The sequence below is a fragment of the Nonomuraea bangladeshensis genome, assembly GCF_039529455.1.
Lineage (GTDB): Bacteria > Actinomycetota > Actinomycetes > Streptosporangiales > Streptosporangiaceae > Nonomuraea > Nonomuraea bangladeshensis.
This window is the reverse complement of the sequence record NZ_BAAAMV010000006.1, coordinates 154,109-382,450: the sequence shown is the minus strand read 5'-3', so window position 1 is coordinate 382,450 and position 228,342 is coordinate 154,109. Positions and strand designations below refer to the sequence as shown.

The following is a 228,342-nucleotide window of genomic DNA, read 5'->3' as shown; positions in this document are numbered from 1 at the left end:
CTCGGCTGGCTGCTTCTCCTGCACCGATGGTTGGCGGGTGGCGGGAGACTCCACGGACTGGCGGCCGGCGCGTTGATCGCCTTCGGCTTCGGCACGCACAGCCGGGGGATCATCCTCCTGCTGGTCCATCTGGGCCTGCTCGCCGTCGTCGCCGTACGGCGCCTTCGGCCCGCGCGCGGTGACGTGCCGGCGATGGCCGCCGTCACGGTGGCGGGCGCGGGCGCGGGGTGGCTGCTCAACGCCTGGCTGCAGCGGCGGATCTATCCGGGCGGCGTCGCCCCTCTCGGAGAATGGCTGTCCGACCGGCTCACCAGTTGGGACGGCCTGGCCTGGACCCTGTCGGTGGCGACCGGCCAGCTCTGGCACGTGAGCGTCGCCACGTTCGGGGTGACCGCTGTCGGCCTGCTGGCGTTGACCGCCGTCGCACTGCGTCGCGCCGCCCGGCCGCAGGATCGCCTGCTCGCGGCCGCGACGGTGGCGGCCGTCGCAGGCGTGGCCCTCGCCACGTCGGCGGCCCTGCCGAGCGAGGACTCCGTCGCCAACCTCGCCTACGGCAGATATCTCGCGTGCCTCGCGCCGGCGCTCTTCATCGTGGGACTGGTCGTACTGACCCACGTCAGGAAGGAGGTCGCGGCCCGGGCGGGACTCGCGGCGGCCGGGTTGACCCTCGTGGCGGGAGCGGTCGTCCACCTGCACGCGGGCGAGCGGCTGTACCGGGACTTCTTCGGCGTGTTCGACTTCGTCGAGATCTCCTTCATCACCGCGAACTGGGACTCGTTGAGCCTCGATCGGGCCACCCTGACCACGGTGGCCGTCATCGGCCTCGCGGTCCTGGCGGCCGGCCGGGCGCGCCGGAGACCGTGGCTGATCGTCCTCGCCGTGAGCTGTGTCGCGGCCGAGTTGGCGATCGCGGGCGTGACCGTCGCGAAGGTGTCCGCGCCCTGGGGACGCATCCTGGCGTTCGCCACCGATCTGCGGCCCGCGGGGCTGCGTCCGGACGATCGGGTAGGGGTGTACTACCCGGGCCTGCACTGGCGGATCTGGGTGTCGCAGGCGTTCCAGGTGCCGACCAAGCTCGTCCCGATGGACCTGTACCGCGCCGATTGGCTGGACCCACGGGTGACGCTGGTCGTGGTCCCCTGGACGGCGGGCACGGACATCGAGCGGACCTGGCCCGCCGCGCCTCCCGGTTGGCGGCCGGTGACCAGCAACGTCAACGACGCGGGGAACTGGGTGGCGTGGCGGCACGTTGCGAAGGCCGGGCCCGCGGCGGTGACCGGGCCGCCGGCCCGGCCCTGAGGCGTCCGGTCCGCTATGCGGTGGCCGGGTCGCAGCACGCCGAGCCGGTCTCCTTGGTCAGGGTGTCGGCGTCGCCCTTGACCACGTACACCTCCCATGGCTCCGCTCCCGGGCCGTGGACCCAGACCTTGTCCTGGAGCGCGTAACAGCAGGAGGTGTCGTTCTCCTCGAAGGTGGCGAGACCGGCGTCCTTGAGCCGCTGGGTGGCGGCGTTGACCAGGGCGGAGTCCTCGACCTCCACGCCGAGGTGATCCAGGCGGGTCGCCTCCCCCTCCTCTCCCTCGATGAGCACCAGCTTGAGCGGCGGCTCGGCGATGGCGAAGTTGGCGTAGCCGGGGCGACGCTTGGCCGGCTCGGTGCCGAACAGCTTGGAGTAGAAGGCGATCGAGCCTTCCAGGTCGGCGACGCGCAGGGCGAGCTGGACGCGAGACATGACGATCTCCGCTCTCATGGTTTCGACGGATGTCTAATCAGCCCCGAGTGTGCGCCACTACTTAGGTACATGTCAAATTAGAGAAACGTCTAAGCAAGGGCTGAGGTGTTGAGCACGTACTCGCGCGAGGCGTGGACTTCGCGGCGCAGGGCGGGCAGGTCCACGTCGAGGACGTGGCCGTTCCACTTGCGGGGCTCGCCGTCGACGAGGACGGCGCTGATGTTGCGGGCGTCGGAGCCCAGCACGACGGTGCCGATCGGGTCATTGAGCGGCATGTTGTTGAGGTCCTCGGCCTGGATGACCAGCAAATCGGCCTTCTTGCCCGGGGTGAGCGAGCCGGTGACGGCGGCCAGGCCGTTCGTACGGGCGCCCTGGAGAGTGGCGAAGTCCAGGACGTCGCGGGTGGTGATGCGGCGGGGCTCCCGGCCGGTGCCGTAGGCGGCGTTGACGGCGCGCATCCGCTGGATGGCGTGCAGGGCCCGCATCTGCGTGAACATGTCGCTGGCCAGGGCGACCTCGACGTCGATGCTCAGCCCGGGGCGGATGCCGACCGACAGGGCCTCGTCGACGGCGGGGATCGCGGTCTCCAGGCCGATCTGGGCGTCGGAGGTGGGGGCGAGCGCCACGGTGGCCCCGGTCTCGCCCATCGCCTTCCACGCCTCGGGGGTCAGTCCGGTGGCGTGGATGAGGGTGACGTCCGGGCCGAGGATGCCGTCCTCGGCCCAGCGCAGAACCGCCTCGGAGGAGGACGTGCCGAAGACGGCGTCCACGCTCACTCCGATGCCCAGGTCCCGCGCGACGCGGGCGAGTTCGCGACCGTAGGCGAGCGCGGGTCCGGCGATCTCGTCGGTGGCGAGCGCCGCCAGGCGCAGGGTCAGCAACTGGTCGTCGCCGCTGAAGTACTGGTCCTTGATGCGTGCCAGATCACCCGGCCACTGCCGGTCCCAGTCGCCGAAGTGCGGCCCCATGGAGGCGTGTACGCCGCGGATGCCGGTGTCGCGCAGGGCCTCGATGGCGGCGTCCGAGTGCTCCCGGGAGCGGGAGTTGTGGGAGAAGTCGAGCATGGTCGTGATGCCGCTGTCGATCGCGGTCAGCGCGGCCAGTCTCGTGCCGACGTACATGTCCTCCGGCCGGTAGACCGGGGCGTAACCGGCCAGCGTGGACATGACGTAGCCGCCGAGGTCGTCGACGTCCGGCATGATCCGGCGTAGCTGAGCCTCCCAGGCGTGCTGGTGGGTGTCGACGAAGCCGGGGCTGAGGACGGCGCCGGTGGCGTCGACGATCACGGCGTCGTCGGCGCTGAGGTGGGGACCGACGGCGGCGATGGTGTCGCCCTCGACGAGGAGGTCGCCCTGGTCGATGACGCCGAGGTCGGGGTCCATCGTGACGATGGTCGCGCCGGTGAACAGGATGCGCCGCTCGCTCGCGGGGCGGCGCAGGAGTTGTTCGAGGACGGTGGCGTTGACGTTCATGAAATGTCCTTGTTTCTGCGTACGTGGGGGAGAGTGCGGTGTTGGGTTGCCGGCGCGGGTCAGCTCAGCGTCATGACGTAGCCCGCGTGGTGCAGCTCGTCGCCCCTGAACTCCCCGTAGGCCCAGAAACCGAGGTCGTCCAGGTAGTCGATGCGGTCGCCGTCGATCCAGAACCGGCCCTGGTAGGCATGCGGCCGGCCGCCCCGGGTCTCGTCGTAGCGGCCGTCGGCGGCGAGCTCCTGGTGCAGGAAGCCCTTGCGGTCGACCCAGACGCCGACCCGCGGGCTGTCGGCCAGGTCCGGCGCGGCCGGGATGCCCGTTTCGGGGGCGGTGGCCCGGCCGGGGGCGTCGGCGCCGGCCCACAGGACGGGCCGACCGGCCGCGACCAGCGCGCGGACCTGCTCCGGCCGGGACCCGAGGACGGCGATCGCGCTCGGCACATCGGGGGCGAGCGCGTCGGGCACCACCAGGAGATCGGCGGTGTTGCCCGGGGTCAGCGTCGCGACGTACTCCGAACGGCTGCCGCGTCCGCCGGCCAGCGCGACGGCGTCCACGACGGCCGGGACGACGGTCATGCCCGTGCAGTCGACGACGATGGCGTTGTCGTCCTCCGCCGCGGTGACGATGCCGGGGCCGACCCCCACGATCAGGGAACCGACGAACAGGATGTCGGCGCCGGTCATGGTCCCGATCAGCGGGTCCAATGTCATGATCCGGGCGTTGGTGAACAGGACGGGACGGCCGCCGTCGTTCGCGACGATCTCGTGGAGGGCCTTCGGGTTCCAGCTCGCCGTGCCGGTGATGGTCATGGTGCTCCTCACGGGGCTCATAGGTGTGTGACCATCAGGTTCGTCGTGCCGCGGCGTCGTTACCAGGCCGCCGCTTCCCTAGGTGCGCCGCACCCAGGAAGCCCGTACCTGGGGACACGGCGGCCTGGCCGCCGGCCGGCCGCCGGGCCGACCATGGAGCCATGACCAGCGACGACACGCTCCGCGATCCCCACCCGTACGTCGGAATGTGGGTGACCGCGGACGGCTACATCCGCCAGGAACTGCTGCCGGACGGCCGTTACGACGAGGCCCGAGGGAATCGGCAGAGCGCCTATACCGGCCGCTACACCGTCACCGGCGACCACATCGACTACGTCGACGACACCGGCTTCACCGCCACCGGGGACGTCCGCGACGGCGTTCTCTTCCACGAGCACCTCGTGCTGTACCGCGAGGGCGACCCACGCGTGCGGCCGGGAGGCGTCGGGCCACGCGGCTGACGACGCCAGGGCAGCTCAGTCCCAGGACGGGTGGCTCGCCGCCTGCATCACCTGTACGGTCTCCCCTCGGCCGGCGCGCGCCCGGAGCTCCGCGAAGGCGGCCGCGGTGGCGCTCGCCGGCTCGGCCTGGTAGACGACCAACTGCTGATGCGGGGCGTCGTTGACGGTGAACGCCGAGAACTCGATCTCCAGAGCGCCGACCTCGGGATGCGCGAGGTGCTTCGCCTGCTGGGTCTTGCCCTTCACCTCGTGCCGCGCCCACAGCTCGGCGAACTCGGGGCTCTTCGCGCCGAGCGTGCCGACCACCTCGGCGATACGGGGCGAATCGGGGTCGTGCCCGTAGGCCGCCCGCAGTTCGGCCGTACACGAGCTCGCGGCCTTGTCCCAGTCCCGGTAGAAGGCGTGCCCGGCCGGGTCCAGGAAGACCATGCGGGCCAGGTTGTCGAACCTCTGGAACCCGCTGTGCAGGGCCGCGGCGAGCGCGTTGTGCGCCAGGATGTCGAGAGCCGGCCCCAGGATGAAGGCGGGATTGTCGGGCCAGCCGTCGATCAGCCGCCGAAGCTGGGGGCTGATCCGGTCGTGACCGGCGGGGATGCCGCGACGCTCCTGACGCGCCCCGGCGAGCCTGCGCAGGTGGTCGTGCGCCTCGCCGCCGAGGTGGAGCGCGGCGGCGATCGCGTCGATCACCTGGGGCGACGGGCTGGTCTCCCGGCCCTGTTCGAGGCGCATGTAGTAGTCGGAGCTCACGCCCGCGAGCATGGCGACCTCCTCGCGGCGCAGCCCCGGCACCCGCCTGCGCCCGTACTCCGGCAGGCCCACGTCCTGCGGTTTGAGGGCTTCGCGTCGCGCTCTGAGGAAGTCACCCAAGGGAGTGCTGCCGCTCATGACCCCAACCTAATGGGGGTGATGCCTGCGCCGGTAACAGTGCTGGTGTTGCAAGCGTTGTTGGGCGCTTCCGATCCCTTGGCCGCGTTCTCCTGCGCCGTCTGCGCTTGAGGGCCGCTTGCGGGCTTGGTTGGAACGATCCATAGGCGAGTCTCTCCAAAGGGTGCAAACATCGCCGGGCGACCCGGAAGGAGAACGACGTGAGCGAACCCGAGGTTCGGCCGAACGAGACGACGGTGCCGCTGATGCCGTGCGCGTCAGTGGAGGAGACCCTGGCGTTCTATGAGGCGCTGGGGTTCGAGGCGACCTACAAACAGAGCAAGCCCTACGTGTATCTGGCGCTGCAGTGGAGCGGATTCCAGCTGCACTTCGGCCCGGCGCCCAAGGGCCTGGATCCGGCGCGGGAGGAGTCGGGCAGCTGCCTGGTCATGGTCGACGCCGTGGCGCCGTACCACGCGGCGTTCGTCGCCGCGATGCGCCGGGTCTACGGGAAGGTGCTCGCCTCCGGCGTTCCGAGGATCACGCGTTACCGGCCCGGCGCGTCCCGGTTCACCCTGGTCGATCCGTCCGGGAACTCGATCCTCTTCATCCAGCGTGACGAGCCCGCCGAGTTGGAGTACGGCGGCTCGAAGAAGCTGACCGGCCTGGCCAAGGCGCTCGACAACGCCCGGATCCTGCGCGAGTTCAAGAACGACGACCTGCAGGCCTTCCGCGCGCTCAAGTCCGCGATGCGCAGACATCACGCGAACGCCTCGGCGGTCGAGCGGGCCATCGCCCTGTGCCACCTCATCGACTTGGCCACCGTTCTCGGCGAGCCCACCGATCCCTGGCTCGCTGATCTGCGCGGTCTGGAGCTCACCGTCGCCGACAGGCAGCGCGTCGAGTCGGAACTCGGGCATCTCGCCGGACTTCAGGAGTGGCTTCCCCAGGTCGGTTGATCACCTCGGCGGGATTGTCGGCGGTGAAGGATACGGTTGCCCGGTGGAACTCACCCCCCGACAGGTGCTCGGTTTGCGGATGTCCAGCCTGCTGCTCCGGCCGTCGCCCGGCGGCGCCGGCCGAGCGACGGGCGTGGCCGAGGTGGTGACCTGGCTCGGGGCGATGCAGGCGCAAGACCTGGCCAGCGGTCTGTGGTCGTTCGGGGTGCGGCTGCCCGGACACACCGCTGCCGATGTCACCGCCGCGCTGGAGCGGCGTGAGGCGCTGCGCACCTGGCCGATGCGCGGCACCATCCATTTCGTCCCGCCCCGCGACGCCCGCTGGATGGTCGAACTGATGGGCGTCCGGGTCCTGAGCGGCGCGGCGAGGCGGCGCGAACAGCTCGGCCTCTCGGAGGAGACCGCCGTTCAGGCCATGGAGGTGCTGGGCGCGGCCCTGACCGGCGGCGGGCGGCTGACCCGGTCGGAGTGCCTGGCCGTGCTGGCCGACAAGGGCATCGACACCGGCGGCCAGCGCGGCTACCACCTGCTGTGGTACGCCAGCCAGCGCGGCCTGCTCTGCATCGCCCCCAACATCGGCAACGAGCAGAGCTTCGTGCTGCTCGACGAGTGGGTTCCCGACCCGCGCCGGCCGGAGCGCGACGAGGCACTGGGCACCATCGCCCTGCGTTACTTCCGCGGTCGCGGACCGGCCACCCGGCAGGACTTCGCGGGCTGGACCGGCCTGACCGCGGCCGACGCCAGACGCGGCATCGCCGTGGCGGGCGACGCGCTGGCCCGGGTGACCGTGGACGGGGTGGAGACGTACCTCGACGCCGCGCTCCTCGACGCGGCCCCGCTCCCGGCCGGCGACGACGAGGTCCTCGTGCTGCCGGGGTTCGACGAATACCTGCTGGGCTACAAGGACCGCTCGCTCATGGTCGCCGACGAGCACAAGGCGGCCATCATCCCGGGTGGCAACGGGATCTTCCAGTCCACCGTCGTGCGCGCCGGCCGGGTCGTGGCCACCTGGAAACGCACCCTCACGAAGAGCGCGGTACGGATCGCCGTGCAGCCGCTCACACCACTCCACGGAGGCGACCGGGCGGAGGTCGAGCGGGCGTTCGAGCCGTACGCGCAGTTCGTGGAACGCACCCCGGAGGTGCGCTGGCCGTGACCCGTCGCCCGCTTGGGCAGTCGGCCCGGCCACACCTTCCGAGCGATCCTGATTCCAGCCGGCTACTGGGGGAGTTGCCGGTAGGACATGGGCGTCGTCCCCAGGAAACCGTCCGGGTCGAGCAGGAGTTCGACAGTGGCACCGTCTAGAGTTCGTCCGCGCACTCTGACGCGGCCCCCATCGGTCCGGGCCTGTTCGAAGACCGCCTTGGTCTTGCTGATCTGCTTGCTCAGCCGGCTGCTCTTCTTGAACGCGGAGACCTCTGCTCCACGGGCGGGATAGGAGTTCTTGAGCGATTCCACGGTCTTCAACTCGTAGTCGCCGAACTTCCTGTCTGGGCGTAACTCCAGGATGTCCAGTGTCCGTCCCGGCTGGTTCACGTCAACGGACGCGTTGATGCGTCGGGTGGGTATCTCCCCTGTAGGGGTCACGACCGACACCAGCTCGACCTGCGTGAGGTAGCCGCGCTCGGGATAGACGGCCTGCAGGTCCAACGCGGTGAGCTCCTCGTAGGAGTTGTAGATGGCCTTGGCCAGAGGCAGACGCCGGCTTGGGTCCCGTCGCCGCTCGATCGGCAGGCTCTCAAGGGCGCGTGCCGCTTCGGCCTGCTGCGTCTTCAGAAGCCCTTCACGCAGCCGCCGCTTCACCCGGACCTCGGCGGGGTCGAGAAGGGGCACCTGCGCATGTATCGGATGGGTCCGGAGCGTACTGGTCAGCGGATCGGCATGGGCCGCCGAGCGGGGAGAGAACTCGTACGAGCCTTCTGATCTGGGCGGCGGGGGCGAGGTTCCGAGCGCCGGTGACCGGCCGGTCCTGCGATGCCTGAGGAAACTCCGGCCCGTGCTCACCGCGTCCGTCGCCGTGGTCACGGTGTCGGCTACGGCGAGGCCCGCACGCGCCGCGCCGCGCCCCGCCTCGCGGGCCAGCTCCACCGCCCGGTCCCGATCGCCCGTACGAGCAGCCTCCAGGGCGCGGCCCGCGGTCTCGTTGGCTTCCCACGCGTTGTTCAGCACGCGGGTCATCGGGTTCAGCACGGAGTTGACGGCCTCCCAGAACGCCTCTCCCTGCGCCATGTGCTCACGGATCGCGTTGACAAGGTCCGACGCGGACCGAAGGGCGAAAGAGCTCGGGTCGATCATGGCTTGGCCCATGGCCGCCCCCGCTCCCACCAGGGTGGACAGCGTCTCCTGCAGCACACCCTGCAGGTACGCCACGCCCAGGTCGCCGGGCTTGGTCTGGGCGATCGCCTCGCCGATCTGCCGGTTGAGGTGCTCGGCGCCCTCTCCCAGCAGGTCGACCAGCGGGTTGCTCCCGATGATGGTGTACGGCTCCCCCAGGAGGACCCGCCGCGCTCGATCGAGCGCGGCATTGGGCGGCTCGGGGTCAGGGGACAGCCGGATTTGTCGTTCGAGGCTCACCAGATCACGTGCCAGCTCGTTCAACAACGTCACCCGGCGGTCGTCGGGCGGCAGAGGAGGAGGTGACGGGGATTCCTCCGCCTGCCGCGCCTCGCCGGGGTCGATCGCCGGGCCGGTCGCGCCGGCGTCGTCCCCCACCCGATCGGCCTCGGCCACGACCTCGTCGTAGGGGGAGGCCGTGGCCGACGGGCGAGCGCCGCCAGAGCTGCGACGGGAGGTGACCGGCGCGGGCGCGGTGCCCGTGTAGCCGGATGCCGTGGTGCCATGCACCACGCCGGTGTATCCCTCGGCTGTGCTGTAGCCGGCGTAGTAGTCGGAGTGGACGACTCCGGTGTAGCCCGCCTCGTCGGCCGCCATGTCGGTCAGCCCTTGCCGTTCCCGGCCGCGGCGACTGGCACGACCTCGATGTCGGGCTTGTCCCCGAGGATCTTGTCGAACGCGTCGACCCGCTCCGCCTCCGGACGCTGACTGACCAGGTCGAGGGCCTCGGTGGTGCGGCGCGTCTCCGCTCGGCGCCACTCGATGTCGGCCTCGCGCGAGCGCAGGTCGAGGGATTGCAGCGCGGAGGCGTAGGTGTCCAGGGCGTCGGCCTGGCCGAGCAGCGCCTCCGCGACGATGTTGTCGGTTCGCAGCACGATGGTGTCCCGCGCGGTGACGACGCCGCTGACCTTGTGCGCCTGGCCCTCCTGGCCGATCGGTTCGGGCTTGATGCGCCAGCTGTAGCGCTCGTCCAGAGGCGAGCCTTCCAGTTTCAGCTTTCCCTCGCCGTCGGGTTCGGCGAAAGTGTCCCACTCATAGACGCCGCCCTTCCTGATGCCCATCTGCAGCATCCTCTGCGAAGTGCCCGTATGGTCGACACAATCGATGGCCATTCCCAGGATCAGCCGGGCGACCTCGTCCCGCTTCTCCGGAGCCACATACCGCGTGAGCAGCCGGCGGAGCGCGGCCAGCGGCACGATCTCGGTGGACCCGGGGTTGCCGTTGAAGAACGCGACCTGCACGTTCTTCAGGCTGGTGACGGTCTCGTACGTCTGGTTGAGCTCGCGGAAGACGAAGTTCAGCACGCGCCGGAGGTTGGTGTTCGCGATCTCGCGGACCATCGTCTGCGAGGAGCCTTCCTCGCTCTGCGCCTTCGAGTTGGACTGTACGGCCTGGTTCCTGCTGGTGTTGACCTGGGCGGCGTGCTCCTGACTGCTGTTGCGCACGCTGGTCGAGAACTCCTGCCGCGCCTCCTGGTGGTTCGCGGAGAAGGCCCCCTCCACGGACGCGGACGCGCTCACCAAGCCGATGCTCCCCGACGCGGAGGCTTTGGTGCCCACCGAGACCGCCCAACCGCCCTGGTCCTGGAAAGCCGATCCAGACTGCGCCATGAGGGATGAGGTGAAGCGTGTCTGCGCGGCCGTGTCGGAGGAATCGAAGATCGAGGACGCGTCCTCACGGGCGACGGAGTCGGTCCGCCACGTCTGGACGGTGATCGTGGTCCGCTCGCCCGGCAGCAGCGTGAAGGTCTGAAGCGTGCGGCCGAGCCCGTAGTCGCCGAGGAACATCGACAGTTGCCAGGTTTCCACGAGGGCGATGCGGGGCCGGCCGGCCTGGGTGACGTCGTAATCGACCGTCCGTGCGCTCAGGCCGATGCCCGCGGTGGGGATCTGGATCGTGGTGTCGGGGGCGCCCGCGTTGATCGTCCGCTCCTGCCGCTTGATCAGGCCGTCGATGTACGTCTCACGGAGCTGACGCTGAAGGTCGACGCCGTCGCGCTGGAGGAGCGCCGGCATTGCGGTACGCGCTTTCTGCTCGCCCGCGATCACCTGCTGACCCCCGGCCGGAGGCGCGGGGTCGAGCTTGTCGGCCACCTCCACTGCCATCCGGAGAGACGGCCGCGCCGCCGTGGGCAGCAGGCGGTCGTACAGGACACGGAGACGAGCGGCGTCGATCCGGCGGATCCGGCCCTCCTCCTCCACCACGCCGAGGGAGGACAGGGAGGTGCCCGCCGACCTCCCCGGCTCAAGGAAGAAGTCCTGAGGGATGTCCAGCGGCACGATCCGCTGGAACGAGTAGGAGCCGGGCAGCGGCACGTCGTACTTGATCGATGCGGCTCTGTCCCCGTGGTCTCCGAAGTGCGCGATACTCTCGGCGATAATAGGGTCTTCCGGTACAGGCATTGTCGTCTCGTCTTTTCCGTTCGCGGTGGAGGCGATATCGTCGCCTACCTGCGTCAATAACCGACGCCGGCGTTCACAGACGTTATTGCGTTGCTGGTGGCTCCTCCATGGGGAAGACTCCCCATTGACAAGGGGGCATACCACCGTTTGTGAGAGGTGGGATAAGGGGTGACCGAGGGTCCCGTTCCGCCGTCGTCCGTCGGCGACCAACATCACCTGCTGTTATTCGTGGCGGCCGTGCTCCGGGGCGCCGGTGCGGACTTTCCCGGAAACGAGCTCAGCGCGCTGCTGCGCGATCTCATGGACGCCGATTTCGCCGGTGCGGGGGAAGTGGATTTCCGGGGCACGGCGAGCCGCCGCTGGGCGGACGCTCCAGGCCCTGTTCTTCTTGGCGCTACTGGATTTCACGACCTGGTCACCGCCCATCCGCTGACCGCGGTCTATCGTCGTTCTCCGAGGGAAACGCCGGTGCGCCTCAGTGATCTGATGAACCCGCGCAAGAAAGGGCCTTTTCCCGGTTCGGGAAAGTCCGACGTCCTCATTGTTCCGCTGGCTGCGGGCGCGTGGGGAGTCAAGGTGCTGACGCTCATGCGCCGCGACTTCGACCCCCGGCAGCTCCGCTTGGCCAGGCAGCTTCAACCGGTCCTGGCCCAGATCCACGGGCTGACGTGGCGGCTGCGCTCCCTTCCCGAGAAGGCCCGTGCGGGCGAGGCTCCCTTCGGCGACGAGGGGATCGCTCTCACAGCCGGGGAACTGCGAGTGCTCGACCTGATGGCTGACGGACTGATCGCCGCCGCGATCGCCCGGCGGCTTGGGGTGTCGCCGAGGACGGTCAGCAAGCACATCGAGAGCATCTACCGGAAGTTCGGCTCTCACGACAGGACCAGTGCGGTCCTGCGCGGCTTCGCCCTCGGGCTGCTTCCCGCCTCCCAGCCCCGCTGATATCGCCTGCACGCCCTGGCGGCAGGAGAGATTGAGGACGAAGGGTGATGAAAGCCCGGTGGAGGCTTGTTGGTCGACGGGCTGGAGGGTGGCCGCAGGCGGCGCCGAGGCGGGTGACTGCCTCAGCGCGGACAAGGAGCGCGTGAGTTGTGATCAGTCCGAGGCGGCGTACGAGGTTGCGGGGCGGCTCGACGGCATCCAGAACTGCAGCGAACTGACGCTGTGCCCGGTCTCCTCGGTCTTCTTGGTTCCGGCTCCGTGTCCTCCAGTGGCGCGAACCGGTTGTCGACCGGTGACGCCGGAATGGTGATCACGACCGGCCATGGCGGTCCGCGTGCTGGGGGCGGGGCTGGGGGTGTTTCATGGGAGCGGCCTGGTCCGCCGGGATCTCAGTCGGCGGAACGTGATCCTCGCTGACGACGGGGCACGCGTCATCGGCGCTCCCGGGTTCATGTCTCCCGAGCAGGCCCGGGTCGACGAGATCGGCCCGGAGCGCGACGTGTTCTGGCTCGGCTGGTGCTCGCGTACGCCGCCACAGGGGACCCGTGGCGCTATGCGAGACGTGGGGTGGGCTGGGGCTGGGGGCGGGGACCGGTGAGCAGCAGGGCGCCGGCGGCCAGGACCGCCAGGGCGGTGGCGCCGTGGACGCCGAAGGCGGTGGCGGGCGCTCCGCCGGAGGACAGCACGATGAACATGTCGCAGATCGGGGTGAGCGCCGTGGCCAGCATGACCCAGCCCAGGACACGGCGGTTCCCCGTCAGGGCGACCGCGATGATCACCAGGACGGACGCCACATCCCGGATCCCCTTGATGGAAAGGAATCCCGCGCCCTCACCCTGCGGCCAGGTGGGCAGGCCGAAATCGGGCGCCATGGACTGGGGAGCCAGCAGATACATCACCCCGACGTAGGCGATGAAGAGGGCGCCGATCACCGAGAGGGCGGTGCCGATCGTGGCGCGGGACGGCAGCTTCGTGGACATGAAGAGTCCCCTGCAGGGGGGTGAGGGTCAGGACGCCTGGCGGTCGCGGGTCCAGGTGGGGCTGTCGAGGAAGTGGTTGTCGTAGAGGTCCTGGGACGCGAGCAGTTCGTCGAGCGTGGCCTCGCCCCGGCGGAGGCGGTCGAGGAGGCGGAAGTACTCGAAGCGCTGGATGCCGGGGGCGACGACGATGAGGAGGTCGGCGGTGTGGCCGGGGGCGGCGGCGAACGCGTGGGGCGTCAGCGGGGGCACGGCCGCCACGTCGCCCTGTTCCAGGGTCACGATCTGCTCGCCCGACAGGATGCGGGCCTTGCCGCCCAGGATGTAAAAGAGCTCGGTGGAGGTGGCGTGGTGGTGGGGCACGGCGCCGTCCGCGCCTTCGGTGAGCGTCATCCGGATGGTGCTCAGCGCGCCGCCGGTGTCGCTGGAGTCGAGCAGCAGCCGCCCGGTCGCCGTGGGCGAGACGATGGCCTCGGCGTCGACTTCGCGGACGATGGCGGTTTCCACGATCAGAGACATGTCAGGTTCCCTTCGAGCGCGGAGGACACGAGCCGTTCTACGTAGGCCCGGTCGACCGGCGCTCCTGTGATCAGTACTCGGTAGTAGAGGGCGCCGGCCAGCTGGTCGAACAGCACCTCGGCGTCGAGGTCGGCGCGCAGCTCGCCGCGCACGCGTGCCCGCTCGATCAGGGCGATCCCGAGGGCGTTGCGCTCGGCGTACTGCCGGCGGGCCAGCTTGCCGATGTCCTCGTGCCTGGCTGCGGCCGCCACGAGCTCGCCGGCGGTCCCCGCGGACGGGCCTTCGCGGCCGCCTGCCGCGCGCATGCGGTTGAGCGCGGCGGCGATTTCTTCCAGATTGTCGACGAGGTCGGCTCGGATGTCGCCGGTCTCGGTGATCTCATGGTCGGCCTGCAGCCGTGCCACCACCGCGACGGCCAGATGGTCCTTGGTCGGCCAGCGGCGGTACAGCGTGGTCTTGGCCACTCCTGCCTGCTCGGCCACCTCGTCGATGGACAGGCCGGTGTAGCCGCGTTCGAGCAGCAGGGCGGCGGCGATCCGCAGCACTTTCTCGTCGACTTGCGTGTCGCGTGGTCGTCCCCGAGGCACTGTGCCGCCCCCTCCTTTTTCGAAACTCAGGTAGCGAAAAAGAAGTTACTCCTCGTGCCGGGATTGCGCAACTCCAGTTTCGTAAATGGTCCGGGCGCTTCCTCCAGGACCGGATTTGAGTCAGCATGATCCAGTCGTTGTGGTGGGGGAGGGTGGATGGTCGTGTTCGCGTGTGCGGGGTGCGGGGGCGTGCTGACGGCGCCGGTGTCACGGGTCGCGCTCCCCGCCCACACCGAACAGCAACTCGGCCATGAGTTACTGCCTGCGCTCCTGGAGCCTGGGACGTACGCGGTGAACCCGGAACCTTCCGGACCGCCTTGGCGACGGTGGGACGAGGTGGGTGCGGACGAAGCGGCGGCCCGCGGAGTGTACGCACCGGTGAACTCCCTGTCGTACGGGCCGCCAGGAAGGGTGGGAGTCGCGCCGGGCGATGTTCGCGGAACCGTGCTGATCCCAGAGCGGTGCGACGGTTACTGCTTGGGGCTGGACGGCCGGGACGGCCCGAATCTGGCCTGTGAGGGATGCGGGCAGGCGGTGGGGACCCGAATCGACGACTGCACGTTCTGGCAGGTGGTGTGGCTCGACCCACGCGCCGTGCGCCAGGTCGGTGTCGAGGGCCCCGCTCGTCGGGTGGTCGGCTGGGAGGCGCTACGGGAGGAACATCCGGGTACGCCACCGGTCGAGCAGCCCGGATGGTGGAGCCCTGTGTGGACGGCGGCCGTCGCGGTGGCGCTGGCCCGCCTGCTGGCGGTGTCGGGCGGCAAGCGAGTGGCCGTCCCCGACGGGCCGGTCGCCGAGACGTTCCGCAAGGCGATCGACATCCTGCTCCCGCCGGGACCGCCGACACGCGAGGTGGCCTTGGCCGGACCTGGCCTGCCCGCCGCGATCACGGATATAGCACTGGTGCCGCAGCATCCCCAGACGGGTGAGGTGTGGCCGGTCGATGCGCGGGCGGTGGTGCCGCTGGCCGCCGACGTGTGGATGTACATGGCCTTCCACGACGATCGGCGGCTCGCCCCGGCGGCGAGTGGGATGCCGGACGGTGTCCGCCGCGATGATCCGCCGCCGCTGTTGCCATGGAGGCCGTTCCGGCCCGATTGGGAGATGTTCCTCAGGACATTGGCGCGCCTGCCGGAGGTCCGTCAGCCGTGGTTACGCGCCGTCTATGACCAGGTGGGGGACCGCCGATACCGGCACCCGTTCTTCTGAACGACTTCGGGCACGCCACAGGCGCAGGTACCGGCCTTCACAGGTTTTGTGTCCAGATGCCGGGAGAGTGTTCGTCGGGCCTCAACCACAGGTGCGGCTGGTAGTCGCGGTAGCGGTCGTCCCCATCTGGGTGCCAGGGGAAAGTGCCGTCCCGGCCGGGCCAGACGACCTGGAGAAACGGGAAGGGCGGCCGTCGGTAGAACCCGATGGCCGTGCCGAAGAAGGCCCGGTACCAGTGATAGTCGACGGCTTTGAGAGCGACGGGGTATCGGTCGATGATGTCGGGCCATTCCTGTTCGGCCTCCAGCGCCAGGCCCGCGACCGCCTTCTCGCCGAGGGCGTTGAGGCAGGTCTGCATGTCGTAGATGTCCAGGCCGAACATGGCCAACTCGGGCGAACGGTAGTTGTGCCACAGCCCGATGGTGAAGGCCCAGCCCGGCCCGTGCTCACCAGGGGGGATCATCACGACTTGCCAGCCGTGCTCCTGAACCTTCTCGATCGTGGCCTGAGTGCGACGGTCCAGGTCGCCTTGGGCGTCGCAGAGGACGCAGTGGCATGCGTTCAGATCGACAGGCACAGGCGTGAGCGTATCGACAAAAAAGGACCTGCGTTTCCGCAGGTCCTTGGAGAGATCGTGAGTGCCCCCTGCAGGATTCGAACCTGCGCACCCGGCTCCGGAGGCCGGTGCTCTATCCCCTGAGCTAAGGGGGCTCAACAAGGGAAAAGGCTACCAGCATCCGGGGACTGGTCTGCACCAGATAACGCTCGTCGAACACATCCCGCGAAACCCCGCGCGGGCACCGCCTCAGGAGTTAGCTTGGCGGCCGTGGCCGAGGTTCTTGGGAAAGTACTGGTCGTTGATGATGACGAGGTCATCCGGCAGCTCATCGCGGTCAACCTCAACCTTGAGGGGTTCGAGGTGGAGACCGCCACCGACGGGCAGGACTGCCTGGATCGGGTACGGGACGTCAAACCGGATGTCATCACGCTCGACGTCATGATGCCGCGCCTGGACGGCTGGTCCACGGCCGAGAAGTTGCGGGGCGAGCCGGACACCAGCCACATCAGGGTGGTGCTGGTCACGGCGCGGGCGCAGGACGACGACCGGCGGCGCGGGCTGGGGATCGGGGTGGACGCCTACCTCACGAAGCCGTTCGACCCGGCGGAGCTGATCGAGGTCGTGCGGGAGCTGGCCGCCAGGAGCTGATCCGCCGTGCGCGCATGCCCGGATTGTTCCGTACGCTGGCGGCAACAGTCCGGAGTGGCGGGGGGTTCGAGGCGTGCGGAGCTCGGTGTTCGGCAATCTGGAGGGGCAGGGGCTGCCCGGCGGGTTCGTCCTGCAGAACGGGAAGATGCTGCGGGTCGAGCTGCCCTCCGAGGTGCTGGCCAAGCAGGGGTCCATGGTGGCCTTCCAGGGGCAGATGGACTTCGACTACGAGGGCGGCGGGCTCGGGAAGCTGCTGAAGAAGGCGGTGACGGGCGAAGGGGCCGCGCTGATGCGGGTGCGCGGCCAGGGGCTGCTGTATCTCGCGGACAACGCCGACGACATCCACCTGTTCTACCTGGAGAACGAGGGGCTCACGGTCAACGGGCGGAACCTGCTGGCCTTCCAGCCGTCGCTCGCCTGGGACATCAAGCGGGTCCAGGGCGCCGGGATGGCGGCCGGCGGGCTGTTCAACACGACCGTCACGGGCACCGGGTGGGTGGCGGTGACCACGCACGGCGAGCCGGTGCTGCTCGACGCGGCGCGCATGCCGACGTACGCGGACGCGCAGTCGGCCGTGTGCTGGAGCACGCAGCTTGAGGTGGGCGTGAACCGTACGGTCAAGATGGGGGCGCTCATCGGGCGGGGGAGCGGGGAGGCCATGCAGCTCGCGTTCAGAGGGCAGGGGTTCGTGCTGGTGCAGGCCAGTGAGGGCCCGCCGGTGGTGAAGGCCACGTCCTGAGCGACCTGCCGGGCCACCGGCGGGGACGGTCAGGAGCAGGTGGGGCTGGGGGCGGTGTTGGTGCCGCTGGAGGAGCCCAGGAAGCCGAACGTGGTGGACGCGCCGGGTGCGAGCGAGCCGTTCCAGCTCTCGTTGCGCACGGTGACGTTCGCGCCGCTCGCGCTCAGCGTGCCGCCCCAGATCTGGGTGACCTGCTGGCCGTTCGCGAACGTCCAGCGGACGGTCCAGCCGGTCATCGGCGTCGTGCCGGTGTTCTTGACGGTGACCTCGCCCTGGAAGCCGCCCTGCCACTGGCCGGCGTTCCGGTAGGTGGCGGTGCAGCCGCCGCTCGTGGTGGGGGTCACGGTCGGGGTGATGGTCGGGGTCGGGGTGACGCCGGACAGGGCGTTCACCAGCGCCGGATACCACTTGTCCGACATCTTCTGGTCGCCGGCCGCGTTCGGGTGCACCCCGTCGTAGGTGTCGGTGGCCGTGTTGAAGCCGGTCCACTGGTCGACCACGGTGACGGGAGACTGCGCGGTCGAGGTGGACGCGGCCCAGGCGGGGATGGCGTTGTTGAAGTTCAGCGCGCGCTGGCCGCACTCGGCGCAACTTGACGGGTTCATCGGAATGATCTTGGCGACCAGGATCTTCATGGCGGGGTTGCTGGCCCGCATCTGGTTCACCAGCGTGGTGAACGCGCCGAGGATCGTCGCCGGCGGAATGTTGCTCCACACGTCGTTGGTGCCGAAGTGCATCATGACGATGTCGGGCCTGGTGGCGGAGAGCCAGCCCGGCAACAGGTTCTGGTTGGCCACGTTCGTGGCCAGGTAGCCGCCGTGGCCCTCGTTGTCGCCGTCGTGGGCGACCCCGCAGCCCTGGGGCGGCAGCGTGCCGACGAAGTCGATGTCGGTGTAGCCGGTGCTCTGTAACTTGTTCCAGAGCAGTGCTCGCCAGCAGCCCGGCGACCCCGTGATCGAGTCTCCCAGGGGCATGATCCTGATGGCGGCCGCGCTGGCCGGCGTGGCGGTCAGGTACATCACCACCGCGGCCAGGGCCAGGAACGCCGCCAGCGCACCGCTGGTCTTCCGCATCGTCCGCTCTCCCGTCGTCGTCTGGCGCCGATCGTAAGAGCGCGTCCGTACGACGGAAAGCGGCTAACCGGTCAAGGAGCCGCGACCTGCGGCGTTGCCGCAGAGAAGCATGTAACTTTCAGCGGACGACGGCGAGCGGGCACGGAGCGTGATGGAGCAGGGCCTGGCTGACCGAGCCGAGGATCAGCCCGGCGAAGGAGGAGCGCCCGCGTGAGCCGACCACGAGCAGGTCCGCCCCCGCCGCCGCCTCCTTGAGCACCTCGACCGGATGGCCGTGGACGACCTCCGTCACGACCGTGACGCCCGGATGCCGCTCGTGCCGCTCCGCCACCAGCGTCCGCAGCTCGCGCAGCACGTCCTGCTCGCTGTCGGGGTCGGCCGGGCCGAACCCGGTGACCTGCGGCCAGGCCCAGCCGTGCACCGCCCGCAGCGGCACGCCGCGCCGGCCCGCCTCGGCCAGGGCGAAGTCCAGCGCCCGCAACCCATGAGGGGAGCCGTCGACGCCGGCCACGATCTCACCGCGTGTCCCTGTCGCGGGCCGGGCCGGCACCAGCACCACGTCCGTACGGGCGTGCGCGGCCACCCCGTGCGCCACGGACCCGACCAGCAGCCCTCGAATGCCGCCGATCCCCCGACTGCCCACGACCAGCAGCTCGGCGTCCGCGGCGGCCTCGACGAGCGCGGCGCGCGGATCGCCGGGCAGCAGCTCGGTGTGCAGCTCGACGTACGGGTTCTCCCTCCGCACCCGGTCCTCGGCCGCCGCGAGCACGGTCGCGCCGCCCTCGCGCAGCCACCGGCCGACCTCGGCGTAGCGGCCGCTGTCGTTCTCGGCCACCCAGCGGGCGACGGCGTGGGCCACGGTCAGCGGTGTACGGCGCAGCGCCGCCTCGGCCCCGGCCCACGCGGCGGCCTCCAGCCCGGTCCGCGAACCGTCCACCCCGACGAGGATCATGACAAGGCGTAGCACTCGACCTCGGCCCGCCGGTACGGCAGGCCCTGCCGGACGGAGTCCCGTACGCACTGGCGCTCGGCCTTGCTGAGCCTGAGCTTGCCGCACACCGTGATGCCGGAGTAGGTCCGGCAGTCGAGCGATTTGTCCGTCCGGCCGACGCGGTACAGCTCTTCGACCTCGGCGCGGCAGCGCGCCCGCGCCTTCGCCGTGTCGGCGTAGCGGCACTGGGAGACCAGGGTCCGATACTGCTCTCGGCTGACTTCCTGCTGCGTGGTGCCGTCACCCACGGCGGCGGGACCACCCATCACGGTCACCACCACGAGCCCTGCTACAGCGGCGATCTTCTTCATGTTCCCCCTGATGGGGACCGTACCGCCGTGGGCGATCGGCAAACCTCGCGGGCCCCCGGCTGAGCCCGCGAGGACGGGCTCAGCCCGGCAGCGTCTCGCCGCCGATCGGGGCGAGAACCTCGCCGGTGTAGTACGACGACATGCGGTTGGCGGCGAAGAAGACGTACGAGGGGGCGATCTCGTCCGGGTCGGCGGCCCGCCCCATGGGCACCTGTTCGCCGAACTTCTCCACCTTGCCCTCCGGCATCGTCGCCGGGATCAGCGGCGTCCAGACGGGGCCCGGCGCGACGGCGTTGACCCTGATGCCGCGTTCCGTCAGGTTCTGGGCCATGGAGTAGGTGAACGCGTTGATCGCGCCCTTGGTGGCGGCGTAGTCGATGAGCGTCTTGTTGCCGCGCAGCCCGTTGATCGAGGACGTGTTGATGATCGCGCTGCCCTCGCGCAGGTGGGGGAGCGCGGCCTTGGTGACGCGGAAGTAGCTGTGGATGTTGACCGCGAACGTGTGCTCCCACTGCTCGTCGGACAGCTCCTCCAGGCCGTCCACCGGCGCCTGGTAGGCCACGTTGTTGACCAGGACGTCCAGCCCGCCCAGCTCGGACACCGCCTGCGCGACGACCGAGCCGCAGTGCGCCGCGTCCGCGAGGTCGCCCGGCAGCAGCACGCAGCGGCGGCCGGCCTCCTCGACCAGCTTGCGGGTGTGGGCGGCGTCCTCGTGTTCGCTCAGGTACGCGATCGCGACGTCGGCGCCCTCCTTCGCGAAGGCGACCGCGACGGCCCTGCCGATGCCGGAGTCGCCTCCGGTGATCAGCGCCTTCTTGCCTTCCAGCAGGTTCCGGCCGACGTAGTCGCGCATCTCGTCGCGTGGCTCCGGGGACATCTCGCCCGTACGGCCGGGGTACTGCTGGTTCTGCTGTGGTGGTGTGGTTTCCGGCATGCTGAGCGGTCTGCCCGTGGGGCGGACCGCCTAACGCGCCTCAGGCCGCGGCGTGCGTCCGCAGCCGCCGCATCCGGAAGGCCAGGACGATCAGCGCGATCCCGGCCAGGATGGCGTAGACGCCGATGAGCAGCGCGATGGTGAGCGCCCCGGTCGCCGGCCACGTCAGCACCAGCACGCCGAACAGCACCGACAGCGCGCCGGCGAGGACGTGCAGCCACTCGCCCCGGATCTCGTGGCGCATCCTGATCGCGGCGATGATCTCCGCGATGCCGGTCACGATGGCCCAGATCCCGATGAGCAGCGTGACGACCAGCACCGTCACGCCGGGCCAGATCAGGCACAGGATGCCGAAGATCACCCCGGCGACGGCCAGCAGGATCAGCGGGCCGCGCCGCCCCTTGGTGGCGCGGGTGGCGGCAACGGCGGCGAGGACGCCGTCCACGAACGCGTACGCGCCGAACACGACGGCGAGCACCAGCAGGGTGATCCCCGGCCAGGCGACGGCCAGGATGCCGAAGATCAGGGCGAGCACCCCGCGCAGCGCCAGGGCCCACCAGTGGCCCAGGAAATCGTCGATCATAGTGCGATTACTGCCCGGAACCGCCCACTGTCACACGGTAACGACGACCTTGCTCATGAAGACGAATCCGGCGGCCCCGGAGGGCCGCCGGCAGGGCGGGGTCAGATGGGCAGGCCGCCGGTGGCGGAGCTGGTGGAGCCGGTGGCCTGGTAGGCGGCGATGGTGCGCTCGGCGATGCGCATCTGGTGGATCTCGTCCGCGCCGTCGGCGAAGCGGGCCCAGCGGGCGTGCTGGAACATGTCCGCCAGCGGCGTGTCCGTCGAGTAGCCCAGCGCGCCGTGGACCTGGATGGCGCGGTCCACGATCCGGTTGAGGCTGCCCGCCACGAAGTGCTTGGCCATCGAGACCTCCGTACGGAAGTCCTCGCCCTTGTCGATCTTGGATGCGGCGTGCAGGACCATCAGCTTGCACTGGTAGAGCTCCATCGCCGAGTCGGCGATCAGCCACTGGACGCCCTGCTTCTCGGCGAGCAGTGAGCCGTGGCTGTAGCGGTTGAGCGCCCGGTCCACCATCATGTCCAGGGCCGTCTCCGCCTGGGAGATCCAGCGCATGCAGTGGGCGAGGCGGGCCGGCCCGAGCCGGTACTGCCCCAGGCGGTGGCCGTTGCCCCGGCCGCCGAGTACGGCGCTGTCCGGCAGGCGGAGGTCCTCGATGACGATCTCGCTGTGCCCGGTGGAGCCGTGCATGGTCTCGACCTCGCGGACGTCCTTCCAGCCGGGGTTGGGCAGGTCCACGAGGAAGGCGGTGGTGGCGCCCCGGGTGCCCTCGGGGACGTCCTGCTCGGTGCGGGCGACGAGGATGGCGAAGCTCGCCCGGCGGGCGTTAGAGATGAACCATTTGTGGCCGTTGATCACCCATTCGTCGCCGTCCCGCACGGCGGTCGTCCGGATGAGGGTCGGGTCGGAGCCGGCGACCTCGGGCTCGGTCATCGCGAAGCAGGACATCTGGGTGCCCTCCAGCAGCGGGCGGAGATACTTCTCCTTCTGCTCGTCGGTCGCCCAGTGCAGCAGGGTGTGCATGTTGCCCTCGTCGGGGGCCTGGCAGTTGAGCACCCACGGGCCGATGCGGGTCTTGGCCGCCTCCGACTGCACCATGGCCAGCTCGACGTGTCCCAATCCCATGCCGCCCCACTCCTTGGGCATGTGCGGCAGCCACAGGCCCTCGGCCTTCGCCTGGGAGCGGAGCCGGAAGATGGCGCGCAGGTAGGCGTCCCGGTCGCCTTCCTGGACCTCCTCCATGGCGGGGATGACGGTGCCCTGGATGAACGAGCGGACCCGCTTGCGGATCTCCTCGTGCTCGGGGGCGAGGGTGAAGTCGATGGCCATGTCGCCTCTCAGTGGTTCGGTGCGGGGTTGTGGCAGGCCAGCCAGTGGTCTTCGCCGATCTGCCGGATCTGGGGCTCCTCCAGCGAGCAGCGGTCCGTGGCGCGCGGGCAGCGCGTACGGAAGCGGCAGCCGGAGGGCGGGTCGACGGGGGAGGGCGGCTCTCCGGTGATGAGGGTCTCCGCCGGCCGATCGCTGCTCGGGATGGAGGCGATCAAGGCCCGGGTGTACGGGTGCGCGGGCCGCGAGATGAGGTCCTCGCCCGACGCCAGCTCGCACACCTTGCCCAGGTACATCACCATGACGCGGTCGCTCACGTTCTTCACCACGGCCAGGTCGTGGGCGATGAACACGAGCGTCAGCCGGTAGCGCGCCTTGAGGTCCTCCAGCAGGTTGAGTATCTGCGCCTGCACCGACACGTCCAGCGCCGACACCGGCTCGTCGCAGATCACCACCTCGGGCTCCAGGATCAGGGCGCGGGCGATGGAGATGCGCTGGCACTGCCCGCCCGAGAACTCGTGCGGCCGGCGCTCCGCCGCCGTCCCCGGGTCGAGGCCGACCGCCTCCAGCACCTCGTCCACCCGGTCGCCGGGCAGCCGCCACACGTGGGGGCCCTCGCCGACGATGTCGCGGACGCGGCGGCGCGGGTTGAGCGAGGAGATCGGGTCCTGGAAGATCATCTGGAGCCGCCGGCGGGTCCGGCGCAGGGCCTCGCCACGCAGGGCGGTCAGCTCCTGGCCGTCCAGCAGCACCGAGCCCGAGCGCGGCGGCGGCAACTGCACCAGGGCGCGGGCCGCGCTCGACTTGCCGCACCCGGACTCGCCGACGATGCCGAGCGTCTCGCCCCTCCGCAGGTCGAAGCTGACCCCGGCGACGGCGCTCACCGTACGGCCGGCGCGGCCCGCGGGGAACTCCACGACCAGATCCTCCACCCGCAGCAGCACCTCGTCACGGGGGCGCAGGTGCGCGTTTCCGCTACCGGCCATCGGCGTGCGTCCCTTCCAGAGAGGTCCCGGTCATGGGGAGCGGGTGCCAGCACGCGTACGCGCGCCCCTCCGCCTCCGTCAGCGGCGGCTGCTCGGCCGCGCAGCGGTCCCCGGCGTACGCGCACCGCGCGCGGAACGCGCACCCGGCCGGCAGGTCGGCGAGGTCGGGCGGCCGGCCGGAGATGACCCGGAGCCGGTGGTGCGCCGGGTCGGTGAGCCGGGGCGCGGCCTGGAGCAGGGCCTCCGTGTACGGCATGCGCGGCCGGCCGAACACCTCGGCCGCTGGCCCCCGCTCGACCACCCGCCCCGCGTACATGACGACGACCTCGTCCGCCCAGCGCGCGACCACCGACAGGTCGTGACTGACCAGCACCACGGCCATGTCGCGCTCCTCGCGCAGCCGGTGCAGCAGCCGCAGCACCTGGTCCTGGATGGTGACGTCGAGCGCGGTCGTCGGCTCGTCGGCGAACAGCACGTCGGGCCCGCACGACAGCGCCATGGCGATCGTCACCCGCTGCCGCATCCCGCCGGAGAGCTGGTGCGGGTAGCGGCGCAGCGTGCGGGCGGGATCGGGGATGCCGACCGAGGCCAGCAGCCGTACGGCCTCCTCGCGCGCCTGCCGCCGGCCCATGCGCAGGTGCACCCGCAGCGGCTCGGTCACCTGGGCGCCGATGGTCCGCACCGGGTTGAGCGCGGTCATCGGGTCCTGGAAGACGGTCCCGAGACGCGGCCCGAGCACCGAGCGCATCTCGGCGGGCGAGCGGGCGGTCAGGTCGTCGCCGGACAGGTAGACGGTGCCGCCGCGCACCGCCGTGCCGGGCAGCAGGCCGAGGATCGACCGGATGAGCATGGACTTGCCCGACCCGGACTCGCCGACGACGGCGAGCGTCCGGCCGCGTTCCAGCGTGAAGGAGACGCCGTCCACGGCCTTGACCAGGCCGCGCGGGGTGACGAAGTGCGTCCGCACGTCCTCGGCCTGGAGGAGGCAGTCCCGCACCGGGTGCGGCGCGGCGGGCGCGGGGACGGCGGCGACCGCCTGCCGCACCGGCTCCAGGCCAATCTCCCGCACGTCGGTCAGTGCCCGCAGCCGGTCGCCGACCAGGTTGAACGACAGCACGGTCAGGAACATCACGACCGACGGCGCGAGGACCACGTTGGGGGCGTCCTCCATGATGGTGCGGCCCTCGTTGATGAGGCCGCCCCAGGTCGGCGTGGGCGCCTGGACCGACAGGCCGAGGAAGGCCAGGCTGCCCTCGGCGACGATGACCACGGCCATGCCGATGAACGCGTAGGAGGAGGCCGGCACGGCGACGTTAGGCACGACCTCGCGCCACAGGATGCGCCGGTCGCGGGCGCCGAGCACCCGGGCGGCCAGCACGAACTCCCGCCCGGCGTAGGTGAGCGTGGACCCGCGGACGAGCCGCACCCACGACGGCACGCCGAGCACGCCCAGCACGATGATCACGTTGCGCAGGCTCGCGCCCGCGAACGCCACCACGGCAAGGGCGAAGACGAGCGCGGGGAACGCCTGCGCCACGTCGTTCAGCGCCATGATGACCGCGTCGGCGGCCTTCCTGCGGTAGCCGGCGAGCAGCCCGAGCGGCGCGCCGATGGCGAGCCCGAGCAGCACCGCGCCGAGGCCGACGCCGAGCGAGACGCGGGCCCCGTACACCACCCGGCTCAGCACGTCGCGGCCGAGCCCGTCGGTCCCGAAGGGGTGCGCGGGCGAGGGCCCGGAGCGGGGCGGGCCGGCCAGCGTCTCGTCGTAGCGGGCCAGCGGCAGCACGTCCGCCAGCAGCGCGGCCAGCAGCACCAGCAGGATCCATCCGGTCGCCAGCCAGAAGCCCAGCCCGAGGCGGGTGCTCAGCCGGCCCCTACGCACGACGGATCCTGGGGTCCACGGCGGCGTACACGAGGTCCACCGCGACGTTGATGGCCACGTAGCCGACCGAGATCAGCACGACGCCTCCCTGAACGGCCAGGTAGTCCCGGGAGAAGATGGAGTCGACGATGAGCCGCCCGACGCCGGGCAGCCCGAAGAGGGTCTCGATGATGACCGCGCCGCCGATGAGCGCGCCCAGGTTGAGCCCGACGGCGGTGATGAGCGTGATGGCGGACGGGCGCAGCGCATGCCGCCACAGGATGCGGCGCGGCGACAGCCCGCGGGCGCGGGCGAGCGTGATGTAGTCCTCCTGGAGGGTGGCGATCAGGTCCGTACGCAGCAGCCGCGCGTACACCGCGAGCTGCCCGCAGCCCAGCGTGACCGCCGGCAGGATCACCGACGTCAGGTTCCACCCCAGGTCGAGCGAGATCGGCGTCCACCCGGTCGCCGGCACGACCTGCCAGGTCACCGCGAAGACCAGGATGAGCAGCACGCCGAGCACGAACACGGGCGTGGACAGCAGCGCGAAACTGAGGGCGGTGAGCGCCTGGTCGAGGGCCCGGCCGGCGCGGCGGGCGGCGGCCACGCCGATCGGGATCGCCAGGCCGAGCGCGATGACCTGCGCCGCGACCAGCAGCTCCAGCGTGACGGGAAGGCGTTCGGCCAGCTCGGCGGCGACCGGCATCCTGGTGATGTAGGAGGTGCCGAAGTCGCCGGTCGCGATCCCGCCCAGCCAGTCGAGATAGCGCACCAGCAGCGGCTGGTCCAGGCCCAGCTCCTGGCGCACCTGCGCGCGGGCCTCCTCCGTCGCCGACAGGCCCAGGATCTGCGTGACCGGATCGCCGGGCAGCAGGTTGAGCAGCGCGTACGACAGGAAGGTGACCGCGAGCAGCACGATCAGGAGCCGGACCAGCCGGTGGACGACGATCACCGCTGGGTGACCCAGATCTGCGTGAACGGGTGGTAGGGGATGGGCGAGCCGGTCAGCGGCAGCCCCTTCTCGCCGTCCGGCAGCGTGTGCTCGCCGATGCCCTGCACGCGCGACCGGGCGATGATCGCGCCGGTGTTGAGATGGTCGACGAACACGTACGGGACCAGCTCGCGCAGGCGCTCCTGCACGGTCGCGTACGCCTGCTTGCGGGTGGCCTCGTCCGGGCTGATCCGGCCGACGTCGAGGGCCTTGCTGAGCTTGTCGTCCTTGAGCCTGGTCATGTTGAGCGAGATCGCGCCGACCGGCTTGGCGTACGCCTGGTGCATCCAGATGTACTCGCCGTCGGGGTCCTGGGCGGAGAACTGCGTCCACACGGTCGCCTGGTAGCCGCCGGTGATCGCGCGGTTGATCAGGTCGGCCTGGTCGGCCTGCTTGATCGACACCTCGATGCCGGCCTTGCGCCACATGTCCTGGGCCAGCTCGACGCCCTGCATGGTGTTCGGGTCGGGGGTGGAGATCAGCTCGAAGCGGATCGGGCCCTTCTCCGCCTCGACCTCCTTGACCAGGGCCGTGGCCTTGGCGAGGTCGTAGTCGGGGTAGCCGCCGGCGGCGTACCAGGGGGAGTCCTTCGACCACGGGCCGTCGGCCGGCTCGGTCAGCCCGCCGCGCAGGGTCGAGATCACCGTCTTGCGGTCGGTGGCGTGGGCGAGCGCCTTGCGCACGCGTACGTCGTCGAGCGGCGCGACGGCGGTGTTGAGCAGGAAGAAGTACTCGGCGACCGCCATGCCCTCGGCCCGGTGCACGCTGTAGGCGTCCTTCATGGCGCCGAACTTGGTCAGGTCCTCGTCGCGGGAGGTGCCGATGACGTCGATGCCGCCGGCCTCCAGGGTCTGCGCGCGGGTCTGGCTGTCGGGCAGGATGCGGAACTCGATCTCGTCCAGGTACGGGAGCCCGTTCCGCCAGTAGTGCGGGTTCTTGACGACGACCATGCGGTTGTCCGGCACGTACTCCTTGAACAGGAACGGCCCGGTGCCGACCGGTTTGAGGCTGGCCGTCTTGGGGTCGGCGAGCGAGGCGGGCGGGACGATCATGCCGGTCTGGGTGGTCAGGTAGTAGGGGAAGGCCACCCACGGCTGCGACAGCTTGACCTTGACCGTCATCGGGTCGGCCAGCTCGAACGACTTGATGGGCACGAACACCGCCGCGGTCAGCGGCGACGCCTTCTGCGCCTCCAGGTTGGCCTTGACGATGTCACCGGTCAGCCGGATGCCGTCGGTGAAGGCGATGCCGGACCTGACCTTGATGGTCCACTCGTCGTACGTGTCGTTGGGGGTGACCGACTCCGCCAGGTACGGCTTCCAGCTCCCGTCGGCGGCCACCGCCACCAGCGGCTCGATGATCGTGGTGACCATGCTGTAGCTCTGCGCCGCGAACTGGTCGGTCACCGGGTTGAACCCGTTGGCGTCGGCGCTCAGCCCGTACACCAGCCGGCCGCCCTGCGCCGGCCCCGACGACGCCGCCGACTGGGCCGCCGAGGGGGCCGCCGAGGGGGCCCCGCCCTGCGGGCCGGCGACCGGGCGTTGGCCGCTGCAGGCCAGCAGCACGGCCGTGGCCAGTAACAGCGTGGCCGGCGTTCTCCAGCGTTTCATTCACGCCTCCTCCCGGATCGTCCCCCGAGAGCAATTTCACCGATAGTACTATCGGTGAAAAATCGCACAAGACCCTAGAGGACCGCGTGATGACGACACCGCCGCTCAGCAGGAGCGAGGCGAAGGACCAGACCCGGCGGCGGCTGATCCGGGCCGCGCTCGCGATCCTCGACCAGGAGGGCGAGGCGGGACTGAGCACCGTCAAGGTCGCCAAGGCGGCCGGGATCGCCCAGTCCAGCTTCTACGTGCATTTCAAGGACATGCAGGAGCTGCTGCGGGTGCTGGCCGAGGAGGGCGGCGAACGGCTGCGCGGCGCGATGCGCGAGGCCCGGCGCAAGGCCCGCGAGGAGCCCGGCGACCTCGACCGGCACCGCGAGACCTTCCGCATCCCGCTGGAGGCGAGCTGCCGGCATCCCGAGCTGCTGCGCATCCAGCTACGGGCGCGGCACGACCCGTCGTCGTCGCTGCGGGACTTCGCGGTGCGGACGGCGGCGGCCTACCGCGACCATCACGCCGCCGACCTGGCCGCGCTCGGCTACACCGCCGACGACGAGCGGGACCGGCGGCGGCTGGAGATGATCGCCGAGGGCATCAACGCCGCCACCAACGCCCTCGCCATCGGCCATCTGGAGGGCCGCTACCCCGACCTGGACGAGTGCGCCGACATCCTGACGGCCCTGTCACGCGGCGCCCTCCGCCTCCTCCGCCACGAGTCCACCACCCCCCGCCACCCTGATCGGCCGGAGCCCGCCAACGGGCCGGAGCCCGCCGACCCCCACCGCCTCGCGCCCGCCGACCCCGAAGCCGGCGGGTAGGGGGCGAAGGGCGGTGAGCGCCGGGGTCGACGGACGGCGAGGGGCGTGGGTCAGACCTGGGCGGCGAGGGCTGCGGCCTGGTCGGCGGTCAGGCGGCCGTCGGCGACGATCGTGACGACCCTACGGCTCAGCCGTTCCTCGACGACCAGCGGCCGGTCCCAGGCCAGCGCCTGTCCCACCCCCGGATACTCCGTGTTGCGCACGAACCAGGCGTCCCCGTCGTCCTGGACGAACACCAGCGTCCAGTCCCGCCCGTCCGGGTCGGTGCCGGACAGCGCCACCCACCTGTCCCGGCTCCCGTGCACGGCCTCCTCGCCGCCCGGGAGCGTCGCCCGGTCCGTGGACGTGCCGGGCGCGCGCCAGAAGAAGCCGCCGTACCCCGCCCCCGCGCGCCCCTTGGTGGCCGAGCTGTTGACCTCGACGGGCGCCCCGGTGAGGTTCGTCAGCGTGAACGCGAAGTCCAGCGCCCACGCGCCGTCCCCCAGCGGCCGGGCGGCGACGACGCGCTCCTCGCGCGCCACGACCCGCCCGTCCGGGCCCGCCCACTCCAGCTCCTCCGTGAAGCCGTCGTCGGCGAGCCGGGTGAAGGCCCGGTGCCGCTGCGTGCCGTGGTCGTCGAGCCAGGTCGGCCCCTGGTCCTTGACGTACGTCCGCCCGCCCCAGAAGTTCACCCCGCCGAGGTCCGAGATCGCCACGCCCGCGCCCAGGTGGTGCACGTGGTCCTCGGGCCGCACCTCGGTGACCTCGACGCCGCCGAGCGTGCGCACCCGGTGCAGGTAGGGCCGGGGCGAGTCGGTGACGGGCAGGTCGGGCCGGATCTCGTACGCGGCCACCTCCGCGCCATCGACCAGCAGGTTCACCCGCGACCACGGCGCGTCCAGCTCGGAGTAGAGCGCCAGCTCGTCCGCGCTGCGGGCGGTCAGCTCGGCGATGCCGGGCAGCAGCCTGCGGACGACCTCGCCCGCCGCGTCCCGCTCGGCCACCTGGTGCCGCTCGGGGATCGGCAGCGGCTCGGGGGCCCGCCGCACGGCGTCCAGGACCTGGGTGAACGCCTCGGTGCGGGCCAGCGGCACCAGCAGCTCGGCGCCCGTCCTGACGTGGTCGATCAGGTTCTCCAGCAGGCCGGCGCGCTCGTGGACGGTGGTGGTGACCGAGCCGTCGGCGTGCTCGACCCGGAGCTGGTCCTGGGTGTAGACGAGCGTGGCGCGGCCCCGGTCGCCGTGCACGACGAGGTACGGCTCGTGCCGCTCGGCCGCGCACAGCGACACCGCGATCGTGATCGTCAGCCCGTCGTCGAGCCGGATCCGTACACAGGAGGTGTCGTCCGACTCGATCGGGTTGGCGTGGTAGAGCTCGGTCTCGATGCCGGCCACGCCGCTGTCGGTGAGCGCCAGCGCGGTGGCGACGGCGTGCGCGAACGGGTTGGTGAGCGCGCCGTCCACGACGTCCACGCCGTTCAGCCGGCGCTTGCCGGCCCAGGCCGAGCGGGTGAAGTAGGCCGCCGGCCGCTCCCACGCGCCCGCGCCGCCGATGCCGCGCACGGTGCCGAGCGCGCCGCTCGCGATCAGCTCGCGCAGCGCGGGGACGGCCGCCGAGCCGAGCGACTGGAAGCCGACCTGGAGCGCCCGCCCGGTCTCCTCGACCGCCGCCGCGATCCGCCGGTGCTCCTCCGGGCTCGGTGCCGGGGGCTTCTCCAGCAGCACGTGGGAGCCGGCGCGGAGCGCGGTCACCGCGAGGTCGGCGTGCGTGTGGATCGGCGTGCAGATGATGGTGAACTCCGCGCCGGTCTTCTCGATCAGCTCGCCCAGGTCGGGCGACTGCAGCGGCGTGCCGAAGTCGACCTCGACCGGCCGCACGTCGCAGATCCCGACCAGCTCGACCAGCCCCTGGGCGGCCAGGGCGCGCAGGTTGCCCAGGTGGTGCCGGCCGTGCCCGTTGGCCCCGGCGAGAACGACCTTCTCCATCACGTCCACCTCAGTCCGAGTCCGGCGTGCCCGCCGGCGCGCAGCATTCCACCGGACACCTCCACCGGGTACGGCTCCCGCAGCAGCCCGAGCGCCGCGAAGGAGGCGTCCTCCACGTCCTCGGCCATGGCCGGCAGCGGCAGGGCCAGCGCGAGCTGCCCGGACAGCTCGCTCAGCAGGTGCGGGTAGACCGGCACGTCGTACGTCCTCGCCAGCTCGGCGATCCGCAGGAACGGCGTGATGCCGCCGACCCTGACCACGTTCGGCTGCACGACGTCGCAGGCCCCGGCGGCGAGCAGGTCGCGGAAGCCGTAGGTGGTGTAGACGTTCTCGCCGACGGCGATCGGCACGTCGATGGAGCGGCGCAGCTCCACGTGCGCGGCCACGTCGTCGGCGGGCAGCGGCTCCTCGATCCAGTGCAGGCCGAACTCCCGCAGCGCGGCGATGGCCCGCCGGGCGCGGTGCAGGTCCCAGCGCTGGTTGGCGTCGATCATCAGCAGCCGGTCGGGGCCGATGACCTCGCGGACGGCGGCGACCCTGGCGACGTCCTCGGCCAGGTCGGGCCGGCCCACCTTGATCTTGACGCCCCGGAGCCCGGCGGCCGTCCAGCGGCGGGCCTGCTCGACCAGCTCCTCCAGCGAGTAGTGCAGGTTGACGCCGCTGCCGTAGACCGGCACCTCGTCGCGCCGCCGGCCGAGCACGTCGGGCAGGGCGGCCTCGCCGCAGCGCAGGTCCCACAGGGCGAGGTCGATCCCGGCCAGCGCGATCGTGGTGATCCCGCCGGGTCCGGCCTCCCTCGTGTGCCGCCAGAGCCGGTCCCACACCACCTCCGGGTGCGGGGGCAGGCCGATCAGCGCCTCGCGCAGGTCGTGGTCGAGCAGCGCCCGTACGGCGTGCGCGCCGATCTGCGGCGTCCACGCGAACCCGGTGCCGGTGCGGCCGTCCTTGAGCGTGACGTGGGTGACGATCACGTGGTTGGCCGGCACGTCGGCGCCCCACGGGCGGGGGAGCGGGGCGGTGCGCAGCTCGGTGCGCAGGTCGGCGACCGTCATGACGCCGCCAGCTCCAGGCCGCTCTTGATCAGCGCCTCCAGCTCCGCCAGGTGCTCCTCGGTGACGTCCACGAGCGGCGGGCGGACCGGGCCCGCGTCCAGGCCGCGCAGCCGTACGCCGGCCTTGACCAGGGCGACCGCGTAGCCGGGGACCTTGCCGCGCAGCCGGACGAGGGGGGCGTAGAACTCGGTGAGCAGCCGCTCGTCGCCGTTCAGGTACGCCTTCGCGATCTCCGGCGCGAACGCGAACACCGCGCTGGAGTAGAGCTCCACGCCGATGCCCCGGTAGGCGGGCATGGTCAGCTCGGCGGTCGGCAGCCCGTTGAAGAACAGGAAGTCCGGGTACGTCTCGCGCACCGCGAGCACGGTCCGCTGCATGCGGTCGATGTCGCCGAGCCCGTCCTTGAGCCCGATCACGCCGGGGACGCCGGCCAGCTCGACCACGGCCTCCGGCTCCAGCACCACCGAGCCGCGCTGGTAGACGATCACCGGCAGCTCGGCCGCGACCGCCTCGACGTACGCGCGGAAGCCGTGCCCCGGCCCCTGCGCCAGGTAGGGGGGCATGAGCAGCAGCCCGTCGGCCCCGGCCGCCCGCGCGGCCCGCGCCTGGCTGAGCGCCGCGCCGAGCGGCCCGCCCGCGCCCGCGAACAGCGGCACCCGCCCGCGCACCACGTCGGCCGCCACCCGGATCACGCGCTCGTGCTCGGCCTCGGAGAGCGCGGAGAACTCGCCGGTGCCGCAGGCGGCGAACACGCCGCCCGGCCCGTGCTCCAGGCCCTGCCTGATGTGCTCGGCCAGCACCTCCTCGGCGAGCCCGCCCTCGGCGTCGAAGGGGGTGACGGGGAAGAACAGCACACCGCTGAGATTCATTCTGAGTCTTCCTTGAGCTCGGTTCGCCAGCTCCGCTTGGCCTGCCAGCCGAGCAGACGCTCTGCCTTGGTGGTCGAGAAAGCGGGGGAGGAGCCGGTGAGCCCCGCCGCGTACGGTTCGGTGCCCGGCACCACCTGGGGAAGCAGCTCGGCCAGCGGCTCCCTGGCGAGGGCGTCGGCGGCGCCGACGAAGAACACCTCGCCGTTCGGCAGCTCGGGCAGCGCCTCGATGAGCACGCCGGTGAACTCGGCGGCGTCGCGGGCGTCCACGTAGTTGAACAGCGACACCCCGCCCAGCTCGGGCCGGTCCAGCCGCTCGGTGAGCGTGTGGCCCGACTGCGTGGGGGCGCCGGCCCACTCCTCGGGGGCGATGACGAAGCACGGCCTGATGGCGGCGAAGTGCGTGGTGCCGGCCTCGGCGAACGTCTTCATGGTCTGCTCGGCGGCCACCTTGGACAGGTTGTACGCGTTCCAGGGCCGCACCGGGTGCTCCTCGTCGATCGGCAGGTACGCCGGCGCCCATCCGCGCGGCGCCCCGTAGCCGATCACCGTGGGGCTGCTGGCGATCACCACGTTCCGCACGCCGAGCGTCACCGCGGCCTCGCACACGTTGAACGCGAGCTGCGTGTTGACCTTGAAGATCACCGACTCGGGGCGGCTGAACGGCGTGGCGATGGCCGCGAGGTGGATCACCGACTGGGGGCGGAAACGCGCGACGACCTCGAACGCCTCTCCCGTGTCAGTGAGGTCGGCCGGTAAGACGGCCGCGGCCTCCGCCGGTGTCCCGGGGGCGCTGTCGACGCCGATGACCTCGTGCCCGGCCGCCGCCAGCGTGGCGACCACACTGCGGCCGAGGCGTCCTGCGCTTCCGGTGACGAGGACTCTGCTCACCGTGAGGGGCTCCTTCAAGACTGCAAACAGTTGCACTAAACCTTTGTGTCCCCAGGGCCGGGGCGTCAAGAGGGGATTTCGTGGCGCTGGTGCTACCAGGGGGTTTCCGGCCGACCCGGGCATGGGGTGGACCGGCAAGCGCTTTCAGCGTACCCATGGGTTCTGCAAGCGGTTGCGTTAGGGTGAGCCTTTGTGACAGTGACGATTCGTGATGTGGCCCGGGCGTCCGGCGTGCATGTGTCCACGGTGTCGCGGACGTTCTCCGCGCCCCACATGGTCAACGCCGCCACCCGTAGCAGGGTGCTGACGGTGGCCGAGGAGCTGGGATACCGCCCCAACCGGGCGGCGCGGGCGCTCACGACCGGGCGTACGCACAACCTCGGGCTCATCGTGGCCGACATCGCCAACCCGTTCTTCCCCCCGTTGATCAAGGCGGCGCACGCGGCCGCCAGGCAGCGCGACTACCACCTGTTCGTGGCCGACACCGACGAGGAGCCGGCCGCCGAGGAGGAGCTGATCCAGGCGTTCTCCAAACAGGTGGACGGCGTGGTGCTGTGCAGCCCGCGCTCGTCCAACAAGGTGCTGGAGCGGCTGGCCGAGCGGGTGCCGTTCGTGGTGATCAACCGGCGGCTGCGCGGCGCGGCCACCGTGCTGATGGACGTCGGGCACGGGGCGAGGCTCGCGGTCGAGCACCTGGCCGGGCTCGGGCACCGCCGCGTGGCCCTGGTGACGGGGCCGGCCGGCTCGTGGACGAGCGACGAGATCCGCACCGCCGCCGAGCAGGTGCGCGGCGTCGAGCTGGTGGTCATCGGGCCGAACGCGCCGACCGAGCGGGGCGGCTTCGGCGCCGCCGAGCGGGTGCGCGAGTCGGGGGTGACCGGCGTGCTCGCCTACAACGACCTCGTGGCCATCGGGCTGATCGAGGGGCTCGGCGATCTCGGGCTGGAGGTGCCGGCGGACGTCTCCGTGGTGGGAATCGACGATATCGTTCCAGGACGGCTCAATCGGCCCAAGCTCACCACCGTGGCGATGCCGACGGCAGCCGCAGGACGGTTGGCGGTCGACCTGCTCATCCAGGAGGTGGCCGCCACGACGTCGCTGGAGACCAGGCTGGTCGTCAGGGACTCGACGGCAGCGCCACGATAGCGTGCCTGCTGCAACCGGTTGTACTAACCCAGAAGTAAATTCGTCTGACTTCTCCGGAGGGCACCCGTGTCACCAGGGGAAACGCCGTGGCGATATATCGGTAACGGCTATGTAACGCCTGCAAAGGGTTGACGTAACTTTCCCGGCAGCTATAGGAAAGCGCTATCCATTCACATTTCGCCGGAAGGTCCGTGATGACGAATGAGTTCCGTCATGGCTGACTCGGTGGCGGTGAAGCCCCGGAAGGCGGCGAGTCCACCCGCGCAGGGCGGTCACCGCTCCACCCAACGTTCCCGCCGCGAGGCGCGGGCCGCCTACCTCTTCCTGGCGCCCTGGTTCGTCGGCCTGCTCGTCATCACGATCGGTCCGATCTTCGCCTCTCTCTACCTCTCCTTCACCGACTACAGCCTCCTCCAGGAGGCCAAGTGGATCGGGCTGGACAACTACGTCAGGATGTTCACCGAGGACCCGAGGTTCATCGCCTCGCTCAAGGTGACCACCATCTACGTCGTCGTCTCGGTCCCGCTGCAGTTGGCCTTCGCCCTCGCACTGGCACTGGTGCTCGACCGCGGACTGCGCGGCCTGTCGTTCTACCGCTCGATCTTCTACCTGCCCTCCCTGCTGGGCGGCAGCGTCGCCATCGCCATCCTGTGGCGGAAGGTGTTCGGCGCGGACGGCCTGGTCAACGCGGTGCTCGGGATCTTCGGCATCGAGGGCCAGGGCTGGGTGGGCGACCCCGACACCGCCCTCGGCACGCTGATCCTCCTGCACGTCTGGACGTTCGGCGCCCCGATGATCATCTTCCTGGCCGGCCTGCGCCAGATCCCGTCGAGCTACTACGAGGCGGCGTCGGTCGACGGCGCGGGCGTGTTCCGCCAGTTCAAGTCGATCACGATGCCGCTGCTGACGCCGATCATCTTCTTCAACCTCGTGCTGGAGATCATCAAGTCGTTCCAGTCGTTCACGCAGGCCTTCATCGTGAGCAACGGCAAGGGCGGCCCGGCCGACTCGACGCTGTTCTACACCCTCTACCTCTACCTCAAGGGCTTCAAGAGCTACGACATGGGCTACGCCGCCGCTATGGCGTGGGTCCTGCTGCTCATCATCGCGGCCCTCACCGGGGTGAACTTCCTCGCTTCCAAGTATTGGGTCTTCTATGGCGACGACAAGTAGGCGGCCGGTCCCGGTCCTGTTCCGCCCGCTCAAGGGCGGACCGCTGGTCAAGCACGTGCTGCTGATCGGCTTCGGCCTGGTCATGTTGTACCCGCTGCTCTGGATGATCTCCAGCTCGCTCAAGCCGGAGGAGCTGATCTTCCGGGAGCCCGGCCTGCTGCCCAGCACGGTCACGCTGGAGAACTACACCGAGGGCTGGTACGCGCTCAAGCACCCCTTCGGCTACTACCTGTGGAACTCGGCCGTGATCACCGCGCTGTCGGTGGTGGCGAACCTGGTGGCCTGCTCGCTGGCCGCGTACGCCTTCGCCCGGCTGAACTTCCCGCTGAAGAAGCTCTGGTTCGCCCTCATGCTGGGCACGATCATGCTGCCGCACCACGTGGTCATCGTGCCGCAGTACATCATGTTCTCCGAGCTCGACCTGATCAACACCATCTGGCCGCTGGTGATGCCGAAGGTGCTGGCGACGGACGCGTTCTTCGTCTTCCTGATGGTGCAGTTCATCCGTACACTGCCCAGAGAACTGGACGAGGCGGCCGAGATCGATGGGGCGGGATACTGGCGGATCTATCTCAGGGTCGTCATGCCGCTCTGCCTGCCGGCCCTGGCCACGACCGCGATCTTCACGTTCATCTGGACGTGGAACGACTTCCTCAGCCAGCTTCTTTACCTCAACAATCCGGACAACTTCACCGTTCCGGTGGCGCTGCGTACGTTCCTGGACGCCAGCAGCGACTCGTCCTGGGGGCCGATGTTCGCCATGTCGATCCTCGCGCTGGGGCCGATCTTCGGTTTCTTCCTGGTCGGCCAGAAGTACCTGATCCGCGGCGTGGCCACCACCGGCCTGAAGTAGTCCTTTCCTCCCCACCCCCCAACCGAACACCCCCTAGGAGGTAGAGCCGTGAGCTCTGGCAAGAAGATGTGGTCGGCGGCGCTGCTGGCCACCGCCGTGCTGGCGGTCACCGCGGCGTGCGGCAGTGGCGGCAGCGGCGGCGAGACCGCCGACGGCAAGATCAAGCTGCGCTTCTCCTACTGGGGCAGCGACGCTCGGCAGAAGATGACCGAAGAGGCCATCAAGAAGTTCGAGGCCAAGAACCCCAACATCGACGTCGAGGGCGAGTTCTCCGACTTCGCCAGCTACTACGAGACGCTGTCCACGAAGGTCGCCGGCAACGACGCCCCGGACGTGATCACCCTGGAGATCCGCGGCCTGCGCGAGTACGCCGACCGCGGCACGCTGGCCGACCTGGCCAGCAAGGTCAACACGGCCGACATCGACGCCAAGGTCCTGTCCACCGGCGCGATCGACGGCAAGCAGTTCGCCATCCCCACGGGAGTGAACGCGTTCTCGCTGATCGTCAATCCGGCCGCGGTCGAGAGCAGCGGCGCCAAGCTGCCCGACGACACCTCGTGGACCTGGGACGACTTCGTGCAGTTCGCCTCGAAGATCACCTCGGGGAGCGGCGGCAAGCAGATCGGCACCCAGCTCAGCTGGAACCCGGCCTACCTCCAGATCTACGCCGCCCAGAAGGGCGAGCCCTTCTACAACGGCAACAAGCTCGGCCTGAGCCCCCAGACCATCAAGGACTGGTGGGGCATCATGCAGAACCTCATCAAGACCAAGGGCGCCCCCGACGCCGCCAAGAGCTCCGAGATCGGCGCCACCAGCATCGACCAGTCGCTGCTCGGCACCAACAGCGGCGCGATGGGCATGTGGTGGAGCAACCAGCTCGGCGCGGCCGCGAAGGCGTCCGGCCAGAACCTGGAGCTGCTGCGCATGCCGAAGGTCCAGGGCGCGACGACGGGCGGCATGTTCCTGCAGCCCGCCATGTTCTACACCGCCTCCTCCAAGTCCGCGCACGCGGCCGAGGCGGCCAAGTTCATCGACTTCATGGTCAACGACCCCGAGGCGGGTCAGATCATCCTCAGCGACCGCGGCCTGCCCGCCAGCTCCAAGGTGCTGGCGGCGGTCCGCGACAAGCTGCCCGAGGCCGACAAGAAGACGCTCGACTTCCTCGACAAGACCCGCGGCGAGATGTCCGACCCGCCGGCCGCCCCGCCGAAGGGCGCGAGCGCCATGGAGGACATCCTCACCCGGTACTCCGAGGAGGTCATGTTCGGCCGGATGACGCCTGACGACGCCGCCCAGAAGTTCATCACGGAGGCGAACGCCTCCATCGCCGGCTAAGGAGAGACATGAGGTACGCGTTCGTCGGGCTCGGGCACCGCGCGCAGATGTACGTCGACGCGCTGCTCGGAGAGTGGCGTGACGCCGGCACCATCGTCGCCCTGTGCGACCTCAACCGGACCCGCATGGACTACTACGTCGAGCGGATCGGCCAGGAGGTGCCGTGCTTCGCGCCCGATGAGTTCGACAAGGTGCTCGAGCTCGCCGACGCGGTCATCGTCACGACCGTCGACGCCACGCACGCCCGCTACGTGTGCGCGGCGCTCGACGCCGGTCGGGACGTCATCGTCGAGAAGCCGCTCACCGTGGACGCCGAGGGCTGCGCGGCCATCGCCGCCGCCGCCGAGCGCAGCAGCGGCAAGCTGATCGTCACCTTCAACTACCGCTACTCGCCGCGCAACTCCGCGGTGCGCCGGCTGCTCATGGAGGGCGCGATCGGCGAGGTGACCTCCGTGCACTTCGAGTGGACGCTGGACACCATCCACGGCGCCGACTACTTCCGCCGCTGGCACCGGCAGCGGGCCAGCTCGGGCGGGCTGCTCGTGCACAAGTCGACCCACCACTTCGACCTGGTCAACTGGTGGCTCGACGCCGCGCCCGAGCTCGTCTTCGCCCAGACCGACCTGCGGTTCTACGGCGCGGACAACGCCAGGAAGCGCGGCCTCGGGGAGCGTCCCGCGCGAGGGCAGGGCGCTCCGGGGCTGGGCTCGGACCCGTTCATCCTGGACATCTCCGCCGACCACCGGCTCAAGCGCCTCTATCTGGACGCCGAGCACGAGGACGGCTACGTCCGTGACCAGGACGTCTTCGGCGAGGGCATCGACATCGACGACAACATGTCGGTGCTGGTGCGCTACACCAACCGGGCGGTCCTCACCTACTCGCTGCACGCCCACGCTCCGTGGGAAGGCTACCGGGTCGCCTTCAACGGCACCGCCGGGCGGCTGGAGCTGGACGTCGTCGAGCGGGAGTGGACACCGCCGCACGCGGCCATCGACCCGAGCGCGGCCGCCAAGGAGCACGCCACCGGCTCGTCGGAGCGGCTGCTGCTGCGGCGGCACTGGAGCGAGCCGGAGGAGATCCCGATCGAGAGCGGGGCGGGCGGCCACGGGGGAGGCGACCGGCTGCTGCTGAACGACGTCTTCCGCGGGCCGGACAACGACCCGCTGGCCCGCCAGGCGGGCTACCGCGACGGCATCCGCAGCGTGCTGACCGGCGTCGCCGCCACGGTCTCCGCCCGCACCGGCGCCCCGGTCCGGCTGTCGGACCACGGCACCCGTGTCAGCTGACCCACCCACCCCCAAACCCTCAGCCCGTGCCGCCGCCTCTCCCCCTGAGACCTCGGCCCGCGCGGTGAGCGGGGTGGAGGGGGCGGTCTTCCGGGAGCTGGCCGGGGTCGCCGGGGCGCAGTTCGGGCTCTACCCCGACCCCGGTCCGGGACTGCGGGACGCGGCGCGGGACGCGATGGGAGTGCTCGACCTGCACGCTGATGACGTGCGGGTGGAGCGCTCCTGGACCGACGGCGACCTGTACGGCGAGGAGCTGTCCTGGTCCGTCGGCTTCGGCCCGCGCACCCGCGCCTTCCTGCTCAAGCCCAAGGACGCGGCCGGCCCGCTCCCCGGCGTGGTGGCGCTGCACTGCCACGCCGGCATGAAGTGGGCCGGCAAGGAGAAGATCGCCGACGCCCCGGAGGGCCCGTCCCCGGAGGTGGCGCGGCTGCGCGCGGAGCTCTACGGCGGCCGGGCGTTCGCCAACGCCCTGGCCCGCCGCGGTTTCGTGGTCCTCGCGCACGACGTGTTCGTGTGGGGCAGCCGCCGCTTCCCGCTCGACCTCCCGCCGGGGCCGGAGAGCGAGGCCGACCGCTACGACGCCGCGGCCCGCGACCACGAGCACGTGGTGGCCAAGCACTGCGCCGTGCTCGGCACCTCGTTCACCGGGGTCGTCGCCGGCGAGGACCTGGCCGCCGCGGCGTACCTGCGCTCCCGTCCCGACGTGTCCAGGACCGGCTGCGCGGGCCTGTCGGGCGGCGGCCTGCGCGCCGGGCTGCTCGGCGCGTTCGACGAGCACATGGACGCGGTCGTGGTGGCCGCCATGGCCAGCAGCTACCGCGACCTGCTGGACGGGCACGTGGCCCGGCACACCTGGATGTTCTACCCGCCGGGCCTGCCGCGCCTGGCCGACTGGCCCGACCTGATGGCCGTCCGCGCGCCCGCCCCGCTCATGGTCCAGTACGCCACCCGCGACGAGCTGTTCCCCGCCGCGGGCATGCGCCGCGCCCACGAGACGATCACCGCCCGCTACCGGGACGCGCCCGGCGCGTACGAGGCGGTCTTCGCCGACGTGCCGCACAGCTTCGACGTGCCGATGCAGGAGCGGGCCTTCGACTGGCTGGCCGGCGCCCTCGCCTAGTTGCCGCTCTTCCACTGGGCGAGGAGCTTGTCGTAGTCGACCGTGGCGGGCTTGCCGCGCTCGTCGGCCAGCTTCGCCACCGGCGCGCCCGGCTGGTCCAGCCACTGCTGGGCGGGCTGCTCGGGGTTGAGCTTGGGCGCGCAGGCGCCGCCGTAGCCGACCCGCTCCAGCCGGGACAGGATCTCGTCCTGCTGCTTGGCGAGGTTGTCCATCGACTGCTGCGGCGTGGTCTCGCCGGTCACCGCGGTGGCCACGTTCTGCCACCAGAGCTGGGCGAGTTTGGGGTAGTCGGGGACGTTCGTCCCGGTGGGGGTCCACTGCTTGCGGGCGGGGGAGCGGTAGAACTCGATGAGGCCGCCGTACTTCTTCGCGTTGTCGTCGAAGTACGCGCTCCTGATGTCGGAGTCCCTGATGAAGGTCAGCCCGGTGATCGTCTTCTTCAGCGACACCGTCTTGGACGTGACGAACTGCGCGTACAGCCAGGCGGCGGCCCGCCGCTCCTTCGGGGTGTTCTTCAGGAACGTCCACGCGCCCGCGTCCTGGTAGCCGAGCTTGTGGCCGTCCTTCCAGTACGCCCCGTGCGGGCTCGGCGCCATCCGCCACTTCGGCGTGCCGTCGGCGTTGACCACCGGCAGGCCGGGCTTGGTGAGGTCGGCGGTGAACGCGGTGTACCAGAAGATCTGCTGCGCGATGGCGCCCTGCGCGGGCACCGGGCCAGACTCGCTGAAGTTCATGCCCGCGGCCTCCTTGGGCGCGTACTTCTTCAGCCAGTCGATGTACTTGACCAGCGCGTACACCGAGGCGGGGCCGTTGGTGTCGCCGCCACGGGTGACGGACGAGCCGACCGGGCGGCAGTTCTCGACCCGGATGCCCCAGTCGTCCACGGGCAGGCCGTTGGGGATGCCGGGGTCGCCGTTGCCCGCCATCGACAGCCAGGCGTCGGTGAAGCGCCAGCCCAGCGACGGGTCCTTGCGGCCGTAGTCCATGTGGCCGTAGACCTTCCTGCCGTCGATGGTGCCGTCGCCGTTGACCTTGTTGGTGAAGAAGTCGGCGATGTCCTCGTAGGCCGCCCAGTTGACCGGGACGCCGAGGTCGTAGCCGTACAGGTCCTTGAACTGCTTCTTGATCGCCGGGTCGGTGAACCAGTCGTAGCGGAACCAGTAGAGGTTGGCGAACTGCTGGTCGGGGAGCTGGTAGACCTTCTTGTCCGGGCCGGTGGTGAAGCTGATGCCGATGAAGTCGTTCAGGTCGAGGGTGGGCGAGGTGACGTCCTTGCCCTCGCCGGCGATGTAGTCCGACAGCGGCAGCACGTACGTGCCCCGCGAGTGCGTGCCGATGAGGTCTGAGTCGTTGACGTAGGCGTCGTAGATGTTCTGGTTGCCCTGGATCTGGGTCTGGAGCTTCTCGATGACGTCGCCCTCCTGGATCAGGTCGTGCTTGATCCTGATCCCGGTGATCTCGGTGAACGCCTTGGCGAGCTGCTGGGACTCGTACTCGTGGGTGGTGATCGTCTCCGACACCACGTTGATCCGCATGCCCCGGTAGGGGGCCGCGGCCTTGATGAACCAGTCCATCTCGGCGAGCTGCTGGTCCTTCGACAGCGTGCTCGGGGTGAACTCCCGCGCCACCCACCGCTGCGCCGCCGCCTTCCCGTCGGCCTCACGGAAGTCGCTCGACGGCCGCTGCGCGCCCTGCGCGCAGGCGGTGGCCGCGAGGGTCAGCGCGGCCAGTGCCGCGGCCACGGACCTGCCTGCCCGATGCGTCATCGCTGGGCTCCTCTCCTGTCAGCCCCATATCCCGATCACGACCACCACGAGGACCGCGCAGCCGAGCGCGAGCCACATGGACAGGTCGGTGACGGCCATCCAGCCGACCAGTACGACCGCCGCGCCGATCAGCCCGATGTAGAGCCGGTCGCCGCGGTCGGTCTCGACGCGCAGGAACCCCCGCCTGGCCACGGGAGGGGAGAAGTGCCCCCAGACCGTCATGACGACCAGCAGCAGCGCCAGCCCGGCGAACACCAGCGCCGTCGGCGGGGTCCACACCATCCACTCGAACATCCGGCTACACCCTCCCCAGCGCGAAGCCCTTGGCGATGTAGTTGCGCACGAACCAGATGACGACCGCGCCGGGCACGATCGTGAGCACCCCGGCGGCGGCCAGCAGCCCCCAGTCGACCCCGGCCGCGCTGACCGTCCTCGTCATGGTCGCGGCGATCGGCTTGGCGTCCACCGACGTGATGGTCCGCGCGATCAGCAGCTCGACCCAGCTGAACATGAAGCAGAAGAACAGCGTCACGCCGATGGCCGAGCGGATCAGCGGCAGGAAGATCCGGACGAAGAAACGCGGCAGCGAGTAGCCGTCCACGGCCGCGGTCTCGTCGATCTCGCGCGGGATGCCGGAGATGAAGCCCTCCAGGATCCACACCGCGAGCGGCACGTTGAACAGCATGTGCGCGACGGCCACGCCGAGATGCGTGTCGAACAGGCCCACGGCCTGGTAGATCTGGAAGAACGGCAGCAGGAACACGGCGGGCGGCGCCATGCGGTTGGTCAGCAGCCAGAAGAACAGGTGCTTGTCGCCGGCGAAGCGGAAGCGCGAGAACGCGTACGCCGCCGGCAGCGCCACGACCAGCGACATCACCGCGTTCATCGAGGTGTAAATGATCGAGTTGAGATAGCTCGAATACCACGACGGGTCGCCGAAGAAGGTCTGGTAGTTCTCGAACGTCACCCGCTGCGGGATCAGCGAGAAACTGCCGAGGATGTCGTCGTTCGGGCGGATCGACATGCCGAACATCCACAGCAGCGGCAGCATGAGCGTCGCCACGTACAGCCAGAAGACCGTGCGCGCCCAGGGGAGCCGCCCGCCGGTGGCCCGCGCCATCGCGCTCACCTCCCCGACCTGGTCAGCGCGGTGAAGAAGACGTAGCAGAGGATCTGCACGACGAGGAAGTAGATCAGCGAGAACGCCCCCGCCGGCCCCACGTCGAACTGCCCGACGGCCATCTTCGACAGCAGGATGCTGAGGAACGTCGTCGCGTTGCCCGGCCCGCCGCCGGTCACCACGAACGGCTCGGTGTAGATCATGAAGCTGTCCATGAACCGCAGCAGGATCGCGATCGTCAGCACCCCGCGCAGCCTCGGGAGCTGGATGTGGCGGAACGTCGCCCACGCCGAGGCCCCGTCGATCTGCGCGGCCTGGAAGTACGGCTGCGGGATCGACCGCAGCCCCGCGTAGGCCAGCAGCGCGACGAGCGGCGTCCAGTGCCACACGTCCATGACGAGGATCGTGATCCAGGCGTCGGTGGAGTCGAGCGTGTAGTTGTAGTCCACGCCGAGCAGGTTGGCGACCGTCCAGCCGCCGAGACCGATGTCGGGGCGGGCGAAGATCTGCCAGATCGTGCCGACCACGTTCCACGGGATGAGCAGCGGCAGCGCCACCAGCACCAGCGCCACCGACACCCAGACCCCGCGGCGCGGCATCGCCACCGCGATCGCCACCCCGAGCGGGATCTCCACCAGCAGCACCTGGGCGGAGAACAGCAGCGTGCGGACGAACGCCTCGCGGTTCTCCGGCCGCCGCACTGCCTCGTAGAACCAGTCGAGGCCGACGAACACCCGGTCGGCGGGGCTGAAGACGTCCTGGACGGAGAAGTTGACCACGGTCATCAGCGGGACGACCGCCGTGAACGCCACCGACACGACCACCGGCAGCACCAGCAGCCAGGCCCGGTTGGCGCGGCGCCGCGGATCGGGGTGCGTCACGCCGCCCCCCTTCCGGTGAGCGGCCCGAGGGAGCCGCATCTGACCTGGTCGCGGAAGAGGAACGCGCGCTCCGGCGGGAAGCGCAGGCACACGGACGCGCCCGGCTCGTACGCCGTGCCCGCCTCGGTCCTGGCGATCACCGGATGCTCGCCGACCAGGGCGTGGACCAGGTCGTAGGCGCCCATGCGATCGACGCCGGAGACGCGGGCCGGCACGCCAGGCGCGGCGCCGAGCTCCACGAACTCGGGCCGCACCCCGATCCGTACCGGGCCGGGCGGCAGCTTCTCGCCGTCGGCCACGGCTGCTCCGGCGTCGGCGCCGGCCACCCGTACCACGCCGCCCGCGATCTCGGCGGGCAGCATGTTCATGCCGGGCGAGCCGATGAAGTGCCCGACGAACTCGTGCGCCGGCGACAGGAACAGCTCGGCCGGCTCGCCCGCCTGCACGATCGCCCCCTCGTTGACCACGACGACCTCGTCGGCGAAGGTCAGCGCCTCGGTCTGGTCGTGGGTGACGTAGATCAGCGTGTGCCCGGTGTCGCGGTGGATCTCCTTGAGCTTGCTGCGCAGCGTCCACTTCAGCGCCGGGTCCACGACGGTCAGCGGCTCGTCCAGCAGCACCGCCGCCACCTCGTGCCGGACCAGGCCCCGGCCCAGGCAGACGATCTGCTGGCGGCCGGGGTCGAGGCGGCGCGAGCGGCGGCCGAGCACGGGGTCGAGCCCGAGCAGCCGGGAGACCTCGCGGACCCGCCGGTCCACCTCCTGCTTCGGGCGGCGGCGGTTGCGCAGCGGGAAGGCGAGGTTGTCGTAGACGGACATCTCCTCGTACAGGACGGGGAACTGGAAGACCTGCGCGATGTCGCGGCCCGCCGTGGGCACGCCGGTGACGTCGCGGCCGTCGAACAGCACCCGGCCCTCGGTGGGCGTGAGCAGGCCCGAGATGATGTTGAGCAGCGTCGTCTTGCCGCAGCCGCTGGGGCCGAGCAGCGCGTACGCCCGCCCGCTCCGCCACGTCCACGTGGTCGGCCGCAGCGCCCACGTCCGGCCGCCGTCGTAGCTGTGGGCGACGCCCTCCAGCCGGATGTCAGCCATGCAGGTCGACCTCCGCCAGGGGCAGCCGGTCGCCGCCCTCGTCGAAGACGAGGACGTGCGCGGGGTCCACGTACGCGCGGGTGGTCTCGCCCGGCTGGAACCGCCACGTGCCCGGCAGGTGGGCGACCAGGTGCCGCTCGCCGCGCAGCAGCAGGTGCAGGAACGTGGCGCTGCCGGTCACCTCGGCCAGCCTGATCTCGGCGGGCAGCTCCGCGGCGCCGGGGCCACGGGGGGCCAGGGTGACCTGGTGGGGGCGGATGCCGAGCAGCACGCCGCCCTCCGCGGCCGTCGCGCCGGGGGCGGGGAACGAGACGCCGAGGCAGTCGATCCGGCCGTCGCGCAGGACGCCGGGCAGCAGGTTGAGCGGGGGGTCGCTGAGCGTGGCCGCGACGGCGAGCGTGGGCGGGCGGGCGTACATCGCGGCCACGTCGCCGGTGTCCAGCACCCGGCCCTCGCCGAGCACCACCGTGGGCGCGGCGAACGTCAGGGCCTCGGCGGGGTCGGCCGTGGAGTAGAGCACGACGCCCGGCGCGCCCGCGAAACGGGCCTTGAGGTCGGTGCGGAGCTGCTCGCGCAGCTTGAAGTCCAGGTTGGCGAGGGGTTCGTCGAGGAGCAGCACGTCCACGGGCCGGGCCAGGGCGCGGGCGATGGCGGTGCGCTGCTGCTGGCCGCCCGACAGCTCGGCGGGGCGGCGGTCGAGCAGGCCGGCCAGGCCCATGAGGTCGGCCACCTCGCGCACCCGCCGGTCGATCGCGGGGCCGCGGAAACGCGCGTCCAGGCGGAGCGGCGAGGCGATGTTCTCGTAAATCGTGAGCGACGGATAATTGATGAACCGCTGATAGACGAAGGCGATAGATCTCTTCCGGACGGAAATCGCGGTGACGTCCTTTCCGGCGACCAGGACCCGGCCGGAATCGGGGGGCTGTAATCCCGCGACGACCCGCATCAAGGTCGTCTTCCCCGAGTTCAACGGCCCGATCAGGGTCGTCAGCCCGGTGCCGGTTTCCAGCCGGATGTCGTCGAGCCAGATTTCTCCGCGCTGGCGTACGGAGACGCGATCGATAATCAGCGTCACGTTCCCCGGTCCTCTCTGCTCGCCTCCATCTAACATGATCTGAAAATGCGTGCAAGGGCGGCGGAAAAGGCCCGGACAATGGTGAACGGCGTGGGCTATCGCGCGGCCGGCGTCGTGCCCGATGGCCGCGCCGGGACGGTCACGCCGGAGCCCCCGGTGATCCGGGAGGCCAGAAGGCGACCGCGACGGTCGCCGAACGGGCCGGCCTGCGTCCCTCGCCTGGCGCTCGCGCCTCTGTTGCTAACATGTATGTTACTAAGCTTGATGTTAGTAACCTTGTGGATAGCAGCTTTCCGGGAGTGAGATGGCAACCTTCGTAGGGAGGCGGCGCGAGCTCGAGGCGCTGGATCGCGAGCTGAGCAAGGTGACGGCCGGGGTCGGTGGGGAGCGGCCCGGTCGGTGCTTGATGCTACGAGGCCGACGCCGGGTGGGTAAGTCGCGGTTGGTGGAGCGGTTCGCCGAGAGGTCTGGGGCGCCCTTCCTTTTCTACGCCGCCACAGGGGCGTCGCCGGAGGCGGACCTGGAGAGACTCGGCCGGGACGCGCAAACGTCCACTCTTCCGTTCGCGAATCTCCTGTCCGCCGCCCGTCCGGCGAGCTGGGATGCCGCCTTCGACGTACTGGCGGCGGCACTACCGCAGGACCGGGCGAGTGTGGTGGTTCTGGACGAGGTGCCTTATCTGATGGACGAGGATGGCGCCTTCGAAGGCATGCTTCAGCGAGCCTGGGACCGAGCGCTGGAGACCAAGCCGGTTTTGCTGGTTCTCATCGGCTCCGACCTGTCGATGATGGAGGCGCTCAACAGCTACGGACGCCCGTTCCATCAGCGCGGTCGGGAGATGGTGCTGGGTCCCCTCAACCCGGCGGAGGTGGGCGAGATGCTCGGCCTTGAGCCGGCCGAGGCATTCGACGCGGCATTGATCACCGGTGGACTGCCCCTGATCTGTGCAGAGTGGCCGCACGGTGCGGGAATGTGGGAGTTCCTGCGCGCGTCACTCAGCGATCCGGTCTCGGCCCTGCTGGTGTCGGCGGAGCGTTCGCTCGCTGCGGAGTTCCCCCAGCAGGTGCAGGCCCGCGTTGTCCTCTCAGCGATCGGCAGCGGTGAGCGGAACTTCACCAACATCGCCCGCGCCGCCGGCGGGATCGGGGCGACCCCGCTCCATCGGGCGCTAGAGCTTCTCACGGACAAGCGGGTCATCGCGGCAGAGCTTCCTGTTTCGACTCGGCCCTCGAAGGACCGCCGTTACCGGGTCAAGGATTCCTACCTCCGCTTCTGGCTGAAGCTCCTGGGTCCGGCGATGGAAGAGATCGAGCGGGGCCGAGGTGACCTGACGCTGCGGCGCATCCGCGAGAACTGGACCAGCTGGCGCGGCAGGGCCGTCGAACCTCTGGTGCGCGAGGCGTTGGCACGGCTGCTGCCCGACGCGAACCTTCCCGCCGCCCCTGTCATAGGTGGTTACTGGACTCGTACCAACGATGTGGAGATCGACATCGTGGGAGCGGACCGTGGGCCGATCGCCAAGGAGTTGCTCTTCGTCGGCTCGGTGAAGTGGCTGGAGAACGCCCCGTTCGACCGGCACGATCTCGCGGCGCTGCACCGGCACCGCGCCGCGCTCACGTCGGATCCCGTCCCGGTGGTCGCCGCCTCGCGCAGCGGGACCGACTGCACGGGGCTCGACGCCGCATACGGTCCGGCGGAACTCCTTGCGGCGTGGTCCGCCTGAGCGGACCGGGACCCATGTCCCTGAGCGCCGGCCAACCGGAGGGATTGTCAACGCTGGTCATCGATGTGAGGCAGGGAGGGCCGGTGACCTCCGCCTCGGCGGTGGTCACCGGTGATGGGCCGTATGACGGTCCTACGGCTTCCCACGTGATCGCGGTCGGCGTTCGCCCGGCAGCGCGGCCATTCTTCCTGGGGTGAGTTCTACAGCGGCCTGATCGATGAGGTACGCGTTTACAACCGGGTCCAGAGCGCAGCCGAGATCCAGACCGACATGAAGCGCCCGCTCCGGGCCGGAATACCTCGAAGCCTGAATGAGGCCGGGCGGAGCTGTGGTGTTCCGCCCGGTCCCGAGTTTGGTCAGGTGGGTTGGTTATGGGCAGTTGCCGATATCGCTTTCGGAGGAGGCCAGGACGACGTTGGTCTTGGCCAGGCCGAGGGCGTTGACGGTGATGTGGACGGCGTTGACGGTCAGGCCTGTGTCGGGGGTGGTGAAGGGGGTCTGCTCGTTGAGGACGAGCTTGACGACGCCGACGTTGACGGTGGTGTTGGGTGCGATCTCGGTAGGTTCTGCGATGACCACCGAGTTGCCGACCTTGAGGAAGGCGATCGTGGTGGTTCCGCTGGATCCAGCGCAGGTGGTGGTGGAGCTGGATTTGATGGTCTTGACGGTGATCACGGGAATGCCGGTGATCCCGATGGTGGTGTCGTCGATGGAGGCGGTGGCCACGGATTTACCGGGGAATGCGGTGGTGGCGACCTGGGCGCACAGGGCGTGCCCGGTGATCAGTCCGCTGAGGGTGGCGGTGCAGGGCACCGAGGTGGTTTCGGTCGAGGTGGTGGTGATGTGCCCGGTGTCGGGGGTGGGTGCGATGTTGACCAGTTGGATGCCGGCCAGAGAGGCGCCGGCGGTCAGGCCGTAGGCCCGTCCGGTGAGCTGCTGCGGCGTGACGGTGACTTCTTCGTCGCCGCACGGTGAGGTGACGGAGTTGTTGTGGGCGTCGCCGCTGTAGGTGGCGGTCCACCGGTAGGTGCCGGCCGCGCCGATGGTCACGTTGCCGGATGTGGCGGTGCCGGTGCCGGACACCGTCCCGGTACGAGTCTCGATCGGCGTCGCACAGTCGGTGTCACCAGGCGCGAACAGCTGGAACGTGACGGTGCCTGTCGGGTGGTATCCGCTGGACAGGGTCGCTGTATCGGAGACCTTTCCGCCCGCGGGCACCGTGTCCGATGGCGTCGTGGCGATCGATGGAGTCGCCTTCGGGACGTGTTCGGTGATCGTTTCGGTGAAGCCTGGTGACAGGACGCCGTTGAGCAGGAAGTCCACCTTGCAGGTGATGGTGCTTCCCGGTACGGCTCCGGCGCCGATGGAGACGGTCTCAGCGAAGGCGGCATCATCGCCGCTGGTCACCGTCCGGCTGTCCGGGGTCAGGGACACCGACAGGTTCGGGTCGCAGTCGCGCAACTCGTGGGTGACCGTGACCGGCAGGTTGCTCAGGGCCGCCAGGATGGTGTCGCTGACCTCCGAGGAGTCGATGCCGGAGAACAGCTGTCCACCCGTGGCGTTGGTGATCGCGGTCGCTTGCCCGGTCGAGTTCATCCCGCCCAGGTCGAACGCGAGCACGGTGATGTCGGCTGCCTGCAGGGCGCTGATCGCGTCCGCCAGCGTATGGCCGTTGCTGGGATCATGGCTGGGGGCGTCCCCGATCAGCAGCACGATCCGAGAGCTGTTCGGCCTGAAGTCGACAGCCCCGGACGCGACCTCGAACAGGCCATTGATGCCGTCCTCGGGGAAGTCGCCGCCGCCCGACGCGACCAGCGAGTTGAGACCGTTGGTGACGTCGGTGTCGTTGGCGGTGAGGTTCTGCGCCACCCGGAACGGCGTCGCGTCCGCCACGTCCTTGTACTCGGCGACCGCGAACTGCGCGTCCGGCTGCGCCGAAGCTACGTTGGACAGGATCGCGTTCGCATTGGTCTGCACGTTCGAGATGACCCCGCCCATGCTCCCTGTCGTGTCGATCAGGAAGGTGATATCCGGTTTGGGCGGGATCGCCGGAGTAGAGACGGTCTTGGCGATCGTCGTCGATCCGCCCGGGTCCAGGTTCAGCGTTACGTCCGCCGGGGTGACTCCGGGCTCGGCGGACGCCGTCCCTGCCCCGGCCACCAGCATTGCACCGGCCATTGCCACGCACGCGGCAGCCTTTAATCGTCGCGTCATTCTCACGGTGTGATTCCTTCTGTGTGGCGTTATGCCATAACGGATTTGGGATCGCCGGCCGTGCGGAATTTCGGTGATCACGTCATGCGGAACTCCCTCTCCCCGCGTGCTGGCGCGACAGAATACGATGTCGCATTGGTTGACAGCCTCGGTGACTTTTCAGCGCCGGCCGTGATCAACGAGGCGAGGTGTGGCCACGGCCATAGGGTGACTGGTCGGCGAATCGTTGTAAATAGGGCACTTACGGAAAGTCCCCCGAGTGGCCGCAATCGGCCACTCCTTGCCAATGGGAGACTTCCGCGAGAAGCGAGCTTTGCCAAGATCTTTTGGGTGCGCCCGACGAAATGAATGATTCTCAGATTATCGCCTTCAAAAGGCGGCCGTTTCCGGTTCCTCCGGACCGTGTCCCCGCACGGAAATTCGGTATCGTGCTCTGGACTGCACCTTTCGCTGCATGAAGCGGGGCAGCGGCTGCGACCGTCGCGGGGCTTTTGTCGCTGGTCTACCGGTTGGTGAGGTGCTTGTTCGGCTTGCCGGCGGCGCTGGTTCGCTCTGACCTGTCGAAGGATCTCGAGTTGCTGGTGCTCCGTCACGAGGATCAGGTGCACCCCCGCGTGCGCAGCGACCGGTTCACCACCTCGATCACCCGCCCTGCCGGCGGCATCGCCCGGTTGGCTGAGCCCGTCGCGGGGGTGCGGGTGCCCCGCGACGAAAAGACCTCCGGCTGTGAAACCGCAGGTCAGTGGCCGAACACGGCGATCTAGGCGAGTGCCCCCGGCAGGATTCGAACGTGCGGCACCCGCTTTAGGGCAGCGGGACCCCCTCACACGTACGCACCCGCCGGCCGGTCTCGAAGAAGGCGACCACCGCCGCCACGCAGTCCGGCGTCCTCAGCCCCGAGCCGTGCACGTCGTCGTCCACGGTCACCACGGTCCCGCCGATCGCCGCCCGCATGTCGAGCGTCCACTGGTACGGCGACGGGCTCTCGTGCAGGTGGCCGGACAACATCAGCGGCCCGCCGCCGCCCCGCAGCCGGACCTCGCGCACCGGCAGCGGCCAGCCCGCGCAGTTCGGCACGAACGCCGTGGCCTCGCCGGTCACCGGATACCGCCTCAGCCGCTCCTGGTAGGCCCGCCACGCCGACTCGAACGTGCGCGGCCCGGAGTCCTCGTTGCAGAAGTAGGCGATGTTCGCCGGCTTGTTGCCGCGCTCGGGCGCGCCGGCCGGCGGAGCGGGCCGCTCGCCGCCCGCGAGCCGCTTGAGCGTGGGCGGGGCGTCCGGGCCGGTGGCGGTGACCAGCTCCTTGAGCACCTGCGCCACGTCCCGCCAGGCGGGGCTGGGCTGGCCGGCCGCTTCGGCGATCATCCGGCCGTCCACGGTCATGTCGATGTCGGTGAAGGTCACGGGGTCGGCGGCGAAGCGCTCGCGCAGCCGGGTCAGCGCCTCGATCACCTCGGCCTTGGTGTCGCCGAAGCCGTACGTGTCGTCCCGCGCGGCGATCCAGGCGGCCATGCGCCGGAAGTCGCGGTCGGTGGCGCGGGCGCGCACCTCGGTGAAGACGTCCAACCTCGGCTCCGTGACGGCCACGCTGTCCAGCCACATGGCCCGCACCCGGTCCGGGAACAGGCTGCGGTAGACGGCGCCGAACCAGGTGCCCCACGACACCCCGAGGAAGGCGATCGTGCGCTCGCCGAGCGCGGCGCGGAGCCGGTCGAGGTCGCGGGCCGCGTTCGCGGTAGTGAGCTGGCCGAGCAGACCCGGGTCGGTGGCCGCGCACGCCTGGTTGGCCGCGACGGTCGCCGCGTAGACCGCGCGGGCCTGCTGCTCGGTGACCGGGCCGGGCGGCGGGGGCCCCTGTTCGGGCGGCCGGCAGGCGGCCTTGGTGCTGTAGCCGGTGCCGCGCGGGTCGAGGCCGATGAGGTCGTAGCGCTCGTTCAGCTTCATGCCGCCCATGACCAGGTCGATCGGCATCAGGTAGCCGCTGCCGCCGGGACCGCCGGGGTTGACCGCGAGGCTGCCGAGGCGGCGGCCCCGGTCGCTCGCCCGCAGCCGGGTGAAGGCGATGGTGATCTGCTTGCCGCCGGGGTCGGCGTAGTCCTGCGGGACCGGCAGCGTGCCGCACTCGGTGCGGCCGTAGAGCGCGCGGAACTTCGCGAACTCCTTGTCGGGCACGCCGATCGAGCGCAGGACGTCGTCGGAGTACGCGGGGCACTCGTGCCAGGTCACCGACGGCTGCCGGGACGCCGAGGCGGGGGCGGCGAGCGCCCCGAGCACCAGGGCACTGGCCAGTAAGGTCCGGAGAATCATGACTCAAGGCTGGGCCCGGGGCGCGTCGCCGGCCTCCCCCGCGAGTGGGGGACGGACCTCTCCTTCAGGGGATCCCCTCGATCAGGGCAGGATGGCGTCCACGTAGCCGCCGTCCACCCGCAGCGCCCCGCCCGTGGTCGCCGAGGCGTACGGCGAGCTGAGGTAGACCACCATGTTGGCGATCTCCTCGGGCTCGATCAGCCGCTGGAGCAGCGACTGCGGCCGGTGCTGCCGCATGAACGCCCGCTGCGCCTCCTCCCACGGCAGGTCCCGGTCCACGAGCTGGTAGACGAACTCCTCCACGCCGCCCGTGTGCGTCGGCCCGGCGATCACCGAGTTGACCGTCACCCCGGTGCCCGCCGCCTCCTTCGCGAACCCGCGCGAGACGGCCAGCAGCGCCGTCTTCGTCATGCCGTAGTGGATCATCTCGGCCGGGATCGTCACCGCCGAGTCGCTGGCGATGTACTGGATCCGCCCCCAGCCGCGCTCCTTCATCCCCGGCAGGTACGCCCGCGTGAGCCGCACCGCCGCCAGCACGTTGACCTCGAAGTAGTGCCGCCACTCGGCGTCGTCGATCTCCAGCGCCGGCCGGGCGCCGAAGATGCCGAGGTTGTTGACCAGGATGTCCACCTGCGGGAGCAGGCTCAGCACCTGGGCGCAGCCCTCCTCCGTGGACACGTCGCCGGGCGCGGCGACCAGCTCGGCCGCCGCGGCGGCGGGCAGGCCGTCCGGCGCGCCCGGGGTCATCCGCTCGATGGCCGCCGCCACCCCGCCCTCGCTCCTGCCGTTGACGCCCACCCGGGCCCCCGCCCGCGCCAGCCCGGCGGCGATGGCCGCCCCGATGCCCTGGGTCGAGCCGGTGACGAGCGCGGTCTTCCCGCTGAGATCGATGTGCACGATGTCGTACCCCCTTCGGGGCCCATTTTTCCGTGCCCCGCCGGGGCGGGAGCGCACCGGGGTCGTTTTTCGCCCGGCCACGGGGCAGATCGACTACGTAGGCTGGAGCCGGGCGTGGAAGGGGCGTGGGTGCACCGGATCCTGTGGGGCGTGGCGGCGATGGCGGCCGTCGCGGTGCTCGTCGGGCTGGTCGTCGGGGTGGTCGTGCCGGCCGTGTCGGAGGGGCCGGCGCGGTCGCCGGAGGAGTGCGAGCCGCGCGACACGCGGGTGAGTGCTCCCTACGCGGTCACCGGCTACTGGGTGATCCCGCGTGCCGACCCGTGCGTCACGCGGCGCATGGTCGAGGCCGTCCACCAGATCGGCGGGGACACGCTGATCACGTTCGGGCCGCGGTTCGACGCGGGGGAGCCCGATCCCGGCTTCGCGGACTGCGTCGTGGACGGGCGGCCCTGCGCCGAGGTGCCGGGCAAGCGGGTGCGGCACGTGTACACGTACACCACGAGCGAGGAGTTCGGGCCGGGACTGCTGCGCTGCCAGGGGCTGGACCGGCGGGTCGAGGCCGGCGAGCGGGTCTTCTACCGGGTGTCGCTGGCCGCGTCCTGCGACGACCCGGTCCACGACCTCGTGCTGATCTCGACGGACGGCGACGGGCTCGGCAACCTGATGAGCGAGGCGGCGGCGTACGGGATGAAGGTCTTCCCCGGGCTGCCCGCCGCGTCGCAGGAGCCCGGCAAGACCTGGGAGCCCGACCACGACCACACCGACGCGCTGACCGCGTTCACCGGGCGGGTGCTGGCCGACTACCGGGCGCGGTTCGGGGGGTCGGCGGCGTTCGCGGGGGTCTACCAGTCGTTCGAGCTGGCCATGCGCGACCGCGCGCCGAACGATCCGATCATCGAGCTGTACGCCGCCCAGCACGCGACCGTTGCCGCCACGCTGCCCGGCAGGACGATCCTGGTCAGCCCGTACATCGACGCCCGCCGGGGCCGCGGCTTCCCGCCCGAGCAGGCCGGTGACGGGCTCGCCGACCTCGCCCGCACCCGGGCCGGCGCGCCGATGGCCGTCGCGGTGCAGGACGGCCGGGGCACCGGCAAGGTCCCCGTGCACGGCCCGCACGAGCGGGACGCCAAGGTCGAGCCGCGCTTGGTGCCCGTGGTCGGCGACATCAGCAACGCGCAGGCGTACTACGGGGCCACCCGCGACTACATCGCGGCGGCGGCCCGGCGGGTGCCGCCCGGCGTGGAGCTGTGGGTGAACATCGAAGGCTTCGAGCCCTCGCCCGTGGACGGCGAGTGCGGGCGGGTCGATCCGCTGCCGCTGCGCGGGCGGACCACGAAGAGCCGCCTGGACCGGCAGGTCATGGCCGCGGGCACGCACGCCCAGAAGATCATCTCGTACGGGTGGGAGCCGTTCTTCACCTGCCAGGCCCGCTACGACACGCCCTCGCTGGCCGACGACATCGCGAGCGGCTGGCAGGAGCCCATCGTGGTCAGCGCCGTGCGCAAGGACATGAACGGGCAGGCCGGCATCCTCGTCGAGGGCCACAACCTGCGGGGCGGCACCCTCCGCTTCGAGCCGGAGGGCGTGACGGTCGAGCAGGGCTGGTACGGGCGGGGGCGGCTGGAGTCGGCGTGGGTGCCGTACACGCCGGGCGCGCCGTTCACCGCGATCACGGCGACGAACGGGGCCGGCGAGAGCAGCACCACCCCCTACGTCATGCCCCAGTAGAAGATGTCCGGTCGATGTCCGGTCACCGCCCTGGGACGCGCGCGGCCGCCAAGGCAGGTTGGAGGGGAGAACCGAACCCGCTCCGAGAGGAAACACATGCGCGTTCGCACAGCCCTGGCCGCCGCCGGCATGGCCGCCCTCACACTGGCGGCCTCCGCCCTCCCCGCGCAGGCTGCGCAGTGGAATTACGTCGGCATGTTCGACACGCAGGCGAAGTGCAATTTCGACCGGTCGGTGAAACACGCACAGGGATATCCCACCGACCCCACCACCGGCTGCTATCGCGTCAGCAGCGGTTATTACTACTTCTATTACGCCTGATCGAAGAGGACTCATCGTGTACGCCAAGAACACTTTCATCAGGACCGCGCTGCTGGCCGGGGGCCTCATCGCGGCAGTTCTCGCCCCCACGGCGGCCACCGCGGCCACCACCACGACGTCAGGCGCCCAGGCGGCCTTCGCCTGCGCCAACCCCTGCAACTGGTACTCCCAGTCGGTCTCCGCCAGGATCACCGCCCTGAAACTGGCGGAGCAGCAGGCCATATATCTCATGCAGATCGGCTACACGATCATGACCACCGAGGCGCAGTTGCAGACGGACGCCTCCTCCTGGAAAGGACACGTGCGCTACCACGGCTGATCCGAGGTCAGCCCTTGGCCGCCCTCGCCTGCGACCACCCCGTCAGGGCGTCGACCAGGATGTCGGCGAGCAGCGCCGCCTGGCCGCCGTCCTCGTCCAGGTCGGGGTCCAGGATGGTCACCTCCAGCCCGGCCGCGCCGGGCAGCGCCAGCAGGCCGCGCAGGAGGGCGGTGAGCTGGGCGGCGTCGAGGCCGCCGGGGGTCGGGGAGTCGACGGCGGACAGGACCGACGGGTCGAGGACGTCGGCGTCCACGTGGATCCAGAACCCGTCCAGCTCGTCCCGGACCAGCACCTTCCTGGCCAGATCGAGGTCGATGTCGCTGCCGGGGACGTACGCGAGCCCGCTGTCGGCCAGCTCCGGCAGGTCCTCGTCGTCGCGGACGCCGAGCAGGATCACGTCCTCGTCCCTGACGTAGGGGCGCAGGCCGTCGAGGTCGGTCAGGTAGCCGTCGCCTCGGCCGGTGACCAGCGCCACGTCCTCGCCCGCCGCCGAGCCGACGTGGGGGGAGTTGCCGAGGTGGCGGAAGTCGGAGTGCGCGTCCAGGTACGCCAGCCCGTACCGGCCGGCCCGCCGCAGCGCCAGCGCGGGGCCCAGCAGGATCGAGCAGTCGCCGCCCAGCAGCACCGGGAAGCCGCCGTCCGCCCGGATCGCGGCGACCCGGTCGGCCAGCCTGCGGGCGTAGGCGGCGATGGCGGGGCCGTTGCGCACGCCGTCGCCCGGCTGCCAGGTGGCGACGTACCGGGGCGGGACGAGCGCGCCCGCGTCGGCGGCCCCGAGCCGCGCCACGAGGCCCGCGTCGCGCAGCGCCCAGGGGGCCTTGTAGCAGCCGGGGACGACGCCGGGCGCGGGCGGGCGCAGGCCGAGGTTGGACGGCGCGTCGAGCACGGTCAGGCGGCGGGTTGCGTCAGGGGTTATGATGCTCATACTCGTGACGGTAGCAAGAGGGAGTGCGGATGCGCCAGTTCGCCGAGACCGGGGTCGTGGCCATCGACCTGGCCAACACGTGGGACGAATGGCTCGACGACCCGGAACGCCTCCCGGACGTGGCGGCCCTGGCCCGCTTCTGCGCTGAGCTGGGCGAACCCGCGGACGCGCCCGCTGCCGCCGACCTCGACGCCGTACGGCAGGTGCGGTCGCGACTGCGCGACGTCCTGACCCGCGACACCCCGGAGCTCCGCACCCGAGCCCTCGCCCGGTGGTCGGCCGGCCTCCCGCTCGCCGCCACCGTCGAGGACCACGCCGGCATCCCACGCCTACGCCTCACCGCCGCCCCCGAGCGCGGCGGGCCGCCGCTGGCGGCCCGCCTCGCCGTACGGGCCGTCGCCGACCTCCTCGACCTGGCCTCGGCCGGCGACTGGGACCGCCTGCGCCTCTGCGCCGCCCGCCCCTGCCGCGACGCCTTCGTCGACCGCAGCCGCCCGGGCCGTCGCCAGTTCTGCTCCACCCGCTGCGCCAACCGCGCCCACGCCACCGCCTCCCGCGCCCGCCACCGCGGCTGACGTCGGCACCGGCACCCGGTCAGGTGAAGAGGGTGCGGCCCCAGTAGTCGGAGGCGTCGCGGACGCCGGGTGGGCAGGCGAACAGGCCGCTGGAGACGTGTTTGATGTACTCGTTCAGCGGGTCCTCGCGGGCCAGCCGCAGCTGCACCGGCACGAACTGCTTGCGCGGGTCCCGCTGGTAGGCCATGAAGAACAGGCCGGCGTCGAGGCGGCCGAGCCCGTCGGAGCCGTCCACGAAGTTGTAGCCCCGGCGCAGCAGGTGCGCGTTGCCGTGCGAGCTCGGGTGGGCCAGCCGGACGTGGGCGTTCGGCGCGATGTGCGGCTGCCCGTCCGGCCCCTTGGCGGCGAAGTCCAGCGGGTCGAACTCGCGTTTCGCGCCCAGCGGCGCGCCCTCGCCCTTGTCCCGCCCGAAGATCTGCTCCTGCTCGGTGAGCGACGTGCGGTCCCAGGTCTCGATCGTCATGCGGATCTTCCTGGTGACCAGGTAGGTGCCGCCGGCCATCCAGGCCGCGCCGTCCCCGGCGTCCGCCCAGAGCTGCTCGCGCAGCAGGTCCGCGTCCTCCAGCTTGAGGTTGTTCGTGCCGTCCTTGAAGCCCATGAGGTTGCGCGGGGTCGCCTGCGCGCGGGACGTGGACGACGTACGCCCGAAGCCGAGCTGCGACCAGCGCACCGACACCCGGCCGAACCCGATCCTGGCCAGGTTGCGGATGGCGTGCACGGCGACCTGGGGGTCGTGCGCGCACGCCTGCACGCACAGGTCCCCGCCGGAGATCTCCGGCACGAGCTGCTCGCCGGGGAACTTCGGCAGGTCGGCGAGGGCGGCGGGCCGCCGGTCCGCCAGCCCGAACCGCTCGTCGAACAGCGACGGCCCGAACCCGACGGTCAGCGTCAGCCCCGAGGCGGGCAGCCCCAGCGCCTCGCCGGTGTCGTCGGGCGCGGCGGCCGGGTCGCCGCCCACCGCGCCGAACGACCCCGCCTCCTTGCCCTGTGTGAGCCGGGCCGCGGCGGCGGTCCACTCCTGGAGGAGGTCGATCAGCTCGGCCCGGTCGCCGGTGGTGACGTCGAAGGCGACGAAGTGCAGGCGGTCCTGGGCGGGGGTGACGATGCCCGCCTGGTGCTCGCCGTAGAAGGGGTAGGGGGCGGAGGTGGAGGCGGCGTGCGCGACGGGCGGCTCGTCGAGGAGCGACCGCGCGCCCACGGCGCCCGCCCCGGCCACCGCCGCGCCGGCCGCGCCGAGCCCGAACAGGCTCCGCCGGCTCATCCGCCGTCCGTTCCCGGTGGGCTCGGACATGGGGTCCTCCCGCTACTTCGCCACCACAGGGGCGATCTTGCTGATCGGTTCGCCGAGCGCGTTGATCGCGTCGGACAGGGTCTTGAGCTGCGCCTTGGACAGCTCGTCGTGGAGCTGCCAGCCGTCGCCCCTGCGGTGCGCCTCCAGCGCCGCCTCGGCCGCGGCGAACTTCTCGTCCAGCGTCTTGACGAGGTCAGGAGCCCGCTCCTCCAGCACCGGCCGGAGCGACTGCACGGCGGCCTTGGAGCCTTCGAGGTTGGCAGCGAAGTCCCAGAGGTCGGTGTGCGACCAGATGTCCTCCTCGCCGGTGATCTTACCGGTGGCGACCTCGTCGAGCAGTTCCTTGGCGCCGTTCGCCAGGTTGAGCGGGGTGAGCTCGGCGGCGTTGGCCTTGCCGACGATGGTCTTGACGTCGGCGATGAGCTTGTCCGCGATCGGGCCGTCCTTGCTCACGTCCTTGTGGATCCACAGGTCCTTCTCGATCCGGTGGAAACCGGTCCACTTCTCGCCCTCGGCCAGGTCGGCCTCGCGGGCGTCGATGGCCGGGTCGAGGTCGCCGAAGATCTCGGCCACCGGCTCGATGCGCTCCCAGTACGTCCGCGCCACCGGGAACAGCGCCTTCGCCTCGTCGATCTTCTCCGCCTTGACGGCGTCCACGAACTCCTGCGTCTTGACCAGCAGCGTGTCGCTCTGCGTCTTGACGTAGCGCTTGTAGCCGGTCACCGCGGCGGCGAGCTGGGCGTCGGCGGTGAGCGGCTGGTGCTCGCCGGTGACCTTGAGCGGGTTGCGGATGCCCTTGCCGACCATGCCGGGCTTGCAGGCGGTCTCGTACGTGCCGGCCGGCAGCTCCGCGATGAGCTCCCGCGTCAGGCCGGGCACGATGTTCTCGACCTCGGCCATGATGCGGTCGCCCGCGGCGAGCACGTAGAACTCGGTCACCTTGCTGCCGCCGTTGGTGATCGTGAACGTCGTGGTGCCCGCGGGCACCTCCGTGACCGGCACCTCGCACGCGGTGTCCGACGCGGCCACGGCGATCTTCCCCGGCGAGCCGGAGGCGGCCGGCGCGGCGGCGTCACCGCCGGAGGAGCCGCCGGAGGAGCCGCAGGCGGTGAGTGCGGCCACGGCGAGCACGCCGGTGGACAGGCGGAGGACGGTACGCATGGTGCTCCTGTTCAGGCCGCGGCGGTGGGCGCCGCGGGCAGGGACGTCCGCCGCGGGCGGAGGAAGAGGACGAGGGCGGGCAGCAGGTACGCGGCCCAGGCGACGACCTCGGCGACGCTGGGCTGCGGGGTGATGTTGAACATCCCGGCCAGCAGCATGCCGTACCAGGAGTCGGCGGGGAGGGAGGCGCCGAGGTCGAAGGCCGGCGTGGCGAGGCCGGTCAGCACGCCCGCCTCCTGGAGATCGTGCACGCCGTACTTGAGTATGCCCGCCGCGACCACGATGAGCAGCAGCCCGGTCCAGGTGAAGAACCTGGTGAGGTTGATCCTGACGGCGCTGAGGTAGAGCCCCCAGCCGATGGCGACCGAGGTGAGCACGCCCAGCGTGATGCCGATCAGCGGCTCGGCGGTCGTGGCGGCGCCCTGCGCGGAGGCGAAGAACAGCAGGGCGGTCTCCAGCCCCTCCCTGGCGACGGCGAGGAAGGCCATGACGGCCACGGCGAGCCGGCCCAGCTCCAGCGCGTCGCTCAGCTTGCCGCGCAGCTCGCCGGAGAGCGTGCGGGCCGCCCGCCGCATCCAGAAGATCATCCAGGTGACGAAGACGACGGCCAGCAGCGAGGCGATCGACTCGAACAGCTCCTGCCCCGTGTACGCCAGGTGGGCCGCCGTGAAGGTCAGCAGCGCGCCGAATGCCGCCGACAGCGCGACGGCGGCGCCCACGCCGGCCCAGACCTGGGGGAGCCGGTCCTTGCGGTCGCTCTTGACGAGAAAGGCGACGAGGACCGAGACGACGAGTGTCGCCTCCAGGCCCTCGCGCAGCCCGATGAGATAGCTGGCGAACACGGACACTCCCGCGGGTTCTTAGGTAAGGCTCCCCTAAATTAGAGCTCTCGCGGCGTTCTGTCCATGTGTGCCCGGTGTGTTCGTCGTCACCCCGCCAGGTTCTCGGTCAGCAGTTCGAGCAGCGGTTCGCGGCGTACGCACCGCTCCAGCAGGAACGAGTCCGCGAGCGCGGTCAGCTCGTCGTCGCCGAGCCCGCGGAACAGCTCGGCGTACTCGGGCAGCAGCGCCTGCGCGAACAGGATGTGCCTGATCAGGTCGTCGCTCTGGTAGCGGGCGCCCCACGGGTAGGGGTCCCAGCCGGGGAACTCGGTCTCGACCAGCTCGTGCAGCGGCCCGAGCACGTCCGAGCCCTCCTCCATCGTCGACCCCCAGCGGTCCACCCCGAGCCGCCGCTTCTTGTCGAGGAAGCCCCCGAACCTGTCCAGGTACGGCCCCGCCGCGTGCACCAGCCCCTGCAACCCCACGTCCTTGTACGTCCAGAGCGACCAGCCCGCCCCCTCCGCGTCGTAGATCGCGAGCTGGTCGCGCAGGATCTGGTACCGCTGCGCGTCCTTCTCCGGGTCCCCGGTGTAGACCGGCCCGAACTCACCCACCCACAACGGCGTCCCGGTCTCCCGCTGGAAGCGGGAGCGCTTGGCGAACGTCCGCTCCAGCTCGTCCCGGTCGCACCACTCGCCCCGCGTGTGCCCGGGGTACGGCCCGCCGTGGGCGAAACCGGCGAGGGCGTAGTCGTGCATGACGAAGACCGTGTTCTCGTACACCTCACGGAAGATCGAGAAGTCGGTGGAGTAGGTGTTGCCGTCCAGGAACAGCACGTGGTGCGGGTCGGCCCCGCGCACCGCCTTCACCAGCCGGTCGTAGAACGGGCCGATCACCCGGCCGGTGACGTCGGCGGGCTCGTTCGCCGGGTTGTAGCCGGCGACCCAGGGGTTGTCACGGTAGTGGTCGGCCAGGACCTCCCACAGGTGCACCACCCGGTCCTGGAAGTGGCGGTGCTGCCAGAACGCCGCCACGTGGGTGGGATTGTCGGAGTGCCAGTGCTGGTTCTGCGAGCCGGGCAGCGCGTGCAAATCGATGACGCTGTAGATGCCGTGCGCGCCGAGCAGGCCGATCACCCGGTCGAGGTGGCGGAAGCCGCGCGGGTCGATCTCGAAGGGCCGCTCGTCGGACTCCCAGTGGCGGTAGTTCACCGGGATGCGCACGCAGTTCATGCCGAGGCCGGCCAGCAGCTCGGCGTCCCGCTCGGTGAAGAACGAGGTCAGCAGGCGGTCGAAGAACAGCTCGGCCCGCTCCTCGCCGAGCACGTCCCGCACCGCGGCGCGCATCGAGCTCTCGTTGGCGGGGAAGCCGGTGACGAAGTTCTCCATGTTCATCCAGCCCCCGAGGCCCACCCCGCGGAGCCGTACCGGCTGGTCGTCGGGTGTGACGAGGTGGTTTCCGGACACACGCAGCATGTCAGAGGTCATCCCTTCGTGGCGCCGGCGGTGAGCCCGCCGACCAGGTGGCGTTCCGCGACGGCGTAGAACCCGAGCGCCGGGATCATGGCCAGGACGAGGTAGGCGAGGATGCGGGCGGTGTCGGAGGCGTACTGGCCCTGGAACTGCTGGATGCCGAGCGGCAGGGTCCAGTTGGCCTCCTCGGTGAAGACCACCAGCGGCAGCATGAAGTTGTTCCAGCTCCCGACGACGGCGAGCACCGAGACGGTGGCGATGGCGGGCTTGGCCATGGGCAGCAGGATCCGCCAGAAGAACCCGAACGGACTGCACCCGTCGATGATCGCGGCCTCCTCGATCTCCCCGGGGATGCTGCGGAAGAAGCCGCGCAGGATGATGATCGTCAGCGGCAGCCCGAACGCCGCCTGCACGAGGATGACCCCGAGCGGGTCGCCGAGCAGGCCGAGCGCGCGCAGCAGCACGAAGATCGGCAGGATGGCCACCGCGAACGGGAACATCAGCCCCGCCGTGAACAGCGTGAACAGCGCCTCCCTGCCCCGGAAGGCGAACCGGGCGAAGACGAACCCGGCCAGCGCCGCCACCCCCACCGTGAGCACGGTGGTGACGACCGCGATGAACGTGCTGTTCCAGAGCTGCAACCAGAACGACGACGAGGCCAGCACGTCGGTGTAGTTGCCGGTCACCCAGGTCGAGGGCAGCCCGAACGGGTTCGTGGACAGCTCGCTGTTGCGCTTGAACCCGCCGAGCGTCGCGTAGACCACCGGGATCAGCACGAACGCGCCGACGACCCACGCGATGAGATGCAGCGGCAGCGTGTTGCGCCGAGGAGCCTGCTTCTTGCCGCGGGTCATCGCCTGCCTCCCATGCTGGTGGTCGCGCCCTCCAGGTCACGGCGCATCACGAACCGCTGGTAGAACAGGGCGAAGACGAGACTGAGCACGAACATCACGACGCTGATCGCGCTGGCGTAGCCGACCTGGGAGCGCTTGAACCCCCACTCGAACATCGTCACGGCCATCGTCTCCGACGAGTGCGACGGGCCGCCCTGGGTGAGGATCCAGACCAGGTCGAAGAGCTGGATCGTGTAGATGACGCACAGGAAGACGCTGATCCGGATCGTCGGCCCGAGCAGCGGCAGCGTGATGTGCCTGAACACCTTCCAGCCGCTCGCCCCGTCGATCTGGGCGGCCTCGACGAGCTCGTCCGGGATGTTCTGGCGGCCCGCCAGATAGATCATCATGTGGAAGCCGAAGTACTTCCACGTCATGACGAGGAACAGCGACGGCATCACCGTGTCCGGGTCGGCCAGCCAGTCGGAGTCGGCGCCGAACAGCGCCAGCAGCTGGTTGGCCATCCCGGCGTCGGGCGCGAGGATCAGCGAGAACAGCACGCCGGTGATCACTTCGGACAGCACGTACGGCGCGAAGAACACCAGCCGGTACACCGCCCGCCCGCGGATGCGCTGGTTCAGCAGCAGCGCGATGGCCAGCGAGAGCGGCAGCTGCACGCAGACCGACAGCAGCACCAGCACGAGCAGGTGCCACAGGTCCCGCCGGAAGATCTCCGTGCCGAACAGCCGGGTGAAGTTGTCGAAGCCGATGAAGTTGGTGGGCAGGCCGCCGAACCCGTTCCAGCGGAACGCGCTGGCGTAGAAGGCGACCAGGATCGGCGCCACGACCAGCAGCAGGAACAGCACCAGCGCGGGCAGGACGAACAGCGCGATCGTCAGCGCGCGGCCACGGTGTCTGACGGCGGGGGCGGGGGCCGGAAGCCTGGCCGCCTCCGGCCCTCGGGTCAGTGTCGTCATTCTTCGGTCTTGGCCACTTCGGTGATGGCCTGGGCGACCTGCTCAGGCGTCTTGGTGCCGCCGATCAGCTCGGCCACGCTGTCGTTGACCTGCTGGCCGACGGCCGGCGGGTACGCCTGGTCGAGGTAGAGCTGGTAGCCGGTCGCGCCGGCCAGCATCGTGGCCACCTGCTTGAGGTTGGGGTCGGTGACCGCGCTCTCCTCGCCCTTGAGCACCGGCAGGACGCCGCCGGCCTGGACGGCCTTGGTGTGGTTGTCCATCCGGGTCATGAACTTCACGAAGTCCACGGCCTCCTTCGGCGCGTCCCTGCCGACGGCCAGGCCGCCGCCTCCGCCGAACGCGTCCGTGGCCGAGCCCTTGCCGCCCTCGACGGCGGGGAAGGGGAAGAAGCCGAGGTCGTCGCCGAGGCCCTTGCCCGCGTCCTTCTGCACGGACGGGGCCCACTGGCCCATCAGCTCCATGGCGGCCTTGCCGTTGCCGATCGTGGCGGCCTGCCCGTCGGGCGTGGAGTACGCCGCCCCAAGGAAGCCCTTCTGGAACGGCTGCAGGTCGGCCAGGGCCTTCACCTGCTGCCCGGCGGCGATGAAGTCCGGCGTGCTGAAGTTCTTGTCCACGGCCGCCTGCTTGAGCGCGTCGAGGCCGGCGATGCGCATGGCGAGGTAGGCCCAGTAGTAGTGGCCCGGCCACTTCTCCTTGCCCGCCAGGGCGATGGGGGTGACGCCGGCGTCCTTGAGCTTCTTGACGTCGCCGAGGAACTCCGACCAGGTGGCGGGCGGCTGCTCGATGCCGGCCTTGGCGAAGAGCTTCTTGTTGTACCAGAAGCCGACCATGCCGATGTCGGTCGGCAGGCCGTAGGTCTTGCCGTCGAACTGGTACGCGCTGAGTGCCGCCGTGGTGAAGCCGGGCAGGACGTCGGCGACGTCGGAGGAGAGGTCCTTCACCAGGTCGGCGTCGATCTGCTGCCTGAGCACGCCGCCGCCCCAGGTGGCGAAGACGTCGGGGGCCTTGCCGGACTGCGTGATGGTGGTGAGCTTGGCCTTGTAGGCGTCGTTCTCCAGGACCGTCGCCTTGATCGTGACGTTGGGGTTCTGGGCCATGAACTCCTTGGCCCGCTGCGCCCACAGCGTCTTCAGCGGTTCCGCGGTCGACAGGTGCCACCACTCCAGGGTGACCTTCGCCGGGGCGGCGCTCTCGCCGGACCCGGAGGTCGCGGCGCCGCCACCGCCACCTCCGCCGCAGCCGGCCACGAGCACCGCGGTCGCGATCAACACCACACTGCGTTTCATCCCGAGGGGTCCCTTCTCTGCTGGGCGGAGCACGCCGAGCCTGGCGGAACAGAGCGAAACTTTCGTATAACCCCCGATATTTTCTTTGCCCGGAGCTTAAGTAACCTAGAAGTAACGCGTCAACACCCCGGTTCCGAGCGACGCCGAACCGAAACTTTCGGATACACTCCCGATCGTGTCAGCGAAGAGGCGGGTCACGATCGCACTGATCGCGGAAGAGGCGGGGGTCTCCATCCCCACGGTCTCGAAGGTCATCAACGGGCGCCCGGAAGTAGCCCCTGCCACCCGCCACAAGGTGGAGCGGCTGCTCCAGGAGCGCGGCTACCAGCGCCGCGTCAGCCAGGACGACACCCCGGCCGGGCTGATCGACCTGGTGTTCGCCGAGATCGAGTCGCCGTGGGCGATGGAGATCGTCCGGGGCGCGGAGAGCGCGGCCCGCGAGGCGGGGGCCAGCGTCGTCATCTCGGTCCTGCACACCCACGCCGGGCCCGGCCGCGACTGGCTCGAACGCCTGGCCGCCCGGCGCACCGACGGGGTGGTGATCGTCGCCTCCCGGCTGTCCACCGGCATCCAGGCGCAGCTCGGCGCCCGCGCGCTGCCGTTCGCGGTGGTGGACCCCGAGGGCGAGCCCGCGCCCGGCGTGATCTCGGTCGGCGCCACCAACTGGAACGGCGGCCTGGCCGCCACCCGCCACCTGCTGGAGCTGGGCCACCGCCGGATCGGCATGATCAGCGGCCCGGCCGACATGCTCTGCAGCCAGGCCCGCATCGACGGCTACCGGGCCGCGCTGGAGACCGCCGGCGTCCCGCTCGTGCCCGAGCTGGTCCGGCGGGGCACCTTCCTCGTCGACTCCGGCCACGACGAGGGTCACGCCCTGCTCGACCTGGCCGAGCCGCCGACGGCGATCTTCGCGGGCAGCGACCTGATGGCCTTCGGCGTCTTCGAGGCCGCCCGGCAGCGCGGGCTGCGCGTGCCGGAGGACCTCAGCGTGGTCGGCTTCGACGACCTGCCCCTCTCCAAGTCCGCCTGGCCGCCGCTGACCACCGTCCGCCAGCCGTTGCAGGAGATGGCCGCGCTGGCGACGCGTACGGTCCTGGCCATGGGGCGCGGCGAGGTCCCCGAGACCAAACGCGTGGAGCTCGCCACCGAGCTCATCGTCCGCGAGAGCACCGCCCGCCACCCGTAGCAGCCGTACCGCCGGGCTGCTTTAGTGGGGTGTGCTGAATTCCGCTCGTTACCTGGCTTTGCTGGAGGAGGACCACCGGCGGCTGCGAGCCGCCGGGGCCGCCGATCTCGCCGCGCCCGTGCCGTCCTGTCCGGGATGGACGCTCGCCGACCTGGTCGGCCACGTGGGCGAGGTCTACCTGCACAAGGCGGAGACCATGCGCCTCGGCGCCTGGCCGGAGCCGTGGCCGCCGGAGCCCGACCCCGCGGGCCCGCTGCACCGCCTCGACCGGTCCTACGCGGAGCTGCGCGCCGAGTTCGCCGCCCGCGAGCCCGGCGAGGCCGCGCTCACCTGGTACGACCCGGACCAGACGGTCGGGTTCTGGATCCGCAGGATGGCGCTGGAGACCGTGGTGCACCGGATCGACGCCGAGCAGGCGGCCGGCACGCCCGTCACGCCGGTGCCCGACGACCTCGCCGCCGACGGCGTGGACGAGATCCTGACGGTGATGCTGGCCTACGAGACCACCACGAGCGCGGCCGAGTTCGGCGACGGGCTCGCCCAGGCCGACGGGCGGCCGGTCTCGATCGCGGCGGGGGAGGAGCGCTGGCTGGTGCGGGCCACGCCCGCCGGGGTGGAGGTCGCGCGGGGCGAGCGCGCGAGCGGGGCCGCGTCGGTCGCGGGAGCGCCGCAGGACGTCCTGCTCTGGCTGTGGGGACGGCAGGACGGGACGGGGCTGACCTTCGGCGGCGACGGCGCGCCGGTGGAGCGGCTGCGGTGGCTGCTCAAGGAGTCCACTCAGTGACAGGGGCGGCGAGGACCTCGCGGAGGCGGGCCGCGTAGGCGCGGGGGTGGCTGAGGTTGCCGTTGTGGCCGCCGGGGAACACCGCGAGCGGCACGCCGGTGAGCTCGGCGAGCCGGTCGGCGCACCGGCGGTCGAAGACGGCGGCCGGGGTCCGCTCGCCGGCCGCCGGGAGCACCGGCACGCGGCAGGCGGCGGGGTCGCCGGGGCCGGGGTCGTCGATGACGGCCTGGAAGTCGTGCCGGATGAAGAAGTCGAAGGCGGCCTCGCGCTCGGCCGTCATGGGGAACGGGGTCAGGCCGGGCTCGGCGTCGCCGCCGGGCGTGATGCCGAGCACGCGGGTCACCTCCTTGAGCGCCGTGGGCAGGTCGGTGGCGAGATAGAGGTCGCGGATCGCGGCCAGCTCGGCGCGGTGGTGGGCCCGCTCCGACTCGGGGAGCAGCCACGGGGAGACGGGCTCGTGCGCGATGAGCAGGCCGATCTGGTCGGGGTGGTCGGCGGCCAGATGGAGCCCGATGGAGGCGCCGAGGCTCTGGCCGAGCATGACGACGGGCTCGTCCGTGAGGCGGGCGAGCAGGTGGTGGACGTCGTCGGCGTGCTCCCTGACGCTCACGGTCGTGTCCGGGATCGTGCTGCGGCCGAGGCCGCGGCGGTCGTAGGTGATCACGGTGCGGGAGTCGGCGAGGTGGCCGACGAGGTCGGCGGTGCGGTCGGCGTCGCCCTCGCCGCTCTGGGAGATCAGCAGGAGGGGGCCGGTGCCGCGCAGCTCGTAGTGGAGTGAGCCGCCGGGGATGGTGATGGTGGGCATGCCGACGACCCTAATCCATCAATTCTGATGTATCAAGTCTGATGGATTATTCAGCGGCGGAGGCCGGGGAGCAGGCGGTCGGCCAGCTTCTCCAGGGCCTCGACGACCTCGCGGACCTGCTCGCCGTCGTCCGTGCCCAGGACGGCGGCGACGGCGTCGTCCACCGGGGTGTCGCGGACGCGGGTCACCCGGTCCGACGTCTCCGGGGCCTCACGGATGATCGTCCGGCGGCGGTCCCTGGGGTCGGTGTCGGCGAGGACCGCCCCCGCCGTACGCAGCCGCGCCACGGCCGCCGACACCGCGCTCTGCGGCAGGCCGGTGCGCGCCGCGATCTCCCCGACCGTGGTGCCGGGATGGCCGCGCAGATCGCTCACCACGATCAGCACCGTGCGCACGCTCGTCGAGTGCTCGCCGATGCCCTCGACCGGCATCGCCTCCTCGCCGATCTTCATCAGGGCGCGGCCCAGCAGGAACAACTCGACGCCATTCACGGTCAGCAACCTACCGGCAGGAAAGGGATAAGGTCGTGCGGCGTGACGACGGACCTGGAGGACCTGGCCGGCCGCCTGCGGGAGTTCGCCCGCGCCCGCGACTGGGAGCAGTTCCACACGCCGAAGAACCTGGCGATGGCGCTGGCCGGCGAGGTGGGGGAGCTGGTGGCGGAGTTCCAGTGGCTCACGGCCGCCGAGTCCGCGGACCCCGGCCCCGAGGCGCTGGCCCGCATGCGCACCGAGCTGGGGGACGTGACCCTCTACCTGGTACGCCTCGCCGACGTGCTGGGCGTCGACCTGCTGGCGGCGGCCACGGACAAACTGGCCGACAACGAGCGCCGCTACGACGCCGACCGCTACCGGGGCTCGGCCCGCAAGGCCCCGCCGTAAGGGGCGCCCGCGATCTTCTCGTGGGTACGAACCCCCGCATAGGCTGTCGAACATGCGTTTCGGAGTGCTGGGGCCGCTGGCCGTGTGGACCGACGCCGGCGAGGCCGTGACGATCCCCGGCTTCAAGGTGCGGGCGCTGCTCGTGGACCTGCTCGTCCACGAGGGCCACCCGGTCTCGGTGGACCGGCTGGTCGACGACCTGTGGGGCGAGGAGCCGCCGGGCAACCCGGCCGCCGCGCTCCAGGTCCGGGTGTCCCAGCTGCGCAAGGCGCTGGAGGACGCCGAGGCGGGCGGCAAGAACCTGGTGGTCTCGCGCGCCCCCGGCTACCTGCTGCGGCCCGACGCCGGCGCGGTGGACGCCGGGCGGTTCGCGGAGCTGCTGGCAAGGGCCGAGGCCGCGGGCAGCCCGCGGACCAGGGCCGGCCTGCTGGGGGAGGCGCTGGCGCTGTGGCGCGGCCCGGCGTACGCGGACTTCGCCGACGAGGAGTACACCCGCGCCGCGATCCTGCGCCTGGAGGAGCAGCGGCTGTCGGCGCTGGAGCAGCACGCCGAGGCCCGGCTGGAGCTGGGCGAGCACGCGCTGCTCGTGGGCGAGCTCGGTGACCTCGTGACCCGCCACCCGCTCAGGGAGCGGCTGCGGGCGGTGCACATGCGGGCGCTGTACCGGGCGGGCCGCCAGAGCGAGGCCCTCGCCGGCTACGCCGAGCTGCGCGAGCGGCTGGCCGACGAGCTCGGCCTCGATCCCGGGCCCGAGCTCGTGGCGCTGCACCAGGCGATACTCGGCCAGGACCCGGCGCTCAGCCTCCCGGCCGGGCGCCCGCTCACGAACCTGCCCGCCGCCGTCAGCAAGCTGATCGGCCGCGACGAGGCCCTGAGTGAGGTGTGCGGCCTGGTCGGGGAGGAGCGGCTGGTCACGCTCACCGGCAGCGGCGGGGTCGGCAAGACCCGGCTGGCGCTGGCCGCCGCCGACCGGCTCCTCGACGGCTTCGCCGACGGCGCCTGGCTGGTCGAGCTGGACCAGGCCGTACGGACCGGCCTCCACGACGCGGGCCGGGACGCCTCCGTCACGGGCGGGGCGGCGGGGGACGCGTCCGCAGCGGGCGCATCCCCGGCGCGTGGGGCGGCATCGGGCGCATCCCCGGTGGGCGGGACGGCGGGGCCGCGGACGGTGGCCGAGGCCGTCATGGCCGCGCTGGACATCCGCGAGTACGCCGACTCCGCCGACGTGGCCGGGCAGCTCGCCGAGGCGCTGCGGCACCGCCACGCCCTGCTCGTCCTCGACAACTGCGAGCACGTCGTGGCGGAGGTCGCCGAGCTGACCGAGCTGCTCCTGCGCTCCTGCCCCGACCTGCGGGTGCTGGCCACCAGCAGGGAGCCCCTGTCCGTGGCCGGCGAGGTGCTGTGGAGCGTCCCCCCGCTGGAGCTGCCCGCCGGCACGGACCTCGCCGTGATGGCCCGCTCGGACGCGGTCCGGCTGTTCGTGACCCGCGCCGCCGCCTCCGCGCGCGGCTTCGCCCTGGATGCGGGCAACGCCCAGGCGGTCGCGCAGCTCTGCCGCCGCCTCGACGGCATCCCGCTGGCGCTGGAGCTGGCCGCGACCCGGGTGCGCGCGCTCGGCGTGCACGGGGTGGCCTCCCGGCTGGACGACCGGTTCCGGCTGCTCGCCGCCGGGTCGCGCGGCGCGCCGGCCCGCCAGCAGACGCTGACCGCGGTCATCGACTGGAGCTGGGACCTGCTCTCCGAGGAGGAGCGGCGGGTGCTGCGCCGCCTGGCGGTGCACGCCGAGGGCTGCACGCTGGAGGCCGCCGAGGCCGTGTCCACCGAGGCTGGGTCCGCCGACGGCGATCCGGCGCTGGACGTGCTCGACCTGCTGCCCCGGCTGGTGGACCGCTCGCTCGTGGTCGTCGCCGGCTCCCCGGCCGGGGTGCGCTACCGGCTGCTGGAGTCGGTGGCGGCGTACTGCCTGGCGAGGCTGGGGGAGGCGGGCGAGCTCGACGCGGTCCGCCGCGCCCACCTGCGCCACTACCTGGCGCTCGCCGAGGAGTGCGAGCCGGGCCTGTACGGCCACGAGCAGCGCGACCGCCTGCTGCGCCTCGACGCCGAGGCCGCCAACCTGCGCGCCGCCCTCGACACCGCCGTCGGCACCGGCGACGCCGCGAGCGCGGCGCGGCTGGTGAACGCCCTGGCCTGGTACTGGTTCCTGCGCGGCCGGCTGGCCGAGGGCCGGCGCTCGCTGGCCGCCGCCCTGTCGGTGCCCGGCCCGGACTCCCCGGAACGGGCGCGGGTGGCCGCCTGGCACGCCGGGTTCGCCATGATGCTGGGTGAGCAGGTCGACTGGCGGCCGGTGCTCGCCGCCGTCGCCGATCCCGGGCAGCGGGCGAGGGCCGAGCTGTTCGTCGGCATGCACGTCAGGGACATGCCGACCGGCCAGGAGCTCAACGAGCGGGCGCTGGCCGCCTTCCGCGCCGTCGGCGACCGGTGGGGCGAGGCGGCGGCCCTCGCCTGCCAGGCCAGGGACGCCTTCACCCGGCGCGACCACGAGGCGCTCGACCGCTGCGCCGGCGAGAGCGTACGGATCTTCACCGCGCTGGGCGACCGCTGGGGCCTGCTGCGGGCCACGGAGTGGCTGGCCTCGGCCGCCGAGATGAGCCGCGACACCGAGCGCGCGAACCGGCTCTTCGGCGAGGGCCTGCGGATGGCCGAGGACCTCGGCCTGTGGCCGGAGGTCGCCACCCACACCGCCTGGCTCGGCTGGGTCGCCCTGGAGAGCGGCGCGTACGAGCGCGCCATCGAGCTGTGCGAGCGCGCCAGGAAGATGGCCGCCGACCAGGGTTACCGGGAGGGCGAGAGCATGGGCGAGATGGGCGTCGCCTTCGCCGCCCGCCGCGCCGGCCGGCTCGACCTGGCCGAGCGGCACCTGCTCCGGCTCCTGGAGGGCGTGCCGCGCGATCCCGACGTCGAGCCCGCCGTGCACGTGGCCGACGTGCTGACCGAGCTGGGCCACGTACGCGAGGCGCGCGGCGACCAGGCCGCCGCCCTGGCCCTGCAGGAGGAGGCCATCGTCGCGGCCCGCAGGATCGGCGACCCGCGGACGCTGACGTGGGCCGTGGTCGGCGCGGCCTCCGCCTGCGGGGCGAGCACGCGGGCCGCGCGGCTGCTGGGGCTGGCCGCGGCCAACAGGGAGCGGCTCGACCTGCCCGCAGGTCCTGCGGAGCAGGAGGAGTTCGACCGCATCGCGGCACGGGTGCGCGACGGCATCGGCGCGCAGGCGTACGCGGAGGCGTACGCCGAGGGCGCGGCCCGCAAGCTCGACGAGGTCCAGGACCTGCTCTGACGCTCACCCCCGCGGGGCGCGCTCGACGTGCTCGGCGAGCCGGTCGAAGAACTCGACCCAGCCCTCCTTCGCCTGCTCGGCGTGCTCGGGGTCGGTGTTGACGCCGTACTGGTGGAAGCGCATCTCGGTGCGGTCGCCGGTCGCGGCGAGGTCCACGGTCACCACCGACGCCGGGCCGTCTCCGGGGGCGTCGGGGTCGCCGGTCGTGAACACCAGCCGGCCGGGCGCGCGCACCTCGCGGTAGCGGCCGTCCAGCGTCACCTCGAACCCCTCCTCGCCGACCAGCGTGGCCCGCCAGACCCCGCCGGGCACGGCGTCCAGGGTGATCCGGCCGAGCGGCGTGGCCATCCCGCGCGGCCCGAACCACCGCGAGAAGCGCTCCGGGTCCGTCCAGGCGGCCCAGACGCGGTGGCGCGGGGCGGCGAAGCGGCGGGTGATGGTGTATTCGGCGGTCTGCGGCATCGGGTCCTCCTGGGGCGGGTTCGCGAGTTTCTGGGTGGAACACCTTCACGGTCGCGCGCCGCCCTTACGAACGCCTTCCTGTGCCCTTAAGACCCGTTGTGGCACCCTTGGGGGCATGCGCATCCTTCGCGCCGCGCAGGTGCTCACCGGCCGCCCCGGCGAGGTGATCCCGAACGGCGAGGTGGCCGTGGACGGCGCCGTGATCGCCTTCGCGGGGTCGCGCGGCGGCGCCGGCGAGCCGGGCGACGCCGACGAGGTCGTCGACCTGCCCGGCTGCACCCTGCTGCCGGGGCTCATCGACGCGCACGTGCACCTGGGCTTCGACGACAAGGTCGACCCGGTGACCGGGCAGAGCCCCGAGAGCGACCGCCACCTGCTGCTGCGCATGGCCGAGAACGCCCGCAAGCTCGTCTCCGCCGGCGTCACCACCGCCCGCGACCTCGGCGCGCGCGGCTTCCTCGACCTGGCGCTGCGCGACGCGATCGAGGAGGGGCTGGCCGTCGGCCCCCACCTGATCGCCGCGACCCGGCCCATCACGCCCACCGGCGGCCACTGCTGGTACATGGGCGGCGAGGCCGACGACCTGCCCGCCATCCGCCGCGTGGCCAGGGAGAACCTGCGGGCCGGCGCCGACTGCCTCAAGATCATGGCCTCCGGCGGGCAGATGACGCCGAGCGCGGCGCCGAGCTGGGTCCAGCAGTACTCCACCGAGGAGATCCGCGCCGTCGTGGAGGAGGCCGGCGCCCGCGGCAAGGGCGTGGCCGCGCACGCCCACGCGCACGCGGCCATCCGCAGCGCGGTCGAGGCCGGGGTGGCCACGATCGAGCACTGCTCGTTCTTCACGCCCTCCGGCCACCGCTACGACCCGGAGCTGGCCGACCTGGTCGCCGAGAGCGGCACGTACGTATGCCCCACCCTGCACGGCGTCTACTGGCGGCTGCGCGACACGCTCGGCCCCGAGATGCTCGACGACTGGCTGCACGGGATCGTCGCCCTGCGGGACGCCGGGGTGCGCCTCATCGCCGGCACCGACTCCGGCTTCGCCGCCGCGGGCGTCGGCAACCGCACCGACGGCTACGTGGCGGGGCTGGAGGTGTTCGCGGGGGCCGGGTTCGGCAACGCCGAGGTGATCGAGCTGGCCACGGCGCGGGCCGCCGACGCCTGCGGGGTCGGCGCGGTGACCGGGACCGTCGAGACCGGCAAGCGGGCCGACCTGATCGCGGTGCGCGGCGACCCGCTCCGCCGCATCTCCGACCTGCGCGAGCTCGTGCTCGTCCTGGTCGGCGGGCGGGCCGTCACGCAGACCGGCGTGGACACGGTCACCTCCTCTCTCTGAGACCGTTGAAGGAGTTCGCATGCTGCCCTGGTCCGCCGAGCTGGCCGGCCGTCTCGACCACCGCGTGATCGACAGCACCCTGCTGCGCGGCAACCCGCTGGGCGACCCGCACGAGCGGCCGCTGCTGGTGTACGTGCCGCCGGGCTACGACGACGAGCCCGAGCGCCGCTACCCCTCCCTGTACGTGCTGCTCGGCTACACCGGCCACGTCGCCATGTGGCTCAACAGGGCGCCGTTCCGCCGGCCGTTCCCCGAGCTGGCCGACGCCATGTTCGCCGCGGGGGAGGCGCCGCCCGCGATCGTCGTGTACGTCGACGCCTGGACCGCGCTCGGCGGCAGCCAGTACCTCGACTCGCCGGCCACCGGCCGCTACCACTCGTACCTGTGCGAGGAGGTCGTCCCCTGGGTGGACGCCCACTACCGCACCCTCCCCGGCCGCGACCACCGGGCGGTCACCGGCAAGTCCAGCGGCGGCTACGGCGCCATGGTGACCGCCATGCTCGCCCCGCACGTCTTCGGCGCTCTCGCCACCCACGCCGGGGACGCGCTGTTCGAGGTCAGCATGCGGCACGCGTTCCCGGGGTTGGCGCGGCGGCTGCGCGACATGTACGGCGGCTCCTACGACGCCTTCCTCGCCGACTTCCGCTCCCGGCTGGCCGGGACGCGAGAGGGCGATCTGGAGCTGCTGGAGATGTACGCCTACGCGGCGGCGTACTCGGCCGACGAGGACGGCACGGTGCGGATGCCGTTCGACGACACGGGGGCGCCGGTGCCGGAGGTGTGGCGGCGCTGGCTGGCGCACGACCCGGTGGTCATGGCGGGCGAGCCCCGCTACGCCGAGGCGCTGCGCTCGATGCGGGGCATCTGGGTGGACGCCGGGCACCGGGACGAGTACTTCCTGGACTTCGCCGCGGTCGCGTTCCGCCGCGCGGTGGCGGCGGCGGGCGTGCCGGACGAGCGGGTCCACTTCGAGCTGTTCGACGCGGGGCACGGCGGCATCGAGTACCGCTACCCGCTCGCCCTCGCCTGGCTCGCGCGGCGGCTGTCGGAGCGGAACGGCTAGGCTGCCCGCGTGGACAAAGCGGAATTGAAGGACCAGGTACGCGAACTTCGTGCGCAGGGGCGTTCTCCTAAGGAGATCGCCCGCGCGCTCAAGGTGCCGCCGTCCGTCGTGGCGCCGCTGGTGAGGGAGATCGCCACAGAGCTCGCCACGGGGACCACCACTGGTGGCGACACCCCCGACGTGGTCGGATGCTGGATCAACGTCGGCTGGAGCGCCGGCCTCGGCATCGACCCCGCGCTCGGCTGGAGCGACGAGGCGCCGGAGTCCGGCGCCGACGGCATGGTGTGCGTGCTCGTCGCCCGCCGCCACTCCTGGGACCGCATGGAGGTCTCCGGCTACCTCGCCGACGTGTTCTGCCTCGGCGTGCGCAACGCCATCGGCCCGCAGATCATGGACGACCGGGAGCTGGCGCGCTTCCGCGAGTACTTCTTCGGCGAGTACGCGGGCTGGCAGGAGGCGCCGTACGAGCTGGCCAGGCACCTGGTGCTGGGCTCGGTCGACTACGCCCGCACCCTCGGGTTCGAGCCGCACGAGGACTTCGGGCCGGTCGCCGACGCGCTCGGCAAGTGGGAGGGCGGCTCGGCGATCACGTTCGGCCGCGACGGCAAGCCGTTCTACCTGGAGCAGCCGGGCGACGACGCGAACAAGGTGCTGCGGACGCTGCGGCGCACCCTCTCCGACGACGACTTCGACTACGTCACCGGAGGCCGGTGACCTCGGTGCGTCACCGGAGGCCGGTGACCCGCAGCGTGACGTTGAGCCGGCCGGCGGCGAGACCGGTGGCCGGATCGCCGGTGCCGGGCAGGACCTTCAGCACGCCGTGGTAGGCGAGCCGCGACGGCCCCCCGAACACGAACAGGTCACCCGAGGCCAGCTCCACGTCCGTGTACGGCCTGCCGCGCGTCTCGGTGTTGCCGAACCTGAACCGGCACGTGTCGCCGATGCTCAACGAGACCACCGGGGCGGGCGACCTCTCGTCCTTGTCCTGGTGCATGCCCATCCGGGCATCGGCGTCGTAGAAGTTGACCAGGGCCGTGTCGGGGGCGTAGTCGTCGGCCGGGCGGCCGTACGCCTCGGCCACCGCGCGGCGGCCCAGGTCGGCGAGCCAGCCGGGGAAGTCGGCGACCTTGCGGCCGTTGACGTCGTGGGCCAGGCGCGTGTAGCGGTAGGGCTGCCAGTGCCAGCCCACGCACACCGTCTGGACCGACATCACGCCGCCCCCGGGCAGCCGGGTGTGCCGCATCGGCACCGGCCCCGTGGCCCACGCGCGGCAGGCGCGGACGAGGTGGCGCTGCTCGTCCATCGACAACCAGCCAGGAACGTGGACCGCGCCCGGCGCGATCTCCCTCATCGGCAGCGGGATCATCGTCACCCAGCCTACGACGCGGTTGTGAGGGCGGGAGCGGCCGACGTACGCTCGCCGCAGCTCGAACCCGAGGAGTGTGAAGCATGGCCGAGTCCCGTGAGCACGTCTTCGCCGGCGTGCACGGCGCCCGCACCGTCCGCGAATGGCCGCATGACGACCCCCGCTACGTCGTCCTGCTGATCCACGGGTACGGCGAGCACACAGGCCGCTACGAGCACGTCGCCGACCGGCTGGTCCGCCACGGCGCCGCCGTCTACGGCGTCGACCACGCCGGGCACGGCCGGTCGGAGGGCGAGCGGGTGCTCATCGAGGACTTCGAGGACGTCGTCGCCGACGTCCACACCGTCGAGGAGCAGGCACGGGCCGCGCACCCCGGCGTCCCCGTCGTGGCGATCGGCCACTCCATGGGCGGCATGATCGCCGCCCGGTACGCCCAGCTCCACGGCGCGGGGCTGGCCGCGCTCGTCCTGTCCGGGCCGGTGATCGGTGAGTGGGAGGCGGTGCCCGCGCTGCTCGCCCTCGACGAGCTGCCCGACCTCCCCATCGACCCGGCCACGCTCTCCCGCGACCCGGCCGTGGGCGCCGCGTACGCGGCCGACCCGCTGGTCTGGCACGGGCCGTTCAAGCGGGCCACGCTGGAGGCGTTCGCCGCCACGCTGGCCGCGATCGGCAAGGGCGGCACGTTCGGCGACCTGCCCACGCTGTGGGTGCACGGCGAGGACGACCAGCTCGTGCCGCTCGGGCCGAGCCGGGCGGGCATCGAGGCCGTACGCGGCACGGACCTCACCGAACGCGTCTACCCGGGCGCGCGGCACGAGGTCTTCAACGAGACCAACCAGGACGAGGTGCTGGACGACGTCATCGCCTTCCTCGACCGCGCCCTGTCCGCGCAGGGGTGATGTCCTACCTCACGGGCTCGTAGTGCATCGCCGTGACGCCGCACCCGAACGGCTGAGCCGAGACCCGGCGCAGCTTCCGGCGGCCGGGGAAGACCGGCATCCCGCCGCCGATCGCCGTCGGGTTGACGAACAGGTGGTACTCGTCGATGAGATCGGCTTCGGCCAGGCTCGCGACCAGCGTCCCGCCGCCGTACACGATGAGGTCCCCGCCCGGCCTCGCCTTCAGCCCGTTGACCGTCTCGGCCAGCTCGCCGCCGGCGACGGTCGCGTTCTCCCACGGCGACTCCGTGAGCGTGCGGGAGATCACGACCTTGGGGGTGCGGTTCATCCAGTCGATCGACTCCTTGTCCTCGCCGGGCGGCCCGGCGGCCCACGCCGGGATGAACCCCTCGGCGAGCCTGCGGCCGAGGATGATGGTGTCGACGTTCGCGGTGAGGGCGTTGATGTGCTCGCCGACGTCGTCGGTCCAGGGGAAGGTCAGCCAGTCCATCTCGCCGTTCGGACCGGCCATGTAGCCGTCGGCGCTGACCTGGACCTGGAGCAGCAGTTTGCGCATGGGGTCGAGTTTCCCTTCGAAGCCGTCGTCAATGGACACCACCCTGCCGGACCGACCTTACGATCCCCTTCCGATCACCTTCAGACGCCGCCTGGGTGGGGGCCGTTTCGCGGCTGCGGAGGCAAGGCGACACCCATCGCGTGAAGCCAGGCTTTCGGACGTTGGCCTACGTCCGCCTCGCGACGCCAAACTCTTGAACGCCGGCCTCGCGGCGTTCGCCGTGTGACGCCAACCTCTCCGTACACCAGCCTCGTGAAGTGGGCCTTCAGTCGTCAGCCTGGAGTCGTCAGCGGACCCGCAGCCAGACGTGTCCCTTGCCGTGGTCGCGGGTCAGCTCGACCTTCCAGCAGCCGCGCTCGGGAAAGACGAAGCCCGTGCCCCACTCCTGCCCGGGACGCCGCCAGTTCGACCCGCCGTGCTCCTCGGGGCCCCAGGCGAGCCGGGCGCGCGTGCCGTCCGGAAGCGTCGCCTCGACCTTGCGCAGCGGGCCCTCCCCGGTCATCCGCCATACGATCTTGACCTCCACGCCGCGCCGCACCGGCACCTCCCCGAACAGCAGCCCCCACAACTCCACCCCCTCGCCCGTGCCCCGCACCTCGGGAAAGCCGTCCCCTTGCGACACCGCCGTCCCGCGACACCCGGCCCCGTCAATGGTCACCACCGGAACGGGGCTCACGGTCCCGGTGGCATCGGCCGCGCCGGGCGTACCCTCAGCCCCCGGCTGCGTGCCACCGGTCTGCGGCGTATCACCGGTCTGCGGCGTGCCCGTCCCCGGAGTCGCCGTCCCCGGAGTCGCCGTCCCCGGAGTCGCCGTCCCCGGAGTCGCCGTCCCCGGCGTGCCCGCCGTCCCGGGTGCCGTACCACCACCGGCGCCACAACCAACCGCCACCGCAAGCACCGCCACGAGCGACACCACCATCCACCTCATCGATCATCCTCCTCGCCCCCCTTACACCGCCCGGCGGCGAAAGGTTCCGAGATCCACACCGATGACTTCCTGCCGCCCCTCCGGTCAGCACATCCGAGGAGGCCATCCATGAACGGTGAACGAGAACGGGTCCTGACAGCGGGCGTGGCCCTGCTGGAACGGGCGATCGACTACACGCTCGGCAGTCTGCGCATCGTGACCCCGCCCATGCTCTGCCGCGCGACCCCCTGCGCAGGCTGGACCATGGAACGGCTGCTGGCCCACGTCACCGACTCTCTCCGCGCCCTGAACGAGGCCGCCACCGGCACCGTCACCCTCGGCACGAAGGCGCTCGACCACCTGCGCACCGCCCGGCGGCTCAACCGCCACGACAACCCGGCCCTCCTCGTACGGGACGACGCCACCGAACTCCTCGGCACCTGGGCGGCCACGCTCACCGGCGAGCTGGTCTCGATCGGTGACCGCCACCTGACCAGCCCCATGGTGGCCGCCGTGGGCGCGATCGAGATCGCCGTACACGGCTGGGACATCGCCACCGCGTGCGGCGAGCCCCGCCCCATCCCGGCCCTGCTGGCGGACGAGCTGCTGGACCTGGCCCACCTGTTCGTGACGCCCGCCGACCGGCCGCACCGGTTCGCCGCGCCGCGCCCCGTCCCCCTGGACGCCCCCGCCGACGACCGCCTCCTGGCCTACCTGGGACGGGACCCGGCCGCCGCCGGCCGGCGGCCCTACCCGAACGGCCACTCCATCTGACCCGGTCCCGCGCGCCGCGCGCCGACACCGTACGATCGCCCTGTACGACATCCCGCGAAACCGGCACCTGACCGGGCAATCGGATGAGAAGATCGTAACTGGGCACACACCCATCGTTCGGGGCCGAAACACGTCCGGCCGGTCCGGCGGCGGCGGGGGGCACGCAGCGCCGGATCCAGGCCGACCAACGTGGTGGGGACGACCGTTCTTCGTGCGGCCGTCGCCACCACTCCCGCTTCCCCCGAATCCGTACGAAGGCTCAGCGGCCGGTGACCGCCCCCCGGCGAACCGGTGGGGAGGGTCGGATGCCGCGGGGACGGATCATCGGTGTGCGCGCAGCGCGGCCAGCACCCACCGGAAGGCCGGGACCGCCGGTGGGGATGGTTCCTGACCTCTGAGGATGCTCAAAAGCTGCCAATACCGCTCAACCCTGGGCTCGGCGACCATCTCCAGCCAGTCGATCAGGGCGGCGACCTCCTGCGCGGGCAGGTCGCCGGGGATGATCCGCGTCAGGACCGGCTTCGCCTCGTCCGCCTCCGGGGCGAGTCCGCGCGACAGAGCGGCCCCCGCGTGCTCCAGCACCAGGGGCCGGAGGTCGAGACCGTACTCCAGGCGGTTGTCCCCCTCGCCGCTGAGGACCATCCGCCGGACCGTCTGCCGGAAGCTCTCATCGCCCGCCAGCTCGGCCAGCTCCACCCACGCGCCGACCTGTCCGGAGGTCGGGTCCTCAGGGAGCTCGGCGGGAAGGTCCCGCATCCATCCTCCGACCAGCGCCGCGTCCTCATCGACGACGTCGGCGAACACGTGGTCGACGAAGTCGTCGATGATCTGCCGGCGTTCCCGCGCCGAGAGCCGGGCCAGTGCGTTGATCAAGGCGATCTCCTTCGTAGAGCTGTCTCGCTCGGTGAGAACACGCAGGACGGACCGGCGGATCTTCAGGGTGCGGATCTCGGCGTCGAGCGCTTTGACGTGCAGGTCCGCCACTTCGCGCAGCGTGACGCGCCTCTCCAGCACCTGCTGGACGGCGTCGAGGCCGAGCCCGAGATCGCGAAGCGTCCGGACCAGGTCCAGCCGCGCGACCGCCTCCGCGTCATACAGCCGGTATCCGCCCTCCGACCTCTGGACCGGCGGCACGACGCCGCTGTCGGACCAGAAACGGATCGTGCGCGCCCGCAGCCCCGTACGCCGGGCCAACTCCCCGATCGTGTAGAAATCCGTCACGTCGTCCATGACGCGAATCTGCACCTTCCACCCGGTGGAACCTCAAGCGATTTATCGGAAGTCGTAACCGGAGGCCGCATTAATCGCGTGGATTGTCCTGCGGCGCTTTGCGGAAAATGGCCGATGCGATTGTGGACGGTGCAGCACCTGGATGCCGTCCACGGATCTCGTCCCTCGCGGTGCCGGCACCCTCACGCGCTGAACGGGTGCGTCGGCTTCCCGTCGGCGGGCCGTTGCGCTCCGTTCTTGCGCCGGTGGCGGTGGCTATGCGGGGTCGGCGGCCAGGACCTCCAGGACCTGGTCGCCGTATTTCGCCAGCTTGTTCTCGCCGACGCCGTTGACCGTGCTCAGCTCGGCCGACGTGGTGGGGCGGAGGGTGGCGATCTCGCGGAGCGTGGCGTCGTGGAAGATGACGTAAGCCGGAACACCCTGCTCCTTGGCCACCGTGGCCCGCCAGGCGCGCAGGCGTTCGAAGAGCGGGGCCGCTTCGGCGGGAAGCTCGACCGCAGGCCGCGACTTCCCCGACCCGGAACCAGACCCCGAGCCGCCGCCGGAGCCGCTGCGCGTGCGGGCCGGGCGGAGGGTGTCGCGGCGCAGCAGGACCTCGTGGTTGCCGCGCAGCACCTCGGCGCTGGCGTCGGTGAGCACCAGCGCCCCGTAGTCGGACTCGACCGCGAGCAGCCCCTGCGCCAGCAGCTGCCGCACCACGCTGTGCCACTCCTGGTTGCCCAGCTCGGTGCCGACCCCGAAGACGGTGAGCGAGTCGTGGCCGTGCTGCAGCACCTTGGCGGTGGTCTTGCCGAGCAGGATGTCGACGATCTGGCCCACGCCGAACTTCTGCCGCCGCTCCTTGGCCAGCCGGAACACGGCGGACAGCACCTTCTGGGCGGCGACCGTGCCGTCCCAGGTCTCGGGCGGCGACTGGCAGGTGTCGCAGTTGCCGCACGGCTCGGCCCCCTGCTGGCCGAAGTAGTCGAGCAGCATCACGCGGCGGCAGCCGGCGGTCTCGCACAGCGCCAGCATGGCGTCGAGGTGCATCACCTGGCGGCGGCGGTGGGCGTCGTCGCCCTCCATGGCGAGGCGGCGGTGCTGGATGACGTCCTGCAGGCCGTAGGCCATCCACGCGGTCGCCGGCAGCCCGTCGCGGCCCGCCCGCCCGGTCTCCTGGTAGTAGCCCTCCACCGACTTGGGCAGGTCGAGATGGGCCACGAAGCGCACGTCGGGCTTGTCGATGCCCATGCCGAAGGCGATGGTGGCGACCACGATGAGCCCGTCCTCGCGCAGGAAACGGGCCTGGTGGGCGGCGCGGGTGCGGGCGTCGAGCCCCGCGTGGTAGGGCACCGCCGCGATGCCGTGCTCGACCAGGAACTCGGCGATCTTCTCCACCGAGGAGCGCGACAGGCAGTAGACGATGCCGGAGTCGCCGGGATGCTCGGTGCGCAGGAACTCCAGCAGCTGCTTCTTCGGCTCGGCCTTCGGCGTGATCCGGTAGTGGATGTTGGGCCGGTCGAAGCCGGCCACGAAGTGGCGGGCCTGGTCGAGGCCGAGCCGCGAGGAGATCTCGGCGTGCGTGGCGGGGGTCGCGGTGGCCGTGAGCGCGATGCGCGGCACGTCCGGCCAGCGCTCGCGCAGCTCCGACAGCGCGAGGTAGTCGGGGCGGAAGTCGTGGCCCCACTGCGCCACGCAGTGGGCCTCGTCGATCGCGAACACCGAGATGTCGCCCTTGGCCAGCAGCCGCATCGTGGCGTCCACCCGCAGCCGCTCGGGGGCGAGGTAGAGCAGGTCGAGCTCGCCGGCCAGGAACTCGGCTTCGACGAGCTGGCGCTCGCCGAAGTCCTGCGTGGAGTTGAGGAAACCGGCCCGCACGCCGAGCGCCCGCAGCGCGTCGACCTGGTCCTGCATCAGCGCGATGAGCGGGGAGATGACCACCCCGACGCCGGGACGCACCAGGGCCGGGATCTGGTAGCAGAGCGACTTGCCGCCCCCGGTCGGCATGAGGACGAGCGCGTCGCCGCCGCCCACGACCTGGTCGATGATCTCCTGCTGCCCCGGCCGGAACGAGTCGTAGCCGAACACGCGGTGCAGAACCTCGGAGGGGGTATCCATGCGGCTACCTTACGTGTTCGCGGGCGGACGATGAGTGAAGTTCGCCGAGGGCGAGCGGGAGCCCCCGGTGCGGAACCACCGGCGCGCCGCCGCCGACGAAGGACCACGCGCGCGTGCGGTCGTCAGGGGGCCGGGGCGCCGCCGACGGTCCCTTGCCGATCGTAGGCCACGAGTGCCAGCGCTCCGGTCGCGCAGGCCGCCGCCACCGCCCCCATGACCGCCGGGAACCCGGCGACCTCCGCGATCCCGGCCGCCGCCAGCGGCGCGAGCGCCTTGGCCACCGTGATGGGCAGCGCCAGCGCGCCGCTCAGCGACGCGAACGCGGCCGTGCCGTACCGGTCGGCGATGAGCGCGGGCCGCGCGATCGTGGCCACCCCGAACCCCAGCCCGAACAGCACCACCGCCGCCACGGCCCCGCCGGTGCTGCGCCCGGCCAGCGGCAGCAGCACCGCCGCGAGCCCCTGCAGCCCGAACATCGCCGCCGTGATCAGCGCCACCCGCCAGCGGGCCTGCAGCCCCGTGGTGACCAGCCGGCCGGTGACCGACAGCACTCCGAGCAGCCCCGCCACGCTCGCCGCGAACACCGGCGGGTGCCCGAGCGTGATCAGGTACGTCACCAGCAGCACCCCCATGACCGACACCGCCCCGGTCTGGGCGAGGAACCCGGCCGCGAGCAGCCAGAACGGCCGCTCCCGCAGCGCGTCGCCGACGATCGCGCCCCGGTCGACGCGGGACGGCCCCGGCCGGTCGCGCACCGTGAGGGCGTGCAGCGGCACGGCGGTCAGCGCGTAACCGGCGGCGAGCACCATCAGGGCCTGCCGCCAGCCGTACCGGTCCACCAGGAACCCGGTCAGCGGCAGGAAGACGCTGGAGGCGAACCCGGCGACCACGGTGACCGTGAGCAGCGCCCGTGCCCGCCGCGCCGGGTCGAACCAGGCGACGATCACCGCGAACGCGGCCTCGTACAGCACCGCGGCCGACGCGAGGCCCAGCACGGCGCACACCGCGTACAGCTCGGCCACGGAGCGGACCTGCGACCAGGCCAGCACGGCCGCCGCGCCGAGCAGCGACCCGGCCGTCATCAGGCCGCGCCCGCCGCGCCGGTCCAGCAGGCGTCCGACGGCGGGCGCCGCCACCCCGGAGACGAGGACGGACAGGGTGATGGCCCCGGTCAGCACGGTGACCCCGGCGTCCAGGTCGCGCGCCATCGGCGGGATGAACACCGAGAAAGCGTAATAAAGCACGCCGTAGCCGGCGGTCTGGGTGATCGCGAGCGCGGCCACCATGCGGGCCCGCGCACCCGGAGGAAGATCCTCGATCACCCCATAGAGCCTAACCCCGTGGGTAGCGTCGGATCATGACTCCCTCTCATGTGGTGACCGGCGGCGGGCGCGGCATCGGACGGGCGGTGACCGAGCGGCTGCTGGCCGGCGGCGGCGCGGTCGTCGTCATCGAGCACGACGCCGCCGCCCTGGACGCCCTCGACGGCCTCGACGGCGTCGTGCCGGTGGTCGGCGACGCGGCGGACGAGCAGGTGGCCGCGCGGGCCGCCGCCCTCGCCCAGGAGCACGGCACGCTGCGCGGCTGGGTCAACAACGCGGCCGTCTTCCGTGACGCCTCCGTGCACGCCTCGCCGATCTCCGAGGTCAGGGCGTTGATCGCGGCGAACCTGGACCTGGCCGTGGTCGGCTGCGCCACCGCCGTCCGCGCCTTTCTCGCCGCCGGCGGTCCGGGGGCGATCGTCAACGTCACCTCGCACCAGGCGACCCGGGCGGTGCCGGGCGGGCTGCCGTACGCGACGGCCAAGGCCGCCGTCGAGGGGCTGACCAGGTCGCTGGCCGTCGAGTACGGCAGGCGTGGCATCCGGGTCAACGCCGTCGCGCCCGGCACGGTGGCGACCGAGCGTTACCTGGCGTTCCTGGCCGGGCTGGGCGAGGAGGCGGCGGCGGCCGTGGAGGAGCAGATCGCGGTGCTGCATCCCATCGGGCGGGCGGCGGAGCCGGCCGAGGTGGCGGCCGTCGTGGCGTACCTGCTGTCGGACGACGCGGCGTTCGTCAACGGCGCGACCGTGCCCGTGGACGGCGGGCGTACGGTGCTCGGGCTCGACCCCGAAGCCAGGGAATGAAAACCGTTGCCATCTGGTTGATCGGGACATGCGAAAGAACCTGCACCCCGCGTACCGTCCCGTCGTCTTCCGCGACCCCAGCGTGGGCTTCGCCTTCCTCACCCGCTCGACCCGTACGAGCACGGCGACCATCGAGTGGGAGGACGGCCGGACCTACCCGGTCGTCGACGTGGACGTCTCGTCCGCCAGCCACCCCTTCTACACCGGTCGCGGCCGGGTCATCGACTCCGCCGGCCGCGTCGAGCGGTTCAACCAGCGTTACGGCAAGAAGTGATCAAGGCCCGCCCAAGAGGCGGGCATGCCGGAACTACCGGCGGGTAAAAGTTCTCCACCGGCGTGAGAGCAGCAGTGGTGGAGCGAATGGGTCTCTCTGGAAGGGAACGCCGCATACTCGCCCAGATTGAGCAGGCCCTGGAGCGAGAGGATCCCGAGTTGGCCCGGCGCGTCGCGGCCATCAACAGGATCGAGGCGGTCGGCGGCCTGCCGGAGCGGCCCTACGGGGACCGGGCGCGCCTGTGGGCGCTGACCCACTGGTGGGTGATCGTCGTGGCGGCCGCGCTGGTGATCGTGTCACTGCTGATAGCGGTCCTGGCCACCTGAGCCGGGCCGGCCACCTGAGCCGGGCCGGCCACCTGAGCCGGGCCGGCCGCCGCCGGAGCGGCGGTGCCGGATCACCAGCAGGTCGACGGCGGCGACGACCGCCACGACCGCCGCGATGGCCGCCTCCCACCGCCACACCTCCTCGCCCGTGCTCATGGCGCGGATCGCGAAGAACACCGCTGCGGCGACGGCGAGCACCAGCGCCACCATCGACAGGATCCGGCGCGCCCGCAGCGGGCTGCGCGCGGTCGTGGGCTCCGTGCCCGTACGGTCACGTAGCCACATGATCGCCCCCTTTCCGGCCCGAGTCGGTCAGGCCAGGCATCTCAGGGCGCTGGCCAGGCGCGGGTCGAGCCCGTGGGAGGCGGGCAGCCGGCCCACCGTCGCCGCCACGAACTCCGGGTAGGACAGCGTCGCCGTCACCCCGTCCAGCGCCACCCAGATCTCATCGGCCGTCTGCTCGACCTGCACCTTCGAGTCGCTCTCCGCCAGCGCGAAGCGGCCGACCGCGATCCGCCACAACGTCCGGTCGTCGGCCTCGTCCGCCGCGACCGGCGCCTCGACGTCGTCGGCGTGGGTGGCGTACTCGGAGTCGTAGTGGAAGGCCTGGCGCCCGTTGAGGTAGGGCCCGGCCATCGTCTCCAGCACGGCGTCCTGACCCAGCTCGCGCATGCGCCGCCGGGTCTCGCCGTTCTTCTCGCGCCACTCCCGCAGCACGTCCTCGACCGGCAGGTCGCGGCGCTGCCGTACGCACCACTCGTTGAAGTCCTCGTAGCCGCCGATGCCCTCGGCGGACATCCGGCTCATCAGCTCGGAAACGGTCCCGTCGAGGACCGCGTGGTTGTACATCTCCTCGCCCGCCAGGTGCGCCAGCACGTCGCGGACCGTCCAGCCCGCGCAGTGGGACGGCCGCAGCCAGCCCCTCTCGTCCAGCCCGGCGAAGAACCGGTCCAGCCTGGCCGCCTCGGCGTCGAAGATGTCGAACGGGTCGAAGTCACGCAGCGGGTCGTCCTCAGCCATACTCCGGACGCTACCCGTGATGTCCCGCCTTTCACGGACCCTTGACGATCAGTGGCCCGGCGGCCGACTTGGCCTGCTGGTATTCGGCGGCGCACGAGGGCGCGCGCTCGGCGGGCACCCAGCCGCCCTTGGCGATGGCGGCGTTCCGGGCCGGGTCGGCGCCGTAGAGCAGGCAGGCGAACGTGGCCGACTCCTCCTCCCCGGCCAGACGGCCGAGGCCGGCGTGCCCGGCGGCGAGCAGATGGCGGGCCTCGGCGGCGGCGACCGCCTGCTCCGGCCGGTCGGCGGCCAGCGTGAGCGCGGCGAGCCGGTCGGCCTGGTCCTCGGCGTCCGGCAGGCCCTCCAGCGTGCCCAGGGCGTGACCGAGCTCGTGGTGGAAGAACGCGGTCAGCGCGGCCTCGACGCGGCGGCCGATGGCGCGGGCGTCGGCCTCCTCGGTCTCGGAGATGCCGGTCAGCGTGCTCTCCAGCCGGTCGACCAGGGAGTAGCAGACCGTGATGCGGCGCTCGCGGGCGTCCCAGGGGGCGGAGCGCCCGTCGCAGTCGCGGGCGACGACCTCGACCGCCCGCGGCAGCCTGATCTTCGTACGCAGCGCGCCGCTCTCCTTGAGCAGCCGGCGGGCCTGCTCCGCGCGCTCGGACCCGGCGGGCTCGTACCGTACGGCGGGAGGCGAGGCGGCCGGAGGGGACGGCGTGGGGGCCGCTCCCAGCGCGCTCACCATGCTCAGGGCCAGAGCGGCGAGGGAGTGCGGCATGCGGGGGGCTCCTTCCCTGGGGGGGCGCGGCGGTGCGACCTACCATGCGGCGATCAGCTGATCGCTAAACCCCTGCCCAGGTAAAACCTGCTGAAAAGCCGGAGGCCCGGCCCCCGTAAGGGGACCGGGCCTCCGGAGTGGTGCTTGCTCAGCGACGCCACCAGGAACCGTAGACGCGCACGTAGTCGGCGCGGCTCGTCGAGCTGTTGAGCTCGTCGTTCCCGGCGAACGAAGCGCGGAACCAGCCGCTCTTGTACGCCTTGGTCTTGGCGAAGAACTTGCCGTCCCACTTCGTCGTGGTGGAAGTGACCCACTTCCAGGCGCTGTGGCCGTTGGCGCGGTAGAAGATGTTCACCTTCTCGCCGCGGACGCCCTTCCACCGGTGGTCATCGGCCTGGAGCCGACCGGAGAAGTAGATCGACTTGCCCTTGCGGACCTTGTACGGCTCGGCCTCGAAGCGCGAGACGCGCGTGTCGGCCTTGGTCTTGGCGAGCTCGACCGCGAAGTACGCGTCGTCCTTCGCCACTTCCTTGCCGGCGTCGTCGAACGCCACGGCCGTGGCCTTCCACTTGCCGGGCTGGTCGCCGTCGGAGAAGCCGACCGAGAAGCGCCAGCTCTCCAGCGGCTTGACGTCCTTGGCGCGCAGCGTCCGGACGCCGTCGACCGGAGCGACGCTCACTTCGACCTTCTTGACGTCCGAGCCGGCCCGGACGTGGATGAACGCGGTGCTCTCCTCACCCTTCTTCACCACGACAGGGTTCGGCGTGATGCTGCGGATGAACAGGCGGGTGTCCGCCTTGGTGGCGGTGCTGGCGGAGGCGGCCCCCGCCCCCGTGACGAGCATGGCCCCGCCCACGAGGGCGGAGACGAAACCCAGTGCGATCTTTCTCATGAGGGTGCTGATTCCTCTCCCCGTATCGCTTCAGAGCCGGCCCGGGGTGGCCGGACTCCCTCTACTACTGTGAGGCACGAAAAGGGGCAAAGGTTCGCTAAAGTTACGAGAAATTTTTGATCACGGCTTTAACCAGCACTTATGCGACCCAAATTCTTTTTCGGGCTGGATGACCTACTACAGTCTGTGCCATGACGGACGTCTACACGCTCGGCGAGCCCCTCGGCGTGGTCACGAGCGGCCGGGTCCGCCACGACGGGGAGGCCAGGCTCGACGTCTGCGGGCCGGAGTTCACGCTGGCCGTGGCGCTGGCCAGGCTCGGCCACGAGTGCGCCTACCTGGGCAAAGTGGGCGGCGACGAGCTCGGCGCGCGGGTCCTGACCGTCCTGCGCGGCGAGGGCGTGGACGTGACGGACATGCGGGTGTCGGAGGGGCTGCCGACGGGCCTGCTGCTCAGGGAGAGCCGTGTGGGCCGCGAGCCGCGCACGGCGCACTACCGCACCGGGTCGGCCGGCTCGCGCCTGTCGCCGGGCAACGTCCCCATCGACCGGGTGGGCGCGGCCAAGATGCTGCACGTCACCGGTCTGACGGCCGCGCTCGGCATCGACGCCCAGGACGCCGTGCGCGCCGCCGTCAGCGCCGCGCGCAACGCCGACGTGGTGATCTCCTTCGCCGTCGAGTACGTCCCGGAGCTGTGGCCGTCGGTCCGCGAGGCCGAGGAGGTGCTGAGCGAGCTGGCCTGCGCCTCCCACCTGCTCTTCCTCCGCCAGGACGAGCTCGACCTGGTCAAGCCCGCCCTCACCCCGGAGCGCGAGGTCGTCGTGAACCGCGGCGCGAAGGGCGCCACCGTGCGCGCCGACCGGATGCGCTACGACGTCCAGGGCTGGCAGGTGCCGGTGGTGGATCCGTCGGGCGCGGGGGAGGCGTTCGCGGCCGGCTACATCAGCGCCGCGCTCGACGGCCTCACCCCGCAGGAACGCCTGTACCGCGGGGCGCTGTTGAGCGCCGCCGCGGTGACGGGCGTCAGCGACTGGCAGGGGTTGCCCACCAGGGCCGAGCTGTGACGGTCAGTTGATCGTGAGGGTGAACGTCGAGGTCGTGTTCCTGATGTTCTGCGCGTTGCCGCTGAAGCGCAGGCCGGTGAACGTGGCCGACCCGACCGCCGGGCCCTGACCGGGCTCGGGCAGCTCGTTCACCCAGATCCCGAAGCCGGACTTGGCGTCGAAGGCGTCGCCGCTCTTCTGGGCGCCGCTGATCGAGACGTTGGTGAAGGTCGTGTCCTTCACCGGGTTGAGCGGCGTCGTCGGGCTGGAGTAGCCGGTCTGGAACATGATCCCGCTGTAGGTCGGGTCCACGATGTCCAGGTTGCTGACCCTTATGCCCTGGAACACCTTGGAGGAGGAGAACACCCACAGCGCCGGGAACGTCTGCTGCCCCCAGAAGTGGCCGCCCGCCCTGACCAGCGAGATGTTGTCGAACACGGTGGGCGGGCTCGCGCCGAAGCCGTGCATCGGGTAGCCGAAGTCGAGCGAGCTGATCGTCACGCCCGAGTAGACGAGCGTGTCGGCCACGTAGATGTTCCTGAAGGTGTTGTCGTAGCCGCCGTAGACGGCCACGCCCGCGGCCCGCCAGGTGAGCAGCGAGCTGAGGTTCTCGAAGACGTTGCCGTGCTGCTCGCCGGGGTTGTTGTCGGTGGCCGAGAACAGCGCGAAGCTGTCGTCGCCCGTGGCGCGGGTCTCGATGTTGGTGACGTGGTTGCCGGTGCTGCCGTTGGTGAAGTTGAGCCCGTCGGCGAAGGTGTTCCTGATCCGGGAGTTCTTCAGCGTCATGTCGTCGGTGTTGGTGCCCCAGTACATGCAGACCTGGTGCTCGACCCAGATGTTGTCGATCGTGATGTTGGCCACGTTCGAGAAGTCGAAGACCTTGCCGGGGCCGTCGATGCGGGCCGTGTAGTTGCCGAAGTAGGCGAAGCCCTGGAACGTCGTGCCGTTGGCGGTGGCGTCGGCGCGGAAGCCGATGTCGGTGTTCTCCTGGCCGGAGGGCGGGCGGAAGCGGGTGAACCACGGGCCCGCGCCGACGATCTTGATGGCCTTGCCGTAGACCTGGAACTTCGAGCCCGTCTGGTAGTCGCCGGCGGGCAGGTAGACGCCGGTCAGGCTGCTGTCCATGCGGGCCTTGTCCAGGGCGTTCTGGACGTCCTGGTGGGTGAAGCCGGCGGGGACGGCGTACTTGGCCGGGTCGGGGTTGGCGACCGCGGTCGCCTGTTCCAGGTCGATGAAGTCGATGGCGTACGTGCTGGTGTTGGCGGCGTCCTTCTGCAGGCGGATCTTGCTGCCCTTCGGGACGGTGGTGCCGAGCATCAGGTTCGCCTCGTCGTAGATGTGCCGGGGCGGGCCGGAGCCGGGGCTGTTGGTGGGCTGGTGCTCCGCGCCGTACAGCCAGGCGTGGCGGGAGGTCAGCGGGATCGCCTTGAGCAGCGTGCCGTTGACGTAGACGTTGAGCGTCGAGTCGATGCCGCCGCCGCCCGGGGCGTCGGGGATCGAGAAGCGGGTGACGAGGGTGTTGGTGTCGGCACGGGTGGTGAACTCGACGTAGGCGCCGGTCTGGTTGAGCGTGACCGCGCGGCGGCCGGACGCCTCGCCGGCGAGCGTGCCGACGTCCCTGCTCGGGCCGACCCGGGCCGCGCCGCCGCCGAGCACGGCGTCCTCGGCCTCGTAGGTGTCGTAGGGCATGTTCGCGCCGCGGCCCACGAACAGCGGCAGCTCGCTGGTGTTGTTGGCGCGCTTGACCGGCAGCTCGCCCGCGTCGTCGGCGAGCACGGTCCTGACGGTGTACCTGCCGTTGGCAGCCGTCCAGGTGCCGAGGGTGATCGGCGCGGTGGTCGCGCCGGCCGCGATGGCGCCGCTCACCGAGCCGGTCAGGGTGCGCACGACCGTGCCGCCGGCGTCGACGACGGTCAGCGTGACGCCGTGCGCGGCCGAGCTGGAGGCGACCGTGCCCTGGTTCCTGATCGCCACGCTGAACGTCACCGTGCCGCCCGCGGCCGGGTTGCCCGGCGTCCAGGCGACGGGCGCGGCGACCAGGTCGGCGGTGTCGACCGGCCGCACGGTGAGCGTGCCCGTGGTGGTGTTGTTGGCCTCGTTGAGCTCGGTGACCTTGTTGTCCTCGTCCACCTTGGCGGACAGCTGGTACGTCCCCGCGTCCCGCGCCCCGATGTTCGCCGACACGGTCGCCGACGCCCCCGCGGCCAGCGCGCCCACGGCGGCGGTGCCGACCTTGGCGGTGCCCGCGTAGAAGGTGACGGAGGTGGCGGCCGAGCCGGCGGTGCCCGCGTTCCTGACCGTGGCCGACAGCGTGACCGCGTCGGTCTCGACCGGCGACGCCGGGCTGGAGGTCAGGTTCGCCACGGTGAGGTCGGGGTTGGCCGACGGCGTGCCGAACACCTGGAACTCGGCGACCTGCCCGCCGGGCGCGCCCGAGTTGGCGGTGAACTGCAGCCGGACGTCGGCCGCCTTGCCGGTCACCGGGATGGTCACCGAGTTGCCCGTCGCCGGGTCGAAGGTGTAGGTCGCCGAGGCCACCAGGCCGGTGAAGGAGCCGGCGCTCTGCTCGCGGCCGAGGACCTGGAACGTCTGCGTGCGCCGGCCCCACGCCTGGGCCGGGTCGAGCTTCACGGTGATCGAGGTGAGGTCGGCGTTGGCGCCGAGCTGGACGGTGAGCTGCCCCGGGTAGGCGGCGCTCTCCCAGTACGTCCCCAGGTTCCCGTCGTTGGCGTTGGCGGCGACGTACGTGTGCGTGTGCGAGGACTCGGTGATCGGCCTGCCGAGCGCCAGGTTCGTCCCGGGCGGCGGCGGGCCGTCGTCGGCGGTGCCCCAGACCTCGAACTCCGAGAGCTGGCCGGCGGGCCAGCCGGTGTTGCCGGTGATCTGGACGCGCACGTACCGGGTGGTGGTCGCGGGGAAGGTGATGGTGGCCGTCGGGTTGAAGGTGTAGGTGGCCGAGGCGGCGATCGTGGTGAACGGGGAGGAGCCGGTGGCGCTGCCCTGGACGGTCAGCGTCTGCGTCCGGCTCGGCCAGCCGGACGGCAGCTTGAGCACCAGCCGGTTGACGCTCGCGCTGGTGCCGAGGTCCACCTGGATCCACTGCGGGAAGGCGTTGTTGGCCGACTCCCAGTAGGTGGCCTGGTTCCCGTCGGTGACGTTGGCGGCCGGGTAGACGTCGGTGAAGCTGCTCGCGGTGGCGGCCTTGCCGGCGGCGAGGTTGGTGTCGGCCGCGGCCTGTGCGGCGGTGGCCGGGGCGGCGAGGAGTCCGATGGCTAACGAAAGGGCGGCTAGGACAGCTCTCATGGGGGTGGCCCTTCGGCGGAGGCTAGTTGGCCGAACCATAGGATGTCGAGCAGATGGCCGCAATATTTCGACTGTATTTCGCAAAGGGATGACTGACTGAAGTCGGCGCGGAACGGCCGTCGGAGCTGGTCAACACCAGGTGGTGGGCCGGAAATCCATACGGGCACGCTGCAAGCGGCGTCGTCCGATCCACGTAATTCCTTGCAAGCGCTTGCGCTGCAGGCCGTATAGTTTGCGCATGACACGACGACTCGCAGAGGTGGCCAAGAAGGTCGGGGTGAGCGAGGCGACCGTCAGCCGCGTGCTCAACGGCAAGCCGGGGGTCTCCGACGCGACCCGCGAGGCCGTGCTGACCGCTCTCGACGTGCTCGGCTACGAACGCCCCACCCAGCTCCGCGGCGACCGGGCCAGGCTGGTCGGCCTGGTGCTGCCCGAGCTGCAGAACCCGATCTTCCCCGCCTTCGCGGAGGTGGTCGGCGGGGCGCTCGCCCAGCAGGGGTTCACCTCGGTGCTGTGCACCCGCACGGTCGGCGGCGTCTCGGAGGCCGACTACGTCGACCTCCTGCTCCAGCAGCAGGTCAGCGGCGTGGTCTTCGCCGGCGGCCTGTACGCCCAGGCCGACGCCGCGCACGGCCACTACGAGCTGCTGCACGAGCGCAAGCTCCCGACCGTCCTCGTCAACGCGGCCGTCCGGCACCTCGACTTCCCCCAGGTCTCCTGCGACGACGCCGTGGCGGCCGAGATGGCGGTGGCCCACCTGCGCGCGCTCGGCCACGAGCGCGTCGGCATGGTGCTCGGGCCGAAGGACCACATGCCCTCGCGGCGCAAGCTGGAGACGTTCCTCGCGGGGGGCGGCGACGCCGAGCTGGTCGAGCACACGATGTTCTCGCTGGAGGGCGGGCACGCGGCCGCCGCCCGGCTGGTCAGGCGCGGGGTGACCGGCGTGGTGTGCGCGAGCGACCTGCTGGCGCTCGGCACCGTGCGGGCCGCGCGCCGCGCCGGGCTCTCGGTTCCCGGCGACATCTCGGTGATCGGCTTCGACGACTCCGCGCTCATGAACTGCACCGAGCCGCCGCTCACCACGGTCCGCCAGCCGATCGACGCGATGGGCCGGGCCGCCGTGGACCTGCTGGTCGCGCAGATCGACAAGGCGGTGGTCCCGGCCGACGAGCTGCTGTTCGAGCCCGAGCTGGTGGTACGGGCCTCCACGGCGCGCTGCCCTGCGTAACACAGTCGTTATCTTGCAATAGAGCGTCGAAATATTGCGTCCGTGTGTCGCTGATCCTATGGTGTGGGCACCTCGCATCAGAAGGGTCAGACCATGCGGAGATCCACCGGACTCTTGCTCGTAACCGCGCTCGGCCTCTCGGCGACCGCCTGTGGCTCCGGCGAGTCGCCGCAGCCCGCGGCCTCCGGCGGGGCGGCGAACGTGTCGATCACGGTCGCCTGCCAGCCCGCCAAGACCGCCCCCCAGGACCGCAAGGCATGGGACGAGGACGTCGCCGCGTTCATGAAGGCGCACCCCGGCGTGACGGTGAAGAGCACGGACCAGCAGCCGTGCTTCGACCCCAAGACCTTCGGGCCCAAGCTGGCGGGCGGCCAGATGGAGACCGTCTTCGTGGTGCCCATGACGAACTACGACGACGTCATCGCGCAGGGCCAGGCCCTCGACATCACGCAGTACACCCGCTCGGTCAAGAACTGGAACGACCTGCGCCCCGACCATCGCGAGCTGCTCACCAAGGACGGCAAGGTCTACGGCGTCCCCAACGTGCACTACAGCGTCGGCCTGGTCTACAACCGCGCCCTGTTCACCAAGGCCGGCCTCGACCCCAACACCCCGCCGAAGACCTGGGCCGAGGTGCGCGAGGCCGCCAAGAAGATCGCCGGCCTCGGCGCCGGCTACGTCGGCTACGGCGAGTACTCCGGCGGCAACACCGGCGGCTGGCACTTCACCCAGGCCATCTACGGCCGGGGCGGCAGCATCCTGACCGACGACGGCAAGAAGGCCGCGTTCAACTCGCCCGAGGGCAAGGCCGTGCTGCAGAACCTGCACGACATGCGCTGGGTCGACAACAGCATGGGCAGCAAGCTCCTGGTCGGCTGGGAGTCGCTCATGATGGCCATGGGCAGCGGCAAGGTCGGCATGATGCTCGGCGCGCCCGACGTGGTCACCGACGTGGTCACCAAGTTCAAGGGCAACGTCGACGACTACGGCATCACCGGCTTCCCCGAGGCCAAGGCGTCGCTGAGCGGCGGCGAGGCGTACATGATCAACCCGAAGGCCACGCCCGAGCAGGCCAAGGCCGGCATGGAGTGGATCGACTTCCGCTTCAACACCGTCGGCAAGGGCCGCTTCGACTTCGCCCGCGGCAAGGCCATCGGCAACCCGGTCGGCGTCCCCGACAACGCCGTCTACGGCGACTCGCCCACCGGCAAGGCCCTCCAGGAGGAGCGGGTGAAGAACGCCTCGCTGCCCGTGGAGAACTACCAGACGTACGTGGACGCCGCCGCGACCGTCCCGCCGAAGGCCGAGCCCCCGCACGCGCAGGAGCTGTACGCCATCCTCGACGTGGCGATGTCCGGCGTGCTGAGCCGTAAGGACGCGAGCGTGGACGAGCTCCTGGCGGACGCCGAGACCAAGGCCAACGCGATGCTGGCGGCCAAGGGCTGACCCTGATGCGGATCTTGAGGCGCAATCTGACGGCCTACGGGTTCCTCTGCGCGGCGTTGTTCTGCTTCACGGTGTTCGCCTGGTATCCGATGGTCAGGGAGTTCATCCTGAGCTTCCAGCGGACCGACCTGATCAACCCGCCCGAGTGGGTGGGGCTGGACAACTTCAAGGCGGCCGTCGCCGACCCGGCCTTCGGCGAGGCCTGGCTGAACACCGTGGAGTTCACCGCCCTGGCGCTGCTGTGCGGCTACGCCGTCCCGTTCGCCGTCGCGCTCGTGCTGAACGAGCTGCGCCACGCCCGGGCCTACCTCAGGTTCGTGGTCTACCTGCCGGTCATGCTGCCGCCGATCGTCGCGGTGCTGCTGTTCCGGTGGTTCTACGATCCCGGGCCCGGGCTGTTCAACCAGATACTCGACTTCTTCCACCTGCCGACGCTCGCCTGGCTGGACAGCTCCTCCACGGCGCTGATCTCGCTGGTCATCGTCTCGACCTGGATGAACATGGGCAGCGCGACCCTGATCTACCTGGCCGCGCTGCAGAACATCCCGCCCGAGCTGTACGAGGCCGCCGAGCTCGACGGCGCCGGGATCGTCAAGCGCATCCGGCACGTCACGATCCCGCAGACGCGGCTGATCCTGCTGCTCATGCTCATGCTGCAGATCGTGGCGACCATGCAGGTGTTCATCGAGCCGTACATGCTGACCGGCGGCGGCCCGGAGAACGCCACCGTCAGCGTGGCCTACCTGATGTACCAGTTCGCCTTCTCGCAGATGAACTACGGCCAGGCCGGGGCGCTCGGCATGATGCTCATGCTCGCGCTGCTCGTCTTCGCCGCCTTCCAGCTGCGCACCACCCGGGAGGACCAGGCATGATCGCCGTCGGCGCGGGCACGGCCGGCCGGAAGGGCAGGCGTGGCGCCGGAAGGCGTCCGAAGCCGATGCAGGTGCAGTTCAGGACGATCGTCTCGCCCCACCAGCTCAACAGCCGGTGGGGGCGGCGGATCTACTGGCTGGTGCTGGTCTCCGTCGTCCTGCTGTTCACCCTGGCCTTCGTCTTCCCGCTCTACTGGATGGTCACCGGCGCCATGAAGACGCCGGACGAGATCGCCGAGATGCCGCCCACACCGGTGCCCCGGGACCCGACGCTGGACAACTTCGTCGAGGCGTGGGACCTGTTCGACATCGGCACGCTGCTGGCGAACACCGCGTACTACGCCTTCGGGGCCTGGCTGTTCTCCATGGTGGTGGACGTGTCGGCGGCGTACGCGCTGTCGAAGCTGCGCCCGGTGTTCGGCAACGTGATCCTCGGCGCGATGCTGGCCACGCTGATGATCCCGCCGATGGTGATCCTCATCCCGCTCTACGTGACGATCGTGGACCTCGGGCTGCTGAACAACCCGTGGGGGCTGTGGTTCCCGGCGGCGGCCAACGGGTTCAACATCTTCCTGCTCAAACGCTTCTTCGACTCGATCCCGCGCGAGCTCATCGAGGCGGCGCAGATCGACGGCGCCGGGCCGGTGCGCACGCTCTGGTCCGTGGTGCTGCCGGTCTCCCGGCCCATCCTCGGCGTGGTGTCCATCTTCACGATCGTCACCGCCTTCAAGGACTTCGTCCTGCCGCTGCTGGTGATGACCGACAGCGAGAAGATGCCGATCAGCGTGGGGCTGTCGCAGACCGCAGGGGCGGTCACCCAGAACCAGGTCATGGCCGGCCTGGTGATCGCCGGCATTCCCATGATCATCGTCTTCTTCGTCTTCCAACGACACATCATGGCGGGCCTCACCGCCGGAAGCATCAAGGGATAATCGCATGTCGAAAACGTGGTGGCGGGGGGCCGCGATCTACCAGGTCTACCTGCGTAGTTTCGCCGACGGGAACGGCGACGGCGTGGGCGACCTCGCCGGCCTGCGATCCCGCCTGCCGTACCTGAAGGACCTGGGGATCGACGCCATCTGGCTCAACCCGTGGTATCCCTCGCCGATGGCCGACGGCGGCTACGACGTCGCCGACTACCGGGACATCGAGCCGGTCTTCGGCACGCTCGCCGAGGCCGAGGCGTTCATCGAGGAGGCGCACGAGCTCGACATCAAGGTCATCATCGACGTCGTGCCCAACCACAGCTCCACCGAGAGCGCATGGTTCAAGGAGGCGCTGGCGGACCCGGCGGCCCGCGACCGGTTCTGGTTCGCCGACCGGCCGCTCAACGACTGGCAGTCCATCTTCGGCGGCTCCGCCTGGACGCAGGTGCCGGACGGGCAGTGGTACCTGCACCTGTTCGACCCGGGGCAGCCGGACTTCAACTGGGCGAACCCCGAGGTCCACCAGGAGTTCGAGGACGTGCTGCGCTTCTGGTTCGAGCGCGGCGTGGACGGCTTCCGCATCGACTCGGCGGCGCTGCTGTTCAAGTCGGACACCGCGTACGAGGACCTCGACGGCGTCCACGACGTCTACCGGCGCTGGCGCGAGATCGCCGACGAGTACGGCGAGCGCGTCCTCATCGGCGAGGTCTGGCTGCCCGACCAGGAGCGCTTCGCCCGCTACCTGCGCCCCGACGAGCTGCACACGGCGTTCAACTTCGACTTCCTGTCCTGCCCGTGGGAGGCCGCCGAGCTGCGCCGGGTCATCGACCTGACGCTCGCCACGCACACCCCGATCGGCGCGCCCCCGACCTGGGTGCTGTCCAACCACGACGTCACCCGCCCGGTCACCCGCTACGGCCGCGCCGACACCACCTTCGAGCACGGCGGGCGGCTCCACGGCACGCCGTCCGACCTGGAGCTCGGCCACCGGCGGGCGCGGGCGGCGGCGCTGCTGGCGATGGCGCTGCCCGGCTCGGTCTACGTCTACCAGGGCGAGGAGCTGGGCCTGCCCGAGGTCGAGGACCTGCCGGACGAGCGGCGGCAGGACCCGATGTACGCCAGGTCGGGCGGCACGAACCCCGGCCGCGACGGCTGCCGCGTCCCGCTGCCGTGGTCGGGGGAGGAGCCGCCGTTCGGCTTCGGCACGGGCACGCCGTGGCTGCCCCAGCCGGACAACTGGCGCAAGCTGACCGCCGAGGCCCAGCTCACGGACCTCGGCTCGATGCTCAACCTGTACCGCGAGGGGCTGCGCATCCGGGCCGAGTCGCTCGGCGACGGCACCCTGACCTGGCTGCCGCTCGACGGCGACGTGCTTGCCTTCCGCCGCGACTCGGGCCTGACCTGCGTCACCAACCTCGGGCCCGGCCCGATGCCGCTGCCCGAGGGCCGGCTCCTGCTGGCCAGCGGCCCGCTGGAGGACGGCGCGCTCCCCGCCGACACCACGGCCTGGCTCGCCTAGCGGCCTCGTCTCACCGCCTGGCCCCGCTGGGGTCGCGGAGCCAGGCGGTCAGCGTGCGCCCCAGCACGGCGAGGTCCCACGCGGCCGGGGCGGTCATGCACTCCTCGAAGTCGTTCCAGAGCAGCCCGCGCGGCGTGGCCAGCAGGTTGCCGGGATGCGCGTCGCCGTGCACGGCCTGCCCGCCGTCCCGGGGCAGCCGCCCGGCCAGCTCCTCGTGACCGGCGCGCAGCCGGGCGTGGGCGCCGGGATCGATCCGGCCGTCCACGACGTCGAGCAGCCGAGCGGGCTCGTCCAGCGCCGGCCACAGGACCGGCAGCTCGCCCGGGAAGCCGCGCAGGGCCTCGTGCAGCCCGGCCAGCCCCTGCCCGGCCTCCTCGGGCGAGATCACCCGCTCCGGGTCGTGCTCGGCGTACGTCCAGAACGTCACCACGAAGCCGTCCCGCAGGTGCGGCCCCGGCGGCAGCAGGTCGCTCGGCGGCACCACCGGGGCGCCCGCGCGGTGCAGGTGGGTCACCACCTCCAGCTCGCGCCGCAGCACCTCGTCCGGCCGCGCGCGCCCCATCGCGGTGACGGTCGGCACGCGCGCCACGACCGGCGCGGGCCGCAGGTGGACGCGCAGGTTGAAGGAGTCGTGGAGCAGCACCGGCTCCTCCACCAGCACGCCGTGCGCACGGGCCACGGCGACCGCGGCCGCCACGGCGGAGGCCGTCGTCACGCCGACTCGCGGATCACCAGCTCGGTGGGCAGGATGACCGGGTCGCCCGGCCCGCCTTCGAACAGGCCGAGCAGCAGGTGGACCATCGCCGTCGCCTGGTCCGTCACCGGGTGGCGCAGCGTGGTCAGCGGCGGCTCGGTGTACTTGGCCGCCTCGATGTCGTCGAAGCCGACCACGGCCACGTCGTCGGGCACCCGGCGACCGGCCTGGCGCAGCGACTGGAGCGCTCCCACGGCCATCAGGTCGTTGGCCACGAAGACGGCGTCGAGGCCGGGGTCGTCGCCGAGGAGCTGGCGCATCGCGATCGCCCCCGACTCGCGGGTGAAGTCGCCGACCGCGACGATCGAGCGGCGGTCGGAGTCGCGCAGGACGTTGCGGTAGCCGGCCAGGCGGTCCTGGCCGGCGATCATGTCCTGCGGCCCCGCGATGGTCGCGATGCGGCGCCGGCCGATCTCCACCAGATGGCGCACGCCCGCCTCCGCGCCGCCCACGTTGTCGTTGTCCACGAACGGGATGTCCACCGGCACGGCGGGCCGCCCGTACGACACCACCGGCACGCGCAGCCGCGACAGCGCGGACGGCAGCGGGTCGGCGCCGTGCATGGAGATGAGCATGACGCCGTCCACGTGCCCGCCCGAGATGTAGCGCTCGACCCGGGCGTGGCTCTTGGCGTTGGACGCCAGCATGAGCACGACCTGTTTGTTGGCCGACTCGAGCTCCATCGACGCCGACCTGATCACCGTGGAGAACAGCGGGTCCTCGGAGAAGACCCGGGTGCCGGGCTCGCTGATGACCAGCGCGATCGAGTCGGTGCGCTGGGTGACCAGGCTGCGCGCGGCCGAGTTGGGGACGTAGCCCAGCTCGTCGATGGCCTGCAGCACGGCGTCGCGGATGTGGGGCGCCACCGTCGTCTGCCCGTTGACGACGCGGGAGGCGGTGGCCCGCGAGACACCCGCCCGGGCGGCGACCGCCTCCAGGGTCGGGCGTCTCATGACTGCACCAGAAGGGAGAGCACGTAAAAAATCTACAGGCCGTTTCTGGCGATGACGTCGCGGTACCACAGAGCGCTGTCCTTGAGGGTGCGGTTCTGCGTCGCGTAGTCCACGTGCACGATCCCGAACCGCCGCCGGTAGCCCTCCGCCCACTCGAAGTTGTCCAGCAGCGACCACACGAGGTAGCCGCGCAGGTCCGCGCCCGCCTCGACGGCCCGCCACACCTCGCGCAGGTGCCCGTCCAGGTACGCCACCCGGTCCGCGTCGTGCACCCGCCCGTTCTCCACGACGTCGTCGAAGGCCGCGCCGTTCTCCGTGACCATGAGGCCGACCTGCGGATAGTCCTGCGAGAGCCGGACCAGCAGGCGCGACAGGCCGTCCGGCACGATCGGCCAGCCCATCGCCGTGGTGGGGGCGTCGGCGGTGGCGAAGCGCACGTCCTCCGACCCCGGCCAGGCGGCGTCGGCGGGCAGGCCGGGGCCGGCCTCGACGACGCACGGGTTGTAGTAGTTGACGCCGATCAGGTCGATGGGCGCCCTGATGGTGTCGAGGTCGCCGTCGCGGATGTGGTCCGTGCCGCCGTTGCGCCGGGCCGCCGCCAGCACCTCCTCCGGGTACGTCCCGTACACGGCCGGGTCGAGGAACTGCCGGGTGAGCAGCGCGTGGATGCGGTCGACGGCCGCCGCGTCGGCCTCGCCGGGCACCGCCGCCGGGTCGTTCACCTGCGCCGGGGTGAGCACGGGCGAGGAGTTGACCACCAGCATCACGCTGCCGGGCCGCAGCCGCCTGGCCGCCAGGCCGTGGCCGAGCAGCAGGTGGTGGGCCGAGCGCAGCGCGCTCGCGGCGTCGCGGCGGCCCGGCGCGTGCACGCCGTTGCCGTAGCCGAGGTAGGCGGCCACCCAGGGCTCGTTCAGCGTCGCCCAGTTGGTGACCCGGTCGCCGAGCCGGGCGTGCACGGCCTCGGCGTAGTCGGCGAAGCGGTGCGCGGTGTCGCGGTCGGTCCAGCCGCCGCGCTCCTCCAGGGTCTGCGGGAGGTCCCAGTGGTAGAGGGTGACGTAGGGCGTGATGCCCGCGGCCAGCAGCTCGTCCACGAGCCGGTCGTAGAAGGCGACGCCGCGCGGGTTGACCGGGCCCGAGCCGTCCGGCTGGACGCGCGGCCAGGCGATCGAGAACCGGTACGCCGCCAGGCGCAGCTCCCGCATCAGGGCGACGTCGTCCCGGTAGCGGTGGTAGTGGTCGCAGGCCACGTCGCCGGTGTCGTCGCCCGCCACGTTCCCCGGGGTGTGGGAGAAGGTGTCCCAGATGGACTGTCCCCGCCCGTCCTCCTTGACCGCCCCCTCGATCTGGTACGAGGCCGTGGCGGCGCCCCAGACGAAGTCCTCGGGAAAGATCATCCCTTCACAGCTCCTTGCATGATTCCGCCGATGATTTGCTTGCCGAACAGCACGAAGACGGCCACCAGCGGCAGCGTGCCGACCGCCGTGCCGGCCAGGCCGAGCACGTAGTCGTTGACGTAGCCGCTGGCCAGGGAGGACAACGCCACCTGGACCGTCGGATTGTCCGGATTGAGCACGACCAGCGGCCAGAAGTAGTCGTTCCAGGCCGACATGAAGGTGAGCATGCCGAGCACGGCCGCCGCCGGCCGAGCCGCGGGCAGCACGACGTGCCAGAACAGCCCCCACGTGGTGCAGCCGTCCACCCGCCCGGCCTCCAGCAGCTCGGTGGGCAGCGCCCGCGACAGGTACTGGGTCATGAAGAACACGCCGAAGGCGTTGACCAGCGCGGGCACGATCAGCGCGTAGTTGGTGCCGGTCCACTCCAGCTTCACCATGAGCATGTAGAGCGGGATGATGCCGAGCTGCGCCGGGACCATCATGGTGGCGACGGTGATGACCAGCATCGCGTTCCTGCCGCGGAACCTCAGCTTGGCGAAGGCGAACCCGGCGAGCGTGGAGAAGAACATCACCGCGATCGAGATCGACCCCGCCACGATCAGGGAGTTGACCAGCGCCAGCCCGAACGGCACGGTGTCGAAGACCCGGGAGACGTTGGCGAAGAAGTTCCCGCCGGGGATCAGCGGCGGCGGCACCTGCGCGAGCGCCGAGTTGTGCCGCGAGGCCACGACGACGCTGTAGTACAGCGGGAACGCCGAGAAGAACGCCACGGCCGTCAGGGTCAGGTAGCGCAGCCTCATACGATCCCTCCCTTCGCCCTGCGGGTGATGAGGAAGTTGACGCCGGAGACGATCACCACGGCCAGGAACATCAGCCAGGACGCGGCCGAGGCGTAGCCGAAGTCGAAGGTCGAGTTGGCGAAGGCCTGCTCGTAGACGTACAGCGCCAGGGTCTGGAACTGGCGGTCGGGGCCGCCGGTGGCGAAGGTGCCGCCCCCGCTGCCGGTGCTCTGCGCGAAGAGCATGGGCTCGGCGATGATCTGCATGGCGCCGATCGTGGAGACGATGACGACGAAGATGATCGTCGGGCGGATCATCGGCAGCGTGACGCTGCGCAGCTGCCGGAAGCTGCTCGCGCCGTCCAGGGTGGCGGCCTCGTACAGCTCGCGCGGCACGGCCTGCATGGCGGCCAGGAAGATCAGCGCGTTGTAGCCGGTCCACCGCCACATGATCATGACGGACAGGGCGACGTGCGAGGTGGCGGTGCCGGCCGCCCAGTCGATGTTGCCGACCCCGAACCACGACAGCATCCAGTTGATCAGGCCGAAGTCGCGGCCGAAGAGCTGGCTGAAGATCACCACGACCGCCACCACGCTGGTGACGTTCGGCAGCAGCAGCGAGATCCGGAACAGCGTCTGCAGGCGCAGCCGCCGGTTCAGCAGGTGCGCCAGCCAGATGGCGAGCAGGAGCTGGGGGGCGGTGGACAGCACGCCGATGGACAGCGTGTTGAAGGTGGCGTTCCAGAAGTAGCCGTCGGCCAGCAGCGTCGAGTAGTTGCCGAGGCCGACGAACTCCTGGGTGTCCGACAGCAGCGTCCACTCGTGCAGGCTGACCCAGGCCGTGTAGATCAGCGGGAACAGGCCGAACGCGCAGAACAGCAGGAAGAAGGGCGCGACGTAGGCGTACGGCGACACCCTCATGTCGAGGGTGTGCCGCACGCTGCGCCTACGCCGCCGCGTCGCCGCGAGGGGGTAGGTGCTCATTTGATCTTCTGTACGTCCTGAAGGACCTGGGCCCACGCCTCGTCCGGCGTCTGCTTGCCCTGCTCGACGCGGCCGAGGCCGTTGCCGATCGCCACCCGGACGTCGGCCTCCTTCGGGCCGAGGTGCTGCGGCTTGAGCGCCTTGGCGGCGTCGGAGTAGATCTTGCCGATGGGGGCGTCACCGAAGAACGGCTTGGTGAAGTTCTGGATCGACGGGTCGTCGTAGAGCGACGGGATCGACGGGAACGTGCCCTCCTCCTTGAACACCTTGGCCTGGTTGTCCTTGGAGGTCAGGAAGTCGATCAGCTCGGCGGCCTCCTTGGGGTGCTTGCTCTGCTTGGGCACCATGAGGTGCGAGCCGCCGCTGTTGCCCGAGCCGCCGGGAACAGTGGCGATGTCCCACTTGCCGGTCGCGTCCTTGGCCTGCTCCTGGATGAAGCCGGTCATCCAGGCCGGGCAGATGATCGTGGCGAACGAGCCCTTGGCGAAGCCCGTGTTCCACGGCGGGGAGAAGGCCGCGAGCTTGGCGGTCAGGCCCTCCTGGGTGAGCTGGTTGGACAGGTCCCAGGCCTTCTTCACGTCGGGGTTGGACGCGACGATGATGTTGTCCTGGGCGTCGTACAGGCCGGTCGGGGCCTGGTTGACCATCGCGCGGAAGATCTCGCCGGGGGAGTCGGTGAACTTCGCGCCCGCCACGTCGGCCGCGGCGAACTTCTTGCCGGTCGCGATGTACTGCTCCCATGTCGGCCACAGGGCCGCGACCTCGGCGCGGTCGGTGGGCAGGCCGGCCTTCTTGAACAGGTCCTTGCGGTAGCACATGGCCAGGCCGCCGACGTCGGTGCCGAGGCCGAGGACCTGCCCGCCGTCCTTGCTGAGGCCCTGCTGCCACTTCCAGTCGAGGTAGTCGGACTGGCGCTTGTCGAGGCCGAACTGCTTGAGGTCGACGAACTTGTTCGGCTGGGCCGTGAAGGTGCTGATGTAGCCGACCTCGACCGCTTCGACGTCCCCCGCGCCGGCGTTGGTGGCCAGCCGCTTGACCAGGTTGTTGTGGTGGTCGTTGAACTGCGTGACGTTCTCGACGATCTCGATGTTCGGGTGGGTCTTCTTGTACTCCTCGTAGAGGGGCTTGAAGCCGAAGTCGCCGAAGAGCCCGACGGTGAGCTTGATCTTCTCGCCCGGCTGCGCGCTCGCCGGTGCGGCGGCGTTCCCTCCGCCTCCGCCGCCGCACGCGGCGCTGAGCAGGGCCGCGGCGAGCAGGGGGACGGCAAGACGGATCCGAGGGGTCATGGAACCCTCCTGGGTTGTGCGTGGGGGACAGGTGAGAGAGCGCTCTCTCAGAGAGTCGTGCGGCTCACCTGCCTGTGTCAACCGGGGTTAGATAACGATCGCCGTTACCCGAGAGAGCGTTCCCCGAAATGTTTCAGTCTGCCTGCGGGCTGGGTTAGGCTGCCCCGGATGCACGAACGAGACCCCCGCTCCCTCCCGCCACGGGCGCCGCGCCCGCCCCCGCCGCGCACACCGACCGGGGGTCAGCCGCCGAGGACGCGGCCCGCCATGCGGGCGTACATGCCGCCGGGGCTCGGCGCGGGCGCCAGGAAACCCGGCAACTGGGGCAGGCCCACCGCGAACGGGTCGAGCCGCTCGTACAGCTCGTTCGCGTCCGCGGGCCGGTCCTCGGGCTGCTTCTCCAGCAGCTGCGCCAGCAGCGCCGCGAGGCCGGGCGGCAGGCCGGGCACGGCCGGCGGCTGCTCCTTGACCTGCTTCTCGAAGACCACGTAGTCGGTCGGCCCGGTGAAGAGCTGGCGGCCGGTCAGCATCTCGTGCAGCACGCAGCCCAGCGAGTAGAGGTCGCTGCGCGGCTCGGCCACCCCGTGCTGGATCTGCTCGGGCGCCATGTACGCGGGCGTGCCCAGGATCTGCCCGATCCTGGTGAACGTGGTGACGTCGGCGTCCCGCAGCAGCGCGAGGCCGAAGTCGAGCACCTTCACGCTGCCGTCAGGGCAGAGCATGAGATTGGTCGGCTTGAGGTCGCGATGGCAGATCGCGAGGGCGTGGGCCGCCGACAGCACCGCGCACGCCTGCGCCGCGATGGCCGCCGCCCACGGCACCGGCAGCGGGCCGTGCTCGCTCACCACGTCGGCCACGGTGACGCCCTCGATGAACTGCATCACCTGGAAGAGCCGCTGCTCGTGGGTGCCGAAGTCGTAGAGGACGGGCGCGCCGGGGTGCTCCAGCCTGGCCAGGATGCGGGCCTCACGGATGAAGCGCCGCTCCAGCTCGTGATCGGGGCCGCTCGGCAGGCGCAGCAGCTTGACCGCGACCCGGCGGTCGAGGTGCCGGTCGTGCCCCGCGTAGACCGCCCCCATGCCGCCCGTACCGAGAGGGAGGTCGTCGAGCACATACCGGTCGCCGATGACCATAGCCCCTCCCTCCCACCTTTGCGAGAAAAACTACACCGTCAGGACGGCGAGGGAGCGCCGTCGCCTGGAGGAGCGGCGGGAGCGTAGCGACCAGAGCGGGGGAAGGCGATGGCGTAGGGCGACCGAGCGCGCCTCGCGGAGCGAGGCCATGGGCACGCGCCTGCCTCACGGAGTGAGGCCGTCAGCAGGGTGGAGGTGGCCGTCGGCCAAGCCGTCGAGGCCCAGTCTGATGAGGGTGTGGCCGAGGGTGGAGGTCTCGCGGATGGCGTCCTCCAGCACGGCGAGCTGACGGAAGGCCTCGCCGTACGCCTTCTGCTCCTTCAGCGGCAGCCGGGGCAGCCGGGTGCGGCGCACGTCGAACCTGCTGGAGCCGGTGGTCGCTCGCCCGCCCGCGGCACGCAGGTAGCCGGCCAGGAAGTCGGGGTCGAGCCGCCGGCCGTCCACCCGGTAGAGGGTCAGGTGGGGGCCCAGCGCCGCCCCGCCCTCGGCGATCACGCGCACGCTGGAGTAGGACGCCACGACGTCGCCGGACCGCAGCGTGACCAGGCCCTGCTGGGCGGCCGCCGAGCCGGAGGGCGGGCTGCCGCTGAGCACGTCGTCGGCGGTCAGCACGGGCACCTCGCCGCCGTCGGCGACCATCTTCGCCGGAGCCTGGATCATGGTCACCAGGCCCTCCTTGATCAGGTCGCCGAGCGTGATGGCGGGCTGGTCGAGCGGCTGCTCCAGCACCTTCAGGTCGGGCGGCGACGCGCTCGCGGCCAGGAACCGGTCACGGACCTCGGCGAACGCCTTGCCCACGTCGTCGCGGCGCTGGTGGCGGGCCGGGGTCATGTCGACCTCGTCGGCCAGCAGGTCGATGATGCGTACGGTCTGGTCGGAACGGTCCTCCAGGTAGGCCCGCCAGGCCGGCTCGACGAGCTCCAGGTCGCCGGCGGCGTCGAGGATCAGCACCTCGGACGGGGGCCGCTCGCCCGGCCTGGGCCGGCGCAGCAGCCACAGGTCGGCGCCGGGCAGCGCGACGACGGCCCGCAGGGCGCCCGCGCGCAGCAGGTTGGCCCGGATGCGGCGGCCCGCCTTGCGGCTGGCGGCGGCCGGGGGCATGAGGATGGCGACCGCGCCGCCGGGCTTGACGTGCGTGAGGCAGTGCTGGACCCAGGCGAGCTCGGGCTCGCCGCGCGGCGGCAGGCCGTACTCCCAGCGCGGGTCGCCGGTCAGCTCCTCGTAGCCCCAGGCCCGCTCGTTGAACGGCGGGTCGCACACGACGGCGTCGGCCCGCAGGCCGGGGAAGGCGTCGGCGCGCATGGCGTCACCGGCCACGACCTCGGCGTCGAGGCCGCGCAGCCGGAGCCGGGCCGCGGTGATGGCCGCCGAGGTCTCGCTCAGCTCCTGGCCGAGCACCTTGGCCGGGCGGCGGGGGGCCTCGCCGCCGGGTCGCGGGGTGCGGTCGAGGGCCAGCAGGAGCGTTCCGACGCCGCAGGCCGGGTCGAGCAGCGTGCCGCCCTCGGCGCGGACCAGCCGGACCATGAGCTCGGCCACGTCGTCGCGGGTGACGGAGAGCTGCCTCGAGTGGGCCTCCAGGTAGCGCTCGCACAGGAACTCGTACGCGGTCAGCGGCTCGTGCCGCTCGGCCAGCTCGGTGACGAGCCCGGCGAGCTCACCGTCGAGCCCACCGCCCGTGGGGGTGTGGTGGCCGGTGAGCAGGACGCCCGCCTGGGCCACCAGCTCGCCCAGCCGCAAATCACCCGCGGCTTTCAGGCGTTGCCATACCCGATCTCCCAGGGAGACCTGGTAGGACTTCCCATAGCGGCGCAGCCAGGACTCGATCTGGGGCAGGGAGAACAGCGGCTGATTGGCGGTGCCGCCCACCGGTTGGGGAAAATCGTCGTGGCGGCGGCGCCAGTTGCTGACCGCGGCACGCCCGACACCGGCGAGCCGGGCGATGTCCCCGGCGTTGACGGTCGGGTCGTGGCTCATGGTGCCCACAGTACGTCACAAGAGTCTTCAGCGCATCTGCTTGTGAAGTCTTTCAACCAATGATTTACTGCGGTGTATGAAGCACAACATCCGCTATGCCGCCGGATCAGATGTGGGCCGTCGCAGGGAGCAGAACGAGGACTCCGGCTACGCGAGCGGCCGGTTGCTCGTGGTGGCCGACGGGATGGGCGGTCACGCGGCGGGCGAGCTGGCGAGCTCGGCCGCCATCGCGGTCATGCGCGAGCTGGATGCCACGCTTCCCGAGACGGGCGCCGACCTGGAGGCCGCACTGGAGAGCGCGGTGGCCGAGGCGGGCCGCCGGCTGGTCGAGCTGGCCGACATCGACCCGGCGCGCCGGGGGATGGGCACCACGGTGACCGCCATGCTGTTCGACGGCTACCGTTTCGCCTTGGCCCATCTCGGTGACTCCCGCGGTTATCTGCTGCGCGACGGCGCTCTTTATCAGATGACCAAGGATCACACACTTGTGCAGTCGATGGTGGACGAAGGCCGGATAACGGAGGACCAGGCCGCGGTGCACCCCCGCCGCTCCATGGTGCTGCGGGTGCTGGGCAGCGAGGGGCGGGCCGAGCCCGACATGGCGCTGCGCGAGGCCGAGCCGGACGACCGCTATCTCCTGTGCTCCGACGGGCTGACCGCCGTGCTCGGCCCCGAGATGCTGCACGAGGTGCTGACCACCGTCGCCGATCCCGTCGTGGCGGTGCAGCGGCTCATCGACCTGGCCAACGAGGGCGGCTCGCCGGACAACGTGACCGTGATCGTGGCGGACGTGGTCGCGCAGGGAGCGGGCGACGTCGCGGTCTACCGCGTCGGCGCGGGCGCGTGAGGGCCCTCCTGGCTCACCGGTCACACCAGTCACTTAGCCGATATTTCATCTCATAGCAAGACACTTTCCGGGTGGCCCGCGCAATTTCCCGATGACGCTATTACAGTCCATCGTGGTTTTGTCGGTTTTCCCCGGAGGAGTCACCCTGGACCCGATCGCCCAGAGGCTGCTGGAGACGGTACGGCAGGAACTCGGCTACAAGGAGAAGAGCGGCCAGTTCACCAAGTTCGGCCAGTGGTACGCGGATCGCGTCCAGGACAACCAGTTCCGCAACGCGCCCTGGTGCGACATGTTCCTCGCCTGGGCGGCGGACAAATCGGGCCTCACCCCCTACGTCGGTGAGTTCGCCTGGACCCCCTCGCACGCCGCCTGGTTCATGAAGCAGGGCGCCTGGAGTCAGCGGCCCGAGCCGGGAGCCCTGGTCTTCTACGACTGGCGCGGCGGCAAGTCCTACAAGGGCATCGACCACGTCGGGATCGTCGAGCGGGTCAAGGGTAAGAAGATCCACACGATCGAGGCGAACGTGGACGGGGTCTGGCTCAAGCGCAAGGTCCGCGAGACCGACAAGGTCGTCGGGTACGGCGTCCCGCGCCTGGTCAAGGCCAACGCCGACCGGGCCGGCGAGATCCCCGGCACCGAGCAGCCGTTCGTGCGGCCCCCGCAGTCCGCCACGGGCGTGAGCTCGCCGCTGGACTTCCTGGGCACGCCGCCCGCGCTGCTGGCCGCGATGGTGCTGGCCACCGTCCTGCTGTCCTTACGTTTCACCCGCCGACGCGGCATCCACCGCCGCTTCACCTGGCCGTGGCCGGTCGCGTGGCCGTGGAACGAGCCGGACGGGCCCGGCGGGACCGAGGAGGCGGAGGCCCGGCGCCCCGCGCCGATCCCCGAGACCTTCCGCGGCAAGCTCACCCGCGTCGGCGCCCCGCCCGTCCCGAGACAGCAGCGAAAGCCCTCCCGCCCGGGCGGACGCCCGGAGGAGCCCGAGCAGCCCCGCGGCAGAGAGCCCGAGACGGCCCGCGCCAGGGAGCGCGAGACGGCCGGCGCCAGGGAGCGCGAGACGGCCGGCGCCAGGGAGCGCGAGACGGCCGGCGCCAGGGAGCGCGAGCCGGTCCGCGTCGGCGGAGGGCCGGGCCCGGAGGCGAAGGCCCAGAAGGCCCAGAAGGACACCGGCGCGGCCGTCGCCCGTCACTCCACCCCGTCCCGCCGCAAACCGTACGATCCCCGCTGAAGCCCGCTCCGCCCCTCAGGAGGCGTTGAGCTCGACCACCACCTTCACGTCCCCCTGGGCCGGCTCGAACGCCTGCGTGGCCCGCTCCAGCGGCACCCGCCGCGTGATCAGCCGCTCCAGCCACCCCAGCTCCGCCTTGGCCAGGGACTCGGCCGCGGCCGCGAAGTGGTGCTGGTTGGCGTTGACGGTGCCGAAGACCACGTCGTTCTCCAGCACGATGTCCCGGTTGATCACGCCCGCGTCCACCCGGTGCGTACGCCCGCCCGCCGCGAGCCCGCACAGGCAGACGATCCCGCTGGCCGCCGTGGCCGTCATCGCGTCGATGACGAGCTGCCCCGCCCCGGTGCACTCGATGATGATGTCGGGCTGGAGCCGGGCCAGCGGCGCGAGCGAGGAGTCGGAGTGGTAGGTCCCGCCGAGCGCCTCCACCAGCTCGGACTTGAGCCCCTTGGGTGAGCGGTCCACGACGTGCAGCTCCAGGCCGCGCTGCCGTCCCATCATGGCGGCCAGCAGCCCGATCGGCCCCGCGCCGGTCACCAGCAGCTTGGCGGGCTCGAAGTAGGCCCGCGAGCCGATCCGCCAGATCTGGTCCCACGCCTTGGCCACCACGGACGCGGGCTCGGTCAGCACGCCGACGTGCTCCAGCGACGGGTCCAGGCGCACCGCGTACTCGGCCTCGACGGTCCAGCGCTCGCTCGCGTAGCCGTCGCGCTCCTTGATGCCGCGCTCGGTGTACTGGCCGTTGCGGCACATGTCGAACTCGCCGCGCGCGCACGCGCCGCACGGCACGGGGTCGGGGCGGCGTACGACGCCGACGACGAGGTCGCCCGCCGAGAACGAGGAGTCGTCAGGGGCCTCAAGGACCCGCCCGAACGACTCGTGCCCGATGACCATGCGCTCCCGGCCGGTCGGGGGCCAGCCGTACTCGGCCGCCGCCAGCTCCCTGTCGGTGCCGCAGATGCCGAGCGCGAGCCCTTCGACGAGCAACTCGCCCGGACCTGGCGTGGGTTCTGGCAGGTCCGTGACCTCCAGCGTGCCCCGTTTTCCCGGCGCGAACGTCAGTGCGCGCATCGGCCCCACCTCCTCGCCGGGTCCCCTACCCCACAGGTTCCTGGGAAATAGTAGGACGTCCTAGTATCTTGGGAGGAGAGCCCCTCACAAAGGAGTGATCAGGCGTGCACGTCCCGGTGAACCCCGTGCGTTTCGTGACCGCCGCGGCCCTGTTCGACGGCCATGACGCGGCGATCAACATCATGCGGCGCATCCTGCAGTCGCAAGGCGCCGAGGTGATCCACCTCGGGCACAACCGGTCGGTCGACGAGATCGTCACCGCCGCCATCCAGGAGGACGTCCAGGGCGTGGCGATCAGCTCGTACCAGGGCGGGCACGTCGAGTTCTTCACCTACCTGGTGGAGCTGCTGCGCGAGCGCGGCGCCGGGCACGTCAAGGTGTTCGGCGGCGGCGGGGGCGTGATCGTCCCCGAGGAGATCGAGCTGCTGCACTCGCGCGGCGTCACCCGCATCTTCTCGCCGGAGGACGGCCAGCGCTACGGCCTGCCCGGCATGATCAACAAGCTGATCGAGGACTGCGACCACGAGCTGGGCGATCCGCCCGCGCCGGAGGCCGTGCTCTCCGGCGACCAGGCGGCGCTGGCCCGCGCGATCACGCTCATCGAGTCGGGCCGCGCTCCCGAGCCGCTGACCGACGCGCTCAGGCGCGCCGCGGGCGAGCGGCGCGCGCCGGTGCTCGGCATCACCGGTACGGGCGGCTCAGGCAAGTCCTCGCTGACCGACGAGCTGGTACGCCGCTTCCGCGTGGACAACGACGACAAGCTGCGCATCGCGATCGTCGCCATCGACCCCACCCGCCGGCGCGGCGGCGGCGCCCTGCTCGGCGACCGCATCAGGATGAACAGCCTGGGCCCCCAGGTCTACTTCCGCTCCCTGGCCACCCGCGGCGCGCCCAACGAGGTGCCCACCTGCCTCGACGACGTGATCGCCGCCTGCCGCGCCGCCGGGTACGACCTGGTGATCGTCGAGACGCCGGGCATCGGCCAGGGCGACGCCGGCATCGTCCCGCACGTGGACGTGCCCATCTACGTGATGACGCCCGAGTTCGGCGCGGCCTCCCAGCTGGAGAAGATCGACATGCTGGACTTCGCCGAGGCCGTGGTGATCAACAAGTACGAGCGCCGCGGCGCCGAGGACGCCCTGCGCGACGTCCGCCGCCAGCTCGTCCGCAACCGCGAGGCGTTCTCCGCCCGGCCCGACGACATGCCGGTCTTCGGCACCATCGCCTCCCGCTACAACGACGCCGGCGTCACGGCCCTCTACCACCACCTCAGGGGCCTGCTGCTGCCGGAGCCCGGCCCCGGCCTGCTGCCGAAGGTCGCCGGCCGCACCTCGCAGGCGTCGGCCGCGATCGTCCCGCCCGCCCGCGCCCGCTACCTCGCCGAGATCGCCGAGACCGTACGCGGCTACCACGCCGAGACGCTGGCCCAGGCCGAGGCGGTCCGCCGCCGCCAGCAGCTCGCGGCCGTCCGCGACCTCCTGACAGGGGACGACGAGCGGCTGCGGGACCTCCAGGATCGCGCCGAGCGCGAGCTGACCGAGGAGAGCCGCGCGCTGCTCGCCGCCTGGCCCGCGACGGTCGAGCGCTACCGGGCCGACGAGCTGGTGGTCAAGGTCCGCGACAAGGAGATCCACACCCCGCTGTGGCGCGAGACGCTGTCCGGCAACCGCATCCCGCGCGTGGCCCTGCCCCGCTACAGCGACCACGGCGACCTGCTGCGCTTCCTGCGCGCGGAGAACCTGCCGGGGGCGTTCCCGTTCACCGCCGGGGTGTTCCCGTTCAAACGCGACGACGAGGACCCGACCCGGATGTTCGCCGGCGAGGGCGACCCGTTCCGCACCAACCGGCGCTTCAAGCTGCTGTCGGCCGGCCAGCCCGCGACCCGCCTGTCCACCGCGTTCGACTCGGTCACCCTCTACGGCAACGACCCCGACCCGCGCCCGGACATCTACGGCAAGGTCGGCACCTCGGGCGTGTCGATCGCCACGCTCGACGACATGAAGGCGCTCTACGACGGCTTCGACCTGACGGCGCCCGACACGTCGGTGTCGATGACCATCAACGGCCCCGCCCCGACGATCCTCGCGTTCTACCTCAACACCGCGCTCGACCAGGTCAGGGCGCGCTTCCGGGCCGAGCACGGCCGCGAGCCCGACGAGCGCGAGGACCGGGAGCTCGGCGCGCGCACGTTCGCCACCGTGCGCGGCACGGTGCAGGCCGACATCCTGAAGGAGGACCAGGGCCAGAACACCTGCATCTTCTCCACCGAGTTCAGCCTGCGGATGATGGCCGACATCCAGGAGTGGTTCATCCGCAACGGCGTGCGCAACTTCTACTCGGTCTCGATCTCCGGCTACCACATCGCCGAGGCCGGGGCGAACCCGATCAGCCAGCTCGCCTTCACCCTCGCCAACGGCTTCACCTACGTGGAGGCGTACCTGGCGAGGGGCATGAAGGTGGACGACTTCGCGCCGAACCTGTCGTTCTTCTTCTCCAACGGCATGGACCCCGAGTACAGCGTGCTCGGCCGGGTGGCCCGCCGCGTCTGGGCGATCGCCATGCGCGAGCGCTACGGCGCCGGCGAGCGCTCGCAGAAGCTCAAGTACCACATCCAGACCTCGGGCCGGTCGCTGCACGCCCAGGAGATGAACTTCAACGACATCCGCACCACCCTGCAGGCGCTCATCGCGATCTACGACAACTGCAACAGCCTGCACACCAACGCCTTCGACGAGGCCGTCACCACCCCGTCGGCCGACTCGGTCCGCCGCGCGATGGCGATCCAGCTCATCATCAACCGCGAATGGGGCCTGGCGCGCAACGAGAACCCGCTGCAGGGCTCGTTCATCGTCGAGGAGCTGACGGACCTGGTGGAGGAGGCGGTGCTGGCCGAGTTCGAGCGGCTGTCGGACCGCGGCGGCGTGCTCGGCGCGATGGAGACCGGCTACCAGCGCGGCCGCATCCAGGACGAGTCCATGCTGTACGAGATGCGCAAGCACGACGGCTCGCTGCCGATCGTCGGCGTCAACACCTTCACGAAGGACGACGGCGACGAGCCCGTGCCGCACCAGCTGGAGCTGGCCCGAGGCACCGAGGAGGAGAAGCAGTCGCAGCTCGACCGGCTGCGCGCCTTCCACGAGCGCCATCGGGAGGAGGCCCCGCGGCAGCTCGCCCGGCTGCGCGAGGCTGCGATGTCGGACGAGAACGCCTTCGCGGTCCTCATGGAGGCGGCCAGGCACTGCTCGCTCGGGCAGATCACCGAGGCCCTGTTCGAGGCGGGTGGCCAATACCGGCGCAACGTGTGAGCCGTCGTAGGATCGGCGATCGGGGAAACATCGGTATTCAGGAGGCTTTTTCATGTCCGACGTCACCTTCAAGGGCAACCCGATCACCGTGGGAGGCACCTTCCCGAAGCCGGGCGACAGCGCCCCTGACTTCCGGCTGGTCGGCGGCGACCTCGCCGAGCTGTCGCTGGCCGACCTCGGCGCGTCGACCAAGGTGCTCAACATCTTCCCGAGCGTCGACACCGGCGTCTGCGCCGCCTCGGTGCGCCGCTTCAACGAGGTGGCCGCCGAGCACCCGGACGTGAAGGTGCTGTGCGTCTCGGCCGACCTGCCGTTCGCGCAGAAGCGGTTCTGCGGCGCGGAGGGGCTGGACAACGTGACCATGCTGTCGCTCATGCGCGGCCGCGAGTTCCTGCGGGACTACGGCGTGGCGCAGGAGTCGGGGCCGCTCGCGGGCCTCGCCGCCCGCGCGGTCGTCGTGCTCGACGGCGACAACAAGGTGGTCTACTCCGAGCTCGTGCCGGAGATCACGCAGGAGCCCGACTACGACGGCGCGCTCGCCGCGCTGAAGTAGGCGGGCGTGCTCACCCGGTGCGGCGTCCTAGAGCTTCCTGGCGACGCCGCACAGGGTGAGCGAGGAGTCGGGGGCCGCCACGAAGTCGACGGTGTCGGCCGGCTCCGGATGCCACTCGGGGAGCCAGACCAGGCCGGGGTCCTCCAGCGCGAACCCGTCGAACAACTCCAGGATGCGCCCCCGTTCGCGCAGCGTGAGCGGCGCGTTCGAGCGTTCGTAGACCTCGGTGGCCCGCTGCGCGGCGGCGCGCCGGGGGCCGGAGGCGTCGAGGACCCCGTGGGAGAGCACGAGGTAGCTGCCGGGGGCCATCGCCTCGCGCAGGGTCGCGAGGATCTCCCGCGGCCGGTCGGCCTCGGCCACGAAGTGCATGACCGCCACCAGCAGCACGCCCACCGGCCGGCTGAAGTCGATCGCCCCGAGCACCTCGGGATGGTCGATGATGTCGCGGGGCTTGCGCAGGTCGCCCTGCACCACGACGGTGCCGGGCCGGCCGCACAGCAGCGCCCGCGCGTGCACCAGCACGACCGGGTCGAGATCGACGTAGACGACCCGCGAGTCCGGGGCCACCTTGGCGGCGACCTGGTCCACGCTGTCCTGCGCCGGCAGCCCCGTGCCGATGTCCAGGAACTGCCGGATGCCCGCCTCGGCGAGGTGGCGCACCGCCCGGCCCAGGAAGGCGCGGTTGGCCCGCGCCGCGGCCCGCGTCTCCGGAGCCACCCGGAGGACCCGCTCGGCCGCCTCGCGGTCGGCCGGGAAGTGGTCCTTGCCCCCGAGGTAGTAGTCGTAGAGCCGGGCTACGTTGGGCGTGTGCGGATCGAAGCCGAGGGACTTCTGGTCCAACCGCCGTACCCCCGATCAGGAGTTGATCATCATCGGTCCCGATTCTACGGACATCCGCCGACAGAAAGGGAGCCTTGTGGATGACATCGGCGTCCCGGTGACGGTTCCGGAGACCGTGCGGCGGATCGTGTCCCTGGTGCCGTCGCTGACCGAGGCCGTGGCGGCGACCGTGCCCGGCGCCCTGGTGGGCGCGACCGACTGGTGCTCACACCCCGCCGACCTCGACGTGGCGAGGGTGCGCGGCACCAAGAACCCCGACGTGGAGGCGATCGTCCGGCTCCGGCCCGACGTGGTGCTGGCCAACGAGGAGGAGAACCGCCCGGCCGACCTGGAGGCGCTGCGCGCGGCCGGGCTCGCCGTGTGGGTCACCAGGATCGAGACGCTGGAGCAGGCGTTCGCCTCGCTGGAGCGGATGTTCCTGTACGCCTGCCGCACCGCCCGCCCGGCCTGGCTGGACGCGGCGGAGGACGCCTGGCGGCTGCCGCCCCCGGCCGGCCGGCGCACGGCGATCGTGCCGATCTGGCGGCGGCCCTGGATGGTGGTCGGCCGCGACACCTTCGCCGGCGACGTGCTCCGCCGCCTCGGCGTGGACAACCTCTACGCCGGTCACGCCGAGCGCTATCCCAAGATCACGCTCGCCGAGCTGGTGGCGCGCCGGCCCGGCCTCGTGGTCCTGCCCGACGAGCCCTACGCCTTCGCCGCGGACGACGGCCCCGAGTGCTTCCCCGGCCTCGACTGCGCGCTGGTCAGCGGGCGGCTGCTCACGTGGTACGGCCCGTCGCTGACCGAGGCCGCCCGCGCGCTCCCGCGCGCGCTGGGCGTCGGCTAGGCCGGCTTGGGCCGCAGGGCGGCGTCCACGGCGGCGGCGGAGAGCACGTGCTCCATCACGATCACCGCCATCCCGGTGACGCCCGCCCGGCCGCCCAGCGACGAGGTGACGATCTCCAGGTTCCTCGTCGTGTACGGCAGGCTCCGCCGGTAGACGACCTCGCGGATCCCGGTCAGATAGTGCTCCCGCGTCTCGGCCATGTCCCCGGCCAGCACCAGCACGGCCGGGTTGAGCAGGCTGACCGCCGTGGCCAGCACCACGCCGAGCGTGCGCCCGGCCTCCTGGGTGCGGGCGATGGCCGTCGGGTCGCCCGCCTGCACCAGCCGGACCACGTCCAGGCTGGACTCCTGGCCGAGGTCGGCGGCGAGGGCCCGCCCGCTCGCCAGCGAGGCCACGCAGCCGCGCGAGCCGCAGGTGCACACGCGGTCGTCGCCCTCACGGATGCGGACGTGCCCGATGTTGCCCGCGGCCTCCTCGACGCCCCGGTAGACCTGGCCGTCGAGCACGATGCCGGTGCCGATGCCGGTCGAGACCTTGACGAGGACCAGCGCGTGGCTCTCCCGCCAGGACGCCCACCACTCGCCCAGCGCCATCGCGTTGGCGTCGTTCTCGACCAGGATCGGCACGTCGTAGCCCGCGCCGACGGCCTCGCTCACCGGGAAGTCGTCCCAGCCGGGCATGAGGAAGGAGCGGATCACCCGCCCGCCGATGTGGTCGACGGAGCCGGGCAGGTCGATCCCGATGCCGCACACGTCGCTCCGCGGCCGGCCGGCCCGGTCCAGTAACCGCTGGAAGCTCTCGCGCACCCACGACAGCACCGCCTCGGGGCCGAGGTCGATGCGCAGGCCGGCGCTCTCCTCGCCGAGCGGGCGGGCCGCCAGGTCGGTGAGCGCCACCCGCGCGTGGATGGCGCCGAGGTCGGCGACGAGCATCAGGCGCCGCCCCGCGTCCACGTCGAGGACCGAGGGCGGTCGCCCGCCCCCGGACGCCCCGACGCCGGACTCGTGGATGTAGCCGGCGTCGATGAGCCGATCGACCCGGTCGGTGATGGTCGAACGGGACAGGCCGGTGTGCTCGATGAGTTCCTTGCGTGTCCGGCAGGTGCCGTTCCGGATGAACTGGAGGATCTGCCCCGCCGTCAGCATGCGTGCTATCCCTTCTCTGCTCCAGCCGTCAGCCCTTCGGTCAGCAGGCGTTCACTGGCGAAGAACACGATCACGATCGGCAGCGTGAGGACCACCGACCCCGCCATCAGCACCGTCGTCGGGATCTCGATGCTCCCCGCGAGCTGGGACAGCCCGAGGGAGACCGTCCAGCTCTCGCGCTTGTCCACCAGGAAGAGCAGGGCGAACAGGAACTCGTTCCAGGCGATCATGAAGACATAGAGTCCCGTGGCCATCAGCGCGGGCTTCGACAGCGGCAGCACCACGCGCCAGATGGTCGACAGTCTCGTGCACCCGTCGATCGCGGCCGCCTCCTCCACGCTCTGCGGCACGGTCTCGAAGTAGTTGCGGAGCATGTATACCGTGACGGGCACCGTTTGCGCGATATACACGAGGATCAGGCCCACCAGTGACCCGCGCAGCCCGAGCATGGTGAAGAGCACGAACAGCGGGATGGCCAGCACGATCGCCGGGAACAGGTACACCGCGAGGAACAGGAAGTGCACCTGCCGCCGGCCGAAGAAGCTCAGCCGCGCCACCGCGTACGCCCCCGGGATCGAGATCAGCAGCGTGACCGCCACCGACGCGACCGCCACGATCGCGCTGTTGCGCATGAACGTCAGGAAGCCCTGCCTGGTCAGGACGTCCACGTAGGTGTCGAGGGTGAACCGTTCCGGCCAGATCGAGCCAGGGTCCAGGATGAGCTCCTGGATGTCGCGGACCGACAGCGTCACCATGTAGAGGAACGGGAAGGCGGTGGCCAGGAAGAGCACCAGGATCACCACCGGCTTCAGCACCCGCAGCAGCCCGCGCTCGAACCTATCTCTGCTCACGTTCGCCTCCCGCGAAGAACCGCAGGTAGATGGCCAGGAAGACGACCAGGAACACGGCGAGGACGAGGGCCTGCGCGGCCGCGGCCCCGATGTCGTCGCGCGAGGTCAGGAAGTTGTAGACCCGTACGCTGACCACCTCGGTGCCGGCCCCGCCGCCGGTCAGCAGGTAGACGTCGTCGAACTTGGTGAAGGTGAACACGAAGCGCAGCACCGACAGCAGCGCGATCGTACGCCAGAGCTGCGGCATGATCACGTAACGGAAGCGCTGGGTCGGCGTCGCGCCGTCCACGACCGCGGCCTCGTCCAGCTCGGCCGGCAGCGCCTGGAGGCGGGCCAGGATGAACAGGAACGCGAACGGGAAGTACCGCCACGCCTCGAACGCGATCACCGTGAGCAGCGCCACCGGCACCTGCACGCCCAGGAACTCGCCCTTGGCCTGGGTGAGGAAGGCGATCGGCTCGCGCAGCCAGGTGTTGACGATGCCGTACTGCGGGTTGAGCATCGTCTCCCACAGGAACGCCACGGCCACGACGGGCGCCACGTACGGGATGAGGATCGAGGCCCGCACCAGCGTCCGCCCCCGGAACCTGTCGCGCAGCGCCAGCGCCGCCACCAGCCCGATCACGATGGACAGCCCGGTGCCCGCCACCGTGTAGACGAGCGTGTTGACCAGCGACGACCAGAAGCCCGGCTCGGAGACGACGTAGCCGAAGTTCTCCAGCGTGTAGTGGCCGAAGATTCCGGTCCGCCGGATGTTGATCAGCCGGGCGTCCTGGAACGCCAGCATGATCGCCCACAGCAGCGGCAGCACCACCACGACCAGCGTGATGACGAGCGTCGGCGAGATCAGCGACAGTCCGGCCCGGCCCTCCTGCTGCCGCAGGGTGCGGGCAGGAGTCCGGCTCACTCTCTGATCCCGCGCTTGATGGACTCGACGTCGGCCTTGGCCTGGTCGGCGGCGGCCTGCGGGGTGAGCGAGCCGTCGACCAGCGCGCTCAGCGCCTTCGGCACCGGCAGCTCGCCCATGGTGGCGCCGACCAGCTTGCCCTGGCCCTGGGGGATGCCCCAGCGGGCGAAGGTGTCGGGGCTCTCGCGCAGGGTGGTGAGCACGTCGGCCGGGTAGATCTCCGACAGCGGCTTCTTGGTGTCGACGCCGGCGGGCAGCTTGTCCCACTGCTCGGCGAAATTCGTCCTGGTGGGGAACTTGCCCTCGGGGGCCATGCCGAGCCAGCGCGCGTAGCCCTCGTCCATCATGTACGTCACGAACGCGCTCGCCGGCTCCTTGGCCGCGTCACGGGTGATCGCCCACGAGACGATCTCGCCGTACTGGGCGGGGGCGCTCCCGTCGGGGCCCTTGAGCGCGGTGACGATGCCGGTGTTCTTGGCCAGCCACTCCGGGTCCTTACGGCATTCCGGGCAGCTCGGCAGCGCGTCCTTCCTGAGCCCGGCCAGCTCGTCCAGGATGAACGACGACCAGATCATCATGGCCGCCTTGCCGGAGAAGTACGTGGCTCTCGTGGTGTCGACGTCCTGTTTGCCCTTGACCGAGTAATTTTTGGCCAGGTTCGCATAGAACTCGAATGCTTTGACGCATGGCGGCGAATTAAGAACGACATTTCCGGAATTGTCGACCAGTTGGCAACCGTTCGCCAGCGCCACGTGCTCGAAACTCTGCGCCGTGAACGAGTCCTTCGGCGCGATCGCCAGCGTGATCCCGGCCGTCCCGCCGGTGTTCAGCTTCCGCGCGGCGGCCTCCAGCGCCTCGTACGTGTCCGGCGGTCGCAGCCCGGCCTTCTCGAACAGGTCCTTGCGGTAGAGGATCAACTGCGCCCATCCGTCGCTCGGCACGGCCAGCAGCTTGCCGTTCGCCGTGTCGAGCTCCAGGGCGCGGGGGGAGAAGGTGTCCCGTCCGAGCCGGTCCACGATCCTGCCGGGGGTCTCGGTGTCGAGCAGGTCGTTGGCCTCCAGCTCCCGTACCGACGCGAGGGGCAGCGCCCCGATGACGTCGGGCAGGTCGTCGGCGGCGGCCGCGGCGGTCACGGTCTGGCTGAACTGGTCCTCGGCGACGCCCACCAGCTCCACCTGGACGCCGGTCTTCCTGGTGAACTCGGCGATGATCTGTCTCTGCACCGCCATGCGGTCCTCAAGGTTCTCCTCGGTCCACACCGTGATCTTGGGGGCCGCGCCCTGCTCCTCCTCGCCGCCGCCGTCGCCGCAGGCGGTCAGCGTGGCGGTCACCAGCAGGGCGGCGGAGAGGACGGCGGTAACCTTCTTCGGCATTGCACGCTCCTCCGTTCGGGGATATGCCGCCCTTACCCCGGGAGCAGGTGCCGCAACGTCCGCCAGGCCACGCCGGACCGGTAAGGTCGCTTTCCACAAGACACGCGGTCAGAAACCCCAATTACCTCAGCCGCATCGCGCGGAAGCCGTAGACTTACGCCGGTTACGGGCGCAACTATCGTGTGCAAAAGACCAATAAATCTTCTACTTCTGTTTGATCATTAAGCGTAAGTGTGGGGAATGCGCGTCATCACGTTCGAGGAGCCGGGCCGTGTCCGCGTCGGCCTGGAAGCTCCCGCCGAAATCGTCCCCGGCTCCGTCCGGGTCCGGACGATCTACTCAGGCGTCTCGGCAGGCACCGAGCTCACCGCCTACCGCGGAACCAACCCCTACCTCAATCGCAAGTGGGACACCGAGCGCCGCCTCTTCGTCGAGGGCAGCACGCACGCCTACCCCCTGAGCGGCTGGGGCTACCAGGAGGTCGGCGAGGTGGTGGAGGCGGCGCCCGACGTCGCCGACCCGCCCGTCGGCAGCCTCGTCTGGGGCATCTGGGGCCACCGGGCCGAGGCCGTCGTCCCCGCCGAGAAGCTGGTCGGCCACGTGCTGCCGCCCGGCGCCGACCCGCTCGGCGGCGTCTTCGCCCGCGTCGGCGCCATCGCGCTCAACGCCGTGCACGCCGCCGACATCCACCTCGGCGACCAGGTCGCGATCTTCGGCCAGGGCGTCATCGGCCTGCTGGCCACCCGCCTCGCCGTGCTCAGCGGCGCCCGCGTGGTCGCCGCCGACGCCATCCCCGACCGGCTGGAGCTGGCCAGGAAGTTCGGCGCGGCCGAGACCTTCGACGTGCGCGCCGGCTCCGTCGCCGAGTTCACCCGCAAGCGCCTCGCGGGCGCCGACACCGTCATCGAGCTCAGCGGCACCCACCTCGGCCTGCACGAGGCCATCAGGACCGTACGCAAGGGCGGCCGGGTCGTGGCCGCCGGCTTCTACCAGGGCGACGGCGTCGGGCTGCGGCTCGGCGAGGAGTTCCACCACAACCAGGTCCAGCTCGTCTCCTCCCAGATCGGCGGCGTCGCCTCGTGGCTCAGCCACCGCTGGGACGTCGAACGCCTCCAGCGCACCTTCATGGAGCTCGTGCACCGCGGCGAGGTCGAGGTCGCCGGGCTGATCACCCACGTCGTCCCCGTCGAGCGGGCCGCCGAGGCGTTCGACCTGCTCGACAAGCACCAGTCCGAGGTGCTCCAGCTCATCTTCCGATTCGAGGAGTGACCGTGAAGCTCGCCGTCCAGGAGCAACTCTTGCCCGGCCGCTCCCTTCAGGAGAAGTTCGCCTTCGCCGTCGAGGCCGGCTTCGACGCGATCGAGCTGCGTGGCAAGGGCGACTTCCACTTCGCCGGCCGCCTCACCGAGCTCAAGCGGGCGCTGGCCGACGGCGTCGTCATGCCGACGGTCTGCGTGGACATGCCGCACTTCATCGGCGACTTCGACCCCGCCAAGCGCAAGGACGCGATCCAGCAGCTCCGCTCGCAGCTCACCGTCATCGGCGAGCTCGGCGGCATCGGCGTCATGACCCCCGCCTCCTGGGGCCAGTTCTCGCTCCGGCTGCCGCCGTTCGAGCCGCCGCGCAACGCCGAGCAGGACCGCGAGGTGCTGACCGAGGCGCTCGGCGTCCTCGGCGAGCACGCGCAGCGCAACGGCGTCCTGATCATGCTCGAACCGCTCAACCGGTACGAGAACCACATGGTCAACACCCTCGCCGACGCGGTCTCGTACTGCGCCATGGACTCCATCAGGGTCGTCGGCGACACCTACCACATGAACATCGAGGAGGACGACCCCTGCCGCGCGCTGGCCGAGGCCGCCCCCTACCTCGCCCACATGCAGATCAGCGAGTCCAACCGGCACCAGCCGGGCACCGGCCACCTCGACTGGGGCGCCCAGCTCGCCACCCTCGACGCCTACGGCTACGACGGCTACCTCGCGCTCGAATGCCGCCTGCGCGGCGAGCCCGAGGTCGTGCTCCCGCAGACCGCCGCGTTCGTGCGGAAGTTCCTGTGATCCCGCGCGAGGCCGTGCGCGTCCTGGTGTCGAACTGGGACGGCAACCACACGGTCCCCTCCCGCCGCCTGTACCCCCACCAGTGGAGCTGGGACTCCGCCTTCATCGCCATCGGCCATTCGCGCTGGTCGCCGCGGCGCGGCCGGGCCGAGCTGCTCAGCCTCCTCGGCGCGCAGTGGCGCGACGGCCGGGTGCCGCACATCGTGTTCAACCCCCGGGTGTCCGACGGCGCCTACTTCCCCGGCCCCGACTTCTGGCAGGTCCGCGCGCCGTCCGGCACCGCGACCTCCGGCATCGTGCAGCCGCCGGTGCACGCGCTGGCCGCGTGGAAGACCCACCTGGCCGAGCCCGACCCGGCGTTCCTGCGCCGCGTCTACCCCAAGCTCGTGGCCCAGCAGGAGTTCCTGCGCACGGCCCGGCGCTCGCCCGAGGGCCTGATCTCGATCGTGCACCCGTGGGAGTCGGGCATGGACAACAGCCCGGCCTGGGACCAGCCGCTGCGGGCCGTGCACGACCGCCCGACCGGCTACGTCCGGCGCGACCTCAGCACCGTCGACGCCGACGAGCGCCCCACCGACCGCGACTACGAGCGTTACGTCGCCCTCGCCAGGGCCTACCGCGACTCCGGCTACCGCACGCCCGGCGCGTTCCAGGTCGAGGACCCACTGTTCAACGCCGCCTACGGCCAGGCCGAGCACGTGCTCGCGCTGATCGCCGCCGAGCTCGGCCTCGACCCCGGGCCGCACCGGCGCGAGGCCGCCGCCGTCACCGCCGCCATGGTCGAGCACCTGTGGGACGGCGCGCTCTTCCAGCCCCGCGACCTGGTCGCCGGCCAGGTCATCCGCTCAGACAGCGCCGCCGGCCTCACCCCGCTCCTGCTGCCCGGCCTGCCGGGCGACGTGGTCGAGAGACTGATCTCGACCGCGCTCGACCGGTTCGCGCTCAAGGACGGCGTGCTGCCCAGCTTCTCGCCGGCCGCGCCCGGCTTCGACCCGGTGCGCTACTGGCGCGGGCCGAGCTGGGTCAACCTGAGCTGGCTGATCTGGCAGGGGCTCAGCGAGCACCGCCCCGAGCTGGCCCGGCCGGTCGCCGAGGGAATCGTCCGGGTGATCACCAGGTCGGGCTTTCGGGAGTACTTCGACCCGTTCACGCTGCGCGGCCACGGCTGCTCGGACTTCAGCTGGTCAGCGGCCCTCCTCCTCGACCTCGTGGCGGAGTACGGCCTGGAGGCTCTGACGCCGGCGGGCGGCGAGGTCGCCGAGGAGCTGGGGAGCGTCACGGAAGCCGACGACATCGGTGACCAGGTGCCGGCGTAGCAGGGGGCCCCACTCACTGAGCAGGCCGATCGTCTCGTACGACAGCCGCTCCCTGTCCCAGGCGTGCGCCAGCCCGCGCGGCACCCTGCCGATCTGCGCGCAGCGCACCGACAGGCCGTTGTGGTGGAACTCCTCGCCGAGCCGCACCTCGTCCGCGCCCTCGGTGTAGAAGGCCAGGTCCACCAGCGTGCCCTGGGGGCGCAGCAGGCGCAGCCCGAGGGCGAGCGCGCGGGCCCGGCCGCGGCACTGGAACACCACGTCCGCGCCCCGGTCCTGCGGGGCGTGCCGCCAGCGCCGCTTCAACGTGACGGCCGGGTCATCATCCGTGGCCAGGACGTCCGCGCCGAGGGCCGTGGCGACCTCCAGCCTGGCCGGGGTCTCGTCCACGACCACGACCTCGGCCGCGCCGCCGTGCATCGCGAAGCAGGCCACCAGCAGGCCGACCACGCCCGCGCCCACGACCACGACCCGGCGGCCGCGCACGCCGTCGCCGAGCTGCCGCGCGGCCGGGCCGTACAGGTCGTGGGCGGCGTGCAGCAGGCCGTTGGCGCAGATGGGGCCCATGTGGGCGACGTAGATGCCGAGCAGCGGGTCGAGGTCGTCGGGCAGCTCGACGAAACGGTCGGCGAGCGGGTCGGCGACGTACGCGGTGCGGTGCCCGTACGCCATGGCGACCCGCGCGCCCTCGCGCACGGCCGCGGTCCTGGTCTCCACCACCAGGCCGACCTGCATGTAGCCGATGCCGCGGACCGGGTACTCGATCGACGGCGTGCCCGGCACGAACAGGCCGAGCTCGCGGTCGAAGGTGGCGTTCAGATAGGGGTTGTCGCCCTTGACGTAGGTCAGCTCGGTCCCGGCGGAGACGCCGCTGTGCGTCGTCGCCACCCTGAACCCGCCCTCGGGGAGCTCGGGCAGCTTCTCCTCGACGAGCGAGACCTTGCCGGGAGCCTCGATCGTGAGCACCTCACCCATCGAGCGTCACCGGCCCTCCCTCGGCGGCGGACTGAGCGAGGGCCAGGGCCAGGCGGTGGGTCCGCAGGGCCTCGCGGTACGTGGCCCGCACGTCCGCGTCCTTGCCCTGCACGGCGTCGATGAACTCGCGGTCCACGCGGGTCTTCGCGCGGCCGTCGTCCTCGATCACCCGCTCGCCGTCCACGACCAGGTGGGTCTCGGTGAGCTCCAGCGCGATGCCGTCGGCGCAGACCTCCAGCCCCACCCGGTGCTTGCGGGTGAGCAGGCAGGAGGTGGCGAGCATCCCGGCCGCGCCGCCGGCGAAGCGGAGGACGGCGGCGGACGCCCGGTCCACCTCGCCGTCGGGGGCGTCGCCCGAGGCGACCGCGTGCACCATCGTGACCTCGCCGACCAGCACCCGCGCCAGGTCCAGGACGTGGACGGCCTGCTCGACGACCTGGCCGCCGGACAGGTCGCGCCGCAGCCACCAGCCGACCGGCGGGACCTTGTCCAGCCAGTGGCCGATCGCGAGCCGTACGGGGCGGCCGGCCAGCAGTTCCGTGGCCCGGTCGAGGAGGTCGAGATAACGCCAGTGATGGCCGACCGCGGACGGAAGGGACCTGCGGTCGATTTCGGCCGCGATGGTTTCCGCGGTTCGGAGGTCCAAAGACAGTGGTTTTTCCACGAAAAGCGGGAGGTCGGACGACAAAACGTCCAGTTCGGGGTTACCGTGCGCGAAAGGAGGCACGCAAACATAGACCGCATCGAGACGGCCGGCACTGAGCAGGTCCGCGTGGCTGCCATAGGCGGGGGAGCCATGCCGTGAGGCGAGAGCCTCGGCCTTCGCGAGATCCGTGTCGGCGATCCCGGCGATCGTGACATCGGAGAACCCGGACAGGACGTCTGCGTGACGGGCGGCGACATTTCCGGCACCTACGATGCCGATTCGGGTCAGTGGGGACACAACCCCGCATATGCCACGGTCAGCTGCTATCAAACAAAGATGTTCGAAAGCGCATAGAACGGGCAGTTTGCGGGTCCTCATGAGAACGGGGCTGACTGCATGAAGACAGATGTGCGAGCCTTGTCCAGAGCCCAGGAGTGGTACGGCCCCCATTCGAGCACTGCCGCCGAATGGCCCGTCGACGCCTTGATGCTGGCCAAGGGAACCACCACGGTGAGTGTCGTGCTGCCTGCTCGCGACGAGGAGAGCACGGTCGGCGACATCGTCACCGTCATCCGCAGGGAGCTCGCCGAGCGCGTGCCCCTCGTCGACGAGATCCTCGTCGTCGACTCCAACTCCACCGACGCGACCGCCGAGCGGGCCCGCGCGGCGGGCGCCCGCGTCGTGGCGCAGAACGACGTGCTCTCCCACCTGCCGCCGCTGACCGGCAAGGGCGAGGCCCTGTGGAAGGGGCTCGCCGCCAGCAGCGGCGACATCGTCGTGTTCGTGGACGCCGACCTGCGCAGCTTCGGCCCGCACTACGTCGCGGGCCTGGTCGGGCCGCTGCTGGTCGACTCCGGCGTCCACTTCGTCAAGGCCACCTACGAGCGGCCCTACATCGGCGCGGACGGCGTCCCCCAGCGGGGCGGCGGCGGCCGCGTCACCGAGCTGGTCGCCCGGCCGCTCATCAACATGTTCTGGCCCGAGCTGGCCGGGTTCGCGCAGCCGCTCGGCGGCGAGTACGCCGCCCGCCGCGCCGTGCTCGAACAGGTGCCCTTCGTCACCGAGTACGGCGTCGAGTTCGGTCTGCTGGTGGACCTGCTCGACCTCGTCGGGCTGGACGCCATGGCCCAGGTCGACCTCGGTCACCGTACCCACACCCACCAGGACATGAGCGCCCTCGGCCGGATGGCCGGGCAGATCATGCACACCGCCTGGTCCCGCCTGGAGCGGCAGGGCCGGGTGATGGCCTCCGAGCCGCCCGCCCACACGCTGCTGCAGTGGGGCCTCGACGGCGACGCCGGCCTGGTGGACGTGGCCGTGGCCGAGCGCCCCCCGCTCGCCTCCGTCCTTGAGGAGGATCCGGCGTGAAGATCCTCATGAACGCGGGCCCGTGGCTCACCGTCCCGCCCCCCGGCTACGGAGGGATCGAGAACGTCGTCGCCACGCTGGTGCCCGCGCTGCGCGAGCGCGGCGTGCAGGTGGTCCTCGCCTCCGTCGGGAGCAGCGACCTGGAGGTGGACGAGCTGATCAGCGTCTTCGACGACGGTCAGTTCGGCGAGCTGCAGAAGCCGTACAACCAGGTCATGGGCATCGCGCACGCCCACCAGGCGCGGATCGTCGCCGAGCTGCGCGGGCGCGACGACATCGACCTCGTCCACGACCATCTGGAGGTGGTGGGCCCGGCGGTGCTGGCGGCGTACGGCGGGCCGCCCGTCCTCCACACCCTGCACTGGGACCTGCGCAAACATCCGCACTTCTACGGCGCGTTCCCGTCCTCGATCAAGGTGAACGGCGTCTCGGAGTCGCAGCTCGCCCGCGCCCCCGAGGCCCTGCGCGCCGCCTCGCTCGGCGCGATCCACCTGGCCACGCCGCTCGCCGATCGGCGGGTCGAGGCCGAGCGCGGCGAGCACCTCATCGTCATGGGCCGGGTCTGCGGGCTCAAGGGACAGCACGTGGCGGCCCGCGTCTGCCAGAAGCTCGGGCTGCCGCTGGTGCTGGCCGGGCCGGTCAGCGGCCGGGACAGCCAGGCCGAGCTGGACGCCGTGGCCCAGGACCCCGACCACCCGCTGCACGGCCACCCCGACGTGCGCTACCACCTCGACCAGGTGACCCCGTACCTGGACCACGACCTCGTGAAGTGGGTCGGCGCGGTGGGCGGCGAGGAGCGCGACCGGCTCTACGCCTCGGCGCGGGCCGCGCTCTTCCCCATCCAGTGGGACGAGCCGGGCGGCACCGCCGTCGTCGAGGCGCTGGCGCTCGGCGTGCCGCCCGTCGGGCTGCGCCGGGGCTGCCTGCCGGAGATCATCGACCACGGCCGCACCGGCTTCCTCGCCGACACCGAGGAGGAGCTGGCCGAGTGGCTGCTGCGGATCGACGAGATCGATCCCGAGGAGTGCCGCGCGGAGGCCCGCCGCCGCTTCTCGCCGTCGGTGATGGGCGAGCGCTACCTGGAGCTGTACGAGCGGGTCCTGCGCGGGGCCTGACGCCGCTGAAGGGCCGCTCTCGCGGCCCTTCAGCGGGACGCCACGGCGGCGGCCGGCCGCACCCGCAGCGCCAGCCGCGCCGGGACGGAGGTGGCGAGCAGGGCCAGGCCGGTCGCGGCGGCGATCACCAGCGCGTACGTCCCCACCGGCACGTACGGCGCCGCCGACCCCGTCATGCCCGCCCCGAACGCCGCCAGCGTGACCAGCGCGATCCCCGTCCCGAGCGCCGCCGCCACCAGCGCCGCGCCCAGCGTCTCCAGTCGCAGCATGCGCAGCACCTGCCGCTTCGTCGTGCCCGCCAGGCGCAGCGCCGCCAGCTCCCTGACCCGCCCCGAGGTCGCCATGGCCACGGTGTTGACCACGGCGATCGCGGTGAAGGCGATGATCAGCCCGAGCGCGACGAGCGTGGCCTGCTGGTTCGCGCCGCCGCCCGGCGCGGCGTTCCCGGAGGCGCCGGACAGCTCCGCGCCGTCCGGCAGCGCCGCCGCGAGCGCGCCCGCGCCCAGCGTGGGGGCCGACACGAGCACGACGCCCGAGGGGTCGTCCACGTGCCGGGGGACCAGCTCGTACGGCAGGGTGAGCTCGCCGAATCCGAGCCCGCGGGCGTAGAGCGCGGCCACCGCGAGCCGCGCGGGGGTGCCGTCGCCGAGCGTGAGCCGCAGGGGGTCGCCGACGCCGATCCCGAGCCGGGCGGCGGCCGACGTGCTGACCGCGACGTCCTTCGCGCCGAAGCCGTCCATCGAGCCCTCGGTGACGCCCAGGTCCACGGTGCGCGGGTCGTAGGCGAGCGCCTGCGCCGAGAACTTGTCCAGCCCGACCCGGACCGTCGTGCGCAGCACCGGGGTGGCCGCCTCGACGCCGGGCACCTCGGCGAGCGCCGCTGCGTCGGCGCCCACGACCACGTAGCCGGCCCGCAGCCCCGCGCCGGCCTGCTCCAGCGCCGCCTGCCCCACCGTGGCGGGGGCGAACAGGATCGTGCACGTCATGGCCACCAGCAGGGTCAGCGGCGACAGCACCGAGGCCAGCCCCTGGGGCGTGGCCCGCAGGTTGCGCGCGGCCAGGAAGCCGCTCACCCCGGCCGCCCGCAGCGGCAGCACCCGCGCGGCCGCCCGCGCGAGCAGCGGCCCGAGCAGCGTCACGGCGACCGTCCACAGCAGCGCCGTCAGCATCGTCACGGGCGTGGCCGCGGCCTCGGTCCGCAGCCCCGACAGCACCAGCGCCAGCACCACCCCGCCCGCCAGGCAGGCCAGCCCCACGACGGCCCGCCACCACGGGAGCCGCCCCCGGTCCAGCGCGGCCTCGCCGAGCGCCTCCACCGGACGGATGCGCGCGATCCGCCGGGCCGACACCCGCGCCGCCGCCAGCGCGGCCCCGAGCGTGGCCACGAACGCCACCAGCGGCGGGAACGGGCTGACGACCAGCCGCAGGTTCGCCGGAGTGGTCCCGAGCGCCACGAACGTGGCGTGCAGCCACACGCCGAGCCCCATGCCCGCGCCCGCCCCGAGCGCCCCGGCGGCCACGCCCACCAGCAGCGCCTCGCCGGTCACCAGCTCGCGGACCTGCTTCGGGGTCGCGGCGACGGCCCGCAGCAGGGCCAGCTCGCGGTGCCGCTGCTGCACCGACAGCGCGAACGTGCCGACCACGACGAGGATCGCCACCAGCAGCGACGTCCCGGCCAGCGCGCCGCCCATGCTGATCAGCGACACCCTGGCCTGCTCGGCGTCCAGGAACTCCAGCCGCCCGCGCTCGTCACCGGCGTAGGCCACCGCGCCCCGCGGGAGGGGCACGTCGCCCGAGGCGAAGACGCCGATCGCGCTCACCAGGTCCGGCCGGCCCGCGAGCCTGCGGGCCTCGGCGGTGCTGAGGAAGACCGTGTCCTGGCTCGGCAGGGCCTGCGCGGTCACGCCCACCACGCGCCGGCCGCGCAGGCTGTCGCCGACCGCCAGCCCGGCGCGCGCGTCCACCACGACCTCGCCGGCCGCCCGCGGCTCACGCCCCTGCGCGATCGTGAACGGCGTGAGCCCCGCGGACTCCCAGCCGTGCCCGGTGAACCCGCCGAAGGGGAACGTCACCTCCGTGATCACCTTGGTCACGCCGGGCGCGCGGCGCAGCTCGGCGGCGGCCGAGACGGGCAGCCAGGCGCGCTCGGTCAGCGGCTTGGCCTTCGTCTTCGTCCTGCCCTTCCCCTTGTCGACGCTCTCCCTGACGTACTGGTCGGCGGCCACGACGAGCGGGGTGCCCGCGTACCGTTCGGGGGCGACCGCGCCGCGCAGGCCGGTCTCCAGCAGCATGAGGCAGGCGCACACCAGCGCCGCCGCGCACAGCAACGCCACGAACGCGCCCGCGAAGGCGCCCTTGCGGTGCCGCAGGGTCCTGATCGCGAGGCCGATCACGCGTACGCCCCCATCCTCGTCATGCGCTCGGCCACCTTGTCGGCGGTCGGCGCGCTCATCGCGTCCACGATCCGGCCGTCGGCGAGGAACAGCACGGTCCCCGCGTACGAGGCCGCCACCGGGTCGTGCGTCACCATCACCACGGTCTGGCCCATGGTCTCCACCACCTCGCGCAGCAGGCCCAGCACCTCGCGGGCGGTCATCGTGTCGAGCGCCCCGGTCGGCTCGTCACCGAACACCACCTCCGGCCGCGTCACCAGCGCCCGCGCGATCGCGACCCGCTGCTGCTGGCCGCCGGACAACTGGGCGGGCCGGTGTCCGGCGCGGCCCTCCAGCCCGACCCTGCGCAGGATCTCCGCCAGCCACTCCCGGTCCACGCGGGCGCCCGCCAGGCGGAGGGGCAAGGTGATGTTCTCCACCACGTCCAGCGCGGGGATCAGGTTGAACGACTGGAACACGAAGCCGACCCGGCGCCTGCGCAGCTCGGTCAGCTCCGTCTCGCCCATGCCCGCCAGCTCCGTGCCGCCGAGGCGCACCGAGCCCGACGACGGCACGTCCAGGCCGGCCGCGCAGTGCAGGAACGTGCTCTTGCCCGATCCGGAAGGGCCCATCACCGCGGTGAACGTCCCGCGTGGGATGCCCGTCGTCACCTCGCGCAGGGCCGCCACCGCGCCCTGTCCCTTGCCGTACACCTTGCTCACGGCGTCCAGCCGCACCACGTCCGTCATGTGCTCAAGCCTGTCGGCGGGACGCGGCGCGTCCCAGAGACACCGTCACCGATCACCCATGACGTCGTCATGAACCGGACACCCCTACATTGGTGTGCCGTGATTCGTGTACTGCTGGCCGAGGACCAGGCGGTGATCCGCGGCGCCCTCGCGGCCCTGCTCGACCTGGAGGAGGACCTGGAGGTGGTGTCCGCGGTCGAGTCGGGGCAGGCCGCCGTGGACGCGGCCGCCGTCGGGCGGCCCGACGTGGCCGTCCTCGACATCGACATGCCGGGCGCGCTCGACGGGCTGGCCGCCGCCGCCGAGATCAGGGCCCGGGTGCCCGCCTGCCGCACCCTCATGCTGACCGGCTACGGCAAGCCGGGGCACCTCAAACGGGCGCTCGCGGCGCAGGTCGGCGGGTTCCTGCTGAAGACGGCCCCGCCGGAGGAGCTGGTCGCCGCCATCCGGGCGGTGGCCCGGGGCGAGCGGGTGCTGGACAAGGCCCTCGCGGTCACCGCCTGGGACCTCGCCGACAACCCGCTCACGCCGCGCGAGGCCGACGTGCTGCGGCTGGCGGCGGACGGGGCCGACGCGCCGGACATCGCCGCCCGGCTCCACCTGACGCCCGGCACCGTGCGGAACTACCTCACGGCGATCGTGGCCAAGCTAAACGCGCGCAACCGTACCGACGCCGTGCGCATCGCCACCGAGAGCGGCTGGATCTGACGCCCGCACCCGGGCCTCCAGGACGAACCGGCCGTCCTCGACGCCCGTGCTGAGGTGGCCGCCGAGCGCGGCCAGGCGGGTGGTCAGATTGCCGAGGCCGGAGGAGCCGCGACGGGCCGGAGCGGCCCGCGCGCCGTCGTTGCGTACGGTGAGCCGGACCAGGCCGCCGTCACCGGTGGTGACGATCGAGCAGTGACGGGCGGCCGGGCTGTGCCGCAGGACGTTCGTCACCGCCTCGCGCAGCACCGCGCTCAGCGCGGTCTCCACCTCCGGCGGCAGCGGCGGGTGGGCCAGCTCGGCCGTGACCTCGACGCCGGCCGCGGCCAGGGTCGCCCGCGCCGCGTCCGCCTCGGCGGCGAGCGACAGGTCGCGGTGCTCGCCGGAGACGGCGCGCAGGTCGTGCTCGGCGCGTTCGGCCATGGCGAGGACGTCCGCCAGCTCCGCCCGCGCCCGCTCCGGCGGCAGGCGGCGGGCCAGCTCGCACTTGAGCAGGATCGCGGCCAGGCTGTGGCCCAGGAGGTCGTGCAGGTCGCGGGCCGCGCGCAGGCGCTCCTCGACGACCGCGGAACGGGCGAGGCTCTCCCTCGCCGCCTCCAGCTCCCTGGCGAGCTGGGCCAGGCGGAGCAGGCTGTAGACCACCAGGCCGGTGACGACGTTGCTCACCGTGACGTTCACCGCCTCGGGCAGCGGAAGGGCTAGGTGGACGGTGACGGCGCCCGTGGCCGCGACGACCGCCCCGGCCAGCGGCCAGGCCATCCAGGGGCGGAAGGCCAGCAGCACCGGGCCCGCCAGGAACCCGCCCACGCCCAGCCACACCGGGCCGAAGACCGGGATCGGCGCGAAGGTGAGCACCGCCATCACGGACAGGGCCGCCATGTGCCGACCGGACACCGACCTGAGCTGCATCACCACGATCACGGCCAGCGTCGCGGCGGCCGGGAGCAGCAGGTGCGGCGGGATCAGGAGCAGCGCCTTGACGCTGAACCCGACGAGCACCGCCGCCAGCAGCCACACCGACACGTCCACCGACGCGAGGCCCAGCCCGGCCCGGTCGGGACCGCCCGCCTCGGGGGCGGGGAGCGCGGCCCGTACGGTGTAGTGGCCCTGCGGGGACAGGTCGCTCGTCAGCTCGCCGCCCGCGGCCCGCACCTGGGCGGTCAGGTCCGCCAGCCCGTCGCCGTCCTCGGCCGTGCGGCGGCCGTCGTCGCGGACGCGCAGCAGCACCCGGCCGCCCTCCTCGGCGGTCTCGATCACGCACGTACGGGCCGCCCCGCGCCGGACCACGTCCGTGACCGCCTCCCGCAGCACCGCGGCGAGCAGCGCCCCGGCCGGCCCGAGCGGCTCCTCGTGCCCGGCCCGCACCTCCACCGCCACCCCGGCGGCCTCCAGCATGCCCCTGGCCGTCGTCAGCTCGGGCCCGAGCGACATCGCCCGGTAGCCGGCCGCCGCCGAGCGCGCCTCCGCCAGCGACCGCCGCGCCTCCGCCACCACCGCGCCCAGCACCTCACCCGCCCCGGCCGGCGCCGCCACGGCCCGCCGCACGCCCGCGATGATCGCCGCCAGGCCGCGGCCCAGACCGTCGTTGAGCTCGGCCGCGATGCGCAGCCGCTCCTCGCCCACGGCCGCCGCGGCCAGCGCCGGGCGGGTGCCGTGCAGCTCGTCCACCCGCTGCACCAGCCGGATGAGCCCGGGGACGATCAACGTCATCAGCACCGTGGTGACCGCCAGGTCGAGCGTGCGCGGCACGTCGCCGGTCCGCGCGTACGCGATCACCACCGCGCCGAACACCACCAGCGGCGCGGCCGCCCACAGCCGGGTGACCAGCAGCGACCCGGCCAGGAAGCCGAACACCACGACCGACGCCCCGGAGCCCAGCGTCACCCAGCAGACCAGCGCGGCCTGCACGGCCACCAGCCACCAGGACCGCGACCAGAAGGTGAGCAGGCACTGCACGGCGAAGACCAGCGCCGTCCCCGGCGCGCCCGCCAGGACGTACACGCTGGACAAAGCGGCCAGCACCGCGACGACGATCACCCGCGCGACAAGCACGGGCAGCAGCCTAGGAGAAACCCCGCGGCAGCACGGTGACGGGGCAGGGGGAGGCGCGCAGCATCTTCATGGCCAGCTCGCCCAGGAACACCCGGTGCGGCTGGGCGTCCTCGCTGGCCGCGCAGACCAGCAGCTCGCCGGGCAGCCACTCGACGCCGGCCATCGCCGCCGCCACGTCGTGGCCCTCGGCCACCTCCGCCTCCGCCTCGATGCCGGTGCTCTCCCACGCCAGCCGGACGGCGAGCGCGAGGTCGTCCCTGAGCCTGCTCTGGTCCTCGGTACGCAGGTCGAACGTGATCAGCCGCAGCGGCACCCCGAGCCGCAGCGCCGCCTGCGCCACCCGTTCGACGGCGGCGTCGCACTGCGGCCGGTGCACGTACGCGAGGGTGAGCCGGCCGGGCTCCTCGGGCGGGGCGTACTGGGCGGGCGTCACCATGACCGCCTCCGGCGACAGGTGGAGCAGGTGGTCGGCGGTGGTGCCGACGGCGATGCGCCCGTGCTGCCCGCCGCCCGCCGAGCCGACCACCACGAGGTCGGCGCGCATCCGGCTGGCCAGCACGGCGAGGCCGCGCCCGCTGCCCCGGCTCTCGTAGGCGAGGTATCCGGCGGGGGCGTCCCCCAGCTCCTCGGCCGCGTGCGCCAGGTTGGCCTGCGCCTCCACGGCCAGCCCGGGGCTCCCGGGCGGGTAGATCGTCGCCACCGTGAGCTCGCCGCCGGTCACCCGCGTGATCGCCGCGCCCAGGGCCAGAGCCTCCCGCCCGCCCGGCTCGCCGGTGTAGCCGACGATCACGTGCTCTCCGATCATGAATGCCCTCTTACCCGCTTTGAGCAGGGAATACGCGGCATCGTGCGGAACGTTGTAAACCTGTGGAGGCGCAAAGAAAGTGAAGATCACTCTTGACACCACGTTCAACGGGTCACTCGGTCAGGTCACCCTCAGTCAAGCGGTTCAGCAGCTCCGGGAACGCGACCTCGCCTGCACCGTCCCCGCCGACGCCGTCGAGCGCAAGGTGACCGTGTTCGCCCGCTGCGTGGAGCGCGGGTTCACGCCGCTCCGCAGCGAGATCATGGCCGCCTACTACGTGGCCGAGCGCGACGCCACCACCGAGGCCTTCGACCGCGGGCTGATCACCCGGGGCGAGCTGGAGAGCCGCCAGGCGCAGCTCACAAGCCTGCTCCTCAGCTGAGCTTGCTGACTTTTTCCCAACATTCCGCCATAAGGTCGAGGCGCTCGACCACCGGAGTCCTTAAGGTCGTGTCCACTGCCCGTTCACGGATTGGACACTGGTGTACCGCGACATCGTCGACTTCGCCTCCAGCACGCCCGCGTGGCTGCACACGCTCGCCGAGGTAGGGACCGACGCGGGGTTATTCCTGTTCGCGGCGCTGTTCGTGCTGGCGTTCCTGCGCGCGTGGCGGGCGCCCGCGCGTGATCTGGCCCTGGTGATCGCCGGGCCGGTCGGGATCGTGCTGGCGTACGTGCTGAGCGAGGTCGTCAAGGTCCTCGTACGCGAGGACCGGCCCTGCCGGGGCGTGACCACGACCATCGCGGCCTGCCCGCCGGCCACCGACTGGTCCTTTCCCAGCAACCACTCGGTGATCGCGGCGGGCGCGGCGGCCACGCTCGTGCTCGTCTGGCGCGCCCTCGCGTGGCTGGTCGTCCCGCTGGCCGTCGTCATGGCGTTCTCGCGGGTGTTCGTGGGGGTGCACTACCCGCACGACGTGATCGCGGGCTTCCTGCTCGGGGCCGCGCTCGCGCCGCTGTTCGCCCTGCTGGTGGTGGGGGCGTTCACCCCTGCCGTACGTCTGGTGCGAACGCGTCTGTCGCCGCGATGAGCCGGTCCAGGATGCCGGGCTCGGTGTAGGCGTGCCCGGCGTCGTCCACCACGTGGAACTCGGCCTCCGGCCACGCCTGGTGCAGGTCCCAGGCGGTGGCCATGGGGGTGCAGGCGTCGTAGCGGCCCTGGACGATCACCGCGGGGATGTGGCGGATCTTGTCCACGTCCCGGATGAGCTGTTCGGGGCCGAACCAGCCGCCGTGGCTGAAGTAGTGGTTCTCGATCCTGGCGAAGGCGACCGCCAACCGGTCCTCGCCGAACTCGGTCACCAGGGCGGGGTCGGGCCGCAGCGTGATCGTCCCGGCCTCCCACTGGGCCCAGGCCTTGGCCGCCGCGAGCCGGGCCGCGTCGTCGTCGCCCTCCAGCCGCCTGCGGAAGGCCGCGAGGAGATCGCCGCGCTCCTCCTCAGGGATCGGGGCCAGATAACGCTGCCAGAGGTCGGGGAACAGGAAGCCGGCCCCCTCCTGGTAGAACCAGCGCAGCTCCTGCGGGCGCAGCGTGAAGATGCCGCGCAGCACCAGCTCGCTCACCCGCTCCGGATGCGTCTCCGCGTAGGCGAGCGCCAGCGCGCTGCCCCACGAGCCGCCGAACACCTGCCACCGCTCGATCCCGAGGTGCTCGCGCAGCCGCTCCATGTCGGCCACCAGGTGCCAGGTGGTGTTGGCCGACAGGTCGGTGGCCGGGTCGCTCGCGTGCGGCGTGCTGCGGCCGCAGTTGCGCTGGTCGAACAGGACGATCCGGTAGCGCTCGGGGTCCCACTGCCGCCGGTGCTTGGCGCTGCACCCGCCGCCCGGCCCGCCGTGCAGCATCACGGCCGGCTTGCCGTCCGGGTTTCCGCAGGTCTCCCAGTAGATCTGGTTGCCGTCGCCGACGTCGAGCAGTCCGGAGTCGTAGGGTTCGATGGGCGGGTACAGGGTTCTCATGGGCTCTGATCCTGCCGCATCCGCTACTGGGCCCACTTCTACTGGGCCCACTCGTGGCGGGTCAGGAAGGACCGGTCGCCGGTCGCGTACTCGCGGAAGGCCCGGCGCACCTCCTCCAGCTCGGCCACCGTCGTCCTGACCAGCGTCCCTTCCTTGTACTCCAGCTCGTAGCCGGGCGACACCTGGATGAAGTGCCGCCCGAAGTTCACCAGTGCGGCGAACGGGTTCTGCGCCGACAGCGTGCCCAGCACGTCGTCGACCAGCCCCAGGTCCGGATCGTGCACGATCATCCCGTCGCCGGTGTGCAGCTGCATGCCCTCGTACACGCCGAGCGGCGCGACGTTGTGCACGAGGTCGCGCTGCGGGTCGTAACACACCAGGCCGTGCGCCCGCGCGATCGCGAAGACCTGTGCGGACACCTCGTCCATGCTGTCGAGGTCCATGGACACGAGCACGTGACCGTCCGGGTAGAGCCGGACCTCACCGGGCAGCTCCTTGACGACCTCGGGCACCACGCCTGATCCGTCGCCGGGCTCGGCGCGCTTGACCGCCAGGTAGGTGGCGCGGGCCTGATCCCTGCCGATCGGCTCCGGCTCGTCCCAGACCATCAACTCAACGCTCATCTGTCCATCTTGTCGGACCCGCTTCGCGGCCCGCGCGCGGCTACACCGGTTTTTCCGAGTTCGGCACCAACTCCACGGTGCAGTTGGCGCACCGCCGCGCCTCCACGGGGATCTCGCTGAGGCACTCGGGGCACTCCTTCGTCGAGGACTTCTTGTCCCGCTCCACCCATCGGATCAGCCGCGTCATCGGCGCCACCACCAGCCAGTACACGATCGCCGCGATGATCAGGAACGTGATGAGGTGGTTGAGGAAGTCGCCGTACTTGAACACGCTGCCGTTGACGGTGAAGGAGTAGTTGGCGAAGTTCGGCTGCCTGCCGCCGGTGATGGCGCCGATCAGTGGGGTGATCAGGTCGGTGACCAGCGCCTGGACGAGCCCGCTGAAGGTGGCGCCGACGATCACCGCCACCGCCAGCTCGACGATGTTGCCACGGAGTAAGAATTGCTTGAAACCGCCCATGAGGTCGGCATATTGCCCGGGTGCGCGAGCTGAAACCCGATCGCCCCGGATTCGGGTCCGTGAGAACGTCGAGGCCGGTCAGGCCCCGGGGGCGAGCCGTTCGAGGTCGAAGCGCCCGTCCTTCACCCCGCGGATGAAGTCGGACCATTCGTCGACCGAGAACGGCAGGACGGCGCCGTTGGCGTCCTGGCTGCCCCGCACCCAGACCTTGCCGTCCAGCACGGCGACTTCGACGCATTGGCCGCCGTTGCAACTGTGCCAGTAGGCATGGTCGAGAGCAGGCGAGCGAGTCATGCACTACCTCCTGGGGGTCGGCTGTAGAGGTATTGCGCCGTCGGGCATTTTACCCCGAATAAGGGAGGCGAATTCATGGGCCGGTGACCGGGAGTGGGGACGGGTGTCAAAAGTGACGGGCGGCCACCCCTGAGGTGACCGCCCGGTGATATCGCGCTCTCAGCCCTGATGCGTTCCCTTGATGCGTCCGAGGAAGGCGTTCCAGGCGCTCGTCTCGAAGACAATGACCGGGCCATCAGGGTTTTTGTTGTCGCGGACGCCTACGGTGTCGGCGGAGAGCAGGGCTACCTCGACACAACTACCACCGTTGCAGAAAGACGAAGCTCGCCAATGGCGGATTGCGTCAGAGTGTGGCCGGGTGGACATTCTCTCCTCCGTGCACTATCAAGAGCGCTGCGACGTTCCGAATAATTTCGGGCACGACCAGTACGCGGTAAGGAAGACGCCCTTAGGCGTCTCAAGTGTCATGCATAGAGTGGCACTTCCGTCTGACAATTGCCAGAGGAGCGCGGGCAAGGAGTTTCGAGTTGGACCGTTATATGGTTCTATGAGAACTTTGTCAGCATTTCTGCGACGCGGTTCAAGGACTCCTGGAAACCCAGCGCCTCGGCCCTCAAGTGGTCGATGACTTCCTCGAAATGCCTAATCGTTTTGTCGCTTTCGAGGTAGAAAAGACCCATTTGGTGCTCTACGAAGACGGTGTCTGCGATGTCGGAGTTTCGGCCGAATTCCAGGAAACGGAACGGGCTGTCGAAGCCCATGTGCGCCCCCGAGGTGAAGGGGATGACCTGGATGCGGACGTGGGGCAGCTCCGCGAGCTCGAGAATGTGCTGGAGCTGGGCCCGCATGACCTGCCCGTTGCCGACGTTGCGGTGGAGCACCGATTCGTCGAGGAGCACCCAGTAGCGTGGCGGGTCGGCCCTGAACAGCAGCTCGCTCTTGCGTTTCCCGCGCGCCTGGACCCGCTCCTCCAGGATGTCGGGCGCGATGCGCGGCAGCCAGCCGCGGATGACCGCCCGCGCGTAGTCCTCGGTCTGCATCGGCCCCGGCACCAGCTGGATGACGTACTCGGTGATCGCCGTCGCGCCCGCCTCCAGGCCCAGCATGGGCGCGAACTTGACGTCTTCGAGCGTCTGCCACCATTCCTTCTGGCGGGCCTCCCTGGCCAGGGTCATCAGCTCGGTCATCTTGGGCTCGGCCAGGCCGTAGAGCCGGCACAGGTCCCGGACGTCGCGCAGGCTGGCGGGACGCTGGCCGCGCTCGATCCTGCTGATCTTGGTGGGGGAGCAGAGCAGCTGTTCGGCGACCTCCGCCGCGCTGAGCCCCTTCTCGTGGCGCAGCTCGCGCAGGCGCATGGCCAGCTGGCGCTGCCTGAGCGTGGGGTTCGGGAAGGCCATCGCACCCCTTTCGAGGAGCAGCTCCGAGAAGCGGCGGAGGGTTTTACCGCGATCATACCCACCGTTTTCATGATCCAACGTTAGGTAAACGTCACCGGCACGTTCGTATGGCAATTGCCATCTGCAGGTGGCTTTCTGGCCGAAGCAGGGTAAACCTTCAGCGGGCTTACCAGGAAGGGGCGATGACGAAGATCAGAAGCAGCTTCTCGAAAATGCCGCGACCACATTTGTCCCGGACGACCCATGAGAGCCGCCCGGGACGCCGGGCTGGGACGTGACTTGCCGCGTTTCCCAGTCAGCGATCATCCGCTCCTGCCAGAGCACTGGATGATCTCCCTCCGATTTTAGCAACTTGACCGACAATTCGCCGGTGACGTTCACCCGCGTGAGTCCGGGTGCGTATGCCCGCGGGGGGCGTACGAGGGCCCGATGAGCGGCGGAGGCGGACGACGGGGTCCGTCTCCGGCCGAGTCCGCAGTCTGCCCTGGGTGCTACCACCAGGCGCCAGTCGAGAGGCCGCCGGGGTAGGGGGCCCGCCTGGGGTGGGCTGTGAAAGTGAGCCGCCTCCGGCAACCGCGCCGCCGGAGGCGGCTCACTCATGTCCGGGTCGCGCCCGAAGAGGACAGCCCGAGAGGACAGTGGATGACTGGGATGACTGGAATGTCCGGGATCGGGCAGTGCTGGCCCGGCTGCTTGTCGGGTGACGCGGGGGGAACAGAACATGGGGAGAGACCGCAAGGGAGCCTCGATGATCGAAGTCTGGCCGGGAGACCCATATCCGCTCGGGGCGACCTATGACGGCGCGGGGACGAACTTCTCCCTCTACACCGAGGTCGCCGACAAGGTCGAGCTGTGCCTGTTCGACGACGACAACGTCGAGTCGCGGGTGCCGCTCACCGAGGTGGACGGGTTCATCTGGCACGGCTACCTGCCGGGCATCGGGCCGGGGCAGCGCTACGGCTACCGGGTCCACGGGCCGTACGAACCGCAGCACGGCCTGCGCTGCAATCCGAACAAGCTGCTGCTCGACCCGTACGCGATGGCCATCGAGGGCGACGTGAAGTGGCACGAGGCGGTGTACGGCTACCGCTTCGGCAGCCCCGACACCCGCAACGACATGGACTCGGCCCCTTACGTCCAGCGCTCGATCGTCATCAACCCGTTCTTCGGATGGGGCCACGACCGGCCGCCCGCGACGCCGTACCACGACACGGTGATCTACGAGGCGCACGTGCGCGGGCTGACGATCAGCCACCCGAAGATCCCGGAGCACCTGCGCGGCACGTACGCCGCCCTCGGTCACCCGGAGATCCTCGACCACCTCACCAAGCTCGGCGTGACCGCGCTGGAGCTGATGCCGGTGCACCAGTTCGTGACGGACCACATCCTGGAGGATCGCGGGCTGTCCAACTACTGGGGCTACAACTCGATCGGCTTCTTCGCCCCGCACAACCGCTACTCCAGCCAGGGGCAGCGCGGCGGCCAGGTGCTGGAGTTCAAGGCGATGGTGCGGGCGCTGCACGAGGCGGGCATCGAGGTGATCCTCGACGTGGTCTACAACCACACGGCCGAGGGCAACCACCTGGGCCCCACGCTGGGCTTCCGCGGGATCGACAACGTCAACTACTACCGCACCGTGGACGACGACAAGCGCTACTACATGGACACCACGGGCACCGGCAACAGCCTGCTCATGCGCTCGCCGCACGTGCTCCAGATGATCATGGACTCGCTGCGCTACTGGGTCATCGAGATGCACGTCGACGGCTTCCGCTTCGACCTCGCCTCCACCCTCGCCAGGGAGCTGCACGAGGTCGACCGGCTGAGCGCCTTCTTCGACCTGGTCCAGCAGGACCCGGTGCTGTCGCAGGTCAAGCTGATCGCCGAGCCGTGGGACGTCGGCCCCGGCGGCTACCAGGTCGGCAACTTCCCCTCCCGCTGGACGGAGTGGAACGGCCGCTACCGCGACACCATCCGCGACCTGTGGCGGGGGCAGCCGGCCACGCTGCCGGAGTTCGGCTCCCGCTTCACCGGCTCCAGCGACCTCTACCAGGACGACAGCCGCCGCCCGGCCGCCTCGATCAACTTCGTCACCTGCCACGACGGCTTCACCCTCCAGGACCTCGTCTCGTACAACCACAAGCACAACGAGGCGAACAAGGAGGGCAACCGCGACGGCACCGACGACAACAGGTCCTGGAACTGCGGCGAGGAGGGCGCGGCGGGCATCGCCGTCGAGGCGCTGCGCGAGCAGCAGAAGCGCAACTTCCTCACCACGCTGTTCCTGTCGCAGGGCGTCCCGATGCTCTCCCACGGCGACGAGCTGGGCCGCACCCAGAAGGGCAACAACAACGGCTACTGCCAGGACAACGAGCTGACCTGGGTCGACTGGTCGGACGTGCGCGAGAACTGGCTGCTGCTGGAGTTCACCCAGCGGCTCGCCGAGCTGCGCAAGAAGCACCCGGTCTTCCGCCGCAGGAGGTTCTTCTACGGCAAGCCGGTACGCGGCCTCAACGACATCGCCTGGCTCACCCCGTCAGGGGAGGAGATGACGGACGGCGACTGGAACGTCGGCTACGCCAAGTCGCTCGCGGTCTTCCTCAACGGCGAGGCCATCACCGAGCCCGACCGGCGCGGCCGGCCGATCCGCGACGACTCCTTCCTCCTGCTGTTCAACGCCCACCACGACACCATCAAGTTCACGATCCCCAAGGACTACGGCGAGATGTGGCACACGGAGATCGACACGGCGATGCCGATCATGCTCGACGTGCGGATCTGCCGCGGCGGCGAGGCGATCGAGGTCCCCGGCCGGAGCGTACGGGTGCTGCGCCGTGTCTAGGCGGCCGACCTCGACGTACCGGCTGCAGCTGACCCCCGACTTCGGCTTCGCGGAGGTGGCGGGGATCGCCGGCTACCTGCGCGACCTGGGCGTCAGCCACGTCTACCTGTCGCCCGTGCTGGAGGCGGCGGAGGGGTCGCGGCACGGCTACGACGTCACCGACCACTCCAGGATCCGGGAGGCGTTCGGCGGGGCGAGCGGGTTCAGGGAGATGGCGCAGGTGCTCGCCGCGCACGACCTGGGGGTGGTGGTCGACATCGTCCCCAACCACATGAACACGGAGAACCCCGCGTTCTGGTCGGTGCTCAAGGACGGCCGCGACTCGCCGTACGCCGCCTGGTTCGACGTCGCGTGGGACGAGGACGGCAAGGTCGCGCTGCCGGTGCTGGGCGACGACACCGAGCCGGTCGTGGACGGCGACGTGCTGCGCTACCACGAGCACACCTTCCCCCACCCTGGCCACTACCGGCTGGTCGACTGGCGGCAGGGCCCCGGCTACCGGCGCTTCTTCGACGTCTCGACGCTCATCGGGCTGCGCGTCGAGGACCCGGCGGTGCTGTTCGCCACGCACGAGGTGATCTTCTGGCTGCTCGACGAGGGGCTGGTGGACGGGCTGCGGATCGACCACCCCGACGGCCTCGCCGACCCGCGCGGCTACCTGGAGCGGCTGCGCGCCCGTACCGGCGAGAAGACCTGGACGGTCGTCGAGAAGATCCTCATCGGCCCCGAGCGGCTGCCCGCCGACTGGCCCTGCGACGGCACCACCGGCTACGAGGTGCTCAACCGGGTCAACGGCCTGTTCGTCGATCCGGAAGGCGGGGAGGCGCTGGTCCGGCTGTTCACCGAGCTGACCGGGCAGCCCGCCGACTACCGGCGGGTCATGCAGGAGTCCAAGCGCGAGGTGCTGGAGCTGTTCTTCCGCCCCGAGGTCGAGCGGCTGGCCAGGTCGGCGGGCTGCGCGCCCGAGGCGGTGCGCGAGCTGCTGGCCGCGATGCCGGTCTACCGCGCGTACGTGGTGCCCGGCGAGCCGCCGCCCCCCGAGTCCGTCGAGATCGTCGAGCTGGCCGCCGCGTCCTGCTCGGCGGAAGACGTCGGGCCGCTGGTCCACGAGGTGCTGTACGGCTCGGCGGAGACGATCACCCGCTTCCAGCAGGCGTGCGGCCCCGTCATGGCCAAGGGTGTGGAGGACACCGCGCTCTACCGGTGGTTCCCGCTGGCCTGCCTCAACGAGGTGGGCGGGGAGCCGGACGTGTTCGGGACGTCCGTGGAGGAGTTCCACGAGTTCTGCGCCGGGATGCAGCCGTACACGATGACGACGCTCTCCACGCACGACACCAAACGCTCCGAGGACGTCAGGGCGCGGCTGTCGGTGCTGTCGGAGCTGCCGGAGGAGTGGGCCGACGCGGTCGGGCAGTGGTCGGCGGCCGTCAGCTTCGACCCCCACCTCGACTACCTGGCCTGGCAGAACCTCATGGCCGCCTGGCCGATCTCGGCCGAAAGGTTCACGGACTACCTGCTCAAGGCGGCACGGGAGGCCAAGACCAGGATCTCGTGGGTCGCTCCCGACCCGGCGTACGAGCGGGGGCTGCGCGAGTTCGCCGAGGCGGCGGTGCGGCTGCCGATCGGCAAGTTCACCGAGCGCATCGAGCCGCATGCGATGTCGAACTCGCTGGGCGCCAAGCTCGTGCAGCTCATGATGCCCGGCGTGCCCGACGTCTACCAGGGCAACGAGAAGAGCGACTTCTCGCTGGTCGACCCGGACAACCGGCGTCCCGTCGGCTTCCCCGCCGAGCCCGCCACCCGATGGGACGAGGCCAAGCTGCTGCTCACCCGGCAGGCGCTGCGGCTGCGGCGGCGGCTCGGGGGAGGGGCGGCGTACCTGCCGTTGGAGGCGGACGGGCCGGCGGCGGAGCACGCGGTCGCCTTCGCCCGCGGCGAGGACGAGCGCGGGCTGCCCCGGGCGGTCGCCGTCGCCACCCGGCTGCCGGTGCGGCTGGCCCGTACGGGGTGGGGCGGCACGACGCTCTCCCTGCCCCCGGGGACATGGCGCGACCTGCTCACCGGCGCCGTCCACACCGGCCGCGTCCCGCTCGCGCACCTGCTCGGTCAGTATCCGGTCGCACTGCTGGAGAGACATGATCTTTGAGGTCTGGGCGCCGGACGCCACGACGGTCGAGGTGGACGTGCGGGGCTCACGCCGGCCGATGTCCCCCGGGGCCGGCGGCTGGTGGTCGGCGGAGGTCGAGGGGGCGGAGCACGGCACTGCGTACGCGTTCATGGTGGACGGCGACGGGCCCTACCCCGACCCGCGCTCGCGCCGGCAGCCGGACGGCGTCTTCGGGCCGAGCGCGGTCTACGACCACGCCAGGTTCACCTGGTCGGACCACGACTGGAAGGGGCGGGACCTGCGCGGTTCCGTCATCTACGAGCTGCACGTCGGGACGTTCACGCCGGAGGGCACGTTCCACGCGGCGATCGAGAAGCTGGACCACCTCGTCGAGCTGTGCGTCGATCTCGTGGAGATCATGCCGGTCGCGCCGGTGCCCGGCGGGCGCAACTGGGGGTACGACGGGGTCGACCTCTACGCGGTGAACGAGACGTACGGGGGGCCCGACGGGCTCAAGTCGTTCGTGGACGCCTGCCACCGGGCGGGGCTCGGCGTGATCCTCGACGTCGTCCACAACCACCTGGGGCCGTCGGGGAACTTCCTGCGCCCGTTCGGACCGTACTTCGCCGGCTTCCCCGGCAGCTACTGGGGCGAGGCGGTCAACCTGGACGGGCCAGGCTCCGACGAGGTGCGGCGCTACTTCATCGGCAACGCGCTCCAGTGGCTGCGCGACTACCACGTGGACGGGCTGCGGCTCGACGCCGTGCACGCGCTGCACGACGCCCGCGCCACGCACCTGCTGGCCGAGCTGGCAGCCGAGGTGGACGCGCTGGCCTGCGCCGCCGGCCGGCCGCTGACGCTGATCGCCGAGTCCGACCTCAACGACCCGCGCATGGTGCTGCCGCTGGAGGCGGGCGGGCTCGGCATGAACGCGCAATGGGACGACGACGTCCACCACGCGCTGCACTGCGCGGTCAGCGGCGAGAGCCACGGCTACTACGAGGACTTCGCGGGGCTGCCCGCGCTGGCCAAGGTGCTGACGGGCGGGGTGCTGCACGACGGGACGTACTCCAGCTTCCGCGGGCGCTCCCACGGGCGGTCGTACGCGGGCGTGCCCGGCCACCGGCTGGTGGCCTGCCTGCAGAACCACGACCAGATCGGCAACCGGCCGCGCGGCGACCGGCTCCCCGTCGCGGCACTGAAGCTGGGGGCCGGGCTGCTGCTGACCTCGCCCTTCACGCCGATGCTGTTCATGGGGGAGGAGTGGGGTGCGCGCTCCCCGTTCCTGTTCTTCTCCGACCACGTTGAGCCCCGGCTCCGGGAGCGCGAGGCGGAGCGGCGGGAGCGCGAGTTCGACGGGTTCGGGTACGTGTGGGACGCGCCCGACCCGTCGGACGAGGAGACGTTCCTGCGGTCCAAGCTGGACTGGACCGAGCTCAAGGAGGAGGCGCACTGGTCGCTGCTGTGCTGGTACCGCGACCTCATCGCCCTGCGCAAGGCCCTGCCCGAGCTGTCGGACCCGCGGCTGGAGCGGGTCAGGGTGGACGTCGATCCGGGCGGGAAGTGGCTGGTCATGCGGCGGGGGGAGCTGGCGGTCAGCGTGAACTTCGCGGAGGAGGCGGTGAGCGTGCCGGTGGCGGCGGGGGCGGTGCTGCTGGCGTCGGACGATCCGGTGCGAGCGGACGAGGACGGCCGCCTACACCTCCCGGGCCAGTCCCTGACCATCACCCGCCCCGACACGGCCTGACCCGATACGTCCTGAGCCTGGTGCCAGCTGTCTTTTGTCCGGAGACGGAGCTGGGCCGCTGAGCTGGGACCTTGGCTTTGGATCCCAGCCCTGGATCCCAGCCCTGGATCCCAGCCCTGGATCCCAGCCCTGGATCCCGGACCTGGATCCCGGACCTGGATCCCAGCCCTGGATCCCGGACCTGGATCCCGGACCTGGATCCCGGACCTGGGCCCACGGTCTGGATCCCGGACCTGGGCCCCAGACCTGGGGCCTGACTCTGGCCCCGATCCGGCCTCCTGACCTGGGCCCTCGACCTGGGTTGCTCACGCGCGCACGTAGGGCCGCCTGGGGCGCGGGCCCCGCACATGCGGTTGTGGAGTCTCTCGCCTGTCCACAGGCTGGGGCCGCGATGCCACCGTCATCCACAGAATCCCGTTCGCCGCCCCGCGGCCCGGCCTCCGTCCCCGATCCTGGGTCCCGCAATCACCCGCAGGGAACCCGATCCGAGGACCACGACCACGACCATGAGCCACGGAGGCCACCCCATGAAGATCGTCCTTCCGCTGCCCCGCACCCTGACATCCCGGTTCGTCATCGCCGTGGCCCGGCTTCCGGCGGACCCCGGCTCGCTCGTGCCCTGGCGGATCGCGCCGGCGCATCGCAGGGCGGCGCTCACCGCGATGGGCGCCGGCCTCCTGACCATCACCCGGCACGCCACCCCCTGGAGACCGGCAGGGGCGACGCTCCCCGCCGACCACCTGCGGCGCCTGCGCCGCACCATGGCCCACCTCGTGGTCGCCGCCACCGCGCCTCCGCACCGCCTGCCCGCCATCGCGCAGACGGCCCGCGCGGTCGCCAGGGCCCTCGCCGACGCCTGCGACGGCGTCCTGATCGACCCTCTGACCGGCGCCTACGTACCAACCCGCGGACGGCGCGCCGACGAGCCGCCACGCTTCGACCTTGGCGACGACTGGCTCGGCTGGGACGTCCAGGTGCACGACGCCGCCACCTGCCCGCCGTGGGACCCCGCCGACACGGCCGGCTGCGACTGCCTCCGGATGACCTCCCGCGGCCTGCGCAGGTTCGCGCTGCCCGAGATCACCCTCGACGGCGCGGCCTGCGCCCATAGCCTGTGCGCCACCCACCTCCTGCGCACGGTCGCCCACCACCTGGTCGCCGACCAGCTCGCCTACCTCGCGGCCCATCCCGGCGCCCCGCACCGCCGCCTCGACGACTTCCTCCACATCCGGCCGGAGGGCACGGGCGCGCCGTTCGGCGTCCGACTGACCCCGTACGACGCGGATCAGGGCGAGCTCGGCCGCACCGGCAGCATCCGCCGCCTCAAGGTCGGCCCGGCCCCTGGCGCAGGGCAGGTCACCCGCCTCAAGGTCGGCCCACCCTCGGGCTTCACCGGCTCGGTCAACGCCTGGCTCTGCGCCACCCGAGGCGCCCACCACGCCACGCTCACCTCCACCCCCACCCTGGCCGCCGCCTGATCCTGCCCGAGGTCGGTTCAGCTCGTAACCCGCCGCGAGGAGCCGCTGCGCACCGGCTCCGAGGAGCTGCTGCGCACCCGCTGTGAGGAGCTGCTGCACACCTGCCCGCGGGGAGCTGCGCACCCGCTGTGAGGAGCTGCTGCACACCTGCCCGCGAGGAGCTGCCCACCCGCTGTGAGGAGGTGCTGCGCACCTGCCGCGGGGGTTACTGCGCACCCGCCGCGGGGAGCTGCGGCGCACGCACCCGCCCCGAGAAGCTGTCCTCGCCTATCACCGCCCGGGCGAAACCCTGAGTGACCCACCCGCCGTGCTGGCCGCGTCATCCGCATGAGGATCACCGGGCTACCGAGGGATCAGCGTTGCGGCCTGAAGTGGAGTGGCTGGACGGCGTTTCAAGGACGGCCGACCGCCGCCGCTGGGTGGGATCAGCGGCTGAGGATGGTGCGCAGGACCTGCTCCAGCGTGGCCAGGGGGTCGTCCGCCATGGACGGGGATCGCCAGGCGACGTACCCGTCCGGGCGGACCAGGACGGCGCCGTCCCCGTTGACGCCGTACCGCTCCCGCCAGCACCCCTCCACGTCCCGCAGTTCCTCGCCCACCAGCAGGCGGGTCAGTTGCACCCCGAGCCGTTCCTTCGCCATGCGCCCGGCGTCCATCCAGGCGTGACCGCCCTGCCTGTCGGCCATCAGGACGAAGCCCGAGCCGAACAGGTCGATGGTGGAGATGCGCTGGCCCTCCCAGTCGAGGATCACGTGCGGTGCCCGGCTGCCGGGCCGGCCGTTCGGTACGCGGGGGTCCTCCATGATGGAGCCGTCGTCGCCGGGCTCGTCCAGGATCGCCGTGGAGTGGTAGCGGTGCCCGATCAGGGCGCCGACCGGGTCGGCGAGCGGCTCCGGGTAGCCGACGCGGGCCGCCGGCGGCATGCGTACGCCGAGGTTGGCGAGTTGCGCGTCGGCGGTCAGCGCGCCGATGGGGCGGCGCTCGGCGTCGTACGTGTCGAGGAAGCCCGGTCCGGCCTGGCCGGTGACGACGAGCCACAGCCGCCAGGCGAGGTCGGCGCCGTCCTGGAGGGCGGTGCTGCCGCCCTGGCCGCCGGTGGGCGGCATGGTGTGGGCGGCGTCCCCGGCGAAGAAGACCCGGCCGGCGCGGTAGGTGTCGGCCAGGATGTGGGCCAGCCCGAACGTCGTACGGTCCAGCAGCCGCACGTCGAGGCCGGGACGGCCGGTCGCGACGCGGACGAGCTCGACGCAGCGCTCGTCGGTGAAGTCGGCCTCGGTCTGGCCATCGGTCAGGTTGACGCCGAGGACGTGCGCGCCGACGCCGGTGCCGGTCACGATGACGCCGGTGAAGACGTCGTTCTGGAGATACCAGAGGGTGACCTCGCGCTCGCGCACCAGGCCGCCGAGGTCGGCGTCGAACATGATCGAGCACATCTGGCCCAGCTCGCCCTTGCCCGAGGTGGGCACGCCGAGGGCGCGGCGTAGGGGGCTGCGGTAGCCGTCGGCGGCCACCACGTAGTCGGCGCGGACGAGCCGTTCCTCCCCGTCGCCGGTGCGGATGCGGGCGGTGACGCCGTCCTCGTCCTGGTCGAGGGAGCTGAGCTCGGTGGAGAAGCGCAGGTCGGCGCCCAGCTCCTCGGCGGCGTGACGGAGCACGCGCTCGATCTCGGCCTGGGGCGCGCCGATCTGGGCGGCCGGGGTGACCTTGGCGAGGAAGCTCATGTCCTCGTCCTCGCTGGCCATGATCATGTGAGGGGCGGGGTCGGTCAGGCTCTTGGCGATGGCGATGCGCATGTCGTCGCCGATGCCGGCCCAGATGCCGGACAGGGCTTCCTCCACGCCCGGCACGGGACGCAGCAGCTCCACGGCGCGCGGGCCCACGCCGAACGCCTTGGGCTGGATGGACGTGCTCGGATGCCGTTCGACCAACATGACCGGCACCTCCCGCCAGGCCAGGAGCATCGCCGCACTCAGCCCCGCGTATCCCCCGCCGACCACAAGGACCGGCACTCGCTCCTGCTCCATTGCTCTCCACCTCCGGTGACGCGTACTATCGCGTTTGTGGCGAGCGACACGATATGTCGCGTCCGCGAAGCCGGTCAAGACATATCGCGAAACTGGGGAGTGAGGTCTTCGTACGGCCGCTACGGGCGGGGCCGCGGAGTCGGGGAGCGGACCGTGAGGGCCAGGGCGACCGCCGACAGAGCGGCGAGCAGGCCCCACGACGGCGCGAACCCGTGGGAGACGTCCTTGAGCAGGCCGAGAGCGGGTGGGGTGAGGATGATGGCGATCTGGTTGACGGCCATCGCGAAGCCGAGGGCGAACCCGGTCCTGCCCGGCGGCGCCGACTCGGCCAGGTGGGCGACCCAGGGGCCGTACCAGCCGATGCCGAAGAACCCGAGCCAGACGAACAGGAGGGAAGCCGCGACTGGGGATTGCCCGGCGGGGGTGGCGAGCGCGACCAGGCCCACGATCACCGCGACCAAGCAGGCCAGCACCGAGGAGTAGCGGCCGGATCGGCTGAATCGGCGGTGGCGGTCGGCGGAGGTGCCGGATCGGCTGCGGTCGCTCCAGGCGGCCAGGCAGATCCGGCCGGCCGCGCCCGCCGCCTGCACGGCCACGAAGACGAGGGCCGCCGTGCCGGGTGCGAGGGACGCCGTCTCGTGCAGGTGCAGCACGGTCAGAGCGCCGATGCCGCTGTGCACCGCCACCAGGCTCGTCCCGGACACCAGGATCCTGACCATGGCCGGCTCCCGCAGCAGACGCAGCCGCGCAGAGGACTCGGACGCGCGGGACCGCGATCCGGGCTGCCCTGTGGGGCGGTGGCGTGGGCCGGGCTGCGGTTCGGGTGGCGGCGGGGGAAGATCGCCGGCGCTGGTGCTGGTGCCATCACCGGTGCTGGTGCTCGTGCCGGCGCGGGCTTCGGTGGCAGCGTCCGTGCGCGCGTGGGTGTCGATGTGGGTGTCAGCGTGAGGGCGGATGTCAGTGGGGGTGTCGGTTTGGGGGTTGGTCGGGGGGAGGGGTGGGCGGCGGCAGAAGGCTGTGAAGGTGATCGCGCCCAGGGACGCGACCGCCGCCCCCGCCGCCAGCGTCGCCCGCCACCCGGCCGAGGCGGCCAGCGCGGGCAGTACGGCCGCCGCGAGCACACCCCCCAGCGGCAGGCCCGCCTGCCGGATGCCCATGGCGAGACCCCGCCGGGACGTGTCGAACCAGGACGCCACCGACTTGCTGCCCCCGGGCTGGACGGTGCTGTATCCCGCGCCCACGACCAGGAGGACGAGCAGCAGGGCCGCGTACCCGGGCGCGAGGCTTCCCGCCGCCAGGCTCGCGGCCACCACGCACGCGCCCGCCCCGACGACCCAGCGTTCGTCGTAGCGGTCCAGCAGTTCTCCGGCGACCAGCAGGCCCGCCAGCGGCGCCAGTTGGGCGGCCGAGAGGAGAAGGCCGAGCTGGGCGGTGCTCAGGTCCAGGTCGTCCCGCAGGTGTACGCCCATCGCCCCGATGCCCTGGACGAAGAAGCCGGAGGCGGCCTGGGTGAACGTGGCGGCGGCCAGCACCACCCACCGGTACCGCCCGGCATGCCACCCGGCACCTCCAGCGTCGACCGTCTCACGGGAGGCCAGGGCGGGAGTGGGGGAGGAGCCGGCGGGTGGGTCAGTGGGCGCGGGCTTCGTCATGCACGCGAGCCCGATACCAGGCAAGGTGCCGGACGGGCAGGCCGGTGGGTCCGTCTGCCGGTGTGGTGTGTCATGGCGTCAGCCTGATGTAATGGCCTTATGCATCTCAACCCTTACGGCGAGGATGCCGTCAAGCTGGCCGCCGACCTGGCCAACCGCCGCCCCGCGACGCCCGCGGAGCTGGCCGGCCGCTGCCGCGAGGCGGGCATGGTGCTGGAGCGCCCGGTCACGCCGGATGATCTGGTCCGCGTGCACGCGGTCCTGGACGCCTGGGAGAAGGTCGTCGACACCGGCGACGAGCACGAGCGTGCCACGCTGGTCAACCGCATGCTGGCGGAGTCGGCCGCCTACCCCCGCATGACCGACCACGCGGGCGACTGGCACCTGCACTACCGTGACGACCGGCAGCCGCTCGGCGCGGTGCTGTTCGCGCTCATCTCCGTGGGCACCGCGCTGCACCTGGTGGGACGGGGCATGCACCGGCTCAGGCGGTGCGCGGTCGGCGAGTGCGCGGCGATCTTCGCCGACACCTCGCGCACCGGCCGGCAGCGCTACTGCTCGCCGCGGTGCGCCAACCGCGACGCCGTACGCCGCCATCGCGCGAGCCGCACGGCGCCTGGCACCTGACCGCGCGAGCCGCACGGCACCCGGCACCTGGCCGCGCGAGCCGCGCGCGGCACCCGGCGCCTGACCGCGCGAGCCGCACGGCACCCGGCATCCGGCCGCGCGAGCCGCACGACCCCTGGGACCGAGCGTCAGGACAGGTGGCGTTCCAGGGACTCGATCTTGGTCGTCATGCCGTCCGTGACCCCTTCGCGCAGGTCGGCCTTGAGCACCAGGCTCACCCGGGGCGCGACCTCGGCGACGGCGTCCACGGCCCGCTTGACCACGGCCATGACCTCGTCCCACTCGCCCTCGATCGTGGTGAACATGGCGTCCGTGCGGTTGGGCAGGCCGCTGTCGCGGACCACCTTGACGGCGCGGGCCACCGGCTCGGCGACCCCTTCGCCGACGCCCAGCGGGGTGATGGAGAATGCGACGATCACGAAGCTGATCCTAGCTGAGCAGGAGAAAGGCCGGGAGAAGCGAAAAGCCACGACGCCGTCGAACGTCGTGGCCCACCGCTCACCCCGGCACGGTCACCCGTGGTCGTGGTCGTGCTCCTCGTCCTCTTCGTCACTGAGCCCCTCGGAGGGCTCCACGCCGAGCACGGCCTCCCGCGGCTCGATCTCCGCGATGTGGTCGACCAGCGCCAGCACGTGGTCCGGCTCGATCAGCCACTGCAGCGCCGAGGCGCCGGTGTCGTCGGCGTTGACCAGCTCGGCCTGCTCCGTGCGCTCCTCCTCGGTGAGGTCGGCGTCCGGGTGGCGGATCTCGGCGAGCGCCGCGGCCTGGAGGGCGTTCATGTCGAGCACCTCGACGGTCAGCTCGACCGTGAGGCGGAGGTACTTCGGTTCTTCATCAGTCATGGCGACGACTCTAGGGCAGCTTCCACTCGACGGGCGCCGCGCCTTGCCTGACCAGCAGCTCATTGGCGCGGCTGAACGGCCGGGAGCCGAAGAAGCCGCTACGCGCCGACAGCGGGGAGGGGTGGGCGGACTCGACGCGCGGCACCTCGCCGAGCATGGGGGCGAGGTTGCGGGCGTCGCGGCCCCAGAGGATGGCGACCATCGGCTTGTTCCGCGCCACCAGGGCGCGGATGGCCTGCTCGGTGACCTGCTCCCAGCCCTTGCCGCGGTGCGAGGCGGGCTTGCCGGGCATGACGGTGAGGACCCTGTTGAGCAGCAGCACGCCCTGGTCGGCCCACGGCGTGAGGTCGCCGTTGGACGGACGGGGCAGGCCGAGGTCGCTCTCCATCTCCTTGTAGATGTTGACCAGGCTCCCCGGCAGCGGCCGCACGTCGGGGGCCACCGAGAACGACAGCCCGACCGGGTGGCCGGGCGTCGGGTAGGGGTCCTGGCCGACGATGAGCACCTTGACGTCGTCGAAGGGCTGACTGAACGCGCGGAGCACGTCGCTCCCCGCGGGGAGGTATTGCCTGCCCTCGGCGAGCTCCTTGCGCAGGAACTCGCCCATCAGGGCGATCTGCTCGGCGACGGGTTCGAGCGCCGCAGCCCATCCGGCTTCGACGATTTCATTGAGTGGACGACCGGCCATGGCCGTTGAGCTTATCTAGGTCTGGTACGCCTTGTGAGCCGAACGCCCGGAATGATCACGGGCGCCCGCCCCCGTGGCGGGCGCCCGTGAAGGTCCGTCACTTGACGGAGCCGGACATCATGCCCTGGACGAAGTACCGCTGGAACGCGAAGAACAGGATCAGCGGGATGATCAGCGACAGGAACGCACCGGACGAGAGAATGTCCATGTTCGAGCCGAACTGCCGCATCTGCGACTGCAGGTACTTGGTCATCGGCTGGTTCCCGGTGTCGGCGAAGACCAGCGCGATGAGCATGTCGTTCCACACCCACAGGAACTGGAAGATGCCCAGCGAGGCGATCGCCGGCTTGCCCAGCGGGAACACCACGGACGCGAAGATCTTCCACTCCGAGGCACCGTCCATGCGCGCGGCCTCCAGCAGCGAGGCCGGGATGCCGACGAAGAAGTTCCGCAGCAGGAAGATCGCGAACGGCAGGCCGAACGCCACGTGGAAGAGCACCACGCCCGGGATCGAGCCGAAGATCCCGACGTTGCCGTAGAGCACGGCGATGGGGATCAGCGCGATCTGGATCGGCACGATGAGCAGGCCCACCACGACGAGGAACGCGGTGTCCCTGCCGGGGAACTCCATCCAGGCGAAGGCGTAGGCCGCCATCGCCGCGATGCCGATCACGAGGACCGTGGTCGGCACCGTGATGAGCACGGTGTTCCAGAAGGAGGCGGAGAAGCCGCCGCTCAGCAGGTTCTTGTAGCTGTCGATGGTCAGCTCGGCCGGCTTGGTGAAGATCGTCCACCAGCCCTCGGCGCTGTTGACCTGGTTGGTCCGCAGCGAGACCACCATCAGGCCCAGCGTCGGCACCAGCCAGAACAGGCCGAGGATCACCATGACGACCTGGACGGCACCGCTGCCCAGGCGGTCGACGATCTTACTGGCGATGCCCCGGCGGGGCGCGCCGGCCCCCAGGCTCGACGTGGCGCCGGACGGCGCGCTCGCGGTGGCGGTGGTCATGTGTTCTCCCTCCTGAACCTGCGGATGTTCATGATCATGAAGGGAAGGACCAGAACCAGCAGGAAGATGGCCAGCGCGCTGCCGAGCCCCTGGTTGTTGCCGCCGCCGAAGGACACCCGCCACATCTCCAGCGCGACCACGTTCGCCTGTGGCTGGACCGAGGCCGGCGCGATGATGAACACAAGGTCGAACACCTTCAGCGTATTGATGATCATCGTCACGAAGACGACGAGCAGCACCGGCGAGAGCAGCGGCACGGTGATCTTGCGGAACACCTGCCACTCCGTCGCGCCGTCCATGCGGGCCGCCTCCAGCGCGTCACGCGGGATCGCCGCGAGACCGGCCGCCAGCAGGACCATCGCGAAACCTGCCCACACCCACACGAAGGCCCCGATGATGGCCGGCGTGATGAGGGTCGGGCCGAGCCAGGAGAGCCCGCCGTAGGCCGCCTCGAAGTTCGCCTTCGGCAGCCGCACCGTGTAGGAGCCGGCCGGCAGGCCCTCGAAGCGGAACGAGCCGTCCTCGGCGGTCGTGGCGGTGCCGGCCACCTCGTTGCCGCGCACGGCCTCGACGGTCATGCCGGGCAGGCCCTTCTCGGTGCCGTCCACCTGGCCGCTCGTGCCGCCGCCGCCCGCCGTGAAGTCGAACCACACGACGCCCGACAGCGCGTTGCCCGGCTGCGGGGCCTTCGCCGGCGCCGCGTTCGACGGCATGACCGCGGGCTTGACGCCCACGATGGGGATCAGCACCGGCTGGCCCGCCTGGGCGGGCTGCTTGGTGACGACGGCGCCGCCCTGGTCGGCGGCGACCGGGGACTGGTCGCCCTCGCGCGGCCGGGCCTCGGGATAGCCCTGCGAGGAGGAGAACGTGTCGTGCACGGTCGTCAGGATGGCGTTGGCCAGGCCCTTGTCGGGGCTCTGCTCGTACACCAGGCGGAAGATCACGCCGGCGGCCATGAGCGAGACCGCCATCGGCATGAACACGATCAGCTTGAACGCCGTCGCCCACTTGATGCGCTCGGTCAGCACCGCGAAGATCAGGCCGATCGTGGTGACGATGATCGGCGCGACGACGACCCAGATGAGGTTGTTGCGGATCGTCGTCAGCATCCCGCTGTCGGTGAAGATCGTCGCGTAGTTGCCGAGCCCGACGAACCCGGAGCCCTTGGCGTCGAACAGGCTGCGGATGATCGAGTAGACGATCGGGTAGACCACCCAGATCCCGAGCAGCAGCGCCGCCGGGAGGAGGAAGGCGATCGCGACCGCCGGCGAGGGGCCGAGGCGTCGTTTCGTTGGGGGGGTATCAGCCGGTCCGGTGGCGGCCCCGCCCGCGGTCGTCGCGGGCGGGACCTTCGGGCCGTCCAACCGTTCGGTCACGGCCTTACCTCTTTACTTCCAGGCCTTCTTGGCCTCGGCTTCGAGCGCCTCCTGGGCGCCCTTGACGTCGCTCGGCTTGCGCACGAAGTCCTGAAGGATCTTCCACTCGCCCTTGCCGTCGGTGCCGCCGAAGGCGCTGGGGGCCAGGTCGGACATGTCGTAGCGGACGGCGTCACCGGCCGAGACGATGGTCTGGCCGAGCTGGCGGGTCAGCTCGTCGGGGTAGTTGTCGGGGGAGACGTTCTTGTTCGGCGAGAGGTAGCCGGGGAGCTTGGCCCAGACCTCGCCGCCCTCCTTGGAGGCCAGGAACTGCAGCAGCGCCTGGGCGCCGGGGGAGTCCTTCATGGCCACCGCGACGTCGCCGCCGAGGACGACGGGGGCGGTGTCACCGGCCTTGGGGAAGGGGAAGTACTTGGCGTCCTCGCCGACCTTGGCGCCGGAGTTGACCGCCTCGACGGCCACGAAGTCGGCCTCGATGACCATCGCGGCCTTCTTGTTGCTGTAGACCTTGCTCACGCAGGTCGGGAAGTCCGTCTGCATGGTGCCGGAGGTGCCGTCGACCAGGAACTCCTGCTTGCTGACGATCTGCGCGATCTTCTCCAGGGCCACCTTCACGGTCGGGTCGGTCCAGGGGATCTCGTGCTTGGAGAGCTTGTCGTAGTTCTCCGGGCCCGCCGAGGACAGGTAGACGTTCTCGAAGAGGTCGGTGAGGGTCCAGCCGGAGGCGCCGCAGAGCGAGAACGGGGCCGTGCCGGAGTCGGCGATCGTCTGGGCGTTCTTGACCAGCTCGTCCCAGGTGGTCGCGGGCTGCACGCCGGCGTCGTCGAAGGCGGGGGCGCGGTACCACACCAGCGACTTGTGCGCCGCCTTGATGAGAACGCCGTAGACCTGGCCGCCGGCGGAGCCGAGCTCCTTCCAGTACGGCGTGTAGTTGGTGTCGATCTCCTTGATGACCTCGGCGCCCAGCGGCTTCAGCGCGTTCTGGTCGGCGTACTGCTGGACCAGGCCGGGCTGCGGCAGGATGGCGACGTCCGGCGGGTTGTTGCCCTGGATGCGCGGGCCGAGGTAGGCGCCGGTGTCCTCGCCGGTGGAGGCGTAGGTGACCTCGGCGCCGGTCTTGTCGGTGAACGCCTTCAGCACCTGCTCGAAGTTCTTCTGCTCGGCGCCGGTCCACTTGGCCGCGACCTCGAGCTTGACGCCCTTGAGCGGCTTGTCGCCGCCGGCGGCGCTCGCCGGGGCGGACCCCGACGCGGCGGGCTCCGTCGTGGAGGGCGCGTTGCCGCACGCGGCGACGGCTATCGCGAGCCCGGCCAGGACTGCTGCTGCTCTGGCTGTGCGCATGGTGTGCCTCACTGGGTTCTGATGATCTCGTCGAGTTCGGATTTCATCGAGACCGCGGCGTCGGCCGCGGACTCAGGGGTGGGGGTGCCGAGGGCCTTGGCGACCGAACTCGCGATCACCAAGCTCAGCTGGTTGTAGTTGGCGCTCACCGGACGTGCCTTGGCGGCGAGGATGCTCTCCTTGAGCACCGGCAGATACGGAAAGCGCTTGATCAGGTCGGGGTCGTCGTAGAGCTCGGTCCACACCGGCGGGAAGGACCCCTCGGTCAGGACGCGGCGCTCGTTCTCCAGGCTGGTGAAGTAGCGGATGAACTCCTGGGCGGTCTGCTGGTGCCGGGAGAAGGCGCTGACGGCGAGGTTGGCGCCGCCGAGCGTGCTGGAGCCGGGCCCGTCGAGTCCGGGCAGCCTGGTGACCGCGATCTTGTCGCCCAGCTCGACCCGGGCCGGGCCGTAGGCGTGGGGCCAGTTGCGGGCGAAGGCCAGCCGTCCCTCCTGGAAGGCGAGGCGGGTCTCCTCCTCCTTGTAGCTCAGCGACTCCTTGGGGATCCAGCCCTCCCGCAGCCCCTGGAGCAGGAAGCCGAGCGCGGTCTCCGCCTTGGCCGGGTCGAGGGTCACCCCGGTCCCGTCGCGGTTGAGTATCTGACCGCCGGCCGACTGCAGGGCCTCGGAGAAGTTGACGGTCAGCCCCTCGTAGGCGAGGAACTGCCCGGCGTAGCCCTTGACGTCGTGCTTCTCGGTGATCTTCCGTGCCTGGTCGCGGAGCTCGGCCCACGTTCTCGGCGGCTTCTTGACCAGGTCGGTCCGGTAGTAGAGCAGTCCCGCGTTGCTCGTGTACGGGACCGCCCACAGCTTGTTCTTGTAGACGGCCGTCTCCACGACGGGCGGCAGGAACCTGTCGAGCGGGAAGAGCCCGCGCTCCAGGGGGATGATCCAGCCGTTCTCCGCGAACTCGGCAGTCCACACCACGTCGAGCCCGAGCACGTCGTAGCGGCTGCTCTGGGCCTGGAGGTTGGCCACCATCTGAGCGCGCTGCTCGTCGGCGGCCTCGGGCAGCTCCAGCAGCGTCACCTTCTCGGCCGGGTGGGCCTGGTTCCAGCGGTCCAGCAGGGGTTGCAGGTACGCCGTGGTGTCGCGTCCGGTGGCGAAGGTGATGGGCCCGGTTCCGCCCGTCGCCGACTCGCCGCCGCCCGTGTCGCCCGCCGCCGCGCAGCCGGCCGACGCCAGGAGCACGGCCAGCATGAGCGGAAGCGGACGGAGCACTCTGTTTCCTCCGTGTTCAACGGGGTTACATACGTGTTAGGTAGATGCATTCATGTTATGCACACCTGTAATCTGAAGGTCAATGGATAACCGCGTAACGCGTTCGTAACACGCGTTCCCATACGCCCGGGGAGGTGAGGCGTGCGGCTTCACCTGCTGGCGCTTCTGGCCAAGGAGCCGGCTCACGGCTACGAGCTGAAACAAGCGCTGGAGCAGACCTTCGGCAGCGCCTACCCCTCCCCGAACATCGGGCAGATATACGTCACGCTGGGCAGGCTGGAGAAGGACGGCCTGGTCAGGGCCGTCGACGTCGAGCAGTCCAACCGGCCCAACAAGAAGGTCTACTACCTGACCGCCAAGGGCCGCGAACTGCTCGAGATCTGGGTGGACGAGCCCACCGAGGGCCCCCGCGTGCGCGACGAGTTCTTCATGAAGCTCGTGCTCGCGCCGCTCACCGGCATCGCCGACCGGATGGCGCTGATCAGCCGCCAGCGGCGTCACTATCTCGGGCTCATGAGCGACCTCAACGACCTGCTGTCCCGCACGCCCCCGACCGACCGGGTGGCCCTGCTGCTCATCGAGGGGGCCATGCTCCACCTGCAGGCGGACCTTGACTGGCTCGAACGGTGCCAGGAGGATCTGGCATGACCTCCGTCATCAAAACGGTCAATTTGGTCAAAATCTACCAGGACGGCGCCCTGCCCGTGCCCGCCGTACGCGGTGTGGACCTGCAGGTCGAGCCGGGTGAGTTCGTGGCCGTCATGGGCCCCTCCGGGTCCGGCAAGTCCACCCTCGTCCACCTCCTCGGCGGCCTCGACACCAGGACGAGCGGCGAGATCTGGCTCGACGGCAAGCGCGTCGACACGCTCTCCGAGAGCGCCTGGGCGGTGCTGCGCCGCCGGCGCATCGGCTTCGTCTTCCAGTTCTTCAACCTGGTCGCCAACATGACCGTGGGCGACAACGTCGAGCTGCCCGCGCTGCTCGCCGGGGCCTCGCCCAAGGTGGCCCGCGAGCGGCGCGAGAGCCTGCTCGCCGCGCTCAACCTCACCGACCGCGCCGACGCCGCGCCCGCCCAGCTCTCCGGCGGCGAGCAGCAGCGCGTCGCGCTGGCCAGGGCGCTCGCCAACCAGCCCGCCCTGCTGCTGGCCGACGAGCCCACCGGCAACCTCGACAGCCGCAACACCCGCGACGTGCTGCGCCTGCTCGGCACCGTGCACAAGGAGGGCCAGACCATCGTCATGGTCACCCACGACGCCCGCGTGGCCAGCCTGGCCGACCGGGTGGTCTCCCTGTTCGACGGCGAGATCGTCGACGACGGCCGCATCGCCCGCCGCCGCACCGGCACGGCCGGCGAGGTGATCGACCTCAGATGAGCGCCGCACTCGCGGGGAGCCGGTGGATCAAGGCCGACCTGCGGGCCAGGAAGGGCCAGGCCGTGCTCACCGTGCTGGCCGTGGCCGGGATCGTGGCCGCGCTGATCACCGCGGCGACCCTCCTGGAAGAGGGCACCAACCCCTGGCGGAGCCTGTTCGCCAGGACCGACGGCGCCCACGTCTGGCTCTACACCGACGACCGCCCCGACGTCTCGCTGACCGGCATCGACGGCGTGACGCAGGTCGCGGGCCCCTACCGGTCGGCGCCCGTCACCGTGGCCCAGGACGGCAAGAAGGAGCCCGCGGCGCTGCGCGCGATGCCCGCCACGCCGCCGGGGGTGGCGCATCCGGTCGTGGCCGAGGGCCGCTGGCTGGACCCGTCCCAGCCGGACGGGGTCGTGGTCGAGCGGTCCTTCGCCGAGTCGCTGCGGCTCCGGGTGGGCGCGTCGTTCACGATCATCGCGCTGAGCGGCGGGCGGCACACCCTCTACGTACGCGGCATCGCCGACTCCGCCGAGCAGGGCTTCTACCCGCAGTGGACGCCCGGCCTGGCGTACGTGCTGCCCCTCATGCTCGACCGGATCGAGCCGATGCTGGGCCGCAGCGAGTGGGTCACCGGGCTGCGCCTGGCCGATCCCGACGCCACGCAGGTCGTCTCGCAGCGCGTGGTGGTGATGCTGGAGGACAGGCTCCAGCGGGTCTACACCTGGCGTGAGGTCAGGGCCGCGATGGAGCTGGACAACCGGCTGCTGGGCACGCTGCTCGCGCTGTTCGGCGCGGTCGGGATGGTGGCCGCCGCGCTGGCGCTCGCCAACGCGGCCGGCGGCCGGGTGCTCGCCCAGCTCCGCGACCTGGCCACGCTGAAGTCCCTGGGCTTCACCAGGGGACAGGTGGCGCTGCTGCTGCTCGTCGAGCACGGCGCGCTCGGCCTGCTCGGCGTCGTGGCCGGCGCGGTCGCCGGCTGGGGCGTGATGGCGCTGATGCTGGGCTCGACCTCCGTCGCCCCCGCGCCGATGCTGGCCATCGTGGGCGGCACGGCGCTGGTCGTGCTCGCCGCCGTGGGAGTGCCCGCCTGGCGCGGCGGGCGCACGCCGCCGATCCCCGACGTGCCGACCGCGCCGCCGCGGGGCCGCCTGTCGCGGCTGGCGCGCCTGGCCCTCCTCGTACGGCTGCCGCCCGCGCTCGTGCTCGGCACCCGCGACGCCTTCACCCGGCGGATGCCGGCGTTCCTGACCGCGTTCGGGCTGGCCGTGCCGATGATGATGATCACCATCGGGCTCGGCGTGTGGGCCACGCTGGACGACTTCGCCGACCATCCCGAGCAGGTGGGCCAGCACGCCTCGCTGTACGTCCGCCCTGGCAAGGTCGAGCCCGCCGAGGCCAGGCGCATCGCCGAGAGCGACCCCGGCGTGGCCGCCGTCTACCCGGGCACGGAGGTCAACGCTCTGTCGCCCGGCGAGGCCCGGTCCGTACGGGTGCGGGCGATCGGCGCCTCGTCAACGCCGTACCCGTTCCCGGTGGTCGAGGGGCGGATGTACGGCCGTCCCGGCGAGGCCGTGGCCGGGCAGGGCCTGCTCGACCTGCTGGGCGTCGAGATCGGCGACCGGGTGCGGCTCACCGTGGGCGGCACGCCGCTGATCGTGCGCATCGTCGGCCGCAACGTCGAGCCCGACCAGGACGGCGAGGTGCTGTCGGTCGGGCTGGACAGCCTGGCGGCCAAGGACGCGGTGCCGCCGGAGTTCTACGCGCTGGCCCTCAAGCCGGGCGCGGACACCGCGGAGGTGCGGGGCAGGCTGCTGGCCGAGTCGGGCGAGGGCCTGGAGGTGCAGGAGGCGGTCAACCCGGCCGACCGGCTGGCGGTGATCCGGGTGATCATCGTGGCGCTGATCGGGGTGCTGGCCCTCATCGGGCTGGCCAACCTGCTCACCGCGAGCGCGCTCGGCCTGCGTGACCACGCCTTCGACCTGGCCGTGCTGAAGGCGATGGGGCTGACGCCGCGCCAGGTCATGGCGACGCTGGTGACCGCCACGGGCCTGCTGGTGGTGCTGGGGGTCGGCGCGGGCGCGGCGGCGGGGATGTCGGTGGTGACGAGCCTGATCGATCTGCAGGGTCACACGAGCGGGGTGGGGGCGGGCATCGGCCGCGCCCCCTCCGCTCTGACCCTGACGATCGCCGTGCTGACGGCCGTGGGCACGGCCCTCGCGGTCGCGCTCATCCCCGCCCGCCGCGCGGCCCGTGCCCAGGTGCCCGTCACCTCTCGCTGACGACCTCCGCGGACTCCCTGCGGGCGGCCGCGCCGCGCTTGAGGCTGAACCAGTAGAAGCCGTGGCCGGGCAGCGTCAGCAGGTAGGGCAGCTCGCCGATCGTCGGGAACTGCACGCCGCCGCGCGCCTCGACCGGCGTCATCCCCTCGAACCTGCGCAGGTCGAGCTCGACCGGCTGCGGGTACTTCGACAGGTTGTTGACGCACAGCATCACGTCGTCGCGCTCCTCGCGGATGAACGTGAGCACCGACGGGTTGGACGACCACATTTCCGTGTAGGCGCCGGTGCCGAACACCGAGTGCTTGCGCCGGATCTGCAGCATCCTGCGGGTGAAGTGCAGCAGGGAGCCCTCGTGGCGCTGCTGGGCCTCCACATTGACCGCCTGGAAGCCGTAGATCGGGTCCATGACGGCCGGCAGGTAGAGCCGCCCGGGGTCGGCCGTGGAGAAGCCCGCGTTGCGGTCGGGGCTCCACTGCATCGGCGTGCGGACCGCGTCGCGGTCCTCCAGCCAGATGTTGTCGCCCATGCCGATCTCGTCGCCGTAGTAGATGATCGGCGAGCCGGGCAGCGACAGCAGCAGGGCGGTGAACAGCTCGATCCGGTCGCGGTCGTTGTCGAGGAGCGGCGCGAGGCGGCGGCGGATGCCGAGGTAGGCGCGCATGCGCGGGTCCTTGGCGTACTCGCTGTGCATGTAGTCGCGCTCTTCCTCGGTCACCGTCTCGAGCGTGAGCTCGTCGTGGTTGCGCAGGAAGATGCCCCACTGGGCGTGCTCGGGCAGCTTGGGAGTGCGCGACATGATCTCGGAGATCGGCTCGCGGGTCTCCTTCTTCACCGCCATGTAGATGCGCGGCATCAGCGGGAAGTGGAAGGCCATGTGGCACTCGTCGCCGCCCGTGGTGGGGTCGCCGAAGTACTCGACGACGTCCTCGGGCCAGCCGTTGGCCTCGGCCAGCAGCACCCGGTCGGGGTAGAGCCGGTCGACCTCGGAGCGGATGCGCTTGAGGTATTGATGCGTCTCCGGCAGGCCGGAGCAGGCGGTGCCCTCCCGCTCGAACAGGTAGGGGACCGCGTCCAGGCGGAAGCCGTCGATGCCGAGGTCCAGCCAGAAGCGCAGCACCTCCAGCATGGCCTCCTGCACCGCCGGGTTGTCATAGTTGAGGTCCGGCTGGTGGTGGAAGAAGCGGTGCCAGTAGTACTGCTTGCGCACCGGGTCGTAGGTCCAGTTGGACTCCTCGGCGCCGATGAAGATGATCGGCGCGTCGGGATATCCGGTGGGATCGTCCGACCACACGTAGAAATCGCCGTACGGGCCCTCGGGGTCGTGCCGCGAGGCCTGGAACCAGGGATGCTTGTCGCTGGTGTGGTTCATCACGAGGTCCGTGATGATCCGCAGGCCCCGCTCGTGGGCGGCCTCGATCAGCTGGATGAAGTCCCCGAGATCTCCGAAGTCAGGAAGGATCTTCATGTAGTCGGAGATGTCATAGCCGCCGTCACGCAGCGGCGACTCGTACAACGGCAGCAGCCACAGGCAGTCGACGCCGAGCCATTCGAGATAGCCGAGCTTCTCGATGAGCCCGCGAAGGTCGCCGGTGCCGTCGCCGTTGGAGTCCTTGAACCCCCGTACGAGGACCTCGTAGAACACCGCCCGCTTGTACCAGGCTGGATCTTCGGAGACGAATGCCTCGGAGATCGGCTCCGGCGTTGGGGATGCGTTGATCATATGTCGCTCACAGGAAGAGATGTGGGCAGGACGAAGTCACCGGTTCCCCGGCGTTCTCAATTGGTGACCGCGCCGCCTGGAGTCGTCATCCCTGCGAACTCCATGCCCTCGAACGAGACCGGATTTGTGATCCGCTGCCCGTTTGTGCGGCGCTTACGGGCCGAACACTACCAGCCCGTCGGCTTTCCGGAACCCGCTTCTGCTGTGCCGGGTGTAATACCCACGAGATCCGTATGTAACCACGTTGTTACCGAGAGTTCATGAGAAAGGTGGGACCAGGTCGGCGAGGTCGTTTTCGAAGTCGCTCAGCCAGAGTCCGAAGAGTACCAATCCACGCACCCAGAAGCGGTCGTTCCAGCCATTGAACCTGGTGAGTGCGTCCGGGCCTCCCGCCACCACCTCGTGCAGCTCCTCCGACAACAGCCCCGGAACCCGGCTCACCAGCGTCTCCAGCATGCTGTGCGCATAGTTTCGGGCCGGTGCCGCCGTGGAACGCAGCGGCACCCGCTGGAGCGGCTGCTTGACGACGTTCGTGGAAGGGAGGGCCGCCACCCGCGGATTCGCCGCGTACAGCACCTCGCGGTAGAAGCGCCCCTTGTCCTTGCGGGCCACCCCGACGGAGAGCGCCGCGTCGAAGAAGTCCGGGTGGATGAACGGCGCGGCGAACGACGCCTCCGGCCCCACCAGGTTCACCGCCGAGCGCGCGATGCCCCGCACCGTCCTCGTGTGCAGCACCGACAGCGGCAGCTCGGCCCGGTGGCCGTGGAGCATGGAGGTGGCCGCCGCGAACTGCTCGCGCACGCTCTCCTCCATCCACTCCGCCGCCGCCTTCGACAGGAACGGCCGCGAGGGCGCGCCCAGCGACAGCGACCCCAGCACCGCCGCCGACCGCTCGGCCTGCGTCCGCGCCTCCAGCGCGGCCCCGCTCACCATGAAGTTCTTCAGCAGCGGCCCGCCGGCCAGGCCGTCCACCAGGATGCGGCCCGCGCCGTGCACCTCCTTGGCGAAGGGGGCGTACCAGGCGTGGTGCGGGGTGAGGTACTCCAGCCTGCGGGCCACCTCGACGGCGTCTGCCGGGTAGTCGGCCGGGTCCTGGGTGATCACCCGGTGCGGGATGCCCAGCTCCTTGGTGATCGCGCGGGCGAAGGCGATGTCGGTGTCGGTGCCGTCGTCGGGGCTCGTGGTCCACGACTCGACGTCCGCGCCGCGGGCCTTGGCCACGCTCGCCAGCAGGCGGGAGTCGTAGCCGCCGCTGACCGGCACGAGCAGCTTGCGGCCGTCGTACTCGGCGTAGACGTGGTGCAGCAGCTCGACGATCTCGGCGGGGCTGGTCCACGCCTCGTACGGCTCGGTGCGCAGCCAGCGCGGTAGCCGCCGCTCGACCGAAACCCGGTCGTGCCGCCACACCAGCGCGCTCGACCCCGGCAGCCGTTTGACCTCGGTGTACGGCGTCGCCTCACCCAGCGGGAACGTCACCTGGAGTATCGAGGCCCAGGCCGACCAGTCGATCGCGATCGGCACCAGGGAGAGCAGCGGCTGGATCAGCGAGGAGAAGTAGACCGCCTCGCCGAGGCGCACGTAGTAGAGGTCCACCAGCCCGAGCGCCCCCGTGTGCAGGGTCACCTGGTGGCCGTCGCCGATGAGGCCGGGCGTCTCGTACGTCTCGGCCACCGTCATCCAGTCGTCGGCGGCCGGCGGGCGGCGCTCGCCCCAGGCGAAGGCGTACGCGTCGGCCGCGCGGTGATAAGGCGGCAGCGGCGCCGAGCTGAACAGCGCGGCCTCGGGCGTCTGGAGCGCCGGCCGCACCCGCGGGCCCGCCCCGGTGAGCTTGCCCACTATGGCGGTGTCGATCCGGCCGAGAGCGCCGCAGACGTAGGGCCGCACGTTGAACTGCACCGGATCTCATCCCTTCGAGCCGCTTCTCGCAAAAGAGTATCCTTTGCCAGGCTGAGGAAGCGGAGGTCGACTTGTCCACTGAGCTTGAGAGCACGCGCCGGGCACTGCGAGACGCGGTGGCGCAGGCCGAGCGCGCCGCCGAGCTGGCGAGGCTGCTCGACGCCGCCCAGGCACGGCTCGCCGAGGCCGAGCGCAGCGTCGAGGAGGCCAGGGCGCTCGCCGAGCGGCTGAGCGAGGCCGAGGCCGCGCTGGAGGCCGAGCGGGCCGCCGCCGACAAGCTCCGCAGGGAGCTGGCCGAGCAGCGCTTCCAGGCCGAGGTGGCCAACTGGAAGCTGTCGTCGATCAAGGTCGCCCGCTGGAACCGGCTCGGTGACGCAATCAAGAGCGGCAAGAGCAACCCGGTCCGGCTCGCCAAGGGCCTGCGGACGGCCGCCAAGCCGGTCAAGCGGCCGAGCGCGCCCAAGCGCAAGCCCGTCACCCCCGTCGCCGGCAAGGAGGAGCGGCCCGGGGCCGCGTACCAGGCGACGACCTCCACCCGCACGCTCGGCGGCGCGTCGTTCAAGCTCAAGCCGTTCCGGGTGCCGACCGGGCCGAACACCAGGCCGCACATCACCGCGGCGGTGATCGCCGACCCGCACGCCGAGGCCCTGCTCCGCTACGAGTGGCGCCAGACCACCGGCTTCACGCCCCGCGACTTCGCCCGGGTGCTCCCGCTGGAGGTGCCCCACCTGCTCGTGGTCGAGTCGGTCACCGAGGGCCCGTGGGCCGAGGAGATCACCGGCGAGCCGGGCGAGGGCATCCGCGCGCTGCTGGCCTGGTGCGCCGAGCGCGGCATCCGCACCGTGTTCTGGCACACCAAGGGCCCCGTCGACGCCTACGCCGCCACCGCGCAGCTCTTCGAGCACCGCTTCACCAACGACCTGTCCGTGCCCTGGCCGCGGCTGCAGTACGGCGTCCAGCCGCGCGTCCACAACCCGCTGCCCCTGGCCGGCGGGCGCATCGACCGGGTGCTCACGCTCGACCAGCTCCTGCCGGGCCACCTGACCTACCCCGACGTGCTCACCTCCTACCGGTGGCCGGCCGCCGCCGACTGCCCGCCCGGCACGCCCCAGTGGCGGCTGGCCGAGATCGCGGCCTGCGGCACGCCCATCGGCACCGAGGCCGACTCGCGGCGGGCGCACGTGGCGCTGCGGCGGGCGTACCAGATGGGGACGATGACCGAGCGCGTGGACGAGATGCTGGAGACCGTCGGGCTGCCCAGCGCCCGCGCCACGCTGGAGACGTCCGTGCTGCTGCCGATCACCGACCCGCACCTCATGGAGCACGGGCTCGCCCAGGTCGCCAAGCAGACCGGCGTGGCCCAGGTGATCGTCATCGGGCCGCCCGAGGCCGAGCTGCGCGCCCGCGACGTGCTGCCGGACCTCGACGTCGTCCACCGCAGGCCGCAGCCGTCCATGAGCGAGGGCGCGATGCTCGCCGCCGGGCTCGACCTGTGCGAGGCCGACCTGGTGGCGGTCATGGACCCGCGCGACGTCTACGGCCCCCACTACCTGGCCGACCTGCGCAGGGCGTTCCTGTTCAGCACCGCCGACATCGTCGGCAAGGCCGCCTACTACGCCCACCTGCGCAAGCCCCAGGCCACGCTGCTCAAGCAGCCCGAGGCCGAGTACGCCTACCTGCCGGAGATCGCCGGCGCGACCCTGCTCGCCCGCAGGAACGCCCTGCGCGAGATCGGCTTCGCCGACCTCAGCGAGGGCTGGGACGAGGTCATGATGCGGCAGTGCCGCACCGACGGGATCAAGGTGTTCTCGGCCGACAGGTTCGGATATGTACGGGTGCGCGACGAGGACCGCTGGCTCCTCGGCGCCGCCCACCTGGTGGAGTACGGCTCCGCCGAGCCCCACGCGCTCATCTAAAGTCGTCGCCGTGACGTTCCCGGAGCTGGCCGAGGCGCTGGGGGAGCCGCCCGCGCCCGAGGGGACCTGGGAGCGCCGGGCGCTGCTCGTCTCGGCGGCGGCGCTCCGGCGGCGGGTGCCCGTGGCGGAGCTGGCCGGGCGGGTCCGCGCGGTGCCCGGCGTGGCGGCCGTCGCGGCCCGCGCGAACGGGCTCCTGGAGATCGAGGTAGGCGTGCCCGGCACGCTGCTGGAGTCGCTGGAGGTCCCGCCGATCCCGGAGCCGGGCTGGCCGGACTTCCCGCGCACCTGGGACAACCCCGGCTTCGTGGTCAGGTACGGCCACGCGCGGGCGCGGGCGGTCACGCGGTGGGCCCGCGCGCTCGGGGTGCCAGGCGACGGTTTCGACCCGGCGGCGCTGGACGGCCCCTGGGACCGGGCCGTGCTGCGGGCGCTGGCCGAGCTGCCGGGCCGGGCGTTGAGCAGGGAGCCGGGGTGGGAGGCGTACCTCGTGCGGCTGGCCCTGGCCTTCCATGACGCGCACGAGCGCGCGCCCGCGGTGCCGCGCGGCGACGAGCCCGCGCGGCCGGTGCACACGGCGCGGGTGCGGCTGGCGGTGGCGGTGGGACAGGTGCTGATGGGTCCGGAACGGCTGTGATTGATCGCAAAATATCCGGCCAAACCGCGAAAAAGCGTAAAAAAATCCCACGTGGAGCCCGATCCCGTCTCGATACGTGGTCACCAGGTCATGGTGGAGTGGCGGTTCCGATAGCCTCGATCGGGTGAGTCGATTCGTCCATCCCGCCGGGGACCGGCACGCTGAGATGCTGCCCCAGGAGCGCCCGCCGCAGGCGCCCGCCGACCTCAACCGGATCCAGCCCGCGATCTGGCCCCGAACGTCGACCCGGACCGATGGCGCGCTCACGGTCGGCGGCGTGGACGTGCGCGACCTCGCCCGCGACTTCGGCACCCCGCTCTACGTCCTCGACGAGGACGACGTGCGCTCGCGCATGCGCGACTACGCGAGCGCCTTCGCCGGCTCCGAGGTCCACTACGCCGGCAAGGCGTTCCTGTGCAAGGAGATCGTGCGCTGGCTCCAGGACGAGGGGCTCGGCCTCGACGTGGCCAGCGGCGGCGAGCTGGCGGTGGCGCTCAGCGTCGGCTTCCCGCCCGAGCGCATCACCGTCCACGGCAACAACAAGTCCGTCGCCGAGCTGACCAGGGCCCTTGAGGCCGGCGTCGGGCACGTCGTGGTCGACTCCTTCGAGGAGATCGCCAGGCTCGGCTACCTCGCCGAGCAGCTGGGCAAGCGGCCCAAGGTCATGATCCGGGTCACCACCGGCGTCGAGGCCCACACCCACGAGTTCATCGCGACCGCGCACGACGACCAGAAGTTCGGCCTCTCGCTCGGCCACGGCGCCGCGGCCGAGGCCGTACGCCGCGTGCTCGCGCTGCCGCAGCTCGAACTCGTCGGCCTGCACTCCCACATCGGCTCCCAGATCGTCGACACCGGCGGGTTCGAGGTGGCCGCGCGGCGGCTGGCCAGGCTGCTGGTGGAGATCAAGGACGAGCACGGCGTGGTGCTGCCCGAGCTCGACCTCGGCGGCGGCTACGGCATCGCCTACGTCGAGGGCGACGACGCGCCCGACATCAAGGTGCTGGCCGACGGCCTGCGCGAGATCGTCACCAAGGTCTGCGTGGACGCGGGCCTGCCGGTGCCCCGGCTCACCGTCGAGCCCGGCCGCGGGATCGTCGGGCCCGGCGGCATCACCCTCTACGAGGTCGGCACGGTCAAGGACGTCGAGGGGCTGCGCACGTACGTGAGCGTCGACGGCGGCATGAGCGACAACGTCCGCACCGCGCTCTACGGCGCCGACTACACCGCGGTGCTGGCCAGCCGCGCGAGCGACGCCGCGCCCATGCTGAGCCGCCTGGTCGGCAAGCACTGCGAGAGCGGCGACATCCTCGTGCGCGACTGCTACTTCCCGGCCGACCTCGCGCCCGGCGACCTGGTGGCGGTCTCCTCGACCGGCGCCTACTGCCGGTCGCTGGCCAGCAACTACAACTACCTGCCCAAGCCGGCCGTGGTGGCCGTCTCGGGCGGCAAGGCCCGGGTGATCGTACGGGGCGAGACCGAGGACGACCTGTTGAGGGGGCAGCTGTGAAACCGCTGAAAGTGGCTCTGCTGGGCTGCGGGGTCGTGGGCTCGCAGGTCATCCGGCTCCTGCACGAGCAGGCCGATGACCTGGCCGCCCGCGTGGGCGCGCCGCTGGAGCTGGCCGGAGTGGCCGTGCGCCGGCTCGGCCGCAAGCGTGACGTCGAGGTCGATCCCGCGCTGCTGACCACCGACGCCGAGGCGCTGGTCGCCCGCGACGACGTCGACATCGTCGTCGAGGTCATCGGCGGCATCGAGCCCGCCCGCGGCCTCATCGTCTCGGCGCTGTCGCGCGGCAAGTCCGTCGTCACGGCCAACAAGGCGCTGCTGGCCGAGGACGGCGCCACCCTGCACGAGGCGGCGCGGGCCGGCAACGGCGACCTCTACTTCGAGGCCAGCGTGGCGGGCGCGATCCCGCTGCTGCGGCCCCTCCGCGAGTCGCTGGCCGGCGACCACGTCAACCGCGTGCTCGGCATCGTCAACGGCACCACCAACTACATCCTCGACAAGATGGACTCCACGGGCGCGTCCTTCACCGACGCCCTGGAGGAGGCCCAGACGCTCGGCTACGCCGAAGCCGACCCCACGGCCGACGTCGAGGGCTTCGACGCCGCCGCCAAGGCCGCCATCCTCGCCGGGCTCGCCTTCCACAGCCGGGTGACGGCCGCCGACGTGCACCGCGAGGGCATCACCGAGATCACCGCCACCGACGTGGCCTCCGCCAAGGCCATGGGCTACGTCATCAAGCTGCTGGCCATCTGCGCCCGCTCCGACGACGGCCGCTCGTTCGGCGTGCGGGTGCACCCGGCGATGATCCCGCGTACGCACCCGCTCGCGGGCGTGCGCGAGGCGTACAACGCGGTCTTCGTGGAGGCCGGGTCGGCCGGGCAGCTCATGTTCTACGGCAAGGGCGCGGGCGGCGCGCCCACGGCCTCGGCCGTGCTCGGCGACCTCGTGGCGGTGGCCCGCAACCGCCTGGCGGGCACCCGCGGCCCCGAGGAGTCCACCTACGCCGACCTGAACGCCCACCCGATGGGCGAGACCGTCACGCGCCTCCACATGGCGCTCGACGTGGCCGACAAGCCGGGCGTGCTGGCCAGGGTGGCCGAGCTGTTCGCCAAGCACGACGTGTCCATCCAGACCGTCCGCCAGGAGGGGCACGGCGACGACGCCCAGCTCGTCATCGTCACCCACCGCGCCACCGACGCCGCGCTCACCGCGACGCTGGAGGGGCTGCGGGAGCTCGACATCGTGCGGGCCGTGGCCGGTGTGATGCGCGTCGAGGGCGACGACTAGCGTCTGAGGGGCCGCGAAACGGGCGTAAGGTAGGCGCCGACTGAATCCCCGCGGTCGAGGAGCACCCATTTCATGTCCGTCACCCCGTGCGGTTTCCTGCGCACGCCGGAGAAAGGGCCGGCCCGCCTGCACTGGGCGGGCGGCGGATGGGCGGTCGACGGCCGCCCGCCCGCCGTGCCCGAGCTGCGCCCGCTGCGCGGCCTGGAGATCGAGTGGCCGGACGGCCCGGTGCCCCTCGACGGGCTCATGGAGCTGGCCGCGGCCGGCGTCCCGCTGACCGCCGAGCGGGCCCCCGGCTGGGTGCCCGCCGGCCTCGCGGCGCTGCTCACCGACCGCGACTGGCTCGGCCACGCCGCCGACGGCACCGCGCGTAGCCTCGCCGACCTGCGGCGGGAGGAGCACAGCGTACGCCTGCGCCGCCTCGCGCACCCCGCGCCGCAGACCCCGCCCAGCGTCAGCATCGTCATGGCCACCAAGCGGCCCGCCCTGGTCGGCGCGGCGCTGGCGCAGATGGAGCGGCAGCGCGGCGTGACGGCCGAGGTCGTGCTGGGGTTGCACGGCGTGCCGTTCGAGCACGTACGCCAGGCGGTCGAGGCGTGCGCGCTGCCGGTGCGGTGGGTCGAGGTCGCGGAGTCGGTGCCGTTCGGCGAGGTGCTCAACCGGGCGGCGGCGGCGGCCGGCGGCGACCTCCTCGCCAAGTGGGACGACGACGACTGGTACGGCCCGCACCACCTGTCCGACCTGTACATGGCCCGCGCCTACGCCGAGGCCGACATCGTGGGCACGACCGCCGAGTTCTTCTACCTGGAGCCGCTGAAGGCCACGATCAGGCGGACGACGTTCGCCAGCGGCGCCCGCTATCCGAGCGAGGTCTACTCCGACCACGTGGCCGGCGGCACGATCATGGTGCCGCTGGCGCGGTTCAGGGAGCTGGGCGGATTCCCGCCGGTCGCGCGGGCCGTGGACCTCGAATTCCTCAAGGCGGCCTCGGGGGCGGGCGCGAAGATCTACCGTACGCACGGTCTCGGCTACGTCCTGCGCCGCGGGCTGAGCGGCGACCACACCTGGCAGCTCCCGCTCGCCCACTTCGTCAAGGTGGCCGCCAACCAGTGGCGCGGCTTCCGCCCGAGTCTGCTCATGGAGGCCGCGTGACCGGCCCGATCGCCCGCGTACGCGGCAACGACTACCGGACGCTGCGCCCGGAGGCCGGCTTCACGCCCGAGCTGACGGTCAGCGTCGTCGTCCCCGCGTACGGCGGGCAGGACAAGCTCGACCTCGTGCTGGCGGCGCTCGCCCGGCAGACGTACCCGGCGGAGCTCACCGAGGTGATCGTCGTCGACAACGGCAGCGAGCCGCCGCTGCGCCTGCCCGGGACCGCCCCCAAGGGCGCCCGGCTGATCCGCTGCCCCGAGCCCGGCCGGGCCGCCGCGCGCAACGCCGGCCTCGCCGAGGCCACCGGCGAGGTCGTCCACTGGCTCGACTCCGACGTGGTGCTCACGCCCGGCGCGATCGAGGCCCACATGCGCTGGCACCACACGGCGCCCTACCTCGTCGTCACCGGCTACATCAGGTTCACCGAGGCCGAGCCGCCCGCCGAGCTGCCCGACGACCTGGAGACCTCCTTCGAGCCGGCCGAGCCGCACACCTGGATCGTCGATCTCGTCGAGCGCACCGGCGGGCTCACCGACAACCCGCAGCGGCCCTTCAGCCTGCACGTCGGCGGTGCCACCTCGGTCCACGCGCGGCTGATCGCGGCGGCCGGGCCGATGGACGACGACCTGGTCCTCGGCCAGGACACCGAGATGGGCTACCGGCTGAGCCAGGCCGGCGCGGTCTTCGTGCCCGAGCCGGCCGCCCGCGCCTACCACCTCGGGCCCACCATGCGGATGCGCGACAAGCCGGCCATCGACCGGGTGAGCCACGCGTTCGTGGCCGACCGCGTCCCCGCCTACCGGTGGCTGCGCGGGCATCCGGGGCGGCAGTGGAAGATCCCGTACGTGACGGCCGTCGTGGACGGCACGGCGGGTTACGACGAGGTGCGGGCGAGCGTGGACGCGCTGCTCGCCGGCACCGTGCCGGACCTGTCGGTGCTGGTCGTCGGGCCCTGGGACACCCTGCGCCGCGAGCGCCGCGCCCCGCTCCGCGATCCCGCCCTGGACCTGGTGCTGGTCGAGGGCCACTACCGGTACGACGGCCGGGTGCGCCTCGCCGCCGCCGAGGACGTGGACCCCGCGGTGCCGTACGTGCTGCGGCTGCCCGCCGGCTGGGTCCCCGGCGAGGACAGCCTGGCCCGGCTGCTCGACCTGGCCCGCGACGAGGGGCTGGGGCTGGTCAACGTGCTGCTGAGCGAGTCGGCCGAGGGCGTCGTCGCGGCCCGGCTCGAACGCCTCTCCGCCTTCGCCAGGGCCCGCCTCGTGGCCGGGCCCGGCGAGGACCTGGACGACGTGGTGGACGAGGTGTCCGGCGTCACGTGGGTGGACGGCGAGACGTACGGGTTCACCACCGAGGCTTCGGCGCCGGTGGGGCGGCGGAGCGCATACCGGGCGCGGGCCGAGGCCCAGGCCGAGGCGGCCCGGCTCGCCAAGGAGAACGAGCGGCTGCGGGCGCAGGTCGGCAAGTGGAAGGAGGAGGCCGGCCGCTGGCGCAAGTCGGCGGTCGAGCTCCGGCGCGAGGTCGGCACCCTGCGGCGCGAGCTCGCGGCCGCCAACCGAGTGGCCCAGCAGAGCCTCCGCACGGTCGTCTCCACCACCATGCGCCGCGCCCTCCGCCGCCCCCGCGACTGAGCGCTCCGCCCCCGCCCCGGGTCAGTTGGGGCGCAGGGCGGACTTCAGCCGGCCGAGCAAGGAGCGCTCGTCGGCGGCGGGCACCGTCACCGGCTCCGGGGCGGGGATGGTGACCGGCTCGGGCTGCTTCGGGGCCGGCCAGTAGCGGTCCGGCGGCTCGTGCCGTACGCCGTGCGTGGCCGCGATGACCGCGTCCACGTCGGCGGGGCCCGCGCCGGGCTCGGTGAGCAGGACCGCGCGTCCCAGCGCCGACGTACGCTCCAGCCGGGCCGTCCGCCCGTCCGGCAGGTCCACGACCAGCACGCCCGTCAGGTCCTTCTGCGCCGACTCGACCATGCGCTCCAGCGTCGCCCGGTGCAGCGGCACGTCCACCGGCCCCCGGTAGCGGAACGGGCACGGCGCGGGCGTCGGCGCGGCCTCGTCGATGAGCCTGATGCGTTCGTCGTGCGCGAACAAATCGCGCATCAGCCGCAGCTCGAAGCACGGGTCGCCGAGCACGGAACGCCGCCCGTCCCGCAGCCGCGACCACGGCCCCACCAGCGTCACCACGACGTCCTGCAGCTTGCCGCCGAGCGCCGCCGCGACGGCCTGCCGCACCACCGACTCGGAGGTGTCGGTGACGTCGAGCACGACCTCCACGTACGGCACCAGCCACCGCCGCCCCGGATCCTTGCGCAGGTCCCTGCGCAGCGGGATGCGGTGCGCCAGATAGGGCTCGACCGCCCGCACCGCCCGCTCCCGGTCGCGGTGCTGCGCCGGCAGCCCCAGGTGGACGGCCTGCGCCTCCAGGTCGGGGACGAACACCACGCCGTGCATGGCCAGCCGGTAGGCGAACTCGGTGTCCTCACCCCGCGCCACGGTCGGGTCGAGACCGCCCACCGCGTGGAAGACCTCGCGCGGCAGGGCGAACGTCGGCCCCGTGCACACGTGGTACGGGTTGCGGCTCGCGCGCAGCCCGTCGGTCTTGGCGATCGTCGCCTCGGTGGAGCTGGAGACGGCCTCCTCCAGCGCGAACACCTCGTCCAGGCGCCGGGCCTGGAAGACCTGCCTGGGCGTGACGGCCGGCGGCTCGACGAACTTCTTCATCCCGATCGTGACCAGGTAGTCCGTCACGTGGTGCCAGCGGGCCAGCGCCTCGATGTGCTCGCGGCAGGCCACCATGTCGGAGTCGAGCCGCTGGATGATCTCGCCGTCGGCGGCGTTGGCGCCGGTGTTGACGGCGTTGGAGATGCCCCAGCCGTCACGCACCCGCACGACACGCGTGTTGACCGGCCGCAGCTCGGGCAGCCGGATGGGCGGCTCGCTGCCGTCGTCGACGACGAGGACCTCCATCAGCCGGTCCGGGTACGTCTGTGCCGCCAGCGCCGCCAGCGTCAGGTCGAGCTTGTCCTGCCCGCCGTGCGCGGGTATCACCACGCTCACGGAAAGGGCGGGTGACCAGGCGCCCAGCGGCGGCGCCTCGATCGGCGAATAGTCGTTCTGCCTCAGAGCAGGACGCGCGTTCATGGTCGTGACCCCCTGGCGAGACCTTATCGGGAGATGCTGAGAATTTCCTCAATAGCGTCGCTGTCCAACCCATACGTCCGACCCGTGTCCGAGCTGTGTCCGAGCCCGTGTCCGACCCTGTGTCCGATTCATGGACGCGAATCCGATGCGGTCGCCCGCACCCCGTACACTCTGTGACCAACACCGCAGGTAGGGAGTCATCATGAGCAGGTCGTGGCGTGGCCTCATCGAGGAATACCGCGAGCGTCTTCCCGTGACGACGAAGACGCCGGTCATCACGCTGCTCGAAGGCGGCACGCCGCTGGTGCCCGCGCACCGCGTCTCCGCCCTCACCGGGTGCGACGTCTACCTGAAGGTCGAGGGGGCCAACCCGACCGGCAGCTTCAAGGACCGCGGCATGACGATGGCCATCAGCAAGGCGGTCGAGGAGGGAGCCAAGGCGGTCATCTGCGCCTCCACCGGCAACACCTCGGCCTCCGCGGCGGCCTATGCCGTGCGCGCCGGGCTGACCTGCGCCGTCCTGGTGCCGCGCGGGAAGATCGCCATGGGCAAGCTCGCCCAGGCGCTCGTGCACGGGGCCACGCTGCTGCAGGTCGAGGGGTCGTTCGACGACTGCCTGGAGATGACCCGCAAGCTGTCGTCCAGCTACCCGATCGCGCTGGTCAACTCGGTCAACCCCTACCGGCTGCAGGGGCAGAAGACGGCCGCGTTCGAGATCGTCGACACGCTCGGCGACGCGCCCGACATCCACTGCATCCCGGTGGGCAACGCGGGCAACATCTCGGCCTACTGGATGGGCTACCAGGAATACTTCACCGACGGCCTCGCGACGCGGAAGCCGCGCATGTTCGGCTTTCAGGCGAGCGGCGCCGCCCCGATCGTCCAGGGCGCGCCGGTGACCCGCCCGCACACCATCGCCACGGCCATCCGCATCGGCAACCCGGCCTCCTGGTCGCTCGCCACGGCGGCCCGCGACGAGTCCGGCGGCGTCATCCAGTCGGTGACCGACCGGCAGATCGCGGCGGCGTACAAACTGCTGGCCCAGGAAGAGGGCGTGTTCGTGGAGCTGGCCTCGGCGGCGAGCGTCGCCGGCCTGCTCCAGGCGCACGAGCAGGGCCTGGTCGAGCCGGGGCAGCGCATCGTCTGCACCGTCACCGGCAACGGGCTGAAGGACCCTGACTGGGCCATCTCGGGAGCGCCGGCGCCGACGGTGATCCCCATCGACGTCCACGCCGCCGCGGCGGCGCTCAACCTCGCCTGACGGAGGTCACGGGGAGTGAGGATCTGATGCGTGAATGAGGACCGTTGACATCCGCGTGCCCGCCACCTCGGCGAACCTCGGCCCGGGTTTCGACGCCCTCGGCCTCGCGCTGAGCCTGTACGACGAGGTCGAGGCCGGTCTCACCGGCGAGCGCGGCGTCGAGGTCAGCGTGAGCGGCGAGGGCGCGGGTGAGGTCGACCGCGGCGAGCGCCACCTGGTCGTGCGCGCCATGCGCGAGGCGTTCGGCCGCATGGGGGTCGCGCAACCCGCGGGCATCCGCCTGCGCTGCCGCAACCGCATCCCGCACGCCCGCGGCCTCGGCTCGTCGTCGGCCGCCGTGTGCGCCGGGCTGCTCGCGGCCCGCGCGCTCGCGGGGGTCGAGTGGCCGGACGACGAGGTGTTCGCGCTGGCCACCGAGATGGAGGGCCATCCCGACAACGTGGCGCCGTGCCTGGCCGGCGGTCTCACCGTCGCCTGGTCCGACCACGCGGGGGCGCCGCATATGGTGAAACTGGCTCCCGACCAGCGGGTCCGTCCCGTCGTCCTGATTCCGTCCGCGCGGCTGGCGACGGAGACCGCCCGGGGGCTGCTGCCGAAGGACGTGCCCCACAAGGACGCCTCCTTCAACGCCGGCCGGGCCGCGTTGCTGATAGCCGCGCTGACCCAGCGGCCCGAGACGGGGCTCCTGCTCGCCGCCACGGAAGATCGGCTCCATCAGCACTACCGCGCGCCTGCGATGCCGCAGAGCGCGGCTCTGGTAGAACGTCTGCGTGCAGTGGGCGTGCCCGCGGTCGTTTCGGGAGCGGGTCCCACGGTTCTTGCGTTTTCGACATCGGATACGCAGGATTTGATCGCGCCAGAAGTGGGTAATGACTGGCACATCCAGCAAATGGACGTCGACCCGGTTGGTGCGAACGTTCAGTTCCCCGAGACACGCTGATGCCTCTTTAGACCTTCAGGGAATAGCCGTGTGCGCTGGTGATGTTAGGCTGATAGCCGCACCAGATGCCCCCTTGGTGGGTGCGTGCTTGTCAGCCACACATCGCTGCATCATGCTTCACGTCGCGAGGCGTGGGCAGCGCGGCTGTCTCCCCGGAATTAGTCGCCTCCGGTTGGCCCACACCCGGTTGGCCCGAACCGAGGCGTTGACGACGGGGATCTGCGCATTCGAATCCAATCGACATCTGGCTGGCGACAGCAATCTGGGGGGTGTCAGGCACGCGCCACGGCCCAGCGGCGGCGTGACCAACCCCTCTCCAAGAGTGGCGGCCGTCTCCAGCGACAGCCGAAGACTGCAAAGTGCACCCCGACCCGGTCTGTCCCGCCGGATCGCAAGCACCTCCGGGACGCCCGGCAGAACAAAACCGGCGCCCGACCCCTGGGAAGGACCTTTTAGTTGAGCGACACCACCGAACTCCTCTCCGACGCACCAGGCGCTGAGCCCGCGTCCGGCGACACCCCCACTCGCGCCGCGGCCAAGCCCCGTGCGCGTCGCTCCGGCACCGGCCTGTCCGCCAAGGTGCTGCCCGAGCTGCAGAAGATCGCAGCTGAGCTGGGCATCAGCGGGACGGGGCGCATGCGGAAGAGCCAGCTGATCGCGGCCATCCAGGAGAAGCAGGGTGGCGGCACGGGCGACGCCGCGCCGGCCCCCGCGGCCGCCGCGGAGGCGCCCGCCCCCGTGGCCGAGACGGCCCCCGCGGCCGAGCGGCCCACCCGGGCACGCAGGGAACGTTCCCGCGCCAAGACCGTGGTCGAGGAGCCCGCGCCGCAGCCCGTGGCCGCCGCGCCGGAGCCCGTGGCCCAGGCGCCCGAGCCCGTGGCCGCGCCCGCCGAGACCGTCGTCGAGCAGGCCCAGGCCGCCGACGGCGGCCAGGGCGAGTCGCGCGCCGAGCGCGGCGAGAGCCGCAGGGAGCGCCGCAGCCGCGGCGAGCGCCGTGAGCGCGGCGAGCGTTCCTCCGACCGTTCCGCAGACCGTTCCTCCGAGCGCTCCTCCGACCGCGGCGAGCGCGGTGACCGGGGCGAGCGCGGTGACCGCGGTGACCGCGGCGAGGGTGGCCGCACCGACGGCCGTACCGACGGCAGGGCCGACGGTCGCGCCGCCGACGCGGGCAGCCGCGGCGACCAGCGGGGTGACCAGCGCGACCAGCGCGGCGACCAGCGGGGCGGCGGCGCCGACGACGACGAGCGCGGTGGCCGTGGCCGCCGTGGCCGCTTCAGGGAGCGCAACCGTGGCCGTGGCCGCGAGCGCTTCGAGGCGGGCGAGCCCGTCATCGGCGACGACGACGTGCTCATCCCGATCGCCGGCATCCTCGACATCCTCGACAACTACGCCTTCGTCAGGACCAGCGGCTACCTGCCGGGCAGCAACGACGTCTACGTCTCGCTCGCCCAGATCCGCCGCAACGGCCTGCGCAAGGGCGACGTCATCACCGGCGCGGTCCGCCAGCCCCGCGAGGGCGAGCGGCGCGAGAAGTTCAACGCCCTGGTCCGCCTCGACACCGTCAACGGCATGGACCCGGACCAGGCCCGCAACCGGCCCGACTTCAACAAGCTGACGCCGCTCTACCCGCAGGAGCGCCTGCGCCTGGAGACCGAGCCCAACATCCTCACCACGAGGATCATCGACCTCGTCTCCCCGATCGGCAAGGGCCAGCGCGGCCTCATCGTCTCGCCGCCCAAGGCCGGCAAGACGATGGTGCTGCAGGCCATCGCCAACGCGATCACCCGCAACAACCCCGAGTGCCACCTGATGGTCGTGCTCGTGGACGAGCGGCCTGAAGAGGTCACCGACATGCAGCGGTCGGTGAAGGGCGAGGTCATCCACTCGACCTTCGACCGTCCCGCCGAGGACCACACCACGGTCGCCGAGCTCGCCATCGAGCGCGCCAAGCGCCTGGTGGAGCTGGGCCACGACGTGGTCGTCCTGCTCGACTCGATCACCCGTCTCGGCCGCGCCTACAACCTGGCGGCGCCGGCGTCCGGGCGCATCCTGTCGGGTGGTGTCGACTCCACGGCCCTCTACCCGCCCAAGCGCTTCTTCGGCGCCGCCCGCAACATCGAGAACGGCGGCTCGCTGACGATCCTCGCCACGGCCCTGGTCGAGACCGGGTCCAAGATGGACGAGGTCATCTTCGAGGAGTTCAAGGGCACCGGCAACATGGAGCTCAAGCTCAACCGCTCCCTCGCCGACAAGCGCATCTTCCCCGCGGTGGACGTCGACGCGTCCGGCACCCGTAAGGAAGAGATCCTCATGGCCAGGGAAGAGCTCCAGATCGTCTGGAAGCTGCGCCGGGTGCTGCACGCGCTCGACATGCAGCAGGCGCTGGAGCTGCTCCTGGAGAAGATGAAGGAGACCAAGTCCAACGCGGAGTTCCTCCTGCAGGTCCAGAAGACCACGGTGAGCAGCGACCGCGACTAGCGACCGCGACGGCGAAGGGCGGCAGGTGACTCACCTGCCGCCCTTTCCGCGTTCACGGGGCCGATACGGGGGCTAGCCCCACCCCAGGACACGAGGCAGCTCCATTCCGGCGCGGAGGCGGGCGGTGCAGGCTTGAGGGCATGCGATCCGTGGCGTTGAAGGACCGGGTGCCCTGGGGACCCAGAGGGCCGCTGGGAGTGCTGGCCGATCCCATGACGTGGCGGGCGGCGGCGTACCTGCTGGTCAGCGGGGTGATCGGGCTCGGCTGGTTCCTGCTGTCGTCGTTCGCGGTGCCGGTCTCGCTCACGCTGGCGGTGGTGTGGGTGGGCGTGCCGCTGGCCATGGCGACCGTGCTCATGTGGCGCGGCGGGGCGATGCTGGAGCGGCGGGTGCTGCGGGCGGCGTTCGGGGTGCGCATCGCGGACCCGTACCGTCGGCGGCCGGAGGGCGGGGTGGCGGCGTACCTCCAGTGGCTCGTCACCGACCCCGCGACCTGGAAGGACCTGGGCTACCTGCTCATGCTGCTGCCGCTCGGCGCGGTCGAGACGGTGGTGTCGTTCGGGCTGTGGGTGTCGACGGCGGTGCTGCTCCTCGCGCCGGCGATCCTTTGGGCGAGCGTGGCCGAGGGCCAGACGTACGCGGTGGAGGACCACGTCGGCGCCTGGCTGTGCGTGCCCGCCGGGCTCGTGCTGCTCGTGCTGACCGCCTACCTCGCCCGCGCGATGGGCTGGCTGCACGGGACGCTCGCGACCGTGCTGCTCGGCGCACCCGAGGAGGAGCGGCTGCGGGTCAGCCGTGCCCGGGGGGTGGACGCGGCCGAGGCCGAGCGGCGCAGGATCGAACGCGATCTGCACGACGGCGCGCAGCAGCGGCTGCTGTCGGTGGCGGTGGACCTCGGGCGGGCGCAGGCCAAGTTCGACACCGACCCCGAGACGGCGCGCGAGCTCATCGTCCAGGCCCACGCGGGCACGAAGGCCGCCATCGCCGAGCTGCGCGACCTCGCGAGGGGCATCCATCCGGCCATCCTCAGCGACCGCGGGCTCGACGCCGCGCTGTCGGGGCTGGCCGCGCGGGCCCCCGTCCGCGTGGACGTCACGGTCGAGCTGACCGAGCGGCCGCCCGCCGCGGTGGAGAGCATCGCGTACTTCATCGTCGCCGAGGCGCTGGCCAACATGGCCAAGCACGCGGTCGCCACGGAGGCGTCGGTGTCGGTGTTCAGGGAACGGGCGGCCGTGGTCGTGGACGTGTGGGACAACGGCGTCGGCGGCGCCCTCGTCACCCCCGGCGGCGGCCTGGCGGGGCTGGCGGACCGGGCGGCCACCATCGACGGCGTGCTCGTCGTGCACAGCCCCGTCGGCGGCCCCACCATCGTGCGCGCGGAGCTGCCCTGCGAGTGGTAGGCATGGGGCCATGCGCGTGGTGATCGCCGAGGACTCCGTACTCCTGCGCGAAGGGCTCGCCCGGCTGCTGGCCGACGGCGGCATCGACACGGTCGCGGCCGTCGCCGACGGGCCTGCGCTGGAGGCCGCCGTCCGCGCGCACCGGCCCGACCTGGCCATCGTCGACGTACGCATGCCGCCCACGCACACCGACGAGGGCCTGCGGGCGGCGCTGCGGGTGCGCGCCGAGCGTCCCGACTTCCCGATCCTCGTCCTGTCGCAGTACGTCGAGGAGCGCTACGCGGGCGACCTCATCGGCCGGGCCGTCGGCTACCTGCTGAAGGAGCGGGTGGCCGACGTGACCGAGTTCCTGGAGGCGGTGCGCCAGGTGGCGGCGGGCGGCACCGTCATCGACCCCGAGGTCGTCGTGCAGCTCCTCAGCAGGCAGCGCCGCGGCGCGCCGCTCGACTCGCTCTCCCCGCGCGAGCGCGAGGTGCTGGCCCTCATGGCGGAGGGCCGCTCCAACACCGCCATCGCCGCGCGGCTCGTCGTCACCGAGGGCGCGGTCGAGAAGCACATCTCCGGCATCTTCGCCAAGCTGGCCCTCGGGCCGGCGCCCGAGGACCATCGGCGGGTGCTCGCCGTGCTCACCTACCTGGGCCGATGAGTCAGCGGACGTCCACGAACTCCTGGGGCGACAGCGAGGCGCTGGTGGTCTTCGTGCCGGGCACCCTGACGCGGTAGTAGCCGTCCTTGCGGGCCGTGTACGTCTTGGCGTACCTGCCGGTCGAGGTGGTCTTCGCGAAGCCGAGCAGCTTGTACGTCTTGGTCCCCTTGACCTTGAAGTACACCTCGACGATCTTGCGAGGGTACGCCTTCGAGCCGCGGTAGACCTTCCCCGACACCTTGACCTTCTTGCCCGCCGTGACCTTGGCCGGGGCCGAGATCGTGACCCTCGACCGCGCCTTCTTGGAGGCGCCGTTCACGGGCTCGGCGACGGTGAAGCCGGCCACGCCCTTGAGCGTCTGGCCGCCCTTGTGCGCGTACACCTCCAGCGTCCAGTCGCCCGGCGCGGTGTCGTCGGCGAAGTAGGTGGTGCCGCGGTACTTGCCGTCCGACTCCCTGGCGAGGTCGCCCAGGTCGTAGAACTCGCCGCCGCCCGCGCTGACCAGCTTGGCCGACACCTTCGAGGCGTCCTTCACGCTCGCCTCGACCGTGACCTTCACGTCCTTGCCGGTGACGAGTCTCACCGGATCCGGGGTGACCTTGGCGGCCGTGATGCCCTGCTTGCCGGCCACCTGTACGACGAACGGCGTGTTGCTCGTGCCGCCGTCGCGGGTGACGGCGACGTTGAGCTTCCACTCGCCCGCCGGGTCGTCCGCGGCGATCCGCCACCTGCCGGTGATCCGCTGCGTGGCCGAGGCGTCGCCGGGCCGGAAGTCGAACGTCACCGTACGCGCGGCTCCGCCCGGCGCCTCGATGCCGCCGGTCACGCCCGTGACCTGGGCGGGGTTCTTGAGGTTGAGCGTCACGGTGCCCTCGACCTCGTTCTGCAGCGGGACGGAGGCGCTGGCCGACGCCTCGCCCGTGAAGTCGCCCGCGGCCGTGCGGCCGGTCGCGGCGGCGACGCTCGTGCCGGTGCCTCCCAGGAGAACGGCGGCCCCCATGGCGGTCGCGAGCAGCGACCTCAGCCTTCTTCTCATCCGGAGTTCCTAACAAGAGTGAGGGATGGTGCAAAGGAGCCTATTGCGGCGACGCGCGGAGTGCGGGGGCGGTGCGCGGGAATGCACGATGGCCTGGGATGGTTGCACGATCTGGCACACTGGTAGCTGACCATTTTGCGGTTCCGGTTCACGCCATGCCTAGCGGCGACCCGGCGGCCGCAGCCCGAAAGGACAGCGATGAAGCGCGACATCCACCCCGATTACCACGTGACGCAGGTCTCCTGCTCCTGCGGTAACACCTTCACCACCCGCAGCACCGCCAAGAACGGCGTGATCCACGCCGACGTCTGCTCCGCCTGCCACCCGTTCTACACGGGCAAGCAGAAGATCCTGGACACCGGCGGCCGGGTGGCGCGCTTCGAGAAGCGCTTCGGCAAGAAGGCCGCGGGCAAGTAGCTCACCACACGCCGGCCCGGCCGCACATCCGCGTGCGCCGGGTCGGCGTTGTCGGTAAGCGACACCACGCCCCTGGCCGATCCACACACCTCAAGGACCCACGGTGAACCTCGACGAGTTGCTCAAGGAGTATTCCGAGCTGGAGCTGCAGCTCGCCGACCCCGCCGTGCACGCCGACCAGTCCAAGGCCCGCACCCTGGGCCGCCGCTACTCCCAGCTCACCCCGATCGTGACCACCTATCGGGAGCTGGCCACGGTCCGCGAGGATCTGAGCGCGGCCAAGGAGCTCGCCGGCGAGGACGAGTCGTTCGCGGCCGAGGCCACCGAGCTCGAAGCGCGCGTCCCGCAGCTGGAGGAGCGGCTCAAGCACCTGCTCATCCCGCGCGATCCCAATGATGACAAGGACATCATCATGGAGATCAAGGCGGGCGAGGGCGGCGAGGAGTCCGCGTTGTTCGCCGGCGACCTGCTGCGGATGTACCTCCGCTACGCCGAGCGGCTCGGCTGGAAGACCGAGGTCATCGACTCCCAGCCGTCCGACCTCGGCGGCTACAAGGACGTCACGGTCGCCATCAAGGCCAAGGGCGACGAGGGCGTGTGGTCCAGGCTCAAGTTCGAGGGCGGCGTCCACCGCGTGCAGCGGGTGCCCGTCACCGAGTCGCAGGGCCGCATCCACACCAGCGCCGCAGGCGTGCTCGTCTACCCCGAGGCGGAGGACGTCGAGGTCCAGATCGACCCCAACGACCTGCGCATCGACGTCTACCGCTCCAGCGGCCCCGGCGGCCAGAGCGTCAACACCACCGACTCCGCGGTCCGCATCACCCACCTGCCGACCGGCGTCGTCGTCTCCTGCCAGAACGAGAAGAGCCAGCTCCAGAACAAGGAGTCGGCGATGCGCATCCTGCGCGCCCGGCTGCTGGCCATCGCCCAGGAGGAGGCCGAGGCCGCGGCGCAGGCCGAGCGCAAGTCGCAGGTCCGCACGGTCGACCGCTCGGAGCGCGTCCGCACCTACAACTTCCCGGAAAACCGCATCTCCGACCACCGCGTCGGCTTCAAGGCGTATAACCTCGACCAGGTGCTCGACGGTGAGCTCAACGCCGTCACCCAGTCCCTCATCGACGCCGAGATGGCGGAGAAGCTCGCACAACACTCATGAGTCTGCTGCTGGACGAGATCGCCCTCGCCACCGCCCGGTTGGCTGAGGCAGGCGTGCCCTCACCGCGCACGGACGCGGAGGAGATCGCGGCGTTCGTCCACGGCGTGCGCAGAAGCGAGCTCCACACCGTCAAGGACGCCGACTTCGACGCGCTGTTCTGGGAGGGCGTCGCGCGGCGCGAGGCCCGCGAGCCGCTGCAGCACATCACCGGCCACGCCTACTTCCGCTATCTGGAGCTCGCGGTCGGGCCCGGCGTGTTCGTGCCGCGCCCCGAGACCGAGGTCATGACCGGCTGGGCCATCGAACGGCTGCGCGAGATGGACGTCAACGCGCCGCTCGTGGTGGACCTCGGCACCGGCTCGGGGGCCATCGCGCTGTCGATCGCCCAGGAGGTCGCGCTGGCCGAGGTGCACGCCGTGGAGGTCGATCCCGCGGCCTACACCTGGGCCAAGCGCAACATCACCGAGCTCGGCCAGGGCCGCACCCACCTGCACCCGGAAGACCTCGCCGAGGCGCTGCCCGAGCTCGACGGCAAGGTCGACCTGGTCATCTCCAACCCGCCTTACATCCCGCCCGGCGCGATCCCGCGCGACCCGGAGGTCCGCGACTACGATCCCGCCCGCGCGCTCTACGGCTCGGGCGACGACGGCCTCGAGGAGGTCCGCGCGGTCGAGCGCACCGCCCGGCGGCTGCTGCGGCCGGGCGGCTGGGTGGCCGTCGAGCACGCCGACCAGCAGGGCCGGGCCGTCTACCTGACCTTCCCCGAGGACAACGGCTGGCGCGACGTGCGCCTGCGCCAGGACCTCACCAGAAGGGACCGCTTCGTCACGGCCCGGCTGGGCCAGGACTGAGTCACCACCGAGGAGCTATCCGTGGGACGACGCTTTGACTGCTCGGACCCCGAGCAGAAGGCCGAGGGGCTGAAGGAGGCCACCGAGGCCGTACGCAGGGGCGAGCTCGTGGTGCTGCCCACCGACACCGTCTACGGCATCGGCGCCGACGCCTTCACCCCGGCCGCCGTCACCGCCCTGCTCGACGCCAAGGGGCGCGGGCGCGACATGCCGCCGCCGGTGCTCGTGGGCACCGTACGAGCCGCCACAGCGCTCGTGGACGACCTGGGGCCGTACGGGCAGGATCTCATCGACGCCTTCTGGCCGGGGCCGCTCACGCTCGTCTGCAAGGCCAACAGGGCCCTTTCCTGGGACCTGGGCGACACCAAGGGGACGGTCGCCGTCCGCATGCCGCTCCACCCGGTGGCGCTCGAACTGCTCAAGGAGACCGGCCCCATGGCCGTCTCCAGCGCCAACCGTTCCGGCGCTCCGGCCGCCACGACGGCGGAGGACGCGGAGACGCAGCTCGGCGAGTCGGTCGCGGTCTACCTCGACGGCGGCAAGACCACCGACGACACGCCCTCCACCATCCTCGACCTCACCACCGCCGTGCCCCGGCTGCTGCGGCGCGGGGCCATCCCGGTCCAGAAGCTGCGCGGCATCATCGGGTACGTCGCCACCGACGACTGACGCTCCGGGCGGGATGACCTGCCGCTCGACGTATACCGTCTGCTTATCCCGGCTGCGGTGGCGCTCCGGCCGTGATTACGGTGAGGCCCGGAGCGGCGAGACGTCGGGGAGTGGCCCATGGGCAAGTACGACGGCATGGATCCCAAGCTCGTGCGCGAGCTGCTGTCCGAGGCGAAGCACGCGGCCACGGAGATGCGGGCGGTCGAGGACCGCGTCCGCTCCGCGCTGGGCCGCGCCGGGGTGTCGGTGCGGGCCACGCACCGCCCCGTCCAGGTCGCCGAGGCCGTCGACGCCATGGTCAAGGACGTGAACGGGCGGCTCGCGGTGCTGGAGAAACGGGCCGAGCAGCCCGACAAGTCCGACACCACCCGCCCGGCTGATCCGGTGTCGCCCGGCAGGCGGCCGGGGGACGACGAAGGGGCGAAGGACGTACGCGGGGGCGACAGACCCGCCCAGGAAACCCCGAAGACCGACGCCGACGGCAAGACGGACTCTGACGGCAAGAAGGGCTCCGACGGAAAGCCCGACGCTGATGGCAAGACGGGCGCTGACGGTAAGACCGACTCTGACGGGAAAAAGGGGTCCGACGGGAAGACGGGGTCGGACGGCAAGACCGATTCCGATGGGAAGCCTGACGCTGACGGCAAGACGGGCGCTGACGGCAAGACCGAATCCGACGGGAAGAAGGGCTCCGACGGGAAGCCCGACGCTGACGGTAAGTCCTGTGACGGCACCGGGGACAAGAACACCGGGACCGGGAAGGACACAGGCACCGACACGGGCGCGGGGACGAGAAGGGACGACAACGGCGTCACCGACACCCCCGCCAAGAACCACCCCGACGACACAGCAGCCACAAAACCGCATGTCGTCGAAGTAGACGGGGTCAAAGTCCTCCAGATCCCCCTGGACCCGCCCACGGCCGAGCAAGTCGAGAACATGCTCAGGAACGCCGACCAGACCCAACCCGCCGAAATGCCTAAGCCATCCACGACCGACCCCGGCGCACCAGCGACCCCCGGCACGAGCGACATCCCACCCCAGGACATGCCGAGCGTCGAGACGCCGGCAGGCGAGTACGGCAAGGGCGAATGGGCCGGACGCGACATCCGCCCCGACGGCACCCCTGGCTCCATCAACCCGAACGACCCCTCCTCCACCACCCCGCCACCGGACGGCGGCACCGTCGAAGCCGCCTACCCGCGGGACGACAGCAGCGCGACGACCATCACACCGATCGACGACAAGCCCTCGAACCCGGGCACAGGCACGGACCCAGGCTGCGACTCCACCACCGACCGCACCCCAGGCGGCAACAACACGACACCCGAGGGCACAGGTAAGGGGGACGCCGGCGCCCCCTCGGCCGGCACGGGCGCGACCGCTGGCGGCATCGGCTCGGAGTCAGGTGGCGCGGATCCCACGCCACCCGGTGGCGGCTCCAGCCCGGACGGCGCAGGATCCGCGCGCGGCGACACCGGCACGACGACGCCGAGTGGGGAACGTGCGACGCCGGGCGACGCCGGTACGACGACGCCGAGCGGCGAACGTACGACGCCGGGCGACGCCGGTACGACGACGCCGAGCGGCGAACGTACGACGCCGGGCGACACCGGCACGACGACGCCGAGCGGCGAACGTGCGACGCCGGGCGACACCGGCACGGCTCGCGGTGACAGCGGTTCGGCCTCGGGCGGAAACCAAGGGGTGGTCATCCCGCCGACACCCCCGGCGGCCGACGGCGGCGGCGCAGGGGCGGCAGGCACCGCACCAGGAGGAGGCGGCGAGGGCGCGACCGGAGGCAATGGTGCCCCCACGCCACCGGCAACCGGCGGGGACGCCACGCCAGGGTCCGGCCAGGGCACCGCGCCAGGGTCGGGTTATGAGGCGGCGGCTGGTGGCGGGGCCGGCTCGGGAGGTTCGGGGATAAGGCTCATGGACGACCCCGGCGTCTCGGTGGTCGCCCACGGGTACGGCGGTGCCGGCGCGGAGGGCGGCGAGGCTCACGGTGGTGCGCAGGTGCGGATCACCGCTGGGGGAGAGATCCCCGGGTGGGCCGGGAACGGCGGTGACGTGGTGTCCTTCGGGCCGACGACCCCCGATCAGGACGTCCCGCGGGCCGCCCACCCCCAGGACATCCCGTCCGTACGCATCCCGCCCGGCGAGCCCGGCGACCACGGCACCGACGCCCGGCCCGCCCACGACATCCGACCTGACGGCCCCCCAGGCACGATCGATCCTGACCGGCCGAACCCCCGAAATCCCGAGACGCCGGAAAGGACCGCGTGATGTACGCCGACCCACCGGCCCCCCGCCCCAAAGCCGTGGACGAACGCCCCCCGGCCACCTCCACAGGCCCCCTGGACGACCAGCCCGCCGCCTGGGAGTTCAACCCGGAGTACCAACGCCTGGTGGTCGCCTGGCAGACCGTCCTGCCCCAGCTGGAGTCACTCAGGACGACCCTGGACAAGGCGTTCAACCTGGCCAGGAGCCCCCAGACGTGGGACGCCCCGGTCGGCGAGCGGTACGTCCAGGACATCCGCGAGTGGCGCACCAGGCTGGCCGTCTACCGGCACGCGGTGCTGACGGCGATCAGTGACGAGGCTCACGACACGCCCCGCTGGATCCCGGTGAAGACGAGCGCCCCCCACGCGTTCCCCTGACGCGCGGCGGACCCGCTCCTCGGAGAACCGGACACCGGGTCGTACAGTGGGGGAATGGGTGCGCAACCCTACTACGGCCCGGACTTCGGGCTGCTGCGGCGGAACGATCCTGAGCTCGCCGAGGTGCTGCTCGACGAGCTGGCCCGCGAGCGCCGCGGCCTGCAGCTCATCGCGAGCGAGAACTTCACCTCGCCCGCCGTCCTCGCCGCCCTGGGCTCGACCCTGACGAACAAGTACGCCGAGGGCTACCCGGGCCGCCGCTACTACGGCGGCTGCGAGGTGGTGGACCGCGCCGAGCGGCTGGCCGTCGAGCGCGCGACGCGGCTGTTCGGCGCCGAGCACGCCAACGTCCAGCCCCATTCAGGGGCCTCGGCGAACCTGGCCGCGTACGCCGCGCTCCTCCAGCCCGGCGACACGATGCTGGCGATGGCCCTGCCGCACGGCGGCCATCTCACGCACGGCTCGAAGGTGAACTTCTCGGGACGGTGGTTCGACGTCGTGCCGTACGGGGTGCGCAGGGACACCGAGCTGATCGACTACGACGAGGTGCGGGACCTGGCGCTGCGGCACCGGCCGAAGGTCATCGTGTGCGGCGCCACGGCGTACCCGAGGCTGATCGACTACGCGGCCTTCCGCGGCGTCGCCGACGAGGTGGGGGCGTGGCTGCTGGTGGACGCGGCCCATCCGATCGGGCTGATGGCGGGCGGGGCGATCCCGTCGCCGGTCCCGTACGCGGACATCGTGACGTTCACCACCCACAAGACGCTGCGTGGGCCGCGCGGCGGCGCGATCCTGTGCACCGCCGAGCTGGCCGCCAGGATCGACCGGGCGGTGTTCCCGTTCCTTCAGGGCGGGCCGCTCATGCACGTGGTGGCGGCCAAGGCGGTGGCGTTCGGCGAGGCGCTGCGGCCGGAGTTCGCCGGTTACGCGCGCCGGGTGGTCGCCAACGCGCAGGCGCTCGCCGCGGCGCTGGGCGCGGAGGGGATGCGGGCGGTCTCGGGCGGCACCGACACGCACCTGGCGCTGGTCGACCTGCGCGACACGGGCGTGACGGGGGCGGAGGCCGAGCGGCGGTGCGCGGCGGCGGGCATCACGCTCAACCGCAACGCCATCCCGTACGATCCCGAGCCCCCGGCGGTCACCTCGGGCATCCGGGTGGGGACGCCCTGCGTCACCACGCAGGGGCTGGGGCCGGAAGAGCTGGTGGAGGTCGGGAAACTCGTGGCAGCCGCGGTCCGCGATCCCGGCGCCGCCGAGGAGGTCAGGGAGAGAGTCACGGCGCTGCTGACCATCTATCGGCCATATCTCAGCGAATATTAAGCTGGTCTGTGTCGTTTTCCGGTCACACCTGGCCGGGACATCCGGGAAACTAGGGTCGTGCGCGAATACCTGTTCATGGCGCTCATCGCGGCGGCGGTGACCTATCTGCTGGTCCCGCTCGTGCGGCGCTTCGCGATCCGCATCGGCGCCATGCCGGAGGTTCGTGACCGCGACGTGCACACCACGCCGACGCCCCGCCTGGGCGGTCTGGCGATGTACGGCGGACTGGTGGCGGGGCTGCTGGTCGCCAGCCAGCTCACGCACACCGGCAAGGCGCTCAACGAGACCGACGGCAACGCGGTCACGGCGCTCATCGTGGCCGGCGGGCTGATCACGCTGACCGGGTTCCTCGACGACTGGTGGGGCATGGACGCCTTCATCAAGCTCGGCGGCCAGGTCGCGGCGGCGGGCGTGCTGGCCTTCTTCGACATGCGCCTGCTCTACATCCCGCTGCCGCAGGACTGGGGCGGGTCGGTCAGCCTCGACCTCACGCTCAGCACCGTGATCACCATCATGGTCGTGGTGGTGACGATCAACGCGGTCAACTTCGTCGACGGCCTCGACGGCCTCGCGGCCGGGATCGTCTGCATCGCCGGCATGGCGACCTGGGCCTACTCGATCTTCCTGGCCGTCAACATCAGCGGCGGGCGCATCACCACGACGGCCGCCATCGCGGCCATCCTCATCGGCACCTGCCTCGGCTTCCTGCCGCACAACTTCCACCCGGCGAAGATCTTCATGGGCGACACCGGGGCGATGCTCATCGGGCTCGTGCTGGCCTCGTCCATCGTCACGGTGACCCCGGTCGACCCGGGGATCATCGAGGGCATGAACAAGGTGCCGGTGCTGCTGCCGCTGCTGCTGCCGGCGGCGGTGCTGATCCTGCCGCTGGTCGACCTCATCACGGCGGTCGTGCGGCGCACCTCGCGGGGGCTGTCGCCGTTCGCGCCCGACCGCGGCCACCTGCACCACCGGCTGATGGACATCGGCCACTCGCACCGCAGGTCGGTGCTCATCATGTACGCCTGGGCGTTCCTGTTCGCCTTCGGCATCGTCGGCATGTCCACGATCGGCGTGCCGGTCCTGCTGTTCCCCGTGGTCATCGTGTTCGCGCTGGCGGTGCTCGTGCTGATGGCGCTGCCGCGCTGGCGGGGCCGGGGCGGCACGCACGCGGCCTCGCGCGGCAAGCAGCCCGACGACGACGGCCCGCCCACCGGCCCGATGCCGCCGATCCCGCCGGAGCCCGAGGTCAGGCGGCGGATGCAGCAGCCGCCTGACGGGCCGGGCGCGCAGCGCGCGGCCGCCGACGGCAATCCGGTCATTCCAGCATTTCCGAGCCGTTCTTGATCGCGAACTAGAAACGGCAGGTAAAAGCGGTCTTCCGTGAGCTTGTGATATCTTTCACGAGCAGGGACCCCCGACGCACTTGTCCGCGGGGTAGCAAACGCTCGCTTGATAACTCGCTGATGGAGCACCGATGCAGGCCAACGACGTGCGCGTACTCAAGAGCGCCGCGATTCCGACCCTCGCGGTCGGGGTGGCCGCGGTGGTCGTCGCTCTTCTGACCGCCGGCGGCAAGGGCGCGCTGGGCGCCGCCCTCGGCACCCTGCTGGTCGGGGTCTTCTTCAGCGTCAGTGTGGTGGCGGTCTCCTACGCCGCCCGTATCTCCCCGCAGGTGATGGCGATGGCGGCGATGGGGAGCTATCTCGTCAAGGTCGTCGTCATCATGATCGTGCTCAACGCGTTCCGCGACACCACGATCTGGAACACCCTCGCTTTCGCTTGGTCGGTCGTGATCTGCACGCTCGTGTGGACCGGGTTCGAGGTCCGCGCCTTCATGAAGACCAAGATGCTGTACGTCGACCCCGAGGCCAAGGTCCCCGGACAGGGTGACTCATGAGGCCGTCCCTCTGGGCGGGGCCCGATATGACTAGTCCTCTACTCGCCTGCTATCGTCGGGGCCGCGATGAGCGCACAGGAACGCCGACCGGAGACAGACGGTCGCGACTTCGCCGACGCCATGTGGTCAGTCCCCAGCTATCTGCTCGCAGGGATGGCCTTCTACGGCGGTCTCGGGTGGTTGCTGGACCGGTGGTTGGACATGTCCGCGTTCTTCCCCATAGGCGTGGTCTTGGGGGTTGTGCTCGCCGGCTACCTGGCCTACCGGAAGTTCGGTCGCTAGCCCGGCGCAGCGATCACTCCGCCGAGGTAACTCTTGTGATCCACTACGACGTTGAAGGGAACGCCGCGTGAGTGCGCTGACGGTCCTCGCTCCTCATGGCGATCAGTTCGGGGCGCCTACGCCTGAAGAGCTGTTCAACCTGCCCCCGATCATCCCGGGGGTGGACTGGTTCACCAAGCCGGTCCTGCTCGCCCTGCTCACCTCGGTCGTGGTGATCGCGCTGTGCTGGGGCGCCTTCGCCAAGCCCAAGCTGGTGCCGAGGGGCCTCCAGAACGTCGTCGAGTACGGCTACATGTTCGTCCGCGACCAGGTCGCCCGGCCCTTCCTGGGCAAGGACGCCGACCAGTGGATGGGCCTGCTGGTCTCGATCTTCTTCGTGGTCCTCCTGTGGAACTTCATGGGCGTCGTCCCCGTGCTGCAGTTCCCGGTCGCCTCGCACATCGCCTTCCCCGTGGTGCTCGCCGCCCTGATCTACATCCTCAAGATCTACCTCGGCATGAAGCACCAGGGCCCGGTCGGCTACTTCAAGAACATGATGTTCCCGCCCGGCCTGCCCAAGTTCATCTACGTGCTGCTCGCGCCGATCGAGTTCCTGTCGAACCTGATCATCGCCCCCTTCACGCACGCGGTCCGACTCTTCGCGAACATGTTCGCGGGTCACATGCTTCTGGCCTTCTTCAGCATGGTCGGCTTCTGGTTCCTGTTCGAGAAGCTGACCCCGCTGGGCGCTCCCGTCGGCGTCGTGGGCGTGGTGATGACCATCATCCTGACCGGCTTCGAGATGTTCATCCAGTTCCTGCAGGCCTTCCTGTTCGCGATGCTGGCCGCCATGTACATCGGCGGCTCGCTGCACCCTGAGCACTGAGTCCCACGCACACCACACGGAATGTCCATGACCGGTGATACCCACGTCATCGGCCGTTAAGTAAAGGAATAACAACAATGAGCGTTCTCGCTGAGGTCTCCGGCAACGTCACCGCCATCGGTTACGGTCTCGCCGCCATCGGCCCCGGCATCGGCGTCGGCATCATCTTCGGTCAGGGCGTGCAGGCCATCGCGCGCCAGCCCGAGGCTTACGGCCTGATCCGCCAGAACATGCTCCTCGGCTTCGTCCTCACCGAGGCCCTCGCCCTGATCGGCCTGGTGGCGCCGTTCATCTTCTCGAACCTCTAAATCGTCCCTAACTGACGGAAGGCTGCAACATGATTGTTAAGGCAGCTACGCTCCTTGCGGCGGAGGAGGGTGGCAACCCCCTCATCCCGCACACGTACGAGCTCGTCGTCGGTATCTTCGCGTTCCTCGTCGTCTTCCTCGTCGTCGGGCGCATGCTCGTGCCGCGTATCCAGAAGACGCTGGCCGAGCGGACGGACGCGATCGAGGGCGGCATCAAGCGGGCCGAAGAGGCCCAGGCCCAGGCCCAGGAGCTGCAGCGCCAGTACGCGGCCAACCTCGAGGAGGCCAGGCGCGAGGCCGCCAGGCTCCGCGAGGAGGCCCGCGAGCAGGCGTCGCAGATCAAGGCCGAGCTCCGCGAGGAGGCGCAGGCCGAGGCCCGCCGCCTCGTCGAGGCTGCTCACGCGCAGATCGAGGCCGACCGTCAGGCCGCCTTCGCGCAGCTCCGCACCGAGATCGGCCGCCTGTCGACCGAGCTCGCGGGCCGCATCGTGGGCGAGTCGCTGGAGGACGAGGCCCGTCAGAGCCGCATCGTCGACCGGTTCCTCGACGAGCTGGAGAGCTCCAACGCGCAGGCGGTGCGCTGATGCGCGGTCTGAGCAGGACGTCGCTGGCCGAGGTCGAGGAGCGGTTCAACGCGGTCGCCGGCAGTGCCGACCTCGGGACGCTCTCCGACGAGCTGTTCGCGGTCGCGGATCTGCTCGACCGCGAGCACGGCCTGCGCCGCGCCCTGTCCGACCAGGCCAGGCCGGCGGAGGTCAAGACGCGCACCGCGCGCGCGCTGCTGGAGGGCAAGGTCGGCGCGGCCGCGCTGACCACCGTCGAGAGCGCGGTCGCCGCTCGCTGGTCACGCGCCGGCGACCTCGCCGACGTGCTCGAACGGCTCGGCGTGGTCGCCGCGGCCGCGGAGGCGGAGAGCCAGTCGCGGCTCGACGACGTGGAGGACGAGCTCTTCCGCTTCGGACGCGTCGTGGCCGCCAACCCCGACCTGCGCCGCGCGCTCGCCGACACCGCGGGCCCCGCCGAGGGCAAGCGGCAGCTGCTGAGCGACCTGCTCAGCGGCAAGGTGGCGCCCACCAGCCTGCGCCTCATCACGCAGGTGGTTCTGCACCCGCGAGGACGTAGCCTGGAAGCAGGGCTCGAGGAGTTCGGCCAGCTCGTGGCCCAGCAGCGCCAGCGCCTCGTGGCGGTGGTGCGCAGCGCCGTCGAGCTGACCGAGGCACAGAAGCGGCGCCTGTCGTCGTGGCTGCGCACCTCGTACGGGCGTGACGTGCACCTGAATGTCGAGGTGGACAAGCGAGTGCTCGGTGGGTTCTCGGTCCGCGTCGGCGACGAGATCATCGACACCACCATCGTGGGACGAATCGAAGAAGTCCGCCGCCGGTTGGCCGGCTAGGCGAAATAGGGAGACAGAGTAGAGATGGCGGAGCTTACGATCCGGCCGGACGAGATCCGGGACGCGCTTGAGCGCTTCGTCCAGGCGTACGAACCGGAAGGCGCCGCGCGCGAGGAGATCGGGACCGTCGTCGACGCCGGCGACGGCATCGCCCATGTCTCCGGCCTGCCCTCGGCGATGGCGAACGAGCTGCTCGAGTTCGAGAACGGCACGCGCGGCCTGGCGCTCAACCTCGACACCCGTGAGATCGGTGTCGTGATCCTGGGCGACTTCAGCGGCATCGAGGAGGGCCAGACGGTCCGCAGGACGGGCGAGGTCCTGTCCGTGCCCGTCGGCGACGACTTCCTCGGCCGTGTGGTCGACCCCCTGGGCAACCCCCTCGACGGCAAGGGCGCCATCACCGCCGAGGGCACGCGTGCCCTTGAGCTGCAGGCCCCCTCGGTCGTCCAGCGGCAGCCGGTGAAGCAGCCGCTGCAGACCGGCATCAAGGCGATCGACGCCATGACGCCGATCGGCCGTGGCCAGCGCCAGCTGATCATCGGTGACCGCGGCACGGGCAAGACCGCGATCGCCGTCGACACCATCCTCAACCAGCGCGAGGCCTGGGCCTCCGGCGACCCGGCGCAGCAGGTCCGCTGCGTCTACGTCGCGGTCGGCCAGAAGGGCTCGACGATCGCGCAGGTCAAGGCCCGGCTCGAGGAGGCCGGCGCGATGGAGTACACCACCATCGTCGCCGCTCCCGCCTCCGACCCGGCCGGCTACAAGTACCTCGCCCCCTACACCGGTTCGGCCATCGGCCAGCACTGGATGTACCAGGGCAAGCACGTCCTCATCGTCTTCGACGACCTGACCAAGCAGGCCGACGCCTACCGCGCCGTGTCCCTGCTGCTGCGTCGCCCGCCGGGCCGTGAGGCCTTCCCCGGCGACGTCTTCTACCTCCACTCCCGGCTCCTGGAGCGTTGCGCCAGGCTCTCGGACGACATGGGCGGCGGCTCGATGACGGGTCTGCCGATCATCGAGACCAAGGGCAACGACGTGTCGGCGTTCATCCCGACCAACGTCATCTCCATCACCGACGGCCAGTGCTTCCTGGAGACCGACCTGTTCAACGCCGGCGTCCGCCCGGCCATCAACGTCGGCATCTCCGTCTCCCGAGTCGGCGGTTCGGCGCAGGTCAAGGCCATGCGCAAGGTCGCCGGCACGCTGAAGCTGTCGCTGTCCCAGTACCGCGACCTGGAGGCGTTCGCCTCGTTCGCCTCCGACCTCGACGCCGCCTCCCGTGCCCAGCTGGAGCGCGGTCAGCGGCTGGTCGAGCTGCTCAAGCAGCCCCAGTACTCCCCGTTCCCCGTGGAGCGCCAGGTCGTGTCGGTGTGGGCCGGCACCACCGGTGAGCTGGACGAGGTGCCGGTCGAGGACATCCGCCGGTTCGAGGCCGAGTTCCTCGACTACCTGCAGTCCTCGCACAAGGGCGTCTTCGACACCATCCGCGAGACGAAGGACATGGGCGACGACACCGTCACCACCCTCAAGGACGCCATCACGGAGTTCAAGAAGGGCTTCACCACCTCCTCGGGCGAGCTGCTGGTGAAGGACGAGCCGGTCGCTCCGCTGGAGGCCGGCGAGGTCGGCCAGGAGAAGATCAAGAAGGTCGTCCGCCCGGCGACGGAGAAGTAGTCCATGGGTGCCCAGCTCAGGCTGCTGCGGCGGCGGATCAACTCGGTCAAGTCGACCGCGAAGATCACGCGCGCCCAGGAGCTCATCGCCTCCTCACGGATCGTGCGGGCGCAGCAACGGATGCAGGCGGCGCTGCCGTACGAGCGCGAGATCATCCGCGCCGTCACCGGCGTCGTCAGCAACGCGGCCAGCGTCGACCATCCGCTGACCGTGGCGAAGGACAACCCCGCCAAGGCGGGCGTCCTGATCGTCACGAGCGACAGCGGGTTCTGCGGCGGCTTCAACGCCAACGTGCTGCGTGAGGCCGAGGCCCTGCGCGGGCTGCTGGAGAGCCGTGGCCTTGAGGTCGTGCCGTTCGTCACCGGGCGCAAGGGTGTCACCTGGCACTCCTTCCGCGGCCGGACGATGGGCGGCGAGTGGGTCGGCTTCTCCAGGAAGCCGGCTTACGCCGACGCCAAGGAGATCGCGGGTGTCCTCATCGACTCGTTCAAGGACGAGAACGGCATCGACGAGATCCACATCGTCTCGACCGAGTTCATCTCCATGCTGACCCAGAACGTCGTCGTCAAGCGCGTTCTGCCGCTGGAGGTCGAGGAGACCGAGGCCACGGAGTCCACCCAGATTCCGCCGTACTTCGAGTTCGAGCCGACCGCCGGCGACGTGCTGGAGTCGCTGCTTCCGCGTTACGTGGAATCCCGGATCTTCACCGCGCTGCTGCAGTCGGCGGCCTCCGAGGAGGCCGCCAGGCGGCGTGCCATGAAGTCGGCGACCGACAACGCCAACGAGCTGATGCGGGTGCTCACCCAGCAGATGAACCAGGCTCGCCAGGCCGAGATCACCCAGGAAATCAGCGAGATCGTCGGTGGCGCCAACGCGCTCGCTGACGCCGCAGCGGGGAAAGAGTGAAATGACTGCAGAGGCTGTTGAAACTGTAGAAGCCGCCGCGGCCGGCACCGGCCGTGTGGCGCGCGTCACCGGCGCCGTCGTCGACGTGGAGTTCGGCGTCGACGCGATGCCCGACATCTATAACGCGCTCAAGGTCGAGGTCACCCTCGGCGGCGAGACCAAGACGCTGACCCTGGAGGTCGCCCAGCACCTCGGCGACAACCTGGTCCGCGCCATCTCCATGCAGCCCACCGACGGCCTGGTCCGCGGCCAGGCGGTCCAGGACACCGGCGCGCCGATCTCGGTGCCCGTCGGCGACGTCGTCAAGGGCCACGTGTGGAACGCGCTGGGCGAGACGCTGGACGTCCCGACCTCGTCGCTGAAGATCACCGAGCGGTGGGGCATCCACCGTCCGGCCCCGGCCTTCGACCAGCTCGAGTCCCGCACCGAGCTGCTCGTCACCGGCATCAAGGTCATCGACCTGCTCACCCCGTACGTGCAGGGTGGCAAGATCGGCCTGTTCGGCGGCGCCGGCGTGGGCAAGACGGTCCTCATCCAGGAGATGATCCGCCGTGTCGCCCGCAACTTCGGCGGCACCTCGTGCTTCGCCGGCGTGGGCGAGCGCACCCGTGAGGGCAACGACCTCTGGCTGGAGATGGAGGAGGCGGACGTCCTCAAGGACACCGCGCTCGTCTTCGGCCAGATGGACGAGCCGCCGGGCACCCGTCTGCGGGTCGCGCTGACGGCGCTGACCATGGCAGAGTACTTCCGCGACGTGCAGAAGCAGGACGTGCTGCTCTTCATCGACAACATCTTCCGCTTCACGCAGGCCGGTTCCGAGGTCTCCACCCTGCTCGGCCGCATGCCGTCGGCCGTGGGTTACCAGCCCACGCTGGCCGACGAGATGGGCGTGCTCCAGGAGCGCATCACCTCGACCCGCGGTCACTCGATCACCTCCATGCAGGCGATCTACGTCCCCGCGGACGACATCACCGACCCGGCCCCGCACAACGCGTTCGCGCACCTCGACGCGCAGACCGTTCTGTCGCGGCCGATCTCGGAGAAGGGCATCTACCCCGCGGTGGACCCGCTCGACTCCTCCTCCCGGATCCTCGACCCGCAGATCGTGGGCGAGGAGCACTACCGGGTGGCCCAGGAGACCAAGCGGATCCTGCAGAAGTACCGCGAGCTCCAGGACATCATCGCGATCCTCGGCATCGACGAGCTGTCCGAGGAGGACAAGGTCACCGTCCAGCGGGCCCGCCGCATCGAGCGCTTCCTGTCGCACCCGATGTACGCGGCCGAGGCCTTCACCGGCCAGCCGGGCGAGACCGTGCCGCTCGACGAGACCATCGCCTCCTTCAAGGGCCTCTGCGCGGGTGAGTACGACCACCTGCCCGAGCAGGCGTTCTTCATGGTCGGCGGCATCGAGCAGGCCGTGGCCAAGGCCAAGGAACTCCAGCGTCGCTAATCGCCATACGGTGGCGGCCCGGGCATGGTCCCGCGCCGCCACCTGATCGGAAAGGAACCTGCACAAGTGGCGAAGCTACGCGTAGGGGTTGTCTCACCCGAGCGTGAGATCTGGTCTGGCGAGGCCGACATGGTGATTGCCAAGACCGTGGACGGCGAGATCGGTATTATGCCGCAACATGCACCTGTGCTCGGCGTTCTCGTCGAGGGCGGTGTGCTGCGCGTGAAGCGGGAGGGCGAGGTCGACCTCGTGGCGGCTGTTCACGGCGGGTTCATCTCCGTGGCCGACAATGAGGTGTCCGTGCTCGCCGAGGTCGCCGAGCTCGGGTCGGAGGTCGACGTCGCGGCTGCCCGTGACGCGCTCGACCGCGCTCAGGCCTCCATCGAGGCCAACCAGGAAGACGCCGACGCGGCGATCGAGGCCAAGCGTGCCAGGGCCCGGCTCCGCGCGGCGGGGGAAGACGTATAACAGAGCTGTCAGGGGGCGGCATGGTGGCGACGGTTGTGGTTCTCGTAGTGCTGCTCGCCGCCCTCGTGGTGCCGCGCGTGTTCATGCTGCGCTCGCGCGGCAACGTACCCTGTCGGTTGCGGGCCGGTGACCGCGGCTGGCGCAGCGGGGTGGCCCGCTATGCCGACGGGGAACTCCACTGGATCCCGCTCCTGGGCGTCCGACTGAGGCCGCGCCACGCGATCGCGAGGCGCGGCCTCGTCGTTTCCGCCCGTCGCGAGCTCGGCGACGGCCTCTACGCGGTGGACTGCAGCGGCAGCACGCGGGGCATCTCGCTGGCGATGAGCGCCGACGCGCTCACGGGCTTCCTGGCGTGGCTGGAGTCCGCGCCGCCCAGCGCCTACCTCGACGTGGCCTGACGGGGCCGCAGCGCGGGCCTGAGCGCCGCCCCGGGGGTGTTCAGCGGGTGCCGCCCGGCTTCCACAGGATCTCCTGGCCGGCGTGGGCCACGCGGCAGGCGATGAACAGCAGGTCCGACAGCCGGTTGAGATATTTCGCGGTCAGCGGGTTCATGTCGTCGTGGACCTGCAGGGCGGCCCACGTGGTGCGCTCGGCCCTGCGTACGGTCACGCGGGCCACGTGCAGCGCCGCCGTCGCGGGGTCGCCGCCCGGCAGGATGAAGCTGCGCAGCGGCTTCAGTCCCTCGTTGAGCCGGTCGCACTGCTCCTCCAGCCGGTCCACGTAGGACTGCTCGACCCGCAGCGGCGGGTACTCAGGGTTGTCCGTGACCGGTGTGGCGAGGTCGGCGCCGACGTCGAAGAGCTCGTTCTGCAGGCGGGTCAGCAGCTCGGCCAGCTCGCCCGGCAGGGTGCCGAACGACAGGGCCAGCCCGAGGTGGGCGTTGGCCTCCTCCACGTCGGCGTACGCGGCCAGCCGCGGATCGGTCTTGGCGGTCGTGCTCATGTCGCTCAGCCTGGTGGTGCCGTCGTCGCCGGCACGGGTGTAAATGCGAGAGAGAACGACCGGTTTGTCCTTGTCGGCACGCGTCATGCGCTCAGCGTAATGACAAAAGTCATCCCGATCGGACGCGGGATGCATGTCCGGCCCGTGATTTCGGTGACTACCTGGGCGAACGGTGCGAACGCCACTATTGACCCATGACGAAGGAGAGGACCTGATGCTGGAGATAAGCGAGCTGCGCAAGCGCTTCGCGGGCGGCCCCGACGCCCCCGGCGGAAAGGTCGCGCTGGACGGCGTGGGCTTCAGCGTGCGGCCTGGGGAGATGTACGGGTTCGTGGGCGCGAACGGCGCCGGCAAGACGACCACCATGCGGATCGTCATGGGCGTGCTCCAGGCCGACTCCGGCTCGGTGAGCTGGCAGGGCCGCCCGCTCGACTACGACATGCGGCGCCGCTTCGGCTACATGCCGGAGGAGCGCGGGCTGTACCAGAAGATGCGGGTCGCCGAGCAGATCGAGTACTTCGGCCGCCTGCACGGGCTCAGCGCGCCGGCCGCGCAGAAGGCCACCGAGGAGCTGATGGAGCGGCTGGGCATCGCCGAGCGCAGGAACGAGGCCGTGCAGGCGCTCTCGCTGGGCAACCAGCAGCGCGTGCAGCTCGCGGTCGCGCTGGTGCACGACCCCGAGGTGCTGGTGCTGGACGAGCCGTTCTCCGGCCTGGACCCGATCGCCGTGGACGCGCTGGCCGGCACCCTCCAGGAGCGGTGCAGGGGCGGCGTACCGGTGATCTTCTCCAGCCACCAGCTCGAGCTGGTCGAGCGGCTGTGCGACGCGGTCGGCATCGTCGCGCGCGGGCGCATGGTGGCCTCCGGCACCGTGGCCGAGCTGCGTGCCGCCGAGGGTGACACGCTGCGCGTGGAGGTCCGCGACCCCGCCCCCGGATGGGCCGACGGCCTGCCCGGCACGGTCACCGTGCGCGGCGACCGGCACATCCTGCGCACGACGAACGCGGACGACCAGGAGGTCCTGCGCCGCGCGATCAAGGCGGGCCGCGTCGAGCACTTCGGCGTCGAGCAGCCGACCCTCACCGAGATCTTCAAGGAGGCCGTGGCGTGAACGGTGTGATGCTGGTCGCCCGCAGAGAGGTGATGACGCAGATCCGCACGAAGGGGTTCGTCATCGGCCTGCTGGTGACGGCTCTCCTGGTGGCGGCGGTCTCGTTCGCGCCCAAGCTCATGGACCGCCCCGACTCCTACACCATCGGCACCGTGAACAGCGAGCGGCTGCCGCTGGACCGGGCGGCGCCGGAGGCGAAGTTCGAGTGGAAGGAGTTCGCCGACGAGGCCATGGCCCGGCAGGCCGTGCTCGACGGCGACGTGGACGCCGTGGTGGTCGGCGGGACCAAGGTGCTCGCCGACGGCCAGCTCGACGACGAGCTCGGCGTGCTGCTGCAGAGCGTGAACCGCGAGGTCAAGCTCGGCGCGGCGGGCGTGTCGATCCCGCCGCTCCAGATGGAGACCGTGGGCGAGGACGCGCGGTACGACTCGGCCCGCACCGGGATCGCCGTGGTGCTCGTGCTGGTGCTGTTCATGCTGATCATCGGCCAGGTGTCGACGGTGGCGATGGGCGTCGTCGAGGAGAAGGGCAGCCGGATCGTGGAGATCCTGCTCTCCTCGATCCGGCCCTGGCAGCTGCTCGCCGGCAAGATCATCGGCCTGGGCGTGCTCGGCCTGATCAACCTGGTGGCGATCCTGGCCGTCGGCCTCGGCGCCGCGGCCGCCTCCGGCGCCGCCGCGAACTTCCCGCCCGGCATTGCCGGGCTCGTGGCCGGGGTGCTGGTGTGGTTCGTGCTCGGCTACGCGTTCTTCGCGACGCTGTCGGCCGCGTTCGCCTCGCTCGTCTCCCGCCAGGAGGAGGTGGGCAGCGTGATCATGCCGCTGACCATGACCATCATGCTCACGTACTTCGTGGCCTTCTACGCCACCACCGACCCCACGGGCACGCTGGCCACGGTCATGTCGTACGTGCCGCCGTTCTCGTCCATGGTCATGCCCGTGCGGATGGCGGCGACCGAGGTGCCGCTGTGGCAGGTGGGCGCGTCCATGGCGGCCATGGTGCTGGCGGTGCTCGCGGTGCTGTCGTTCGGCGCCGGGGTGTACCGCCGGGCGGTGCTGCGCACAGGAGCGCGGATCAAGCTCACCGAAGTGCTGCGCGCCGGGTAGGCGGACGGCGGCAGCATGGAAGCGCTCCAACGGGCCCGGCGCATCACGTGGATCACGTTGATCGCCGGTCTCGTCATGTTGTGGATCATCCTCGCGATGGGCAGCGTGGTGCTGTTCGGCGAGGGGAGGTTCCCCTGGTGGCGCGCCGTGCCCGCGTTCGCGGCGGCGGCGGGCTTCACCTGGCTCGCCTGGCGGGCCATCGACGCCGTGATGGCCGGCCGCTATCCCCTCCGCGAGATCGTGGTGAGCGCGGTCCTCGCGGTCATCGGAGCGGCGGCGGGCGGGGGAGACCCCTTCGGCTGGGGCTTCCTCATCATGGTCTGGGTCTACACCGCCACGCTGCGGGTCTCCAAGCGCACGGCGGTCCTGCAGTCGGCGGGGGCCCTCGTGGTCGCCGTGGGGCTCGGCCTGCTCGGGGTGGTGACCGACACCGGGGTGACCGGCGCGGACCTGAGCCTGCCGGAGGCCGTGCTCTTCTACGTCGGGGTCTACGGCGTCTGGTGCGCCTCCCTGCCCCCGTCCGGCCGGCTGTGGTTGTGGATCTGGACATTGGCGGAGCAGGCGCACCAGGGCAGGGAGGCGTACACGCGGCTCGCGCTGGCCGAGGAGCGCCTGCGCTTCGCCCGCGACCTGCACGACCTGGTGGGCCACCAGCTCTCGGCCATCGCGGTCAAGACCGAGCTGGCCAGGCGCCTGTCGGAGGCCGATCCCGCGGCGGCGAAGGCCGAGCTGACCGAGATCAACACACTCACCCGGAAGGCCCTGCGCGAGCTGCGCGAGGCCGTGCGCGGCTATCGCGAGCTTGACTTGACGGCCGAGCTGGATAGCGTGAAGGGAGTGCTCGAAGCGGCCGGGGTCCGCTGCGAGGTGCGCCTGCCCTATCGTGAGCTCCCCGCCGGGCTGGCCCCCGTCTTCGCCTTCGCGGTGCGCGAGGCGGTCACCAACGTGCTGAAGCACAGCACGGCGACGTTCTGCGACATCTCGATCAGGTTCACCCCCGAGCAGGCGGAGCTGTCCGTACGCAACGACGGGGTCGCCCGGAGGCAGGCCGCAGACCTGGGCAGCGGGCTCACCGGCATGGCGGAGCGGCTGGCCGCCGTGGGCGGCGCGGTGCGCGCCCGGCCAACGGAGGATGGCGAGTTCCTGCTCGAAGCTGTCGTGTCGCTGCCTGTGGCTGGGTAGGGATGACATGCAGGAGGTCCGTTCCGCGCATCTGTGCGCGCGGCGCGACCGGCTGTGCGCGTGACTGAGGAGGTGGCATGCGCGTCCGAGGCAATCCGAGAGCTCAAGTGGTGCGGATCGGGGCCAGGCTCGACGCCGGCACGTCTGCGGGGGTGCGCGAGCGGCTGCACGACGCTCTCGACGCCGGCGAGGGCGACCTGATCCTCGATCTCTCCGAGCTGGAGATGATCGACGCGACCGGTCTCGGCGTGCTCGTGGGGGCGCATCGGCGCGCGATGGGCGCGCAACGCCGCCTCGTCCTACGGGGGGTGCCACCGCGGATCATGCGGATCCTCGCGGTGACCCGGCTGAATCGGGTCCTGCTCGTGGAGGTTCCGGCGGCCGCGGTGGCCTGAGGACATATAGCGGCGGGCGGCGATCAGCCGCCGCCCGCTCTTTCTCACTTAGACAAAATCCGGATTACGGATGGTGCGCATCCCTATGCGCACGGAATACCGCGGGATTTATCCCGGGACCGTCCCGGACCAGGGCGCCGCGAGGCTGCGCATGAAGATGTGCACCGCGGTCGCCACGAGATCGTCGATGGCCGGCTGCGGCTCGGCCAGCAGCCATTCGATGAGCAACTCCTGCAACGCCCCAATGGCGCCGAGTGCCAGCAGCCGCCGATTCACGTGCGGATCCTGCGGAAAATCCGCGGCGGCCTCCTGGATGATGCGGGCGAAGGACTCTATGGCCCGCTGGCGCGACATTGACAGCACGTCGCCCGATCTGCGCACCTCGACGTGCATGATGCGGGCGCGGCGCCAGTCGGCCGTGGCGAACTCGATATAGGCGCGAATCCCCGCCCGCACCCGCCCTTCGAGGGTGTCCGGGGCCTCCTGTAACGCTTTGGCCACGACGCTCAGGCTTTCCTCCACGCAGCGCTGGTGCAGCGCCTGAAGCAGCTCCTCTCGCCCGCCGAAACATTCGTAGAAGGCGCGGTTCGAGATCCGCGCCTCCGAGCACAACCTTTCGATCGTCGTCGCCGCGAATCCCGGCTTCGCGTATAGCGTGTAGGCGGCCGTCATCAGCCGCTCCCGTCTGTCCGCCAGCCTTTGCTCAGCCGACATTCCCCGGTAAGACCGGTTCACATTCCACCCGTCCAACATGATCGTGGCCCCCAGAGCACACAATTATGGACGGATGATCCGTTAAGGGAAAGAGTACGAAGATTATCTTTTACGTCGGCCGTGCAAGAACGTGACAAGCCTGATCAGCCGCTCAAGCTCGGCGGGCCCTCGGGAGAACGAGGTCAGGTTCATCCCGGGCATCGCGAAACGCTGTCGCGAGATCGCTTTGGGCCTGCTGAACTCGCGCAGGCCGTCGGCCCCGTGGATGCGCCCGAAGCCCGAGTCGCCGACGCCGCCGAACGGCAGGGACGGCACCCCGGCGAACGAGATGACCGAGTTGATCGCCGTCATGCCGGTCCGCATGAGGCGGGCCAGCTCGGTCGCCCGGCGCGCGTTCCTGGAGAACACCGTCCCGCCGAGCCCGTACGACGAGGCGTTGGCCAGCTCCAGCGCCTCCTGCGCGTCGCGGGTGCGCCGCACGGTGATCGTGGGGCCGAACGTCTCCTCGCGCACGGCCGCGGAGTCCTCGGGCACGTCCTCGACGATGACCGGGTCCACGAACGGCGGCCGCACCGACCCGGGCCCGCCGGTCACCACCCGGCCCGCCTTGGCGGCGTCGTCGATGTGCCGCTTGATGACCTCGACCTGGGCGGGCATGGTGATCGGCCCGTAGTCCTCACCGGCGCGCACCTTGGTCACCCGCTCGGACAGCTCGCGCATGAACCCGTCGTAGACCGCGTCCACGACGTAGACGCGCTCGACGCCCACGCAGGTCTGGCCGGCGTTCGACATCGCGCCCCACAGGCAGGCGTCGGCGGCGGCGCCGAGGTCGGCGTCGGCGTCGACGATGAAGGCGTCCTTGCCCCCGCACTCGGCCACGATCGGCGTGAGGTTCTCGGCGCAGGCCGCCATGACGCGCTTGGCCGTGGCCGTCGAGCCGGTGAAGGCGATCTTGCGGACGCGCGGGTCGGCGGCCAGGGCCGCGCCGGTCTCGCCCAGGCCGGTCACCGCCTGGAACACCGGGTGCTCGGGCACCGCCTCGGCGAACAGCTCCGCCAGCCGTACCCCGACGCCGGGGGTGAACTCGCTCGGCTTGAACACCACGGCGTTGCCGGCGGCCAGCGCGTACGCGATGGAGCCCATAGGCGTGAATACCGGATAGTTCCAGGGGCCGATCACGCCGACGACCCCGAGCGGGAGGTATTCGAGCGTGGCGGCCAGGTTGAGGCCGATCATGCCGGTCGCGACCCGGCGGCGGCCCAGCACCTTGTGGGCGTTGCGCGCGGCCCAGTCGATGTGCGTGATCGCCAGCACGATCTCCAGCGTGGCGTCGCCGACCGGCTTGCCGGTCTCGTCGTGGACGAGCCGGGCGAGCTCCCGCAGGTCGCGGGTGACGACCGCCTTGTAGTCGAGCAGCCGGCGCCGGCGCTCGGCGTGCCCCAGGCCCGCCCACCAGGCGGCGGCCGCGTCGGCCCGGCCGACCGCCTCGCGGACGGCCTCCGGGCCCTGCTTCGGGTGGCTGCCGACGATCGCGCCGGTGGCCGGGTTCAGTGAGTCGAACGTCACTGTGGTCATGGCGTCACGATAATCCGGTAAGCCATCGCTTACTAGGGCAAGGTGGGCGTGACGACCTGCGGCGCGTCGGAAAGGCGGCTCAGAACAGCGTGGGGTTCTCCGGCTCGATGCCGCGCAGCGCGTCGTAGTCGAGGGTGACGCAGTCGATGCCGCGGTCGGTGGCGAGCACCCGGGCCTGCGGCTTGATCTCCTGGGCGGCGAAGACGCCGCGGACCGGCGCGAGCAGCGGATCGCGGTTGAGCAGCTCCAGATAGCGGGTGAGCTGCTCGACGCCGTCGATCTCGCCACGCCGCTTGATCTCCACGGCCACGGTCGCGCCGAGGCCGTCGCGGCAGAGGATGTCGACGGGGCCGATGGCCGTCATGTACTCGCGGCGGATCAGCGACCAGCCCTCGCCCAGCGTCGTGATGTGCTCGGCGAGCAGCTCCTGCAGATGGGCCTCCACGCCGTCCTTGATGAGCCCGGGATCGACGCCCAGCTCGTGGCTGGAGTCGTGGAGGATCTCGGCCATGGTCAGGACCAGCTTCTCGCCGGTCTTGCCGTGGGTGACCGTCCAGGTGCCGCCGTCCTCCTTGAGCTTGCACGGCGGGTTCATCCAGTTGAGCGGCTTGAACGCGCGGTCGTCGGCGTGGATGCTCACGCTGCCGTCCGCCTTGATGAGCACGAGCCTCGGCGCCATCGGCAGGTGAGCCGTGAGCCGTCCTACGTAATCCACGCTGCATCGCGCGATGACCAGCCGCATGACGACCCACCTTAGCGGCTCTGGAAAACTGGGGGCATGGCGATCGACGGGGGCATGACGTTGCGCGGGTCCGGAGGCGGCACGGGATGAGCCCGCGACGGGCCCGCCGCAGGGAGTCCTCCCGCCCCTTCGGCTTCCCGACCGGCCTCGACAAGGTGGAGGAGTGGCCGGACGGCGAGTGGAAGGTCCGCATGCTCACGGGCGCCGCGTCGGTGAAGAACTACCGCTGCCCCGGCTGCGACCAGGAGATCCGCCCCGGTCAGCCGCACCTGGTGTCCTGGCCCGCCTGGTCGGGCGGCGACGAGGAACGCCGCCACTGGCACCAGCCCTGCTGGCGCAAGAGGCTCGACCGCGGCCCCGGCCGCAGCCGTTACTAGCCCCCGTTACCAGCCCCCGTTACTGGCCCCCGAAAGGAACGATGGTGGAGATTCGCGCGGCGACGGAGCTGCCGGCCCGGCGGGAGCCGATCGAGCTGCACACGGCCGACGGCCTGACCCTGGTCGGCGAGCTGGCCCTGCCGGCAGAGCGGGCCCCGGTCGCGACGCTGGTGACCCTGCACCCGCTGCCGACCCACGGCGGCTTCATGGACAGCCACCTCTACAAGAAGGCCGCCAACCGGCTGCCGGCCCTCGCCGACCTGGCGGTGCTGCGCTTCAACACGCGCGGCACCTCCTCGGACCGCGGCACCTCGCAAGGGGCCTTCGACGGGGGCGAGGGCGAGCGCTTCGACGTGGCCGCCGCGCTGGAGTACGCCGAGTTCCACGACCTGCCGCGGGTGTGGGTGGTCGGTTGGTCGTTCGGCACCGAGCTGGCGCTGAAGTGGGGGCACGACCCGCTGGTGCAGGGCGCCATCCTGCTCTCGCCGCCGCTGCACCGGGCCACCGACGACGACCTCGACGCCTGGGCGGCCTTCGGCCGGCCGCTGACCGCGCTGGTGCCGGAGTTCGACGACTACCTGCGGCCGGAGGAGGCGCGCGAGCGCTTCGCGCGGGTGCCGCAGGCCGAGGTCGTCGGCGTCGACGGGGCCAAGCACCTGTGGGTGGGGGAGCCGTACGTGCGGATCGTGCTCGACGAGATCGTCAAACGGGTCAACCCGGCCGCCTATCCGCTGCCCACCGAGGTCTGACGAGGATTTGCGCGCGGACGCGAGCTTTGAAGCTTTTCGTGAACATAATGAGCAGAACTCTGGACTCCACGTCTGACACAGGGTGACAATCCGAGCGTCAATCGAAGATCGTGGAGACGCCGGGCGGTGTCCGTTCCGCGCGTAACCCCTGCTCAGCATGGGCGAGGACAAATGCGGGTCGTGCGTTTACTTGGTGCGGCGGCGATGGCGTTTCCGATGGTGGCGGTGGTCCTGACACAGGCACCGTCCGCCGCGGCCGAGACCCCTCCGGCGGCGTATGCCGCGGCGCCGCCGGAGCAGGCCGGGCCGCCCGGCCAGGAGGGCGCGGAGCGGCAGGCGGCGGCCCTGGCCCGGCGGGACAACCGCACCGTCGAGATCGAGTCCATGCGCGGCGAGACCCGCCGCGTCTACGCCAAACCCGACGGCACGTTCACGCTGGAGCAGTACGTACGCCCGATCCAGGTCCGCAGGGACGGCGGCTGGGTGCCCGTGGACACCACGCTCCGCCTGCGCCCGGACGGCGCGATCGAGCCGGTCGCCGCCGCGGTCGGCGTCACCTTCTCCGGCGGCGGCGACGGCCCGCTGGCCCGCCTGTCACGCGGCGGCAAGACCCTGGAGCTGGGCTGGACCGGCCCGCTGCCCAAACCCACGCTGAACGGCGACACCGCCACCTACGCCGAGGTCAGGCCGGGCGTCGACCTCCAGGTCACGGCCGACGTGGACGGCTTCTCGCACCTGCTCGTGGTCAAGACGCGGGAAGCCGCGCAGGCCCTGACCGAGCTGGCGTACCCGCTGGCCGCCGAGGGCCTGTCGGTGAAGACCGACGCGGCGGGCAACCTGCGGGCGCTCGACGAGGCAGGCGGCGCGCTCTTCCTCGCCCCCACGCCCAAGATGTGGGACTCCGAGGGCCTGACCAGCCCGAAGGCGCTCAGGGAAGGCCGCTCGCCCGAGGCCCGCGAGGCCACGATGGGCGTCGCGGTCAAGGGCCGCGAGCTGCGGCTCAAGCCGGACCGCGCGATGCTGACGGACCCGGAGACCCAGTTCCCCGTCTACCTCGACCCCTACTTCTCGGCCTCGCGCGGCTCGTGGACCGCGGTCTGGAGCAACTGGCCGAACTCCAACTACCTCAACTCCAGCGACGTCGCCCGGGTGGGGCACGTCGAGTCGCAGAAGAACCGCTCGTTCTTCCAGATGGCGACCGGCGCGACCATCCACGGCAAGCAGATCATCAAGGCGACGCTGCGGACGTACGAGACGTGGTCCTACTCCTGCAGCGCCCGCAAGGTCGAGGCGTGGGGCACCGGCGCGATCAGCTCCAGCACCACCTGGAACAAGCAGCCGACCTGGACCAGGCTGCTGAGCACGGTGAACGTGGCCAAGGGCTGGGGCGCCTCCTGCCTGCCCGGCGGCGTCGAGTTCGACATCACCTCCTGGGCCGCCGACGCCGCGGCCAAGAAGTGGAACCAGATGACCGTCGGCCTCCGGGCCACCAGCGAGACCGACGTGTACGCCTGGAAGAAGTTCAAGAACAACCCGACCGCGGTCATCGAGTACAACTCCATCCCCAACGACCCGGTCGCCGCCGACGTCTGGTCGGACCCGGGCGGTCCCTGCGTCTCCGGCGACGACCGGCCCATCATCAGCACGGCCACGCCCAAGCTGTGGGCCAAGCTCAAGGACGCCGACAACTCGGTCAAGGGCCGCTTCGAGTGGTACAACGCCGCCGGCGTGAAGGCCGGCGAGTACGTCACCGCCACCGGCTCCTCCGGCACCGCCTTCGCCGCCACCGTCCCGACCAGCCTGTACGCCGACGGCGCACTGGTCCGCTGGCGGGTACGCGCCGAGGACGGCAAGGCCAACAGCGCCTGGAGCCCCTGGTGCGAGGCCACGGTGGACGCCACCGCGCCCGGCCAGCAGCCCACGATCATCTCCTCCGAATACCCGGAGAACAGCTGGTCCGACGGCCTCGGCCTGGCCGGGACGTTCGGCTTCGGCCCCAACGGCGTCACCGACGTGGCCTCCTACCTCTACGGGCTCGACACTAGCCCCACCACGGTGGTCGCGGCGGGCGAGGAAGGCAAGGCGACGGTCCAGATCACCCCGCGGCACGACGGCCCCAACGTGCTGTCGGTCCGCAGCAAGGACCGCGCCGGGCAGCTCGGCCCGATCCGCACGTACGTCTTCAACGTCAACTCCGGCCGCCCGCCGGCCGGGCACTGGCCGCTCGACGAGGGCCAGGGCGGCACCGCCGCCGACGCGGGGGGCACCCACCCCGCGACCCTGACCGGCGCGACGTGGACGAGCGGCCGCACCGGCTCGGCGCTGCGCCTGGCCAGCGGCTCGGCGCAGACCTCCGGCCCGGTCCTCGACACGAGCCGCAACTTCGCCGTCGCCGCCTGGGCCCGCCTGACCTCCAACGCCGCCACCGCGACCCTGCTCACCCAGGAGGGCGGCAGGACCGGCGGGTTCGCCCTGCAGTACTCCAAGAGCGACGACCGCTGGGCGTTCACCCGCACCGCCGCCGACGCCGACGGCGCGGCGACCACCCGCGCCCTGTCGGCCGCCGCGCCCCGGCTGAACGAGTGGACCCACCTGGCCGGCGTCTACGACACGGCGTCCCGGCAGCTCTCGCTCTACGTCAACGGCCGCCTGGAGTCCACGGTCGCCTTCACCCAGCCGTGGAACGCCGCCGGCCCGTTCGTCGCCGGCCGCGGCAAGGTCGCGGGAGCGGCGGCCGAGTTCTGGCCGGGCGACGTGGACGACGTGCGCGCCTACGGCCGGGCCGTGTTCGCCGACGAGATCGCCGACCTGATCAACAGCGCGTCCACGCTGGTCGGCCACTGGACGCTGGACGAGGAGAGCGGCACCGCCGCCGCCGACTCCTCCGGCCGGGCCACGCCCGCCACGCTCGCCGGGGCCGCCTCCTGGACCTCCGGCTGGCTGGACGGCGCGCTCGCGCTCGACGGCGTCACCGGCGCGGCCCAGACCACCAAGCCCGCGGTCTCCACCGCCACCGGCTTCACGGTCGCCCTGTGGACCCAGCTCGACTACCTGCCCACCAAGGACGTCGCCGCCGTGTCCCAGACGGGCAACCGGGCCGCCGGGTTCCAGCTCGGCTACGACACCGCGCAGCAGCGCTGGGTGTTCGGGATGGCCTCGGCCGACACCGACACCGCGACCCTCGTACGGACCCGCTCCGACTCCCTCGCCAACCCGATGGAGTGGACCCACCTGGCCGGTGTGTACGACTCCCTGACCGGCCAGCTCCGCATCTACGTCAACGGCCGCCTGTCCGCCACCACGGTCACCGGCCACACCAGCACCTGGAACGCCACCGGACCGCTGCAGCTGGGCCGCACCAAGAGCGCGGGCGCCCTGACCGGCTACTGGCCGGGCACCGTCGACGACGTCCGCACCTACGACGGCGTGCTCAACGCCGATCAGATCGCCGCACTCGCCGCCCAATAATCCCTTCTTTTCGCCCAGTACACCCCCTCGAAGAGCAGCACCACCCGACTGGGAGAGTCATGGATCTGCCGAGTGAGTTAGAGCTGCCCGAATCCCGATGGAATCGCCCTCCGGAAACCCCGGAGTTCGCCGACGCCCCCGACCCCTACTGGAACCGCTTCCTCCACCCGAAGCCCGAATCCCCCTGGCCGCGCCGCCTGGCGACGATGCTGTCCGTCATCCTCATCGTTCCCATGGCGTACGCCATGCCCGCCGAGGCCGCCCCCCGCCCCGCTCCCCAGGTGCGGAAGGAGACCCCGGTCAAGGGCACCAAGGTCCCGGTCCTGCCGCCGCTGGACAACCCGGTCGCCAAGCAGGTCTGGACGGCCCCGCCCGGCGTGAGCTGGCCGAAGCCGCAGACCGCCGAGCTGGGCGGCACGGACGCCGCGGCGCGGACCCTCGCCGCCGGCGACTTCCCGGTCAGGCTGGCCCCGCCGCAGAAGGCCGCGAAGAACGCCAAGTCCGCCGACGCGGCGGAGGCGGCGGAGGCGGTGACCCCCGTCAAGGTCGAACTGCTCGACCCCGCCAAGTCGGACCGGCTCGGCCTGACGATGCGCGTCTCCCCGAGCGGGAACGGGGTGGCGGCCCGCTCGGCCGGCAAGGCGACGACGACCCGGCTCCAGATCGACTACTCCGGTTTCCGCTACGCCTACGGCGGCGACTACGGCGCCCGCCTGCGCGTGGTCAAGCTGGAGGAGTGCGCGCTCACCGGCGCCGCGGACTGCCCGCAGCCCACGCCGGTCAAGAGCGAGAACAACGCCGCCGACGGCACGGTGACCGCCGAGGTCGAGACGGCCGGCCTGTACGCGGTGACCGCCGCCGCCTCGGGCCCGTCGGGCGACCACGCCGCCACCTCCCTGTCGGCGGCCTCCGACTGGAGCGTCGGCACCCAGTCCGGCGACTTCAGCTGGGGCTACGAGATGCGCGTGCCGCCGTCGCTGGGCGGTGAGGAGCCGGAGATCTCGCTCGGCTACTCCTCGCAGAGCGTGGACGGGCGCACCGTCTCCACCAACAACCAGACGTCCTGGGCCGGTGAGGGCTTCGAGCTGAACCCCGGCGGCTTCATCGAGCGCCGGTACAAGTCGTGCATGCTCGACGGCAAGAAGACCGGCGACCTGTGCTGGGACCAGGACAACGCCATCATGTCGCTCGGCGACTCGTCGGTCGAGCTGATCAAGGACGCCACGACCAAGCAGTGGCGGCCCAAGCGCGACGACGGCACCAGGATCGAGTACCTCACCGGCGCCACCAACGGCGACAACAACGGCGAGTACTGGCGGGTCACCACGCCGGACGGCAACCAGTACACCTTCGGCCTGAACCGGCTGCCCGGCTGGGCCAGCGGCAAGGCCGAGACCAAGTCGGTGCAGACCGTGCCGGTGTTCGGCAACAACAGCGGCGAGCCCTGCTACAACAGCACCCCGGCCAACGCCTGGTGCCAGCAGGCCTACCGGTGGAACCTCGACTACGAGGTGGACACGCACGGCAACGCCACCACGTACTGGTACGAGCGCGAGACCAACTACTACGGCCGCAACATGAAGCCGGAGCAGGGCACCCAGTACGTGCGCGGCGCGTACCTCACCCGCATCGACTACGGCTACCTGAGCAACGAGCTGTTCACCAAGCAGCCGGCCGCCCGCGTGGTGTTCGACGTGGCCGAGCGCTGCCTGCCCAGCGGCACGGTCACCTGCGCGCCCGAGCAGCTCAAGAAGGAGACCGCGAGCCACTGGCCGGACGTGCCGTTCGACCAGATCTGCGACAGCGGGGTGAAGTGCACCGACCGCCTCGCGCCGACGTTCTTCACCCGCAAGCGGCTGGTCAAGGTCACCACGCAGGTGCGCAACGCGGCCGGCCAGTTCACCCCGGTGGACTCGTGGGCGCTGACGCACCAGTTCCCCGCCTCCGGTGACGGCATGAGCCCGGCGCTGTGGCTGGCCTCGATCCGGCAGACCGGCCACGTGGGCGGCACGATCACGTTGCCGCCGGTGACGTTCATCGGCGTGCAGCTGCCCAACAGGGTCGACGCGAACGAGGGCCGGGCCCCGCTGGTCAAGTGGCGGGTGCAGGCCATCAACAACGAGTACGGCGGCGAGCTGCGCATCAACTACTCGGCGGCCGACTGCAAGCCGGGCGACGTGCCCGCGGCCGACAAGAACACCAGGCGCTGCTTCCCGCAGCGCTGGGCCCCGCCGAACGAGGCCGAGGTCACCGACTGGTTCCACAAGTACCTGGTGGCCCAGACCATCGAGGTGGACCGGGTGGCCGGCTCGCCGAACGTGGTCACCGACTACGAGTACCTCGACGGCGCCGCCTGGCACTACGCCGACAACATCCTGGTCAAGCCCGAGCACCGCACGTGGGCCGACTACCGCGGCTACGGCCGGGTCCGCGTCCGCGAGGGCGACGGGCAGGACGGCAAGCGCACGCTGACGGAGTTCCGCTACTTCCGCGGCATGCACGGCGACAGGCTGGCCGACGGCTCCAAGCGCAGCGTCCAGGTGGAGGACTCCGAGGGCGTCAAGCGCGACGACCTCGACCAGCTCGCCGGGTTCGAGCGGGAGGAGACCCTCTTCGACGGTGACGGCGGCGCGGTGCTGACCTCGACCGTGCAGGACGCCTGGTCGGCCAAGACGGCCGAGTCCACGCAGGGCGGCGTCACCAAGACCGCGTACATGGTGCAGCCCACGTCCATGGTCACCCGCACCGCGGTGTCGGGCGGCAAGTGGCGGCGTACCGGCGAGGACCGCACGTACGACACCAAGGGCCTGCTGCTGCAGGTCGAGGAGAAGGGCGACCTGGCCACCGCCGACGACGACCAGTGCACCCGTTACACCTACGCCCGCAACGACACGAGCTGGATGCTCGACTTCCCCAGCAGGGTGCAGAAGGTCGCGGCGGCCTGCACCACCGGGGTGGCCAAGCTGGCCGCCGACGAGATCCTCGCCGACGAGAAGATCCAGTACGACGGCCAGTCGAACGGCCAGGCCCCGACCAAGGGCGACGTGACCGCGGTGCAGGAGCTCGTCTCGGCCGAGGGCCAGACGATCACCGGCAGCGCCCACACGTACGACGCCTACGGCCGCGAGACCAGCGAGACCGACCCGGTCGGCACCAAGTCCGTCACCACCTACGTCCCGGCCTCCGGCGCCCTGCCGACGGAGACCACCGAGACCAACCAGCTCGGCCACACCGAGCGCACCATGCTCGAGCCGGCGTGGGGCGAGCCGACCGCCGAGGTCGACGCCGCGGGCCGGCGCGTGGACATGGAGTACGACGCGCTCGGCCGGCTGATCAAGGTCTGGCAGCCGGACCGCAGCAAGGCCGCCGGCCAGTCGCCCAGCACCGAGTTCTCCTACCAGGTGCGCAACGACGGCCCCAGCGTCGTCACGACCAAGACGCTGAACGCCGACGGCACCTACACCACCAGTCACGAGCTGTTCGACGGTCTGATGCGCGAGCGCCAGACCCAGGAACCGGCCCCCGTCGACGACCAGACGCAGGATCCGGAGCTGCGCGACGGGCGCACGATCACCGACACCTTCTACAACTCGCAGGGCGAGGAGTACAAGGCCAACACCGGCTACTTCGCCACCGGCAAGCCGTCCACCGAGCTGTTCGGGGTGGCCGACGCCGCGGTCCCCACCCAGGTCGTCACGCTGTTCGACGGCGCGGGTGAGGCCAACGCCGAGGTCTTCAAGGTCAAGGGCGTGGAGAAGTACCGCGTCGCGGCCAAGGACCAGGGCGACCGGCTAGACGTCACGCCGCTGCCGGGCGACACCGCCACCACCAGGATCGGCGACGCGCAGGACCGGCTCGTCGAGCTGCGCCAGTACAAGGGCTCGACCCCGACCGGCGAGTACGAATCCACCAAGTACACCTACGACAAGGCCGGCCGGCTGGCGACGGTGACCGACGCGGCGGGCAACGTCTGGCGGCACCACTACGACCTGCGCGGCCGTGAGATCAGGACGGAGGACCCCGACAAGGGCGTCACGACCACCACGTACAACGACGCCGACGAGATCGTCACCACCACCGACGCGCGCGGCCGGACCCTCTGGTACGGCTACGACGCCCTCGGCCGCAAGACGGAGCTGCGCGAGGGCTCGGCGACCGGCACGCTGCTGGCCGAATGGAAGTACGACGCGCTGGCCAAGGGCCACATGCACGCCGCCATCCGGTACGTGGACGGGCAGGCGTACACCGCCGAGATCAACGCCATCGACTCCGACTACCGCACGCTCCGCCAGACCGTGACCATCCCGGCGCGGGAGGGCAAGCTGGCGGGTTCCTACCAGCTCAACACCCGCTACACGCTCGACGACCAGGTCCAGTCGATCAGCTTCCCGGCGGGCGGCGGCCTGGCCGAGGAGTCGGTCGTCTACAGCTACGACGGGCTGAACCAGCCGGTCAAGGTCACCGGCCTGTCGGCCTACGTGAGCGCGGCCCGCTACAGCAAGCTCGGCGAGACCCTCCAGTACGAGCTGGGCGAGGGCAGCAAGAAGACCTGGCTGACCTACACCCACGACGAGGGCACCCGCAGGCTCACCGGCATGCGGCTGGACCGGGCCGGCGCGCCCGCCAGTGACCTGGACCTGTCCTACACCTACGACGCGGCCGGCAACGTCACCAAGATCGCCGACCGGGCCGTCCAGGACACCCAGTGCTTCACCCACGACCATCTGCGCCGGCTGACCTCCGCGTGGACGGCCACCGACGACTGCGCGAGCGGCGCCCCGCAGTCAAGCAAGATCGGCGGCGTGGCCCCGTACGCGGTCAGCTACGCCTACGACGTCACCGGCAACCGGACGAAGGAGACCAAGCACGCCTGGGGCGGCGCCAACGAGCAGGTGCGCACCTACACCTACCCGGCGGCCGGCGGCAAGCAGCCGCACGCGCTGCAGAGCGTCGGCGCCGACCTGTTCGGCTACGACGCCGCCGGCAACACCACCAGGCGCAAGGTCGGCAACGCCGACCAGACCCTGACCTGGGACGCCGAAGGCAACCTGGAGTCGGTGACCGAGGCCGGCAAGACGACCTCGTTCGTCTACGACGCCGACGGCGACCGGCTGCTGCGCAAGACGCCCACGGACGCCACCCTCTACATCGACGACATGGAGCTGCGGCTCGACTACGCCAAGAACACCGTCGAGCAGACCCGCTACTACACCATCGGCGGCGAGGCCATCGCGGTGCGCACGCCGGACAACCAGGTCTACTTCGTGGCCAACGACCACCAGGGCACGGCACAGGCCATGGTGAACGCCGGCACCGGTGACGTGGCGATCCGCAGGCAGACCCCGTTCGGCGAGGACCGCGGGACACCACCACCCTGGTGGCCGGGACAGCGCGGCTTCGTCGGCGGCACCAAGGACGCCACCACCGGGCTCGTGCACCTCGGCGCCCGCGAGTACGACCCCGCCAACGGCCGCTTCCTCTCGGTGGACCCGATCATCGACGAGGGAGAGCCGCAGCAGCTCAACGCCTACTCCTACGCCAACAACAGCCCCGTCACGATGAGCGACCCCGACGGCCAGCTCTTCTGGTTCGTGGTCGGCATCGCGGCGCGGATCGCGGCGCGCCAGCTGGCCAAGAAGCTGGCCCAGGCCGCGGCGCGGCGGGCGGCAGCGGCGGCGGCCAGGCGGGCGGCGCTCGCCGCGGCCCGGCGCAGGGCGGCCGCGCTGGCCAGGAAGCGTGCCATCGAGGCGGCCAAGCGACGGGCCGCGGAGGCCGCCAAGAAGCGGGCGGCCGCCGAGGCCAGGAAGAGGGCTGCGGAGGCCGCCAAGAAGCGGGCGGCCGCCGTGGCCAGGAGGAAGGCGGCGCGGGCCAGGCAGCGGGCCGCCGAGGCGGCGGCCCTGCGCCGGGCGGCGGCAGCGGCACGGCGGGCCGACGCGGCCCGGCCGCGCCCGGCGGCCGCGCGCAGGGCGGTGACCAGGCGGGCCAGCAGGCCGTCCAAGGCCACGGTCCGGCATCGTCCCGCCGTCCGCCCGACCAGCCGTAAGGCGGTTCAGCGACAGTCGCCGCCCAAGGCTCAGCGCACACCGCCGAACTCCTCGCAGCCGCGCGGGCTGAGCGAGGCGCAGAAGAAGTCGATCGACGAGCAGCTCGGACGGGTGCGGCCCACGGGTTCGCACACGCGGGCGGCTCCCAGGGAGTCGGACAGCATCGCCCACCAGGGCACCGGGTGGGGCCCGGCGGGCAAGGCGTACTCGTCGGAGACGCCGCGCTCGAAGATGCCGACGGTGATCTACCGCATCTGGGAGATCTTCCGGCCGCCGGCCATCCCCCCGAACTGATCAGGAGTCAGCTCAGCGAAAGGACGCATCGAGCCCCCGTTCCGGACGGACACCCGTCCGGGGCGGGGGCTCCCGCGTTCCCGGCGGACACCCATAGAATCTTGTTCGGTTCGGCTGGCACGCAACGGAGGAGGCGGCGTGGGCGCGTTCGATCTCAACGGTAAGCAGGCCCTGGTCACGGGGGCGTCGAAGGGCATCGGGCGGGCCATCGCGCTCGCCTACGCGGCGGCCGGCGCCGACGTGGCCCTGGTGTCCCGGTCCGCCGACGCGCTCGCCGAGGTCGCCAGAGAGGTCGAGGCGCTCGGCCGCCGGGCCGTCGTGCTGCCCGCCGACCTCACCGACCGCGACGCCGCCGCGAGCACGGTGGCCGCCGCGATCGACGGGCTCGGCCACCTCGACATCGTGGTCAACAACGCGGGCGGCTCGAACTTCATGGTCGAGTTCAAGGATTTGCGGCTGTCCGGCTGGGACAAGCTCATGCGGCTCAACCTCGACTCGGCCATGGTCGTCTGTCACGCGGTCGCGCCCCACCTGCTGGAGCGGGGGAGCGGGTCGGTCATCAACGTGGCCTCCGTCGCGGCGCTCGGCGCGCCGTTCCTGGCACCGTACGCGGCCGCCAAGGCCGGACTGGTCGCGCTCACCAAGACGCTGGCCCTGGAGTGGGCGCGGGCCGGCGTGCGGGTCAACGCCCTGTGCCCCGGCTGGACGGCCACCGAGCTCAACCGCAACCTCTGGGACGACGAGAGCGGCGGGGCGGCCACGGTCGCCACCGTGCCCATGCGGCGCTGGGGGACCGCCGAGGAGATGGCCCAGCCGGCGATCTTCCTGGCGAGCGGGGCGTCGGCGTACATGACCGGGCAGGTCCTTTTCATCGACGGCGGGGCCACCGCCGTCTGACCTGCTGTCCAGCGGGCCGGACGAAAGCGGTCGCGCGCTTTGCGGCATATCGGCATGCGACATCGTGTGCTCATCAGCGTGATCCGCGTTACCGTGGGGGCCGTGCAGCTCTACACGAGATCGTCCGGGACCGGGCTCCCGGTTGTGCTGCTTCACGCGTTCCCGCTGTCGTCGGCCATGTGGCTGGCCCAGCGGGAAGGACTGGCCAAGGTCTGCCGGGTCATCACCCCCGACCTGCGCGGCTTCGGCGGCTCGCGGCTGGGCGAGGACGACCCGTCGCTCGACCTCATGGCCGACGACGTCGCCAGGCTGCTCGACGACGAGGGCATCGAGCGGGCGGTGGTCGGCGGGCTGTCCATGGGCGGCTACGTCACGCTGGCGTTCTGCCGCAGGCACCCCGACCGGCTGCTCGGCGCGATCCTCGCCGACACCAAGGCCGTCCCCGACCCGGCTCCCGCGCGGGACAACAGGGAGCGCATCGCTCAGGCCGTGCTGTCCGAGGGCAGCGACGTGCTGGTCAGCGAGGTGCTGCCGGGGCTCATCGGGCCCACGACCAGGGAGCGGCGGGCCATGGTGTTCGGGCGGGTCAAGGGGCTGGTGCAGTCCGCCCCGCCGGGCGCGGTCGCCTGGGCGCAGCGCGCGATGGCCGGGCGGCCGGACTCCACCGGCACGCTCGCGGCGCTGAAGGTCCCCCTGCTGGTCGTGGTGGGCGAGGAGGACGACCTGACGCCGCCCGCCGAGGCCGAGGCCATGGCGGCGGCGGTGCCGGGCGCGCGGCTGGAGGTCATCCCGAAGGCCGGCCACCTCAGCGCGGTCGAGCAGCCGGAGGCGTTCAACGCGGCCGTGTCGGAGTTCCTGCAGACCGAGCTGGGCGCCGCGCGCCGATGAGCGGCCCGCTCAGGCGCGGGCCTGCCGGGGGATCACCACCTCGCGGATGATCAGCGCGATGGCGGCGGCCACCGGGATCGCGAGCAGCGCGCCGACGATGCCGAGCAGCGCCCCGCCGAACAACGCGGCGATCACCGTCACGGCCGGCGTCACGTCCACCGAGCGCTTCATCACCCTCGGGTAGATGAGGTAGTTCTCGATCTGCTGGTAGACGATGAAGAAGACGGCGCAGGCGATGCCGGCGGGCACCGACTGCAGCAGCGCCACGGCCGAGACCACCACCGCGCCGATCGTGGCGCCCACCAGCGGGATCAGGTCCGTCAGTGCGACGATGAGGGCGAGCGCGAGCGCGTACCTGACGTCCACGATGGACAGGAAGATCCAGGTCACGACGCCCGCGATGACCGAGATGAGCACGTTGCCGGCGACGTAGCCGCCGATCCCGGTCAGGATCTCCTCGCTGATCGCGCTGGTCCGCTCCCTGCGCGAGGCCGGCACCAGCTTCAGCAGGTACGCCTTGATCGTGTGCAGCGAGCCGAGGAAGTAGAGCATGAGCACCAGCAGCGTCACCGTGGTGAACACGCCGTCCAGCACCACCAGGCTCGCGCCCATGATGCCGGTCGCGAGCGACGGCCCCAGCACGGTGGTCACGAACGTGGCGACCTGCGAGATGATCTGGTAGTCGGCGTCGAGCTGCCGCAGCGCCGGATGGTCACGCAACTCGTTGACGTGGCCAGGCACCGCCGCGATGAAGTCGGCGAGCTCCCGCCCCACCGGCGGCACGATCGCCAGCCCGAACAGCACGAACGCCACGATCACCCCGATGAACACGATGGAGATCGCGGCCCTTCTGACGAGCCCGCGCCGCTGCAACGCCTCGACGGCCGGATTGAGCCCGACGGCCAGGAACATCGCCACCACGACCAGGATGATCGTGCTCAGCGAGTTGACGACCATCTGCGCGATCGCGATCGCGGTCAGCACCCCCAGGCCGCCGACCAGCCCGAACAGGAACGGGCCGCGGGCGAGCGGCTTGCCCGGCAGGCCGTACGGCTGCGCCGGGCCGCCGTTGCCCGCCCCGTCCTCGGCCTTGGGCCCGTCCTCGTTCTTGGGCCCTGCCTCAGGCGTGGGACCACCGGCCTCAGGCCCTGTGGCGGTCTCGGCATTCGCGGACACTTACCAGCAACTCCTCCCATATCGGGCCGAAAACACAGAGAGAGCCTAGCGATCCAGTGATCGCCAGGCTCTCTCCCAGCCGTCAAACAGCCCCGGTGCGGTGAATCGTTACTCCTGCCACCACTCCGCGTCGTCGTCGGACTTGGCCTCGATCTTGGCCGCGGGCGTGGTGGCCGGCGCCTCGACCACCGGCGCGGGCGCCGGGATCGCGGGCTTCGGCGGAGCCGCGGTGACCGCGGGCTCCGGCTCCATGCCCGGCAGCGCCGCGCCGCCGAGGAGCTGACGGAGCTGGGCCAGGTGGCTGGTGATGCTGTCCCGCTGGCGGGTCAGCTCGTCGACCTGGCGCTGCATCGCCGTACGGGTGCGCTCGGCCTCGGTCTTCGCCTCGGTGACGATGGTCTCGGCGCTCGACTTCGCCTCGGCCACGATGGACTCGGAGTTCTTGCGGGCGTTGGCGACGAGCTGCTTGGCGTGCAGGTCGGCCTCGCGGCGGGTCTGCTCGGCCTGCTGGGTCGCCTTCGTGGCCCGCGACTCGGCGGTGGCGGCGCGCTGCTCGGCCTCGGCGACCAGCTTCTGCGTGGCGGCCTGGGCGGTGGCGTGGCGCTCGGCCTCCTGGCGCTCGGCCTCCTCCCGGCGGGAGGCGAGCTGGATCTCGAACTCCGCCTCGTCCTGGGCCCGCTTGGCCTCCGACTCCTCCAGCACCCGCTGGGCCTGGGCGCGCATCTCGTCGGCCTGGCGCTTGGCGGTGGTCAGCACCTCGTCGCGCTCACGCTTGGTCGAGGCCCGCAGCTGGGCGACCTCGCGCTCGGTCGTGGTGCGCAGCTTGGCGATCTCGCGCTCGGCGTCGGCGCGCTTCTCGGCCACCTCGTGGTCGGCCGTGGCCCGGAGCTTGGCGACCTCACGCTCGGTGGTGTTGGTCAGCTCGTCGGCCTCGCGGCGGGCGGTGCCCCGGATCTCCTCGGCGTCGCGCTCGGCGGCGGAGCGCATCTCGTCGCTCTCGCGCGTGGCCTGGGCGCGCTTCTCGGCGGCCTCGGCCTCGGCGGCGGCGCGCAGGTCGGCGGCCTCGACCTTGGCCGCGGCCTTGATCTCGTTGGCCTCGGACCTGGCGGCCTGGACGAGCTCGGTGGCCTGCTCCTCGGCCAGCCGGAGCAGCTGCTCGATGCGGGCGCCGAGACCGGAGTAGGTCGGGCGCTCCTGCTCCTGGAGCTGGCGCTGGGAGTCGGACAGGTCGCGCTGCAGGCCGGTGATCTGCTCGCGCGCCTGGCGAATCTCCTGGTCGAGCTGCTTGAGGTGGTCGTGGACCTGATGCCGGTCGTAACCGCGAAGCACCACATCGAATTCGCGTGCGGGTGCGTCCTCGAAGAAATTGTTGAGCTGGGCGTCGATGTCGGACTGCATGGAGGCTCGATCCTGGGTTGTCGAGACGGCTACACGTGCCGGACGGGGGGTTCGGGGCATCCGATCCGGGAGCCTGTGCCTCGCGGCAGGCTCCCTGTCCGGTTGGGAGGACCAGCGTACTCCGCTGGTGCCACCCGCGAAGCCCCGTCCAATTTTCTGCGTGACTAGTTACATATGAGCTTCTTTTACGATTTGTCGGGATCGGCAGCTTGGACCAGCTCCGTCAGCATTCCGCCCACATCCTTGGGATGCAGGAAGGCGATCCGCGAATCCATGGAACCGTGCCTGGGACGCTCGTCCAGCAGCCTCACACCCTTTGCGCCGATCTTAGCCATGGTTTCGGTGACGTCGCGTACACCGAACGCGACATGATGCACGCCCTCGCCCCGCTTGGCGAGGAATTTCCCCACGGGTGAGTCCTCGGAGAGCGGCTCCAGGAGCTGGATGTAGGAGCCCCCGCCCTCGCCGTCGGCGATGTGCAGCATGGCCTCCTTCACCCCCTGCTCCTCGTTGACCTCACGGGCGACCACCGTGAGCTCGAAGGTCTCCGAGAAGAAGCGGATCTTCTCCTCAAGGTCGTGGCAGGCGATCCCTATGTGGTCGATCCGCATGAACATGTGTGGTCTACCTCCATGGCGAGCGACGTTGTACCCGTGGGTATCGTGTCAAAGACCCGACGCGCGAGCACAGGAGGCCGTTGTCATGTCCAGGTCCGTCATTGTCGCCGGAGCTCGCACCCCCATCGGGAAACTGCTCGGCGCCCTGTCCGGCCTGTCGGCCGTCGAGCTGGGCGGCATCGCGATCAAGGCCGCTCTGGAGCGCGCCGGCGTCGCCCCCGAGGCCGTCGAGTACGTGATCATGGGCCAGGTGCTCCAGGCCGGCGCCGGGCAGATCCCGTCCCGCCAGGCCGCCGTCAAGGCCGGCATCCCGATGACCGTCCCCTCCATCACCATCAACAAGGTCTGCCTGTCCGGTCTCGACGCGATCGCGCTGGCCGACCAGCTCATCAGGGCCGGCGAGTTCGACATCGTGGTGGCCGGCGGCATGGAGTCCATGACCAACGCCCCCCACCTGCTGCCGGGCCTGCGCAAGGGCGTCAAGTACGGCGGCTCCGAGGTCGTCGACTCGATGGCGCACGACGGCCTGTTCTGCGCCTTCGACCAGTGCGCGATGGGCGAGTCCACCGAGCGTCACAACAGCCGCCTCGGCATCGGCCGCGAGGAGCAGGACGCAGTCTCGGCCCGCTCCCACCAGCTCGCGGCCGCCGCCATCAAGAACGGCGTCTTCGACGACGAGATCGTCCCGGTGCCGATCCCGCAGCGGCGCGGCGAGCCGGTGCTGGTCAAGGAGGACGAGGGCGTACGCGGCGACACCACGGCGGAGACGCTCGCCAAGCTCCGCCCGGCCTTCGCCGCCGACGGCACCATCACGGCCGGCTCGGCGTCCCAGATCTCCGACGGCGCCTGCGCGGTGGTCGTCATGTCCAAGGCCAAGGCCGAGGAGCTGGGCCTGGAGTGGCTGGCCGAGATCGGCAGGCACGGCAACGTCGCCGGGCCCGACGCCTCCCTGCAGTCCCAGCCGGCCAACGCCATCAAGCAGGCCATGGCCAAGCAGGGCGTGAGCGCCGACGACCTCGACCTGGTCGAGATCAACGAGGCGTTCGCCAGCGTGGTGGTCCAGTCGGCCAAGGAGCTGGGCGTGCCGCTGGACAAGGTCAACGTCAACGGGGGCGGCATCGCGCTCGGGCACCCGATCGGGGCCTCCGGCGCGCGCATCGTGCTCACCCTCGCCCACGAGCTGAAGCGCCGGGGCGGCGGGCTCGGCGCGGCCGGGCTCTGCGGCGGCGGCGGCCAGGGCGACGCCCTGCTCATCAGCGTCCCGAAGTCCTGACCCCGTCCTTCTTCTGATCACTGGCTCATCGGCCCGGTGATGGTCGCTTCTGACCATCACCGGGCCGTTCTCGTGTCTGCGATCACCGCGTCACTCCGTGTCGCGATGTAAAGAATACTAGACACGGTGTCCGCTCTGCTTTACATTTCAAGTATGGCTTCCGAAGAGAAACGCGCCTGGGTCATGCTGGTGGTCACGGTCGTGGCGTACGGCGTCTACGTCGCCACGGTCCTCGGCCGGGCGGGCGCCGTGCCGCTGACCGAAGTGCCCTACGTGGCGCCGCTGCTGTGGAGCATCGGCGGGGCGTTCCTGGCCTCGATGGTGCTGTTCATCGCGGTGAGCACCACCGCGCCCGCCGAGGTCGGCAAGAAGGACCAGCGCGACCGCGAGATCCACCGCTACGGCGAGTACACCGGGCAGTGGTTCCTCGTCGCCGGCGCGGTGGCCGCCCTGGTCATGGCGATGGCCGAGCTCCCGTACTTCTGGATCGCCAACGTGCTCTACCTGGGGTTCGTCCTGTCGGCCGTCCTCGGGTCCACGCTCAAGATCGTCGCCTACCGGCGGGGGCTGCCGGGATGGTGAAGCCCACGAAGGTCACCAACACGATCCGCGCCCTGCGCTTCACGCACGGCGAGATGACCCAGGCGGAGCTCGCCGACCGCATCGGCGTCACGAGGCAGACGATCATCGCCATCGAGCAGGGCCGGTACTCACCGTCCCTGGAGGTGGCCTTCCAGATCGCGCGGGTCTTCGGCGTCCCGCTCGACGACGTGTTCCAGTACCCGGACGGAGACCACTGATGAAGGCGATCACCAGAAGCGTGTACGGCCCGCCCCGCGTCCTCGGCCTCGCCGAGGTCCCCGAGCCCGAGCCAGGCGACGGCGAGGTGCGGTTACGGGTCCACGCGGCGGGCGTCGACCAGGGCGTGTGGCACATGCTCACCGGCATCCCGTACGTCATGCGGCTCGGCATCGGCCCGCGCCGCCCCAGGAGCCCCTGGCTCGGGGCCGACGTGGCGGGCGAGGTGACGGCGGTCGGGGCCGGCGTCACCGCGTTCAAGCCCGGCGACCGCGTCTTCGGCACCTGCGGCGCGGCCTACGCCGAGCACGCCTGCGCCCGCGCCGACCGGCTCGCGCCGATGCCCGCGAACCTGTCGTACGAGCAGGCCGCCGCCATCCCCACCTCGGGCATGACCGCGCTGCGTGCGCTGCGCGACTCCGGCCGGGTGCGGCGCGGGCAGCGCGTGCTCATCACCGGCGCGGGCGGCGGCGTCGGGACGTTCGCCGTGCAGCTCGCCAAGACGTTCGGGGCGCACGTCACCGGTGTGTGCTCCGGGGCGAAGGAGGAGCTCGTCCGCTCGATCGGCGCGGACGACGTCATCGACTACACGCGCGAGGACTTCACGGACGGCAGCCGGCCCGCCTTCGACCTCATCGTGGACATCGCGGGACTTCGCCCGCTGGCCCACCTGCGGCGGGCGCTCACGCCGCGCGGCACGTACGTCATCGTGGGCGGGGAGGGCGGCGGCCGGTGGTTCGCCGGGCTGGACCGGCAGCTGCGGACCGCCCTGTACGGGCCGTTCACCCGCAAGCGGCCCCGGATGTTCTTCGCCTTCCCCCGGGAGGCCGACCTGCTGACGTTGGCCGAGCTGGCGGGGAACGGGGCGATCACGCCGGTCGTCAGCGCGACGTACCCGCTGGAGCGGGTGCCCGAGGCGATCCGCGAGCTGGAGAAGGGGCACGCGCGCGGCAAGCTCGTCATCACGGTGTGAGCCGCCGGGACCCGTGCCCGGACAGCGCGATGCCCCGGTCCGACCAGGATGGACCGGGGCTTCGCGTACGTTCCCGGAGCCGTCGACCAGGAATGCTCCGGACACCCCTTATGGGGGCTGTTCAGCCCGGCCGCGAGGGAGGCGGCGGCCGGGCTGCTTGTGGGCGGTCACGCGGAACGGAAGCGGGCGAAGACCGAGCGGTGGCGGCGCTCGGCCCGCGGCCCGCGCAGCGCCTCCCGTACGCGCCGCTGCTCGGCGGCGGCCTGACGGAGTTCGGAGGCGTGGTGCTGCATGACGCTGTATTCGAGTTCGGCGTTCATTCGAGTGCTCCTCTGGGCTTTTTCGCGCTGCCTGTCGTCTGCACTCTCAAGATTGCTCCTAAGGCCCTCCCCGGCACATCGGGCTTATGCCTTATCTCTGGGCGTAGGAGTCCTAGGTAGGTACTTAGGACCCGGCGCCTCAGGGCTCGTCGGTGAACTTGACGGAGACCTTCGTGAAGCCGAGCGACTTCAGCAGGCCCGTCATCATCGCCTTGGTGTTGGCGTCGGCGCGGGTCCGCAGGTCGCTCGCCACGGCCGCCTCGGTGATCTTCTTCTCCGCCAGCAGATAGAGCTCGCGCTGGTCGCCGGGGGAGCCCGACAGGAAGTCCGAGACGCGGTCGAACAGGCCGCGCTGCTGGGCGAAGACGTACGAGCGGTCGTTGTCGAGGTTCGGCTTCTCCAGCTGGGCGTGGGGGAGACGGACCGTCGCCTCCGTACGGTCCTCCGAGACCGTGATCGCGTTCGTCGCGATGGAGGAGAAGTCCACGTAGGCGTCCACGCCGCCCGCGCCGACGAACAACGTCCTGGTGCCCTTGATCGCGTCGGGCAGGAAGTTCGCGTCCTTCTCCAGGTCCACGACCACCTGGAAGGTGCCGGTCGCCGCCTCGAAGCGGCTGAGGTCCTTGATGGACTCCAGGAGGACCGGCTGACTGCGGTCAATGGTCCGCTCGCCCCTGGGGTCCAGGTACGTCCAGGCCAGCCGCCCGGCCACCACCAGCAGGACCGCCAGGACCAGCAGGCCCGCCGCGTATCGCCACCAGCGACGCCGTACGGGGGTGACCTCCGGTGGCGTCGTACGGGAAGTCGTCATGGTGGCATGACTACCCGCACAGCGATCATCAGTGCCAGCCCCAGGGTGACATCTCCGATTCCGCCCGCTTACGCCCGCTGCGCCCAGGACCGCCGCTCACCCTGGTCGGGCGCCTGGTACGGGGTGAGGGAAGGGCGACACGGGACGCCTCCTGACGTGCGCGATCGTACGTGTGGGCGGGGCCAGGCAGGACGCACCGGACGTGTCCTGGCGTGTGCGCGAGGGAGGGCGACGCGGGACGTGCCGGGCGCGTTGTGACGTGCGCCGTAGTGCGCGAGAGAGAGGGCGAGATGGGAGGTGCCGGGCGTGTCCTGGCATGCGCGGTTGTATGCGCGGGGGAGTGGAGGTGCCGGGTGTGTCCTGGCGTGCGTCGCGGGGGGCAAGGCGGGACGCCCTCGGGACGCGTCCTGAGGGCGTGCGCTGCCGTAAGTCCTGGTGCCGACAGCCGGCGGGGTGCCGCTCTGCGGGTGGCGCGATAGCGAGGCGTCGCTTGTCACGCCCGCGCGCCCACCGCCCTCTGGCGTCCATCCGCTGGTCGAGTCGGGAAGCTTCACGTCGGCGCGCTCCGACCTTCTGCGTCGACTCCCGGCTGTCCGGTCGCTCTATGCCCTGTCCCCGGGCGTCCTTTGGCCCTGACTCTGGACGCCCTGAGCCTGAGCGCCCTGACCACGGGCACCCTGGCTCCGAATGCTCTGGGTTCCGGCGGCGTAAGGCCGGTCGCCGGGAGTCGCCTCGCTGGCGGACCAGTGGCCGCGCCATCCTTCGCCGCGAGACCCGTGAGTGTCGGTCCTGCCGTGGGCCCACGCGCGCCCGGCTCCCGTGCGGGAGTCTCTTGTGCGCGAGCTCGCGGTGCGTGGGTCTCCAGTGC

208 protein-coding genes, 1 tRNA gene and 1 pseudogene (2 of these 210 only partly in view) are annotated in these 228,342 nt (G+C 71.3%); 104 read left to right on the top strand and 106 right to left on the bottom strand.

All coding sequences use genetic code 11. The annotated features are described in order from the left end of the window. A protein-coding gene (locus tag ABD292_RS21325) for a hypothetical protein (RefSeq protein WP_344209816.1) crosses the window boundary here: on the top strand, positions 1-1,299 show its 3' portion. 498 nt of this gene lie to the left of the window's left edge; only the last 1,299 of its 1,797 coding nucleotides appear in the window; the start codon falls outside the window, past its left edge; the stop codon is at positions 1,297-1,299. A 13-nt stretch (positions 1,300-1,312) separates the two neighbouring features. Here ABD292_RS21325 and ABD292_RS21320 read toward each other — a convergent pair whose 3' ends face one another. The 3 genes from ABD292_RS21320 to ABD292_RS21310 form a co-directional block, all read right to left on the bottom strand. Then, positions 1,313-1,732 (bottom strand): ArsI/CadI family heavy metal resistance metalloenzyme, encoded by a 420-nt coding sequence (locus tag ABD292_RS21320; RefSeq protein WP_344209814.1) that lies wholly within the window; start codon positions 1,730-1,732, stop codon positions 1,313-1,315. Between the two features lie 89 nt (positions 1,733-1,821). Beyond that, on the bottom strand, positions 1,822-3,204 hold the full coding sequence (locus tag ABD292_RS21315; RefSeq protein WP_344209812.1) for an amidohydrolase family protein: 1,383 nt from the start codon (positions 3,202-3,204) through the stop codon (positions 1,822-1,824). Positions 3,205-3,263: 59 nt separating this feature from the next. Further along, positions 3,264-4,013, bottom strand: coding sequence for an Atu4866 domain-containing protein (locus tag ABD292_RS21310; RefSeq protein WP_344209810.1), 750 nt, complete (start codon positions 4,011-4,013; stop codon positions 3,264-3,266). Positions 4,014-4,174: 161 nt separating this feature from the next. On the opposite strand from ABD292_RS21310, the gene ABD292_RS21305 reads away from it, so the two are divergent. Beyond that, positions 4,175-4,474, top strand: coding sequence for an Atu4866 domain-containing protein (locus ABD292_RS21305; protein WP_344209808.1), 300 nt, complete (start codon positions 4,175-4,177; stop codon positions 4,472-4,474). Between the two features lie 15 nt (positions 4,475-4,489). Here the strand turns inward: ABD292_RS21305 and ABD292_RS21300 are convergent, their stop codons facing one another. After that, entirely contained in the window at positions 4,490-5,359 is an 870-nt protein-coding gene (locus ABD292_RS21300; RefSeq protein ID WP_344209806.1) for a helix-turn-helix transcriptional regulator, read from the bottom strand. A 200-nt stretch (positions 5,360-5,559) separates the two neighbouring features. Between ABD292_RS21300 and ABD292_RS21295 the strand changes: the two genes are divergently transcribed. After that, the gene (locus tag ABD292_RS21295; protein ID WP_344209804.1) at positions 5,560-6,297 is read left to right on the top strand and encodes a VOC family protein; all 738 of its coding nucleotides are present in this window, start codon (positions 5,560-5,562) and stop codon (positions 6,295-6,297) included. 43 nt (positions 6,298-6,340) lie between these two features. Beyond that, complete coding sequence (locus tag ABD292_RS21290) at positions 6,341-7,453, top strand: winged helix DNA-binding domain-containing protein (RefSeq protein WP_344209801.1); 1,113 nt, start codon at positions 6,341-6,343, stop codon at positions 7,451-7,453. Positions 7,454-7,515: 62 nt separating this feature from the next. On the opposite strand, the gene ABD292_RS21285 is transcribed toward ABD292_RS21290, so the two are convergent. Both ABD292_RS21285 and ABD292_RS21280 read right to left on the bottom strand, forming a co-directional pair. Then, complete coding sequence (locus ABD292_RS21285) at positions 7,516-9,228, bottom strand: hypothetical protein (RefSeq protein WP_344209799.1); 1,713 nt, start codon at positions 9,226-9,228, stop codon at positions 7,516-7,518. A 5-nt stretch (positions 9,229-9,233) separates the two neighbouring features. Then, complete coding sequence (locus ABD292_RS21280) at positions 9,234-11,090, bottom strand: hypothetical protein (protein WP_344209797.1); 1,857 nt, start codon at positions 11,088-11,090, stop codon at positions 9,234-9,236. Positions 11,091-11,201: 111 nt separating this feature from the next. Between ABD292_RS21280 and ABD292_RS21275 the strand changes: the two genes are divergently transcribed. Continuing rightward, on the top strand, positions 11,202-11,975 hold the full coding sequence (locus tag ABD292_RS21275; RefSeq protein WP_344209795.1) for a response regulator transcription factor: 774 nt from the start codon (positions 11,202-11,204) through the stop codon (positions 11,973-11,975). A gap of 551 nt (positions 11,976-12,526) precedes the next feature. Here ABD292_RS21275 and ABD292_RS21270 read toward each other — a convergent pair. The 3 genes from ABD292_RS21270 to ABD292_RS21260 are packed head-to-tail and all read right to left on the bottom strand — an operon-like array spanning position 12,527 to position 14,058. After that, entirely contained in the window at positions 12,527-12,955 is a 429-nt protein-coding gene (locus ABD292_RS21270; protein ID WP_344209793.1) for a DUF4267 domain-containing protein, read from the bottom strand. A gap of 27 nt (positions 12,956-12,982) precedes the next feature. Next, positions 12,983-13,471, bottom strand: a complete 489-nt coding sequence (locus tag ABD292_RS21265) for a cupin domain-containing protein (RefSeq protein ID WP_344209791.1) — start codon at positions 13,469-13,471, stop codon at positions 12,983-12,985. Further along, entirely contained in the window at positions 13,462-14,058 is a 597-nt protein-coding gene (locus ABD292_RS21260; RefSeq protein WP_344209789.1) for a TetR/AcrR family transcriptional regulator, read from the bottom strand. The genes ABD292_RS21265 and ABD292_RS21260 overlap by 10 nt, the downstream gene beginning before the upstream one ends. Before the next feature lie 534 nt (positions 14,059-14,592). Between ABD292_RS21260 and ABD292_RS21255 the strand changes: the two genes are divergently transcribed. After that, on the top strand, positions 14,593-15,267 hold the full coding sequence (locus ABD292_RS21255; RefSeq protein WP_344209788.1) for a hypothetical protein: 675 nt from the start codon (positions 14,593-14,595) through the stop codon (positions 15,265-15,267). Between the two features lie 37 nt (positions 15,268-15,304). Here ABD292_RS21255 and ABD292_RS21250 read toward each other — a convergent pair whose 3' ends face one another. Both ABD292_RS21250 and ABD292_RS21245 read right to left on the bottom strand, forming a co-directional pair. After that, positions 15,305-15,844: a DUF4262 domain-containing protein gene (locus tag ABD292_RS21250; RefSeq protein ID WP_344209786.1), complete on the bottom strand. Its 540-nt coding sequence runs from the start codon at positions 15,842-15,844 to the stop codon at positions 15,305-15,307. Between the two features lie 62 nt (positions 15,845-15,906). Beyond that, positions 15,907-15,978 (bottom strand) — tRNA-Arg (locus tag ABD292_RS21245). Between the two features lie 115 nt (positions 15,979-16,093). Here ABD292_RS21245 and ABD292_RS21240 point away from each other — a divergent pair. Both ABD292_RS21240 and ABD292_RS21235 read left to right on the top strand, forming a co-directional pair. Next, a complete protein-coding gene (locus ABD292_RS21240; RefSeq protein WP_344209784.1) occupies positions 16,094-16,474 on the top strand; it encodes a response regulator transcription factor in 381 nt (126 codons plus the stop codon). Positions 16,475-16,547: 73 nt separating this feature from the next. Then, positions 16,548-17,213: an AIM24 family protein gene (locus ABD292_RS21235; RefSeq protein WP_344209782.1), complete on the top strand. Its 666-nt coding sequence runs from the start codon at positions 16,548-16,550 to the stop codon at positions 17,211-17,213. Between the two features lie 29 nt (positions 17,214-17,242). Here ABD292_RS21235 and ABD292_RS21230 read toward each other — a convergent pair whose 3' ends face one another. The 10 genes from ABD292_RS21230 to ABD292_RS21185 form a co-directional block, all read right to left on the bottom strand. After that, positions 17,243-18,286 carry a cellulose binding domain-containing protein gene (locus ABD292_RS21230; protein ID WP_344209780.1) on the bottom strand — a complete coding sequence of 348 codons (1,044 nt, stop codon included), beginning with the start codon at positions 18,284-18,286 and terminating at the stop codon, positions 17,243-17,245. A gap of 118 nt (positions 18,287-18,404) precedes the next feature. Beyond that, on the bottom strand, positions 18,405-19,223 hold the full coding sequence (locus ABD292_RS21225; RefSeq protein WP_344209778.1) for a universal stress protein: 819 nt from the start codon (positions 19,221-19,223) through the stop codon (positions 18,405-18,407). 11 nt (positions 19,224-19,234) lie between these two features. Then, positions 19,235-19,588 (bottom strand): hypothetical protein, encoded by a 354-nt coding sequence (locus ABD292_RS21220; protein WP_344209776.1) that lies wholly within the window; start codon positions 19,586-19,588, stop codon positions 19,235-19,237. A gap of 79 nt (positions 19,589-19,667) precedes the next feature. Further along, complete coding sequence (locus tag ABD292_RS21215) at positions 19,668-20,522, bottom strand: SDR family oxidoreductase (protein WP_344209774.1); 855 nt, start codon at positions 20,520-20,522, stop codon at positions 19,668-19,670. 40 nt (positions 20,523-20,562) lie between these two features. Further along, positions 20,563-21,105, bottom strand: a complete 543-nt coding sequence (locus ABD292_RS21210) for an HdeD family acid-resistance protein (protein ID WP_344209772.1) — start codon at positions 21,103-21,105, stop codon at positions 20,563-20,565. A 101-nt stretch (positions 21,106-21,206) separates the two neighbouring features. After that, complete coding sequence (locus ABD292_RS21205) at positions 21,207-22,430, bottom strand: acyl-CoA dehydrogenase family protein (protein ID WP_344209770.1); 1,224 nt, start codon at positions 22,428-22,430, stop codon at positions 21,207-21,209. An 8-nt stretch (positions 22,431-22,438) separates the two neighbouring features. After that, positions 22,439-23,413, bottom strand: a complete 975-nt coding sequence (locus tag ABD292_RS21200) for an ABC transporter ATP-binding protein (protein ID WP_344209768.1) — start codon at positions 23,411-23,413, stop codon at positions 22,439-22,441. Beyond that, entirely contained in the window at positions 23,403-25,295 is a 1,893-nt protein-coding gene (locus tag ABD292_RS21195; protein WP_344209766.1) for a dipeptide/oligopeptide/nickel ABC transporter permease/ATP-binding protein, read from the bottom strand. Before ABD292_RS21195 ends, ABD292_RS21200 begins: the two co-directional genes overlap by 11 nt. Further along, a complete protein-coding gene (locus ABD292_RS21190) occupies positions 25,288-26,226 on the bottom strand; it encodes an ABC transporter permease (protein ID WP_344209764.1) in 939 nt (312 codons plus the stop codon). Before ABD292_RS21190 ends, ABD292_RS21195 begins: the two co-directional genes overlap by 8 nt. Continuing rightward, the gene (locus ABD292_RS21185; RefSeq protein WP_344209762.1) at positions 26,223-27,875 is read right to left on the bottom strand and encodes an ABC transporter substrate-binding protein; all 1,653 of its coding nucleotides are present in this window, start codon (positions 27,873-27,875) and stop codon (positions 26,223-26,225) included. Before ABD292_RS21185 ends, ABD292_RS21190 begins: the two co-directional genes overlap by 4 nt. Before the next feature lie 89 nt (positions 27,876-27,964). Between ABD292_RS21185 and ABD292_RS21180 the strand changes: the two genes are divergently transcribed. Next, the gene (locus ABD292_RS21180; protein WP_344209760.1) at positions 27,965-28,690 is read left to right on the top strand and encodes a TetR family transcriptional regulator; all 726 of its coding nucleotides are present in this window, start codon (positions 27,965-27,967) and stop codon (positions 28,688-28,690) included. Positions 28,691-28,740: 50 nt separating this feature from the next. Here ABD292_RS21180 and ABD292_RS21175 read toward each other — a convergent pair whose 3' ends face one another. Genes ABD292_RS21175 through ABD292_RS21160 form a run of 4 tightly spaced genes read right to left on the bottom strand, consistent with a single transcriptional unit; the run spans position 28,741 to position 33,465 of the window. Beyond that, entirely contained in the window at positions 28,741-30,654 is a 1,914-nt protein-coding gene (locus tag ABD292_RS21175) for a DUF6807 family protein (protein ID WP_344209758.1), read from the bottom strand. Further along, positions 30,654-31,706, bottom strand: a complete 1,053-nt coding sequence (locus ABD292_RS21170; protein WP_344209756.1) for a mandelate racemase/muconate lactonizing enzyme family protein — start codon at positions 31,704-31,706, stop codon at positions 30,654-30,656. The genes ABD292_RS21175 and ABD292_RS21170 overlap by 1 nt, the downstream gene beginning before the upstream one ends. After that, positions 31,703-32,575 (bottom strand): 5-dehydro-4-deoxyglucarate dehydratase, encoded by an 873-nt coding sequence (locus ABD292_RS21165; RefSeq protein WP_344209754.1) that lies wholly within the window; start codon positions 32,573-32,575, stop codon positions 31,703-31,705. The genes ABD292_RS21170 and ABD292_RS21165 overlap by 4 nt, the downstream gene beginning before the upstream one ends. Further along, positions 32,572-33,465: an NAD-dependent epimerase/dehydratase family protein gene (locus tag ABD292_RS21160; RefSeq protein ID WP_344209752.1), complete on the bottom strand. Its 894-nt coding sequence runs from the start codon at positions 33,463-33,465 to the stop codon at positions 32,572-32,574. Before ABD292_RS21160 ends, ABD292_RS21165 begins: the two co-directional genes overlap by 4 nt. Before the next feature lie 192 nt (positions 33,466-33,657). Here ABD292_RS21160 and ABD292_RS21155 point away from each other — a divergent pair, with 192 nt between their 5' ends. From ABD292_RS21155 to ABD292_RS21130, 6 genes are all read left to right on the top strand, one after another. Next, positions 33,658-34,611 carry a LacI family DNA-binding transcriptional regulator gene (locus tag ABD292_RS21155; RefSeq protein WP_344209750.1) on the top strand — a complete coding sequence of 318 codons (954 nt, stop codon included), beginning with the start codon at positions 33,658-33,660 and terminating at the stop codon, positions 34,609-34,611. Positions 34,612-34,824: 213 nt separating this feature from the next. Continuing rightward, positions 34,825-35,784, top strand: a complete 960-nt coding sequence (locus ABD292_RS21150; protein ID WP_344209748.1) for a carbohydrate ABC transporter permease — start codon at positions 34,825-34,827, stop codon at positions 35,782-35,784. After that, entirely contained in the window at positions 35,768-36,637 is an 870-nt protein-coding gene (locus ABD292_RS21145) for a carbohydrate ABC transporter permease (protein ID WP_344209746.1), read from the top strand. Before ABD292_RS21150 ends, ABD292_RS21145 begins: the two co-directional genes overlap by 17 nt. A gap of 48 nt (positions 36,638-36,685) precedes the next feature. After that, on the top strand, positions 36,686-37,972 hold the full coding sequence (locus ABD292_RS21140; protein ID WP_344209744.1) for an ABC transporter substrate-binding protein: 1,287 nt from the start codon (positions 36,686-36,688) through the stop codon (positions 37,970-37,972). Between the two features lie 8 nt (positions 37,973-37,980). Then, complete coding sequence (locus ABD292_RS21135; RefSeq protein ID WP_344209742.1) at positions 37,981-39,261, top strand: Gfo/Idh/MocA family protein; 1,281 nt, start codon at positions 37,981-37,983, stop codon at positions 39,259-39,261. A 64-nt stretch (positions 39,262-39,325) separates the two neighbouring features. Then, positions 39,326-40,381: a dienelactone hydrolase family protein gene (locus tag ABD292_RS21130; RefSeq protein WP_344209740.1), complete on the top strand. Its 1,056-nt coding sequence runs from the start codon at positions 39,326-39,328 to the stop codon at positions 40,379-40,381. On the opposite strand, the gene ABD292_RS21125 is transcribed toward ABD292_RS21130, so the two are convergent. From ABD292_RS21125 to ABD292_RS21100, 6 genes are read right to left on the bottom strand one after another with little or no spacing between them, the layout of a single operon-like run. Next, positions 40,378-42,147 carry an ABC transporter substrate-binding protein gene (locus ABD292_RS21125; RefSeq protein WP_344209738.1) on the bottom strand — a complete coding sequence of 590 codons (1,770 nt, stop codon included), beginning with the start codon at positions 42,145-42,147 and terminating at the stop codon, positions 40,378-40,380. The genes ABD292_RS21130 and ABD292_RS21125 overlap by 4 nt on opposite strands. An 18-nt stretch (positions 42,148-42,165) precedes the next feature. Beyond that, on the bottom strand, positions 42,166-42,441 hold the full coding sequence (locus ABD292_RS21120; protein ID WP_344209735.1) for a DUF2160 domain-containing protein: 276 nt from the start codon (positions 42,439-42,441) through the stop codon (positions 42,166-42,168). Positions 42,442-42,445: 4 nt separating this feature from the next. Continuing rightward, complete coding sequence (locus ABD292_RS21115) at positions 42,446-43,267, bottom strand: carbohydrate ABC transporter permease (protein WP_344209733.1); 822 nt, start codon at positions 43,265-43,267, stop codon at positions 42,446-42,448. A 5-nt stretch (positions 43,268-43,272) separates the two neighbouring features. Then, positions 43,273-44,148 (bottom strand): carbohydrate ABC transporter permease, encoded by an 876-nt coding sequence (locus tag ABD292_RS21110; protein WP_344209731.1) that lies wholly within the window; start codon positions 44,146-44,148, stop codon positions 43,273-43,275. Then, positions 44,145-45,239: an ABC transporter ATP-binding protein gene (locus ABD292_RS21105; protein WP_344209729.1), complete on the bottom strand. Its 1,095-nt coding sequence runs from the start codon at positions 45,237-45,239 to the stop codon at positions 44,145-44,147. Before ABD292_RS21105 ends, ABD292_RS21110 begins: the two co-directional genes overlap by 4 nt. Continuing rightward, positions 45,232-46,314, bottom strand: a complete 1,083-nt coding sequence (locus ABD292_RS21100; RefSeq protein ID WP_344209727.1) for an ABC transporter ATP-binding protein — start codon at positions 46,312-46,314, stop codon at positions 45,232-45,234. The genes ABD292_RS21105 and ABD292_RS21100 overlap by 8 nt, the downstream gene beginning before the upstream one ends. A gap of 445 nt (positions 46,315-46,759) precedes the next feature. Here ABD292_RS21100 and ABD292_RS21095 point away from each other — a divergent pair, with 445 nt between their 5' ends. Next, on the top strand, positions 46,760-48,037 hold the full coding sequence (locus ABD292_RS21095) for an ATP-binding protein (protein ID WP_344209725.1): 1,278 nt from the start codon (positions 46,760-46,762) through the stop codon (positions 48,035-48,037). Between the two features lie 369 nt (positions 48,038-48,406). Here ABD292_RS21095 and ABD292_RS21090 read toward each other — a convergent pair whose 3' ends face one another. Then, positions 48,407-50,251: a choice-of-anchor P family protein gene (locus ABD292_RS21090; protein WP_344210460.1), complete on the bottom strand. Its 1,845-nt coding sequence runs from the start codon at positions 50,249-50,251 to the stop codon at positions 48,407-48,409. Positions 50,252-50,772: 521 nt separating this feature from the next. Here ABD292_RS21090 and ABD292_RS21085 point away from each other — a divergent pair. Then, positions 50,773-51,015 carry a hypothetical protein gene (locus ABD292_RS21085; RefSeq protein WP_344209723.1) on the top strand — a complete coding sequence of 81 codons (243 nt, stop codon included), beginning with the start codon at positions 50,773-50,775 and terminating at the stop codon, positions 51,013-51,015. 40 nt (positions 51,016-51,055) lie between these two features. Here the strand turns inward: ABD292_RS21085 and ABD292_RS21080 are convergent, their stop codons facing one another. Further along, positions 51,056-52,558, bottom strand: a complete 1,503-nt coding sequence (locus tag ABD292_RS21080; RefSeq protein ID WP_344209720.1) for an alpha/beta fold hydrolase — start codon at positions 52,556-52,558, stop codon at positions 51,056-51,058. An 81-nt stretch (positions 52,559-52,639) separates the two neighbouring features. Then, on the bottom strand, positions 52,640-53,455 hold the full coding sequence (locus ABD292_RS21075; protein ID WP_344209718.1) for an SDR family NAD(P)-dependent oxidoreductase: 816 nt from the start codon (positions 53,453-53,455) through the stop codon (positions 52,640-52,642). Positions 53,456-53,569: 114 nt separating this feature from the next. Here ABD292_RS21075 and ABD292_RS21070 point away from each other — a divergent pair, with 114 nt between their 5' ends. The 3 genes from ABD292_RS21070 to ABD292_RS21060 all read left to right on the top strand — a co-directional run bounded on the left by ABD292_RS21070 (position 53,570) and on the right by ABD292_RS21060 (position 55,823). Then, positions 53,570-55,183: a DUF4434 domain-containing protein gene (locus ABD292_RS21070; protein WP_344209716.1), complete on the top strand. Its 1,614-nt coding sequence runs from the start codon at positions 53,570-53,572 to the stop codon at positions 55,181-55,183. A 96-nt stretch (positions 55,184-55,279) separates the two neighbouring features. Further along, positions 55,280-55,504 (top strand): hypothetical protein, encoded by a 225-nt coding sequence (locus ABD292_RS21065; protein ID WP_344209714.1) that lies wholly within the window; start codon positions 55,280-55,282, stop codon positions 55,502-55,504. A 16-nt stretch (positions 55,505-55,520) separates the two neighbouring features. Beyond that, a complete protein-coding gene (locus ABD292_RS21060; protein ID WP_344209712.1) occupies positions 55,521-55,823 on the top strand; it encodes a hypothetical protein in 303 nt (100 codons plus the stop codon). A 7-nt stretch (positions 55,824-55,830) separates the two neighbouring features. On the opposite strand, the gene ABD292_RS21055 is transcribed toward ABD292_RS21060, so the two are convergent. Further along, the gene (locus ABD292_RS21055) at positions 55,831-56,748 is read right to left on the bottom strand and encodes an arginase family protein (protein WP_344209710.1); all 918 of its coding nucleotides are present in this window, start codon (positions 56,746-56,748) and stop codon (positions 55,831-55,833) included. Positions 56,749-56,777: 29 nt separating this feature from the next. Here ABD292_RS21055 and ABD292_RS21050 point away from each other — a divergent pair, with 29 nt between their 5' ends. Further along, entirely contained in the window at positions 56,778-57,323 is a 546-nt protein-coding gene (locus tag ABD292_RS21050; protein WP_344209708.1) for a CGNR zinc finger domain-containing protein, read from the top strand. Positions 57,324-57,342: 19 nt separating this feature from the next. Here the strand turns inward: ABD292_RS21050 and efeB are convergent, their stop codons facing one another. The 7 genes from efeB to ABD292_RS21015 form a co-directional block, all read right to left on the bottom strand. Then, entirely contained in the window at positions 57,343-58,614 is a 1,272-nt protein-coding gene (gene efeB / locus ABD292_RS21045) for an iron uptake transporter deferrochelatase/peroxidase subunit (protein ID WP_344209706.1), read from the bottom strand. Between the two features lie 12 nt (positions 58,615-58,626). Further along, on the bottom strand, positions 58,627-59,775 hold the full coding sequence (efeO, locus tag ABD292_RS21040; RefSeq protein ID WP_344209704.1) for an iron uptake system protein EfeO: 1,149 nt from the start codon (positions 59,773-59,775) through the stop codon (positions 58,627-58,629). 11 nt (positions 59,776-59,786) lie between these two features. Further along, positions 59,787-60,617 carry an iron uptake transporter permease EfeU gene (efeU, locus tag ABD292_RS21035; protein WP_344209702.1) on the bottom strand — a complete coding sequence of 277 codons (831 nt, stop codon included), beginning with the start codon at positions 60,615-60,617 and terminating at the stop codon, positions 59,787-59,789. Between the two features lie 86 nt (positions 60,618-60,703). Then, complete coding sequence (locus ABD292_RS21030; protein WP_344209700.1) at positions 60,704-62,071, bottom strand: glycoside hydrolase family 5 protein; 1,368 nt, start codon at positions 62,069-62,071, stop codon at positions 60,704-60,706. Positions 62,072-62,079: 8 nt separating this feature from the next. After that, positions 62,080-62,922: a carbohydrate ABC transporter permease gene (locus tag ABD292_RS21025; RefSeq protein ID WP_344209698.1), complete on the bottom strand. Its 843-nt coding sequence runs from the start codon at positions 62,920-62,922 to the stop codon at positions 62,080-62,082. Further along, the gene (locus ABD292_RS21020) at positions 62,919-63,878 is read right to left on the bottom strand and encodes a carbohydrate ABC transporter permease (protein WP_344209696.1); all 960 of its coding nucleotides are present in this window, start codon (positions 63,876-63,878) and stop codon (positions 62,919-62,921) included. The genes ABD292_RS21025 and ABD292_RS21020 overlap by 4 nt, the downstream gene beginning before the upstream one ends. Continuing rightward, a complete protein-coding gene (locus ABD292_RS21015) occupies positions 63,875-65,164 on the bottom strand; it encodes an extracellular solute-binding protein (RefSeq protein WP_344209694.1) in 1,290 nt (429 codons plus the stop codon). Before ABD292_RS21015 ends, ABD292_RS21020 begins: the two co-directional genes overlap by 4 nt. Before the next feature lie 175 nt (positions 65,165-65,339). On the opposite strand from ABD292_RS21015, the gene ABD292_RS21010 reads away from it, so the two are divergent. Then, the gene (locus ABD292_RS21010) at positions 65,340-66,350 is read left to right on the top strand and encodes a LacI family DNA-binding transcriptional regulator (protein WP_344209692.1); all 1,011 of its coding nucleotides are present in this window, start codon (positions 65,340-65,342) and stop codon (positions 66,348-66,350) included. Between the two features lie 31 nt (positions 66,351-66,381). Beyond that, the gene (locus ABD292_RS21005; protein ID WP_344209690.1) at positions 66,382-67,134 is read left to right on the top strand and encodes a maleylpyruvate isomerase N-terminal domain-containing protein; all 753 of its coding nucleotides are present in this window, start codon (positions 66,382-66,384) and stop codon (positions 67,132-67,134) included. On the opposite strand, the gene ABD292_RS21000 is transcribed toward ABD292_RS21005, so the two are convergent. Next, on the bottom strand, positions 67,115-67,939 hold the full coding sequence (locus ABD292_RS21000) for an alpha/beta fold hydrolase (protein WP_344209688.1): 825 nt from the start codon (positions 67,937-67,939) through the stop codon (positions 67,115-67,117). The two genes, ABD292_RS21005 and ABD292_RS21000, sit on opposite strands and share 20 nt — an antisense overlap. Positions 67,940-67,989: 50 nt before the next feature. Next, a complete protein-coding gene (locus tag ABD292_RS20995; protein WP_344209686.1) occupies positions 67,990-68,430 on the bottom strand; it encodes a MarR family winged helix-turn-helix transcriptional regulator in 441 nt (146 codons plus the stop codon). 42 nt (positions 68,431-68,472) lie between these two features. Here ABD292_RS20995 and ABD292_RS20990 point away from each other — a divergent pair, with 42 nt between their 5' ends. Together ABD292_RS20990 and ABD292_RS20985 are read left to right on the top strand one after the other, a co-directional pair. Next, a complete protein-coding gene (locus ABD292_RS20990) occupies positions 68,473-68,820 on the top strand; it encodes a nucleotide pyrophosphohydrolase (protein WP_344209684.1) in 348 nt (115 codons plus the stop codon). A gap of 52 nt (positions 68,821-68,872) precedes the next feature. Next, on the top strand, positions 68,873-72,154 hold the full coding sequence (locus ABD292_RS20985; RefSeq protein WP_344209682.1) for an AfsR/SARP family transcriptional regulator: 3,282 nt from the start codon (positions 68,873-68,875) through the stop codon (positions 72,152-72,154). 3 nt (positions 72,155-72,157) lie between these two features. On the opposite strand, the gene ABD292_RS20980 is transcribed toward ABD292_RS20985, so the two are convergent. Beyond that, positions 72,158-72,616, bottom strand: a complete 459-nt coding sequence (locus tag ABD292_RS20980) for an SRPBCC family protein (RefSeq protein ID WP_344209680.1) — start codon at positions 72,614-72,616, stop codon at positions 72,158-72,160. A gap of 115 nt (positions 72,617-72,731) precedes the next feature. On the opposite strand from ABD292_RS20980, the gene ABD292_RS20975 reads away from it, so the two are divergent. From ABD292_RS20975 to ABD292_RS20965, 3 genes are read left to right on the top strand one after another with little or no spacing between them, the layout of a single operon-like run. Continuing rightward, a complete protein-coding gene (locus ABD292_RS20975; protein WP_344209678.1) occupies positions 72,732-73,952 on the top strand; it encodes an amidohydrolase family protein in 1,221 nt (406 codons plus the stop codon). Positions 73,953-73,971: 19 nt separating this feature from the next. Continuing rightward, the gene (locus ABD292_RS20970; protein WP_344209675.1) at positions 73,972-75,015 is read left to right on the top strand and encodes an alpha/beta hydrolase; all 1,044 of its coding nucleotides are present in this window, start codon (positions 73,972-73,974) and stop codon (positions 75,013-75,015) included. A 9-nt stretch (positions 75,016-75,024) separates the two neighbouring features. Next, positions 75,025-75,729, top strand: coding sequence for a helix-turn-helix domain-containing protein (locus ABD292_RS20965; protein WP_344209672.1), 705 nt, complete (start codon positions 75,025-75,027; stop codon positions 75,727-75,729). Between the two features lie 10 nt (positions 75,730-75,739). Here ABD292_RS20965 and ABD292_RS20960 read toward each other — a convergent pair whose 3' ends face one another. After that, positions 75,740-76,381, bottom strand: coding sequence for an alpha-ketoglutarate-dependent dioxygenase AlkB family protein (locus tag ABD292_RS20960; RefSeq protein WP_344209670.1), 642 nt, complete (start codon positions 76,379-76,381; stop codon positions 75,740-75,742). Positions 76,382-76,464: 83 nt separating this feature from the next. On the opposite strand from ABD292_RS20960, the gene ABD292_RS20955 reads away from it, so the two are divergent. Further along, positions 76,465-77,280, top strand: coding sequence for an alpha/beta hydrolase (locus ABD292_RS20955; RefSeq protein WP_344209667.1), 816 nt, complete (start codon positions 76,465-76,467; stop codon positions 77,278-77,280). Positions 77,281-77,284: 4 nt separating this feature from the next. Here the strand turns inward: ABD292_RS20955 and ABD292_RS20950 are convergent, their stop codons facing one another. From ABD292_RS20950 to ABD292_RS20940, 3 genes are all read right to left on the bottom strand, one after another. Beyond that, positions 77,285-77,836 carry a dihydrofolate reductase family protein gene (locus ABD292_RS20950; protein ID WP_344209665.1) on the bottom strand — a complete coding sequence of 184 codons (552 nt, stop codon included), beginning with the start codon at positions 77,834-77,836 and terminating at the stop codon, positions 77,285-77,287. A 286-nt stretch (positions 77,837-78,122) separates the two neighbouring features. Next, positions 78,123-78,458: a hypothetical protein gene (locus tag ABD292_RS20945; protein WP_344209663.1), complete on the bottom strand. Its 336-nt coding sequence runs from the start codon at positions 78,456-78,458 to the stop codon at positions 78,123-78,125. A gap of 124 nt (positions 78,459-78,582) precedes the next feature. Next, complete coding sequence (locus ABD292_RS20940) at positions 78,583-78,714, bottom strand: hypothetical protein (RefSeq protein ID WP_344209660.1); 132 nt, start codon at positions 78,712-78,714, stop codon at positions 78,583-78,585. A gap of 158 nt (positions 78,715-78,872) precedes the next feature. Between ABD292_RS20940 and ABD292_RS20935 the strand changes: the two genes are divergently transcribed. Beyond that, on the top strand, positions 78,873-79,517 hold the full coding sequence (locus ABD292_RS20935; RefSeq protein WP_344209658.1) for a TIGR03086 family metal-binding protein: 645 nt from the start codon (positions 78,873-78,875) through the stop codon (positions 79,515-79,517). A gap of 321 nt (positions 79,518-79,838) precedes the next feature. Here ABD292_RS20935 and ABD292_RS20930 read toward each other — a convergent pair whose 3' ends face one another. From ABD292_RS20930 to ABD292_RS20920, 3 genes are all read right to left on the bottom strand, one after another. Further along, positions 79,839-80,747 (bottom strand): helix-turn-helix domain-containing protein, encoded by a 909-nt coding sequence (locus ABD292_RS20930; RefSeq protein ID WP_344209656.1) that lies wholly within the window; start codon positions 80,745-80,747, stop codon positions 79,839-79,841. A 255-nt stretch (positions 80,748-81,002) separates the two neighbouring features. Next, positions 81,003-82,844 (bottom strand): DNA helicase RecQ, encoded by a 1,842-nt coding sequence (recQ, locus tag ABD292_RS20925; RefSeq protein ID WP_344209654.1) that lies wholly within the window; start codon positions 82,842-82,844, stop codon positions 81,003-81,005. 122 nt (positions 82,845-82,966) lie between these two features. After that, entirely contained in the window at positions 82,967-84,166 is a 1,200-nt protein-coding gene (locus ABD292_RS20920) for an MFS transporter (RefSeq protein ID WP_344209652.1), read from the bottom strand. A gap of 35 nt (positions 84,167-84,201) precedes the next feature. On the opposite strand from ABD292_RS20920, the gene ABD292_RS20915 reads away from it, so the two are divergent. The 3 genes from ABD292_RS20915 (at position 84,202) to ABD292_RS20905 (ending at position 85,569) form a co-directional block, all read left to right on the top strand. Further along, complete coding sequence (locus ABD292_RS20915) at positions 84,202-84,969, top strand: SDR family NAD(P)-dependent oxidoreductase (protein ID WP_344209650.1); 768 nt, start codon at positions 84,202-84,204, stop codon at positions 84,967-84,969. A gap of 28 nt (positions 84,970-84,997) precedes the next feature. Further along, a complete protein-coding gene (locus ABD292_RS20910) occupies positions 84,998-85,243 on the top strand; it encodes a type B 50S ribosomal protein L31 (RefSeq protein ID WP_344209648.1) in 246 nt (81 codons plus the stop codon). An 86-nt stretch (positions 85,244-85,329) separates the two neighbouring features. Next, positions 85,330-85,569, top strand: coding sequence for a DUF3040 domain-containing protein (locus ABD292_RS20905; protein WP_344209645.1), 240 nt, complete (start codon positions 85,330-85,332; stop codon positions 85,567-85,569). On the opposite strand, the gene ABD292_RS20900 is transcribed toward ABD292_RS20905, so the two are convergent. The 4 genes from ABD292_RS20900 to ABD292_RS20885 form a co-directional block, all read right to left on the bottom strand. Next, on the bottom strand, positions 85,540-85,854 hold the full coding sequence (locus ABD292_RS20900) for a DUF6343 family protein (RefSeq protein WP_344209643.1): 315 nt from the start codon (positions 85,852-85,854) through the stop codon (positions 85,540-85,542). The two genes, ABD292_RS20905 and ABD292_RS20900, sit on opposite strands and share 30 nt — an antisense overlap. A 27-nt stretch (positions 85,855-85,881) precedes the next feature. Then, the gene (locus ABD292_RS20895) at positions 85,882-86,589 is read right to left on the bottom strand and encodes a maleylpyruvate isomerase family mycothiol-dependent enzyme (protein WP_344209641.1); all 708 of its coding nucleotides are present in this window, start codon (positions 86,587-86,589) and stop codon (positions 85,882-85,884) included. Between the two features lie 31 nt (positions 86,590-86,620). Next, a complete protein-coding gene (locus ABD292_RS20890) occupies positions 86,621-87,343 on the bottom strand; it encodes a DUF4344 domain-containing metallopeptidase (protein WP_344209639.1) in 723 nt (240 codons plus the stop codon). 148 nt (positions 87,344-87,491) lie between these two features. Continuing rightward, on the bottom strand, positions 87,492-88,235 hold the full coding sequence (locus ABD292_RS20885) for a hypothetical protein (protein ID WP_344209637.1): 744 nt from the start codon (positions 88,233-88,235) through the stop codon (positions 87,492-87,494). Between the two features lie 191 nt (positions 88,236-88,426). Here ABD292_RS20885 and ABD292_RS20880 point away from each other — a divergent pair, with 191 nt between their 5' ends. After that, complete coding sequence (locus ABD292_RS20880) at positions 88,427-89,299, top strand: sugar kinase (protein ID WP_344209635.1); 873 nt, start codon at positions 88,427-88,429, stop codon at positions 89,297-89,299. 3 nt (positions 89,300-89,302) lie between these two features. Here the strand turns inward: ABD292_RS20880 and ABD292_RS20875 are convergent, their stop codons facing one another. Next, complete coding sequence (locus ABD292_RS20875) at positions 89,303-92,581, bottom strand: discoidin domain-containing protein (RefSeq protein WP_344209633.1); 3,279 nt, start codon at positions 92,579-92,581, stop codon at positions 89,303-89,305. A gap of 238 nt (positions 92,582-92,819) precedes the next feature. On the opposite strand from ABD292_RS20875, the gene ABD292_RS20870 reads away from it, so the two are divergent. The 5 genes from ABD292_RS20870 to ABD292_RS20850 all read left to right on the top strand — a co-directional run bounded on the left by ABD292_RS20870 (position 92,820) and on the right by ABD292_RS20850 (position 98,572). Beyond that, positions 92,820-93,809, top strand: a complete 990-nt coding sequence (locus tag ABD292_RS20870) for a LacI family DNA-binding transcriptional regulator (protein WP_344209631.1) — start codon at positions 92,820-92,822, stop codon at positions 93,807-93,809. Between the two features lie 93 nt (positions 93,810-93,902). After that, complete coding sequence (locus ABD292_RS20865) at positions 93,903-95,255, top strand: ABC transporter substrate-binding protein (RefSeq protein WP_344209629.1); 1,353 nt, start codon at positions 93,903-93,905, stop codon at positions 95,253-95,255. Positions 95,256-95,260: 5 nt separating this feature from the next. After that, the gene (locus tag ABD292_RS20860; protein WP_344209627.1) at positions 95,261-96,127 is read left to right on the top strand and encodes a carbohydrate ABC transporter permease; all 867 of its coding nucleotides are present in this window, start codon (positions 95,261-95,263) and stop codon (positions 96,125-96,127) included. Beyond that, positions 96,124-97,059 (top strand): carbohydrate ABC transporter permease, encoded by a 936-nt coding sequence (locus tag ABD292_RS20855; RefSeq protein WP_344209625.1) that lies wholly within the window; start codon positions 96,124-96,126, stop codon positions 97,057-97,059. Before ABD292_RS20860 ends, ABD292_RS20855 begins: the two co-directional genes overlap by 4 nt. A gap of 4 nt (positions 97,060-97,063) precedes the next feature. Further along, positions 97,064-98,572, top strand: a complete 1,509-nt coding sequence (locus ABD292_RS20850) for a glycoside hydrolase family 13 protein (RefSeq protein WP_344209623.1) — start codon at positions 97,064-97,066, stop codon at positions 98,570-98,572. Between the two features lie 10 nt (positions 98,573-98,582). On the opposite strand, the gene ABD292_RS20845 is transcribed toward ABD292_RS20850, so the two are convergent. The 8 genes from ABD292_RS20845 to ABD292_RS20810 form a co-directional block, all read right to left on the bottom strand. After that, on the bottom strand, positions 98,583-99,287 hold the full coding sequence (locus ABD292_RS20845; protein WP_344209621.1) for a phosphotransferase: 705 nt from the start codon (positions 99,285-99,287) through the stop codon (positions 98,583-98,585). Continuing rightward, on the bottom strand, positions 99,284-100,279 hold the full coding sequence (locus ABD292_RS20840; protein WP_344209619.1) for a LacI family DNA-binding transcriptional regulator: 996 nt from the start codon (positions 100,277-100,279) through the stop codon (positions 99,284-99,286). The genes ABD292_RS20845 and ABD292_RS20840 overlap by 4 nt, the downstream gene beginning before the upstream one ends. A gap of 32 nt (positions 100,280-100,311) precedes the next feature. Beyond that, the gene (locus ABD292_RS20835) at positions 100,312-101,673 is read right to left on the bottom strand and encodes a GH1 family beta-glucosidase (protein WP_344209617.1); all 1,362 of its coding nucleotides are present in this window, start codon (positions 101,671-101,673) and stop codon (positions 100,312-100,314) included. Next, positions 101,670-102,473, bottom strand: coding sequence for a carbohydrate ABC transporter permease (locus ABD292_RS20830; RefSeq protein WP_344209615.1), 804 nt, complete (start codon positions 102,471-102,473; stop codon positions 101,670-101,672). The genes ABD292_RS20835 and ABD292_RS20830 overlap by 4 nt, the downstream gene beginning before the upstream one ends. Further along, positions 102,470-103,435: a carbohydrate ABC transporter permease gene (locus tag ABD292_RS20825; RefSeq protein ID WP_329584209.1), complete on the bottom strand. Its 966-nt coding sequence runs from the start codon at positions 103,433-103,435 to the stop codon at positions 102,470-102,472. The genes ABD292_RS20830 and ABD292_RS20825 overlap by 4 nt, the downstream gene beginning before the upstream one ends. Beyond that, positions 103,432-104,721 (bottom strand): ABC transporter substrate-binding protein, encoded by a 1,290-nt coding sequence (locus ABD292_RS20820; protein WP_344209612.1) that lies wholly within the window; start codon positions 104,719-104,721, stop codon positions 103,432-103,434. Before ABD292_RS20820 ends, ABD292_RS20825 begins: the two co-directional genes overlap by 4 nt. Before the next feature lie 242 nt (positions 104,722-104,963). Beyond that, the gene (locus ABD292_RS20815; RefSeq protein ID WP_344209610.1) at positions 104,964-105,854 is read right to left on the bottom strand and encodes a serine/threonine-protein kinase; all 891 of its coding nucleotides are present in this window, start codon (positions 105,852-105,854) and stop codon (positions 104,964-104,966) included. Between the two features lie 165 nt (positions 105,855-106,019). Then, complete coding sequence (locus ABD292_RS20810) at positions 106,020-107,828, bottom strand: N-6 DNA methylase (RefSeq protein ID WP_344209608.1); 1,809 nt, start codon at positions 107,826-107,828, stop codon at positions 106,020-106,022. A 76-nt stretch (positions 107,829-107,904) separates the two neighbouring features. On the opposite strand from ABD292_RS20810, the gene ABD292_RS20805 reads away from it, so the two are divergent. Both ABD292_RS20805 and ABD292_RS20800 read left to right on the top strand, forming a co-directional pair. Further along, positions 107,905-108,675, top strand: coding sequence for a PP2C family protein-serine/threonine phosphatase (locus tag ABD292_RS20805; RefSeq protein ID WP_344209606.1), 771 nt, complete (start codon positions 107,905-107,907; stop codon positions 108,673-108,675). Positions 108,676-108,787: 112 nt separating this feature from the next. Beyond that, the gene (locus ABD292_RS20800) at positions 108,788-109,903 is read left to right on the top strand and encodes a CHAP domain-containing protein (RefSeq protein WP_344209604.1); all 1,116 of its coding nucleotides are present in this window, start codon (positions 108,788-108,790) and stop codon (positions 109,901-109,903) included. Positions 109,904-109,918: 15 nt separating this feature from the next. Here the strand turns inward: ABD292_RS20800 and ABD292_RS20795 are convergent, their stop codons facing one another. Continuing rightward, a complete protein-coding gene (locus ABD292_RS20795) occupies positions 109,919-110,974 on the bottom strand; it encodes a glucose 1-dehydrogenase (protein ID WP_344209602.1) in 1,056 nt (351 codons plus the stop codon). Between the two features lie 104 nt (positions 110,975-111,078). On the opposite strand from ABD292_RS20795, the gene icmF reads away from it, so the two are divergent. Beyond that, positions 111,079-114,279 (top strand): fused isobutyryl-CoA mutase/GTPase IcmF, encoded by a 3,201-nt coding sequence (gene icmF / locus ABD292_RS20790; protein WP_344209600.1) that lies wholly within the window; start codon positions 111,079-111,081, stop codon positions 114,277-114,279. Positions 114,280-114,331: 52 nt separating this feature from the next. Next, positions 114,332-114,832, top strand: coding sequence for a thiol peroxidase (tpx, locus tag ABD292_RS20785; protein ID WP_344209598.1), 501 nt, complete (start codon positions 114,332-114,334; stop codon positions 114,830-114,832). Positions 114,833-114,859: 27 nt separating this feature from the next. On the opposite strand, the gene ABD292_RS20780 is transcribed toward tpx, so the two are convergent. Next, a complete protein-coding gene (locus ABD292_RS20780) occupies positions 114,860-115,672 on the bottom strand; it encodes an SAM-dependent methyltransferase (RefSeq protein WP_344209596.1) in 813 nt (270 codons plus the stop codon). 76 nt (positions 115,673-115,748) lie between these two features. On the opposite strand from ABD292_RS20780, the gene ABD292_RS20775 reads away from it, so the two are divergent. Beyond that, on the top strand, positions 115,749-116,501 hold the full coding sequence (locus ABD292_RS20775) for a helical backbone metal receptor (RefSeq protein WP_344209594.1): 753 nt from the start codon (positions 115,749-115,751) through the stop codon (positions 116,499-116,501). Here the strand turns inward: ABD292_RS20775 and ABD292_RS20770 are convergent. Genes ABD292_RS20770 through ABD292_RS20755 form a run of 4 tightly spaced genes read right to left on the bottom strand, consistent with a single transcriptional unit; the run spans position 116,498 to position 120,777 of the window. Next, positions 116,498-117,646, bottom strand: a complete 1,149-nt coding sequence (locus tag ABD292_RS20770) for an ROK family transcriptional regulator (RefSeq protein WP_344209592.1) — start codon at positions 117,644-117,646, stop codon at positions 116,498-116,500. The genes ABD292_RS20775 and ABD292_RS20770 overlap by 4 nt on opposite strands. 5 nt (positions 117,647-117,651) lie before the next feature. Beyond that, positions 117,652-118,497, bottom strand: a complete 846-nt coding sequence (locus ABD292_RS20765) for a carbohydrate ABC transporter permease (RefSeq protein WP_344209590.1) — start codon at positions 118,495-118,497, stop codon at positions 117,652-117,654. Then, positions 118,484-119,404, bottom strand: a complete 921-nt coding sequence (locus tag ABD292_RS20760) for a carbohydrate ABC transporter permease (RefSeq protein ID WP_344209588.1) — start codon at positions 119,402-119,404, stop codon at positions 118,484-118,486. The genes ABD292_RS20765 and ABD292_RS20760 overlap by 14 nt, the downstream gene beginning before the upstream one ends. After that, positions 119,401-120,777, bottom strand: a complete 1,377-nt coding sequence (locus ABD292_RS20755; protein ID WP_344209586.1) for an ABC transporter substrate-binding protein — start codon at positions 120,775-120,777, stop codon at positions 119,401-119,403. The genes ABD292_RS20760 and ABD292_RS20755 overlap by 4 nt, the downstream gene beginning before the upstream one ends. Positions 120,778-121,017: 240 nt before the next feature. Here ABD292_RS20755 and ABD292_RS20750 point away from each other — a divergent pair, with 240 nt between their 5' ends. The 3 genes and pseudogenes from ABD292_RS20750 to ABD292_RS48995 form a co-directional block, all read left to right on the top strand. Further along, positions 121,018-122,046: a zinc-dependent alcohol dehydrogenase gene (locus ABD292_RS20750; protein WP_344209584.1), complete on the top strand. Its 1,029-nt coding sequence runs from the start codon at positions 121,018-121,020 to the stop codon at positions 122,044-122,046. A 2-nt stretch (positions 122,047-122,048) separates the two neighbouring features. Further along, positions 122,049-122,834: a sugar phosphate isomerase/epimerase family protein gene (locus ABD292_RS20745; protein WP_344209582.1), complete on the top strand. Its 786-nt coding sequence runs from the start codon at positions 122,049-122,051 to the stop codon at positions 122,832-122,834. Then, positions 122,765-124,009, top strand: a pseudogene (locus ABD292_RS48995) (MGH1-like glycoside hydrolase domain-containing protein); the annotation flags it as partial. The gene ABD292_RS20745 and the pseudogene ABD292_RS48995, both read left to right, overlap by 70 nt. 9 nt (positions 124,010-124,018) lie before the next feature. On the opposite strand, the gene ABD292_RS20740 reads toward ABD292_RS48995, so the two are convergent. Further along, positions 124,019-125,122: a zinc-binding dehydrogenase gene (locus ABD292_RS20740; RefSeq protein ID WP_344209580.1), complete on the bottom strand. Its 1,104-nt coding sequence runs from the start codon at positions 125,120-125,122 to the stop codon at positions 124,019-124,021. Further along, the gene (locus ABD292_RS20735) at positions 125,115-126,146 is read right to left on the bottom strand and encodes a Gfo/Idh/MocA family protein (protein ID WP_344209578.1); all 1,032 of its coding nucleotides are present in this window, start codon (positions 126,144-126,146) and stop codon (positions 125,115-125,117) included. The genes ABD292_RS20740 and ABD292_RS20735 overlap by 8 nt, the downstream gene beginning before the upstream one ends. Positions 126,147-126,185: 39 nt before the next feature. Here ABD292_RS20735 and ABD292_RS20730 point away from each other — a divergent pair, with 39 nt between their 5' ends. Both ABD292_RS20730 and ABD292_RS20725 read left to right on the top strand, forming a co-directional pair. Further along, complete coding sequence (locus tag ABD292_RS20730; protein WP_344209576.1) at positions 126,186-127,136, top strand: glucosyl-3-phosphoglycerate synthase; 951 nt, start codon at positions 126,186-126,188, stop codon at positions 127,134-127,136. Continuing rightward, positions 127,133-128,251, top strand: coding sequence for a glycosyltransferase (locus tag ABD292_RS20725; protein WP_344209574.1), 1,119 nt, complete (start codon positions 127,133-127,135; stop codon positions 128,249-128,251). Before ABD292_RS20730 ends, ABD292_RS20725 begins: the two co-directional genes overlap by 4 nt. 29 nt (positions 128,252-128,280) lie before the next feature. On the opposite strand, the gene ABD292_RS20720 is transcribed toward ABD292_RS20725, so the two are convergent. Together ABD292_RS20720 and ABD292_RS20715 are read right to left on the bottom strand one after the other, a co-directional pair. Continuing rightward, on the bottom strand, positions 128,281-130,644 hold the full coding sequence (locus ABD292_RS20720; RefSeq protein WP_344209572.1) for an FtsX-like permease family protein: 2,364 nt from the start codon (positions 130,642-130,644) through the stop codon (positions 128,281-128,283). Next, complete coding sequence (locus ABD292_RS20715; RefSeq protein WP_344209570.1) at positions 130,641-131,372, bottom strand: ABC transporter ATP-binding protein; 732 nt, start codon at positions 131,370-131,372, stop codon at positions 130,641-130,643. The genes ABD292_RS20720 and ABD292_RS20715 overlap by 4 nt, the downstream gene beginning before the upstream one ends. Before the next feature lie 99 nt (positions 131,373-131,471). On the opposite strand from ABD292_RS20715, the gene ABD292_RS20710 reads away from it, so the two are divergent. Beyond that, complete coding sequence (locus ABD292_RS20710; RefSeq protein WP_344209568.1) at positions 131,472-132,080, top strand: response regulator transcription factor; 609 nt, start codon at positions 131,472-131,474, stop codon at positions 132,078-132,080. Here ABD292_RS20710 and ABD292_RS20705 read toward each other — a convergent pair. After that, positions 132,021-134,129: a sensor histidine kinase gene (locus ABD292_RS20705; protein ID WP_344209566.1), complete on the bottom strand. Its 2,109-nt coding sequence runs from the start codon at positions 134,127-134,129 to the stop codon at positions 132,021-132,023. The two genes, ABD292_RS20710 and ABD292_RS20705, sit on opposite strands and share 60 nt — an antisense overlap. A 10-nt stretch (positions 134,130-134,139) precedes the next feature. Continuing rightward, positions 134,140-134,934, bottom strand: a complete 795-nt coding sequence (locus ABD292_RS20700; protein ID WP_344209564.1) for a universal stress protein — start codon at positions 134,932-134,934, stop codon at positions 134,140-134,142. Between the two features lie 79 nt (positions 134,935-135,013). Here ABD292_RS20700 and ABD292_RS20695 point away from each other — a divergent pair, with 79 nt between their 5' ends. Both ABD292_RS20695 and ABD292_RS20690 read left to right on the top strand, forming a co-directional pair. Next, positions 135,014-135,316 (top strand): hypothetical protein, encoded by a 303-nt coding sequence (locus tag ABD292_RS20695; protein WP_344209562.1) that lies wholly within the window; start codon positions 135,014-135,016, stop codon positions 135,314-135,316. 100 nt (positions 135,317-135,416) lie between these two features. Next, a complete protein-coding gene (locus ABD292_RS20690) occupies positions 135,417-135,965 on the top strand; it encodes a phosphatase PAP2 family protein (protein ID WP_329584161.1) in 549 nt (182 codons plus the stop codon). On the opposite strand, the gene pip is transcribed toward ABD292_RS20690, so the two are convergent. The 6 genes from pip to ABD292_RS20660 all read right to left on the bottom strand — a co-directional run bounded on the left by pip (position 135,919) and on the right by ABD292_RS20660 (position 139,664). Further along, entirely contained in the window at positions 135,919-136,890 is a 972-nt protein-coding gene (gene pip / locus ABD292_RS20685) for a prolyl aminopeptidase (protein WP_344209557.1), read from the bottom strand. The genes ABD292_RS20690 and pip overlap by 47 nt on opposite strands. A 38-nt stretch (positions 136,891-136,928) precedes the next feature. Further along, a complete protein-coding gene (locus ABD292_RS20680) occupies positions 136,929-137,513 on the bottom strand; it encodes a hypothetical protein (RefSeq protein ID WP_344209555.1) in 585 nt (194 codons plus the stop codon). Positions 137,514-137,553: 40 nt separating this feature from the next. After that, positions 137,554-137,973, bottom strand: a complete 420-nt coding sequence (mscL, locus tag ABD292_RS20675; RefSeq protein WP_344209553.1) for a large conductance mechanosensitive channel protein MscL — start codon at positions 137,971-137,973, stop codon at positions 137,554-137,556. Between the two features lie 78 nt (positions 137,974-138,051). Next, positions 138,052-138,267 (bottom strand): DUF397 domain-containing protein, encoded by a 216-nt coding sequence (locus ABD292_RS20670; RefSeq protein ID WP_344209551.1) that lies wholly within the window; start codon positions 138,265-138,267, stop codon positions 138,052-138,054. Positions 138,268-138,426: 159 nt separating this feature from the next. Further along, a complete protein-coding gene (locus tag ABD292_RS20665; protein ID WP_344209548.1) occupies positions 138,427-138,633 on the bottom strand; it encodes a DUF397 domain-containing protein in 207 nt (68 codons plus the stop codon). A gap of 179 nt (positions 138,634-138,812) precedes the next feature. Next, positions 138,813-139,664: a helix-turn-helix domain-containing protein gene (locus tag ABD292_RS20660; protein WP_344209546.1), complete on the bottom strand. Its 852-nt coding sequence runs from the start codon at positions 139,662-139,664 to the stop codon at positions 138,813-138,815. A 748-nt stretch (positions 139,665-140,412) separates the two neighbouring features. Here ABD292_RS20660 and glgX point away from each other — a divergent pair. The 4 genes from glgX to ABD292_RS20640 all read left to right on the top strand — a co-directional run bounded on the left by glgX (position 140,413) and on the right by ABD292_RS20640 (position 147,838). Beyond that, positions 140,413-142,506 (top strand): glycogen debranching protein GlgX, encoded by a 2,094-nt coding sequence (glgX, locus tag ABD292_RS20655; RefSeq protein WP_344209544.1) that lies wholly within the window; start codon positions 140,413-140,415, stop codon positions 142,504-142,506. Beyond that, a complete protein-coding gene (treY, locus tag ABD292_RS20650; protein ID WP_344209542.1) occupies positions 142,499-144,652 on the top strand; it encodes a malto-oligosyltrehalose synthase in 2,154 nt (717 codons plus the stop codon). The genes glgX and treY overlap by 8 nt, the downstream gene beginning before the upstream one ends. Further along, positions 144,642-146,360, top strand: coding sequence for a malto-oligosyltrehalose trehalohydrolase (gene treZ / locus ABD292_RS20645; RefSeq protein WP_344209540.1), 1,719 nt, complete (start codon positions 144,642-144,644; stop codon positions 146,358-146,360). Before treY ends, treZ begins: the two co-directional genes overlap by 11 nt. A gap of 527 nt (positions 146,361-146,887) precedes the next feature. Then, positions 146,888-147,838, top strand: a complete 951-nt coding sequence (locus tag ABD292_RS20640) for a hypothetical protein (protein ID WP_344209538.1) — start codon at positions 146,888-146,890, stop codon at positions 147,836-147,838. A 425-nt stretch (positions 147,839-148,263) separates the two neighbouring features. Here ABD292_RS20640 and ABD292_RS20635 read toward each other — a convergent pair whose 3' ends face one another. Both ABD292_RS20635 and ABD292_RS20630 read right to left on the bottom strand, forming a co-directional pair. Then, on the bottom strand, positions 148,264-149,862 hold the full coding sequence (locus ABD292_RS20635) for an FAD-dependent monooxygenase (RefSeq protein ID WP_344209536.1): 1,599 nt from the start codon (positions 149,860-149,862) through the stop codon (positions 148,264-148,266). 119 nt (positions 149,863-149,981) lie between these two features. Further along, complete coding sequence (locus tag ABD292_RS20630; protein WP_344209534.1) at positions 149,982-151,514, bottom strand: MFS transporter; 1,533 nt, start codon at positions 151,512-151,514, stop codon at positions 149,982-149,984. A 99-nt stretch (positions 151,515-151,613) separates the two neighbouring features. Here ABD292_RS20630 and ABD292_RS20625 point away from each other — a divergent pair, with 99 nt between their 5' ends. After that, the gene (locus tag ABD292_RS20625; RefSeq protein ID WP_344209532.1) at positions 151,614-152,141 is read left to right on the top strand and encodes a CGNR zinc finger domain-containing protein; all 528 of its coding nucleotides are present in this window, start codon (positions 151,614-151,616) and stop codon (positions 152,139-152,141) included. A gap of 128 nt (positions 152,142-152,269) precedes the next feature. Here ABD292_RS20625 and ABD292_RS20620 read toward each other — a convergent pair whose 3' ends face one another. The 7 genes from ABD292_RS20620 to ABD292_RS20590 all read right to left on the bottom strand — a co-directional run bounded on the left by ABD292_RS20620 (position 152,270) and on the right by ABD292_RS20590 (position 158,656). Continuing rightward, positions 152,270-152,560, bottom strand: a complete 291-nt coding sequence (locus ABD292_RS20620) for an MTH1187 family thiamine-binding protein (protein ID WP_344209530.1) — start codon at positions 152,558-152,560, stop codon at positions 152,270-152,272. 93 nt (positions 152,561-152,653) lie between these two features. Further along, on the bottom strand, positions 152,654-152,983 hold the full coding sequence (locus tag ABD292_RS20615; RefSeq protein ID WP_091090760.1) for a hypothetical protein: 330 nt from the start codon (positions 152,981-152,983) through the stop codon (positions 152,654-152,656). A 10-nt stretch (positions 152,984-152,993) separates the two neighbouring features. Then, complete coding sequence (locus ABD292_RS20610; protein WP_344209528.1) at positions 152,994-153,671, bottom strand: uracil-DNA glycosylase; 678 nt, start codon at positions 153,669-153,671, stop codon at positions 152,994-152,996. A gap of 97 nt (positions 153,672-153,768) precedes the next feature. Then, a complete protein-coding gene (locus ABD292_RS20605; protein ID WP_344209526.1) occupies positions 153,769-154,680 on the bottom strand; it encodes a carbohydrate ABC transporter permease in 912 nt (303 codons plus the stop codon). Next, the gene (locus ABD292_RS20600) at positions 154,677-156,056 is read right to left on the bottom strand and encodes an ABC transporter permease subunit (protein ID WP_344209524.1); all 1,380 of its coding nucleotides are present in this window, start codon (positions 156,054-156,056) and stop codon (positions 154,677-154,679) included. The genes ABD292_RS20605 and ABD292_RS20600 overlap by 4 nt, the downstream gene beginning before the upstream one ends. A gap of 12 nt (positions 156,057-156,068) precedes the next feature. Next, on the bottom strand, positions 156,069-157,397 hold the full coding sequence (locus tag ABD292_RS20595; RefSeq protein ID WP_344209522.1) for an ABC transporter substrate-binding protein: 1,329 nt from the start codon (positions 157,395-157,397) through the stop codon (positions 156,069-156,071). An 8-nt stretch (positions 157,398-157,405) separates the two neighbouring features. After that, a complete protein-coding gene (locus tag ABD292_RS20590; protein WP_344209520.1) occupies positions 157,406-158,656 on the bottom strand; it encodes an ABC transporter substrate-binding protein in 1,251 nt (416 codons plus the stop codon). A 141-nt stretch (positions 158,657-158,797) separates the two neighbouring features. Here ABD292_RS20590 and ABD292_RS20585 point away from each other — a divergent pair, with 141 nt between their 5' ends. The 3 genes from ABD292_RS20585 to ABD292_RS20575 are packed head-to-tail and all read left to right on the top strand — an operon-like array spanning position 158,798 to position 162,293. Next, the gene (locus ABD292_RS20585) at positions 158,798-159,304 is read left to right on the top strand and encodes a PadR family transcriptional regulator (protein WP_329584123.1); all 507 of its coding nucleotides are present in this window, start codon (positions 158,798-158,800) and stop codon (positions 159,302-159,304) included. Further along, positions 159,301-160,029 (top strand): ABC transporter ATP-binding protein, encoded by a 729-nt coding sequence (locus tag ABD292_RS20580; protein ID WP_091090771.1) that lies wholly within the window; start codon positions 159,301-159,303, stop codon positions 160,027-160,029. Before ABD292_RS20585 ends, ABD292_RS20580 begins: the two co-directional genes overlap by 4 nt. Further along, the gene (locus tag ABD292_RS20575) at positions 160,026-162,293 is read left to right on the top strand and encodes an ABC transporter permease (RefSeq protein WP_344209517.1); all 2,268 of its coding nucleotides are present in this window, start codon (positions 160,026-160,028) and stop codon (positions 162,291-162,293) included. The genes ABD292_RS20580 and ABD292_RS20575 overlap by 4 nt, the downstream gene beginning before the upstream one ends. Here the strand turns inward: ABD292_RS20575 and treS are convergent. Both treS and ABD292_RS20565 read right to left on the bottom strand, forming a co-directional pair. Next, positions 162,280-164,013 (bottom strand): maltose alpha-D-glucosyltransferase, encoded by a 1,734-nt coding sequence (gene treS, locus ABD292_RS20570; protein ID WP_344209515.1) that lies wholly within the window; start codon positions 164,011-164,013, stop codon positions 162,280-162,282. The genes ABD292_RS20575 and treS overlap by 14 nt on opposite strands. A 258-nt stretch (positions 164,014-164,271) precedes the next feature. Further along, entirely contained in the window at positions 164,272-165,909 is a 1,638-nt protein-coding gene (locus ABD292_RS20565) for an asparagine synthetase B family protein (protein WP_344209513.1), read from the bottom strand. 71 nt (positions 165,910-165,980) lie between these two features. Here ABD292_RS20565 and ABD292_RS20560 point away from each other — a divergent pair, with 71 nt between their 5' ends. The 6 genes from ABD292_RS20560 to ABD292_RS20535 all read left to right on the top strand — a co-directional run bounded on the left by ABD292_RS20560 (position 165,981) and on the right by ABD292_RS20535 (position 174,035). Then, entirely contained in the window at positions 165,981-167,825 is a 1,845-nt protein-coding gene (locus ABD292_RS20560) for a hypothetical protein (RefSeq protein ID WP_344209511.1), read from the top strand. A gap of 10 nt (positions 167,826-167,835) precedes the next feature. Then, positions 167,836-168,459, top strand: a complete 624-nt coding sequence (locus ABD292_RS20555) for an anticodon-binding protein (RefSeq protein ID WP_344209509.1) — start codon at positions 167,836-167,838, stop codon at positions 168,457-168,459. A gap of 124 nt (positions 168,460-168,583) precedes the next feature. Then, entirely contained in the window at positions 168,584-169,966 is a 1,383-nt protein-coding gene (gene lysA, locus ABD292_RS20550; RefSeq protein ID WP_344209508.1) for a diaminopimelate decarboxylase, read from the top strand. Then, positions 169,963-171,252: a homoserine dehydrogenase gene (locus tag ABD292_RS20545; protein ID WP_344209506.1), complete on the top strand. Its 1,290-nt coding sequence runs from the start codon at positions 169,963-169,965 to the stop codon at positions 171,250-171,252. The genes lysA and ABD292_RS20545 overlap by 4 nt, the downstream gene beginning before the upstream one ends. A gap of 72 nt (positions 171,253-171,324) precedes the next feature. After that, positions 171,325-172,404: a family 2 glycosyl transferase gene (locus ABD292_RS20540; RefSeq protein WP_344209503.1), complete on the top strand. Its 1,080-nt coding sequence runs from the start codon at positions 171,325-171,327 to the stop codon at positions 172,402-172,404. Continuing rightward, the gene (locus tag ABD292_RS20535; protein WP_344209501.1) at positions 172,401-174,035 is read left to right on the top strand and encodes a glycosyltransferase; all 1,635 of its coding nucleotides are present in this window, start codon (positions 172,401-172,403) and stop codon (positions 174,033-174,035) included. Before ABD292_RS20540 ends, ABD292_RS20535 begins: the two co-directional genes overlap by 4 nt. A 21-nt stretch (positions 174,036-174,056) precedes the next feature. Here ABD292_RS20535 and ABD292_RS20530 read toward each other — a convergent pair whose 3' ends face one another. Beyond that, the gene (locus ABD292_RS20530) at positions 174,057-175,541 is read right to left on the bottom strand and encodes a glycosyltransferase family 2 protein (protein WP_344209499.1); all 1,485 of its coding nucleotides are present in this window, start codon (positions 175,539-175,541) and stop codon (positions 174,057-174,059) included. Positions 175,542-175,743: 202 nt separating this feature from the next. Between ABD292_RS20530 and thrC the strand changes: the two genes are divergently transcribed. From thrC to ABD292_RS20505, 5 genes are all read left to right on the top strand, one after another. Beyond that, a complete protein-coding gene (thrC, locus tag ABD292_RS20525) occupies positions 175,744-176,802 on the top strand; it encodes a threonine synthase (RefSeq protein ID WP_329584109.1) in 1,059 nt (352 codons plus the stop codon). Positions 176,803-176,836: 34 nt separating this feature from the next. Continuing rightward, positions 176,837-177,742: a homoserine kinase gene (gene thrB / locus ABD292_RS20520; protein ID WP_344209497.1), complete on the top strand. Its 906-nt coding sequence runs from the start codon at positions 176,837-176,839 to the stop codon at positions 177,740-177,742. A gap of 456 nt (positions 177,743-178,198) precedes the next feature. Next, entirely contained in the window at positions 178,199-180,220 is a 2,022-nt protein-coding gene (rho, locus tag ABD292_RS20515; protein WP_344209495.1) for a transcription termination factor Rho, read from the top strand. A 140-nt stretch (positions 180,221-180,360) separates the two neighbouring features. Further along, a complete protein-coding gene (locus tag ABD292_RS20510) occupies positions 180,361-181,620 on the top strand; it encodes a sensor histidine kinase (RefSeq protein WP_344209493.1) in 1,260 nt (419 codons plus the stop codon). Positions 181,621-181,630: 10 nt separating this feature from the next. Then, entirely contained in the window at positions 181,631-182,266 is a 636-nt protein-coding gene (locus ABD292_RS20505; RefSeq protein ID WP_344209491.1) for a response regulator, read from the top strand. 1 nt (position 182,267) lies between these two features. On the opposite strand, the gene ABD292_RS20500 is transcribed toward ABD292_RS20505, so the two are convergent. Further along, the gene (locus ABD292_RS20500; protein WP_344209489.1) at positions 182,268-183,302 is read right to left on the bottom strand and encodes a hypothetical protein; all 1,035 of its coding nucleotides are present in this window, start codon (positions 183,300-183,302) and stop codon (positions 182,268-182,270) included. Between the two features lie 198 nt (positions 183,303-183,500). On the opposite strand from ABD292_RS20500, the gene rpmE reads away from it, so the two are divergent. The 19 genes from rpmE to ABD292_RS20405 all read left to right on the top strand — a co-directional run bounded on the left by rpmE (position 183,501) and on the right by ABD292_RS20405 (position 200,022). Beyond that, entirely contained in the window at positions 183,501-183,719 is a 219-nt protein-coding gene (gene rpmE / locus ABD292_RS20495) for a 50S ribosomal protein L31 (protein WP_111179920.1), read from the top strand. Between the two features lie 103 nt (positions 183,720-183,822). Further along, entirely contained in the window at positions 183,823-184,875 is a 1,053-nt protein-coding gene (gene prfA, locus ABD292_RS20490; protein ID WP_344209483.1) for a peptide chain release factor 1, read from the top strand. Beyond that, a complete protein-coding gene (gene prmC / locus ABD292_RS20485) occupies positions 184,872-185,726 on the top strand; it encodes a peptide chain release factor N(5)-glutamine methyltransferase (RefSeq protein WP_344209481.1) in 855 nt (284 codons plus the stop codon). Before prfA ends, prmC begins: the two co-directional genes overlap by 4 nt. A 21-nt stretch (positions 185,727-185,747) precedes the next feature. Further along, the gene (locus ABD292_RS20480; protein ID WP_344209479.1) at positions 185,748-186,395 is read left to right on the top strand and encodes an L-threonylcarbamoyladenylate synthase; all 648 of its coding nucleotides are present in this window, start codon (positions 185,748-185,750) and stop codon (positions 186,393-186,395) included. Positions 186,396-186,512: 117 nt separating this feature from the next. Further along, entirely contained in the window at positions 186,513-188,684 is a 2,172-nt protein-coding gene (locus ABD292_RS20475; protein WP_344209477.1) for a hypothetical protein, read from the top strand. Beyond that, a complete protein-coding gene (locus tag ABD292_RS20470) occupies positions 188,684-189,058 on the top strand; it encodes a hypothetical protein (RefSeq protein WP_344209474.1) in 375 nt (124 codons plus the stop codon). The genes ABD292_RS20475 and ABD292_RS20470 overlap by 1 nt, the downstream gene beginning before the upstream one ends. 54 nt (positions 189,059-189,112) lie before the next feature. Further along, a complete protein-coding gene (locus ABD292_RS20465; protein ID WP_344209472.1) occupies positions 189,113-190,378 on the top strand; it encodes a serine hydroxymethyltransferase in 1,266 nt (421 codons plus the stop codon). 57 nt (positions 190,379-190,435) lie between these two features. Then, positions 190,436-191,725, top strand: a complete 1,290-nt coding sequence (locus ABD292_RS20460; RefSeq protein ID WP_344209470.1) for a glycosyltransferase family 4 protein — start codon at positions 190,436-190,438, stop codon at positions 191,723-191,725. A 130-nt stretch (positions 191,726-191,855) separates the two neighbouring features. Further along, positions 191,856-192,278 carry a Cg1360 family ATP-synthase-associated protein gene (locus tag ABD292_RS20455; RefSeq protein ID WP_344209468.1) on the top strand — a complete coding sequence of 141 codons (423 nt, stop codon included), beginning with the start codon at positions 191,856-191,858 and terminating at the stop codon, positions 192,276-192,278. Between the two features lie 66 nt (positions 192,279-192,344). Further along, complete coding sequence (locus ABD292_RS20450; protein ID WP_329584088.1) at positions 192,345-192,560, top strand: AtpZ/AtpI family protein; 216 nt, start codon at positions 192,345-192,347, stop codon at positions 192,558-192,560. A gap of 67 nt (positions 192,561-192,627) precedes the next feature. After that, entirely contained in the window at positions 192,628-193,425 is a 798-nt protein-coding gene (atpB, locus tag ABD292_RS20445) for a F0F1 ATP synthase subunit A (RefSeq protein ID WP_344209465.1), read from the top strand. A gap of 77 nt (positions 193,426-193,502) precedes the next feature. Then, entirely contained in the window at positions 193,503-193,733 is a 231-nt protein-coding gene (atpE, locus tag ABD292_RS20440; RefSeq protein WP_253766913.1) for an ATP synthase F0 subunit C, read from the top strand. 29 nt (positions 193,734-193,762) lie between these two features. After that, positions 193,763-194,317, top strand: a complete 555-nt coding sequence (locus ABD292_RS20435; RefSeq protein ID WP_344209461.1) for a F0F1 ATP synthase subunit B — start codon at positions 193,763-193,765, stop codon at positions 194,315-194,317. After that, complete coding sequence (locus ABD292_RS20430) at positions 194,317-195,126, top strand: F0F1 ATP synthase subunit delta (RefSeq protein WP_344209459.1); 810 nt, start codon at positions 194,317-194,319, stop codon at positions 195,124-195,126. Before ABD292_RS20435 ends, ABD292_RS20430 begins: the two co-directional genes overlap by 1 nt. Positions 195,127-195,150: 24 nt before the next feature. After that, a complete protein-coding gene (atpA, locus tag ABD292_RS20425) occupies positions 195,151-196,800 on the top strand; it encodes a F0F1 ATP synthase subunit alpha (protein ID WP_344209457.1) in 1,650 nt (549 codons plus the stop codon). A 3-nt stretch (positions 196,801-196,803) separates the two neighbouring features. Beyond that, positions 196,804-197,706 carry a F0F1 ATP synthase subunit gamma gene (locus tag ABD292_RS20420; protein ID WP_344209455.1) on the top strand — a complete coding sequence of 301 codons (903 nt, stop codon included), beginning with the start codon at positions 196,804-196,806 and terminating at the stop codon, positions 197,704-197,706. Between the two features lies 1 nt (position 197,707). Beyond that, positions 197,708-199,156, top strand: coding sequence for a F0F1 ATP synthase subunit beta (gene atpD / locus ABD292_RS20415; RefSeq protein ID WP_344209453.1), 1,449 nt, complete (start codon positions 197,708-197,710; stop codon positions 199,154-199,156). A 66-nt stretch (positions 199,157-199,222) separates the two neighbouring features. Beyond that, entirely contained in the window at positions 199,223-199,624 is a 402-nt protein-coding gene (locus ABD292_RS20410) for a F0F1 ATP synthase subunit epsilon (protein WP_091090848.1), read from the top strand. 35 nt (positions 199,625-199,659) lie between these two features. Then, positions 199,660-200,022: a DUF2550 domain-containing protein gene (locus tag ABD292_RS20405; protein WP_344209450.1), complete on the top strand. Its 363-nt coding sequence runs from the start codon at positions 199,660-199,662 to the stop codon at positions 200,020-200,022. Between the two features lie 40 nt (positions 200,023-200,062). On the opposite strand, the gene ABD292_RS20400 is transcribed toward ABD292_RS20405, so the two are convergent. Continuing rightward, positions 200,063-200,653, bottom strand: a complete 591-nt coding sequence (locus ABD292_RS20400; RefSeq protein ID WP_344209448.1) for a cob(I)yrinic acid a,c-diamide adenosyltransferase — start codon at positions 200,651-200,653, stop codon at positions 200,063-200,065. Positions 200,654-200,780: 127 nt separating this feature from the next. Between ABD292_RS20400 and ABD292_RS20395 the strand changes: the two genes are divergently transcribed. The 4 genes from ABD292_RS20395 to ABD292_RS20380 all read left to right on the top strand — a co-directional run bounded on the left by ABD292_RS20395 (position 200,781) and on the right by ABD292_RS20380 (position 204,360). Further along, positions 200,781-201,677: an ABC transporter ATP-binding protein gene (locus ABD292_RS20395; RefSeq protein WP_344209446.1), complete on the top strand. Its 897-nt coding sequence runs from the start codon at positions 200,781-200,783 to the stop codon at positions 201,675-201,677. After that, a complete protein-coding gene (locus ABD292_RS20390; protein WP_344209444.1) occupies positions 201,674-202,783 on the top strand; it encodes an ABC transporter permease in 1,110 nt (369 codons plus the stop codon). Before ABD292_RS20395 ends, ABD292_RS20390 begins: the two co-directional genes overlap by 4 nt. 15 nt (positions 202,784-202,798) lie before the next feature. Beyond that, positions 202,799-203,965: a sensor histidine kinase gene (locus ABD292_RS20385; protein ID WP_344209442.1), complete on the top strand. Its 1,167-nt coding sequence runs from the start codon at positions 202,799-202,801 to the stop codon at positions 203,963-203,965. 77 nt (positions 203,966-204,042) lie between these two features. Further along, positions 204,043-204,360, top strand: a complete 318-nt coding sequence (locus ABD292_RS20380) for an STAS domain-containing protein (protein ID WP_344209440.1) — start codon at positions 204,043-204,045, stop codon at positions 204,358-204,360. Between the two features lie 108 nt (positions 204,361-204,468). Here ABD292_RS20380 and ABD292_RS20375 read toward each other — a convergent pair whose 3' ends face one another. The 3 genes from ABD292_RS20375 to nucS all read right to left on the bottom strand — a co-directional run bounded on the left by ABD292_RS20375 (position 204,469) and on the right by nucS (position 207,391). After that, positions 204,469-205,032 (bottom strand): TetR/AcrR family transcriptional regulator, encoded by a 564-nt coding sequence (locus tag ABD292_RS20375; RefSeq protein ID WP_344209438.1) that lies wholly within the window; start codon positions 205,030-205,032, stop codon positions 204,469-204,471. Between the two features lie 144 nt (positions 205,033-205,176). Continuing rightward, on the bottom strand, positions 205,177-206,649 hold the full coding sequence (locus ABD292_RS20370) for an aldehyde dehydrogenase family protein (protein ID WP_344209436.1): 1,473 nt from the start codon (positions 206,647-206,649) through the stop codon (positions 205,177-205,179). Between the two features lie 79 nt (positions 206,650-206,728). Beyond that, positions 206,729-207,391 carry an endonuclease NucS gene (gene nucS, locus ABD292_RS20365; RefSeq protein WP_344209434.1) on the bottom strand — a complete coding sequence of 221 codons (663 nt, stop codon included), beginning with the start codon at positions 207,389-207,391 and terminating at the stop codon, positions 206,729-206,731. 86 nt (positions 207,392-207,477) lie between these two features. Here nucS and ABD292_RS20360 point away from each other — a divergent pair, with 86 nt between their 5' ends. The 6 genes from ABD292_RS20360 (at position 207,478) to ABD292_RS20335 (ending at position 220,108) form a co-directional block, all read left to right on the top strand. Next, positions 207,478-207,768: an ATP/GTP-binding protein gene (locus tag ABD292_RS20360; protein WP_344209432.1), complete on the top strand. Its 291-nt coding sequence runs from the start codon at positions 207,478-207,480 to the stop codon at positions 207,766-207,768. Positions 207,769-207,812: 44 nt separating this feature from the next. Then, positions 207,813-208,517: an alpha/beta hydrolase gene (locus tag ABD292_RS20355; RefSeq protein ID WP_344210458.1), complete on the top strand. Its 705-nt coding sequence runs from the start codon at positions 207,813-207,815 to the stop codon at positions 208,515-208,517. A 204-nt stretch (positions 208,518-208,721) separates the two neighbouring features. After that, a complete protein-coding gene (locus tag ABD292_RS20350) occupies positions 208,722-211,985 on the top strand; it encodes a LamG-like jellyroll fold domain-containing protein (RefSeq protein WP_344209430.1) in 3,264 nt (1,087 codons plus the stop codon). A 59-nt stretch (positions 211,986-212,044) separates the two neighbouring features. Next, positions 212,045-218,323 (top strand): RHS repeat-associated core domain-containing protein, encoded by a 6,279-nt coding sequence (locus ABD292_RS20345; RefSeq protein WP_344209428.1) that lies wholly within the window; start codon positions 212,045-212,047, stop codon positions 218,321-218,323. Between the two features lie 138 nt (positions 218,324-218,461). Further along, positions 218,462-219,220 carry an SDR family NAD(P)-dependent oxidoreductase gene (locus tag ABD292_RS20340; RefSeq protein WP_344209426.1) on the top strand — a complete coding sequence of 253 codons (759 nt, stop codon included), beginning with the start codon at positions 218,462-218,464 and terminating at the stop codon, positions 219,218-219,220. Positions 219,221-219,274: 54 nt separating this feature from the next. Then, positions 219,275-220,108: an alpha/beta fold hydrolase gene (locus ABD292_RS20335; RefSeq protein WP_344209424.1), complete on the top strand. Its 834-nt coding sequence runs from the start codon at positions 219,275-219,277 to the stop codon at positions 220,106-220,108. Positions 220,109-220,117: 9 nt separating this feature from the next. Here ABD292_RS20335 and ABD292_RS20330 read toward each other — a convergent pair whose 3' ends face one another. From ABD292_RS20330 to mce, 3 genes are all read right to left on the bottom strand, one after another. Beyond that, the gene (locus tag ABD292_RS20330) at positions 220,118-221,284 is read right to left on the bottom strand and encodes an AI-2E family transporter (RefSeq protein ID WP_344209422.1); all 1,167 of its coding nucleotides are present in this window, start codon (positions 221,282-221,284) and stop codon (positions 220,118-220,120) included. A gap of 108 nt (positions 221,285-221,392) precedes the next feature. Next, positions 221,393-222,682, bottom strand: coding sequence for a DivIVA domain-containing protein (locus tag ABD292_RS20325; RefSeq protein ID WP_344209420.1), 1,290 nt, complete (start codon positions 222,680-222,682; stop codon positions 221,393-221,395). Positions 222,683-222,867: 185 nt separating this feature from the next. Beyond that, entirely contained in the window at positions 222,868-223,299 is a 432-nt protein-coding gene (gene mce, locus ABD292_RS20320; protein WP_344209418.1) for a methylmalonyl-CoA epimerase, read from the bottom strand. Positions 223,300-223,384: 85 nt separating this feature from the next. On the opposite strand from mce, the gene ABD292_RS20315 reads away from it, so the two are divergent. From ABD292_RS20315 to ABD292_RS20300, 4 genes are all read left to right on the top strand, one after another. After that, the gene (locus ABD292_RS20315) at positions 223,385-224,572 is read left to right on the top strand and encodes an acetyl-CoA C-acetyltransferase (protein WP_344209416.1); all 1,188 of its coding nucleotides are present in this window, start codon (positions 223,385-223,387) and stop codon (positions 224,570-224,572) included. Positions 224,573-224,725: 153 nt separating this feature from the next. Beyond that, positions 224,726-225,154, top strand: a complete 429-nt coding sequence (locus ABD292_RS20310; RefSeq protein WP_344209414.1) for a hypothetical protein — start codon at positions 224,726-224,728, stop codon at positions 225,152-225,154. Beyond that, positions 225,148-225,372 (top strand): helix-turn-helix transcriptional regulator, encoded by a 225-nt coding sequence (locus ABD292_RS20305; RefSeq protein WP_091090886.1) that lies wholly within the window; start codon positions 225,148-225,150, stop codon positions 225,370-225,372. The genes ABD292_RS20310 and ABD292_RS20305 overlap by 7 nt, the downstream gene beginning before the upstream one ends. Continuing rightward, a complete protein-coding gene (locus tag ABD292_RS20300; RefSeq protein ID WP_344209410.1) occupies positions 225,372-226,343 on the top strand; it encodes an NAD(P)-dependent alcohol dehydrogenase in 972 nt (323 codons plus the stop codon). Before ABD292_RS20305 ends, ABD292_RS20300 begins: the two co-directional genes overlap by 1 nt. A gap of 167 nt (positions 226,344-226,510) precedes the next feature. Here ABD292_RS20300 and ABD292_RS20295 read toward each other — a convergent pair whose 3' ends face one another. The 3 genes from ABD292_RS20295 to ABD292_RS20285 form a co-directional block, all read right to left on the bottom strand. Then, positions 226,511-226,663, bottom strand: a complete 153-nt coding sequence (locus tag ABD292_RS20295) for a hypothetical protein (RefSeq protein ID WP_329584043.1) — start codon at positions 226,661-226,663, stop codon at positions 226,511-226,513. Positions 226,664-226,802: 139 nt separating this feature from the next. Then, complete coding sequence (locus ABD292_RS20290; RefSeq protein WP_344209407.1) at positions 226,803-227,474, bottom strand: DUF4230 domain-containing protein; 672 nt, start codon at positions 227,472-227,474, stop codon at positions 226,803-226,805. A gap of 602 nt (positions 227,475-228,076) precedes the next feature. Then, positions 228,077-228,342, bottom strand: the end of a protein-coding gene (locus ABD292_RS20285; protein ID WP_344209405.1) for a hypothetical protein. The gene runs 1,867 nt beyond the window's last position; the window shows 266 of its 2,133 coding nt (coding positions 1,868-2,133); the start codon falls outside the window, past its right edge; it ends in the stop codon at positions 228,077-228,079.

Coding starts and splice junctions, on each gene's coding strand:
- ABD292_RS20450 (WP_329584088.1), top strand. CDS start 192,345: ATGAGCGCACAGGAACGCCGACCGGAGACAGACGGTCGCGACTTCGCC.
- ABD292_RS20850 (WP_344209623.1), top strand. CDS start 97,064: ATGTCGAAAACGTGGTGGCGGGGGGCCGCGATCTACCAGGTCTACCTG.
- ABD292_RS20295 (WP_329584043.1), bottom strand. CDS start 226,663: ATGAACGCCGAACTCGAATACAGCGTCATGCAGCACCACGCCTCCGAA.
- ABD292_RS20360 (WP_344209432.1), top strand. CDS start 207,478: ATGAGCCCGCGACGGGCCCGCCGCAGGGAGTCCTCCCGCCCCTTCGGC.
- ABD292_RS20755 (WP_344209586.1), bottom strand. CDS start 120,777: ATGCCGAAGAAGGTTACCGCCGTCCTCTCCGCCGCCCTGCTGGTGACC.
- ABD292_RS20840 (WP_344209619.1), bottom strand. CDS start 100,279: ATGAGACGCCCGACCCTGGAGGCGGTCGCCGCCCGGGCGGGTGTCTCG.
- ABD292_RS20700 (WP_344209564.1), bottom strand. CDS start 134,934: ATGATCGGAGAGCACGTGATCGTCGGCTACACCGGCGAGCCGGGCGGG.
- ABD292_RS20510 (WP_344209493.1), top strand. CDS start 180,361: ATGCGATCCGTGGCGTTGAAGGACCGGGTGCCCTGGGGACCCAGAGGG.
- ABD292_RS21115 (WP_344209733.1), bottom strand. CDS start 43,267: ATGGCGCGGGCCACCGGCGGGCGGCTCCCCTGGGCGCGCACGGTCTTC.
- ABD292_RS20820 (WP_344209612.1), bottom strand. CDS start 104,721: ATGACCCCTCGGATCCGTCTTGCCGTCCCCCTGCTCGCCGCGGCCCTG.
- ABD292_RS21025 (WP_344209698.1), bottom strand. CDS start 62,922: ATGACCCGCGGCAAGAAGCAGGCTCCTCGGCGCAACACGCTGCCGCTG.
- ABD292_RS21175 (WP_344209758.1), bottom strand. CDS start 30,654: ATGGAGAAGGTCGTTCTCGCCGGGGCCAACGGGCACGGCCGGCACCAC.
- ABD292_RS20345 (WP_344209428.1), top strand. CDS start 212,045: ATGGATCTGCCGAGTGAGTTAGAGCTGCCCGAATCCCGATGGAATCGC.
- ABD292_RS20370 (WP_344209436.1), bottom strand. CDS start 206,649: ATGACCACAGTGACGTTCGACTCACTGAACCCGGCCACCGGCGCGATC.
- ABD292_RS20880 (WP_344209635.1), top strand. CDS start 88,427: ATGACGGACGTCTACACGCTCGGCGAGCCCCTCGGCGTGGTCACGAGC.
- ABD292_RS21215 (WP_344209774.1), bottom strand. CDS start 20,522: ATGCCGGAAACCACACCACCACAGCAGAACCAGCAGTACCCCGGCCGT.
- treS (WP_344209515.1), bottom strand. CDS start 164,013: ATGATCAACGCATCCCCAACGCCGGAGCCGATCTCCGAGGCATTCGTC.
- ABD292_RS20325 (WP_344209420.1), bottom strand. CDS start 222,682: ATGCAGTCCGACATCGACGCCCAGCTCAACAATTTCTTCGAGGACGCA.
- glgX (WP_344209544.1), top strand. CDS start 140,413: ATGATCGAAGTCTGGCCGGGAGACCCATATCCGCTCGGGGCGACCTAT.
- thrC (WP_329584109.1), top strand. CDS start 175,744: ATGAGCAGGTCGTGGCGTGGCCTCATCGAGGAATACCGCGAGCGTCTT.
- ABD292_RS20640 (WP_344209538.1), top strand. CDS start 146,888: ATGAAGATCGTCCTTCCGCTGCCCCGCACCCTGACATCCCGGTTCGTC.
- ABD292_RS20875 (WP_344209633.1), bottom strand. CDS start 92,581: ATGAGAGCTGTCCTAGCCGCCCTTTCGTTAGCCATCGGACTCCTCGCC.
- ABD292_RS20890 (WP_344209639.1), bottom strand. CDS start 87,343: ATGCCGCACTCCCTCGCCGCTCTGGCCCTGAGCATGGTGAGCGCGCTG.
- ABD292_RS20835 (WP_344209617.1), bottom strand. CDS start 101,673: ATGATCTTTCCCGAGGACTTCGTCTGGGGCGCCGCCACGGCCTCGTAC.
- ABD292_RS20855 (WP_344209625.1), top strand. CDS start 96,124: ATGATCGCCGTCGGCGCGGGCACGGCCGGCCGGAAGGGCAGGCGTGGC.
- ABD292_RS20470 (WP_344209474.1), top strand. CDS start 188,684: ATGTACGCCGACCCACCGGCCCCCCGCCCCAAAGCCGTGGACGAACGC.
- ABD292_RS20905 (WP_344209645.1), top strand. CDS start 85,330: ATGGGTCTCTCTGGAAGGGAACGCCGCATACTCGCCCAGATTGAGCAG.
- ABD292_RS21180 (WP_344209760.1), top strand. CDS start 27,965: ATGACGACACCGCCGCTCAGCAGGAGCGAGGCGAAGGACCAGACCCGG.
- ABD292_RS21210 (WP_344209772.1), bottom strand. CDS start 21,105: ATGATCGACGATTTCCTGGGCCACTGGTGGGCCCTGGCGCTGCGCGGG.
- ABD292_RS20385 (WP_344209442.1), top strand. CDS start 202,799: ATGGAAGCGCTCCAACGGGCCCGGCGCATCACGTGGATCACGTTGATC.
- ABD292_RS21120 (WP_344209735.1), bottom strand. CDS start 42,441: ATGTTCGAGTGGATGGTGTGGACCCCGCCGACGGCGCTGGTGTTCGCC.
- nucS (WP_344209434.1), bottom strand. CDS start 207,391: ATGCGGCTGGTCATCGCGCGATGCAGCGTGGATTACGTAGGACGGCTC.
- ABD292_RS20630 (WP_344209534.1), bottom strand. CDS start 151,514: ATGACGAAGCCCGCGCCCACTGACCCACCCGCCGGCTCCTCCCCCACT.
- atpE (WP_253766913.1), top strand. CDS start 193,503: ATGAGCGTTCTCGCTGAGGTCTCCGGCAACGTCACCGCCATCGGTTAC.
- ABD292_RS20540 (WP_344209503.1), top strand. CDS start 171,325: ATGTCCGTCACCCCGTGCGGTTTCCTGCGCACGCCGGAGAAAGGGCCG.
- ABD292_RS21200 (WP_344209768.1), bottom strand. CDS start 23,413: ATGGCCGGTAGCGGAAACGCGCACCTGCGCCCCCGTGACGAGGTGCTG.
- ABD292_RS20810 (WP_344209608.1), bottom strand. CDS start 107,828: ATGAGCCACGACCCGACCGTCAACGCCGGGGACATCGCCCGGCTCGCC.
- ABD292_RS20660 (WP_344209546.1), bottom strand. CDS start 139,664: ATGGCCTTCCCGAACCCCACGCTCAGGCAGCGCCAGCTGGCCATGCGC.
- ABD292_RS21135 (WP_344209742.1), top strand. CDS start 37,981: ATGAGGTACGCGTTCGTCGGGCTCGGGCACCGCGCGCAGATGTACGTC.
- tpx (WP_344209598.1), top strand. CDS start 114,332: ATGTCCGACGTCACCTTCAAGGGCAACCCGATCACCGTGGGAGGCACC.
- ABD292_RS20455 (WP_344209468.1), top strand. CDS start 191,856: ATGCAGGCCAACGACGTGCGCGTACTCAAGAGCGCCGCGATTCCGACC.
- ABD292_RS20530 (WP_344209499.1), bottom strand. CDS start 175,541: ATGAACGCGCGTCCTGCTCTGAGGCAGAACGACTATTCGCCGATCGAG.
- ABD292_RS20610 (WP_344209528.1), bottom strand. CDS start 153,671: ATGGCCGGTCGTCCACTCAATGAAATCGTCGAAGCCGGATGGGCTGCG.
- ABD292_RS20375 (WP_344209438.1), bottom strand. CDS start 205,032: ATGACGGCCGCCTACACGCTATACGCGAAGCCGGGATTCGCGGCGACG.
- atpD (WP_344209453.1), top strand. CDS start 197,708: ATGACTGCAGAGGCTGTTGAAACTGTAGAAGCCGCCGCGGCCGGCACC.
- mscL (WP_344209553.1), bottom strand. CDS start 137,973: ATGGGCGGTTTCAAGCAATTCTTACTCCGTGGCAACATCGTCGAGCTG.
- ABD292_RS21230 (WP_344209780.1), bottom strand. CDS start 18,286: ATGCGGAAGACCAGCGGTGCGCTGGCGGCGTTCCTGGCCCTGGCCGCG.
- ABD292_RS21170 (WP_344209756.1), bottom strand. CDS start 31,706: ATGACGGTCGCCGACCTGCGCACCGAGCTGCGCACCGCCCCGCTCCCC.
- ABD292_RS20575 (WP_344209517.1), top strand. CDS start 160,026: ATGAGCGCCGCACTCGCGGGGAGCCGGTGGATCAAGGCCGACCTGCGG.
- ABD292_RS20970 (WP_344209675.1), top strand. CDS start 73,972: ATGCTGCCCTGGTCCGCCGAGCTGGCCGGCCGTCTCGACCACCGCGTG.
- ABD292_RS20420 (WP_344209455.1), top strand. CDS start 196,804: ATGGGTGCCCAGCTCAGGCTGCTGCGGCGGCGGATCAACTCGGTCAAG.
- ABD292_RS20915 (WP_344209650.1), top strand. CDS start 84,202: ATGACTCCCTCTCATGTGGTGACCGGCGGCGGGCGCGGCATCGGACGG.
- rpmE (WP_111179920.1), top strand. CDS start 183,501: ATGAAGCGCGACATCCACCCCGATTACCACGTGACGCAGGTCTCCTGC.
- ABD292_RS21020 (WP_344209696.1), bottom strand. CDS start 63,878: ATGACGACACTGACCCGAGGGCCGGAGGCGGCCAGGCTTCCGGCCCCC.
- ABD292_RS21310 (WP_344209810.1), bottom strand. CDS start 4,013: ATGACCATCACCGGCACGGCGAGCTGGAACCCGAAGGCCCTCCACGAG.
- ABD292_RS20605 (WP_344209526.1), bottom strand. CDS start 154,680: ATGACCACCGCCACCGCGAGCGCGCCGTCCGGCGCCACGTCGAGCCTG.
- ABD292_RS20885 (WP_344209637.1), bottom strand. CDS start 88,235: ATGAGAAAGATCGCACTGGGTTTCGTCTCCGCCCTCGTGGGCGGGGCC.
- ABD292_RS21285 (WP_344209799.1), bottom strand. CDS start 9,228: ATGGCGGCCGACGAGGCGGGCTACACCGGAGTCGTCCACTCCGACTAC.
- ABD292_RS20350 (WP_344209430.1), top strand. CDS start 208,722: ATGGCGTTTCCGATGGTGGCGGTGGTCCTGACACAGGCACCGTCCGCC.
- ABD292_RS20795 (WP_344209602.1), bottom strand. CDS start 110,974: ATGCGCGCACTGACGTTCGCGCCGGGAAAACGGGGCACGCTGGAGGTC.
- ABD292_RS20430 (WP_344209459.1), top strand. CDS start 194,317: ATGCGCGGTCTGAGCAGGACGTCGCTGGCCGAGGTCGAGGAGCGGTTC.
- ABD292_RS21125 (WP_344209738.1), bottom strand. CDS start 42,147: ATGACGCATCGGGCAGGCAGGTCCGTGGCCGCGGCACTGGCCGCGCTG.
- pip (WP_344209557.1), bottom strand. CDS start 136,890: ATGAGAACCCTGTACCCGCCCATCGAACCCTACGACTCCGGACTGCTC.
- ABD292_RS21050 (WP_344209708.1), top strand. CDS start 56,778: ATGCGCCAGTTCGCCGAGACCGGGGTCGTGGCCATCGACCTGGCCAAC.
- ABD292_RS20805 (WP_344209606.1), top strand. CDS start 107,905: ATGAAGCACAACATCCGCTATGCCGCCGGATCAGATGTGGGCCGTCGC.
- prmC (WP_344209481.1), top strand. CDS start 184,872: ATGAGTCTGCTGCTGGACGAGATCGCCCTCGCCACCGCCCGGTTGGCT.
- ABD292_RS20680 (WP_344209555.1), bottom strand. CDS start 137,513: ATGAGCGTTGAGTTGATGGTCTGGGACGAGCCGGAGCCGATCGGCAGG.
- ABD292_RS20935 (WP_344209658.1), top strand. CDS start 78,873: ATGAACGGTGAACGAGAACGGGTCCTGACAGCGGGCGTGGCCCTGCTG.
- ABD292_RS20625 (WP_344209532.1), top strand. CDS start 151,614: ATGCATCTCAACCCTTACGGCGAGGATGCCGTCAAGCTGGCCGCCGAC.
- ABD292_RS21320 (WP_344209814.1), bottom strand. CDS start 1,732: ATGTCTCGCGTCCAGCTCGCCCTGCGCGTCGCCGACCTGGAAGGCTCG.
- thrB (WP_344209497.1), top strand. CDS start 176,837: ATGAGGACCGTTGACATCCGCGTGCCCGCCACCTCGGCGAACCTCGGC.
- ABD292_RS20465 (WP_344209472.1), top strand. CDS start 189,113: ATGGGTGCGCAACCCTACTACGGCCCGGACTTCGGGCTGCTGCGGCGG.
- ABD292_RS21315 (WP_344209812.1), bottom strand. CDS start 3,204: ATGAACGTCAACGCCACCGTCCTCGAACAACTCCTGCGCCGCCCCGCG.
- ABD292_RS20950 (WP_344209665.1), bottom strand. CDS start 77,836: ATGCGCAAACTGCTGCTCCAGGTCCAGGTCAGCGCCGACGGCTACATG.
- ABD292_RS20290 (WP_344209407.1), bottom strand. CDS start 227,474: ATGACGACTTCCCGTACGACGCCACCGGAGGTCACCCCCGTACGGCGT.
- ABD292_RS21300 (WP_344209806.1), bottom strand. CDS start 5,359: ATGAGCGGCAGCACTCCCTTGGGTGACTTCCTCAGAGCGCGACGCGAA.
- ABD292_RS21220 (WP_344209776.1), bottom strand. CDS start 19,588: ATGAAGAAGATCGCCGCTGTAGCAGGGCTCGTGGTGGTGACCGTGATG.
- ABD292_RS20615 (WP_091090760.1), bottom strand. CDS start 152,983: ATGACTGATGAAGAACCGAAGTACCTCCGCCTCACGGTCGAGCTGACC.
- ABD292_RS20735 (WP_344209578.1), bottom strand. CDS start 126,146: ATGAGGACCCGCAAACTGCCCGTTCTATGCGCTTTCGAACATCTTTGT.
- ABD292_RS20930 (WP_344209656.1), bottom strand. CDS start 80,747: ATGGACGACGTGACGGATTTCTACACGATCGGGGAGTTGGCCCGGCGT.
- ABD292_RS20900 (WP_344209643.1), bottom strand. CDS start 85,854: ATGTGGCTACGTGACCGTACGGGCACGGAGCCCACGACCGCGCGCAGC.
- recQ (WP_344209654.1), bottom strand. CDS start 82,844: ATGGATACCCCCTCCGAGGTTCTGCACCGCGTGTTCGGCTACGACTCG.
- ABD292_RS21105 (WP_344209729.1), bottom strand. CDS start 45,239: ATGGCTGACATCCGGCTGGAGGGCGTCGCCCACAGCTACGACGGCGGC.
- ABD292_RS20580 (WP_091090771.1), top strand. CDS start 159,301: ATGACCTCCGTCATCAAAACGGTCAATTTGGTCAAAATCTACCAGGAC.
- ABD292_RS20895 (WP_344209641.1), bottom strand. CDS start 86,589: ATGGCTGAGGACGACCCGCTGCGTGACTTCGACCCGTTCGACATCTTC.
- ABD292_RS20395 (WP_344209446.1), top strand. CDS start 200,781: ATGCTGGAGATAAGCGAGCTGCGCAAGCGCTTCGCGGGCGGCCCCGAC.
- ABD292_RS21265 (WP_344209791.1), bottom strand. CDS start 13,471: ATGTCTCTGATCGTGGAAACCGCCATCGTCCGCGAAGTCGACGCCGAG.
- ABD292_RS20865 (WP_344209629.1), top strand. CDS start 93,903: ATGCGGAGATCCACCGGACTCTTGCTCGTAACCGCGCTCGGCCTCTCG.
- ABD292_RS21150 (WP_344209748.1), top strand. CDS start 34,825: ATGGCTGACTCGGTGGCGGTGAAGCCCCGGAAGGCGGCGAGTCCACCC.
- ABD292_RS21145 (WP_344209746.1), top strand. CDS start 35,768: ATGGCGACGACAAGTAGGCGGCCGGTCCCGGTCCTGTTCCGCCCGCTC.
- ABD292_RS20500 (WP_344209489.1), bottom strand. CDS start 183,302: ATGAGAAGAAGGCTGAGGTCGCTGCTCGCGACCGCCATGGGGGCCGCC.
- ABD292_RS20750 (WP_344209584.1), top strand. CDS start 121,018: ATGCGCGTCATCACGTTCGAGGAGCCGGGCCGTGTCCGCGTCGGCCTG.
- efeB (WP_344209706.1), bottom strand. CDS start 58,614: ATGTCCGAGCCCACCGGGAACGGACGGCGGATGAGCCGGCGGAGCCTG.
- ABD292_RS21305 (WP_344209808.1), top strand. CDS start 4,175: ATGACCAGCGACGACACGCTCCGCGATCCCCACCCGTACGTCGGAATG.
- ABD292_RS21015 (WP_344209694.1), bottom strand. CDS start 65,164: ATGAAACGCAGTGTGGTGTTGATCGCGACCGCGGTGCTCGTGGCCGGC.
- ABD292_RS20335 (WP_344209424.1), top strand. CDS start 219,275: ATGCGACATCGTGTGCTCATCAGCGTGATCCGCGTTACCGTGGGGGCC.
- ABD292_RS21065 (WP_344209714.1), top strand. CDS start 55,280: ATGCGCGTTCGCACAGCCCTGGCCGCCGCCGGCATGGCCGCCCTCACA.
- atpA (WP_344209457.1), top strand. CDS start 195,151: ATGGCGGAGCTTACGATCCGGCCGGACGAGATCCGGGACGCGCTTGAG.
- ABD292_RS20475 (WP_344209477.1), top strand. CDS start 186,513: ATGGGCAAGTACGACGGCATGGATCCCAAGCTCGTGCGCGAGCTGCTG.
- ABD292_RS20770 (WP_344209592.1), bottom strand. CDS start 117,646: ATGCTGACGGCGGGGCAGATCCTCCAGTTCATCCGGAACGGCACCTGC.
- ABD292_RS21080 (WP_344209720.1), bottom strand. CDS start 52,558: ATGATTCTCCGGACCTTACTGGCCAGTGCCCTGGTGCTCGGGGCGCTC.
- ABD292_RS20380 (WP_344209440.1), top strand. CDS start 204,043: ATGCGCGTCCGAGGCAATCCGAGAGCTCAAGTGGTGCGGATCGGGGCC.
- ABD292_RS20870 (WP_344209631.1), top strand. CDS start 92,820: ATGACACGACGACTCGCAGAGGTGGCCAAGAAGGTCGGGGTGAGCGAG.
- ABD292_RS21055 (WP_344209710.1), bottom strand. CDS start 56,748: ATGAGCATCATAACCCCTGACGCAACCCGCCGCCTGACCGTGCTCGAC.
- ABD292_RS20980 (WP_344209680.1), bottom strand. CDS start 72,616: ATGCCGCAGACCGCCGAATACACCATCACCCGCCGCTTCGCCGCCCCG.
- ABD292_RS20985 (WP_344209682.1), top strand. CDS start 68,873: ATGCGTTTCGGAGTGCTGGGGCCGCTGGCCGTGTGGACCGACGCCGGC.
- ABD292_RS20910 (WP_344209648.1), top strand. CDS start 84,998: ATGCGAAAGAACCTGCACCCCGCGTACCGTCCCGTCGTCTTCCGCGAC.
- mce (WP_344209418.1), bottom strand. CDS start 223,299: ATGTTCATGCGGATCGACCACATAGGGATCGCCTGCCACGACCTTGAG.
- ABD292_RS21205 (WP_344209770.1), bottom strand. CDS start 22,430: ATGGCCATCGACTTCACCCTCGCCCCCGAGCACGAGGAGATCCGCAAG.
- ABD292_RS20300 (WP_344209410.1), top strand. CDS start 225,372: ATGAAGGCGATCACCAGAAGCGTGTACGGCCCGCCCCGCGTCCTCGGC.
- ABD292_RS20665 (WP_344209548.1), bottom strand. CDS start 138,633: ATGTCCACCCGGCCACACTCTGACGCAATCCGCCATTGGCGAGCTTCG.
- ABD292_RS21090 (WP_344210460.1), bottom strand. CDS start 50,251: ATGACGCGACGATTAAAGGCTGCCGCGTGCGTGGCAATGGCCGGTGCA.
- ABD292_RS20860 (WP_344209627.1), top strand. CDS start 95,261: ATGCGGATCTTGAGGCGCAATCTGACGGCCTACGGGTTCCTCTGCGCG.
- ABD292_RS20740 (WP_344209580.1), bottom strand. CDS start 125,122: ATGGGTGAGGTGCTCACGATCGAGGCTCCCGGCAAGGTCTCGCTCGTC.
- ABD292_RS20595 (WP_344209522.1), bottom strand. CDS start 157,397: ATGCGCACAGCCAGAGCAGCAGCAGTCCTGGCCGGGCTCGCGATAGCC.
- ABD292_RS20435 (WP_344209461.1), top strand. CDS start 193,763: ATGATTGTTAAGGCAGCTACGCTCCTTGCGGCGGAGGAGGGTGGCAAC.
- ABD292_RS21165 (WP_344209754.1), bottom strand. CDS start 32,575: ATGAATCTCAGCGGTGTGCTGTTCTTCCCCGTCACCCCCTTCGACGCC.
- ABD292_RS20830 (WP_344209615.1), bottom strand. CDS start 102,473: ATGAGGCTGCGCTACCTGACCCTGACGGCCGTGGCGTTCTTCTCGGCG.
- ABD292_RS20505 (WP_344209491.1), top strand. CDS start 181,631: ATGCGCGTGGTGATCGCCGAGGACTCCGTACTCCTGCGCGAAGGGCTC.
- ABD292_RS20315 (WP_344209416.1), top strand. CDS start 223,385: ATGTCCAGGTCCGTCATTGTCGCCGGAGCTCGCACCCCCATCGGGAAA.
- ABD292_RS21270 (WP_344209793.1), bottom strand. CDS start 12,955: ATGTCCACGAAGCTGCCGTCCCGCGCCACGATCGGCACCGCCCTCTCG.
- ABD292_RS20825 (WP_329584209.1), bottom strand. CDS start 103,435: ATGAGCACCTACCCCCTCGCGGCGACGCGGCGGCGTAGGCGCAGCGTG.
- ABD292_RS20715 (WP_344209570.1), bottom strand. CDS start 131,372: ATGACGGACGTGGTGCGGCTGGACGCCGTGAGCAAGGTGTACGGCAAG.
- ABD292_RS20635 (WP_344209536.1), bottom strand. CDS start 149,862: ATGGAGCAGGAGCGAGTGCCGGTCCTTGTGGTCGGCGGGGGATACGCG.
- ABD292_RS21185 (WP_344209762.1), bottom strand. CDS start 27,875: ATGAAACGCTGGAGAACGCCGGCCACGCTGTTACTGGCCACGGCCGTG.
- ABD292_RS21000 (WP_344209688.1), bottom strand. CDS start 67,939: ATGCCCACCATCACCATCCCCGGCGGCTCACTCCACTACGAGCTGCGC.
- ABD292_RS20815 (WP_344209610.1), bottom strand. CDS start 105,854: ATGGTCATCGGCGACCGGTATGTGCTCGACGACCTCCCTCTCGGTACG.
- ABD292_RS20400 (WP_344209448.1), bottom strand. CDS start 200,653: ATGACGCGTGCCGACAAGGACAAACCGGTCGTTCTCTCTCGCATTTAC.
- ABD292_RS20975 (WP_344209678.1), top strand. CDS start 72,732: ATGCGCATCCTTCGCGCCGCGCAGGTGCTCACCGGCCGCCCCGGCGAG.
- ABD292_RS20960 (WP_344209670.1), bottom strand. CDS start 76,381: ATGATCCCGCTGCCGATGAGGGAGATCGCGCCGGGCGCGGTCCACGTT.
- ABD292_RS20310 (WP_344209414.1), top strand. CDS start 224,726: ATGGCTTCCGAAGAGAAACGCGCCTGGGTCATGCTGGTGGTCACGGTC.
- ABD292_RS20955 (WP_344209667.1), top strand. CDS start 76,465: ATGGCCGAGTCCCGTGAGCACGTCTTCGCCGGCGTGCACGGCGCCCGC.
- ABD292_RS20305 (WP_091090886.1), top strand. CDS start 225,148: ATGGTGAAGCCCACGAAGGTCACCAACACGATCCGCGCCCTGCGCTTC.
- ABD292_RS21030 (WP_344209700.1), bottom strand. CDS start 62,071: ATGCTGCGTGTGTCCGGAAACCACCTCGTCACACCCGACGACCAGCCG.
- efeO (WP_344209704.1), bottom strand. CDS start 59,775: ATGCGTACCGTCCTCCGCCTGTCCACCGGCGTGCTCGCCGTGGCCGCA.
- treZ (WP_344209540.1), top strand. CDS start 144,642: ATGATCTTTGAGGTCTGGGCGCCGGACGCCACGACGGTCGAGGTGGAC.
- ABD292_RS20670 (WP_344209551.1), bottom strand. CDS start 138,267: ATGACTCGCTCGCCTGCTCTCGACCATGCCTACTGGCACAGTTGCAAC.